The sequence below is a fragment of the Actinokineospora xionganensis genome (genome assembly GCF_014323725.1).
GTDB classification, from domain to species: domain Bacteria; phylum Actinomycetota; class Actinomycetes; order Mycobacteriales; family Pseudonocardiaceae; genus Actinokineospora; species Actinokineospora xionganensis.
Genome location: NZ_JABVED010000001.1, coordinates 393,695 through 624,380, shown reverse-complemented (window position 1 = coordinate 624,380; position 230,686 = coordinate 393,695). Strand labels below are relative to the sequence as shown.

Below are 230,686 nucleotides of genomic sequence, written 5' to 3'. Positions count from 1 at the left end.
TCCATGCTCTGGTGGGCGGCGGAGACGCCGAGTGCGGCGCTGTAGTCGTAGGTGCCGTAGTGCAGGCCGGTGCAGCGCCCGGCCGCGGCGTCGATCATCCGGGCGACCGCAGCCGTGCCGTCGGGACCGAGGATCGCCTGCGGTGTCTCCACCTGGATCTCGAACCGCAACCGCCCCGGTGGCAACCCGTGCGCCACCTCGAGCCGTTCGCACACGACGGTCATCGCCGCGACCTGCTCGACCGCGGTGACCTTCGGCAGCGTCACCACGAACCCGTCGGGTAGGGGACCGGCGTCCAATAGAGCGCCCAGGAACAGGTCGAGGGTTCGGACGCCTCTCCGCCGGGTCGCGGCCTCCAGGCTTTTGAACCGGATCCCGACGAACGGGGGCATATGGCCCTGCGCCATGACGGCCGCCGCGGTGCGGGCCACGGCGTCCTCATCGGCATCGGGTCGGTTGCCGTAACCGTCCTCGAAGTCGACGCGCAGGTCCTCGATCGGCTCGCGATCGAGCTTGTCGATGACCCGGGCGCGTACTTCGTCGTCGAGGTCGAGTGGGTGCTCGGCCAGCGCCCGCGTCGCCTCCGCGCCCCACTCGGCACACAGGTCCGCGTGGAAGCGGTCGGCGGGCACGTACACCGTGTGCACCGGCTGTCGGGTGTGGGTGTCGCCGGGATACCGCCGCAGCAGTTCCGCGTCGACCGGGGCGAGCAGTGCGTCCAGTTCGCTCAGCAGCTCGTCCATGGTCAGTCGATCAGGTCGTAGGCGGGCAGGGTCAGGAAGTCGACGAAGTCGTCGGACAGCGCGACCCGCTCGAACAGGGCCCGCGCGTCGCCGAAGCGGCCCGCCTCGAAATGCTCCGCGCCAAGGGACTCACGGAGGCTCGCCAGTTCCTCGTCCTCCATGCGGCGCACCAGGTCCACTGTCACCAGCTCACCGGAGTCGGCGAGTTTCACGTCGTTGCGCAGCCACTGCCAGATCTGCGAGCGCGCGATCTCCGCGGTCGCCGCGTCCTCCATCAGGTTGAAGATCGCCACCGCGCCGCTGCCGCGCAGCCACGCCTCGAGGTAGCGCAGCGCCACCGCCACGTTGCCCCGCAGGCCTTCCGCCGTGGGTTCGCCGGGGGTGCTCGCCACGTCGAGGAGCTGCTCCGCGGTCACGGACACGTCGTCGCGGGTGCGGTCGAGCTGGTTGGGCCGCTCGCCCAGCACACCGTCGAACACCTCGCGACACACCGGCACCAGGTCCGGGTGCGCGACCCAGGAGCCGTCGAACCCGCCGTGGGCCTCGCGTTCCTTGTCGGCGCGGACCTTCGCCAGGGCGACCTCGGTCAACTCCGGGTCGCGGCGCGACGGGATGAACGCCGACATCCCGCCCATCGCGAACGCCCCGCGCCGGTGACACGTGCGCACCAGCAGATCGGTGTACGCGCGCATGAACGGGGCGGTCATGCCGACGCCATTGCGGTCGGGCAGCACGAAGTCCGGGCCGACGTCCCGGAAGTACTTGATCACACTGAACAGGTAGTCCCAGCGGCCCGCGTTGAGGCCGGAGGCGTGCTCGCGCAGCTCGTAGAGGATCTCGTCCATCTCGAACGCCGCCGGGATCGTCTCGATCAACACCGTCGCCCGGACACTGCCGCGGGGGATGCCGAGCGCGTCCTGGGCGTGGATGAACACGTCGTTCCACAGGCGCGCTTCCAGGTGGCTCTCCAGCTTCGGCAGGTAGAAGTACGGCCCGCCGCCGCGCCCGGTCAGCTCACGGGCGTTGTGGAAGAAGTACAGACCGAAGTCGACCAGCGCCGCCACCGCCGGGCGGCCGTCGACCACCACGTGCCGCTCGGGCAGGTGCCAGCCGCGCGGGCGCATCACGATCGTCGCGAGCCGGGCGTCCTCCCGCAGCCGGTAGGCCGTGCCGTCCGGCGCGGAGTACGTCAGCTTCTTGCGGACCGCGTCGGCGAGGGTGACCTGGGCGGAGACCACGTTGGCCCAGTGCGGGGTGCTGGCGTCCTCCAGGTCGGCGAGCCAGACCCGGGCACCGGAGTTGAGCGCGTTGATCGCCATCTTCGCCTCGGCCGGGCCGGTGATCTCCACCCGCCGGTCCGTCAGGTCCTCCGGAGCCGCCGCGACGGTCCAGTCGCTCTCGCGGATGTCCCTTGTGGCGTCGAGGAAGTCGAGCCTGCCCGTGCGGGCGACCTCGGTCCGGCGCTCGGCGCGCGCGGCCACCAAGGCGTCGCGGGTGCCGCCGAAGCGCCGCTGCAGATCGGCGACGAAGTCCAGGGCCGCCGGGGTCAGGATTTCGTCGCCGCGCTCGACGGGGGCGCCGTTGATCCGGATGTCAGTCACGTCAGTCCTTCGAGTCGGCGTTTCGTATCTCGAACAATAACTTTCGCCATACGAAATCGCCAGAACTTTTCGCATCATGGAATGATGCTTCCGTGGCATCCACAGACACCGAGAAGCCGTCGGGCGGCGTCCAGTCCCTCGAACGTGCCTTCGACCTGCTAGAACACATGGCGGACGCGGGCCGTGAAGTGCCGCTCAGCGAGCTCGCGAAACTGTCGGGCCTGCCGATGCCGACGATCTATCGGCTCGTGCGGACCATGGTCAACCGCGGGTACGTGCGGCAGGAGCAGTCGCGGCAGTACGCACTCGGGCCGCGGCTGATCCGCCTCGGCGAGACCGCGGGCAAGCTGGTCGGCGCGTGGGCGCGGCCGCACCTGTCGCGGCTGGTCGACGAGATCGGCGAGACCGCGAACATGGCGATGCTCGACGGCGACGAGATCGTCTACGTCGCCCAGATCCCGTCGAAGCACTCGATGCGGATGTTCACCGAGGTCGGCAGGCGGGTCCTGCCGCACTCCACCGCCGTGGGCAAGGTCCTGCTCGCGCAGCTGCCGGAGCGTCAGGTCACCGAGCTGCTGCGGCGCACCGGGATGCCCGCGCACACCGAGCACACGATCACCACCCCGGCCGCGTTCGTCGAGCAACTCGCCGCGATCCGCGAGCAGGGCTACGCCGTCGACGACGGAGAACAGGAACTGGGCGTGCGCTGCATCGCCGTCGCGGTCCCCGGTGCGCCCACGATGACCGCGATCTCCATCTCCGGCCCGGCCGCCCGCGTCAGCGAGGACCGCTACGGCGAAGTGGTCCCCGCGCTGAAGGGAATCGCCGCGGAGCTGTCCGCCGCACTGGGCTGACCTGACCGCGATGCGACCCGCTTGTCCCGACCCGCCGATCAGGGATCAAGTCGGTAGAAGCGCCAGAAGTCGTGTTCGATCGGGAGCACCGTCACGGCACTGAAACCCGCCTCCCGCGCGTAGCGGCGCACCGTGTCGGGGCGGATGGCCGTGCCGGTCCCCACCGCGTCCGGTTCGACCATGGCGACCGCCAGGCAGTGCACGGCGCTCCAGCCGTAGTGGAACCGTTCGATATCGTCGCCGGGTGCGGTGAACTCCTCGGCGACCCGCTCGTCGCCGACCAGGACCGCGCCGCCGTGGGCGAGCATGCCCCGCGCGGCGGTCAGCACCTCGACGGGGTGTGCCATGTCGTGCAGGGTCTCGAATAGCGTCACCAGGTCGTAGCGTCCGGCCAACGCGGGATGGGCGGCGTCGCGTTGGAAGAAGGTGACCCGATCGGCCAGACCCGCGTCGGCGGCGACGCGGCGCGCTGAGTCGATCGACGCCTCATCGATGTCGATCCCGTCCACCCAGGCCCGCGGATATCCGTTCGCGATGGCGACCGTCGACCAGCCGCTGCCACAGCCGAGGTCGGCCACCCTGGCGGGCGGTTCGGCTCCGCGGAGCCGGTCATGGATGTCGGGCATGGCCGGAATCCACTCCTGCGCCAGCTGATTGCCGAACATCGGCCGGTTGACCCGCTCGATGCCCTCGCGGGCGTCGGCGCCGTAGGCCTCGAACGCCACCCCGCCGCCGTTCAGGAAGGCCGCCATGACCCGGGGCAGTGCCTGGGCGATGCTCACCGAGAGCTGCGCGAGCGGCACCATGAAATACGGACTGTCCGGGTCGCACAGCACCTCGGCCGCCGCGGCCGGGAGCCGGAAGCGGCGGGCGTTCGGATCGGTGCTGTCCTGCGCGAGGTCCAGCACCCCCGCGACCGCCTGCTGCTCCAGCCATTCGCGGGCATACCGCGGCGCGATGTCGGCCGCTCCCGCCAGTTCGGCTGGGGTCGCCGTGTCGAGCTCGGAGAGTGCCGCGTAGAGCCCGAGCCGGTCGCCGAGGTAGATGTGCAGTAGTTCCTGTGCGCCGATGGTGGCCTGGAATATCGCCTCGGCGAGTGCGTCGCGGCGCTCGGTGCCCGAGCCCGTGGGAGCGGTCGCGGTCATGGTTGCCGCCTCCTCGAATCCATCGGGGGGCGGCACGTGCTCGGTGAGCTGGTCTTGCTCATCGTCGGACCTCCTTCGAGTGTGCTCGCACCCGATAAGGCGTCAGATTGCGGCGCACAGCGCCAGGGTGCCCCGTCCTCGGTCGTCATCGCAGCACACCATTTGACCACTTACTCCCTCGGCGGGCCAGGCCAGTGGCTGCCTGTGATCAGCCGCGCGCGACCGGAACGAAACGGCCCGGACGTGCGTCGGAGAGCGAAACACAGGTCTTCGACTCGGGGGTGGCGAGTGGTCGCCGACGGCGACGGCGTCCCGATTCGGATCGGGGAACAGGACGTGCTGATCTCCGCGGTGCTGACCGAGGAGGGGAAGCGGCCATGGGTCGTCCTCGGACCCGCCTGACCGGCGCCCTGCTCACCCTGACCGGTTGTGGCTCACCAACAGTCGAACCGCTTCCGGCCAGCCAGCGCCCAACGCCCACCACGACCTCCCCGTCGGAGGAGCCGCAGACCCACGGACACCGGCTGCCCCAAGGCGAGCAACTCGTGCTGCATGTCGGGAAACCGGCACGGTGAGCATGAAGGTCGGCGACACCCTGGTCGTCCAACGCACCCGCGAGGTCCCGTCAGCGCCGCTCGCCCCGGGCGGCGCGCGGCATGATCAGGAATGCTTCGGCCGGTAGTGCGTCGCGGTGACTCAGAGACCCAGCTCGGCCATCCGGCGGGTGATCCGCTGATCGGTCGACACGACCGGCGCACCGGTCGTCACCCAGGGATCTCCGCCGAAGTAATTCCGGAAGATCTTCTCGGCCGTGCGCGTCGCCAGTGCCTGGCTGGTCAGTGTCGGGTTGGGCCCGCCGATGCTGTTCGGCAGGGCCGAGTTGTCCGCGACGAACAACCGTTTCACCGCACGGGACTCCGCGTTCGCGTCCAACACCGAGTTCGTCTCGGAGACGCCCATGCGCATGGTCGAGTGCACATGCATCATCAGCGGCGCCAGATCCATCCGGTACACCTTCTTCGCACCCGCGCCGCGCAGCAGGTCGACCGCCTTGCGGGCGAGGAACTCCCGGTTGCGCACACTGCGCGTCGACCGGCCGCGTTGGTCCATCCGCACCTTCGGCACCGGACCGTTCTCATCGGCGGGCATCGCCGAGAGGGTGATCCGATTGTCCGGCCGCACGTCGTCGTCGGTGAGCGTCACGACATTCAGAATCCGGTCCACACCGTGCAGCAGGACGTCCTTGAGTTCGGTCGCGGCCAGCCTGCCGGTCGCCCCGTCCCAGTTGCCGGTCAACCCGCGCCCGTTGGTGTACTGACCGCGGATGCCGCTGTCACTGGACGTCATCGCGAGTGCCTGGATGGCCGGGCCGATACCGACGTTCTGCAGTGCGCCGTATCCCGGGAAGTCGCAGCGCGCCGAGGAGTGCGGGCCCTTGGAGTTGCCGACCTCGTCGTCGAACACCCCGCACACCAGGTCGAGGTAGTGGTCGGTGAATCCGCGCCCGACCCAGTCGTTGGGATTGGGCAGCCCGCTGTTGAGCCACAGCCGCGGGCTTTCCACAGCGCCCCCGGCCAGGACCACCACGCGGGCGTCCTCACGGTGCTGTTCCCCGGTCCCGTTGTCCCGCCAGGTGACGCCGGTGGCCGAGAGCCGCCCGTCCACCAGACCGGTGTGGATCTTCGTGACCATGGAGTCGGTGACCAGCGTGACCGCCTTGCCCTGGGGCGACCACGCGTTCGCGGTCAGGCCCATCGGCACGTAGCTGTTGTCGGTGGAACGCCGGGCGGTCAGGTTGCGCGGCACACTGATCGGCTGCATGCAGCCCTGGATGCAGTGCCCGCAGAACGTGCACCCGGTGGACAGCGGAAACACCAGCTTGGACCGGTCGGTGGTCAGCCCGGCGTGGCCACCCGGCGGCAGGATCGCGTTCTCCTGCGGCCGGTAGGACGGTCCCTTCGTGGTCTTCGTCGTCTGCACCGGGATGCCCAGGGTCTCGCAGCCCCGGAAGTACACGGTCTCCTTGGTGCCCATCGGCGCGGTCGACACCGGCAGCGTCGCCTCGACCCACTCGTAGTACGGCACCAGGTCGCTGTAACCGAACGGGAAGAGATGCCCGACGTCGTAGTTCCCTCGATCGGCCCCGGCGTATCCGCTGAACACACCGGGATACGCCCGAGGACAGTTCCCGAAGTAGTGCTGGGTCGTGCCGCCGACCCCGGCGACCTGCCAGAGAAAGGAATTCTGCGGCAACTCGCGGTACCAGGCGGGCTTCGATCGGTCCTGCGGTCCGGCACGGAGATACCCGTTGAGGAGGTGACTCGCGTCGTTCTCCAGCAGGCTCCATTCCTGGCGCGGGTTCGCGTGCCGCGGACCGCCTTCGAGCAGCAGCACGTCGAGCCCGTGCGCGGCCAGTTCCTTCGCGACGACCGGCCCGCAGCCTCCCGCGCCGATCACGATGACGTCGCGCATCAGGCCGCCACCGCCTTGCGGTTCTGGTAGTAGCCGCGCAGATCGTCCCAGCCGTCGAGCACGCCGGGGTCGTGGTCGCTGATCCGCCAGCCGACCGGGACGCCGGTCACCGAGCGGGTGCCGGTCGAGAACACCGCCCACTCGGAGTAGGTGCTGAAGGCGCTGAAGGTGAGCAGCGAGCCGCCGACGTAACCGCTCAGCCCGGACACCGTCTCGCGCAGCGGCTCCGGCACGTCGCTGTCGGCCGCGCCGACCAACGTCGAGTCCCCACCCTCCAGGAGGCTGAACGCCTTGGCCTTCTCCGCATAGGTCAGCCGGGCGAAGGGGGACTGCAGCACCCCGGTCGCGGACAGCGGATTCACCCGAAGGGCGAGGGAGTTCAACAACAACGCGACCACCATGGACAGCGGCAACACCTCGTCGTTGGCCAACAGCGCGTCCACCGCGCCGCCCAGCGAGTCCACAGCGGACAGGTCGAGTCCGAGCAGCCCGCCGGACAGGGTGATCGGCACCCCGCCGAGACCGGCGGCGAGGGTGCCCGCGATCGGCCGGGCCAACTCGTCGGGGAACGGCACGAAATTGTCGAGCGCGTGGAGCATGAAGTCGGTCGCCCGGGCCTCGATGGCACCGGGCTCGGAGCGCGGGGTGCCCTGCCGCGTCGAGTACTCGTCCTGCCCGGGCACAGCGAACACTGTCAGCGCGTTGTAGGTCTGCCGGGACACGGTGTTCAAGGCCGGGCGAACCAGATCGAGAACCAGGCTCGGCACTGTGCCGCCGGATGACCCCGCGTGCGCGGCGACAGGCACGGCGACCGCGGCGCCCGCCAACACGCCGAACAACCCCATCCGAGTGAGAAATGCCCGGCGATTCGGTTCCGCCTCAGTCATGTACCACTCCGATGTGCGCTCTCGCGTGCCGTGTGACCGAGCACCGTCCGAGGGCCGAGGGCACAAGGTCAGGCTTGGGTGGCGCGCAGTGTTGTGGGTCCGAACGGCCTAGGTCAAGGCTCGCCACAAGAACAGGGCAGGGCCACGAATGACGAGCAGGTGATTTGCGGCCAGGTGACAAATCCTGGTGGTCACGCCACGGGCAGGCGCAGCGGCGCCGTGGCGAACTCACGTACCCCGACGCTGAACGGCACCCGCGCGGTGAACCCGAGCAGTGCCCGCGCGGCGCTCGGGTCGGCCACGATGTGCCGGACGTCGGTCGGGCGGGCGCCGCCGATCACCCGCGGCGGGGGACCGGCGCACGCCCTCGACAACTCGGTCGCCATGTCCCCGACCGTGTGCGGGGTGCCGGAGCAGACGTTGACCGGCACCAGTGCCCCCGGCTCGGCCGCGGTCTGCACCGCCAGCGCGTTCGCCACGGCCACATCGGTGACATGGACGAAGTCGCGCCGCTGCGCCCCGTCCTCCAGCACTGTCGGCGCCTCCCCACGCTCCAAACAGGACCTGAACAGCGACGCGACCCCCGCGTACGGGGTGTCGCGCGGCATCCGGGGACCGTAGATGTTGTGGTACCGCAACGCCCACACCTGCCCGCCGGTCTGCCGCGCCCACGCCGAGGCCAGGTACTCCTGCGCCGCCTTCGTCGCCGCGTAGGTGCTGCGCGGATCGAACGGCGCGTCCTCCGGGACCAGCCGCGACACCAGCGGCGACGAGCACCGCGGGCACCCCGGCTCGAACCGGCCCGCGTCGATGTCGGCCTGGCGGCGTGCGGCCGGCCGCACCACACCGTGCTCGGCGCACTCGTAGCGGCCCTCCCCGTACACGACCATCGACGACGCCAAAACAAGCCGGCGCACCGCGGCGCGGTGCATCGCCGCCAACAGGACCGCGGTGCCGAAGTCATTGTGGGAGGCGTACTCCGGCGCGTCGGACGGGTCGACACCGTGCCCGACGACCGCCGCCTGATGGCACACGACGTCCACCCCGCGCAGCACCCGCGACAGCACCTCGGCGTCGCGGACATCGCCGCGGACAAGCTCCCGGGTCCACTCCGGGACCTGGCCGGACCCGTGGGCCTGGGGGAGCAGGTTGTCGAGCAGGACGACGTCGTGGCCGCGCCCGACCAGCAGGTCGGCGACATGGGACCCGACGAAACCGGCACCACCGGTGATCAACACTCGCATGCCGTCGACGCTACGACCACCCACCGCGCCTCGCCCCGCATCCGGGCGCCGCGTAAGACAACCGTCAGAACTCACCAGTTGGTGAGCAGCACGTGGTTCACCACCAGCGCGGTGACCGCCTGGGCGGCCAACCACCAGCGGTGCGACCGGGCGGGCAGCACCGCCGCCGCGGCCACCACCCACACCGCGAACGGCAGCCAGATCCGCTCCACCTCCGATTTCGACAGCCCGGACAACGTCGCCAGCGCCACCGCGCCCACCGCCGCCCAGACCACCATCGGCACCGCCCGCCCCCGCCGCAGCCCCGCCACCGCCGCCGGGCCGACCGCGAGCACCAGACACGCCAGGTTCGCCCACACCCAGTAGGCGTACGGACGGTCGTTCGCGATCCCCTGGTAGTACCGCTCGACCACCAGGTCATACCCGTCGAACCACCAGAACCCGGCCACCGCGAACGCCGCCACCACAGTGACCGCGCCGACCGCCGCCAACCCCAGCCCCCGCCAGTCCCGGCCGCCGATGACGACCGCCAGCGCGACGAACCCGATCAGCACCAGCCCGTAGGACAGGAACAGCCCGAACCCGAGCAGCACCCCGCCCGCCACCGCCGCCACCGGCCTGCGCGCGCCCACCGCCAGCAGCGCCACCCCGCACGCGGTCACCCCGGCGAACAGGGCGTCCGCCGAGACGCCCATCCACACCGCGCCGGGGAACAGCGCCACGAACGGCACCGCCGAGCGCGCTAGCTCGGGTTCGCCGACCGCCGCCAGCGTCATCGGGACCGCCACGGCGACCAGCGCGCCCACGAGCACACACGCCACCGCCGCCCACGCGCCGCCGCCGAGCCCGACCCTGTCCAGGCCGACGAATACCAGTGTCGCGCCCGGCGGGTGCCCGGCGACGTGGGTGATCCAGGAGTCCGGTTGGAAATCGAGGATGCGGCCGGTGAACGTCCGCAGCATCACGCCGACGTCGGTGATCCCGGGGACCGCTGCCAGGTACTCGTCCTGCGAGGTCAGCTGCGTGGCGAAACCCCGGTCCCATCCGTCGACCATGGCCAGGGCGAACGTCCACGCCACCGCGAACCCGTACCCGAGGGCCAACGCGGCACGCGGGCTCAGGCGCGCGACCAGCGCCGGACCCCATACCACCGCCCCGACCGCCAGCACGACCGCCGCCGGGGTGCCGGGCCCGACATGGGGGAGCCACTCGCCCAGCACCGGCCACTCGCCGAACGTCGGGGGCGCACCCGGGAAATGCCGGTCACCGGAGAGCCGGATGCCCAACACCCACCCCACCCCGGCTGCGACGGCGACCAACAGCAGCGCTCCCGCCGCGGCGAGCAGATCGGAGCGGTGCGCGGACAGGCTGGAGCGCGGTGGCGCGGGGGCGGACACCGGCCCGACCATAGCCAGGCGAGGGGGTGCCCGCTTGACGCCGAGCGGGTTCGTCAGCACTTCGTAAGATCTGCGCCGACGTCATGATTTGGTAAGCACCGCAACGGTTCCCGACCGTCCACGGCGGACTTACCGTTGGATCATGGACCCAGTCGATGTTGTGTTCCCGTGTCTGGACGAAGCCGCCGCCCTGCCCGGCGTGCTCGCCGCGCTGCCCCCTGGCTACCGGGCGATCGTGGTCGACAACGGATCGGTCGACGGCTCACCGGAGGTGGCCGCCCGCTGTGGCGCGACCGTCGTGCACGAACCCCGCAAAGGTTACGGAGCGGCCGTGCACACCGGCCTGGAACACGCGGAGACCGACGTCGTGTGCTTCCTCGACGCCGACGGGTCCCTCGACCCCGGTGAACTGCCCGCCCTGGTCGCCGCACTCGACCGGACCCGGCTCGCCGTCGGCAGACGTGTCCCCACCGGCCCCGGCGCCTGGCCATGGCACGCCCGCGCGGGCAACGCCGTCCTCGCCGCCTTGCTGCGCCGACGCGGACTCGCGGTCTCCGACATCGCCCCCGCCCGCGCCGTGCGGCGCACCGACCTGCTCGAACTCGGTGTGCGCGACCGCGCCTTCGGCTACCCGCTGGAACTGCTGCTGCTCGCCGCCCGAGCCAACTGGACCGTCACCGAACTCGACGTCGCTTACCGCCCGCGCACGGCGGGCACGAAGTCGAAGGTGTCCGGGTCCGTGCGTGGCACCGCCCGCGCGATCCGCGACATGGCGGTGGTGCTGCGATGACCTGTCTGCTCGTGCTCGCCAAAGCACCCGTCGCCGGGCAGGCGAAGACCCGGCTGAGCCCCGCGGCCACCCCGCGACAGGCCGCCGACCTCGCCGCGGCCGCCCTGCTCGACACCCTCGACGCCGTCCTGGCCACTCCCGGAACGATCCCCGTGGTCGCCCTCACCGGCTCCCTGCTCGACGCGAGCCGAGCTTGGGAACTGGCCGAACTGCTGCGCCGGTGCACCGTGATCCCGCAGCGCGGCACCCACTTCCCAGCCCGGCTCGCCGCCGCCCACGCCGACACCGCCACCCGCTACCCCGGGCGCCGAGTCGTCCAGATCGGCATGGACACCCCGCAGGTCACTCCCGCGCTGCTCGCCGAGGCCGCCCACCACCTCGACACCGCCGACGCCGCCCTGGGCCCGGCCGCCGACGGCGGCTGGTGGGCCCTGGCCCTGCGCGACCCAGTCCACGCCGACGTCCTACGGCACATCCCCACCTCCCAGGCGGACACCGGCACCCGAACCCTGCACGCTTTGCGGAGCAACGGCCTGACCGTGCGCGACCTGCCGGTGTTGTCTGATGTGGACACCATGGCCGACGCCACCATGGTCGCCGCGGGCATCCCCGAGACCCGCTTCGCCGCCGCACTCGCCCAGGTCGGGGCGACCGTATGAGTCAGGCCGCTGACCTGGAAGCCACCCACGGGGTCGATATCTTCGGCCCCACCCTGCGCGACACCGGGTGTTGGCTGGAGCTGGCCACCGGCGAACGCATCGAACTGTCCAGCGACCGCTGGCGCGCCACCGCCTGCCCAGCCGACGAGACCATGCTCGACCGGTGCGCCGGCCCCACCCTCGACGTGGGCTGCGGCCCGGGCAGACTCACCGTCGCCCTCACCCGCCGAGGCGTGCCCGCCCTCGGCGTGGACGTCTCACCCATCGCCGTCGCCATGACCCGAGCCCGCGGCGGAACCGCCCTGCGCCGCGACGTCTACGGCCCGCTTCCCGGGGAAGGCCACTGGAACCACATCCTGCTCGCCGACGGCAACATCGGCATCGGCGGCGACCCCGTACGACTGCTGCGCCGGCTGCGGGAACTGCTCACCCCGGGCGGCACCGCACTGATCGAAACCCACCGTCCCGGCATCGGCCTGCGGCCCGCCAGGGCCCGCCTCACCCAAACCGGCCCCTGGTTCGACTGGGCATTCCTCGGCGCCGACGCCGTCCCGGCCACCGCACGCGGCGCGGGCTTCGACGTGGGCTGGCTTGGACACCGGGAGGACCGGTGGTTTGCCGAACTGGTTCGGCGGTGACGGGAGTGGGCTCGGGCGTAGCCCGCCCACCTGCCCCGCCCCAAACGCAAGGGCCCACCCAAAACAGGCACCCCGATGCCCCACGCCCGCAGGCCTTCAAGACCGCGGGCACCAACGGTCAGAGCCGGCCGAACACGGTCAGCCAGATGCGGCTCGCCGCAAAGGAAACGCCATGTCGAAGCCGGTGATCCGGTTCCAATCCCCAGCCCACGATGAACGGGTCAGCTCACGAATCGGTATCTGGCTCGCCGTGGCGTTCGGGGTCTGCTTCGTCACCGGGCTGATCAGCCACGGCATCCAGCACTCCTGGTTCTGGTGGCCAAGCCGACCGGTCCATCTGTACCACCTCACCCAAGGCCTGCACGTCACCTCCGGAGTCGCGGCCATCCCGCTGCTGCTGGCGAAGCTGTGGAGCGTCTACCCGAAGCTGTTCGAACGCCCCCTGGTCCGCTCGGTCCCGCACGCCCTGGAGCGCGGGTCGATCCTCGTGCTGTCCGGCGCGGTGTTCTTCGAGACGGTCACCGGGGTCTTCAACGTCGCGCAGAACTACCTGTGGGGGTTCTACTTCCCGACCGCGCACTACGCCGTCGCGTGGGTGGCGGTCGGGTCGATCCTGGTGCATGTCGCGGTGAAGTTGCCCGTGGTCCGGCGCGGGCTGGCGCGGCCGGTCGACGGGTCGAGACGCCGGTTCCTGCGCACGACATGGCTGGCGTCGGGCGTCGCGGTCCTCGCCACCGCCGGCGGCACGGTCGCGTTCCTGCGCCCGGTGTCCCCACTGTCGACCCGCTCGGACCGCGGCCCGCAGGGTGTTGCGGTGAACCGGACAGCGCGGGCCGCCGGGATCGTCGTGCCCGAGGACTGGCGGCTGGAAGTGTGGGCGCCCTCAGGCATCCGCAGGTTCACCCGGGCCGAGTTGGCCGCGCTGCCACAGACCACCGCGCGCCTGCCGATCGCCTGTGTCGAAGGCTGGAGCGCCACCGCCGACTGGACCGGCGTCCCCGTCGCCGACCTGCTGCGGCTCGTCGGCGTCGCACCGGGGGCGGCGGTGCGGGTCGAGTCGCTGGAGCCGACCGGGCTGTACCGGGCGAGCACCCTGCCCGGCCCGCACACCGCCGACCCCGACACGCTGCTCGCGCTGCGGATCAACGGTGAGGACCTCGCCCCCGACCACGGCTATCCGTGCCGGATCATCGCACCCAACCGCCCGGGCGTGCTGCAGACCAAATGGGTGTCCCGCCTGGAGGTCCGATGAGGACAGTGCTCGCCGTCGCCGGACTCGCCGCCCTCGCCTGGGGCGGCTACCTGCTCGCGGAGTTCGCCCTCGCCTCCACCCGCGACGCCTGGCATGCGGGGCTGTGGTTTCTCGGCGGCCCCATCGCCCACGACGCGGTGATCGCACCCGTCGTCGGAGCCGCCGGCCTGGTGATCGCCACCCGCCTGCCCACGCACTGGCGTACCCCGGTCGCCACCGGCGCGGCGGCCACGGGGGTGCTGGTCCTGCTGGCGGTGCCGCTGCTGTGGCACCCGCTCGGCGTCCCGGAGAACCCGGGCCTGCACGACCGCGACTATCCGCTCGGCCTGATGATCGCGTTGTGCCTGGTGTGGGCGGCCGTGGTCGCCGCCGGACTCGTGGCCGGGTACCGGCGACGCCGGACATGACAAAGGCAAGGAGTTCACCCACTCCTTGCCACCTCCAACGTATAGCGCACCGGGGGTCTTGCCGCAAGGGCCGGGTGGTGCCGCAGACTTTCCGGCCGTAGCCGCAAAGTTGGGGGATTCATGATTGACGTGATCGTGGCTGGTGCCGGACCCACCGGTTTGATGCTGGCCGCCGAGTTGCGCCTGCACGGCGTCAACGTGGTCGTACTGGAGAAGGAGCCGGAGCCGACCAACGTCGTCCGCGCGCTCGGTCTGCACGCGCGCAGTGTCGAGGTGATGGACCAGCGTGGGCTGCTGGACCGGTTCCTCGCGCTCGGGACGCGGCACCCGCTGGGTGGTTTCTTCGCGGGTATCGCCAAGCAGGCACCGCAGCGGCTGGACACCGCGCACCCGTACGTCCTCGGCATCCCGCAACCCACCATCGACCGCCTGCTGGCCGAGCACGCGATCGAGGCAGGCGTGGAGATCCGGCGCGGCCGTGAGTTGGTCGGGTTGAGCCAGGACGACGACGAGGTGGCCGTCGAACTCGCCGACGGCACCACCCTGCGCGCGCGTTACCTCGTCGGCTGCGACGGCGGGCGCAGCACGGTGCGCAAGGTGGTCGGCATCGGGTTCCCCGGCGAGCCCAGCCGGGTCGAGACCCTGCTCGGCGAAATGGAACTGACCGCCTCGCCGGAGACGCTGGCCGCCGTGATGGCCGAGGTCCACAAGACCCAACGCCGGTTCGGCGCCATGCCGCTGGGGGACGGGCTGTACCGCGTCGTCGTGCCCGCGGAAGGGGTCGCCGAGGACCGTACTGTCCCGCCGACCCTCGAGGAGTTCACCACGCAGCTGCACGCCTGGGGAGGCACCGACTTCGGTGTGCACTCACCGCGTTGGCTCTCCCGCTTCGGTGACGCCACCCGCCTGGCCGAGCGCTACCGCACCGGCCGGGTCCTCCTCGCGGGCGACGCCGCGCACATCCACCCGCCGACCGGCGGGCAAGGCCTCAACCTGGGCATCCAGGACGCGTTCAACCTCGGCTGGAAACTGGCCGCCGAAGTCAACGGTTGGGCCCCCCAAGACCTACTGGACACCTACGAGGCCGAGCGGCACCCGGTCGCCGCCGACGTCCTGGACAACACCCGCGCGCAGATGCAGCTCATGTCCACCGACCCGGGCGCCCAGGCGGTGCGCAGGCTGCTCTCGGAACTGATGGACTTCGATGACGTGAACCGGCACCTGATCGAAAAGATCACCGCGATCGGAATCCGCTACGACTTCGGGGAAGGCCACGACCTGCTCGGAAAGCGGCTGCGGGACATGGCTCTCAAGCGCGGCCGCCTCTACGACCTGATGCACACCGGCCGAGGGTTGTTGCTCGACCAAACCGGAAGGCTCTCGGTGCCGGGCTGGGAAGACCGGGTTCGTCACGTCGTCGACCTCAGCGAGGAACTCGACGTGCCCGCCGCGCTGCTGCGCCCGGACGGCCATGTGGCCTGGGTCGGCGAAGAGCGCGAAGACCTACTCGGGGCGCTGCGGAAGTGGTTCGGCGCCGCCTGCTGAGCGCGCCCGGTCGACCCGGGCGGTGCCGCGGTCACAACCACGAGGCGTGAATGCCCATAAAGCCGGCGGTCGACAACGAACGCGTCGGCGGCGGATAGGCCCGGGCTGCGATGGGCCCGGGCTGCGATGGGTGTGGCGGTGCGCGGGCCAAATGGCGGAATTTCGACCTGAAACGATGGCACGCCAGCCCGAGAGGCATGGTCACGCTGGGCGGAATGAGCTGATGAGGGCGCCGGGGCTCACGATCCGTGACTACGACCAGGCAATCGTGATTGCCTTTTGCCGCGATCCCAGGTCAGGCTTGTCGTCGACGCGTGACGCTGGATCTGGGACTGGTTGCGTGATCGACCGAACCGAAGTCGATCACGCTCTGTGCTCGGTGTCCATGCGCTCCGCGTGGCGAGGCAACCCGCGACAAAGGAGCCACTGTTCACCCGCCGCGCAAGAGTCGACAATTCCCATCGGGACTGATGTGAATGAATTTGACGGCCGACCGTCACCCGAAATTCGCGGCCACTCGGACTATTTGCGGCGGCCGATCGGACTATTATGGTGGGTGATGGGGGACACGCTTGTGTGGCACCCTGACCGTGACTATCATCATCCCGGGCTTCGGGGGCTCGGGGTGAATTCGTATTTTTCCGCCTGCACTTTTTCGAGTGCGGCTATTCGACACAATGATCGCGAGTCCGGTGTCAATTCTTCTTGATGTCACATTGCGTGACGGCGGTTATGTCAACGGGCACGGTTGGACTCTCGGCGAGGCCGAGTCCATCGTGCGCACCGTCGGCCTGGTCGGTGTCAACTGCGCCGAGGTCGGCTATCTGCGCGACCAACACGACGCCCGCAGGCCTTCGGCGAGTTGCCCGCCCGCCTACCTGGCCGCATTGGCAGCCGTGGCCGAGCGGCCCGCGCTCGCGGTGATGGTGCGGCCCGGCGAAGTGTCGCTCGACCGGATCGCCGAACTGCCGCACCAGGGCGTGTCGATGGCGCGCGTGCTCGTCGCGGGCGGTTCGATCACGAGGGCCGAGCCCTACGTGGCCGCCGCGCGCGCGGCGGGCCTGGATGTGGCCATGAACCTCACCAGGGTCAGTGAGCGCTCCCCGGACGAGGTCGCCGCGGCCACCGCCGCCTGCGCCGCCGCGGGCGCCCATGTCGTCTACCTCGCCGACTCGAACGGCAGCCTCGACTCGGAGAGGGTGTCCACCCTGGTGGCCGCCGCGGTCGGGGCGAGCGAGGTGCCGGTCGGCTTCCACGCGCACGACAATCTGGGCCTGGCCTACGGCAACGCCAAGGCCGCGCTGACCGCGGGGGCGACAGCGGTCGACGCCTCGATCGGGGGCGTCGGCAAGGGCGGCGGCAACCTGCGGCTGGAGGTCATCGTCGCGCACCTGATCGTGCGACACGGGGCGAAACTGCGTTTCGACCCGATCGCGGCCGACCGAACCACCCTGGCCACCCAATTGCGGATGCTCGCCGACGACACCTCGAAATCGGTGCTCACCGGCATGCTCGACGTCAATCTCGACGGAGCGGACCACTTCTACGACCTGGTCGCCACCCAGGGCTACGACGCGGCCGTCCAAGCGCTCACCGAACGGACGCGCACGACCGCGATATCGGCGGCAACCGCGTGCGGGGCTGAGAACCACCTCGAAAGGAACACCCAGATCCATGACTGACTTCGTCGCCGAGCTCGACCGCATGATCGGCGAGCGCAAGAAGATGACCAGCGAGCTGTACCAGACGATCCTCGGTGGCAAGGCCACCGAGCGGCTGCTGCAGAACTTCGTGCTGCACCGCTGGCCGATCAAGAGCTTCTGGACCCGCAACATCCTGGGCATCGCCTCCCGGATCGAGGACTACCGCCTGCGCGTGCTGTTGGTGGAGAACATCTACGAGGAGGAGACCGGTGCGCTGTCGAACTCCGGGCGCCACCTCGACACGTTCGCCGATTTCGGCGCCGCGGTCGGCCTGACCGCCTCGGACCTGGAGAACCCGCCGGTCGCGCCCGAGACCGCCGCGGTCATCGAGCACAACGTGCGGGTCTGCAACGGCGGCACCCACTTCACCGAGGGCGTGGCCTCGGTGCTGCTGCTCATGGAGGGCCAGCCGCCGATCGTCGGCGGCGACGGCAAAAGCATGCTCTCGGTGATGCGCGACGTCTACGGCCTGCCGGAGAAGGGCTACGAGTTCTTCGTGCACCACGCCTCGGCCGACGAGGGTGAGGACGCGGTCAGCGAGCTGGAGGACGAGCACGCCGCCGCGGCCCGCGAACTGCTTCACCGCTACTGCGACACCCCGCAGCTCAAGGAGAACGCGATCGCCGCGCTGGCCAACGCGCTCGAGCTGCGGCACCGCCACTTCGACATGATCCTGTCGACCTCGTACGACCCGGCGGAGCCCATCTTCCGCTACGGTCAGTGACCTTCGCCGTCGGCGGCCAGACGAAGACCCCCGTCTGGCCGCTGGCCCACCACCGCGGCGAGTTGGTGCCGCGCGAGCAGGCGACGCTGCCTGTGGCCAGCATCGCGCTGCGGTACGGCGTGTCGGTGTTCGAGGGAATCCGCGTCTACCAGCAGGACTCGGGCGGCGTCGCGGTGTGGGCGCTGGGGCCGCATCTCGACCGGTTGCGTCACTCCTGCCGGACCATGGAGCTCGACGAGTCCCTGTGCGACGAGGTGCCCGCGATCATCGACGAGCTCATCGCCACCCAGGGCGTCGCCGAGGACGGGTACGTCCGCGTCGCGGTCAGCGCGGTGAACGCAGGCGGTATCGATGAAGCGGCGGAGTCCGCGCTCACGGTGACGATCACCCCGTCCGGCCGCAAGCGCTGGCTCGCCAAGGGCGAGGGCGTCCGGCTCGCGGTCAGCGACTGGCAACGGCCGTCGGACGCGGTGTTCCCCAGCGCGGCCAAGAACATCTCCGCCTACGCCGGCCCGAGGCTCGCCCTCACCGAGGCGAAGCGGGCGGGGTTCGACTCCTGCGTGCTGCGCACGGCCGACGGTCTGATCAGCGAAGCCCCCACGGCGACGCTGTTCCTTGTCGAGGACGGAAACCGGGTCGTCACACCGCGGCTGTCCGACAACGTGCTGCCCGGGGTGACCCGGGCCTGGGTGCTGGCCGCGGCGCGCGCACTGGGTTTCAGCGCGGTCGAGGACGCGGTCACCGAGGAGCGGCTGCGCGCCGCCGACGAGGTCGTGCTCTGTGGGACCGGACTGGAGTTCGGCCCGGTGCGCGAGGTGGCGGGCGTGCCGGTGTCCAGGTGGCCCGTGTGCCCGGTGACCACCGCGCTCATCGACGCCTACTTCGACCAAGCCCGCGGCCGCTGCGCGCCGACCCCCATCGAGCTCGCGTTGCCCGCGGGCGGCCCGAGATGACCGTGGCCGGACTGCTCGACTGGCCCGCGGCGCTGCTGGCCACCCACGCGGCCGTGGCGCACCCGGAGCGGACCGGCACGGTTGTCGCCGCGGCGCTGACCGACGCACCGGTGTTCCGGAACAAGGCGTTCCCGCTCTCGCCGGTCCCGGTGTTCGTCCGGCACGACCGCGCGGAACTGCTGGCCGAGCCGCTGGCCCGTTACGTCGAGCTGCTCGGCACCGTGGTCGCCCGGTACCGCGAGCACGCGGAGGTCCGCGCGTTCTACGGGCTGGGCGCGGCTGCCGACCGGCTCATCGACGCCGACCGCGCGCTCGGGGACGCCCCATGGGTGTGCCGACTCGACGGGTACCTGGAGGCGGGTACCGAGCGGCTGAAAGTGTTGGAGAACAACGCGGACTCGCCCGCGGGCACGCTGTTCACCGCCCGGGTCAACGAGACCGTCGCCGCGATCGGGCGCACGTTGTCCGACGCGCCCGCACCCACGGACCTCACCTACACCGGTGAGGACCGCTTCACCGACGCGCTGCGCCAGGCGGCACGCGAGTCGGGTCGCTGCGACAATCCGGAGCACATCGCCGTCCTGCAGCCCGCGGGCTCGCCCAACGTCGAGAGCGTGGAGCTGGTCGCGCGGATGCGGGCAGTCGGGATCGACGCGTTCCTCGCGGACCCGCGGGCGATCGAAGTCGACGGCGCGGGCGTCCGGTTCGACGGCAAACGCGTGGACCTGGCCTGGAACAAGGTCAACACTGACTCGTGGCGCGCCTACTGCGCCGACAGCGGGTTCGTCGGGCTGTGGGAGCGCGCGGTCCGCGACACGGCCCTGGTGCACGTGAACCCCTTCGGGTCGCGGTACGTGGCCGAGAACAAGTTGACGCTCGCGTTCGTTCAGGAGCCCGCGTTCGCCCACTTGTTCACCGCCCAGGAGCGGGCACTCGTGACCGCGCTGCTGCCCTGGGCGCGCAAGCTGACCTCCGACGCCGTCGACGACGACGGCACACCACTGGCCGAGCGCCTGCTCGAAGACCCCCGCGGCTTCGTGCTCAAGCAGCACTACGACATCCGCGGCGACGGCGTCACCATCGGTTTCGACTGCCCGCCCGATCACTGGCGGGCCATGGTGGCCCACGCGCTGCGCGAGGGGCACGTGGTGCAGCGCAAGGTCGCCCCCACCACGTACCCGGTCGTCGAAGCGGGCACCGACCAGGTGCACGCCATGCCGATCAGCCTCGACACCTACCTGTTCGGCGGGCGGATCGCGGGCTTCGGCTCGAAGGCCAGCCGAAACTCGAAGATCAACATATTCCAAGGAGGCCAGAAGTTGGCTGTCCACGTCATCGCCGGTGGTGACCGATGAGCGACACCGGCCACCCCCTGGCCCACCACGGCACCGCGGCGGTCAGCGACGCCCTCGACCTCGCCGGCGTGTCCAGCACGCTCTGGGGTGTGCGACGGCTCTCCGGCTCCGGCATGGTCGTCGGCCCCGCGTTCACCGTCCGGTTCGAGCCGGTCGCCGACGGCGTGCCCGCGCCCGCCGCGGACTTCATCGACGACGTGCCGTCGGGCGCGGTCATCGTCATCGCCAACGAGGGCAGGCACTGCACGGTGTGGGGTGACATCCTCGCCGAGGTCGCCGTCGCCAAGGGCGTCGCGGGGACCGTGATCGACGGCTACTGCCGCGACATCGACGGGATCCGCGACATCGGGTACTCGATGTGGACGCGTGGGACGTTCATGCGCTCGGGCAAGAACCGGGTGCGAATGGTCGCCACGCAGCAGCCGGTGACCGTCGGTGCCGACGGCGACCAGATCACCGTACGGCCGGGTGACCTGGTCGCCGCCGACGGCAGCGGTGTCGTCGTCGTACCCGCGAACCTCGTCGACGATGTGGTGGACACCGTGTCGCGGGTGGCGGCGATGGAGCAGCTGGTGCTGGCCGACGTCCGGGCGGGCAAGCCGCTGCGGGTGGCCCGCGCCGAGCACGGGTACAACGACGTCGCCCGGCGAATCGCGGCGGGGAAGCCCTCGTGACCGGAGTCGCGGACCTACTGCGCACCCGCCGCAGCGGCGGTCGCATCCTCGACGACGCTCCCAGCGACGACGAGATCACCGATCTGCTCGCGCTGGCCATGAACGCCCCCGACCACGCCGCCCTGCGGCCGTGGCGGATGGTGGTGCTGCGCGGCCCGGCCCGGCAGCGGCTGGGCGACGCGCTGGCCGACGCCCAGGGCGCGACCGGTGCGGAACGGGAACGGGCGGCGGCCAAGGCGCTGCGCGCGCCGCTGCTGCTCGGCGTGGTCCTCGTCCCGAAGCCACACCCCAAGGTTCCCGAATGGGAGCAGCTCGCCGCGGCGACCGCGGTGGTCACCCACCTCGGCCTGCTGCTGCACGAGGCGGGCTGGTCATCGATCTGGCGGACCGGCCCACTGGTCGATGCCGCGCAGGTTCGGGCGGTCATGGCGGCGGCACCGCAGGAGAAGCTGCTCGGCTGGCTGTACATCGGCAGGCCGGACCCGCACGCGCCCAAGCCCGAGCGCCCGGTCGGCGACGCGCGGGCGCACCTGAGCGTCCTGCCCGCGGTCAGGACGAACCTGGTGACCGCGCGATGAGCGGCGGGGGCGCGGAGAGCACCGCGGTGGCGGGCAAGCCAAGGTTGGGCTCTGGGTTCAACCGGTTCTGGCTGGCCGCGGGCCTGTCGGGGGCGGGTGACGGCATCTCGCTCGCCGCCGCACCACTGATGGCCAGCAAGCTCACCGACGACGCCCGGCTGATCGCCGGGGTCACCATGGCGCTCACCCTGCCCTACGTGGTCTTCGGCATCCCCGCGGGCGTGCTGGTGGACCGGTTCGACCGCAGACGATCGATGGCGGTCGTCGACTTCGTCCGCTTCGGCGCGGTGGCCACCTTCACGCTCGCCGTCCTTCTCGGACAGCCTTCGCTCGCGCTGCTCTACCTGGTCTTCTTCGTCATCGGCACGGGCGAGACGTACTTCCGCAACGCGTCCCAGGCGCTGGTGCCCAGCCTCGTGCCGCGCGAAGCGCTCATGCACGCCAACGGCAGGCTGGTGGCGACCCAGAACGCCACCACCCAGTTCATCGGCCCGATGGCCGGTGCGGCGCTGTTCCTCGTGGCGGCCTGGCTGCCGTTCGGCGTGGACGCCATGACGTTCCTGGTGTCGGCCGTCCTGCTGAGCACCCTGCGCCCCGCCGAGCAGCCAGAGGCATTCCTCGCCGCCCCGTCGCCCAAAGGCGCGCTCAAGGGCCTGCTGGGCGACATGACCACCGGGGCGAAGTGGCTGTGGCGGCACCGGCTGCTGCGCAACCTCGCCGCGATGGCGGGCTCGCTCAACTTCGTCGCCTCCGGGGCCATGGCGGTGCTGGTCGTGTACGCGCACGACACCTTGGGCCTCAACGATTTCGGCTACGGCGCGCTGCTGGCCGCCGAGGCGGCGGGCGCGGTGCTGGCCGCCCCGTTCGCGCCCGCGCTGGTGCGCCGGATCGGCCGGGACCACGCCCTGGTGGTCGTCGCCGCCGCGCACGTGGTGGCCTTCCTGGTCCTCTGGCTGGTGCCGATCTGGTGGACCACGGTGCTGGCCTTCTTCGTCGCCGCCTGCGGGGCGGTCACCTGGGACGTCGTGGTCGTCGCACTGCGGCAGACCCTGATCCCAGACCGGTTGCAGGGCCGGGTCAACAGCGCGTACCGGCTGGTCGCGTGGGGCGCGATCCCACTGGGCGCCGGGGCGGCGGGCGTGGTCTCGCACGCGTTCGGCCCGCCCGCGGTGTACGGCTTCGGCGCCGCCGTCATGGCGCTGGTCATGGTTCGAATGCTGGTCGGCGCCCGCCGCCGGTGGATCACCAACGCACTGGAGGCAGCGGCGTGACCGCGCAGCACGCTGAGGGCGTTCGGCACGCCGACAACGTCTTCGATCTCACCGCCGCGCTCGTCGGGATCGGCTCGGTCAGCCGCGAGGAAGCACTCCTGGCCGGCCTGGTCGCCCAGCGGCTGCGGGAACGCGCGCCCCACCTGTGGGTCACCAGGGTCGGCGACAACGTGGTGGCACGCACCGAGCGCGGCCTGCCGACCCGGGTGCTGCTCGCGGGCCACCTCGACACCGTCCCCGGTTCGCCGCCCGCCGAACCACGACGCGACGGCGACACCATCGCCGGACTCGGCGCGGTCGACATGAAGGGCGGTGTCGCGGTGATGCTGATGCTCGCCGAACTCGCCCGGGACGCGCCGCACGACCTGACCTTCGCCTTCTACGACAAGGAAGAGATCGGCTCCCACCAGAGCGGAATGCGGGTGCTGTTCGACGAACACCATGACCTGGTGGCCGCGGACGCCGCGGTGCTGCTGGAGCCGACCGGCGGACTGATCGAGGCGGGCTGTCAGGGCAACCTGGTGGTGGAGTTCGAATTCACCGGCGCCCGCGCGCACACCGCCCGCCCGTGGCAGGGCAGCAACGCCGTGCACCGGGCCACGGCCGCGCTGGGCCGGTTCGCCGCGTTCGACCCGCCGCCGGTGGAGATCGACGGGCTGCTCTACCGGCAGTCCGTGTCGGTCGTCGCGGTCTCCGGGGGAGTGCAGGGCAACGTCGTCCCAGACCGCTGCACGGTCCGGGTGAATTTCCGCCACGCCCCGCACACGAGCACCGAAGCCGCTGTCGCGCAGCTCAAGGCACTCGCCCCTGAGGCGGCGGACGCGCGGGTCCTGCTCTGCTCGCCGCCCGCCCCGCCCGCACTGACGCACCCGGTGCTGCGCACGCTGCGCGAGACCGGCGACCTGCCGGTGCGGCCGAAGCTGGGATGGACCGACGTCGGCCGCTTCGCCGCGCACGGCATCCCCGCGCTGAACTTCGGCCCCGGCGACCCGGAGTTGGCGCACACCCCACACGAGGTCGTCACCCGCGACGCCCTCGACCACTGCTTGGCCGTGCTGCTGGCGTTCACCGACGCCGCGCTCGCCGCTACCGTCTGACCGACCCGACTGGAGATCGACTATGGCCGTCCACACCGGACTCCCCGCTGGCCGCGGCCTCACCGTGGGATACCTGGAGCACCTGGCACGGCTGGGGACCGACCTGCGGGAGCTGCCCGCCACCGCGGTGGCCTCGGAGCGGCTCGCCGTGGCCTACCGCGGCCGCTTCCTGCCGTGCCCGGTGTTCCTCGAGCCCGGCGAGAGCGGCCAGATCGCGCGGGACATGCTGCTGGTGCACGACCTTCTCGCCGCGTTGCCCGATCGCCTCTTCGGCGGGGACCGGGTCGCGTTCGGCCGCGCGCTGGGCCTCACCGAGCCCACGCTGAGCCTGGTGCGCCGCGCGCCGTCGGGCCCGCCGACCGCGCTGGCCCGAGCCGACCTGTACCGGGCGGCCGACGGATTCAAGCTGCTGGAACTCAACATCACCTCGGCGCTCGGCGGGTTCGAGAACGCCGACATCAACCGGGCGATGCTGCGGCACCCGGCGCTGAGCTCCTACGCCGCGGAGCGCGACCTCGCGTTCAGCGACACCTTCCAGGCCATCGTGGACACCCTGCGGTTCGAACTCGGCGACCGCGCCGACGGCAGGCGACCGGTCGTGGCGCTGGCGGACTGGCCGGAGAGCTACCAGACCTACGCGCCTCGGCTGGGCGTGATGGCCGGCCTGTTCGACGAACTCGGGATCGACGCGATCCCGTGCCACGTCGGCCACTTCGCCGAGGTCGACGGCGCGCTCACCGTGCACGGCCGCGCGGTCGACGCCGTCTTCCGGTTCTTCCTCCTCGAGGAGATCCTCACCCAGGCCGACCTCGCGCTGGTCGAGCCGGTCATGGCCGCCGCCGAGCGCGGCGAGGTCGTGCTGTTCTCGCGGATCGACGCGGAGCTCTACGGCAACAAGGGCGCACTGGCGATGCTCTCCGACGACCGCAACACCCACCTGTTCGACGACGCGGAGCGCGAATGCCTGCGGCGGTTCCTGCCGTGGACCCGCTACGTCCGCCAGAAGACCACGACCGAAGACGGCGGCACGGTCGACATGAGCGCGTACGCGCGCGAGCACCAGCGCGACCTGATCCTCAAACCGATCATGCTGCACGGCGGGGCCGGGATCACCGCGGGCTGGCAGGTCGACGCCGACGAGTGGGCGACCCGGGTCGCCGCGGCGATGGACGAGCCGTGGGTGCTGCAGCGCCGGGTTCGCCCCGAACCGGAACCATTCCCGGTGGTCGGGTCCGACACCTACCAGGACATGTACATGAACTGGGGCACGTTTGTCGCGGACCCGCGCGCGGTGGGCGGCGACGGATACGCGGGCTGCATCGTCCGTGGCACGACCGACGCCGAAGTCGGCGTCGTGAGCATGGGCACCGGGGCGCTCGTCGGATGCTGTTTCCACCCGGACACCGAACACCGGAGCCGGCAGGGCCAGTGATGCCGACCGTCGCCATCGTCGATGGCTACTCAACAGGCAGCGCGCTGGGCCGGATGCTGGCCGAACGCGGGGTCGCCTGTGTGCACGTCCGCAGTTCGGCGAACATGGGCGAGTACTTCCGGCACGCCTTCCGCGCCGAAGACTTCGTCGACGACCTCGGATTCGTTCCGGACACGACCGAGTTGGCCACCCGGCTGCGCGGGCGGGGCGTCGACCGCGTCGTGGCGGGCACGGAATCCGGTGTGACCCTGGCCGACACCCTCAACGACCTGCTGGGCACGCCGGGCAACGACATCTCCACCCTCGCCGCCCGGCGCGACAAAGCGGTGATGGCCGACGTGGCGCGCGCGGCCGGGCTGGCCGTCCCCCTGGGCGGCACTTTCGACTCGGCCGACGCCGCGGCGCGGTGGTACACCTCGGCGATCGGCGGCGCCGCGGTGGTCAAACCACTCGACAGCGCGGGCACCGACAACGTGCATTTCTGCCACGACGTCGACGAGGTGCGCGCCGCGTGCGCCACGATCTTGGCGAGCACCAACCTCTACGGCTCACCGAACCGGCTCGTCCTGGTCCAGGAACGGGTCGTCGGCACGGAGTACTACGTCAACACGGTGTCGCAGGCGGGGGTACACCGCGTCGCCGAGATCTGGCGGTACACCAAGCGCCACGGCCCGAACGGCGCGCCGATCTACGATTACGAAGTCCCGGTCGACCCCGGCCGCGCCGAGGTGGTGTCGATCCGCGCGTTCGTGGGCGCCGTGCTCGACGCCCTCGGCGTGCGCTCGTCCGCCGCGCACACCGAGATCATGGTCACCGAGCGAGGTCCGGTGCTCATCGAGACCGGCGCCCGGTTGGGCGGGGCGACCCTGCCCGACGTGGTGGAGAAGTTCTCCGGTGTGTCCCAGGCCGGGCTTTTCGCCGCGGCGCTGGTCAACCCGGATTCGCTTGAGGCGTTCGACGACCGTTCCCCGCGCTGGGCCCGGACCGTTCGAAATGTCGCCCTGGTCAACCCCGTCGCGGTTTCGGCGCAATCCGGCGACTGGCTCTCCCGGATATCCGAACTGCCCACCGCCGTCGCGGTCGCGGGGAACCCGAAGGCGGGCGCGGAGTTGCCGATGACGGTGGACCTGATCAGCTCGCCCGGGTTCGTCTACCTGGCTTCGGACGATCCGCGGGAAGTCGAACGCGACTACCGCCTGCTACGCGAGTGGGAACAGCAACGCTGTTACGGCGAATGAACCCCGATGCCGAGACCACCGTGGTCTCGGCTTGATACGTTGCGGCGAGACCGCCCGCGCGCGAGGAGAACGGTGGACACGGCGAACCTGGCATCGACGCGGCAGACCGACCCGTCCGGGGTGCCGGGCTGGGACGAGACCGTGGCCGATCGGACCTTCTACGGCTGCACGGCATGGCTGCGCTTCGTCGACTCCGACGCAAAGGGCAGACCTGGCTACCTCCGCCACAACGACACGGTCCTCGTGACCCACTGGAACCACGACGAGGCCCACCCGGACTACCGCACCCAGGACACGATCGGCACCGAGCCAAGGCTGCTGCTCGGCGGGCGCAGAGGGTATCTGTCCGGGGTGCTCGGCGACGTCGCCGACCTGCCTGCGCTGATCGACGCCGCGCTGGGGGCGACCCCCGACGCGGGCGGGCACTGGTGGTGGCCCTATCTGCCCAGCGACGAAGTGGTGCGGCTGGTCGACGCGGGCCTCGTCGAACCACGCCACCTGCACCTGCTCGGCGGGGACTGCACGGTCGACCTGGTGGGCGACGATGTCGACGACCACATCGCCGCCCTCCCCGCGCGCCAGCGCCGCACCAACGCCCGACGCGAGCGACGCCGGTTCGCCGAAAGCGGCCTGCGGCTGCGCCGAACCCGGCTCAGTGAGGTCTGGGAGGCCGCCGCCCCACTGTTGGGGCAGGTGCAGGGCAAATACGGCAACGACGTCGACGCCGACTACCTCGCCTACCTGAGCGCGTTCCTGCGGCGCCAAGCCGACCACCTCGACGACCAAGCCGTGGTGTTCGCCGCGTACGACGGCGAGGACATGGTGGCGTTCTCGGTGGGCTACCGGTGGGGTTCCGAACTGGCGATCCGCATCGTCGGGATGGACTACCACCGGCTGCGCGACGCGAACGAATACGCCCAGGTCATGATCCACGCGCCGCTGGACTACTGCTACACCGAGGGACTGCGCAGGCTGCACCTGGGCATGGAGTCCTACGACGCGAAGTGCCGCCGGGGCGCGCGTGTGCGCGCCCTGTGGGCCGCGGTGCCGGGTGTCGAGCAGGACAGCGCGGTGCTCACCAAGCGCCTGGGCGACCTCATGGACACGCTCCCCGACTCCGAGCGGGAGATGCTCGCCGCGGAGATCGATTCCGTCCGGAACCGGTGAGCGGGTTCCGCACTGCCTCGATGCCACGGCCTTCACCTCCGCGACGGATCTCGCCGCCGGAACAGGTGCACGACTTGCGGCGGCTGAGTAGCCGTCAGCTCGACTGGTCACTTCCGTCCGGGTGCTCGGTGGCTTGGGCAGCCGCGGCTTCGCGGAGCGCGGTGGCGTCGGTTTCGGCGAGCGTGGCGCGATGCAGGGCGGCACCCAGTCTCTGGTGCAACTCGGCGACGGTGTTCTGGTGTTCGCGGGTGAGGGTCGACAACCGGGTCTCCGCGCGCGCGGTGAGCCGGTCCAGGTCCGTGTGGTGCCGTTCCTGCGCGCGTGAGAGCTCGGCTCGAACAGCGGCGGTGTCGGCGCGGGCGGACGCCAGCGCCGACTCGGCGCGGGCCAGGGCTTGGGTGGCGGCGGCCCGGTCGTCGACCAGCCGCTGTTGCAGGCCCGCCAGCTCCGCGCGAGCCGACGCCAGTTCCTGACCGGCGTTGGCCGCGGCCCGCAGCGCCGCGTGCTCACGCTGGGCCGCTTCGCGCGCACGGTGTTCGGCCTGTTCGGCGCGTTCGTGTTCGGCGTCGCGGCGGGACTCGGCCCGGGCTTGCTTGAGTTCAGCGCCCCGAGTCTTGGCTGTCGCTTCGTCGCGGGCGTGTTCGGCGGCCAGCCGGGCGGCCTGGTGTTCCTCGGCGAGCGCCCGTGCCTCCGCGGCGGCCTGTTCGGACTCCGCGGCCTGCCGCTCGGCGTTCTCACGCAGCCCCCGGTCCTCGGCGGCTGCCTTGTCCGAGGCCTCCACGGCCGCGAGCGCCGCTGTCACCTGCGTGTCCAACCGCGCCACGACCTGCTCCAACACCCCTTTGAGCGCGTCGGCCGGAGCGAGGACCCGCTCGACGTGCTCACGGACGTCCGTGGCGAACCCGCCCAGTGCCAGCGTCCCGGGATCCACGCCCAGCGCGGCTCGCAGCGAGTTTTCGGCGGCCGCCAGCTGCTTGCAGGTGGCGTTCCCGGACCACACCCGGTCCGGGCAGAACTCGTACGGGCGTCCGCCGCGCGGCCCCGGCGGGGGGAGCGGGTTGCGGCACCGACTGAACCCACACAAAGCGTTTCCATCCGACCCTGGCTGCATGTCCGCAACCCTAGTGGATCAGATAGATAACCGCTAACCAACGTTGAAGTTAACTAACCGAAACCTGCCTTACCTACGAAACAGATCTTTCGTTGGTAACCCATCTGGAAGCGTGGCAAGGTGGCAAGATCGCGAGAAAGTCGGCCTGAAACCGGCCGGAAACTGGGGTCGAAAACTAGGAGATCGTCACCGTGACGAAATTGCGTGTGCACAACTTCGCGCTCTCGCTCGACGGCTACGCGGCCGGACCCGACCAGAGCGCCAAGGATCCGCTCGGCGTGCGCGGCGAGGAACTGCACGAGTGGATGTTCGCCGAGGACCGCGACCCCGCGGTGGACAAGTTCGTCGACCTGGGCATCGCGGGGATCGGCGCGACCATCATGGGGCGCAACATGTTCAGCCCGACCCGCCGAACCCGGGACGAGGACTCCTGGACCGGCTGGTGGGGGCCGAACCCGCCGTTCCACCACCCGGTGTTCGTGCTCACCCACCACCCGCGGCCGTCCATCACCATGGACGGCGGCACCACGTTCCACTTCGTCGACCAGGGCATCGACACGGCGCTGGCTCTGGCCCGCGACGCCGCGGGCGGTCAGGACGTGCGACTGGCCGGGGGAGCGGCGACGATCCGCCAGTACCTGCGCGCAGGCCTGGTCGACGAGATGCACCTGGCCGTGGTGCCGGTGCTGCTGGGCGCGGGAGAGCGGCTCTTCGACGACGGCGTCACCGACTTCGAGTGCGCCGAGTCCATCACCGTCGACTCGATCGCCCACATGCGTCTGGTGAAGACGATCAGACCTTCCTGACACACTCGACTTGAGCCGCACCAGCCTCGGAGATCAATTGAACGTGGTTGGCCGCTGAGATTGGTGTGTGATCAGACTTCGGCGAGTAGAGCACGTTCCGTGCGCCATGGGGCGCTCGGGTCCGTGAGGCGCGCTCGGCACAGTGCGTCGCCGCGCGGCCGAGGGCTTCCAACGCGGTGTCATTGCTGGGTCGGCCGATGTTGGTCGACGGCGATGCAGCCGAAATCCGCCCACGACGGTTGAACAACGGGATGCTCCGGTCGGCGCTTGCTGCCCGATGCCGCTTCTCTGACGACCGCGGGCGGGCGTCCGCCCACGGTCGTCCCACCTGTGCGGGCGGCGTGGGCGGCTGACCGTCGCGCAGCAGGGTCGATCGGCTCTTGTCGCGATTTCGGCCGAGGACGAGAGTGGCCTGAAAGGGCAGATCCTCGCACTAGGGACAACTCCAGGAGCCCGGTATGCGATCCTTTTCGGCAGTCCTCGCCGCAGTCCTCATCCTCCCTGCCAGTGTGCTGACGCCGACCGTCGCAGCGGCCGCTCCCATCACGCCGGGCGGCTCTACGGAGGTGACTGTCGGCAGCAACGACAACCTGTTCTCGCAGAACAAGCAGAACGAGCCGGGGGTCGCGGTCAACCCGGTCAACCCGCTGATCCTGGCGGCAGGCGCCAACGACAACGTCGACATGGAAGCCTGCAACGCCGGTGACGACCGCACCTGCCCCTTCACACCGGGTGTCGGTGTCTCGGGGGTCCAGTTCTCGACCAACGGCGGCCTCTCATGGACGCAGCCGAACTACACCGGCTACTCCGCACGCGTGACGCCGAGCTGCCTGGGCCAGCCTGATGTCGCGGTCGGTCAGCCGCCCGCCGGTGACACCGGCTGCGTGCCCGACCCGGCGGGGCCGATCGGCACGCTGCCGAACTACACCGAGAACGGCATGGTCTCCAACGGCGACCCGGAGCTCGTCTTCGGCCCGGAACCGGACGCGAACGGCGACTTCTCCTGGGCGAACGGTCAGCGGCTGTACTACGCGAACATCGCCACCCCGTTCCCCGGCAACGCCGGGTTCAAGGGTGCGGGCGCGATCGCGGTGTCGCACACGCTCAACCTCTTCGGGGCGATCAGCGGGAACAACGCCGCCTGGTCCGACCCGGTCGTGGTCACCCGGCAGAACACGGCGCTGTTCAGCGACAAGGAACAACTGTGGGCCGACAACGCCGAGACCAGCCCGCACTTCGGCAACGTCTACGTCTGCAACGTCGGCTTCCGCGGCGCCGCGGGGTCCGAGCCGGTGCTGTTCTCGCGGTCGACCGACGGCGGCGACACCTGGACCGTCCGGCAGCTGAGCGAGGCGACGAACACCAGCCAGACCGGCGGGCGGCAGGGCTGCGCGATCCGCACCGACAGCGCGGGCGTTGTCTACGTGATCTGGGAAGGGACAGACATCCCGACCCGGCAGGACGTCTTCTTCCTGGCGCGGTCGTTCAACGGCGGCGCCACGTTCGAGCGGGCCCGGCCCATCGTCGCGGTCGAGGGCATCGGCCAGTTCGACCCGGCGCAGGGACGGGTCACCATCGACGGCGTCGCCGGTGCGCGCACCAACACCTTCCCAAGCATCGACATCGCCAACGGCGCCCCGTCCGGAGCCGACGCGACGGATCAGATCCTGGTCACCTGGTCCGACGACCGGGCAGGCACGAACGCGGAGCGGGCCTACGTCATCTCCTCGGCCGACGGCGGCGACACCTTCTCCGGCGTCATCGACGCCAACGACGGCGCCGACCGGGCCAACTTCCCGGCCATCGCCATCTCCCCGGACGGCACGGACGCCTGGCTGGTCTACAACGCCTGGCTGGACCCATGGCGCACGGAGACCTCGTCGCCGCGGCGGGTGCTCGGGGTGGTGCGGCACGCGCAGATCGCCGGCGGCGTCCTCGGCCCATGGACGACAGTGCTTCGCGGCCCGGACGGCGACGGGCGTGCCGCGAGCGCCAACGGCCTGACCTCGGAGTTCCTCGGCGACTACAACTACGTGGTGGCCACCGATGACGCGGCCACGGCGGTGTGGAACGACATGCGCGACGGTGCGGTCTGCCCGGCGATCAACGCCTACCGGCAGGCGTTCGTCGAGGACGTGCTGAACGGCGGTGCGGCGCCGATCGTGGCCGACCGGCCGCGGGACCGCGCGTCGGCGGGCGAGTTGCCCGCGGCCCACTCGACCGCGCTGCGACCCGGTCCGAACAACCAGTGCCCGCCCGGCTTCGGCGGTTCGAGCATCTACGGAGGTTCGTTCACCGACGACGACTGACCGCCGGTCGCTCACATCCGCATGGTGAGGACGGTCAGACCTTCTTGACCACGCTCGACTTGAGCTGCATCGGCCCGAAACCGTCGACCTTGCAGTCGATGTCGTGACCACCCACGCCGTCGACCAGCCGGATGTTGCGCACCTTCGTCCCGACCTTGATCGCCGTCGCGAACCCCTTGACCTTGAGGTCCTTCACCACGGTCACGGTGTCTCCGTCGGCCAACCGGTTGCCGACCGCGTCCTTGACCACCTTGGCCGCCTCGGGGACGGCGGGCGTCCACTCGTGGGCGCACTCCGGGCACACCAGCAGCGGGTCCAGCTCGTAGGTGTACTCGCTGCCACAGGCCGGGCACGGCGGCAAGACGTCGCTCATGCGAGAAGGCTAGTGCCCGGGTCGTCGGCGAAAACCAGCCCACGTAGCGCGAGCATGCCGGAAAATCTTCAAAGAAGTCCGGCAGCGGGTGTCGGATCCGGGTGGCGGTCTTCGTAGCAGGGGTGAGGCCGCCCGCGAGGGGCGGCGCCAAGGAACGGGAATCGCGATCATGAAGCTGACGACCATGACTCAGGTCACCATCGACGGAGTGATGCAAGGAAACGGCGGCACGTCAGACGAGGACCGCGGGACCGGATTCGACCGCGGCGGGTGGGCCCGAGGTGCGGGTGACGACGAGACCAGGACGTTCATCACGCGGACCTACCAGCGCGCCGAGGCGTTCCTGTTCGGCAGGCGCACCTACGAGTTGTTCGCCGGTTCCTGGGGATCAAGCGGCCACTTGCAGGCGCATCCCATCGGCGTGGCCTTGAACGAGGCCCCCAAGTACGTCGCCTCGACCACGCTCACCGCGCCGCGTTGGCGGGACACGACCGTTCTCCGCGGTGACCTCGCGGGGGCCATCCGTGAGCTGAAGGCCAAGCCCGGGGGCGAGCTGCAGGTGCATGGCAGCGGCGCCCTGACCCGCTGGCTGCTGGCGAATGAGCTGGTCGACGAGATGACCCTGATCGTGGTCCCGGTGATCCTCGGCCAGGGCGCGAGACTGTTCCCGGAGACCGGCCCGGATCTCGCCCTCGACCTGGTCGAGTCGCGAGTCGACTCGAAGGGCGTGACGATCCAGATCTGTCGGCCCGTCGGGCGCCCGCGGTATGCGACGGCCTGAAGTCCCTGACCACTCTTGACACCAACAGGAGATGAATGCAGATGCGGTACCTGGTTTCCGTGATCGATGACAAGAGCAATCCCGGCAGCACGGACAGGCAGCCCGCCATCAGCGCGTTCAACGAACGACTGATGGCCGAGGGCTACTGGGTTTTCGCGGGCGGGCTCGCCGACACCGACGCGGCCACGGTTGTCGACAACCGTGGCGAGCAGGCGGTGTTCAGCGACGGGCCTTTCGTGGAGTCGAAGGAGTACCTCGCGGGTGTCTGGGTGTGGGAGGCCCCCGATCTGGATGTGGCACTCAAGCTCGCCACCGAGGCGTCGAGGGCCTGCGATCGGAAGGTCGAGGTGCGGCCGTTCAATGAGTGACGTCGAGGCGGCGATCACCCGGGCCCACCACGACGAGTGGGCACGGGTGGTGGCAGCACTGGCCAGGCGCTTCGGTGACCTCGACGTCGCCGAGGAGGCGGCGGCCGAGGCGTTCGCGACCGCCGTCGAGCGGTGGCCCGCCGACGGCGTGCCGCCCAACCCCGGTGCCTGGCTGACCACCACCGCCAACCACAAGGCCATCGACCGGATCCGGCGCGAGAACAAGCGCGACGACAAGCACAAGGAGGCTCGGATGCTGCGCGACGACACCCCACCCGAGCTTCTCGGCGGCATCGATGACGACCGCCTGCGGCTGATCTTCACCTGCTCGCACCCGGCGCTGGCGATGGAAGCCCGCGTGGCGTTGACGCTGCGCATGGTCGGCGGTCTGAAGGTGCCCGAGATCGCCCGCGCGTTCCTGGTGCGGGAGACCGCCATGGAGCGGCGGATCACCCGCGCGAAGGCCAAGATCAAGGCGGCGGGCGTGCCCTATCGCGTGCCGGCTGCCGAAGACCTCCCAGCCCGCGTGTCCGGTGTGCTCGCCGTACTTTTCCTCGTGTTCAACGAGGGTTACCTGGCGACCGGCCCCGATACCGATCCCGTACGTCATGACCTGACCGCCGAGGCGATTCGGCTAACCCGTCTGATCCGCGCCCTGCTGCCGCGGGATGGAGAAGTGGCCGGGCTGCTGGCGCTGATGCTGCTCACCGAGGCCCGCCGCACCGCCCGAGTCTCGGCGAACGGCGAACTGGTCGCCCTCGACGAGCAGGACCGTGGGGCCTGGGACGCGGCGCTGATCGCGGAGGGGCACCGGCTGGTGCGCGAGCGCCTGGCCGCGGCCGCCGCCGGGGACGCCCCGGGCCGCTACCAGATCCTCGCCGCGATCAACGCCGTGCACACCTCCGCCCCCGACATCCGCGACACCGATTGGTCGCAGATCCTCGCCCTCTACGACCAACTCGTCCGCCTCGACCCGTCCCCGATCATCGCCCTCAACCGGGCCATCGCGGTCGCCGAAGTCGACGGCCCACAGGTCGCACTCGCGGCCGTCGACCCCCTTGAGCAGACGCTGGCCGACTATCACGCCTATCACGCCACCCGCGCCGACCTGCTGCGCAGGCTGGGGCGGAGCCTGCAGTCACGCGCGGCCTACGACCGGGCCATCGCACTGGCGGGCAACACCGCCGAGACCGCCTACCTGACACGCCGCCGCGACCAACTGCGGTAACGACGCACACCCCTATGCTGATCAACTCTTGAACCAAGACGGGGGAGCGGACGTGACCGAGTTGCTCGTGGCGAAAGCCGGGGACGAGACCTGGCCCGGTGTCGACGACCCGGCCCGGCTGCTCGCCCTGCTCAGCGACTGGCTGCTCGGCTACGCCAACCGCGCCACCCGCCACAAGTACGCCGAGTCCCTGGGCCTGCCCGTCAGCGCGAGCGACCTCGACCCGTGGCGCGAACGCCCCGAGATCGCCCCCGTCGTGCACGCCTACGCCCACACCCTCGGCATCCCCACACAGCCGCAGGCGATCACCGCGAACCGCCCACCCCCGGCCCGACGCGGCAGGCTGCGGCACCTGCACTGGCTGCGCTGGTGCGGCGCCCGCGGCCTGGACCCGCTGGCCGCCAACACCACCCACGTCAAGGAATGGCTCGACGACCTCACCGTCGACGGCGCCGCGAAAGCCACCCGCGACCGCATGCTCGGCACCCTCAAAGCCTTCTACGGCCACCTCGCCGACGAAGGCGTCATCACCGCCAACCCCGCCGCCCTGTCCCGGCGCCGCCTGGCCGTGGCAACCGACCACGACACCACCCGCACCGTCACCCTCACCGCGCACCAAGTCCACACCCTGCTCGCGGCCGCCGCGGCCCCACGCCCCGGCCGTGACCGCCTCGGCACCCTGCGCGCCACCGCCGTCGTCGCCCTGTTCACCCTGGGCATCCGCGTCTCCGAGCTGTGCGACCTGACCCGCGCCGACCTGCACTCCACCCGCGGCCGCACCGCCCTGCGCGTGCCCGGCAAAGGCGACAAGCCTCGCGTCGTCTATCTCTCCGGCCTCGCCCACGACGCCCTCAACGCCTATCTGCACCACCGCGCCACCGACACCGCCCCCGCGGTGCGCGGCCAGGTGAAAGCAGGGACAGAACCGCTGATCAGCACCCGCGACGGCAAACCCATGGCCCGAACCGACGTGTGGGCGCTGCTGCGCCGCATCGCCGCCTCCGCCGGACCCGACCTCGCCGACGTCGCCACCCGCATCCACCCCCACGCGCTGCGGCACTTCTACGTCACCGCCGCCGTCGAAGCGGGCGCCGAGCTGGTCGCCGTGCAGGCCGACGTCGGCCACGCGTCCGTGGACACCACCAACCGCACCTACAACGCCGCCGCCCGCACCCCCGACCGCAGCGCCGTCGACCTCGTCGCCGACGCCATCACCGGAGCTGGCTGAGCAGCAGCACCCCGAAGGCGAGCATCGTCGCGGCCACCAGCCCGTCGAGCACCTTCCACGACGCGGGCTTGGCGAAGAACCCGGTGAGCAGCCGCGCGCCGAACCCGAGCGCGGAGAACCAACACAGGCTCGCCAGGACCGCGCCGACCGCGAACCCCCACCGCAGCGACCCGTGTGCGGCGGCCAGCGACCCCAACAGCAGCACGTCGACATAGACGTGCGGGTTGAGCCACGTCAACGCCACCGCCGTGAGCACCGCCGGACGAGCCGACCCACCCGCCGCGACCAGCACCGACGGGCGCAGCGCCCGCCGCGCGGCGAGGAACGCGTACCCCAGCAGGAACGCCGCGCCCACCAGCGTCAACACCGTCGTGGCCGCAGGCCACGCCCCGACCACCACACCCACACCCGCCACCCCAAGTGCGATCAGCACGGCGTCGGACCCGGCGCAGATCGCGACGATCAACGGGACCGCGTGCCGCTGGATGCCCTGGCGCAGCACGAACGCGTTCTGGGCGCCGATGGCGACGATGAGCGAGAGTCCCGTGCCGAATCCAGCGGCCACGGCGAACAGAAACGGTCCCATACCTCAGAGGCTAGGAACCCTCCCGACAACAGTCCAGTTCAAGATTTTGACGTATCATTAGCGCTCGTGATGCCCGACCTGCCCCTCGACCTGGTTCGCACCCTCCTCGCCGTCGTCGACGAAGGCACCTTCGACGCCGCCGCGGCCGCCCTGCACGTCACCCCGTCCGCGGTCAGCCAACGAGTCAAAGCACTCGAACAGCGCACCGGCCGGGTCCTGCTCATGCGCACCAAACCCGCCCGCGCCACCGAGTCCGGCGAAGTGATCGTCCGCTTCGCCCGCCAACTGCTCCAACTCGAACGCGACACCCTCACCGAACTCGGCCTGCCCACCGCGGGCGAAGCCGCCCGCCTGTCCATCGCCGTCAACGCCGACTCGCTGTCCACCTGGTTCATCCCCGCCATGACCCGGGTCCCCGACATCCGCTTCGACCTGCACCGCGAAGACGAAGGCCACACCACCGCCCTGCTCCGCGAAGGCCTCGTCATGGCCGCGGTGACCTCCACCCCCGACCCGGTCCAAGGCTGCACCGTCCGCGCCCTCGGCAACATGCGCTACCTACCCTGCGCGAGCCCCACCTTCGCCGCCCGACACCTCGACGGACCCCCGCCCACCCTGATCGCCGACGCGCCCGTCCTCGTCTTCGACCGCCGCGACCAGCTCCAAGACCACTTCGTCGACACCATCGCCCCCGGCAAGCAAGCCAGCCAACACCGGCACCACATCCCCTCCTCCGAGGGATTCGTCGACGCCGTCGCCGCCGGACTCGGCTGGGGCATGGTCCCCGAAGTACAAGCCCGCCCCCGCATCACCGCGGGCACCCTCACCGACATCGGCCGCCCCATCGACGTCCCCCTCTACTGGCAGCAGTGGAAACTCGACTCCCCACCCCTGGCCGCCGCCGCCCAAGCCATCGCCGCGGCCGCCGCCCTCGCCCTCACACCCCGCACCCTAGGGTGACGACCATGGACGATGTCGTCGCCGACGCGATCGCGGGCAACCAGAACGCCTTCACCACCCTCGTCGAACGACACCGCCACGAACTGCAGGTCCACTGCTACCGCATGCTCGGCTCCTTCGAGGACGCCGAAGACCAGGTCCAAGAGACCTTCCTGCGCGCCTGGCGCAAACGCGACACCTACCAGGCCCGCGCCACCTTCCGCGCCTGGCTCTACCGCATCGCCACCAACGCCTGCCTCGACTTCCTAGACCGCCACCCCCGCACACCCAAGCCCTACGCCGACCCACCGGCGATCGGGGAACCGGACACCCCGCGCCCGCAATACCTGCCGTGGCTGCAACCGTTCCCCGACCACCTCCTCGACCGCGCCGCCGAAGAAGCCGGACCCGACACCGCCGTCGTGCGGCGCGAAACCATCGAACTGGCCTTCCTCACCGCCATCCACCACCTCCCACCACGCCAACGCGCCGTCCTCGTCCTACGCGACGTCCTGGGCTGGCGCGCCGAGGAAACCGCCGAACTGCTCGACATCACCGTCCCAGCGGTGAAAAGCGCACTGCAACGCGCCCGCCCGGTCCTGCGCGAACACCTCCCGGCCTCCCGCACCCAATGGGCACCCACCGCCGACCCCGACAAAGCCGAACGCGACCTACTCCGCCGCTACATGTCCGTCCTCGACGACCAAAGCCCCGCCACCCTCACCGACCTGTTCCGCCACGACGTCGTCATCACCATGCCGCCACACACCCTCTGGTTCGCAGGCCGCGACCCGTTCCTCGCAGGCATGGCCGAGCTCATGGAACCCACCTCGCCCAACTACATCGGCGAATGGCGCTCGATGCCCACCAGGGCCAACCGCCAACCCGCCGTCGCCCACTACGTCCGACCACCCGGCGAAACCGTCTTCCACGCCCAAGTCCTCGACGTCATCCACATGCAGAACGGAGAGATCGCCTCGGTGATGGCATTCGTTCCCGACCTGTTCCCCGCCTTCGGCCTGCCAACAACCCTCTGACGCCCGAGCGGCCCCCAGGCACCCAAACGGGCACCCGAGCCCAAGCCGCCGGCGAACCACCAGGCAGCCGACCAGAGCACCGATTCCTTTTCCGGGCCACAGCCGTCACATAGACAAAGCAACCCGGACCACGGAGGAACACCATGTCGACCCTGGCGAACAAGAACGCGGTCATCTACGGCGGCGGCGGCAACATCGGCGGCGCGGTCGCCCGCGTCTTCGCCCGCGAAGGCGCCACCGTCCACCTCGTCGGCCGCACCAAGGACACCCTCGCCGCCGTCGCCGACAACATCCGCGCCGCAGGCGGCCAAGCCGAACTCACCGTCCTCGACGGACTCGACGAGACCGCCATCGACCAGCACGCCCAGGACGTCGTCGACCGCTTCGGCAGCCTCGACATCTCCTTCAACCTCGTCCCACGCGGCGACGCCCAAGGCACCCCGCTGATCGAGATGACCACGGAGAAGTTCACCCACGCCATCACCACCGGCATCACCACGGCCTTCCTCACCGCCCGCGCCGCCGCCCGACACATGACCAAGCAGGGCAGCGGCGTCATCCTCAGCCTCACCAGCGGCTCCTCCCGCGCCACCAGCCCCGGCATGGGCAACACCGGTCCCGCCGACGCCGCCGTCGAGACCTTCCTGCGCTACCTCGCCGCCGAGACCGGCCCCCACGGCGTGCGCGTCGTCGGCATCCACACCGCCGCCGTCTACGGCACGCTGACCCGCGAGAGCATCGCCGAGGTCGACGGGGTCGGCGCCGACCCGGAGGAAATCGACCGGATGATCTCCCAGATGGCCCTGCTGCGCCGTTCCCCACGCCTCGAGCAGGTCGCCGAGACCGCCGCGTTCCTCGCCTCCGACCGCGCGGGCGGCATCACGGCCAGCATCACCAACGTCACCAGCGGCCTCGTCGTCGGCTGACCTACCGCGGCAGGCGCTCGACGACGGGCGCCTGCCGCAGCCAGCGGGGGAGCAGCAACGCCACCAGGGCGACCAACGCCGCCACCCCGAACACCTCACCCAACGCCCACACCCCGTACACGGCCAGCGCCGACACCTCGATCCCGATGCCCGCCACCGACGTCACCGTCGCCCGCGCCGGGCCCTCGATACTGTCCTGCAACCGGGCCTCGGCCACCACCAACACCAACTGGTACAGCCCGTAGAACCCGGCCACCGCGAGCAGACCGGCGGGGGAGCGCAACACCCCGGACACCACCAACACCGCCACCGCGACACCCAACAGCACCCCGAGCGTCCGCGTCCGCAACCCACTCCCGAACCCACCCAGCGCGGCCCCCACCGCACCGGCCAGCGGAATGCCCACCATCGCCAGCGGCACCCACCCCGCGGGCACACCCCACGCCAGGGCCATCAACGGGAAGTACTCCTCGAACGCGTCCAACCCGCCCAGCAGCGCCACCACGATCAGCGCGTGCCGCACCACCCGGTTGTCCGCCGCCTCCCGCAGACCCACCTTCAGCAACTCGACATAACCGAGCTCGCCATCGTCAGCGCCCCGCGCGGCCTCCGGGAACCGCGACGCCACCCAGGCCGCCGCCAGACACACCCCGACACTGACCCACGCCGCCAGCCGATAACCACCGAGCGCGAACAGACCCGACGCCAACACCGCCGTCGGCAACTCGGTGAGCAGATTGACCGCCGTGACCCGCCCGTTTACCAGCGCGAACGCGGACTCCTCGCCTTGACCGGCCAGCCCGTCATAGAGCAGCGCCTCGAACGCGCCCGACTCCAACGCACCGCCGAGGCCCCACAGCACGAACCCGACCGCGAACCCGGTGAACCCCGGCAACCCGATCCACAGCACATACCCGAGCGCCTGCAACAGGCTCGCGCCCACCAGGGAAGACCGCCGCGAGAACCGGTCGGCCACCGCACCCAGCGGCACCTCAGCCAGGACCGACACCGACGACCAGATCAGGAACAGCAACGAGATCTCCGCCCCGGACAGACCGGTGTCGGCGAAGAACACGGCGTACAGCGGGTAGATCGGGACCAGGTAGGTCAGCGCCGCCCACCACAGCGACACCCGCACCAACCCGCGCACGGACTCCGGAGGCCTACGTCAAACAAATGGCATACGACGAGATTAACCGACCCCTACCGGAGCGGCACCGCATTTAGCCACTCACCAGGCGATTCCCACGCCGCCAGCCGCAACCGGCTCTCGAACCGTCGCGGCGAACCGGACACCGGGTCGGTGAACTCCAGGACCTTCGCCAGCAACTGCAGGGGAGCGGTGAACTCACCCAGCGGCTTCTCCGTCAGCACCGGATAGAAGTCGTCACCCAGGATCGGCACACCCAACCCGGCCATGTGCAACCGCAGCTGATGCGTCCGCCCAGTCTCCGGCGCCAGCCGGTAGCGCCCAACCCCGTCCCTCGCCTCGATCAGCTCCACCCGGGTCCGCGCGTTCACCTCGCCAGGCACCTCCTGCGCGGTGATCACCCCGCGCTCCTTCATGATCCGGCTCTCCACCGTCACCGGCAGCTCAAGACCAGGCACGTGCCGGGCGACCGCCTCATATTCCTTGCGCACCAGCCGGTCCCGGAACAACGTCTGATAGGCCCCGCGCAGCTCGGGACGCACCACGAACATCAACAACCCGGCCGTCACCCGATCCAACCGGTGCGCCGGGCTCAGCGTCGGAATCCCCAGGTCCTGCCGCAGCCGCACAAGAGCGGTCTGCACGATGTGCTGCCCACGGGGGATCGTCGCCAGAAAATGCGGCTTGTCGACAACGAGGATGTCGTCGTCCCGATAGACGATGCCGATATCGAACGGCACCGGAACCTCGACCGGTAGATCCCGGTGGAACCACACAAACGACCCAGGCAGATAGGGAGCGTCCAGGGCCACCGGCCCATCCAGCCCGACAATCCGCTCCTCCCGAAGCATCATGTCGATGCGGTCGGGATCAACCCGCGGCAACCGCTCAACGAGATGATCACGAATCGTCGCCCACCCACCCTCCTCCGGCAGCCGAAGCCGGGCAGCGTCAAGCCCATGGCGCTGCGGGAGTGGGGAACGAAGTTTGCGTCTCATCGCAGGTCAGCCTACGGCGCTGGGCGCCGTCCGTCGGCGGGTGCCCGTCGCGATCAGTGGCGCTTTGGGGATATGGCCCGGCACCGATTCTCCGCTGCCGGGCCATATCACCCCTGATCAGGTGATACTCAGTCTGAACCACCGAGACCACCCAGTCCGGATATCCCACCAAGCGCTGTACATCAGGCCGTCCGAGCCCACCGCGAACACATCGATGTGATTGCTGAACCGCTCAATCGCCGCCACATGACCACCGGACTGCCCGATCCCACCGGAAACGTTGAACCAGTTCGCCCATCCCGATGACGCATCCCACCACGTGCTGTAGATCCGGTTATCCGTCCCAATCGTGAACAGATCCAAATGGTTCGCACCCCGCGGAATCGCCGTCACCGACGACCCCGGCGAAGCCAACCCGCCAGACACATGGAACCAGTTCGACCACCCCGAAGCCGCATCCCACCACGCCGACATGATCCGACCATCCGAAGCGGTCGTGAACAGATCCAGATGGTTCGGATTGCGCGCCACGACATTCACCGTCGAGTTCGGACGCGCGGTCAGCGCGCCGAGCCGGAACCAGCCCGCCCACCCGGACGAGGCATCCCACCACGTGCTCCACACCCTGTTGTCGGTGCCGATGGTGAACAGGTCCAAGTGGTTCGGGTTCCGCGCGATCGCCGTGACCGTCGCCCCGTTCGCCGCGATCCCACCGGACACCTGGAACCAGTTAGACCACCCCGACGACACGTCCCACCACGCCGACATCGTCCGGCCGTCGGAAGCCGTGGTGAACAAGTCCAGGTGATCCCGGTTGCGGGCCACGACGTTGACCGTCGACCCGGCCCGCGCGGTCAGCGTGCCGACGCGGAACCAACCCGACCAGCCCGTGGTCACATCCCACCATGCGCTCCACACCCGGTTGTCCGTACCGACCGTGAACAAGTCCAGATGGTTCGGGTACCGCGCGATCGACGTCACCGGCGACCCTGACCCGCCCGGCGACGCGATGCCACCGGACACCTGGAACCAGCCCGCCCACCCGGACGACTGATCCCACCAGTTGCTCATCGTCCGCCCGTTGCTCGCCACCGCGAACACATCCAGGTGGCTCGGATAGCGCGCCAGCACACTGATCGGCGTCCGACCGCGCGACTGCAGCGTGCTCAGTGGCTCCAGCCGGTTCCAGATCACCTGGCGGCACACCCGGCAGAACGGCGCGCCCAGCTCCCGCATCTTGCAGTTGTGCTCCGGTCGGAACGCGCCGCAGTGGTAGTAGTGCGCGCCCTCGAACGCGCCCACCGTGCCCGCCGCGACGGTGCTGGCCCGGTTGTCCACCTTGGTGCAGTCCGGGTTGCTCATCGTCGGGATCGCGGTGCTCGACGCGACCGCCCACCGCCACTTCAACGTGGCCCGGTTGCTGTTGACCGTCACGTTCGGCTCCGACGGCTCCACCGCCGGGTGGTGGTCGCGGCCCGTCTCGTTGCCGCCCGCGTAGTACGCGTACTCGTCGGCCAGGCCGAACGCGGTGTGCCCGGCCTCGTGGATCGCGATCTGCGTCGCCCCATTCGCCAGGGAGTACGTCCCGACCGACCCACCGGCGCCGCCGTAGACCGTCGAGTTCACCACGACCAGGACCAGGCTGTGCTCCGGCACCCGCGCCGTGGCCACCTGCAACGCCGTGGACTGGTTGCACAGCAGCAGCCTGCGGATGCCGTTGCCACCGAACGTCGCGTCGAAGTACGTCCGCGCCGTCGCCCCCGTGCCGCCCGCCGCGACCGGGTCGTCCGCACCGGAATCCGTGGAGGCCACGTTCACCCGGAACACGTTGATCGCCGGGCTCAGCTCGTCGAACGGCGGCGTCGCCTTCAACGCGTTGACGAAGTCCTGCGCCGCGGTGTTGAACGCGGACTGCTGCCCGGCGGTGAACCCCTCGGCCAGCAGCACGATGTTGAACGCCCGATTGCGCGGCGCGGAGCCCGAGATCTGCGTGGCACCCTGGACGGTGCCGTCCGAGGTGGTCATCGCGCACCCCCGGCCAGCGGGAAGGTGCCGAGCTCGACCACGTCAGTGGCCCCGGCATCGGCGAGCGCCACGTCACCGGTCGGCGGAATCCGCACGACGGTCACATGGTCGGCTCGCTCGGTCGTCGGGACGACGACGGTGAACGCGCCCTGCGCCCGCGGCACGTCGGCGCGGGTGATCGGCTCGTTCGGGTCCTCGGGGAACACCTCGACACTGGTGTCCATCCCGGACCGGATCGGGACCCGGCTGAGCATCTCCTCGTTCGCGTCCCGCACCTCGACGTGATTGCCCACCACGTGCTCGCGGGGCAGGTCGAAGCCGCTGACGGCGACGTCGACCGGTTGCTGCAGCAGCAGCCGCACCTCGTCACCCTCGTATTCGAATAGCAGTCGGACCGCCGTCGGCTCACCCGACGGGCTCGGCTCGGTCATCGCATTGCCTCCATCCAGCCTGGCGCGTCAAACGCCCTGACATGCGGAAAGAGGCCCGCGAAGCAGCGGGGGATACCGAAAGGGGCTTACTGGGGTCTTACGGCCCTAGAGGGCGCGGTCCGGATCGGACAGATCCGCCAACACCCGATACGTCCGATTGCTCGCCGCGGCGGCCCGACGATGCGTTCCGGTCGCCTCGATGTAGTTCTGGCTCGTGTTCAGACTCGCGTGACCCAACAGCGTCATGATCTCCACCGCGTTCGCACCGTCCTCGGCCAGCCTGGTCGCGAACGTGTGCCGCAGAGCGTGGAGATTCGCCCCGGCGGGAACCCGGTCGTGCATGCCTGCCCACCGAAAACACGACTTCACCAGGTAGTCCAGCGCGCCGCGGCCGATCGCCGCCCCATCCGACCCCAACAACAGCGGTGACTCCGGGGTGAACCGAGTGGAGAACCGCACATCACAGGACGCCACATAGGACTCGATCACTCGCTCCAGCGGCGCCTCGATGGGGATCGACCGCTCCCGGTTGCCCTTGCCGTGCACGAAGAGCCTGCGCTCACCGGGTCGACCGACCATGGCCGACCGGGTCAGCGCCCGCATCTCCGAGGCCCGCAGCCCGGCCACCAGGCCCAGCGCCAGCACCAGCAGGTCCCGCTCCGGCCAGTCCGCCCGCGACCGCCGCGCCCCCGACGCGATCGCCGAGAGCAACTGCTCCGGTGTGGACTCCCCCCGCAGGGGCTTGGGGGACAGGGGAGCGGCCCGCGGCCGCCCGATCGCCCCCATCGGATTGCCCGGGCACAGCCCGTCGGCCACACAGAACTGGAAGAACTGGTTCCACGTCGACCAGGCGCGCGCCACCGAGCTCTTGGCGTGGGTGTCGGCGAACACCCCGAACGCCGCCCGCAGCGGCTGCGCCGACACGGCGACCAAGTCGATCTCCGCGACCTCGACCTCCAACACCGCCGCCACCTGGGCGGACACGCCCGCGAAGTCCCGCCGGTAGGCCACCGTCGTGTGTGGCGAGTCCTTGCGCGTTCGCCTCGCGACGAAGAACGCCTCCTGGGCGTCGATCAACTTCACTGTTAGTGCATACAAGGTGACACCGACAAAATCCGAATCGGCCGCGACCGCGAACACGGACGTGGAAGGCTGGCGGCGAACAGCAGTTGCCCAAAAGGAGTGCTTGTGACCGTCGTGAACATCCGCCGCGCGACCATCGACGACGTCCCGGCCATCGTCGGCCTGCTCATGGACGACGCGATCGGCGCCACTCGTGAGTCCGCGGATGACCTGACCCCGTACAAGGACGCCTTCGCGGTCATCGACGCCGATCACCATGAGTTCCTGGCTGTGGCTGATCGTGACGGCGAGATTGTCGGGACGTTCCAGCTGTCTTTGCTGCCGGGCCTGTCCCGCAGGGGTGCGTTCCGGGCGCAGGTGGAAGCCGTGCGCGTGGCCGCGTCGGCGCGGGGGGAAGGTCTGGGGGAGACGATGATGCGCTGGGCCATCGAGGAGGCCCGCAAGCGTGGTTGCGTGATGGTGCAGCTCACCTCGGACAAGGCCCGCGAGGATGCCCACCGGTTCTACGAGCGCCTCGGATTCACCGCGACACACGAGGGCTTCAAGCTCGCTCTCTGACCTGGATCAAGAAGTTGATCTTTCATGCATAATAGGCATTATGCATGAAACATGCGTTCGAGAGGGCATTGACTGACTTCGGGGCATGAGCCGGGTTCGAGCCGCCCCGAACAGCCGTTTCTGCGCGCACACTCCGCGGCGCTCACACGCTCGACCTCAACTCGTCTGCGAACGATCAGTCGCGAAATCCTCCCGAGGAGCCTTCTGGAGGGCTTTTCAGAGGTCTCGGCATACCGTCCTGAAAACGTCACAGTGACGTTTCCGCCCTGGGTTGACGGACCCGGAACCCGAGATATCGTAAGTTCGATAATCGACATTATGTAAAGTAGCGGGTTCGGCGGGCCGGGCGAACTCCTCGCTCGTCCACCCCACGCGCCCCGTCCGGCACTTCGCTCCGCGCTTCCGTGTGCGACCGGCTCTCGCCCGCCTCCGCGGCGCGCTCTCCCGGCTGCGCTGTCATGGCCGACGGCTGCGGGCACCAGATCGCGCCACGCAACCCGTGCTCTCTCGAGTCGGTCATCCATCCCGTATTGCTTGACATAACGTGCGTCCACTCAGGCGATGAGCCAGCTCGATGTTCCGTGTGGAAGGGGTTCCTTCACCTTCGGCGTCGTGGCCGTGATGGTGACGTCCTCGTCGAGGTGGGTCATGTGCAGGCAGGCCAGCACCGGTCCGCACGCGAGGACCCGCAGGGCGCGCCCGTGTCTGGCGCACGCCCGGTGCGCCCGGACCAGCGTCGCGGTGCTCGCCCAGCTCAGGAACGTGACCGATGTCAGGTCGATGACCACTCGTTTGGTGTCGGAGTCGTCGGTGCAGGCGGCCATGATCTGGTCGTACCAGGGACCTTCGGTGGCCAGGTCGATGCGACCGGAGGCGGCGATGGACACGGTGCGGCCCGTGCGTTCGACGGTGATCTTGACGGCCCGGCGGGCCAGTTCGGCCGGTGTCCGTGCGAACTTCAACGCCACTGCGGTGTCCCCTGTCGTCCGGCGGAGTGTGCCCTACTCCCCCTTGATCAGTGTGGGCCCAAAAAGGTTGCCACCGATTTCCTATTTGTTTCGGCTTGCTGTGTCCAGTGCGCGCGCGGTCGCGATCGAAAGAAATCCTCGGACCTCACAGGCGGCCAGACCCAACGGTGCACTGACCATGCTTCGCGGCCTGCCAATGCGCTTGACCTGCGGTTTTGCTGATCAAGCTCAACCTCCACTTCAACCTTGCTCCACCTAACCTTCTAGTTGAGGTTGAGGGTGGAATTCGGATGCGGTAGGCGGTCTCGGTTCGTACGGTGGGCCGTATGCGGTCGCTGATCGATCTCCCCAAGGTCCACCTCCACGTCCACCTCGAGAGCACCATCCGCTCTGCGACGCTGGTGGAGATCGGCGCCGGTCACGGGATCGAGGTGCCGCCGGAGGTGGCGGACGGGCCGTTCACGTTCGACGGGTTCCGGGCGTTCGCTGATCAGAACTCGCGGGTGCGGGAGTGTCTGCGCTCCCCCGAGGACTTCCGTCGGATCGCCCTGGAGTTCTGCGAGGACGAGGCGGCGCAGGGGGCGCGGTACGCGGAGGCGCTGTTCACCGCGGCGTCGCACGGTGAGCGGTTGGGTGAGTTGGAGATGCCGTTGGCGGCGGTATTGGACGGGTTGGCCGAGGGGCGGCGCCGGTTCGGTGTCGAGGTCGGGTTGATCCTGGACCACTCGCGGCGGCGGTCGGTTGAGCGGGCGTGGCGGTCGGTGGAGTTGGCGTCGCGGTTCACGGGTGTGGTGGGGGTCGGGTTGGCCGGTGATGAGGCCTATCCGGCGGCGCCGTTCGCGGAGGTCTTCGCGCGGGCCCGGGAGTTGGGGCTGCGGGTGGTGCACCACGCCGGTGAGTGCGGTGGTCCGGAGCGCGTGCGTGAGGCCGTGCGGGTCGGGTCGGCGGAGCGGATCGGGCATGGGATCTCGGTGTTGGGCGACCGGGAGGTGCTGGCCGAGGTGCGGGACCTGGGGTTGGTGCTGGAGGTGTGTCCGTCGTCGAACGTGGCGTTGGGGTTGGTGGGGTCGCTGTCGGAGCACCCGCTCCCCCGACTTGTCGCGGCAGGCTTGGCGGTCACGCTGAACACGGACATCCCGAATGTCACCGGGACGACACTGACGGCCGAGTTCGAGTTGGCTCGCTCGGTGTTCGGGTTCGACGACGAGGCGTTGGCGGAGTTCGCACGGACGTCGGTCGAAGCGTCGTTCGCTCCTGATGGGATGAAGCGTGAACTGCTGGCGGGGGTGGCTCGCTGGCTCGGGTGAACGGGTGCGTGTCGGTCCCGGGTTTGTCGGTGCCCGGTGCTACCAATGTGATGGGAGACACAAGAAGTCGCCGGGAGGTGTGTGATGACCGAGGACGAGCGGCGGGCGTTGGACCATGCCGCCGAGGGGTCGGTGTTGTTCCACAGTGGACTATGGGGTGCGCCGATGGGTTTCCTGTGGGCGGGTGCCGACGGCGCCCCGGCTGGGCAGGTTCCGCAGTGGGAGTCCGACGCGCTGACGTTGTTGGAGCGGCGTGGTCTGGTGGTGATCCGCCCGGGCGCGGGCACGCGAGACGCCCGGGTCGAGGCGACGCGGGCGGGCGCGCGATTGTTGATGTCCTGATCAGGCGGGGACCGGGAGTGCCCGGGTGCGTTCGGCCCAGCGGACGGCGGGTCCCATGGCGATCCCCGCGGCGAGGAACAGTGCTCCCAGGGTGAGCCAGCCCGAGGTGCCCCAGGTGAGGATCATCGTGGTGAGCAGCAGCGGGCCGAGCATGCGGGCGATGGCGAATCCGGAGCCGAAGAACCCCTGGTACTGGCCGTGCTTGTCAGCGGGGGCGAGGTCGAAGCTCACGGCGTAGGTGCCGGCGCTGTGCAGCATCTCCCCCAGCACCTGCAGTGTCGCCGCGCCGAGCAGGACGGTGGCCGCGACCCAGGGTGAGGCGCCCGCGGCGGTGAGGGCGAAGGCGGTGCACGCGGCGAGCAGGATGGCGCCGCCGTGGCGGATGGAGCGGGTAGCGGTGCGCAGGTCGGTGACGCGGCGGGCGAGGCGCACCTGGAACAGGACGACACCCATCGTGTTGAGGACGAGCAGCGTCGAGACCATGGCCGTGGGCGCGGAGGTGCGCTGCACGATCCAGAGCGGGATCGCGAGGTTGATCAGCGGGATGTGCAGCTGCAGGACCATGTTGAGCAGGGCGACGACGGCGTAGGGGCGGTCGTGGAGCACGGCCATCCGTGGTTCTCCCGCGGCGAGGGCGGCTCCGGGGACCGCGGGCGCGGCACGCAGGATGAGCGCGCAGCCGAGGAAGCCGATGGCGTCGACGGCGAAGACCGCGAGGTAGGCGGCGGCGGTGTCGAGTTGCAGGGCGAGTCCGCCGAGTGCGGCGCCGACGGCGAGTCCCGCGTTGAGGGTGGACTGCAGGTGGGCGCGGACCTCGGTACGCCGGGTGGGGTCGATGGTGCCCGCGAGGAGGGCTTGGCGGGCGGCGGTGAGGCCGCACTGGCACACGGCGTAGACGATGGCGGCGGCGATGAACAGCGGGTAGGAGCGCACGACGAGGAACGCGCTGATCGCGGTCGCGGTCGCGACGGCGAGTGCGGTGGCGACCCGGCGGGGTCCGTGTCGGTCGGCGAGTTGGCCGAGCCAGATGCCCGCGAGCATGCCGACGCCCCAGCCGAGGGTGAGGCCGAGTCCGATCTGGGCGGGTGAGAGTCCGACGACGCGGGTGAAGAACAGGGCTGAGGTGACGTAGAAGGCGCCGTCGCCGACGGAGTTGGTGAACTGGGCGAGCGCCAGGGTCCTCGCGGGTCCCGCCGGGGGGATGATCCTGCTGGTCATGGCGCTAATCTAGGGTGAAGATCGGCCAGGGATAAGTTCCAATTCGAGCCGTTCTGATTGGGCCAATGTGGAGGTGCCGATGGACATCCACGTGACCTTGTCGGGTCGGGGTGGCCTGTCGGCGCAGATCTACCGGCAGCTGCTCGACGCGGTGCTCGACGGTCGGTTGCGTCCGGGTGAGCGGCTGCCGCCGAGCCGGGAGCTGGCGGGGCGTCTGTCGGTGTCGCGCAACACCGTCGGGGTGGCTTACGACCGGTTGACCGCTGAGGGGTTCCTGGTGGGGCGGGTCGGTGCGGGCACGTTCGTGTGTGACCGGCCCGCGACGCGGTCGCGGTCGGCGCGGGCGTCGGCGGAGGTGCTCCCCCGGGCCCGGTGGCGGTCGGTGCCCGTCGAGGCGCCGTCGTGGGAGCCGCGGTTCGACTTCCGGGTGGGGGTGCCGGATGTGGAGCTGTTTCCGTGGGCGACGTGGCGCCGGTTGGTGTCGTCGAGTCTGCGGCGGTCGGCGGTGCGTTCGGCGGATTACGCGGACCCAGCGGGTGAGCGGGTGCTGCGGGAGGCGGTGGCCCGGCATGTCGGGTTGGCGCGGTCGGTGCACGCGGGTCCGGATGATGTGGTGATCACCCAGGGCGCGCAGCAGGCGTTGGACTTGATCGCGCGGGTGTTGGTCGACCCGGGTGACGTGGTCGCTGTCGAGGAGCCTGGGTATCTGCCTGCCCGGCGGTTGTTCGCCGCGCACGGCGCGCGTGTGGTGGGTGTGCCGGTGGACGCTGAGGGGCTGGTGGTGGCGGCGTTGCCGTCGTCGGCGCGGGTCGTCTACACGACTCCGTCGCACCAGTTCCCGCTTGGGATTCCCATGTCGGTGGCGCGACGCGCGGAGCTGTTGGCGTGGGCGGGGCGTCGGGGCGCTGTGGTGGTGGAGGACGACTACGACAGTGAGTTCCGGTTCTCCGATCGTCCGCTGGAGCCGTTGCAGAGCCTGGATGGGCAGGGGCGGGTGATCTATGTGGGGACGTTCTCCAAGACGCTGCTGCCCGCGTTGCGGTTGGGGTTTCTTGTCGCTGCCCCGGCGGTGCGTCAGGCGGTGCGGGCGGCGCGGCAGCTGGGTGACTGGCATGGGGAGGTGACGGGGCAGCTGGCGTTGGCGAAGTTCATCGACGAAGGTCTGCTCGCCCGGCATGTGCGGCGGGCGGGGCGGGAGTATGGGCGCAGGCACGCGCGGATCGTGGCGGTGTTGGAGCGGGACTTCGCCGGGGTGGCCACGCTGGTGCCGTCGGCGGCCGGGCTGCATGTCTTCGCGGAGACCTCCACGTCGTTGGATGCGCGGGTGGCGGGGGCGCGCGAGGTCGGCGTGAACACCCTTGAGGGTCTGTGTGAGCACACCGGTGGGCGCTCGGGGTTCGCCCTCGGGTTCGGGACGATCCGGTATGAGGAGATCGACGAGGGTTTGGCCCGGTTGCGGGAGTGCCTGGCGGACAGTGGTTGTCCGCGATAGCTGAGAGACTGGCCGCGTGCTGGAAACCTCGGCCCGCCTGTTGCGGCTGCTCTCACTGCTCCAGACCCGGCGGGACTGGTCGGGTGCGGACCTGGCCGACCGTCTCGGGGTCACCGACCGGACCGTTCGCCGTGACGTCGACAAACTCCGCTCCCTGGGTTACCCGGTGCACGCGGTCACGGGGACCGCGGGCGGCTACCGGCTCGGTGCCGGGGCCGACCTGCCGCCGCTGCTGCTCGACGACGAGGAGGCGGTGGCGGTGGCCATGTGCCTGCGGACGGCGTCGGGGGGCACGATCGCGGGCATCGAGGAGACCTCGGTGCGGGCGCTGGCGAAACTCGAACAGGTGCTGCCGTCGCGGCTGCGCAACCGGGTCCACTCCTTGCAGTCGATCACGGTGCCGATCCACCGTGGCGGCCCCACGGTCGACCCGAGCACGCTGACCGCGATCGCGAACGCGTGCCGCGACAATGAGCGCCTGCGGTTCGACTACCGCGACCACGACGGCGAGGAGACCCTGCGCAGTGTGGAGCCGCACCGGCTGGTGCACACGGGGCGGCGTTGGTATCTGGTCGCGTTCGACGTCGATCGAGAGGGCTGGCGGACCTTCCGGGTGGACCGGCTCACCCCGCGCATCCCGACCGGCCCGAAGTTCGTCCCGCGTGACCCGCCGGACAAGGACTTGGTGGCGTACACCAGCTACGGGCTGTCCAACGCGGCGTACCGGTACCAGGCGGTGATCACCCTGCACCTGTCGGCGGAGGCCGCCGCGGAGCACGTCTCACCGTCGGCCGGGGTGCTCGAACCGATCGACGAGAACACCTGCACCTTGCGCGTCGGGGCGAATCACCTTGAGGGAATCGCGGTGTGGATCTCGATGATCGGCTGCGAGTTCGAGGTGCGTGAACCCTCGGAGTTGATCGAGCGCCTGCGCGGCTTGGCCGACCGCCTCGGCCGCGCCGCGGACGCCTCGAACTGAACTCAATTTAAGTGTTGCCTACCCTCACACGGATGGCGGTACCGGCGTGAGAGTCTTGGGCCGATGGCGACGACTCCCCCGGCGCTGCCCGACACCGCCTGCTCGGTGCTGTCCCGCACGCTGAACGAACCCCTCGCGGGCACGGCCGCGACCGCGGTGACCTGGCTGTGTCTGGAGCAGCCCGGTCCGTGGGGCCGCGACGCACTGCGGGAGAGCCACCTCGACCCGGCCGTCGGTGCCGAGCTGGCCGACCGCGCCAAGGGCACCGGTGTCCGCGTCGTCCTCATCCGCCGGCCCGGCCGACACCCTGACCGGCACACCCCGAGGCCCGCGCGGGTCTACCTCGCGCACACCGCGCCGGGGCGCACGCGGCTGCGGTCGGGGACGGTGGTCGAGGCGAAACATCTGCTTGACCACGACTTCGCCGCCTGGGGTGCGGGCGACATCGGCGACTTCGGGACGGTGGACTCGGGTCCGCTGCTGCTGGTGTGCACCAACGGGCGCCGAGACGTGTGCTGCGCGCTGCTGGGCCGTCCGATCGCCGAGGAGCTCGCTGTCGAGCACGGGGACGCGGTGTGGGAGGCGACCCATCTCGGTGGGCACCGGTTCGCGCCGACCGCGCTGCTGCTGCCCACCGGATACGCCTACGGTGCCGTGGACCCGGGGTTCGCCCGCGGGCTGCTGACCGGCGACGATGTCGCGACCGAGCGCTGCCGTGGCCGGTCCACCTGGGGTGCGGCCGGTCAGGTCGCCGAACTCGCCGTCCGTGAGCACATCCAGGCGAGCGGTCCCGACGACCTCGTCGTGGGTGCCCCCGAGCGTGTCGACGGTGACTGGCTTGTCCCGGTCACCCACCGCGACGGCCATGGGTGGCGGGTCGTGGTCGGCGAACGCGTGGATCCGGTCGCAAGGCCTGCGAGCTGCGGCGCGACGCCGGGACCGGCCGTCACTCACTTGGCCCATAGGATCATGTGATAGCCGTTTGGTATAGGCCAAGCCGCCTACCGACCGGGCATGATTGCGAAGAGGTTTCGTGGACATGGCATCGAAGGGGACGGCACGTGACGCAGCAATGGACCGGGTTCGAGGTCCGTCGTGGCCGCGTTCAGCACGTCGGCCTGGTCAGCATCCTCCGTCGCGCCGCCCTCGACCGCCGCGAGTATGACGAGCAGTCCGACCGGTTCGACCCGGCCGACTTCGTCCGCTGGAGCCGCGGTCTCCCCCGGCCCCGCCGCCCCCTGCGGGCCGGGTAACTGTCGGTCCCCTGGGCCATCATGGGCGGGTGGACGTCGACCGCAACCGAGTCTTGGCCTACCGCATCGCGGCGCACGGCCTACACCGAGACACCGCTGACCTGCCGGTCCTCGACCTCGGAATCCAGGACGCGGGCGCGGCCTCCCCTCGCGTGGCCATGGCCGCCCGGCTGTCGGTAGGCGCCGACCTCGACGACCCTTCCCTGACCACGGTCTGGACGTTCCGCGGGGCGCCGCACGTCATCCGCCGCGCCGATGTGGCGACCATGGCCGCCGGGTTGTGGCCGCGAAGCGACGCGGACGCCATCGCCCGGCTCAGCGGCGTCGGGGTGGTGTTCAAGAGGGCGGGCATCCCGGGGCTGACCGCGTTCACCGCGGGCGCGGAAGCGATGCGGGCGGTGGTCGACCGGGAGAAGACCCGCGGCGAGGTCAGCACCGAGGTCACCGCCCGGCTGCCCGCCGAGTACTCCTACGACTGCCGAACCTGCCAGGCCACCCACGTCTACGGCAGCCTGTTCCAACTCGTCGGTTTGGCCGCGGGCGTGGGAGTCCACGGCCAGTCCCGCCCCACGACGCTCAGCCCACTGCCCGGGCGGCATCGGGTGCCTAAGCAGAGCGCGGGGGCTGGCCCGTTGATCAGCGCCTACCTGCGGCTGCACGGTCCGGCGGGCAAAGCCGAGGCCGCCGCGTTCCTGGAGACGACCCGGTCTGAGGCCGCCGCGATGTGGCCCGATGGGCTGGTCGAGGTCACCGTCGACGGCCGCACCGCCCACCTGCCTGAGGACTCGGTGGCCGCGCTGCGCGACGCGCCGGACCCGCGGCTGGTGCGGCTGCTGCCCCCGTTCGACCCGCTGCTGCAGTCGCGCGACCGCGACCTGCTCGTGCCCGACGCCCGGCGCCGCAAACAACTGTGGCGCCCCATCGGCAACCCCGGCGCCGTGCTCGCCGACGGGGAGATCGTTGGCGTGTGGCGCACCAAGGCGACCGCGCGCAAGGTGACTGTCACCGTGACCGCGTTCGAGCGGCTGACCAAGGCGGTCACCGCGGAGATCGAGGCTGAGGCCGAGCACGTCGCGCGCGCCCGAGGGGTCGGCGCCGCGGTCGTCGATTTCGCGTAAAACCGGTGGCGGGCCCGGTTAGGTTCGAAGGATGAAGCACCAGCCGACCATGGGGCCCGAGCACGTCGCCCGGATCGAACGCTGGCATGAGTCCGCGTACCGCTCCGCGCAGGTCGACACCGACCAGACCTTCGACTACCTGGGTCGCACGTTCGTGGTCCCGCCGCACGTGCACCCGATCACCCCGGTGTCGCACCTGCTGGGCCAGTCCGTCCTCGACGAGGTCACCGTGGCCGACCGGGTCCTCGACATGGGCACCGGCTGCGGCGTCAACGCGGTCCTCGCCGCGTCCCGCTCCACCGACGTCACCGCCGTCGACACCAACCCGCACGCGCTGGCCGCCGCGAAGGCCAACGCGGAGCGCAACGGTGTCGGCGACCGGGTCCACGTCCACCACAGCGACGTGTTCAGCGACGTCGCCGGTGTGTTCGACCTGATCGTGTTCGACCCGCCGTTCCGCTGGTTCACCCCGCGCGACCACCTCGAGAACGCCAGCACCGACCCCGGCTACCGGGCGCTGAACACGTTCTTCGCCGCCGCGGGCGATCACCTCGCCGCCGACGGGCGCATGCTGATCTTCTTCGGCACCTCCGGCGACGTCGACCATCTGCGCGCCCAAGCTGACGGCGCCGGGTTCGCCGCGGAGACCGTCGCGACTCACGGGATCGACAAGGACGGCTGGCACGTCGACTACTTCACTTTCCGAATGACCCGATAGTTGTCGGTGGGTCCCGACACAATCGGGGCACACCCACCACCCGACGGAGACACCGATGCCCGACCCGGGCGACGCACCCACCACCGAGCAACCCGACGTCGCGATCACGCCGCCGCCCAGACAGCTGCCGCGCGTGCTGCGCCCGTTCCGCACCCCCGCCTACCGGCGGCTCGCGCTCGCGCTGCTGCTCAACACCTTCGCCCACGGCGTGTGGATCGTGGCCCTGGTCTGGGAGGTCATCCGCGTCGGCGGCGGCCCGGCGCAGCTGTCGGTCGTCTCCACCGCCTCAGCCATCGGCGTCCTGCTGCCCGCGCTGCTCGCCGGCGTGGTGGCCGACCGGGTCCCGCAGAAGACGATCCTGCTGTGCGTGGCCGCGGTCGAACTCGGCGGCATGGCCCTGGTCGCGTTCCTGTCGTTGACCGGCAGCACCCAGATCTGGCACCTCGCGGTGGTCTCTTTCATCACCGGCATGGGCATGGCGTTCTACTACCCGGCGTACTCGGCGTGGCTGCCCGCCCTGGTGCCCGAGTCGGACCTGATGGCCGTCAACGGGTTCGAGGGCATGGTCCGTCCCACGATCGGGCAGGCCGCGGGCCCCGCCGTCGCCGGAATGGCGGTGGGCGCCTTCTCCCCCGGCATCGCCGTCGCCATCGCGGCCGCCACGGCGGCCTTCGGGTTCGTCGCGTTGACCGCCGTGCCGAAAACCGTCGTCCGCCGCGAGATCGACCCCGACGCCGCCCCCGTGCACCCGGTCAGGAGCGCCCTGACCGACATGCGCGAGGGCTTCGTCTACATGGTGCGCACACCCTGGCTGCTCGCGACGCTGCTGTTCGCCAGCGTCATGGTGTTCGTGATCATGGGACCGCTCGACGTGCTGGTTCCGTTCCTCGTCAAGGACCGCCTCGGTGGCGGCCCCGACGACCACGCCTGGGTCCTCGCCGCGTTCGGCATCGGCGGGGCTGTCGGCTCGCTGACGATGGCGTCGCTGCCGATGCCCAAGCGGTACCTCACCACCATGAACCTGACCTGGGGCGTCGGCTGCCTGCCGATGGCGGTGATGGGCATGGCCACCCAGGTGTGGGTGGTCGTGGCGGCTGCCTTCGTCCTGGGTGCGATGTTCTCCGCGCCGATGGTCATCTGGGGAACCCTGCTGCAGCGGCGCGTGCCCGCTGCACTGCTTGGCCGAGTCGCCTCACTGGACTTCTTCGTGTCCATCTCGCTGATGCCGGTGTCGATGGCCGTTGCGGGGCCGGTGTCGGAGGCGATCGGACTGGTGAACACGTTCCTGATCGCCGGGCTGGTGCCCGCGGTCGTGGCGGCGGTGGCGATCGTGTGGGCGAAGCTGCCCCAGGACGAACTTGCTCATCCTCTTCGTGACTGATCCCGGCCCGTTTCCGCTGGGCAGCCCGTTCGGATGGTTCGCCCGCTGCGTTCTTGCTGATGGCGGGTGCGCATCCACCCACCACCGGACGTCAAGAGACCGTTGGACCGAAACGCATTCCGGCCCCCACTTCACAAGGAAGCGGGGGCCGGATCAAACCGCGGCAACCGCGTTACTGGCCAGGCTGCTGCGTCGGCGGCCGCATTGCCTGGGTGCGTTCCATGTCCGGGTCGGCGACCGGGAACTGCATTCCCGGCATCGGCGACCGCGGCGCCGACGGGCCGATGCCCGCGGGCTGGTCATAGGTCTGCTTGGGCGTGGGCTGCATCGGGGGCACCGGTGAGCCCGCGGACACGTCCGCGTCGACGACCGCTTCGGCCTTGCGGACCGCCTCGGCGATTCGCGCGTCGGTTGTGGTGTCGAACCAGTCGGCGATCGCCGCGTCGTCGTCTTCGGCGCGGGAGGCCTCCGGGTCCGGTGCGGGCGGCTCGTAGCGGAAGACGCCGTCTTCGCCGGGGGCGCCGAGCATGCGGGCGAAGCCCTCGAGGGACTTGTTGAAGTCGCTGGGGATCAGCCACACCTTGTTCGCGTCGCCCTGCGCCATCAGCGGCAGCGTCTGCAGGTACTGGTAGGCCAGGACCTCCGGGGTGGGGCGGCTCGCCTTGATCGCGGCGAACACCTTCTCGATCGCCTTCGCCTGGCCCTGCGCCTGCAGGTAGCGGGCGGCCCGCTCACCCTGGGCGGCCAGAATGCGGGACTGCCGGTCGGCCTCCGCGGCCATGATGGTGGCCTGCTTGGCGCCCTCCGCGTAGAGGATCTGGCTCTGGCGCTGGCCCTGCGCGGTCATGATCGCCGCTTCCCGCTGGCCCTCGGCGTTGAGGATGATCGCGCGCTTCTCACGGTCGGCGCGCATCTGCTTCTCCATCGAGTCCTGAATGGAGGGCGGCGGGTCGATCGCCTTGAGCTCGACCCGGGCAACGCGGATGCCCCAGCGGCCGGTCTCCTCGTCGAGGACCCCGCGCAGCTGCCCGTTGATCTGGTCACGGGAGGTCAGCGTCTGCTCCAGGCTCATCCCACCGACGACGTTACGCAGCGTCGTCGTGGTGAGCTGCTCCACGGCGATGATGTAGTTCGAGATCTCGTACACCGCGGCGCGCGAGTCGGTGACCTGGAAGTACACGACCGTGTCGATCGAGACGGTCAGGTTGTCCTGGGTGATCACCGGCTGCGGGGGGAACGACACGACCTGCTCGCGCAGGTCGATGCGGGCCCGGACCCGGTCGAGGAACGGGACCAGGAAGTTCAGGCCCGGCTCGGCGACGGTGCGGAAACGCCCCAGCCGCTCGATGACCGCCGACTGCGCCTGCGGGATGACCAGGATGGACTTGACCACGACCGTGAGCACGAAAAGCACCACGAACACGGCGACGATGATGGTGGTGGGATCCACCGGTACCTCCAATTTTCGGCGCGACGATGCGCGCGATTACAGACGCTCGGCCCAGACCACCGCGGTCGCACCGGAGATCTCCACGACCGTGACGGCCGTGCCCGGTTCCAACACCTGCGACTCGTCGAACGCGCGCGCCGACCACTCCTGGCCCTTGAACTTGACCCGCCCGCCGGTGCGGTCGACCGTGGACACCACGGTGGCGCTGCTGCCGATGTGCGCGGCCACGTTGTCCGGGATGTGCGCGCCGTGCATCCGGGCCTTGAGCCAAGGCCGGGCAACGGTGATCAGCCCGATCGAGGTGATCGCGAACACCAGCGCGGTGATGAAGACGTTGCCGAAGAGGAACTCGGCCCCCGCCCCCGCCAGCGCCGCTGTGCCGAGCATGAGCAGGAAGAAATCACCCGACAGGATCTCGGCCGCGATCAGGACGATTCCAGCGATGAGCCAAATCAGCGCCATGCACACATCGTGTCAGATTTCGGCGACCCGCATCGGCTGATCGGAGCAACTCCGACCGTGTCGTGACCAGTCAGTTCTCGCCCGGGTCGGTCACGAAGTCGATCAGCCGTTCCACCGCGCCCACCAGGGGCGGTTCCAGGTCGCGGAAACCGGTGACCGCGGCCCCCACCCGGCGCCACCCGTCGGCGGGCTCACCCCAGCCCAAGGCGTCGCACACGCCGACCTTCCACTCGGTGCCGCGCGGCACCGTCGGCCATTTCGCGATGCCGACGACGGACGGTTTCACCGCCGCCCACACGTCGATGTAGGGGTGGCCGGTGACGAGCACGTTGTCGTCGCGCAGCCCGTCGACGACCCGGGACTCCTTGCTGCCCGGCACGAGGTGGTCGACCAGGACTCCCAGGCGCCTGCCCGGGCCGGTGCCGAACTCGGCGACCCGCTCGGCCAGGTGGTCGATGCCGTCGAGCGGTTCGACCACCACGCCCTCGACTCGCAGGTCGTGCCCCCACACCAGTTCCACCAGTTCGGCGTCGTGGATGCCCTCGACCCAGATCCGGCTCTCCCGCGCGGTCCGCGCCCGGTGGCCCCGCACCTTCACCGACCCGGACGCGGACACCTTCGGCGCGCTCGGCGGCGCGGCCGCGGGTGGGCGGATCAGGGTGACGGGGGCGCCGTCGAGGAGGAAGCCGGCCGGATTCAGCGGGAAGAGCCTGCGGCCGCCGCGGCGGTCCTCCAGCACGACGTTGCCGTACTCGAACCCGACGACCGCGCCGCAGAACCCGCTGGCCGGGTCTTCCACGACGACACCGGGTTCGGCGAGGACCTCGGGGATCTGCTTGCGGGCCCGCCCGCCGGAAAGGATGTCACGGCCATAGTCCTGTGAGCGCACGCCCGACAACCTAGCGACCCCACCGCCGACCCAGAGCCAGGCACGCCGACCACCCCTCCCCGCGAGTCGCGGGAGAAAGTCTGGGCTCTGCCCGTCGGAGTCGGGGGTTCCCGAGCGACGATGGGGATGTGAGCACGCGACCGGGTGTGCGGCCCGATCCGGCGTTGGGCCTGCTGGCCCGCTACGACGAGGTCCTGCCGCAGGTCTACGGCTACCTGCTGGCACGGTGCCGCGTCGCCGCGCTGGCCGAGGACCTGACGGCGGAGACCTTCCTGGCCGCCGTCGCCGCCCTGCGCAAACCGGGTGCGCCCGAGCTGACCGTGGGTTGGCTCATCGGGGTGGCCCGACACAAGCTCGCCGACCACTGGCGGCGCGAGGAACGCGAGCGACGTGGGCTGGTCGCGCTCGACGGCGAGACCGAGCACGTCGAGGATCCGTGGGAGGTCCACCTGGACGTGATGGCCGCCCACGACGTCCTCGCTGAACTCGGCCCGCACCACCGGGCCGCGCTCACCCTCCGGTACCTCGATGGGCTGCCCGTCCCCGACGTCGCCGACTGCCTCGGCCGCACGGTGCACGCCACCGAGGCGTTGCTCGTGCGCGCGCGGGGCGCGTTCCGCAAGACCTACCAGGGAAAGGAGGGCTGACATGACCGACCCGATGGACGCCCTCCGCGCGCCGATCCAGCCGGTGGACCCTGACCCGATTTTCGCCGACGACCTGCGTGAGCGGCTGCGCCGCGCGGTCCTCGGCCCGACAGGAAGCAGTGAGATGACCGCACAGAAGACCAAGGCCGTGGTTCCGGAAAGCGAACTGGGCTGGGGGCCGACGCTGAGCCCGTACATCGCGGTGAGCGACGCCCGCGCCGCGATCGACTGGTACCTCGAGGTGTTCGACGCCCACCAGCGCGGTGAGGTGTACGAGATGGAGGGCGGCGCCATCGGCCACGCCGAGATCGGCATCGGCGACGCGGTGCTGATGATCGCCGAGGGCGGTATCGGGGAGGTGCCGGTGGCCGCGCCGGAATCGCCGCGCACGTTCAGCACGACTCTGCACGTGCAGGTCCCGGACGTGGACGCCACGGTCGCGCTCGCCGAGCAGCGGGGCGCGGCGATCGAGCGGCGCCCGGTGGACCAGCCCTACGGTCGGGTGGCGGCGTTCGTCGACCCGTTCGGCCACCGCTGGCTGCTCAACACACCCCCGCCGACCGCGTCCCGGCACCGACCGGGCGAGGTGGCGTACACGACGATGGTCGTGGCCGACGATGAGAAGGCGAAGGCGTTCTACGGGTCGGTGCTCGGCTGGGAATTCGAACCCGGGTCGCTACCGCACGCCTGGGGCGTGGTCGGGATGGCGGATTTCGGTTTGTGGGGTGATCCGTCGCAGCGGCCGGAAGTGCAGCTCTGCTACCGGGTCAATGACTTGGACGCGGCGTTGGAGCGGGTTCGGGCCAACAACGGCACGGCGCAGGAGATCCAACACAAGCCGTATGGGCTGATGGTGGAGTGCACCGACGACCAGGGGGCCCGCTTCCAGCTGTGGGCAACGCCCTAGAAGGCGGGCCACGGGATGGGGCGCAGCTCCGGGTCGGGCGCCGGAAAGATCGGGGCGGCCAGCAGTCGGGCCACCCGGGAGCGCAGGGCCTTGATCTCCCGCTTCGTCAGGTGCGGCGACAGGGCCTCGGGAAGTTCGGCGTCCAAAGCCGCGCGGAGGGTGGCCAAGGCGTCGAGAACGTCCTCCGGCAGGGGTTCGCTCGACCAGCCCCACAACACCGTGCGCAGCTTGTTCTCGCTGTGCAGGCTGATGCCGTGGTCCACCCCGTAGACGCCTCCGTCGGTGCCGTGCAGGACGTGGCCGCCCTTGCGGTCGGCGTTGTTGATCACGACGTCGAGGGCGGCGAGGCGGGCGACGTCGGGGTGGTCGGAGTGGACCAGGACCGCGGGTTCGCCGCGGCGGTCATGGGCGCGCAGGATGGGCCGCCACCCGGTGGGCACCTCATCGGGTGCGAGCACGTCGACCAGGTCGTCACCGTCCTTGGTGTCGACCCACAGCTGCACCATGCCCGGGCCGACCGGGCCGTCGCGCAGCACCGTCGGCGGGATCAGCGGCAGCCCGGCCGCCTGGGCGACCAGGTATGACGCGACCTCGCGGCCTGCGAGTGTGCCGTCGGGGAAGTCCCACAGCGGGCGCTCACCGGCGACCGGCTTGTACACGCACTGCGCCCGCACACCGTCGAGTTCGACCGCGCAGAACAGGGTGGTGTTCGAGGCGTCGACGAGCCTGCCCTCGATGTCGATCGAGCCGCGCAGTAGTAAGTCCCCGGCGGCCGGGTCGGTGGGGCGCACGGTTGGTCAGCCCTCTTCGGTGCGGCGGTACCCGTTCTGCCGGGGACACACGTGCCCGGCCGGGTCCAGCGGTTCGGCGCACAGCGGGCACGGTTTGCGGCCGGCGTTGACGACCTTGCCCGCCCGGTCGGCGAACGCCCGGGCCTCCAGGGGCGTGAGGAACACGCGGACGGCGTCGGGGCCTTCCTCGGTGTCGTCGAGGACGACCGACTCGTCGACCTCGCCCTCGGTGACCGCGAGCAACTCGATGACGACGGCGCTGCTCTCCGCGTCCCAGCCCAGGCCCATGGTGCCGACGCGGAACTCCTCCTCGACGGGCACCTGCAGCGGGTCGGCGTCGACCTGGTCTTCGGGGACGTCGCCGGGCAGCTCCGCGCCGAAGCGGCGGTGGACCTCTTCGAGCAGCGAGCCGATGCGTTCGGCGAGGACCGCGACCTGCTGCTTCTCGATGGTCACGCTGACGGTGCGGGCGCTCTCGACGGCTTGCAGATAGAAGACGCGGTCGCCGGGCTGCCCGACTGTGCCTGCGATGAAGCGGTCGGGCTGGCGGAAGACGTGGATCACACGGGCCATGGCACCCCAAACCCTATTGCACATCGGTGTGGCCGGCAGGCCATGCCCCCGTCGGGAGGGTCACCACTCCACGGTATCCGCTTCTTCGCCGGTGATCGGTAGTGTCATTGCTGTGGTGAAGATCGCTTCGTATGGGACATGGGCATCGCCGATCGACGCGGCCGTGGTGGCGCAGTCGGGCCGACGCCCCGGATGGACGAGCACGCACGCCTCCGGTGTGTGGTGGACCGAGAGCAGGCCCGCCGACGGCGGTCGCCTCGCCTTGGTGCGCCATGACGGGGTCGGGGCGCGGGACGTGGTCGCCGCGCCCTGGAACGTGCGCAACCGGGTCCATGAGTACGGCGGCAACCCGTACGTGGTGTTCGACGACGTCGTCGCGTTCACCAACTGGGACGATCAGCGGATCCACACCGTCGACATCGAGGGCAAGGGTGAGCCCGCGCCGATCAGCCCGGAGCCCGGGCGGCCCCAGGGCGCGCGCTACGCCGACCTGATCGCGGGCCCGGACGGCGCCCACGTGTGGTGCGTGCGCGAGACCGTCACCGGGGACCTGCCCATCGACGTGCGCCGTGACCTGGTGGCTGTGCCGCTCTCCGGTGGCGAACCCCAGGTGCTCGTCGCGTCGCACCACTTCATGACCGCGCCCAAGCCCAGCCCCGACGGGCGCTACGCCGCGTGGCTCGGCTGGGAGCACCCGGACATGCCGTGGGACAGCGCCGAACTGTGCGTCGCGGAAGTCCTCGCGGACGGCTCGTTCGGCCCGCACCGGGTCGTGGCCGGTGGTGGGAGTGAAGCGGTGTGCCAGGTGGAGTGGGAAGCCGAGGACTCGCTGCTCGTGCTCACCGACCCTCAGGGGTGGTGGAACCTGCACCGCGTCGGACTCGACGGGACCGCGGTCAACCTCGCCGCGTGCGAGGAGGAGATCGGCGGGCCGCTGTGGATGCTGGGCTACCGGTGGTTCGCCCCACTGGGCCGCGGCCGGTTCGTGGTGCTGCGTGGCGGGCGGCTCGCGGTGCTCGACGAGCGCAGCGGCACCGTCACCGACATCGACACCGACCTGCCGAGTTGGGCGTCGGACCTCAGCGCTGTCGACGGGGTCGTGACCGCTGTCGCGGGTGGGCCGGTCTCCGAGCCCGCGGTGGTGTCGCTGAACCTGTCCAACGGTGAGCTGAGCGTGCTGTCGGAACCGTCGACCGGGATACCGGACGAGCGGTACTTGCCGCGCCCGGTCGAGCGGACGTTCGTCGCCGCCGACGGCCGGAAGATCCCCGCGTACGTGCTGGCGCCGACCAACCCCGACTTCGCCGCGCCCGAGGGTGAGCTGCCCCCGTATGTGGTGCACGTCCACGGTGGCCCCACCTCGGCCTATTCCCCCGTGCTGAGCCTGAGCCTGGCGTACTTCACCAGCCGCGGCATCGGTGTCGTCGCGGTCAACCACGGCGGCTCCACGGGGTACGGCCGCGAGTTCCGCGAAGTCCTCAAGGAGCAGTGGGGTGTGGTCGACGTCCAGGACTGCGCGACCGTCGCGGCCGCGCTGGCCGCGGAGGGCACGGCCGACGTGGAGCGTCTCGCGGTGCGCGGCGGCAGCGCGGGCGGCTGGACGGCGGCCGCGTCGATGACCACGGTCGACACCTACGCGTGCGGCGCCATCCACTTCCCCATCCTCGACCTGTCGAGCTGGACCAGCGGTGGCGGCGAGACCCATGACTTCGAGTCCCGGTACCTCGAAGGCCTGGTCGGTTCGCTGCCCGAGCACATCGACCGCTACACCGAGCGCTCCCCGATCAACCACATCGACAAGCTCGCGGGCCCGGTGCTGCTGCTGCAGGGCCTGGAGGACGAGGTGTGCCCGCCGGAGCAGGCCAACCGGTTCGTCGCCGGGCTCGACGGCACCGGCGTCCCCCACGCCTACCTGACCTTCGAGGGCGAGCAGCACGGGTTCCGCAAAGCGGAGTCGATCATCGCCGCGCACGAGGGCGAGCTGTCGTTCTACGGGCAGGTCTTCGGGTTCACCCCACCCGGTGTGCCCGTGCTGGAGCTGCGCAGGTGACGCGGGCCCGCCCACGCAGGCTCGGCCCCGGGTCGACGGTCGCCGTGGTGGCGCCCGCGGGCCCGGTGGACCCCGAGCAGCTTGAGCGGGGCGTGGCGGTGCTGGAGTCGTGGGGGTTGCGGGTCGAGCTCGGCAAACACGTCCTCGACCGGCACCCCACGCTGCCGTACCTGGCGGGCCGCGACGCCGACCGGGCCGCCGACCTGGTGCGGGCGTGGTGCGACCCCGACATCGACGCGGTGTTCTGCGCCCGCGGCGGGTACGGGTGCCAGCGGATGGTCGACCTGCTCGACCTCGACGCGATGGCGGCGGCGGGCCCGAAGGTGTTCGCCGGGTCCAGCGACGTCACGGTCCTGCACGACGAGATCGGCGCTGCCCTGAACCTGTCGACGTTGTTCGCGCCGATGATCGCGGGCCACTTGTTCGACCCTTTGGCGCAGTCGCATCTGCGGTCTACGTTGTTCTCGCCGGAGTCGGTGCTGGAGTTGATCGGTCCCCGGACCGCGACTGCTGGGCATGGGGTCGCTTCGGGAGTGACTGTCGGCGGGACCCTGAGCTTGATCGTCGGGATGCTGGGGGCGCCTGGGGCTGCTCCGCCGCCGGACGGGTCGATCTTGTTGCTGGAGGATGTGACCGAGAAGCCTTACCGGGTGGATCGGATGTTGACTCAGCTGTTGCGGGCTGGGTGGTTCACCGGGGTTTCCGGGATCGCTTTGGGATCTTGGGCCGGATGTGGGGATGTGCGGCCGGTTGTGGCTGATTTGTTGGGGAGTCTTGGGGTTCCGATGGTGTGGGAGCTTGGGTTCGGGCACTGTCCTGGGCAGCTCACTGTGCCGCTCGGTGCGGCCGCTGTGTTGGATGCCGACAACGGGACTTTGACGTTGGACTCGCCCGCGCTCGTATAGGCGGGGGCGCACGGCTCGGTGGTGTTCGCCGAGTCGGCTTGATCTGGGGAGCCCGGAGAAGGACCTGCACGGTAAAGCGGGCAGGAGAAACCGCCCCGCGCCAGGCGCGTCTATGTCCTTCTCCCCCAGATGAAGCCGACTCGCGGCGAACACCACCCACCCGTGCGTTTTCGTTGGATGGCTGCGGATGGTTGGGGCGCTGGGTCTGTCTGGGGCTGGTCCGTGTGGGGCCGGGTCGCGTTTCTTAGGCGGTCGAGTGCGTGGCGAGCGCCGAACGCAGCGCCGTGGCTGCTTCGCCCACAACTGGGTCACCGTGGCCTAAGCAAGCGATGACCACGTCGAGTTCCGACTGACGCCGCAACGATTCCATCGCGCGGTCCGGGTCGGAGTTGAACACGCCGAGGATCACCTGGTTCTCGTGGCGGGCGATGGTGTCGCCGCAGAAGAGCACTCGGTGTTCGGGCAGGAAGAACGCGACGCTGCCATCGGTGTGCCCGGGCACCGACAACACCTGCGCTCCCCCGCCGAACGGCAGGATTTCCCCGCCTTCGAGCTCCACATCCACTGGACAAGGGACCGCGTCGGGGACAGTCGGGACGATCGAGTCGTAGAGCGGGCGTTCCCAGTCCTGCAGCACCGGCACCGGTGGCGCCGCATCCCCACGAACCAGCGGCGCGTCGGCGTGGTGGGCGAACACGGGGGCGCCGTGCCAGGTGCGGACTTCGGCCGCGTTGCCGGTGTGGTCGTTGTGGCCGTGGGTGAGCACTATCCGCTTGATCGCCGCCGTGGTCAGCCCCAAGCCGGTAACCGCGTCGGCGATGGTCTGGGCTGACCCCGCCGCTCCGGTGTCGATCAGCGTGAGGTCGTCGCTGTCGCGCCACAGGTAGGCCTGGCCCACTGGGAAACGAATCAGGGTGAGGTTTTCGGTGATCAGCATGCCCGCGAGGCTAGGCGCGTGATCACGCGCCTAGCCTGCGGTTTCGCGCAGAGCGCAGTCAGACCTTCGCGGGAAGGGTGACCAGTTCCTGGCGTTCGCCGAACAGGCCCAGCGGGTCGTTGCGCAGCAGGGAGATCCCCGCCAGCACCGACACCGCGATGGCGCCCGCGATGAACGGCCAGTTGTAGAGCAGGTCCTCGCCCGCGGGCGAGTAGGTCAGCACCAGGAACACCGCGGCGCTGGCCAGGATCGCCAGCTGGCGGCGCTGCCACGGCAGTGCGGCGGCGATCACGAAGCCCCAGGTGAGGTACCACGGCAGGGTGGCGGGCGAGAGGACCGCGACGGCGAACAGGATGAACGCCATGCGGCGGACCGCGTCGGAGCCGCCGTGTCGGGACAGCCACCACTGGCGGATCGCGATGGCGAAGAACAGCAGGCCGCCGATGGCGCGGGCGGTGTTGACGAACCAGCTCTTGTTCGCGTCGATGACGACGTTGACGACCGTGTGGACGATCTCGCCGACGGCGGTCGGGATCGACAGCCAGTTGACGATCATCGCGGGTGCCTGCAGGGCCTTGAACCAGCCCAGGTTGACCCCGGCGAGCCAGGTCGTCGCGGCGAACGCGCCGACGAAGATGCCGACGGAGGCGGCGCAGGCGCGGGCGAAGTTCTTCCAGAACGTCGAGTTCAGGTGGCCCGCCCACACCCACACCAGGAACGGCAGGGCGATCGCGGCGGTGGCCTTGACCGCGGCGCCGAGGGTGACCAGGAGGATGCCCACGACATGCTTGCGGTCGAGCACGCACAGCGTGCCCGCGGCGAGGAAGCCCACCATCAGCAGGTCGTTGTGGGGGCCGCCGACGAGGTGCACGACGGTCATCGGGCCCGCGATGGCCAGCCACAGGGTGGTCGGCAGGTTGCCGCCGAGGTGGCGGACCAAGCCGGGCAGGGCCCACAGCAGCAGGCCGAGGCCGATCAGCAGCGCCAGGCGCATGAGGATGACGCCGAGGATCATGTTCGTCCCGGCTACCGCGGCGATGCCCTTGGCCAAGAGGATGAACAACGGCCCGTACGGCGCGGGCGTGGTCTGCCAGAACGGGTGCACGTTCTGCACGAGTTCCTGCAGGCCCAGCACGATCGGACCGACCGCGTACGGGTCCTGGCCGTAGAGCGGCAGCGCGCCCTGGGCGAGGTAGGAGAACACGTCACGGGTGAACACCGGTGGCGAGATGAGCAGTGGGCCCATCCAGCACGCGGCGGCGACGAGGACCGGTCGGGACCCGACCCGGCCTGCGAGCACGTGCCTGCCCAGCCGGATCCAGGCCCACACGACGAGCGCGAAGCCGAGGTAGAGCACGACGGTGGCCAGCATGCGGCCGTGGCCGTATCTGATCCACGACAACGGGCCGTGGCCGAGGACGGGGTCGCTGACGAGGATGCCCGCGGCGCCGAACGCGCTGATGAGGATCATCAGGCTGCCTGCGGTGCCGAGGGCGATCGTGCGCACGGGAAGGGGGCCCCTGGGCTCGACGGCGGCGGGGGCTTCAGCGTGCTCAATCTTCTCTGCGACCAAGGACTCTTCCACGTCTGGAGACGGATCTGTGGTGGTGGCCATCGTGGGTTGAGATTACACAGGGCACGCGGACCGCTTTCGCGCAATGGTCATTACGGCGGTACCGCACGCGTGCGATTGGTCACCTGAGGTAGCCGCCGAACGGCTCACGTGCGGCGGACGTGCCGCTTGGGTGAGCGGACACACAGGGTCCGCCATGTCACCCGGCGGCGAAGTTGAGCAGCCCGAGGTGTTCGTGGGCACGGGTCGCGTCGAGCAGCGGCGGGCCGCTGCGGCGCGGGTTGGTGGCGCCGATGGACAGGGCGGAGCGGACCCGGTGTCCGCCCGCGAGAGGGTGCAGCGAGAGCAGCAGCGCGGCGGTCCCGGCGACGAGGGCGGCGGCGACGCCGTTGCCGGTGGCGGGCCCGGTGGCCCCGGGGAGGTCCTCGCCGGGCGCGAGCAGGCCGCGGGGGTCGTCCTCGAGTTCGACGAACCAGCTGACCCGGCCCGACGGTGAGCAGGAGGAGACGGGCAGCACCCACGAGTGGGTGGTCAGATCGGTGTGGGGTCCGCCCGCGGCGATGATGAGTACCCCGCGGTCGGCGGCCCGGTCGAGGGTCTCGGCGAGGATGCGTCGTTCGTGCACGCCGCCCTCGAGCAGGCAGGCGCCGATGGCGATGACGTTCGCTGGGCCGTCGAGCAGCTCCCCCAGGGTCACCGATAACTCGCTCGGGGTGACGCCCGCGTCGGGGCAGCCGCGGGGCAGGATCGGGCACAGGGGGCTGACCGAGAGCGCGTCGCCGCTCAGGACGCCTGCGAGGGCGGTGATGTCGTTGTCGCCGCTGACGAGTCCGATGGCGATGTCGGGCGAGCCCGCGCCGTGGCGGCGGACCGGGGGCAGCCGCACCAGGTCGAGCAGCGGTGAACGAACGCGGCGGCGCGTTCCGATCATGGCCGCACACCTCCAGCCGTCGTCTCGGCCTCGCGGAGGTCTCCGCCGGGCCTCGCGAACTGTAGCGGCGGGACGTCGCTGTGTGATCACTCCAAGTGAGTGAACCTCAGCCGGTCGAGGCCTTGACGCGGCCCGCGGAGAAGCGGTTGACCGCGTCGAGGATCTCGTCGCGGCCGCGGGTGAACAGGCGGGTGTCCACGGGCAGGCCGGGGCCGGAGGCGACCGGCCAGGCGTCGCGCCGGTGCAGGCCGGTCACGCCCGCGGTGCCTGGGGTGACGCCCGCGCGGAGCCGGAAGCGCAGGGTGGGGCCGTCGACGACGACCTGGCGCACGGTGTCCCATGGCAGGAAGGCGGGGCCTTGGCCGGTGGGCAGCCGCACGCCGGTCACGTCGATCAGCAGCGGTGACTCGCGGCGGTGGCGGCGGAAGTAGTAGGCACCGAGTTTGGCGCCCGGGGCGGCGAGCGCGGCGCCGATCAGGAGGATCGCGACGCCGGCACCGATCACGTCGGCGACGGTGGCGATGATCACCGCGAGCAGGGCGAGCACCCCGCCCGCGACCCAGGGGACCAGTGGTCGCCGCCAGGCGTCGAGATCGACATCGGCCACGAACGATTCCCCGGCCCCAGACGTCATCGCATGGTCCTCCCCGACAGAGTTCGATGTTGGGGCGACCTTATGGGCCGGGCGGGTACCGGCTGGTAGCAACCCGCCGGGCGGGTGGGATGAGCTCGGTCACCGTCGAAGATGGGTGGGCGGGCGCCGCTTCCTCGTCGACACCCGCCGGTGCCCATCATGCCGGGTGCGTCGCGGCCCCGACCACTCGAATTTCGGCCTACCCTTGATCAATGACCTTCCGCACGTCGTTCGAGTCCGATGATGCCGTCCCGACCTGGTCGGACACCGTGGAGGTGTCGGCGCGCGGCGCGGCGGTGTCGGGTGGGGCGACGCTGCGGACCAGGGTGGAGGGCGGTCCGGCCGACGCGCCCGCCGCCCGGCCGGGTGTCGGTTTCACCGGTTCGTGTGCGCTCCGGTACGAGGGCGCGCACACGGCGGCGGGGGTCGGCTTCCAGACGAACCGGGTGTTCTGGACGGAGATCCCGGTAGTGGCGGACACCGTGCTGAGCTACGTGGTTTTCCCGGAGCTGGTGGGCGGCGACCTGCGGTATCCGAGCACGTATGTGGCCGTGGACCTGCTGTTCGACGACGGCACCTATCTCGGCGAGCTCGGCGCGGTGGACCAGCTGGGGTTTCCGATGACCCCGCTGGGGCAGGGCGGGTCGCGGGCGCTGTTCCCGGACCAGTGGAACCACCGGTCGGTGCGGTTGGGCGAGGTGGCGGCGGGCCGGACGATCACCCGGATCCTGGTGGCCTACCGCGGTCCGGAGGGCCCGGCGGAGTTCGCGGGGTGGATCGACGACCTCGCGATCGAGTCGGTCCCGCGGCGGGTGCTCGACCCGGTCGACCGGGTGCTCACCACGCGCGGGACGCACTCGTCGGGCGAGTTCTCCCGGGGCAATACTTTTCCGGCGACGGCGGTGCCGCACGGGTTCAACTTCTGGACGCCGGTGACGAACGCGGCGGTGACGAACTGGTTCTACGAGTACCACCGCGGGTCGACCCCGGGGAACCGGCCCGCGCTGCAGGCCATCGGGATCAGCCACCAGCCCAGCCCGTGGATGGGTGACCGGCACACCTTCCACCTCATGCCGACGCGGGAGACGAAGGTGGGGCGGGAGGCGCGGGCGCTGACGTTCGGCCGGGACGACGAGCTCGCCCGGCCGCACTGCTACGAGGTGCGGTTCGACAACGGGATCCGGGCGGAGGTGGCGCCCACAGACCACGCGGCGGTGCTGCGGTTCACCTTCCCGCCGGGTCAGGCGAACCTGGTGCTCGACAACGTGGGTCTCGGCGGGGCGGTGCGGGTCGCGCCGGACGGGACGATCACCGGGCACTCCGATGTCCGCAGCGGCCTGTCGGTGGGGGCGGGACGGATGTTCGTGCACGCCACCGTGGACCGCCCGGTCCGCGAGGCCGGGCACCGGCTGCGGGGGCTCGCGTGGGCGCGGACCGCGCTGGTGCGGTTCGAGCCGGAGGCCGAGGGCGAGACGGTGCTGACGGTGCGGATCGCGACGTCGCTGATCAGCCCCGAGCAGGCGCGGCGCAACCTCGAGACGGAGATCGGTCCGGACGACACGTACGAGTCGGTGCGTGATCGGGCGCGGGCCCAGTGGGCGCAGTTGCTCGGTCGGGTGGAGGTCGAGGGGGCGAGCGAGGACGAGCTGACGACGCTGTACTCGTGTCTGTATCGGCTGTTCCTCTATCCGAATTCCGGATACGAGGAGACCGCGTCGGGTCCGCGCTACGCCAGCCCGGTGAGCCCGCCCGCCATCGTCGAGGGCAAAGTGTTCGTCAACAACGGGTTCTGGGACACCTACCGCACCTGCTGGCCCGCGTACGCCCTGCTCGCCCCGACCCGCTGCGGTGAGCTGATCGACGGGTTCCTGCAGCAGTACCGCGACGGCGGGTGGGTCTCGCGGTGGTCCTCCCCCGGTTACGCCAACCTGATGACCGGCACCAGCTCCGACGTCGCGTTCGCCGACGCCTACCTCAAGGGTGTGCGCGGCTTCGACGTCCGCGACGCCTACGCCGCGGCCCTGCGCAACGCGACGGTGACGCCGCCGGACGAGTCGGTGGGCCGCAAGGGGCTGGAGCGGTCGATCTTCCTGCACTACACGCCGACCAGCACCCATGAGGGCCTGTCGTGGGCGATGGAGGGCTGTGTCAACGACTTCGGCATCGCCAACCTCGCCGCCGCGTTGGGCGATGAGGACAACCATGCCTACTTCCTCGACCGGGCCCGGCACTACGTCCACCACTTCGACGAGCGGATCGGGTTCTTCCAGGGCCGTGCGGCCGAGGGGTGGCGGTGCTCGCCCGCGTCCTACGACCCGAAGGTCTGGGGCCACGACTACACCGAGACCAACGGGTGGACCGCCGCGTTCGCCGTCCCGCATGACGGAGCCGGTTTGGCGGAGCTCTACGGCGGCCGCGACAAGATGGCCGCGAAGCTCGACGAGTACTTCGCCACCCCCGAGACGGGCACACACCCGGGGTCCTACCGCCGGGTCATCCACGAGATGACCGAGGCGCGCGACGTGCGGATGGGGCAGTACGGGCACAGCAACCAGCCCGCCCACCACATCCCGTACCTCTATACCCAGGCAGGGCAGCCCGCGCGCGCCCAGGAGAAGGTGCGCGACGTGCTGGCGCGGCTCTACCAGGGCAGTGAGATCGGCCAGGGGTACGTGGGCGACGAGGACAACGGCGAGATGTCGGCCTGGTTCCTGTTCAGCGCATTGGGTTTCTACCCGTTGCGCGTGGGCAGCCCCACCTACTCGATCGGCTCGCCGTTGTTCCCGCGCGCGGTAGTGCGGCTGGAGAACGGCCGGGAGTTGGTGGTGACGGCGTCGAACCACGGCAGGCGCAACGTGTACGTGCAGAGCCTGCGGGTCAACGGCGAGCCGTACCGGCTGACCTACATCAGCCACGAGATCCTCGCCGAGGGCGCCCGACTGGAGTTCGAGATGGGTCCGGAACCCTCGGATTGGGGCACCGGTCCCGACGCCGCTCCCCCGCCGGTGGGCGCGGGCCCACCGCTGCGCGACCTCACCCAGGGCATGGCAGGTCCGCTGTTCGACGACACGACGCGCACAGAGTCCCTTGTGGACGTTGCGGTGGAGATCGAGACGGGCCCGGGCGAGGTGCTGATCTACACCCTGACCTCAGGCGGCGAGGGTCCGGACCCGACCGACTGGGTGCTGCGCGGGTCGATGGACGGGGTGATCTGGGACGAACTGGACCAGCGCACCGACCAGGAGTTTCCGTGGCGCAGGCAAACCCGGCCCTTCAAGGTGAAGGCGCCGGGCCCGTATCGCCACTACGCGCTGGTCTTCGAAGGCGCGGTCAGCCTGGCCCAGATCGAGCTGCTCGCTCAGTAGCGGCCGGGCTGGAAGCGCACGCCGGTCAGGACAAGTCAGGTCGAGCGCAGCCAGGCGGTTGTGTCGCGGTGCCAGGTCTGGATCAGGCTGATGACCGGCAGCACGGCGAACGCCACGGCGAAGCGGGTGACCACGGCCTGCCCACCCGCGGGGTCGTGCACCTCGATGTCGCCGCCGAACTCGACCGCGGTGGCGATCCACAGGCACGACAGGACGAGCTGCACGGCGTTGCCACTGGTCAACACCTTGCGGCCGCGGCCATGCAGCAGCATGATCCCGCCGTGGACCAGCAGGTACAGCCCGATGACCTGCAGCACCGCGAGCCCGAGGACGGCCGGAGCGGCGGAGTCGTCGCGCAGGATGCCGACCATGAGCATGTAGATCGTCGTCATCGCGGTGGCGGCTCCCTGGACGAACGCCAACGCCGCGGCCGACAGCACCACACCTGGCCGGTCGGGGGTCATCAGCGGGCTCGGCACGATCCCAGCCAGGCGGTGGTGGTGCCGCGCCGCGCCTGGATGAGGCTGATCGTGGGCAGCACCGCGAACAGCAGCGCGATGAGGACCAGGACGGCTCGGACGCCGGCGACGGATGCCAGGCCGAGTGTCGGCATGAGCAGGAAGACCACCAGGTACCCCAGGCAGATGACCAGCTCCAGGACGGCGCCCGCGACGAGCGGGGTCCTGCTCTTGCCCTGCATCAGCTGGATTCCGCCGTAGGCCAGCAGGCCCACGCCGATGAGCTGGGCGACTCTGACCAGCAGGCTCATCCAGGCCTCGGCGTTGAAGTCGAACATGGTCAGCGTGGTCGTCGCGGTGATCCCGGCCTGGATGAAGGCGAGCACCGCCGCCGCGGTCGCCGAGCCCGGACGCGCGTCCGCGGCTGGTGAGACCTCGGGGGCCGCCGGGAGGTCTTCCAGGTCGTGCGTCATCCATGCTCCTAGCTCACGGCCGATCCGTTCGATCGGAGGCCGCATGATCGCATGATGGTGACAGGTCGGCCGCGGCCGTTGGCCGTTCCGTGTCGAAATCAGGCGCCGGTGGAGCCTCCGACGACGGCGTCACCGGAGGCGACCGCGTCCTCCTCGGGCTTGGGCTCGGGCGGGACGACGCCTGCGAGCGCGTTGCCCAGGTCGTTCATCCGCAGCACGAACGGCCGGGTCTCGGTGTAGCGCACCACCGACACCGACGACGGGTCGACGATGATCCGCTGGAACGAGTCGAGGTGTTGTGCCAAGGCGTCGGCCAGGATCGCCTTGATGACGTCGCCGTGGCTGCACAGCAGCCAGACCGCGTGGTCGCCGTGCTCGGCGGTGATCTTCGCGTCGTGCGCGCGCACGGCGGCGACCGCGCGGGACTGCACCGCGGCCAAGCCCTCGCCGCCGGGGAACACCGCGGCGGACGGGTGCTGTTGCACGACCTTCCACAGCGGTTCGGAGAACAGGTCTTTGAGCGCGCGCCCGGTCCAGGAGCCGTAGTCGACCTCGGCGAGCGCGTCCTCGGTGACGGGGACGAGTCCGCGGTCGGCCGCGAGCGGGGCGACGGTTTCCGCGCACCGGGTCAGCGGTGAGGAGACGATGGCGCGCAGCGGGACGTCGGCGAGCCGGGCGACGAGACCGTCGGCCTGGGCCCGCCCGGTGTCGTCGAGGTGCACCCCTTCGGAGCGCCCGGCGAGGACGCCGGAGCCGTTGGCGGTGGATCGGGCGTGTCGGAGCAGAACGACTGTGGCCACGGGTCCGAGCTTACGGCGCGGCCCGACCCCGTCGGTCAGATCGGGTCGACGACGCCGGTGGCGAGCAGGCCGCACAGCACCGCGCCCAAGGCGATGCGGTACCAGACGAAGACCATGTAGCTGTGCTTGGAGACGTAGCGCAGCAACCACGCGACGCAGGCGTAGCCGACGACGAAGGACACCGCGGTGGCGGCGATGGTCTGCGGGATGTCGGCCTGCAGGCCGGGTCCGCTGCGGTCGAGGACGTCGGGGATGGAGAAGATCCCGGCGCCGAACACCGCGGGGATGGCCAGCAGGAACGAGTAGGTGGCCGCTGATTCCCGGTTGAGCCCGAGGAACAGGCCCGCGGTGAGTGTTCCGCCGGAGCGCGACACCCCGGGGATCAGCGCCATCGCCTGCGCCAGGCCCATGAAGATGCTGTCCTTCATCCTCAGCGAGTCACGCTTGAGCTTGGCGGTCTCGTCGGCCACGGCCAGGATCACCGCGAAGATCATCAGGACCATCGCGGTGATCCACAGGTTGCGCAGGCCGCTGCGGATCTCGTCCTTGAACAGCACGCCCAGCAGGCTGATCGGGATCGACCCGATGACCACGTACCAGGCGAGTTTGTAGTCCGGGTCCGCACGCGCTCCGGCGTTGAGCAGGCCGCGGAACCACGCCTTGATCAGCCGCCAGATGTCCTTGGCGAAGTAGATGATCACCGCGGCCTCGGTGCCGAGTTGGATGACCGCGGTGAACGAGGCGCCCGCGTCGCCCCCGAACCACAGTTCGGAGACGATGCGGATGTGCGCTGACGAGGAGATCGGGAGGAACTCGGTCAGACCTTGGACGATGCCGAGGACAATGGCTTGAAACCAGGTCAACTACCGACTCCCGCGAGATCCAGAGCATCGACGGCGACGCGCAGGGCCGCCTTGGCTTGCTCCAGATCTTGCAGGATGGGCGAAACGGTCAGTGTGGTGACCCCCGACGACGCCAGGGCCTGCATCTTCTCGGCGATGCGCTCCTTGGGGCCGAGCAGTGCGGTGTCGTCGATGAAGCCGAGCGGCACCTTCGCGGCCGCGCCGGCGTAGTCCTTGGCGAGGTAGAGGTCCTGGCATTCGGCGGCCTCGGCCTCGTAGCCCATGCGGCACGCGAGCTGGTTGTAGAAGTTCTGCTCGCGGCTGCCCATGCCACCGACGTAGAGGGCGGCGTAGGGGCGCACGGTGTCCGCGGCGGCCTTCCAGTCGTCGCCGACGACGATCGGGGTGGTCGGGACGACGTCGAACCCGTCGAGGGTCTTGCCCGCCTTCGCCCGCCCCTTCGCGATCAGCTCCAGGGACTCGCGGCCGTGCTCGGGCGAGTAGAAGATCGCCAGCCAGCCGTCGGCGATCTCACCGGTGAGCTCGAGGTTCTTCGGTCCGATGGAGGCCAGGTAGATCGGGATCTGCTCGCGGACCGGGTGCACGGTCAGCTTCAGCGGCTTGCCGGGGCCGTCGGGCAGTGGCTGCACGAAGTGCTTGCCCTGGTAGGCGACCCGCTCGCGGCGCAGCGCCTGGCGCACGATCTCGACGTACTCGCGGGTGCGGCCCAGCGGCTTGTCGAACTTGACGCCGTACCAGCCCTCGGAGACCTGCGGCCCGGACACGCCAAGGCCCAGGCGGAACCGGCCGCCGGAGAGGGTGTCGAGGGTGGCCGCGGTCATCGCCGTCATGGTCGGGCGGCGCGCGGGGATCTGCAGGATCGCGCTGCCGATGTCGATCCGCTCGGTCTGCGCCGCCACCCAGGCCAGCACCGTGGGCGCGTCGCTGCCGTAGGCCTCGGCGACCCAGGCCACCGAGTAGCCCAGCCGGTCGGCCTCCTTGGCCAGTTCGAGGTTGGCGGCATCGTTCCCGGCGCCCCAGTAGCCCATGTTCAGTCCCAGTCGCATTCCGGCGACATTACTTGCCGGTAGGACGGGCTGCCAGGGGGCTCGGAGTGGCGTGCGCACTCAGGCGCGATCGCCGCCTAGGCTCCCTGCCCGTGGAGCAACGACACCTCGGGCGTAGTGGGCTGAGGGTGTCCCGGATGGCTTTGGGCACGATGACCTGGGGCGGGGACACCGAGCCGGATGAGGCCGCCAGTCAGTTGAGCGCGTTCGTCGACGTGGGCGGCACCTTTGTGGACACCGCCGACGTCTACTCCGACGGGGAGGCCGAGACCATCCTCGGCGCCCTGCTCGACGACGTGGTCCCGCGCGACTCGATCGTGCTGGCGACCAAGGCGGTCGCGCGGCGCACCGACGGCCCGTTCGGCGGTGGTGCTTCCCGCGGCGCGCTGCTCACGGCGCTCGAGCAGTCGCTGAACCGGCTTGACACCGACCACGTCGACCTGTGGCAGCTGCACGCCTGGGACGCGACGGTGCCGCTGGAGGAGACCCTGGCCGCGGTCGACGCGGCGGTGCGCAGCGGCAAGGTCCGCTACGCGGGCATCTCGAACTACACCGGCTGGCAGACCGCGACCGCCGCGAGCCGCCAGGCGTTCACCGCGGGGGCCGCGCCGCTGGTGAGCACGCAGGTCGAGTACTCGCTGCTGGAGCGCGGGATCGAACGTGAGGTCGTGCCTGCGGCCGAGCACCACGGGCTGGGTATCCTGCCGTGGGCGCCGCTGGGCCGAGGTGTGCTCACCGGCAAGTACCGCACGAGCACCCCGGCGGATTCCCGTGGGGCGTCGGCGAAGTACGCGTCCTATGTGGAGCAGCACCGCACCGACCGGGCCGGTCGGATCGTCCAGGCGGTCGCGACAGCCGCTGACGGGCTGGGCACCTCGCCGCTGGCCGTGGCGCTGGCGTGGGTGCGGGACCGGCCAGGCGTCGTGGCGCCGGTCGTCGGCGCCCGCGACACCGCGCAACTGCTCGGGTCGCTGATCGCCGAGGAACTGGAACTGCCGCCCGCCATCCGGGCCGCGCTCGACGACGTCAGCGATATCGAACTGGGCTACCCGGAGCGTCGCCTCGGCTGAGCTGTGACGCGAATGACGGATGACCCGCAAGGTTGGTTAGCCTATGCTCACCTCGGCATGTGTCCCACCGTCGACGCCGAGGATCAACCATGGAGCTGCTCAGCGCGCCCGTGGCTCTCGGGGTCCCGTTCGTGCGCGCGCTGGCGGACTTCGGTGACCGGGTCGCGGTCGTCACCCGTGAGGGTTCGCTGACCTATCGGGAACTCGCCGAGCGGGTCGAGTCCACAGCCGACACCCTGGGTACGACCCGAAGGCTCGTGCTGGTCGCGACGGCCAACGACGTCGATTCCCTGGTCACCTACCTGGCCGCGCTGCGCGGCGGTCATCCAGTGCTGCTCACCGGGTCCCAAGTGGACGAGCTGACCGCGGCCTACGATCCGGACGTCGTCCACACCGCGACCGGCCTCCACGAGCGGCGCACGGGCACCGCGCACGACCTGCACCCGGATCTGGCGCTGCTGCTGTCCACCTCGGGCAGCACCGGCTCCCCCAAGCTCGTGCGGCTCTCGGCGGCGAACGTGCAGGCCAACGCGGAGTCGATCGCGTCCTACCTGGACATCCGCGAGACCGACCGCGCGGCCATGACCCTGCCGATGCACTACTGCTACGGCCTGTCGGTGATCAACAGCAACCTCGCGCGCGGGGCGGCGCTGCTGCTCAGTGACCACTCGGTGGTCGACAAGTGCTTCTGGGAGACCTTCCGCGCCCACGGCGGCACCAGCCTGCACGGCGTGCCGTACACGTTCGACCTGCTCGACCGAGCGGGTTTCGCCGACCGCGACCTCCCGTCGCTGCGCTACGTGACCCAGGCGGGCGGTCGCCTCGCCCCGGCGCAGGTCCGCCGCTACGCCGCGCTGGGGGCGGCGGGTGGCTGGCGGTTCTTCGTGATGTACGGGCAGACCGAAGCGACCGCCCGTATGGCCTACCTTCCCCCGGACCTGGCCGCGACCCGGCCCGAGGCCATCGGCGTCCCCATCCCCGGCGGCTCCTTCGAGATCCGCCCGGACGGGGAACTGGTCTACCGCGGCCCCAATGTGATGATGGGCTACGCCCGAACCCCCGCGGACCTGGCCCTGGGCGCCACCCTCGGCGCGCTTCCCACCGGCGACCTCGCCCGACGGGCGCCGGATGGCCTCTACGAGGTCATCGGCCGCAAAAGCCGCTTCGTCAAACTCTTCGGCCTCCGCGTGGACCTCGACGAAATCGAAAAAACCCTCGTGGCAGCCGGCTTCCACGCCGCCACCACGGGCGACGACGCCACCCTCATCATCGCGCTCACCCACGGCCAGGACATCCCAGCCGCCGTGGACGTGGTCAGGTCCCGCGCCGGCCTCCCGAATCACGTGATCGAGGTCCGCGAGTACGGCACGCTCCCCCGCCTGTCCACCGGCAAACTCGACTACGCCGCCATCCAGACGCCCACCCGGCACGGCGACGCCACCCACACCCTCGACCCGGCCGCGCGCGGGGCACACCTGCCCGCCACCGCCCCACGCCCCACGCACTCGCCCGGCGAGCCACCCTGCGCCACCGACGGCGCAACGTGCCCCGCCCAGTCCGCCGCCCTTACACCGTCCCCCCGACACCGCGGCCCTCACACCCCCGCACCGACACCCGACCATCCCCACCCGTCGAGTTGTCCACACACCACCGCCAACCAAGATCATCCGTCACCCCGTCCCGATAGACTGGCCAAGGGACGTCCCCCCGGGGTCGGGCGGGGGCTGCGCGACGGCCGTTCGAGCCGTTCGAAGGGTTCAGGCGAGTCGGGCGGATCGGTTCGGGGGATCTATCGGCGGGCGCTCAACCGGGTCGACATTCCCGACGACGCCACCTTCGTCAGCCTCGGTGGTGACTCGCTGACCTACGTGCGCGCCTCCATCGACCTCGAACGCCTCCTGGGCCACGTCCCAGAGGGCTGGCACACCATGCCGGTCCGCGACCTCGAAGCGGCGAGCGTCAAACACGGCAGGCTGCGGTCGCTGGAAACCAACATCGCCCTGCGCGCGCTCGCGATCACCCTCATCGTCGCCACCCACATCGGCCTCACCCAGGTCTGGGGCGGCGCCCACCTGCTGCTCGTCATCGCGGGCTGGAGTTTCGCCCGGTTCGCCATCGCCCCCGTCGACCCGACCCGCATGGCGGGCCGCATCGCCCGCGCCGCCGCACGGATCGCCGTGCCGTCGTCGCTGTGGTTGGCGTGGCGGTCGATCGAGGCCGAGAACGTCGTCGTCCCCAACGTCTTGCTGGTCAACAACTTCGTCCAGTCCGGCACGATCGCCTACTGGTACGTCGAAGTCCTCGTCCAGATCCTCGTGCTCATGGCGCTGCTCTTCGCCGTCCCCATGGTCCGCCGCCTCGCCGTCACCAACAGCTTCGCGCTCGCGGCGGGAATGCTCATCCTGACGTTGATCGCGCGCGTGCCCGCGGAGCACGTGCCCACCGCCAACGGCTTCTCCGCCCGCGACATGAGCCTGCACGGCGTCCTGTGGCTGTTCGTCCTCGGCTGGCTGGTGCAACGTGCCGCCACCCCGTCACAGCGGGTCGCCGCGGTGATCTTGACCCTGCTGGTCGTCCCCGGCTACTTCGACGACCCGATCCGCGACGCCATCGTCGTCGGCGGCCTGCTGCTGGTGCTGTTCGTCCCCCAGCTCCAGGTCCCCGGCCCACTCGTGCGGCTCAGCGGCCTGCTCGCGGGCGGCTCGCTCTACGTCTACCTGACCCACTACGTCGTCTTCCTGCCGCTGCTGCCACTCATGCCCGCCTGGGCGGTCCTGGTCATCACCCTCGCCGTCGGTGTCGCCGTCTGGCGCCTGTCCTGCCTGATCGGCAAGCTCCGCACTCTCTAGAAGGCCCCCGAAAGCTTCAGCAGGCTCCATTGACAAAATTGATTTTTACGTCAAAACTTGCCTTTGCCATGAGAGAAGTCCTGTATCTGGATCAGATCGAGCAGGCCGAGACCCTGCTCAAGCCGCAGCGCATCGAGGTGCTGCGGCAACTCGCCGAGCCACGTTCGTGCACCGAGGTCGCCATCCGCCTCGACCAGACTCCACAACGGGTCTACTACCACGTCAAACGCCTGGTCGACGCCGGTCTGGCCACCCTGGTGAGCGAACGCCGAGTCCGCGGCATCGCCGAAGGCGTCTACCAGGCGACCGCCCGCTCCTACTGGCTCTCACCACGGCTCGTCGGCAAAGTCGGCCTGGCCAGACCGCGCGACGAACTCAGCCTCGGCTACCTCCTCGACCTGATGGAGGACGTCCAGGCCGACATCGCCGCACTCGACCGCACCGCCCCCGAACTGCCCTCCATCGGGGTGTCCGGGGCGATCCGCGTCGAGCCCGAACGCCGCCAGGAGTTCCTGGCCGACCTGCAAAACACTCTGCGAGAACTGTTCACCCGCTACGGCGGCGCCGAGGGCGACGCCTTCAAGCTCGTCGTGGCCTGCTACCCCAAGGAGGAACCCCATGGCTGACATGTCATTCAGCGTCCGCGTCCCGGCTCCCCTCGACCGCGTGCGCCACGCCCTGACCGACCCCGCCGAACTCACGACCTGGCTCGCCGAGCACGCCGAGGTCGACCTGCCCCACAACACCTACGCCTTCTGGGGCCGCTACACCCCCGCGGGCGACAAGCCCCGGCAGCGCCTGCTCCACGCCGACGACACCACCCTGCGGTTCACCTGGACCATCGACGACGCCGAGACCACCACCGAGGTCACCCTCGAACCCGAAAACGACCACACGACCGTCCTCACCCTGTCCCAGTCCGGCATGCCGACCTGGGAGGAGATGACGACCGACACCACCCCGCGCTCCGCCCTGCAGACCTTCTGGGCACTCGCCGTCGCCAACCTCGTCGACCACCTCGACAACCGCCCGCTGACCGCGCAGTGCGACTTCACCACCACCGACATGCGCGCCCGGTTCGACATCGCCGCCGACCCCGCCGACGTGTTCGACGCCCTGGTCGACCCGGAGAAGTTCAGCGACTGGTTCGGCGCCAAATGCGAGATGGAGCCCTACGTCGGCGGCCGGTTCGCCATGGGCGGATTCGACGTCGAGGACAACCCGGGCACCATCGTGGCCTTCGATCCGGGCCGCAAACTCGCCATCGACCTCGGCCCCGCCGGAGTGTCCACCTGGGAACTCGACGGCAGCGACGGGAAGACGCGGATCACATTCGTGCAGAGCGGATTCGACCACCCGCCCTACGACGCGTGGATGGGCTGGCTCAGCGGCTTCGCGGAACTACGCCGCTACTTCGAGATCAAGGACTGGAAGAACATCTGGCTCAGCTTCACCATGCCCGGCATGCCCGAAGGAATCATCACCATCGGGTCCTGACCTCGTCGTCCTCGGCGGGTTCGAAGAACTCACGCACGTCGGGCCGGTAGACGAGGTAGGTGCCGACGCCGACGGCTGCCACGATCGGCACCAGCAGCGCCACGTCCACCGGGCCCGAGGTCAGTCCGATCGAGAGCAACACCGACAGACCCGAGACGACGACCACACCGATCCGCGCCCAGTCGCGTCCCGCCGACATGCTCACCGCCAGCCACACGGTCACCGCGAGCGGCACGAGGTACAGCGACAGGTCCAGTCCGCTGCGGGCCCAGACCAAGGTCAGGTGAACCGTGGACAGCACGACCTGGGTGATGAACAGCCCACGGGCCGCGCGGACCACCGCGGGCGCCTCACTGGGCCGCGGGTCACCGAAGATAGGCAGGTGCGCCGGATCTATCGCCATTGATACCTCCGTGCCCACTGCTTCGGAGCGGACACCTCGGTTGTTACAGCTTGGTGTCGAATCGGTGTTCGGATGTGAGAGACATGTCGGCGCGGAACGTGGCCTCCTCGGGCAAGGTGCGGGATGCTTATGTGAGACCCATACCCCCTTTTCCACCGGAGGAAACTTGTCGCGACGCCTGGGCGCCGCCGTCGTCGCTATCGCCACCCTTGCCGGGTGCTCGTCCAACGGGCAGCCGCAAGACGAGCTGATGGTGTCCGACAACCCGGTAGCCGCCACCGCCGCGCACTCCCCCGCGCCCGCCACAACCCCGACCGGTTCGGTCCTGCCGCTGGCCGCGGTGTCCGCCGCCATCGTCGACGACCGCACCCGCACCCTGGCCGTCGCCGTGGACAACCCCCCTGGCCTGCGGCTCTACGACCTCGACAAGCTCGGCGGCGAACCCCGCACGGTCGACCTGCCCACCGCCGCCGAGTCCCTGGCCCTCGCCGCCGAGGGCGGCCCGCTGCTGGCCTCGACCGGCAAGACGGTGGTGCGGATCAGCCTGCCCGTCGCTGAGGTCACCTCCTCGCCCGTCGACGGCACCGCCGCCAACGCCGCCGCGTACCGCGACAGCACCCTGGTGGCCGTGCGCGACCGCAAGTCCGTCGCCGTGCTCGACGGCGCGGGCACCCGAACGATCACCGGCGGCCTGCTCAGCGCCGACCAGGTCTACGCCGTGGGCGACCGCGCCGCCGTCCTCGACCGGCTGCGCAACGCGGTGTTCGAACTCGACGTCGCCAAAGGCACCGTCGGCGAAGGCCTGCGCGCCGGGCAGGGCGCCACCAACGGCACCGTCGACCGGTTCGGCCGAATTCTGGTCGCCGACACCCGCGGCGGCGCCCTGCTGGCGTTCTCCCTGGACCCGCTGCTGATGCGCCAGCGCTTCCCCGTGCCCGGCGGCCCGTACGCCATCGCCTTCGACCCCCGCCGCGACCTGGCGTGGGTCACCCTGACCGAGACCAACGAAGTGGTCGGCTTCGACGTGGCCGGCGAACAACCCGAACAGCGTTACCGGTTCCCTACCGTCGGCCAGCCGAACTCGGTGGCCGTCGACCCGGCCAGTGGACGCGTGGTCGTCGCGTCCGCCAACGGAGGAGGTGTCCAGGTGATCGAACCATGAGCGACGGGGTGGTCGAAGGCGATTGGGAGTACCGGCCGCTGCGGCTGCCACCCGCGGTGTCGCGGCTGACAGCGGCCACGCAACTGGCGATCCACGCGGAGTTCGCCGGATGGGAGCTGTCGAACGTGCGGCTCTACTCCGACGGCACCCGCAAAGTCTGGCTGCGGCGCAAACGGCGTCCGCACCCGCAGCCCGGCATCATCACCTGACGGGTAGCTGGTCGAACCCGTCCCACACCGCGCGCGCCCCGGCGTCGCCGACGCGGTAGGCGTGCACGCCCGAAGCCACCCCGAGACCCACCGCGAGCACCGCCGCCGCGACCACCGCGACCTTGCTCCACGCCGCGGGTTCGGCCCGTACGGCGGCGCGGTGCGCCAGCATCAGGCCCAGCACGACGACGAACAGCGGCAGCGTGAAGTAGATCATCAGATCGCCCAGCCGCTCATGGACGTTGATCAACTCGTTCTCCGGCAGCCGTCGCTCCAGCTTCTTCCCGCTGTCGGTCGCCACCGGCGTCGCGGCGGCCGCGACCGCCGCCGCGGCCACCACCAGCCACCCGAACCGGGCCCGCGCGGCGGGCCACACGGCGATGACCACCGCGCCCAGGGCCGACAGCGGGACCATCACGACCACGATGTGCACGACCAGCACGTGCAGCGGAAGACCGTTGACGAACTCAGGCATGGCGCCACCTCCGACTCGTACTTACGCGCGGCGACCGCGTCCGGTTCAGCGCAGAAGGTGACGGGCCGAGCGTCGTCCCGGACCGTATCGCCACCACCCCGCGCGCACCCGCCCAGCCGAACTGGACGAAGGCGCGAACACCGCACCAGACCCGATCCTGCCGCCCAGGAAGGCACAGGACATGTAGGCGGTGTTACGTCTGCTTCGCACCACGGGCCGCAGGGCGCAGACTCGCTCCTGGCTTCGCAGCCTGGGCACCAGGGTCCCTCCCCGCGAGTTCGGCCGGACCAATGTCGCCACCTCGCACCCCGCCCAGGAGGCGCACCGCGGACCCGAGAACGGCGGCCCCGCCGACAAGGTTCACCGCCTCGGGTCCGCAGCGGTCGACCAACCGCCCCGCAGCGGCGCACGGTGGAACTGACCGGGCGGTGCGGGGCGTATGCCCTGAACTCACAGCACTGCCGCAACGCGGCCCCGGGTGAGCGTGCCGTCACGACCACCCCACCGCCGCACCCCGAGGTCGACGACTCATGAGCTACCCGAGGCAGCGACCTGTTCGGTGGTTCCACCCTTCCGCGCGGAGGTCGGGGAAGGACCCAATCAACCGGTGCCGCATCGACGGTCGGCGGACTCCTCGAAGGCGGGCACCGGCCGGGCCTGCGCCTCCTGCGCGGTCGTCGCCACACCGTTGCGCGCGATGTCCTCGATAAGCCATTGCATCTCAAGGATCTCGTCTCGCTGGGCTTTGCTGATCTGTTTCGCGAGCTCGCAGACCCGGATGTCGGCGATCTCGGCGCGCTCTGACCGGGTGATGGCCATCGAGTGGTGCGGGATCATCGAACTCATCCACCCGTCGTCTTGCACTGTGGTTTGACTACGGTCGAGGAACACGCCCACGCCGAGCAGGAGCAAACTCGCCACGACGACGCCCAGGTTGGCCTTGATGCTGCGGTACATGTCGAGCATGTAGCCGAGCATGAGCAGGCCCATCGTGCCGCCCATGGTGAGCGCCATGAACACACGGCTCTCGCTGAACCGGATGTGGCTCCACTGCCAGCTGCTGACGAACATCACGGCGTACATGACGACCATGGCGGTCAGGATCATCGCCGCGAACCGCAGGTACATCTTCTTCATGTCGTGCGACTGCTCATCGCCGCGATCGGCTTCGTCCGAATGCCGCTCGTCCGCCATCGCAGTGCCTCCGTTCCCCGACGCGTGAGTAGCGAGCCCTTGCGATCAGGCATGGTCCGGTAAGGATCGGACTACCCACGCGTGTGCACGACTATGCGAGGGCGGGAGGATTCATGTCCTCGCCGAAGCGCGGGCGGATGAGCGGCACCGCCGCCCGTCGGCTCGGGCCGGGGCGTCCTGCCAGGGCTCGACTGGTCCGCGATGTGGGCGCCATGTCTGCGCAGCGCAGGGTCGCTGAGGACCCGCCGTGACGGCAAAGGTCTACGGGCTCGCGCCGCACGCGGCCTCCGTCGATTCAGCAACCACGCCGAGAGGTGATGCCGTTCGGCAGCCGCCCACCATGGGGAACACCCGAAGGTCGACTTCCAGCGGAGCGCAGGCGCCGACCTTCGCTCACGGCGATGTGGCGTGTTCCGGGCCCTGACCACCGCCGTGATCACATGGCAGCGCGGTGGTGAACGGGTCGGCGGCGATCGTGAGCGAGCGTCCTCGGTGGGCCGACGTGTGCGGACGTTCGGCTCAAGCAGCCACACGGTGCCGGTGCGGCTGCCACGTGAAACGGGGCTCTGCGTCTCGGGCGATGTCCTGATTGGACGGCCTGAGGGCGAAACCCATCCGAGTCGAGGTGGCAAGCGTGCCCACCGCGCCTATCCACCCGGCCGCGTTCGGCGTGGTCCAAGTGCTCTCGGCGGTGGTCGGTGGGTTCAGCGTCGGAACGCGGCGTGCACGAGCCCGACCAGCCGCGGCAGCACCTGCGCCACGCCTTCCAGCGGCAGCATGTGCCCGAGCCCCGGCAACACGACCGCGGTCCCGTCCTCCACCGCCCCGGCCAGCGCCTCCACATGCGACGCCGGCACCACCCGGTCCCGGTCCCCGACCATCGCCACCACCGGCGTGCCCGCCGCCACCGACAGCGCCGCCTGCTGGTCGTACCGGTCCAGAGCGGGCCGGAACAGTGCCACCGTGTCCGGCCAGTGCGCCGCGATCATCTCCGCCACCAGGCGCACGTCTTCGGGCTCGGGGTCCTCGCCGAGCAGCAGCCACCGCAGCCCGATCGTCTTCGCCTTGTCGATGCGCTGCGCCACCCGCTCCACGATCTTCGCCCCGAGGATCGCGCGCAGGTCCTGCACGATCTTGCCCAGCGAACTCGGGATCGCCGCCTCCGCGACCCACCCGGCGGGCGTCGACAGCAGCGCGAGCCCCGCCACCCGGGCCTCGAACAGCGCGGCGTGGCGGGCGGCGAGCGCCATGGTCACCAGCCCGCCCATGCCGTGTCCGGCCAGCACGATCCGGCCCTGAGGCACGACCCCGTCGAGCAGTTCGGCGAGGTCGTCACCGAGCTGCTCGACGGTCGCGGTCTTCTCGTCGGCCGCGGTGGACTGCCCATGGCCGCGGTGGTCGTAGGACACCACCTGCACGGGCCTCTCGGTCGCGTCCGGCAGCGCGGCGATGATCTTGTGCCAGGCCCGCTGGTCCATCGCGTAGCTGTGCGCCAGGACGACGGTGACCCCCGCCGCGGGTTCCCCCGCGCGCTGAACCGACAGCTTCGCCCCGTCGGACAGCGCGAAGCGTTCAGTGGTGGTGGGCACCGCCGAATCCTGGCACGGCCTCAGCAGCTCCGCAGGAACCGATCCATCACCCGTGTCCCGAACTTCAGCGCGTCCACCGGGACCCGCTCGTCGACCCCGTGGAACAGCGCCGCGAAGTCCAAGTCGGCGGGCAGCCGCAGCGGTGCGAACCCGAAGCACCGAATCCCCAGCGAGTCGAACGCCTTCGCGTCGGTCCCACCGGACAACATGTACGGGACCGTCCGGGCGCCCGGGTCCTCCGCCACGATCGAGGCGGTCATCGCGTCCACGAGGGCGCCGTCGAAGGTCGTCTCGACGGCCGGGAGCTTGGCCACCCACTCGCGCTCCACGTCCGGGCCGAGGATCTCGTCCAGCTCGCGCTCGAACGCGGCCTCACGGCCCGGCAGTACCCGGCAGTCCACAACGGCCTCCGCGACCGACGGGATCACGTTGGCCTTGTACCCGGCGGTCAGCATCGTCGGATTGGCGGTGTCGCGAATGGTCGCCCCCACCATCCGGGCCACCGCCCCCAACTTGCCCACGGCGCCCTCGAGGTCGTCCTCGTCGAACTCCATGCCGGTGATCTCGCTCATCGCGGCAAGGAACTCACGCACCGACTCGGTCAGCACCAGCGGGAACTTGTGGGTGCCAAGGCGCGCGACAGCCTGGGTCAACTTCGTGACCGCGTTGTCCTCATGAACCATCGACCCATGCCCGGCGCGGCCGCGGACCCGCAACTTCAACCAGGCGATGCCCTTCTCGGCGGTCTCGATCATGTAGGCGCGGACGTCGTCCTTGACGGTGATCGAGAACCCGCCCACCTCACTGATCGCCTCGGTGGCGCCCTCGAACAACTCGGGCCGATTCCGCACCAGCCACTGCGACCCATAGTCGCCCGCGGCCTCCTCATCAGCGAGGAAAGCGAAAATGATGTCCCGCGGCGGCACCACCCCATCCCGCTGGAACCGGCGCGCGGTAGCCAACGTCATGGCCACCATGTCCTTCATGTCGACCGCGCCCCGCCCCCACACGTACCCGTCCTGGACGGCGCCCGACAGCGGATGAACCGACCACTCGGACGGGTCAGCAGGAACGGCGTCGAGGTGGCCGTGCACCAACAAGGCCCCCCGAGACGGGTCGGCACCCTCCAACCGAGCGAAGACGTTGCCTCTGCCCTTGGCCCCCGACTCGACGTAGGTGGTGTCAAACCCCACCTCCGCCAACTTCTCCGCTACATACTCCGCAGCGGCCCGCTCCCCCACCACGGTGGCGGGATCCCCGGTGTTGGTGGTGTCGATACGGATCAACTCACTGGTCAGCTGCACCGACTCGGCCTCAGCCAGGTCCCTGGTGTCGCTCAGATGCTCGGTCACACCGCTTTCCTACCACCACCGGAGCACTAAGGCGGCCCCGATTTGGGACCACGCAACCCCATCCGATACTCTGTGCGCACACCAGCGGGAGACCGCAAGTCCGGGTGGCGGAATGGCAGACGCGCTAGCTTGAGGTGCTAGTGCCCTTAACGGGCGTGGGGGTTCAAGTCCCCCCTCGGACACATTCACTATTCACCCGCACAGAGGCCGTCACGTAGACGGCCTCTGTTGCGTTCTCGCGCCGAACCTCTAGTTGAGCGGATCGGTACAGGTTGGTCAACGCATCCGGGTCGGTTCCGGAGAGTGCCGCGGCGATGTCTCCCAGTGAATCCACCATCGCGTACACGTCGGCCGCGGTGATCAGGTTCGCCACGGGCGTGTTGTCCAGTTCGGCTCGTGCGCTCGCCCGCTCCGCCTCCGCCTGGTTCATCGGCTCGACCACGGCCACCGGGTCCACGCCAGCCGCGATCGGGCGACCAACTCCGCGAAGGTCGGCCGTCTCCGGCGCAACCCGAACGTACTGATCGCGCCCTGCACCAGTACCGGCACGCCCACCCGGGCCCGCGATGGCGGGCACCGCGCGAGTTCTCGACGAGACGACGGGATCCATACCGCGGAGCGGGTGATCCAGGGCAACACGGCCGCTTCCTCCCTGTCTTCGAACAGCCAATGGGACCTCAGCCCAAGGCCTACATCGAGGTGGGGCCACCCGAGCGACCCTGCCGGACCCCGGTCCGGCCGTGCCACCCAGTCACTTCGCGTTGATCCTGCGCCCCGTTCTCGACCGGAGCGACCGAACCGGGACAGGCGAGTAACTCGAATATTCGAAGGAATGGTCGCCCGCGCGCGGCTCAGTGCCGTGAACGGCGCGCGGGCGTCCTATGGGATCAGCGCAGCGCCCACCGCTGGGTCGCCGAGCCGGTGTCGGCCTGCTGGGTGAGCACGGACCCATCCGCTGTGCCCGCCGCGGTCAACGTCAACCCACTGGACTTCGACGTGATCCGGTATGCGCCGGCGACCGGGGTGAGCCGCCACCTCTGGTTGTCGCCGGTGCCGCAGGTCCACTGGATGACCTTGGCGCCCGCAGTGGTGGCGTTGCCCTCGATGTCCATGCACAGCCCTGACTTCACGTTCTTCACCGTGTAGTCCCCCGCCGCGTCGCGGGTGAATACCCACTGCTGGTTGGCGCCGCCGTGGCGGGTCCAGATGATCAGCTGGGTGCCGGTGCTGGTCGAGCCGCCGGGGACGTCGACGACCTGGGTCGTCCCGGCACGGGCGATCTCGTGGGGGCCGCCGATGGTCGACGCCGGTGCCAGACTCAGGTCGTCGCAGGCCGCCGAGCCCGCGGTGGGCAGGTAGCAGTAGACCGTCACCGAGGTTGCCGTCGCCGAGGTGGTGAACGACAGGGTCAGCTGGGTCCAGCCGGTGGCCGACGTGGTCGCGAACACCTCCGCGCCGCCGAAGCCCTTCACTCCCAAGTTCGTGGCCACGCCACCGGTTCGGACCCAGCCCGTGTAGGTGTAGGCGGTGTTCGGGCTCAGGCCGGTGACCAGCCGCTCGACCGTCGCGAACGATCCGGCGGGCGCCGACAGCGCCACCGCCTGAGTCCCGCTGTGCGGATTGACCGTGGTCACGGCGACGTTGCGGCTCGACCAGCCGGCCAGGCCGGACTCGAAGCCACCGTTGGGCAACAGACCGCACTCGACCGCGGCGCCGCCGTGCGCGCCGATGCTCGGAGTACCGGACAGCGCGGTGCCGAAGTAGTCCCGGCCACCGTTGCCCGCCACCACCACGCCCGCGCCCAACGCGGGCGAGCCCGCGCACAGCCGGTACCCGTCAGCGTGCGCCTGGTCGGTCGCCGTGCCCGCCGCGGAAAGCTTCGGGTCACTGGTGATCCCCGCGCCCGCGGGGACACCGGAGACGTTGACCAGGTCGTTGTGGTCGAGGGTGTACCCGCCGCTCCGCAACGTCATGGACGCCGTGCCGGATCCCGTCTTGACCACGATGTTGTTGCGGAAAGCCACATTCCGGCGAGTCGAGTTGTTCTCCTGGATCACTGACTGGCTGATCCCGGGTCCGATGTAGATGGTGTTGTTGTACACCTGCGCGGACTCGATCAGACCTCCGCAGTTCTCGATGCCGCGGTGGGAGTCGTTCTGGCTGATGTTGTAGCGCACGACCGCGTCGCGAAGGATGCCGGTCGCGTTGCACAGCAACATGAACCCGCCCGCGTTGTCGTGGCTGTAGTTGTACTGGAACACCGTCCCGATCGTGCCTTGGTCGACGTCGAACCCCATGCCGTCGCGGGTGGTCTGCCCACCGGTCGCCTCGTTGAACTGGAACACCGCGTTGTCGGAGTCGTAGGTCCACATCCCGGCGTTGTACCCGGTCGAGCGCTTCTGGAACCCGTTGACGTAGTTGCGTTCGATCAGCGCACCGGTGGTGTTGCCCGCGACGATGCCGTCGCCGCCCACGTCCTCCACGCGGTTGCCGCTGATGACCACCCGCGGCCACGGGATGAACTCGCCCGCGCTCCCGGTCTCGAAGCCCGACCGGTTCCAGGTGGACACCATGAAGATGCCCGAGCGGTCGACCGACCGGACGGTGTTGTTCCGGATGGTCAGGTCGTCGAGCCAGGTTCGGACCGTGTTGCCGCCGACGGCGAAATAGATTCCGCCACTGCCGCCGAGGTCCTTCTTGTCCTCGCCGTTGACGTTGTGGATGTCCAGGTCCTCCAGCACGAAGTGGCTGGCCGCACCGAAATCGGTCAGCTCGACCGACACGCCGCGTCGGAAACCGACGCTGGGGCCGGTGTTGGTGATCTCCAGGTTGCGGATCTCCCAGTGCTGCTGGTTCACCAACCGCACCGCGTTCGGCACTCCCCCACCGGCGATCAACGGCTTGGCGCCGGAACCGTAGGCGTCCACGGTGATCGGACTGCCCGCGACACCGGAGCCCTGGGGTGCGAGCGACCCCGCGCAGGTGGTGGCCCGCTTGATCAGAATACGGTCGCCAGGGTCGAACGTCGTGGCGCTCACCCTGGCGAGCGTGCGCCAAGCGGTGGTCTCGCCCGTGCCCGCGGCCGAGTCACTGCCCGCCGCGCAGTCGAGGTAGTAGGTGGCGGCGGCCGGCTCGGCCGCGGCGGGGGCGACGCCCAGTAAGAGCAGCACAGCTGCGCCGAGCAGGGATTGGACACGCAACAGGGGTTCCTCCGACTCTCTTTCTCATTGAAAGGTCATGGGGTGACAAAAGTCCACGACTGGCTGTTGCCCGCCACGGGTACGGCCTGGGTGAGCCCGTCACCGGTCCCGGCCACCGTGAGCACCTTCCCGCTGGACTTCACCACCAGTCGGTGCCCGCCGGTGGCTGCGACGAGTGACCAGCGTTGGTTGCTTCCGCCGTGGCAGGTCCACTGCACGACCGGTTCGCCGGAGTTGGTCGTGGCGTCCATGCAGAGTCCACTGGAGACACTGCGGACCTCGTAGCTGCCGTCGGCCTGCCTGGTGAACGTCCACCGCTGGTTGTCGCCGCCGTGCGGCGCCCACTGGATCAGCTGGGTTCCCGCGGTGGTCGCGTTGCCCGGAACGTCGACCGCCTTGCCGGACAACGCGTTGCGAACCTGGTAGCGCTGACCGGAGACCACCGGGTCAGCCGACGCGGCCACGACGCTGACGGTCACCTGCGCGCTGTGCGAGACCTCCGCCGCGGTGCCGATGACGTCCACGATCGAGTCCCCGGGCGGGGTGCTCGCCGAGGTCTGGATGGTGAGGGTCGAGGTGCCGCCCGCGGTGACGGTGGCCGGGTTGAACGTCGCCGTGGCGCCCGGGGGCAGGTTGGCGGCGCTGAGCGTGATCGGTCCCGCGGCGCCCTTGGTCACCGCAGTGGTGACCGTCGACGTGGTGGCCTGCCCGGCCGGGACCGCGGTCATCGGCTGGCTCGCGGCGAGGGAGAAGTCGTTGGCGGGCGCGAAAACCTGCACTTCGGCCAACGATAGCGGGTTGGTTCCCGCCAACCGGACCATGACGTATCGGGCCGCCTTGCCCACGGTCAGCTGGGTCGGTGTGCCCGCCTGCCCGGTCTGGCGACTCGACCAGACGCCCGGTGCGGCCGCCTGCTGCGCCGGGGTGAGCGCGGTGTTGAACGGGGTGTCGGAGACGAAGACCCAGTAGTCGGTGAGCCGGTTCGCGCAGCAGTCGGTGCGGTTCCAGAGCGCCAGCTTGCCGACCGGGACCGACGCCCCGAGGTCGACCTGCCACCACGGGGTCGCCTCGGAATTGGTGTGGGTCACCGAGGTCGCGAAGAAGTCGCCGTTGGTGTTGCCGTCCACGGCACGCGACGCCGGCGCCGAGTTCGAGGTCGACGACTGGGTTGCGGGCTTGCCCTGGGCGAGGTTGATGGCCGAGCCGTCGTCGTAGAGCGCCACCGTCGCGATGCTCGGCGCGAGCGCGCGGGACGCGGTGATCCGCAGCCGCACCTTCTGGGTGGTGACCGTGGGGAACTGCACGATGCGCTTGTAGCCGACGGTGGTAGCGGCGGTCACCTGCTGCCACGCCGTGCCCGTCCACGCGTCGACCGCGAAGCCCGCGACCCGCTGGCCGACCTGGATGTTCTCCTGCAGCACCAAGGTGTTTACCGCCTTGGACGCCGGCAGATCGACGACGAGACCGCCGGTGTTCGCGGTCGGCTGCCACCCGGTGCCGTCGGCGGCGTCGAGGACGTTGGCGGGCGCGTTGCCCGCGGTGTTGGACGTGCCGGTGTCGTTGGCCGCCGTCGCGCCCGCGGCCAGGTTCGTGGCGAACGTGGAGCGGATCTTCGCGCCGAACTCCGCCATCCTGGTGACCTCGGTGGCGCCGATCTTGCCCTGCTGGTTCGGGCCGACGTTGAGCAGCAGCTGGCAGTTGCGGCCGACCGAGGCGTAGTACATCGACATCAGCGCGCTGAGCGTCTTCGGGGTCTGGTTCGGGTGCCAGAACCACGACGGCTGCAGCTTCGCGTCGCACTCGCCGGGGAACCAGGCCAGGTAGGTCGACGCGGTGGTCAGCTTGTCGTCGCCCGCGATGTTGTCGGCCTCCCAGCCGAACGTCGGGTCCCGCATCCCGTCCGGGTTCAGCGCGTTCTTGTTCGGGATCACGCTCCACTCGCTGGTCCGCGCGATGCCGCTCTCGTTGCCGACCCAGCGCACGTCGCCGCCGAAGGTGACCGCGGTGGGCTGCAGCGTGCGGACGATCCTGACCCAGTCGGTGAAGTTGTAGGGCTGGCGCCCGCCGGTCGGGTCGTAGCCGTCGAACCAGACCTCGTCGACCGTGCCGTACTTGGTCAACAGCTCATAGAGGGTGTTCATGTAGAGCCGGTTGTAGTCGTCGGCGACGACGTCGAAGGTCGGGCCCGCACCGGGGATGCCGGGGATGGTGGCGTTGATCTTGGCGCTGCCGTTGCCGAACGTGCCGCCCGGTTGGTACTCGTGCAGGTCCGACGGCGAGAGATAGATGCCCACCTTCACGCCGAACTTGCGCGCGGAGTCGGTGAACGACTTCACCAGGTCGGCGGTGCCGTTGAGGTAGCTGCTCGACGCCATGTCGTAGGTCGAGTACGCCGACGGGTACATCAGCATGCCGTCGTGGTGCTTGGCGGTGAAGATGATTTTCTTGAAGCCCGCGTCCTTGAACGTCGAGACCCACTGGTCGGTGTCGAGGCCGGTTGGCTGGATGATGTCCGGGTCCTCGGTGCCGAGCCCGAGGTCGCGGCCGGTGTAGGTGTTGGGTCCGAAGTGGACGAACCCGGTCAGCTCCTCGCGCTGCCACGCGAGCTGGCGGTCCGACGGGGTCACCGCGGCGGCCTTGGTCAGGATCTGAGCCTGGGTGTCGGTCGGCGAGATGGTGGCCGTGGGATTCCCGGCCGCCGCGGCGGGCACAGCGACCCCCACCAGCACGGACGAGACCGCGACACCGGCCGCGAATAATCGAAGACGCACAACTTCCTCTTCCAACGACTGATACATCCGATGACAGAACGGGCGGATTAGCGCATCAATGACTCCGAGCTGGGTGAAGTGTGCAGGGATTGAGCATGCCCACGCAAGATCCACCGACAAAACATCGGATCATTATGTCAACTGATCGCTGTGCCGAACGCCCAAAATTCGTGGAGCGAGTAGCCGTAGCCCGTCGCGCGGCCGACGCCTTGCAGCCGCACGTACAGGGCGGGTTCCGGTGCGTCGAGCGCTATTGATTCCACACCGCAGCGCGCCTGGTCGACCGTGGCGGCGTCATGCCAGGTGACACCGTCCATAGAGGTCTGCACCCGGTACCGAGCTGCGCAAGCCGCCTCCCAGAACAGCTTCACCGACCGGATCGTCGACGGCCGCGCCAACCGGAGCTGAATCCACTCGGCGTCGGTGTAGCGCGATGCCCACCGGGTGCCAAGGTCGCCGTCGTTGACATGACTGGCGGCGAGTCGGTCGAGGTTTCCCTCCACCGAGGACGCGGTGGCCGTCGCCGTGAACGACAGGTGCTCGGTGCCCGCAGGCGCGGCTTCGACCGTCCTCGCCACGCCGAAAGCGCGCGAACCGACCTCCCGGCCGCGCCGGTTGGCTGTGAACGTCACCTCGGCGCGCGCCGTGCCTGTCGCCACGCCGGGGTCAGCGGTGACCTGCCATGCCCACGTTCCGGTCGCGCCGGGTTCGAGGATGTCCGGCCCGACGCTCGCCGGGACAACCCGCACCCCGGGCAGGGACAACGCCAACGCGGCGTCGACCGTGTCGACGGCGTAGTGCCCGGTGTTCGTCACCGTGGCCGCCATCCTCGCCGTCTCACCGCCCGCGAGCACGGGCGGCGGGTCGACCCGGGTGCGCAGGCCGCGGTCGCCGCCGGGCAGGGTGGTTTGCAGGTTCTCCATGCCGGGGCCGACGCCGAGGTCACCCACGGTCGCCATGAACTGCTCGTAGGTCTGCCCTGGCACCTTGCCGCGCCACATCTTCTGCGCCAGCAGCCCGAACGTCGGCTCCACCAGGCCGTGCACGTCGGTCGCGGTGTACTTGGCGTGCACCAGGTCGTTCCAGACCGCGGACATCGCGCCGCGCAGCAGCGGGTGCTCCGGGTCGACGGTCTGGCCACCCGCGAAGACGTGCGGCTCCCAGTTGGCGTGCAGCCAACGACCATCAAGGCCCTTGCCGTGGTAGTAGTTCGCGAACGGCACGATGTAGAGCAGGCCGTCGTTGGTGTTGATCAGCGGGTAACCGTCGGCGAGGGCGGCTTTCGGGCCGTACCAGCCGTTGTTCCACGAGTGCATGGTGATGTCGCGGTCATACCCGTTGGCACCGCCCGACATCACCGACAGGCTGCCCCACGCGCGCACCTCCTTGCCCAGCCCGCGCACGTGCGCCGCGATCTCGTTGACATAGTCGCGGTACTGGGTCGCGTAGGCGCGCGGGTACTCGTCGGCCCCGACATGGATCGCCGGGGCGCGGAACCAGGGCGCGAACTCGTCGTAGACGTCCTTCATGAATTGGGTGGCCGCGGGGTTGCGCAGGTCGAGGTGGTCGGAGTTGCCGCCGTTGAGGCCGAGGCTCGGGTCGAACTCGATGAACGCCCGCGCATGGGCGGGCGCGTCGATCTCGGGCACCACGGTGACGAACCGGTCCGCGGCGACCTCCTCGAGCCGGTCCCAGTCGGCGCGGGTGAACGCGCCGTCGGTCGCGGCGAGCCCCGCGAACCGCGGGTTGTCACTGGCCAGCCGGAACGCCGAGTACGCCTTCGACCAGTCGCCGCCGGGCGCGGTGATCTCGTTGTCGTTGAGGTGCACCTGGAAGGTGTTGAGCTTGAACCAGCTCATGTGCCGCACGTAGTCGCGCATGAAGTCGTGGTCGAACCAGCGCCGCCCGACGTCGAGCATGAACCCGCGCACGGCGACGTTCGGCCAGTCCACAAGGGAGCCGACAGGGACCGACGCCGAGGCCTGGCCGTCGAAGGACAGCATCTGCAACAGCGTCCTGGTCCCCCAGTACGCGCCGACCGGTGTGCGGCTGGTGATCGTGACCCGCGAATCGGTCGTGAGCCGGTACCCCTCTTTCAAGGCGAGTTCGGTCGGCCCGACGTCGGCGCCCGCGTCCAGGTCGAGGACAAGGTCACGCTCACCCGCCCGACCCTCCCGGACGGCAGGCACCGGCCAGCCGGTCATCTCGGTCAGGTCGGCGCCAACCTGCTCGGCGACATCGCGTAGCGCGCCGCCGTCCGCGGGGTCGAGCACGATCTTGGTGTCGGGCCCGAGTCGCAGCCGCCCGACGCCACCGCTCCACTGCCGCACCGCGGGGACCACCTGCGGTGCGGCGTTGACCGCCGGGTCATCTTGGGCCGCCGCGGGCGCTGTGGACAGGAGTGCCAGCGCGGCGAGCGAGAGGGCGAGGCCGCGATTAATGGTCTGAACCATTCACCAATGTTTGCGGTTCGGACGAAGGATGTCAAGAGTGTCGTCGAGGGCGTTTCAAGCGGATTACCAAGGGGCGCAACACATCTAACGCACGTCCGGTACGGGCCGAACCGACTCCGTGCGAGCGTCCATAATGGAGCAGATGTCGTCAAGCATGCGACTGGAGTTCCATGCCCGGGTAGGCGCACTTCAAGCAGGAACCGGGACGGTGAACATCGGGCAGGCGAGGTTGGGTGAGCCGACAGTGGTGGTTGTCTCCACGGGGTTGCCGGTCGAGTCGTGGACGACCTGGTGGGTGACGAGTACCGGCTTGGTCGGCGGGATGCTCATGCGCGCGCATTCGAGGTGTTCGGGCATGCGCGCGTGCACGGTGATCGCCGCGACAACCGGATGCAGGCCTGCATGCCGCATCAAGGTGATCAGGTTGCTGTGCGGGGTGCTCTCGGTGTCGGCGATGTCATGCCCCGTGTGGGCCTCGATTCGCCTCGCGACTGTCGCGGGGATCCATTGCTGGTCGATCTGGACAAGTTTTCGCCCGCTGCGGTGGTGCCTGATCCTATGCACGACCAGGCCACCCGCGCGCAGACCGAGGCGGGTGGACACCTCGGCGTCGGCGTGGGCCCAGCCGCTCAGCACGACGTGGAGGTGCTCTCGATCCGGGGTGCGGTTGTCGGGCCGACGGGCGGTCGGCGCTGTCGCGCACACGACGGTCCCGGCGCCTTGTTTGACCACCGCCAGGCCTTCAGCCACCAGGACGGCGATCGCCGAGCGGGCGGTGCCGCGGGCGATGTCGAATCGTCGGGTCAGTTCGTGCAGCGGGGGAAGCGCGCTGCCCACCGGGTACTCGCCGCGGTTGATCGAGTCGATGAGCTGGTTCGCGACCAGGCGGTACTTTGTCTGCACAGGATCACTCCTCAGTCTGGGAGGCGTTCGCCGGTGAGACTGTCGAAGAGGTGGATGTCGGCTCGGTGGAGCCGCAGGCCGATGGTGGTGCCGCGAGAGGGGATCTCCCGAGTGCCGGAGCGGACCACGATCGGCCGCGCGGAGTTGCCGTCGGCTGAGGTGTAGAGGTAGTTGTCGCTGCCCAGTTCCTCGACCATCTCGATCACCACCCGGCGCCCCTGGGCGGCCCCGACGACACGCAGGCCCTCCGGTCGCACACCGATGGTGATCTCGCGGCTGGAGGCCGCGGCCCGCTGCGCCGGGGTGAGGCCGATGCGGGTGCCGCCGAACTCCACCGACCAGTCCTGCGCGTACAGGGGGATCAAGTTCATCGCCGGGGAGCCGATAAAGCCCGCGACGAAGAGATTCCTCGGTCTGTCGAACACAGTGCGCGGGGTGTCGCACTGTTGGAGCCTGCCGTCCTTGAGGATCGCGACCCGGTCGCCCATGGTCATGGCCTCGACTTGGTCGTGCGTGACGTACACCGTCGTGACACCGAGGCGGCGCTGCAGGGAGGCGATCTGCGTACGGGTCTGCACCCGCAGCTTCGCGTCCAAGTTGGACAGTGGCTCGTCCATGCAGAACACCCGCGGCCGCCGGATGATCGCCCGGCCCATGGCGACCCGCTGGCGTTGGCCGCCGGAGAGCTTGTCGGGTCTGCGGTCGAGGTAGGGCTCCAGTTCCAGCATCCGCGCGGCCTCGGAGACCCTGTGCTCGATCTCGCGTGTGCCCATTTTCGCGACCCTGAGGTGGAAGGCGATGTTCTGCCGCACGGTCATGTGCGGGTAGAGCGCGTAGTTCTGGAACACCATCGCGATGTCGCGCTCCTTGGGTTCGGCGTGGGTGACATCGGCGCCGCCGATGCGGATCTCGCCACCGTCGACCGCCTCCAGACCCGCGAGCATGCGCAAGGCAGTGGACTTGCCGCAACCAGAGGGGCCGACCAGCACCATGCACTCACCGTCGCGGATACGCAGATCGAGGTTGTCCACAGCAGGGCTGCTGGTACCCGCGTAGTGTCGGGTCGCGCCCCGGTACTCGACAGTGGCCATGAGGGCTCCTTGTCACTTGAGGGAAGTGCGAGCGGGCCGCGCCTGCCCGCTCGGGCAGGCGCGGCCCGTGGCTTCAGGAGCCGTAGACGTTGAACGACCAGAGGGAATAGCCGAACGAGGTGGCGCGGGTCGTCCCGAGCATCCTGACGTAGCGGCCGGACCCGGTCAGGCCCGCCAGGTCCTGCGTGCCGCCGGTGCTGGTCGACGTCGAGTAGATCGTCGTCCAACTCGTCCCGTCATTGGACACCTGGATCTGATACGCCTTGGCGTAAGCAGCTTCCCACGCCAGGCCCACCCCGGTGATCGTCCGGGTCGAGCCGAGGTCGACCCGCAGCCACTGCGGGTCGGCGTAGGCGCTGGCCCATCGGGTGCTCGGGTTGCCGTCGGTGGCCTGAGTGGCGGCGAGGGTCGTCGCCTCGACCGACGAAGCCGTGGTGGGCTTGTCGCGGGCCAGGTCTGCCGGCGTGACGACCCAGGTGAACGTGGTCGAACCCGAGGCCCCGGACCCGTCAGTCGCGGTCACCGTCACCGAGGAGGTGCCCGCACCAGTCGGGGTGCCGGTGATCTCTCCAGTGCCCGTGTTGATGGACAGCCCACCGGGCAGCCCGCTCGCCGAGTAGGTCAGCGACTGGGTGCGGTCGGAGTCCACGGCGGCGATCTGGACCGGGCTGATCGCCGCGGCCGCGGGCGAACTCTGGTTGCCGGGGCAGGCCACGGTCACGGTGTTCCCGATCGCCGTGTCGACCACGCTGAACGCCAGGGTCTGCGCGGAGGGCGAGCGGGTGTCACCGGCGGTGCCCGCGTTGACCCAGTTCCGCTGCGGCGCCGTGACGACCGTGCCGGAAAGGCTGAGCGCGAGGCCGCTGTACCTGTTGACCAGACGGTAAGAGCCCGTGGTGGTCGCCTGGATGGACCACTGCTGGTTGACCGTGGGCGCGCAGGTCACCGCGCCGAGGGAGACCCCTGCACCCCACGCCCGACCGGCGTTGTCGCCGCCGACACCGAGCGCGTGGCCGGTGGATCGGTTGGCGACGCTGTGGAAGCCGTCGCCGGTGGGCGTGAAGGTCCACGCCGTCGGGTTGGCCGTGGTGGTCGCGAGGCCGGATCCGCTCTGCGTGAGGAACTGGCCGTTGCCCGCGCCGACGCGATAGGTGGCGCCGCTGTGCACCGGGGAGGCGGGCAGGTCGGCGGTCGACTTGGGCGCGATGGTGATCGTCGCGTACTCGCCGCTGTAGGTGGAGCAGTAGAAGGAGCAGTACGAGCGGAACGTCTTGCCTAGCACCGTGGAACTGGTCAGGTTCGCCGAGTCGAGCAGCCAGCGGTACCACGCCCCGTTCGGCTGGTTGACCACCAGGCCGAGGTCGAACCACTTCTGGGTGGCGAGGTCCTTGGTGGCGTAGAAGCGCAGCGGGGTCTTGGTGTCGGTGGCCTGTGCGACGTTGTTCTGCGGTGTTCCGATGTAGAGCCCGAGGTAGGCGTTCCAGGCGATGTTCATGACCGCGAGCTGGGAGTTGTCGGGCAGGACGCCGGAAGAGACCTGCGAGGCGACTGAGCCGGTCGCGGCGGGCTTGTAGTCCTCGGCGGGCGTGGTGTAGCCGGGGCCGCCGCCGTCAGCCGGGATGATGTTGCTCTCCGCGCCGCCGACACCGGGGGTCTGCCAGGCGCCGTTGTACCACTTGGACCACGACGAGGGCGCCATCTTCTGCGAGATCGGCGCGCGGGCGACGTGCTGGAGCCAGACCGCGCCGCCGCCGCTCTTGTTCAAGACCCGTGAGGCGTAGAAGACGTAGAAGTAGCCGGAGGCGTAGTCGACGAACAGCCGCTGGTCGCCGTCGCCGTAGTAGTAGGTGGAGGCCGGGAAGGCGGCGGTGTCGTTGCGCTTGACGCTGTACGGCGAGGTGATCACGTGGTCCCGGATGGTCCAGGTCTTGCCCTGGTCGGTGGACACGCCGTAGTCGATGCTGTCGTAGTGCATGCCGTCGCCGAAGGGCTGCGGCGTGAACTCGTTGTGCACCAGGCCGTACCAGTCACCGGTGTCCGGGTCGACCCACACACCCGCGAGGTCACAGTAGTTGCGCTGGGAGTATGACGAGCCCGCCGGCGCGTAGGTGGACTCCAGGCCGGTGGGGCTGTTGTTGCACCGCCACGTCGTGTCGGCGTTGCTGTCGTTGGAGTTGTTCGGGTTCACCGAGTTCGTGATCGGGGCGAGCGTGGTCGAGTCGAAGTCGGCGCCGGTGAAGAAGCTCCACTTGCGGTGCTCGTCCGCGCCGTAGAGGGCGTGGGCCTGCTGGTAGTAGAACGTGCCGTCCTTGTCCAGGTACACGGCCGCCGGGGTGTCGTCCGGCCGGGAGTAGCGCACCGCGGAGCCCGCGGAGAGGGCGTACTTCGCGGCGGGGGCCGTCGCCGCGGTGAACTTCTGGTTGGCCTGCGCGGGATCGCACGGCGCGAGTCCGACGCGAGAGCCGTTGGCGATCGCGCCTTGGACGGCCAGGCACTTGCCGGACTTGGCGCTGTAGATCGTTCCGTCGGGAAGGTGGGCGAACTTCTGGTGCGGGAGAGCCGAACACGTGTAGAGCACGATCAGGGCGCCCGTGGCGTTGGCCGCGCCGGTCACGTCGACGCACTTGCCGAAGATCCGCAGCGTGCCGTCGTCGTACCAGGTCCATTTCTGCGCCGAGGATCCGTTGCAGGTGAACACTTTGATGATGGTGCCGTCGGCGGTGCCGAAGTCGTCGTCGTCAAGGCACAGCCCGCCGATGGTGATCGTCCCGGCGGACCCGAGCGGTACCGCGGCTGTCGCGGGGGCGGCGGCCCCGGCGACCAGCACGGTGGTCAAGGGCAAGGCCGCCGCGAGTGCGGTCAGGAGTCGTCTGATCCGTTGTTGTTTCATCAGAAGTCCTTCCGTCGGTCACTACCTGCAGGGGTGGGTAGGCACCGCCGAAATGTCCAGTGACCTGGTCAGCTCGGGCGGATGTTGGCGACCAGCCCGTCGATGAACGCGGCCCACTCGGCGCGCTCGGACGGCTTTCCGGGGATGCCGGGGCGGGTCTGCCACGGCATCGGGCCGGTGCGCCTGCGGTACTCGACACCAAGCGCGTCGAGCCTGTGCAGGTGCTCTTCGAGCCGGGGCTCGAATTCGGCGAAGTCGCGTTCGCCGTTGCTCCACAACGCTTCCGCGATCGCGCACAGCCGCGGGAAGGCGAAGTAGTCGACTGTCCTGGGTGAGTCCAGGTTCTCGGTCCAGAGGTTGGCCTGGCCGCCGAGCACCCGTCCCGCTTCGTCCGGACCAAGATCGGACGGGACGGGGTCGAAGGAGTAGGCGTCGGCGAGGGTGAGCGGGATGGAGAACGGGATCGGCTCGTCGGGGAGTTCCGACTGCCGGTAATCCAGGTACACCAGGTCGTCCGGACAGGACACGACGTCGTATCCCTTGCGCGCGGCGGTGACCGCACCGGTCATGCCGCGCCACGAGGCGACAACCGTGTCCGCGGGGAGGTCGCCCTCCAGCAGGTCGTCCCATCCGTACATCCGGCGGCCGCGGGCGCTGATGTGGACACCGATCTGGTGGATGAACCAGGCCTGCAGTTCGGTCTCCCCCGCAAGGCTCCGCTCGCGGATCAGTGCTTGCGTACGCTCGTCGACCCGCCACTGCTCCTTGGGACACTCGTCGCCGCCGACGCCGATGTACTGGCTGGGGAACAGGTCCATGATCTCGTCGAAGACGCCGCGGAAGAACTCGACGGTGGTGTCCTCGGTGTTGAGGACGTTGACGTTGATGCCCCAGCGCGGTGAGACCTCCCGGGGTTCGCCCGACACCCCGAGTTCGGGATAGGCGGCGATGGCTGCCTGGGTGTGGCCGGGGACGTCGATCTCCGGGACGACGGTGATGAAGCGGCTCGCCGCGTAGGCGACGATCTCTCGGATGTCGTCCTGGGTGTAGAAACCGCCGTGCGGTCGACCGTCGTTGCCCGCGTCGGGGTCGGCGCCGAGCTGGGACTCGTGCCGCCAGGATCCGACCTCGGTCAGCTTCGGGTAGCGGCGGATCTCGACCCGCCATCCCTGGTCGTCAGTCAGGTGCAGGTGCAGTGTGTTCAGCCGGTGCATCGCGAGCAGGTCGATGAGGCGCAGCAGGTCGTGCTTGGGCATGAAGTGCCGTGCCACGTCGAGCATCATTCCGCGCCAGCCGAACCGCGGCGTGTCCCGGATCGCGACGGCGGGCACAGCCCATTGCACATCGTCCACAAAGGCCCGTCGGTATACCGCCGGCGGCAACAGTTGCAGCAGCGTTTGACATCCGTGGAAGACACCCGCGGGGTCCCCGCCTGCCACAGTGATCCCCGACGGCGTGCAGTCCAGTCGGTACGCCTCAGATCCCAGGTCGTCCGAACGCACGAGGGTGATGGCCCGGTCCGCGTCCTGCGCCAGCGGCAGCGCCAGCCCGGTCGCAGGCCGTAGAGCGGACTGCAGCCAGTGCGCCACGGGCACCAGGTGCTCCGCCGCGACGATCCGGGTGGCGGCGTCGAGCGGGAATTCACCGTCCCCCCGCTGGACGGACTCCGGACGGGGCACAATCGAGAACACGGTCATCCCTTCACCGCTCCCGCGGACATACCGGACACCAACTTGCGCTGGATGAGGAGGAAGAACACGACGACGGGCAGCGAGAAGATCACCGAACCGGCCATCTGCCCGCCGAAGTCGGTCCCGGTCAGCGGCGTGCTGAACGAGGCGAGCCACACCGGCAGCGTGTACTGGCTCTGGTCCTTCATGAACGTGTACGCGATCAGGTAGTCGTTCCACGCGGTGATGAAGGCGAAGATGCTGGTGGCGATCACGCCGGGCGCGACGAGCGGGAACAGGATGCGGGTGAGCACCTGCCACGTGGACGCGCCGTCGATCCGGGCCGCTTCCTCGATCTCCACGGGGATCGCGATGAAGAACCCGCGCATCACCCACACCGAGAAGGGCAGCACCAGCGCCACGTAGGCCAGGATCAGCCCGAAGTAGGTGCCCAGCAGCCCAAGTTCGTTGAACACCATGAAGGTCGGGATCAGCAGCGCCGACGCGGGAAGCATCTGCACCACCAGGATGACGACCATGATCGTGCGCCTGCCGCGGAAGCGGAACCGCGACAGGGCCGCGGCGGCGAAGATGCCGAGCAGGATCGCGAGCAGGACCGTCCCCCCGACGACGATGAGGCTGTTGCGCAGGTCGACCAGGAACGACGTCTGGTTGATCGCCGCGTCGAAGTTGTCCAGGGTGGGTGATTCGGGCAGGAACAGCGGGGTCTCGGTCAGCGCCTCCGACCGAGGCTTGAACGCGGTGTTCACCATCCAGTAGATGGGGAAGATCCACACCAGGCTGAACAGGATCGCGAGTGTGTTGCTGAGCGGGCCGCCCTTCGGCGGGCCGACCCGGCGCCCGCGCAAGGGGGCGGACATGGCTTGGATGGTGCTCACAGGTCCTCCCCGGACCGCAGCAGACGGCGGATGTAGATGGCGCTCAGTGCCACGAGGATCACCGTGGTGATGACCGACAGGGCGGCGCCCTGCCCGATGCGGAAGCTGACGAACGCCGTGCGGTAGGCGAAGATGCCCAGGGTGCTGGTCGCCGAGTCCGGGCCGCCCGCGGAGACGAGCCAGATCTGGTTGAACACGTTGAAGTCCCAGATCACCGACATCAGGGTGACCAGCAGCATGGTCGGGCGGATGTAGGGCAGCGTGATCGACCACCACGTGCGCCACTCGCCCGCACCGTCGATGCGGGCCGCCTCCTGCAGCTCCACCGGCATCTGGGTGAGCGCGGCGTAGAGGGTCAAGGCGATGAACGGCACCGCCTGCCACACGATCAGCAGCCAGATCGACACATACGCCAGGCCCGGGTGGGTCGACCAGTCGGTGTTGGTCAGGTCGCCGAACACGCCGACCTGGGTCAGCAGCCAGTTGACCACGCCGTAGCCGGGTTGAAAGAGCCACTTCCACACCAGCGACGACGCCACTGTGGGCATCGCCCAGACGAAGATCAGCACGACGGTGACGACCTGCCTGAGCACGACGCCGAGCCGGGTCAGCAGCTGCGCGACGCCGGTGCCGACGATGACGCTCCCGATGACCATCGCCGCGGTGAACCACAGGGTCCGCAGCAGCGACTGCCAGAACTCCGGGTCGGCGGCCAGGTCCGTGTACTGCTCGACCCCGACGAGGCTGTACTTGCCGGTGAACAGAGAGCGCTGGTTGTAGTCGGTGAACGAGGTGTACACCAGGAACACGATCGGCGCGATGGTGACGGTGAGCATCACCAGCCCGGCGGGCGAGAGCAGCCACAACGGCGCCAGGGAGCGGCGGCGCTTGCGCTGGGACGCGCGGGGGCCGGGTCCTCCCTGGCGGCGCACCCCGGGCGACGGTGCGGTGGTGGCGGTCACGGACTTTCTCCGTTCTCTACAAGGGAAGTGGAGGTGGGGGCGCCCTCGGAAGGCAGTCGCGAGGGCGCCCCCACGGGCTCAGCTGGACGCGTTGAGCACCTTGGTGGCGGCGGCGTCGAACGTCGCCGCCGCGTCCTTAGGTGTCTTGGCGCCCGAGGCGACCGCGGCGAACAGCGCCTCCAGGTCCTTCTTGCCCTCGATCTCGGCCCAGTTCGCGCTCGCGGGCGTCGCCTTGGAGGTCAGTGCCGCGTCGAAGAAGCCCTTCTTCACCGGCTTGACCTTCGCGGCCGCCGACTCGATCGCCTCGGAGCTGTTGGGGATCCAGCCTTCCTTGCCGAAGACCCAGGTGTCCTGGATCTGCGGACTCACGGCGATCTTCGCCCACACGACGGCGAGTTCCGGGTTCTGGCTCTTGGCGGCGATACCCCAGTCCGAGCCGCCCAGCATGACCGGCTGGTTCTTGCCCGACTTGCCCGGCAGCGGGAAGCTGCCGAGGTCGGCTTCGGTCAGCGCCGGGTTGGCCTTCTGGATCTGGCCGATCGCGCCGCTGGTGGCGATGACCGCGGAAGCCTTGCCGTCAGCGAAGATCTGCAGCTGGTCGGGGCTCTTGGTGTCGACGGTTCGCGACGCGGGGGCGGAGTACTTGTTCTGGAACTCCTTGAAGTCGTTGAGCCCCTGCTGGGCCTTCTCGGAGCTGAATCCAGGCGTCCACTTGCCACCGGCGTTGGTGGCGATCTCGGCGCCCGCGTCCCAGACGAACTGCATGCCCGCGTACCAGTTCTGGCCGGGCAGGTACAGCGGGGAGAAGTCCTCGGCGGGGTTGGCGGCGCGGACCTTGTCCAGGTCGGCCAGCAGCTCGTCGTGGGTGGTCGGCGGCGCGGTGATGCCCGCGGCGGCCCACACCTTCTTGTTGTAGATCACCGAGCGGGCGCCGGCGAAACCGGGCACGGCGTAGAGGTGACCGTCCACAGTGGCCGGATCGACCAGGCCGCTGAGCCAGTGCCTGCCCTGCTTGAGGTCCTTCTCATACGGGGTCAGGTCCTTGAGCCCACCGTTGGCCGCGAAGCTTGCCACTTGGGTGTTGCCGAGGTCCAGCACGTCCGGCGGGGTGCTCGTGGCCAGCGCGGTGGTGATCTTGGTGGTGATGCCGTCCCAGTCCTGCACCTGCAGGTTGACCTTGGCGCCGGTCTGCTTGGTGAACTCGTCGTTGATCGCGGTGAGCGTCTCGGTCGAGTAGTCTTCATTCATCACCCAGACGGTGATGGTCTTGCCGTCGCCGCGGACGGGCGCGACGCTCTGCGGACCCGCGGTCCCGGCATCCCCCGAACCGGGCGTGGAGCAGGCGGACAGGGCGGCGGTGGCGGTGAGGCCGAGCGCGAGCGCGACGGCCAGACGGGTTGGTTTCACTTGGACTCCAGGGGAATGCGGGGTCGGCGAAGGGATCACCGAGTGCGGGTGGGAGAAAGGATTGCGCCGGCTCCGCTGGGTGCGGGATCGGGTTCGCGTCGTGCGGCGCGCGGTGTCAGAGCACTCCGAGTTCGCGGGAAAGCACCAGTGATACGCCCCCGAGCAGAGTCAGATCCGAGTCGCCCGCAAGCGACCGGACCGTCAGCGAGCTGCTGATCGGAGGCAAGGTCCTCGCTCGCGCGGTGTTGTTCGCCGCGGCGAGAAAGGGACCCTCGATGAGGTCAGCGGGCCCGGTCAGGACGACCTCGTTGAGGTTGAGCACACTCAGAATCGGAGCGAGCACCAGGCCCAGCGCGTTTCCGGCTTCGGCCAGTCGGGCCTGCCTGAGCTCCGCGGGCAGGCCCTCGACTCGGGAGCGCAGGTGCACCGCCGAGATGAGCAGGTCGAGGCAGCCGCGTTTGCCGCAGATACAAGCCTCGCCGCCGTCATCCACGGTGACATGGCCGATCTCGCCCGCGGCGAACTGCTCGCCCCACACCAGGTCGCCATCGATGACGAGGGCGGCGCCGACACCGTGCTCGATGCTGACGAGCATGAGGTTCTGGGCGTGCGTGGTGCGGAAGGTCAGAACCGCGAGGGCGGCGACGTTCACGTCGTTGCCCACGTGCGCGGCGACTTCGAACCGGTCGCTGAGCTCGGTGGCCATCGGCAGGTCGTGCCAGTCCAGGTGCGCGGCCTGCCGTATCACGCCGCCGTCGTCGATGATGCCCGGCGAGCCCACTCCGATGCCAAGCACACGGCGCGGCGCGCGTTCCATCAGCTGCTCGATGAGCTGGAACACCAGGGCCTTCGCCGCCTCCCCGACGGCGGGTCCCAGTGCCAGCTCCGCCCGGGCGACCACGCGGCCGCGTAGGTCGGTCACCGCCCCGACGAACCGATCGACGAGCGAGAGGTCCACGACGACCAGGTTCGTGCCCGCGTCGTCGACCTCGATGAGGTTCGCGGGCTTTCCGCGACGCACGTCTGAGCGTGGTCCGATGTCGGCCAGCAGCCCATCGTCGATGAGATCCGCCACGAGCGCGGAGACCGTCGGCATCGTCAGATCGGATGCCCGAGCAAGGTCAGCCCGGCTCATCGCGCCGTCACGGTAGAGCGTGGCGAGCACCAGGGACCGGTTGTGCAGCCGGGTGTCCTGGTTGCGCGCCTTGGTCGGCCGAGTGGGCTCCCGCCGCGCCGCCGCCTGGAACAAGCCACGCGGACGCCGAGCGCCGTGCGGCGTGTCGAGGGCCGACTCCGCCATGGGTGCACCTCCTCCGCTGACAACCGGTTAAGTAAAGACTGCTTAGTTAATGGGCATATAGTTGGTGACGAACAGGGTTTCGTCAAGAGTGGACGGTGTCTTTTCTTGCCGCCCACTCGGCGGGTGATCGAGACGTAGCAGGGCTACTTACGCCTGACCAGCGGCTTCATGTTCATCAGCCCTGAGTGCTCAGGCTCGGATGCACGGTGCGTGCGTGGCGACTACCCGCCACACCAACCGCGGTTGATGCTGCCCGCCCCACGGACTTGATCACGCTTCGTGTTCGGGCCGACCGCCTGGTTCTAACTGGGCAGGCCGGACGCGCAACTCAAGCGTCCATGGCGAGAGACTAAGGATTCGTAGCGCTATAAGTGGGTCTTGAGTCGGCGCCAGGCGATGATGCCGCAGCCGATGGTGCGGATGTCCCAGGTGCCGACCATGTTGGTGGTGACCCTGACCGGCTCCGGTGGGTCGTCGAACCGGGTGATGACTTGGGACACCGTCATCGGCGCGGGACTTGAGCTTGCCGTCGGGGGAAGTAGTCCTTGGCTTCATGGAGAAAGTACATCCCGGTGTCGATCTCGTGCGCCTGAGCATCGGGACGCACGCTCATTCGGTGGAGGAGATGCGCCCGACCCGTGGCTGCGCCGTGGAAGACGTCGAATGCGACCAAGAAGTCTCCGTAGATCGACGCGCGATGCCCACGCCACTGCGTCCGAACGTCGTACACGCGTCCCTCCGGTCTTTACCCGCTCTGGGTCCCACCTGAGATCTTCGCGTTCGCGCTCACGAATCCAGCGTCGGTTCTCCAACCATGCGTTGATCAGCTGACCGAAGACGACGCCGAGGGCTCCCACGGCGAGCGGCACACAAATCGGGACCTGTCCTTACGTCATGACTGCAACCTAGTCCTCCGGTGGTGATGCCACGTGGCCATCGCCGACCCGGAAGTCGCTGACGGCAGGTGCGGCGTCACCCCCGTCAGCATCCGGTGAGTTCCCGAGCTCGACGCTGCCGACATACACGTGCAACTGGTTCCGCCCATCCAGTCTGCTGCCCGTTCTCCGACACTCGAATCTCGCAACGACCATAGGGATACCGGCCCGCACGGCGTGTATCGCTGCGCACCGCTACTGGATCCGCGACCCGCGGCCCGACAGACGGGGTGTCAGATCGTCGTCAACGGGTCGCGCCAAGCGATATTTCGTAACCCGCAACCCAGGAAGCCCGTGTGGAAGGATTCCGTTGGTCCTTTGTGGACAGCAATCAAGCGGTGTGTCGCGGTGTGAGGGGAGATTGCCCGGTTGGCGAATCCTCTCGGACACCACTCGGTGAGAAATCACCAGTCCAGTCACATTGCACAATGCCCTTGTCGACGATCAGATCGTCAACAGGGGCTTTGTGGTTTCGCCAGATGCTTACCCGCGTCGCGGATGTCGCGCCCGCTGGCCGCGTTGCCGGAAAGCCCAAGCACAATCCGGTACTACGGACTTCCTTCCACTCTCCTCGCTACGTCGTCGCGACACTCACCGCAGGACTCCTGACATCGCGAACACCATCCTCGCCACACCGCTGTTCCTCCTCCACCCGCAACACGGGCCGGTCCACATCCCCACGTTCATCCTCTTCACCTTCGCCGCCACAACACTCATCGTCAACGTCGCCATCTGGCTCACCGGTGTATTCGCCGACCACACCAACGACACCCCACCGACTTGCCATGTCCGTTCTCGCGTCCCGCAGTGGGGTGAGCCGGTGTCAGGTCGGACTGCCAGTCCGCGTCAGCGGCCGCTTTCGGCTCGACCAGCATGCCACCGCGAACGCGGCGGCGGCGATCGACATGGTGATCATCGGGGGGAGAAGGCGCGCGTAGACCACCATCGCCAAAGACGTCAGACCGACCGCGACGTTGAACCACCTGAGCGCCGCGCTCTTGGCCAGCAACTCGGGAGCGTTCCTGGCGACTGCCAGGGTGATCACGCCAAAGGCGATGAACATCACCGACATCAGCTGGCTCATGGCGTCGAACAGCAGTTTGAAGTTGGAGTCAAGGCCGAGGGCCATCGGCGTTGAGCGCATCGCCTCCTGGACGGCGGCCTCGCCGCCGTCAGCGAGCTCGATGGGCAGGATGGACCCAAGTAGGTGTCCGGCCCCGGTGAGGATCACGAACCACGCTCCCACGGCTGTGGCGCGGGACAAGACTCGATTGACTGGCTGCTCGGTCATCACATTCACGACGTGGTCCTTAAGGCTTGTGGGTCGGAGGTTCGCCAGTTGCGCGCGATGGAGCGGACCATCAACGGGTACACCACGTGGTGGCGGATGGGGGCGATGCCTGCCATGTATGTCTTGCCGAACCAGGAGTGGGTTTTGACCAGGGTGGTCCACTGGCCCCGGTAGCCGCCGGTGTCGTCGGGCACCCAGCCCAGATGCGCGATCGCATCCACTCCACCGGTGGTGGCGTGGGCGGCCCATTCGGTGTCGGTCAGAAACAGGCAGGCGTACGGGCCGAGGTCCGGCCCAGGCCGGTCACGCAGGTCGTCGGGGAGCCGCTCGCGCAGCGACGACACACCAGTGCCGGTGGTGGGAGGGTTCATGCCCAGCGGCTTGCCGAGCTTCAGGCGGATCGCCAGCAGGGCCCGCACGATGACGTTGTCGGGACCGGCGGTGAACTGGTCCGCCAGCCTCGCCAGGCCATCGGGACCGCCGGGCGTGTCCAATGCCCACACGTCCTCCACCCGGAAGTCCGGCGCGATCTCGTGGATCCGCCATGGGCGCGTGACGTGCGCCGAACCGGGGAGCCTACTGCTCATAACGCTACCTCCTTCTAACGTTGTACAGTTGTGTATAAACCCAAGTTAGACCGGTTATGCAGTACTGCACAACCAGGTACGAAGTGAGGTGGGCCATAGCATGGGAGCGTTGCGTACACCCCGCGAGAAATGGATCGACGAAGGCCTACGGGTACTGGCCGACGGCGGCGTGGACGCCGTGCGGGTGGACGCCCTGGCCAAGTCGCTGGGGGTGACCAGAGGCGGGTTCTACGGGTACTTCGCCGACCGCGGCGCGCTGCTGGAGGCGATGCTCGACGCATGGGAGCGAGAGACCACGGACGACGTCCTCGATCAGATCGGGCGGGAGGGCGGCGACTTGACGGAAAAGGCTTGGCTCGCCGGGCAGCTCACCTTCTCCGATCGCTTGCTGCCCATCGACTTGGCCGTCCGCGACTGGGCTCGCCGCGACCAGGCCGTCGCCGGGCGCCTGCGCCGCGTGGACAACAAGCGCATGGAACTCCTACGCGAAGCCATCGGCACCGTCTGCGCCGACCCCGAGGAGGTCGAGGCCCGGTGCCTGCTGGCCTTCTGCGGAGCCATCGGCAGCCACTTCCTGGCCGCCGACCACCCCGGCAGCACCCGAGCGCAGGTCATGGCCCGCGCCTGCGAGATAATCCTCAACCGCCCACCCGGCAACCCAACTACGTGACCGCCGAACTCTTCTGCTGAAACAGAAACTCTCCCTGCCGCGGTGTACGTGGCCGCGAGCCTTGGCGTAGGCGGTCCCCGTCTACAGGCAATGGCATGAGTCACCTTGTCGGTCCGCCGGTCGACTGCCTATATCTGGCAAGTCGGTGCACCAGGACGTGTTCAACGCCCAGACCCAGTACTCGCCGAGTCAGGGCCAGAACCAGCAAACCGGTGAACCCGGTCCCGCGGCTTCTCCGAGGTCACGGGACGGGTTCGTCAGTCCGGGGCGTCAGGTCTCGTATTCGACGCCCAGCGTGGTGTCCAAGTCGGTCACGAACGTCGCCAGGTCGGCGTGTGTGGCGGTGCGGCCGAGACACGTGTAGGTGCGTTCGCGGAATCCGCGTCGCCAGTCCACCGGAGTTCCAGGCTTGATCAGGAGCTCGAAGTGGTCGACTTCCGGGGTCGCGCGCAGACGGGCCTGGCTCGGGGGCTCCAGCAGGCGGGTGGCGCCGACCGGTGGCAGGCCGAAGTAGTGGTACACCACGTCGTCTGACGGGGTGAGGTCGAATGCGGGTGTCCTCCCCAGCGCGATCTGCGTGGCGACCTGGATCAGGTCGATGTTGTGCGCTCGCATGAAGAGGTCGTAGAGCGGGTGGCCGAGCCTGCCGTTGACCTCGATGATCCTGGGGCCCATCGGGGTGAGCTTGACCTCGGTGTGACACACCGAGTCGCCGACGTCCAGCGCGACCAACGCGCGGGTGGCCAGGTCGAGCACCTCGGCATGGTCGAACGTGTGCGGGGCCGCGGGCAGCAAGCTGCCCTGTTCCCGGAAGGGGGGAGACAGGGCGAGTTTGCCGGTTACCGCGAGGTGCCGGATCGTGCCCCCCTGCACGACGCTCTCCACGGACACGTAGTCGCCCCACGGTGGTTCGAGGTCGATTCCCGGCAGTAGCGTTTCGAGCACGTACTCCGTGTCGCTCTCACCATCGGCTCGGCCGAAGAGGCCGGCGGCGATGTCCAGGAGCTCACGCCTCGAGTGGACGAGGTACGTGTCGGTGCCGCCGAAACCACGGTCGGGTTTGAGCACCGCAGGGAACTCGACGGCGCCCGCCGCCTGTGCCGCGGTGTCCACACTGGTCACCAGAGCGGTCGCGGTGTAGCCGACTCCGTGCGCGTTGAGGATGTTGCGCTGTAGATACTTCCTTGTGAGGTTGCGCGCCGTGTCGACAGAGTGGAACGGGAGCCCGAGGGTCGCGGCGAGGTCAGCGGCCCGTTCCAGATGGTAGTCGCTGAAAGTGATGACGCCGCGGGGTTCAAGGGCCGCGACGTCGTTGAAAGTCGAGACGTCGGCGACATCGGCCAGCAGCTCGGCGAGTTCGCGCTGGGAGTCGGACAGGACGAACACCGGCTCGACGGTGTCAAGCAGGCTGGCGAGAATCTCCGTCGGAGTCGCCGCCCCGACGTCGTAGATGACCGCGACACGTTCCATCGGCTGCTCCTTCGGTGTCGTAGCGGTGCCGTCACAGGCCCATGGCCAGTGCCGCGCGGGTCAGTTCAGCCTTGTTGCCGACGGACAGTTTCGCCCGGATCCGTTTGATATAGGTGTCGACGGTGTGCCTGCTGATCCCGATGTTGCGCCCGATCTGCCCGTGCGTGAGCCCTCGGGCGACAAGCTTGAGTACGTCGATCTCGCGGCTCGACAGGTTGCTCCCCGCGTCATCGGCCGCGCCATCGGCCGCGCCATCGCCCGCGGCGGACACTTTGCCGGACTCGACGGCGCGCCGCACCTCGCGGCGGAACACATCGGGCGCCAGGTCGATGCCGACCGAGGCGGCTACCCCGGTGACCTCGGGCCCGCTGTCGCGCGGATCGTCGACGACGGTGACGAGTGTGACGTCGGCGACCCGGGCGGCCGCGATCACGTCCTGGGCGTCGGCGATACCGAGGATCGACCGACGCGCGACGACCACGTCCAGATCGGCCAACGAGATTTCGGCCAGGGTGGCCGCCGAGGCCGCCAGCGCCATATCGGCGGCTTCATAGAAGATCTGCTGAAAGCCTAATAGCATGATCGGACGGTCGTCGACAACCCCGACCCGAATAACCGCATAACCCCGCATGTGTCATCCCCAGTTTAACCTTGAACAACCCCAGCCCCGGAGTCACCACCCAGGACGGAAAGCCCTGTCCCCCACTGAACCCTCCTCGGCGAGCGTACCAGGGGTGAACGGCGGCTTTGCGCGGGAGGATTTCCCGAATACCCTTTTCAATCCACGGGAACGGATGGTAGGCGGAATGCGGGATTCACACATCGCGATCACCCGGGCAGCACGCGCGACATCCCCCTCAGTACGCCGACGAGCACGCGTTCAGACTGTTGACCAGGCCCTTTGCCCGCCACGACGGGCTTGGCTCATACTCCCTGCATGCCAGTCGATCATCGGCTATACTCGCCTGCGTAAATGCGAGATGGAGGTCTTCCCGATGCGCCGACTGAGCCGCAGATTCACTGACGAACCGACGACTGCCATCAGCGGAGACCTCCCTTATCATGACCTTTGTCAATCTCGGCATTCTCGCCCATGTTGACGCTGGAAAGACCAGCCTGACCGAGCGATTGCTGTTCAACGCCGGACTCATCGACCACGTGGGTAGCGTGGATCGCGGCGATACGACCACCGACTCTATGGAACTGGAGCGCAGGCGCGGCATCACCATCCAGTCCGCCGTCGTAGCGCTCCATATCGGCGATACCCAGGTCAATCTCATTGACACACCCGGCCACTCCGACTTCGCGGGCGAGGTGGAACGGGCCCTTCGCGTCCTCGACGGCGCCGTGCTTGTCATTTCGGCGGTCGAGGGCATTCAGGCGCGTACCCGGATCATCATGCGGCTGCTGAAGTCGCTCGGCATCCCGGTACTGCTGTTCGTCAACAAGATCGACCGCATGGGCGCCCGCTACGAGGATCTGCTCAAGTCGATCAATGACACGCTCGCGCCTGGCTGTGTGCCGATGACCGAGGTCACCGACATCGGCACCCGTGGGGCACGGGCGATACCGTTGCCACTGGAGCGGATGACCGAGGTACTGGCCGAGCGGTCCGACACCTTCCTGTCCGCGTTCGTCGACGACGCCGTGGAGCTCAGCGACGAGCTGCGCTACGCCGAGTTGGCCCGGCAGGCCCGGGCCGGGTGGGTTCACCCGGTGTACTTCGGATCCGCCATCACCGGCGAAGGTGTGGAACATCTCGCGCGCGGCATCGTCGATTTGCTGCCGAGCGCGTCGGCGGGGGCAGCCGACGATCCGCCGCGCGCGACGATCTTCAAGATCGAGCGTGGCCGCGCGGGCGAGAAGATCTGCTATGCCCGCGTCCACAGCGGCACGATCCGTGCCCGGGAGCGCATCCCGTTCTACCGCTCGAGCCTGCACGACGGCGTCCAAGAACTCACCGGCAGACCATCGGCTGTGCGGGTGTACCGCGATGGCGCGGGCGTGTGCGATGACAACGCGCCCGCGGGCTCGATCGCCAAGCTGTGGGGCCTGGCGGAGGCCAGGATCGGCGACCAGCTCGGCTCGTCCGACGATCTGCCCGGTGGCGGCCTGATCGCGCCGCCCACGCTCGAGACCGTGATCTCCCCCGAGTCCCATCAGGACCGCACGCGGTTGTTCACCGCGCTTGGACGGTTGGCCGAGCAGGATCCGCTAATCAACATCCATCAGGACAAGGACACCGGCGTCCTGCGAGTGCGGCTCTACGGCGAGGTGCAGATGGAGGTCATCGCCGATACCCTGCGCGAGCAGTTCGACCTCGCCGTCACCTTCGAGGAAGCCCGCACGATCTACGTCGAGCGGCCCACAGGTGTCGGCGAAGCCCTAGAGGAGATCAATTTCGAGGGCCTCAACTTCTTCTGGGCCACCGTGGGGCTACGGATCGAGCCCGCGCCGCCGGGGACCGGGATCACGTTCGGACTCGATGTCGAACTCGGCGGGCTCCCGCTCGCCTTCCACAAGGCGATCGAGGAGACCACCAGGGAGACCTTGCGCAGAGGCCCGCACGGTTGGGAGGTCATCGACGTCGCCGTGACGCTGTTCCGCACGGGTTACGCGAGCCCGATCAGCGCCGCGGGCGACTTCCGCAACGCGACGCCGCTGGTCGTGGCCAAGGCGCTGACGATGGCGGGTACCCGGGTCCACGAACCGGTGCACCGGCTGGTCATGGAGGTACCGGAGGACTGCGTGAGCGCGGTGATGCAGGTGCTGGTTCCCCTGCGCGCTGTCGTGGAGGAGCAGGAGACGCGTGAGGCCACCATCGTCGTCCTCCGTGGCCGCCTGCCCGCCAGCGGCGTCGTCGCGCTGACGCGACGAGTGCCGGAGCTGACCAGAGGTGAGGGTGTGGTGGTCACCGAGTTCGACAGCTACCGGCCCTATCCCGGAACTCCCCCGGTGAATCCGCGCGCCGGCGCGAACCCCTACGACCGCGAGCAGTACATGCTGCACACCCTGGGCAGGGTGCCGTAGCCAAAACGTGGGACATCGGCGAGTGCGCGCCGAGGCTAGGGTGGCTGGAGGACCTTCGACACAGGGAGACTCGTGGACCCCACGTCGGAATTCGTTGAACCCGCCTTCGATCCCGTGCGGTTCTTCTCCGAATACTGGCGGCGCAAGCCGATGTTCATCCGCGGTGGCGCCGAGAGCTTCCTCGGGCGGCGGTTCACCGGAGCGGACTTCGACGCGGCCTACGCGGCCGCGACCGCGGCAGGCGCCGACATCCGGGAACGGGCGGGCGAGGTGACGTTCATCGAGAACGTGTCGGCGCACGTACCGGATCTGCTGGAGCGGGCAGGCACGTTCGGCGCCGACTTCGCCGCGCCGAAGACCTGGTTCGATGCCATCCGCACCTACTCCCCCAGTGGCATCGGCGCGCACTTCGACCACAGCGACAACTTCGTGCTGCAGCAGGAGGGCGTCAAGCACTGGACGCTGGCGGCGCCGGAGCATCTCGACCAGGCCGACATCGCCAAGCGCATGCTGAACGTGCCGGGCGTAGGCGGACATGAGATCCCCGACGGCCAAGGCGTCCTGTTCACCCTGGAGCCCGGCGACCTGCTGTACCTTCCGCTGTTCTGGCTGCACCATGGTGTTTCCGACGCGGCGTCGCTGAGCCTGTCACTGGTGTGTCCGGCCGTGTCGCTCTACGCCGCGGTCATGCCCTTCGTCGGTCAGGTGGTGCGATCTCGCGCGCTCGGCCATCAGCCGATCAGCGCTCTGCACGCCTACCTGTCCGATGAGGAACGAGCCTCGGCGGTCTCGGAGATCCGGCGTGCCACCGTCGAGTTGCTCAGACGCATCTCGGACGCGGAGGTCGCCGACCTGGTCTGTTCGCTGCAGCGCGAGCGCCTGCCAGGTGCCCGGGTGTGACGGCGGGGGGGACGGAGACCGACCGGGGTACCGTCCCCCACTTCCGCGCTACGGCAGCGGTTCCAGCGTCACCGCGGCACGGATGCTCTTGTTGACCTGCTCGACTGTGGCGAACAGCTCGTCACCGCTCGCGGCGGTGGCCACGTAGCGAGCGAGGTTGCTCGCTGAGCCGTCGCCGGTGTCGAACTCCGTGCCGACGGGCTTGTCGAGCATTCCCCAAGTGGTGCGGCGCAGACCGTCCGCCACGAGATGGTCGTCGACCGCGGCGACCCGGAACCGACCGGCAGGCGGCTGGGTACGAATGGACGCGGCGTGGACCAGCGCGGGACCGGTTGGCCGCGGCGCGATCCCGACGGCGTTCTCGGCGACCGCGCGGATGACGTCGCACCCGTACGCGTACTTCATCAGCCCGTAGACGCTGCCGCCGACGCGGCCGTTGACCTCCAGCACGACCGGGCCGCCCTCGGTGAGCATCAACTCGGTGTGGACCGCGCCCGTCGTGAGGCCCACTGCCGTGATCGCCCGGGTGGCCACATCTGTGACCGCGCTGACCGCCGCGGCGGGCAGCGCGGTGGGCGTGAAATGCCCTTCCTCGCGGAAGTCCTTGACCATCGGGGTCTTGTCAGTGACACCGATGTGGTGGCAGACCCCGCGATGGACGATGCTCTCTACGCTCACCTGGGTGCCGAACCGCTCGTCGGCGTGCCAACGCTGCCCCACGACCTCCTCTTCCACCAGAAACACCGGGGCGACACCGTTGCTCACCGGGTGACTCAAGAACCGTTCGACCGCGTCGGCGTGACGCCGGACGAGTTCGGCGGGGTCCTTCGCGCGGACGACACAGAAGCTGCTGACCCCGGCAGCGGGCTTGAGAATGACAGGGAAGGTCAGGTCATGGCACGCCGCGAGGTCCGCCGGGTCGCGCACCACCCGATACACGGGCGACGGAACCCCGTTGGCCGCGAGCAGCGCCCGTTGCAGGTCCTTGTGCTTGGTGGCCAACGTCGCCGACGGCGGACTCGACGGCACGGCGAGCAGGTTGGCCAGCAGACCCGCCTGCATGGCGACCAGCTCGCTGAACGCGATCACCCCATCGAACCTGTGCTCGGCGCCCAGCGCGACGCCGAACTCGACCACGTGGTCCGGGCGGGCCACCATCGTGACGGGTCCGAGCGCGGCCAACGGCTCGCGGCGACGCGCCACCTGGGCTTCGTCACCCCACCGCACCATGAGTACGTGCACGGAGCCGACATCCGACAGTGAATCGCGCAGTTCCTCCGGCTGGGGCCCTCCCGGCGCGTCAACGAGCAGGAGGCGCGGCTTGGCGACGGTCATCGGGCATTCTCTGCGCGTAGGGTGCAGGGGAAGCTCCTGCGGACGTCGCCGCGGCGCCGCACGACACTGATCACGCCGTCCTCGACGACGACCATGGTCTCCTCCGGCATGCGGCCGACCCGGTAGGCACCATCGGCGACCGGCCACAGCGTCGCCAGCACGCCGCTGGGAAAGCGCATGGCGAACGTGCCGTCGTCGTCGACGACGAACTCGACCGCGACCGGCGCGTCCAGTGCCGCATCGTCCTTGCGGGTCCAGTCCAGCGCACGGCCGCTGACCTCGGCGGGCCAGGTCCCGGCGGCCAGTGGCGGAGGCGGCGCCTGTTCGAGCGGACGCCTACTGATCATCGGGTCGAGCGGGCGGTGCGACTCGGGGAACAGGGCGACCAGTTCGTCGCTGAGCAGCAGGTCCGCGACGATGTGGACCCGGTCGCCTGGCCCGTCGTTGGTGATGGTGTGCATGGTGCTGAAGTCGCCGTACCAGAGGTTGCCGGGTGGCCAGTGGATCGTGTCGTCGCCGAAGACCATCCGCGACGTCGATGTTGTCGTCAGCGGCACATGCAGGCGCACCTTGCCGTAGTCGAACCCGAAGAAGCTGTCCACGTGCAGCGCGACCTGGCCGCCCGGGGTCAGGCGCATCAGCCGGACCGACATCTTGTCGCACGGGAGCGCGTCGATCAGCGCGGCGATGGTGGGCAACTGGTCGAGTACCCGCGTGCGGCCGTACTCCTCGCCGGGACGGCCCGGGTCGGTGCGCTCGATGTCGGCGTTCGGGCTGATCAGCGAGATGACGGCGTGGTCGACGTCGTCGCGACGCGTGATGATCTGGTCGACACCTGCCGTGGCCTGGGGGTCCCAGACCATGGCGTCGATCACCTCGATATCAGCTTTCAGCGCGTCGTGGTCGACCGGGAAGTCCACTACGCACCATGGCTTCGTTGGCTCCGACTCCGTCATCTGGCTCACTCGCCTTTCTGATTGTCGTTCCCGTGCACCAGTTCCTGCAGTTCGTCGGTCAGGAACGGATACGGGTGAACAGGGGGCTCGAGGCTCGCTTGGTCGATCTCAGTCAGCGCCTCGTCGTCCAGCGGCACTTCGGTAGCGGCGAGGTTCTCGTTGAGCTGCTCGATGGTCGACACGCCCATCAGTACGGACGTCACCTCGGGTTTGCGCAGCAGCCAGGCCAACGCGATCGACGCGGGCGGGTGTCCGAGCCTGGCCGCCAGCGCCGTCAGGCACCGCAGCACCCGCGACACGACGGGGTTGAACGGATCGACGTCGCCGGTCGTGAATGTCTCCGTCAGGCGGCCGCCGCCGCTGATCCGACGGCCTGCCGCGTCGATGGTGTAGCGGCCGCTGAGCAGGCCGTTGGCGAGCGGACCCCAGGCCACCAGGCCGATGCCGCTGTACCGTTGGAACGAGAGGAACTCCGGTTCCGCGGCGCGGGTGAGCAGGTTGTAGTTGAGCTGGACCGCCGCCGGAGTGGTCATCCCCGTGTTCCGACCCATCGCGTCGGCGGCGCCGAGGTACCAGCCCGGCACGTTGCTCAGCCCGAAGTGGCGGATCTTCCCGGAGCGAACCAGGTCCGACGCTGCCTCGAGAGTCTCCTCGACCGGCGTCACTCTGTCCCACAGGTGCAGGTACAGCACATCGAGGTAGTCGGTCCGCAATCGCCGCAGCGAGCGCTCGACCGAGGTGTACATGTTCTTGCGGCCCGCTCCCCCACTGTTCGGGTCGTCCGGGGAGGTCCGGTAGCCGAACTTGGTGGACACGACGCAGCGCTCCCGCGCCGACAGCCCGTGCAGGATAGCGCCCAGCCACTCCTCGCTCTCACCCATGTTGTAGACGTTGGCGGTGTCGAAGTGGTTGATCCCGTGATCGAGCGCTGCGCCGACCAAATGCTCCGCCGCCGGGCGCGACATGGTCCAGCGTTGGCCCCAACGCGATCCGAGCGAGGCCGCGCCGAGGGACAGCACGGAGACTTTGAGGCCGGTTCGGCCAAGCAGGCTGTAGCGCATGGCCCGTCCTACACCAGGGTTCCCGCCGAGCCGCCGTCCAGCCTGCAAAGCATGCCGTTGGCGACCGCACCCAGCTCGGCGAGGTAGCGCAGGCTCAGGTAGCAGGCATCGAAGTCGATGAAATCATCGATCACGAGATCCGGATTCGACCGGCGTAGGAACAGCCGCGTGATCTCGGCGGGAGTCGCCCCGCGTTTCTCGGCGATCCTGCGGATCTCCTCGACCTTGTTCGCGTCGCCGAGGGGCCCGAGCATGAGTGTGCTCACCGCCGCGTTCGTCGATCGGCACGCCGCCGCCAGCCCGCCGGTGAGCACGCGCAGCGCGGCCTTGCTCGCCGCGTACACGGCCGAGTCGGCATCGGCGTGGTAGACCGACTCGGAGTTGATGACGACGACCGAGCAGAACTGGTCGTCGGGCTTGGCGGCGAGGAGGTCGAGGGTGAGCTCGTAGGGCGCGAGCGCGTTGACGCGCATCGTGGTCTCGATGGTGTCCAGCTCCGGCCGCCCCGCCGCGCGGTCGGGGTAGGTGACCGCGTTGTGCACCACCAGGTCCGGCACCGCGTCCATTTTGGCGACGAGCCCGCCGATGACCTCGGCGGAGGACAAGTCCGCCTGCAGGTAGTCGACCGCGGCGGACACCTCGGCCGACTCGCGCGGTCTGCGTCCCACGCCGGTGACCTGCCAACCGTCCTTGGCAAGACACGACGCCAGATGGGCGCCGAGGCCCTTGCTGACCCCCGTGACAAACGCTCGCTTGCCGGTCATGCGCTACCCCTTGATGCTGATGATCAGACCGGACTCGGTGCCCGCGAAACAGGAGAACAGGTGTGGGCTGCGGGCGACGGCGGCCACATAGGTGCGGATCGCCGCGGCCTCGGCGTCGTCGTCGCCTGCGACACGCTCGCCGCCGAAGTCGCCCACCGCGAACGCGTCGTCGGCGACGAGCAGGCCGCCGCTCTCCAGCAGCGGGAACGCCAGTTTCAGATAGTCCACATAGGATCTTTTGTCGGCGTCGATGAAGATCAGGCCGAACTCGTCGCGCGGCGCCGCGCGCAGGTAGTCGCGGGCGTCGCCGGTGATCACCTCGACTCGATCGCCGACACCGGCCTTGCCCAGATTGGCCCTCGCGACGTCAGCGGCCCGCGGGTCCACCTCAAGACTGGTCAACGTCGCGCCCGCGGGTAGGCCGCGCGCCAGGTGAATGGTCGAGTACCCGAACAGCGTGCCGATCTCCAGCACCCGACGCGGCGCGCGCAGCGTGGTGAGCAGCTGCAGGAGCCTGGCCGCGTTGTCGTCGACCTGGATGGTCGGCAGCCGGTGCTCCAGCAGCGACGACCGCAGGATGTCGTCGAGGATCGGTTCCCTCGGTCCGAGCGCGGCGTTCGTGTAGCCGACGGGTGGGGTCGTCACCGCGCACCGCCGTTGTCCGCCACGCGGTCGTAGAAGTCGACGGCCGCGCCGGTACCTGGGGTGTGGGTCGGCAGTGCGAAGTCGAGGCACGACGCGAACGCGTCGTCCGGTCCCGGACGCTTCTCGATCTCGTCGAGCGTCAGGTTCTCGTACGGAAGAAACTTCTCCACACTGTCGGCGGCGCCCCACAGATAGGCGAAGTTCGCCCCGGGGTTCGCCTGGTACATCGGCCACGTGAAGTAGACGGGAAAGTCGGCCAGGTCGCAGTACCGGGCCACGCCGTAACGGTCATCGAGCGTCGCGAACGCCGCCGCGAGCCCGCCCTCCGCGGCTCGGTGCACCTCGAAGTCGAGGGCGGCGGTGATCGCTCGCTCGACATAGGTCCGCTGGTATTCCAGCGCCTTGAGCCTGCGGCACAGGCGTACGGCATCGGCGCCAACGCCCGGCAGGGTCACAGCGCTCTCGAACTCCGGGTGGTAGACCCATTTCTCGAACCACATGCTCAGGAACTCCAACCGCTCCAGCGGCAGGTACTCCAGGCCGGACCGGTTGGAGATGCGGCGCCGGATCAGCAGGTGGTTTATCGCGTGCCCGAACTCGTGGAAGAGGCTGTGCACGTTCTGGAAGGTGATCTGGTTGATGTCCGAGTCGCCGCGTTGAAACCGGCACGACACATAGGCCACCGGGGTCTGCACCAGTCCGCTCCAGTCGGTGCGGTTGCGCAATCCCTTTGTGTGGTTGGCGCCCGTGGTCTTCGTATTCGTGTCCCAGAGGTCGAAGTTGATGAGCCCGACCTCGCCCGCGGCCGAATCGGCCCTGACCCGGATGACGTGCTCGCTGCCGCTGGGCAGGCGGACCAGCCGCAAGCCGAACACACTGCGCGCGACCTGGAAGATGAAGTCGAGACACTCGTCGAGCCGGAACAACGGGGTGCGGGCACCCGCCGCGATCGTCCGCATGAAGTGGCCGAAGTGGTCGGCGACATGACCGTCGACCTCGAGTGTCGCGCGCACCCGCTCGCCGAGGCGTTCGTAGCCCGCGACGGCCTTGGGCAGGTAGCCGTCGATGAACCGTTCGACCTCGTCCTCACCGACCTTGCACTTGGTCAGCGTGTGGGCCAATGGCGTCGGGTACCCGGCGACGGCGGCGGCCTCACGGCGGACCGTCACCATCCGGTCGATCTTCTCGGTCAGCGGGTCGTGCACCGCGTCCCTGGCCATGTTCCACGCCCGCGCGAGCTTCTCCCTGGTCCCGGGGTTCGGTGTGTCGCTGATCAGCCGGTAGAAGGCAGCGGTCGGGCTGGCGACATCAGGCAGTCCGAGGCGAGCCAACAGCGCCGACTGAGCGGAGCGCAGGTCGGTGAGCGTGCCCTTGGCCTGTGCCAGCAGTTCTTCGATGCGCCGCTCGTGCTCGGAGTCGGGCTGCGTCGCCTTGTCCTGGAGCTGGCGGATGTAGGCCAGCCGCGACTCCTCCGCTTCGGGATCAGCGCAGACGAGCTCGGTGAGCAGGGCGAGCATACGTCGGTCGAGGTCCTCGTCACGGTGGAAGGCATCACGCCATGGCAACAGCCGGTCGTACTGGACGTGTTCCTCGTTGGCTTCCAGATACAGGAAGATGTAGGCGACGTTGTTGTAGATGGCCGTGACCTCGACGAGGCCTTCCTCGGTGAGGCCGTCGGCCATGATGTCCCGCAGCCGGGCCATCATCGCGGCCAAATCCGCCTCGAGCGCCTCGAGGCTCTCTCGCTCTGGTGCGTCGACGACGTCACTCGACATGATGGTTCCCGGGAATCGGTTTGAACAGGAATCGGTAGACGTCGCCGTCGTAGGAGGCGCAGTACATGTTTCCGTCAGGGGCGGCGACGGGCGTCGTGTCCATGGCGGGCTCGTGGTCGACCAGGCCCAGCACCTGGCTGCTCTCCCAGCGGAACCGCCCGCCTGCACGTTCGAGGCACACGACGTTGCCGCGCTCGTTGACGGCGACGAAGTCTCCGTTGGGCAGCACGGTGAACGAGGTGTACGACTTCGGCGCGCACTGGTCGCTGCGCCAACGAACCTCTCGTCGTATCGAGTCGACCCCGTACGACACGTTGCCCTGTCCCCCGACGGCGATCACGTCGCCGGACACGGCCGGACTGGCGGTGATCTTCGTGCCCAGTTCGAGGACGCCGTTCACGCGGCCGGTCGCCGCGTCGAGGAACACGCACTGGCCCGCCGTCGTGAACGCGATGACCTCACCGGTGGCCCGGGCGAACACCGGTGACGCCTTGATTCCTGCATCGACATCACGCCGCCACACCTGGCCACCGTCCGCGTCGAGAGACAGCACGGTCTCGCCCGCGCACACGATGGCTCCGCCGTCCGGGGTCGGCAGTGGACTGGCGTAGGGGTCGCGGTGGCCCGCGACGCCACCGTGCGCGGCATACCAGGGCGCGGGAACCTCCCGGTCGAACACGATCGTGCCGGTGTCGACCGCGATGCCCAGGCAGCGGCCCGGGAAGATCGGCACCACGAGCACCCGGGACTTGTCGGTGACCACAGGTGTCGCACAGATCTGCCCTTCGGCATGGGCCGACCACACCAGCGTCCCCCGGAGGTCGACGCACTGGAGCTGGCCGCTGGTCGCCGCGACGACGAGTGTGCGGTCGGCTTGGTCGACCACGACCGAGGCGTAGATCGAACTGTCGAGGCGGCGCCGCCAGAACTCCCGCCGCAGCGGTGCGTCGAAGAGCCGCACGAATCCGTCGTCGGCGGCGACGACGACACCGAGGCCACTGACCACGGCGGGACTCGCGCTCACCGGCACGTTGATGGTTTTGCCGAGTGTCCGGTTGTCATATGTCAGCTTCCGGTACCCGCACACCGCGGGCTCGGCGCCCCAGTCGTGTGAGCCGTCAGCGGAACCGGCGAGCACCGACTTGACCGGGTCATGTCGGAAGGCGGCAGGTGCCGTCATGCCGGATCCGGTGCGGACAGCAGCGCGGCGGCGGGCCTGCCCGTCTTCGCGGCCAGGCGCCTGGCCGGGTCGAGCACGTCGTCCTGGGTCGCACCGCGCTCGACCAGCCGCAGGTACAGCGCGAGCGCCTGCTCGTCGTTGCCGAGCTTGTCGTGACACCGGGCCGCGTGCAGTTCGTGATAGCCGACATAGGGCGGCCCGATCAGCGCGGCCTGTTCGAACAGGGCGGCGGCCTGCTCGTACCGGCCGAACTTCACGTATGCCTCGGCGAGTTCGCCGTAGCTCGGCGACCAGGCAGGATCCAGTTCGATCAGCGCCCGACCCGACTCTTCCACGCGGTCGAGGTCGCGGGTGAGGAAGAGGTGTTCCTTGAGCGAGGACTCGTGATAGGTCTTCATCAGGTGCAGTTCGTAGGGACGGTCGCGCCGGTCGAGGGTCGCGTTCGCCGCGTCACGCGCCCGCTCCATATACCGCCGGGTCGCCTCGACCTCGCCCCGTGCGGCGGGCACCATCGCGATGCCGCGGTACCACGACGACAGAGCGGCGGGCTCCACCAAGCCGTCCTGATCGGCGAGTTCGGCACCCTTCGCCATGAACCACTCGTAGTCGGCCTCGGCCAGCTCGCGGCGTTTGAGGTACCAGACGACCCCTTGGGCGCAGGCGTCCACCGTCCGTTCCGGGGGGAGTTGTCCGGTTTCGATCGCGGCGCGCATCCGTGCGAAAGCCTGCGCCACGCCCGCGCCGTCGTCGCGGCGGTTGCGGATGACGAAGTCGAGCATGGCGATCTCGAACTCGTCGCGAGCCGTCGCGGCCCGCCGCGCCGCGGTGGCGAGGACCTTGGCCGCGACGTCGAAGCGCGAGATGCTGACCAGTGCGGCGGTGAGGTGCACCTGGCCGACCACGGGGAGGTCCTGGACGTTGTCGACCGCTTCCGCCAGTGCCGCGATGGTCGCGGTCGGCTGGTACGCCAGCGTGGTGACGGCCTCGTGGTCGACGCCCTCGATGGCGGCGACCTCCTGCACCACCTGCGCCTCGAAGACCTGCGCGAAGAGGTAGCCGTACTGTCCCGGGTCGGAGTCGTGGTACTGCTCGACGCACGCCTGGGAAAACAGGTCAGCCGCGTCGGGCCCGGTCGTGTCGAACTCCAGCCCGAGCATCGTTTGCTGAAAGGCGTTGCCAGCCAACCGACTTTCCTTCCTGGTCACGCGGCACCGCCACCGCGCAGGTGGCGCAGCAGGTGCAGCAGAATCGTCACGGCCCGGCCGCCGTCGGCGAGGGTCTTGGGGGTGCGGTCGGCGGTGTCCGCGCTGAACTCGACGATGTCGCAGCCGAGAAGGCGGTTGCCCGCGAGGACGATGTCGATGACACGCAGCAGTTGGGTGACGGTCAGCCCCACCTCGGCCGGGTAGCCGGTGGCGGACATCGACTGCCAGTCGAGCACGTCGACGTCCACCGTCAGGTAGATGTCGCGGCCGCGGCCGGCGAGCTCGGACAGCGCCGCCGCGTCGGTGAGCGCCGGGTCGGTGACGCCGACCTGGCGGCCGACCCGCCGCAGGTAGGCCAGCGCCGAGTCGATCGAGGTCGCTTCCGCCGTGGCGAAGGGGTTCACGCCGAGTTGCAGGAGGCGACCGGGTCCCACCAGGTCCGACACGTGCGACATGACGTTGGTGTGGAAGATCGCCTCGCGGCCGTCCGACCGGTCGGGATCTTCCCCCCATAACTGTAGATCGAGATGGTTGTCGAGTTGGACCACCCAGATGGGCGCGGAGCTTCGCGACAGCAGTGCGCGCACGACCGGCAGAGTGACGGTGTGGTCGCCACCGATGACACAGGGGGCGACGCCATCGGGCAGGGCGGCCACCGCCCGCTCGATCAGCTCCAGCGCGCGGGCGAGGTCGTCGCGCGGCAGCTCGATGTCACCGACGTCGTACACGTCGGACAGCAGCGGCCGCCCACCCGCGAGGTCGATGACCGCCGGCTCCGCCGCCGACCACGTGTGCGCCTTGGAGAGCGTACGCAGGAACTGCGGCCCGTTCTCGGTTCCCGAGTGGGGTGCCCCCAGCGAGTGGCCCGCGCCCATCACCACGCCCGCCGCCGTCGGGGGGACCTCGCGCAGCGGCACGAACGGCAGGCCGCAGAAGGCAGTCCCATGACGCAGCAACGGAAGTGTGGTCCGATCAGAGCGCACAGCCACCTCGTGAATCCGTGGTCGGACGGGCGGCAGGGGTCGTGTGCCCCCCTGCCACCCAACTATCCAGCGTGTACCCGCGAGCCTCAGCCCAGAATGGCGTCGAGCTCCGAGTCGAGCTGCAGGGCAGCACCCGCGTTCGCGAACGCGGCCTCGGTCTCCGCGGTGGTGGCGCCTGCCTCCGCCTCGAAGAACAGCTCGGCGGACATGACCCGGAAGAAAGCGGGCTTCTTCTCGAAGGTGATGTTGCTCATTACTCACTCCTCTCACTTTGGGGTGATACACACTCGTCGGCCCCAGGCCGACTGATCACCAGACTCATCACGGCACCTACCGCGCACCAGACCCTGTTTATGGGACATGCACAACGGCCCGGGGATCGGGATGATCGTGCCTATCCGGTCCGCCCACAGCCGCGTCCATTCCGAGGAGGGCGTCATGTCGTCCTCCAGTTGGCAGGAGCTGCCGCGCGGGCTGCGGGCGTCCGATTGGGACGCCGCCTGGTTCCGCGACGCGCTCGACAGGGCGATGGACGCGCATCTCACGGCGGTCGACCGCATCGCCGACGACACCGACGAGCCGTCGGTGGACAATGTGCTCGTCGCCTTGGATCTCGCGGCCGCTCCCCTGCGGCGCGTCACCGCGGCACTCGATGCGGTCTGCGCGGCGCACACCTCGCCCGAACTGCGACGACTCCAGGCCGAGGTCGGCCCTCGGCTGGCCGCTCACCACGGCGCGCTGTACCTCGACCGGCGGCTGTGGCGGCGAATCACCTGCCTCGTGGATCGCGACGACGACCTGGACGCGGAGTCGGCCGACCTGCTCGCGCATTACCACCGGGACTTCGTCCGCGCGGGAGCGGACCTCACCGACGACGACAGGGCGAGCGTCCGAGAGCTGGACATGGAAATCGCGGCGCTGCAGATCGACTTCGGACAGCGCCTGGTCGCCGAAGCCAACGATCTCGCGGTGTACGTCGCCGACGCGCGCGAACTCGACGGCCTGGCCGAGAACGAAGTGGCCGCCGCCGCGGCCGCCGCCCGGGCGGCAGGGCATCCGAACGGGTACCTGATCACGTTGGCGCTTCCGACGATCCAACCCGTACTCACCCACCTGCGCGACCGTGCGCTGCGCGAGCGGGTCCACCGCGCGTCGTGCGCACGGGGTTCCCGCGGGAACGAGCACGACACCACCGGTCTACTCATCCGCGTCCTCGCCGCGCGGGCACGGCGCGCCGCGCTGCTCGGCTACCGCTCCCACGCCGACTACCGCATCGAGATCGGCACGGCGGGCACCGCGGCGGCGGTGATGGACGTCCTCACCAGTCTCGTACCCGCGGCGGTCGCGAAGGCGCGCGCCGAAGTGACCAGGCTGCAGGAGATCGCGGACGCCGATGGTGTGACGATCGAGGCGTGGGACCTGCCGTACTACGCCGAAGCGGCCAGGTGCAGTGATCTTGGGATCGATGAGGCCGCGGTCCGGCCCTACTTCGAGCTGGAGTCCGTTCTCACGGCCGGGGTCTTCCAAGGCGCGACCGAGCTGTACGGGCTGACCTTCACCGAGCGGGTCGGTCACGACGCCTACCACCCCGACGTGCGCGCGTTCGACGTGTTCGAGGCGGATGGCTCCGCCGTGGGCCTGCTGCTCGTCGACTTCTACGCCCGACAGACGAAGCAGGGTGGCGCCTGGATGCACACGCTGGTGCCGCAGTCTCGGCTGCTGGCACAGCAAGCGGCGGTGTCGGTCGTGCTCAACATCGTCAAACCGACAGCCTGCGACCCGACGCTGTTGTCCTTCTTCGAGGTGAAGACGCTCTTCCACGAATTCGGCCATGCGCTGCACGCGCTACTGTCAGACGTGCGGTTTCCCCGACTCAGTGGCACGGCGGTGCCACAGGACTTCGTCGAGTATCCGTCGCAGGTCAACGAGCTGTGCATGTTCTGGCCCCCGTTGCTCGCCGAGTACGCCCGCCACCACGCCACTGGGGCAGCGCTGGCCCGTGAGCAACTCGAGAGTGTCCAGGACGCAGCCACCTTCCACCAAGGCCAGGCGACGACGGAGTTCCTCGCCGCGGCCCTGCTGGACCTCGCATGGCACCAGCTCGACCACCCTGAGGAGATCACCGACCCGGTCGCGTTCGAACGGATCGCGCTGGAGCGAGCCGGGTTCACGGTGGCGGTCGTCCCGCCGCGCTACCGGACGCCGTACTTCGAGCACATCTTCGCCGCCGAGCACTACAGCGCGGGCTACTACTCCTATCTCTGGAGCGAGATGTTCGACGCCGCGACCGAGCGTTGGTTCGACGAGAACGGCGGCCTGTCGCGGACCACCGGCGAGATCTTCCGTCGCAAGGTCCTGGCCCGCGGCGGGACCGGCGACGCCATGGCCCACCTGCGCGACCTGCTGGGCGAGGATCCGGGCATCGAGGCGCTCCTGCACCGCCGAGGACTCGTCGGGATCGCGGGATGAGCAAGGCGAGCACGTTGGGCGCGCTGGCCGAACGCCCGTTCCGCCTGTTGTGGATCGCGCGGACCACGTCATCGTTCGGTGACGCGCTCATGCCGTTGACCTTGGCATTCTCGGTGCTGTCGGTCGGCGGGACGGCGACCGACATCGGTATCGTGCTCGCGACGTCCACTGTGGTCAGGGTGGTGCTGCTGCTGTTCGGCGGCACGTTGGCCGACCGGGTGTCGCGGCGGCTGCTGCTCATCGGCAGCGACGTGTTCCTGCTCGTCGTCCAGTCGTGCGTGGGCGTCCTGCTGTTGACCCAGCGCCCGAGCGTCGCGCTGCTGACCGCCGCGGCGGTCTGCTACGGCGCCGCCGCGGCCATGGCGAAGCCCGCGTTCAGTGGCATGGTCCCCCAAACCGTCAGCGCCGCGCGACTGCACCAGGCCAACGCGTTGATGGACGTCTCCCGCAGCACCTCCGACATCCTGGGCCCGATCGTCGCGGGCGTCGTAGTCGCCACCACGTCGGTCGGCTGGGTCTACCTGCTCGACGCGGTGACGTTCCTGGTGAGCGCGATCGCGGTCGCGTTGCTCCAAGTCGCACACGGCAAGCCCCGCGGACAGGCAAGCTTCTTCGCGGATCTGCTCGTCGGCTGGCGAGAGGTGACCTCGCGGCCGTGGTACTGGATCGCGCTGTGCTGCCACGCGCTGTGGAATCTCGGCTTCTGCGCTTTCCTCGTGCTCGGTCCGGTCATCGTCTTCACCCTCGCGGGTGGAGCGGCGGCGTGGGGCGCGATCAGCACGAGCATGGCTGTCGGGTCGCTGCTCGGCGGCGCGCTCGCCCTGCGCTGGCGGCCACGCCGTCCGCTGGTCATCGCGCACCTTGGGCTCGCGCTCACCGTGTTCCCACTGGCCGCCCTCATCGTTCCTTCCGCGCTGTGGCTCGTGGTCGGCGCCGCGCTCGTGTCCGCGGCCGGAGTCGCGTTCGTCAACACCGTCTGGATCACCGCGGTGCAGCGACTCATCCCCGACGACGTGCTGTCGCGGGTCAGCTCCTACGACATGCTCGTGTCGTTCACGGTCGCGCCGTTGGGCTACGCCGCGGTGGGCCCACTCGCCGAGGCGACCAGCACCACGACGGTACTTGTCGTCGCCATGGGGTGTGTCTGTCTGGCCGTACTGGCCGTCCTCGCCGTGCCCCGGGTGCGTTCCCTGCGCCAGGGCCGGGACGGGGAGTTGCACGGCTGGACCGAGCTCGACGCCGCGCCGCATCCTCCCGACAGGGCCATGAAGCCCGCTGCCACCCCGACGACATAGACGGACCGATGATGACCGACGTTGCCACCGCCGCCGCGACCACGCGGGCGTACGTTCTCGTTCCCGACGAGGAGGCGTACGCGCGGGCGGCCGCCGAAGTCGACCGCCTGGAGCGTGCACTGCCCATCCTCACGGGCGGGGACGCGGCAGCGGGCTTGCTCGAGCTTCCCGTCACCAAGGAGCACGACCCCAGGTCATGGCAAGGCGAGCTCTGGTGCGACGACTTGTCGCTGCGCGCGGCCGCGCTGGTGTTGGCGCGCGCGACCGGCAGGCCGCTGCACCTCGGTCCGATCGATGAGGCCATGGAGGCAGCGCGGACAACACCGGTCACCGTCGTCACTCGGCCGGCCGAGATCACCCCGGAGCGGTTGGCCACCGTGCACCACGACGCCACGATCGGCTGGCTCGCCGCGCGCGATCTCGCCGCGACCACGCGGCTGATCGCCAGGACCGTCCTGCACGGCCCCGCGGTGATGGCGGCCCTGGACGACATCTCGTTCGACACCATCACCGACCACGACCCCGCCCCCGGTTGGCTGACCGGCGACCAACTGACCCCTGCGGGACTGCGCGCCGGTCTCGCCGGGGGTGTCGCGGTGCTGGCCGGGCGGGGCCACGCGCGCGGCTGCCTGATGCACCTCGCGGGCGGGGGTATCTGCGGCCGTCAGCATGAACTTCCGCTCCTGACGATCCAGCCCGCGATGACGTCGGGATGGGTGGATCACCCGACGGCCTGCCAGCAGGGACCCCGCTGTCACCGCGACGACGTCGAGGTCACCGACCACCTGCGTGCCGCGGACATTCGCGCGGCGTTCACCGTGCTCGACAGCTGCCGAACGGCCGTGGCGGGTGCGGCCAGGGTCCGCGTCGACGTGTCGATCCCGCTGAGCATGGTCGAGGGACACGCGCTGGCGGTCTGCGCCGCGGTCGGCGTGCGGGACGGGGCGGGCCATGTCGCCCAGCTGTTCCGGGCGCTGCTGCGCGCCGGCGCCTCGCTGGGCACCGCGACGGCCGAGATGAACGGCTCGATCGCCGCCGACCTGTCGGCGGGCGGGAGGCTGGCATTGTTCGGGGACGCGGGGCTGGTTCCCGCCCCGGCCGACCGCGACCCCGTCGAGGCGATGGCTTCCCTGGACGAGCGAGACGGCGTCGACGTGCCCGCGGGGAACACCGCGCTGCTTGTCCCCGGCCGCGACCTGCTGGCCGCCGCCCAGGACGGGCCGTTGGTGGTGCCGCGGTCCCGCGACTCGTCCAGTTGGGTCTTGACCACGGCGGTCGGGCGCTCGGGCGGTTGGATCGAGCAGGCACCCGGCTATCTTGACGAGCGCTGGACCGCACGGGTGCGGCCGTGGCTGGACCGGCTGCGCGGGCTGGGCAGCCTCGGCATGAGCGTGGCCACGGCCGAGGTCGACGCCGCGCACCGGCTGGCCGCCGGGGCGGTGCGGGACCGCGCGGTCGCGGCCGACCTCGGCGCGGCGCGCGCCGCGGCGAACGCCTTCGCCGACGCCGAGCGCGCGTTGACCGACTTGCAGTTCCGGCTGGTGGACAACGAAGTCCGCTGGGCGGCGAAGACCTACTACAGCCTGGTGGACGGCTGGCCCGCACCGGTGCGGCTGGTCGGCGACGAGGAACTGTACGAGTGCCCCCAGTGCGGTGGTCGGTGCGCGATCGCCCAGCGGCTGCGCTCAGCGGGCGGCGCGGGCGGTCCCGTGCTGCGTTCGGATGTCTGCCTGCGGTGCGGCGAAGTCGTCGCGGGCGTCGCCGAGTTCCCGGCGCGGGTGACGGTCACCAGTCCGTCGGAATCCCGGCTCGGCGACACGTTCGACGCGGAGGTGACCATTGAGGCGCCCGCCGACCAACCGCTGACCATCGCCGTCGGCGCCGCGTTCGTGCACGAGGAGCGCTTCAACTGCCGGATGCTCGACAGCCGGTCGCTGCGGATGGAGCCCGGGGCGCGGACGACCATCACTTTCGTCGGCGGTAGCGACCCAGGGCTGACCATTCCCGACGCGCACTACTTCAAAGTCCTTCTGGCCGCCGACGGCGCCGTGCGCTGTCTGACCAGGACGGTGGTGTTCCGTGTCTGACCTAGCCCAGTGCACGCAGAGCCTCGTGGAGGAGCAGATGCCAAACACCGCCAGTCCGGTGGCAACCCTGACTGACATGTTCGCCGCGAGTGTCGCCGCGCACGCTGACCGCCCGGCGGTGAGCGACGACGAGCAGACGCTGACCTATGCGCAGTTGGACACGCGGGCCGACCGGCTCGCCGCCGCCCTGCTCGCCCGGGGTGTCCGTGCGCAGGACAGGGTCGGTCTCTACCTCGACCGGTCGGTGGACGTCCTCGTAGCGATCCTCGGCATCCTCAAGGCGGGCGGCGCCTACGTCGCCGTCGACACCCGCTATCCGGACGCGCGACGGGACCACATGCTGGTCAACAGCCAGTCGCGCCTGGTCATCACGCGCCCCGAGTGGCAAGCCACCCTCGCCCATCTGGAGCTGGAGACCATCGGACTGCGCGGGGAACCGGCCGAGGCCGCCGGGGCGAGGATGGCCGTCGAGCCGGACTGGGCGGCGAGTGTGCTGTTCACCTCGGGCTCCTCCGGACAGCCCAAGGCGATCCTGCTCGAACACCGCAATCTCTGTTCGTTCGCGACGAACCCCTCGCTCCCCGCGCTGGCGCCCAAGGACCGCGTCGGACAGATCTCGAGTCTGTCCTTCGACGCCTTCCATTTCGAAATGTGGTCCGCGCTGGCCGCGGGCGCCGAGGTCGTGGTCCTGCCACCCGTTCCCGAACTGCTGGCGGTCGACTTCCGCAGGGAACTCAAGCGCAGGCGGATCACCGCGATGCTGGTGCCGACGATGGTTGTCAACCAGGTCGTCCACGAGGACAGGGACGCGTTCGCCGCGCTGCGCCTGCTGCAGGTGGGCGGCGACGTGCTGCTGCCCGCCGCGTGCCGCGACGTACTCGACGGCGAGTTCAGCGGCGAGCTGTACAACCTCTACGGCCCCGCGGAGATCACCACCGCGTGCACGGCGCACCGGGTCACCACAGCGGACACCGACCGGGACAGCATCCCGATCGGCCGCCCACTCGCCGGGGTGACCGTGCGCGTGCTGACGCCAGAGCTGCGCGAGGCTGGACCCGGCGAGATCGGCGAGATTCACGTCGGTGGGCCGGGCCTGGCCCGCGAGTATCTCGGGCAGCCGGAGTTGACCGCCGAACGGTTCGTGCGCAGCCCGTTCGCCGACGACACGACGAGGCTGTACCGCACCGGCGACCTCGCGCGGGTCGCCGAGGACGGCGTGCTCGAGTTCATCGGCCGGGTCGACGACCAGGTCAAGGTCCGCGGCTACCGGGTCGAGCCCGGCGAAGTCGAACGGGCGCTCACCAGGCACCGCGACGTGCGTGAGGTGGCGGTGCTCTCCATCGGGTCCGACGACGACAAGCGGCTCGTCGCGTTCGTCGTGCTCGCGGGTTCCCTCACCCTGCAACGGCTGCGCGAGTACGCCGAGGCCGAACTGCCCGACTTCCTGGTCCCCAGCCACTTCGTGCGACTGCGGGAGATGCCCGTCAGCGAGCACGGCAAGCGGGACTCGGCTGCGCTGCAAGCGCTGCTGCGCGATCACCACGAACGCACTCGGCGCCGTGTCGCACTGGTCACCGACACCGAGAAGCGCCTCGCCGCGATCTGGGCGGAACTGCTCGGCGTCGAAGAGGTCGGCCGCGACGAGGACTTCTTCAGCCTCGGCGGCCACTCGCTGCTCGCCTTCCGCATGAACAGTCGGATGAAGCGCGAGCTGGACGTGTCGTTCGAGATGACCGTCATCCTGCGCAACAGTGTCCTGGCCGACCTGGCCGCTCGTATCGACGAGGAGCGCACTGGCGGGCCGCTGCTGTGACCACCGCACCGCGCACCGACCTCACCGATGTCGACCTCTTCGTCACCGAGCAGCACCTCGACGCCTTCGCCTGGTTGCGTGCCAATGACCCGATCCACTGGAACGAGGGGGCGGACGGCAGCGCGTTCTGGGCGTTGACGCGCTACGACGACGTGCTCTGGGCCTACCGTGAGCACGGGCTGTTCGGCTCCACGCGGGGCGCGGTGCTCGGCGGGTCGTTCCGCAGCACGGACGACACCGCGGGCAACCGCATGCTCGTCGCGTCCGATCTGCCGCGCCACCGCCTGCTCAAACAAGTGATCCACCCCGCCCTGGCGGCGACGGTGGTCGAGCGGGTCACCGCGCAGGTCAGGGTGCTTCTCGACGCCGCGATCGAGCGGATGCTGGCCGATGGGGGCGCCGACATCGCCACCGACGTGGCCACCGAGCTACCCGCGGGCGCGCTCATGGTCGTCATGGGCATCGACCACGCCGAGGCGCACCACCTCATCGGGTTGACCCGTCGGATGGTCGGCTTCCGTGACGAGCAGTTCGTCGACACCGGTGGCGACCAGCGGCTGCGGCTGGCATGGCTGCAGGCTGAGGTCTTCGAGTTCTTCGCCGATCTGCTCGCACCCCGCCGAGCCCGCTCGGGCGACGACCTGCTCTCCGTGCTGAGCCGGGCCAAGCTCAACGGCAGGCCACTGCCCGAAGAGGACATTTTCTTCAACTGCATGAACGTCGCCGTGGGCGGCAACGAAACATCGTCGTACACCGCCTGTCTCGGCGTCGAGGCGTTGCTCGCGCACCCCGAGGAGCACGCGCGGCTCGCGCGCACCCCGGATCTGCTCGTGTCAGCTGTCGAGGAGATCCTGCGGTGGGCCTCGGTGAACGCCTACGTACAGCGTGTCGTGAAACAGGACGTCGAGCGTGACGGTGTTCTTCTGCGCGCGGGCGATTCGGTGACCCTGTGGAATGTCTCAGCCAACCGCGACGAGACGCGGTTCGACGACCCGGACAACTTCGACCTCGGCCGCACCCCCAATCGGCACCTCTCTTACGGAGCGGGCATCCACCGCTGCATCGGCGCCCCGATCGCACAGACCGAACTCCTGCTGTTCTTCGAGCGCTTCGCGGCGCTGAGCGGTCGGGTGCGGTCCTCGGGCCCGGCCCGCAGACTGCGATCCAACTTCATACTCGGCACGACATCCTTGCCCGTCGCCGTCGGATAGGAGCGTAGGGTCCAGATCTTCGGCGACATCGCCTTGACCCGCCACTCAGTCGACCGCGTCACGGTCATGGACCTGGGCCGCGTCGTCGAGACCGGCCCGACCGCGATCCTGGACACGCCCGCCCTCCCGTATACGTGCGCCCTCGTGGAAGCCGCTCCGCTGCCTGACCTGATGGCGGAGCTTCGACGTCCACACCGGACCCTTCAAAGTGAGCTGCCCGGGCCCGCGGACCATCCTGGTGGCTGCGGGTTCCCCACGAGCCCGAACAGGTCGTCGCCGAGTCAGCGGAGCCGGTGTTCGAGGTCGCGCACCCCGACGACTTGGCGGTGGCGCTCCCGACCCGCCGAACTCGCCCCCTATTGGCGATCTGGTGTCGATGGAGATCTTGGCGTCGTCCCGGTGCGTCCGAGCCCGCCCGTCGCGTCAAGGTGGGCATCAGGTGTGGGGTGTGCGCGGCGGACGGCGGCCCGCGATGCTGATGGGCTCAGTTGCCGGGCCGAGATTGGAGGTCGTGCAGCGCGGCCGTCAGCTGAGCGACGGTCGCGCCATAGCGCGTGGGTCGGAGGGCCGCCATCGGTTGACAAACCGAAATGGACTCCTCAAGCGCCGCGCGCGCGTTGTGATGATCGCCCAACGCCTCCAGTTGGACTGCACGGTTGGCCATGCTGCCTGCCAGCTCGAAGAGAACATCGTCGGCTGCGGCGCTGCTCTGTCGGTACAGGGCGATCGCGTCGTCCAACTCCGCGAGCGCGTCCTCGTGCATGCCGAGGTCACCCAGGCGGCTTGCCTTATTGTTGAGGCTCATGGCGACGTCGATCTGGTACTCGTCAGGATCGGTTTCGGCGAGCGCCCGGTAGGTGTCCACCGCCTCGTTGATCACGGTCAGGGCCTCCTCGACGCGACCTACCTCGGCCAAGCGCAAAGACAGGTTGTTTAGGCTCCCTGCCATGTGTGGGTCTGGCAGACCGTCGGCCGAATCCCGGCCGATCGCCACGGCCTCGTCGATGCTGGCGAGCGCGTCCTCCGCGCGACCGACGTCGGCCAGCCGGTTCGACAGGTTGTTCAAGGAGACCGCCAAGTCGGACCGGTCGCGGCCTGCCGCCACCCGCTCCCGCCAGATCAAAACAGCCTCCTGCTGGGCAGCGAGTGCGTCGTGTGGTCGGCTCAGCTCAGTCAGCCGATCCGCGGTTCTGCCCAGCGCCGCCGCCAACCGGGAGCGATAGACGTCTGGCGGTGGGGCCTGGTCATCGCACAGCAAGCTCAACTGACGCAGGCATGACCACGCTTCGTGGGCGGCGTCGATCGCCTCGTCCTCACGGCAGGCGGCGCTCAACTCGACCGCGAGCGCGTCCAATCGCAGTGACAGGTTGGTGAGGCTCATCGCGAGGTCCTCGTTGTGGACGATCGGGCGGGAGCGAGCCAGGTCGCGGTAGATGGCCACCGCCTCCTGAGCCGGGGCCACCGCCTCCGTCAAACCGAACTCACCCAGCCGGTTTGACAGCGTGGTCAGGCTCATGGCCAGCCCAGCTCGATACCGGCCAGGAGTGCGTGTCTCCAACTCGCGGTAGATGGCTGTGGCTGACCGCGCCGCGGTCAGGGCCTCGTCGGACCGTCCCATTTCGGCCAACCGGATTGCCAGGTTGTTCATGCACGTCGCGAAGTCAGGTTTGTGCGCGTCCAGGCGATCCGGCGGCAGGGCGCGGTAAATACCCGCCGCCTCGCTCGCGGCGTCCACCGCCTCGGCGAGACGCCCCATCTCACTGAGGCGGTTCGAGGCGTTGATCAGGCTGATCGCGAGATCCACGCGGTGCACCCCGGGGCGAGCGTCTGCCAGGTCACGCCGCAGGGCCACCGCCTCTTCGATGGCCTCCAGCGCCTCGGCCGAGTCACCGCCGGCGGCGAGCCAGATCGAGAGATCGTTCAAACTCAGGGCGAGGTCGGACCGGTGGGCGGCGGGGCGGGCACAAGCCATAGTCCGGTAGATCGCCGTCGCCTCCCGGGCGGTCTCGACTGCTTCCCGCGTCCGTCCGGATTCGTGGTACCGCGTCGACAGGGTGATCAAGCTCGTCGCGAATCCGGCTCGGTGAACCTCGGGGCGCGACTCCACCAGGTGCCGATAGGTGTCCACGGCCTCGTGGGCGGCACCCAGTGCCTCGGCCCAACGCTGTACCTCCGCCAGGTGGACCGACGCGTTGTTCGAGCTGAGAGCGAGATCAGGCCGGAAGGCATCCGGGTTGATCCCGGTGAGCTCGCGGTACAGGTCACGCGCGGCCACGCTTGTCTGCGCCGCCCGCGCGGAGTGGCCAGCCTCATCCAGCCGGTTCGCGAGGTTGAGCAGGCCCATGGCCAACCGCGCCAGATCAGCGTCGGACTGGGCCTCGGCGAGCACCCGGCAGATCTCGACAGACTCGGTCGCAGCGGCCACAGCCGGTTCCCACCGACCCAGCGCCGCGAATTGGATCGACATGGTGTTGAGAATCGACGCACGGTCGGCGGAACTCGCCGTGCCGGAACCCTGGTGGACTCTGAAGGCCTCTTCACACGCGGCGAGGGCCGCTTCCGGCAGCCCGAGTTCGCTCAGCACGTGCGAGAGGCTCTGCAGACTGGTAGCGAGGTCGGTGCTGTACGTCGTCGGATCATCCCGAACCAGCTGACGCCTGATGGACACCGCTTCCTCGGCGACGACACGCGCGTCCTCTTGGCGGCCCAACGCACGCAGCCGCACCGACAGGTTGCTGAGGTGCAGTGCCAGACCAGGAATGTCCGCGGCGTCGCGGGCACCGGCCACAAGCGCCGCCGTGACGTCGTGCGCGATGTCGGCGAGGCGCTCACTGCTGACCGGGAACTCGTCGCCCAGACCGACGAGCGCCGGCCTGTGTCGAGGGTCGCGCAGAACTGCCCTCATGCCCGCGAGTAGTGCCTCCGGGTGCTCGACGAACGGAGCGATGGTGACCGCCGCCGTTGCCACGATGTCAGGGTTGATCCCGCACAGCGCCACGACGTGGTCGCCCATGCCGGGGTCCGCGGCAGGCAGTGCCCCGGCCCGGGTGAGCACGGTCAGCATGGTCGCGGCCTGGTCGCGGGTCACGACTTCCGCCAGGCGCTCGCTGAGCTCCGGGCGGGCGGACACGCGCCGGGCGACGTGCCGCTCGGCGAGGCGGTCCGGCTGGAGCAAATCGAATTCCCGGTCCTGGGTCGTCGGCGGGAACATCGACGCGAACCACGCGCACACGGGCCCGATGGCACTGTCCGGTTGGTCAGCCAAACCGGGAACCGTGCGCAAGACGGCGGGGGCGTCCCGCGAAGTGGACAGACCCGTCAGCACCGCAACGAGGACCACATCATCGAGGGCCCTGATCAATACGGGCACGAGCCCATGCCGTACCGCCGCGGCACGCCAGTGCCTACGTTCGTGGAGCAACACCCGGTCCTCGGCGGTGCGCTCCGGCGTCGATTCCGACGGCGCCGCAGCGTCGAGCAAGTCGGCCAGTGCGGTCAGGTGCAACGTGAGCACGTGATCCGAGACGGACTTCGGCGGCTGCAGGTCCGCCGCGATCGTCGCCCACGGATACGACTCAAGCCCCGCGAGGCTGGGCAACGCGATGCTGAACGCGGACACAGCCTCCCCATACGGATCGTCCGTGGGTTCCGCCGCCAATGGATCCAACTGACGAACGCGGGCCGCGGACAGCAGATCGGCGACCGCGTCACTGTGCAGCGCGAGGTCCTCCCACCATTCGTTCACGCTTCGGGCGAGCAACAGGAGTTTGATCTGACGCGGGGACCCGGCGACCGCCGAGAGCATGTGCGCGAGTTGCTCCGCGCGGCTGTTGGCGTAGTCGACGACGACAAGGACGGGCGCATTGACATCCCGGAGAACGCGAAGATCCGGCGGTGGGATCTCCGGCGACGGCCAGAACACCGACCACCGACCCGGTAGTTCGCGTCCGAGCTGCACCGCGACCCGCGTCTTGCCCTGCCCGCCGGAACCGTGCAGCAGCCACACCCCGCAGCCCGGCTCGGACAACCACACGCCCAGGTCGTGCATCAGCTGTGGGCGCGACCGCCACGGCACGACCTCCTGCCGGGCGAGCAGAAGCGACGATGGCGTGGTGAGCCGAGTCGGCACGACGGGCGACAGCCGGTCCAACTCCACGGGCGCCAACCGCCCCCCGGCGTCGCCGAGCACCCGCCGGAACGACTCGTCGTGCCACAGCACATAGGCGGGCACGGCGATCAGCTCCCCGTGCTGGGCCCCTGCCACGTCGGCCATGATCACACCGATCAACAGGTCACCGCTGAACAACGGCGCACCGGACAGCCCAGCCCACGGCGAACCAGTGGGCAGCGTTGCGTGACGAGGACCGGTGATGCGCATCGTGTACCGGTAGCCGACCAACCGGTCCCCCGGGTTCAACGACCCCAGCAGGTGCCCGACCTCGGCCGGTCGCCCAGGCTGTTGCACCACCTCGGGCGCGCCCCAGGTCTCACACGGCAACCCCGGCACCCTGGTCACGGTGCGCCCCCACCGGACCTGCCGCTGAAGCGGGAACGCGTCGGGGGCGACCGCGATCAGCGACGCGTCGTCGCGACCACCTGGTGTGCCCGACCAGACAACGACACCTGGAACAACAGCGGCCAGACCGGGACGGAACACCTCGACCGGCGCTCCGCGCGGTCCAGTGACATGTGCCGAGCAGAGCACGAGACCGGACGCGACCACATAACCCGAGCCAACGCGGCTCTCGCCGCGGACGCAGGTGACGTGCTCCCAGTCCACGTCCTACTCAGCCATCGATCCGGTCTTCAGCCTCATCGGAACCCCCCTGGCGTTCACCGGTGCCGTGGATCAGTACGTCCGTGCCATCCGCTGTCCTCGGCGTGAGCGCGACCTTGATCCGGTGGGTGCGACCCCGAACCACCCCCACCTCGGTGTCCCCTGACACCACCCACGCTTTGAACCCGGCTTTGACCTTGGCGTCCTTCTTCAGTTCGACGGCGAACTCCATCTCGATGGGGCCGACGACAAAGGCGACATGAGAGTCAGCGGAGCGGCCCGCGGCTGCGATCAACTCGTCGCGCAACGTGGCCACAGCGTCGGCCAGTTCGATCTCCATACGGCCAGCCTGCCACAGCGGCCCGCCAACCATGTTCGTGATGTCGCGACCCGTGCCGCGGCACTTGCGCGCGGCCGGTACGGCGTTACTGGGACATGACGCTGAGCTGGGCGCGATGAATCGGTGGGCCGTCAACGCGGGCTACCGTTCGTCACCGTTGATGGTGGTCCTGCCGGCATGCTGACCGAGGTGTGTCGGGTTGACCCCGACCTGGCGCACACGATCGGCCAGGACATCCTCCATCGCCACAGCGTGCGCGGCGCTGGACAACGGCACGCGGGACGTGCTCATCGCCCCGTTCATGGAAGAAGTCTTCGACACCGAACCACACGACGCGCCCATGGAACTCAAGGGCGCGGTCACCGTGGTCGTGCGCAACAGCATGCTCGAACTCGCCCACACCGTGGGAGCCGCGTACCGACGGGCGCGGCGAAGGTGCGCGGGGAAACCTGATCGGCTTCAGGTCAGGTCTGTCCGACGATTGAGCCCACCGAGGGCACAACTCAGGCGAGGACGACTCGGAAGCGCTCAGTCGTCGTCGGTGGCCCGTTGGGGCGCGATGGTGTCATCGGCCTCGTCGGGGAAACCTAGTTCCGCCCACACGGTTTTGCGGTCTTGGCGCCAGTCGACGCCCCACCGGTCGACCAGTGCGCCGACGGTGAGCAGCCCCGCTCCGCGTTGCCATTCACCGTAACCCTCGGCGTCGTGATCTTCGGCCGTGATCAGCATCGTGGAGTCGTGTGAACCGATCAGCACCACCCGCAACACCACGGGCGGGGTGCCGTGCTGGTGGGCGTTGACGATCAGTTCCTCGGCCACCACCATCACGCGCAGGCGGTCGGCTGGATCCCATTGGTCCAGGAGGCCGTCGAGCCAGTCGCGGACGAAGTCGGCGGCTCCCTGCTCCACGGTCAGCGGGACGACTGTCACGCGGACGTCGCTGTTCTCGGGTGTCACCAGTGCCTCCACGACTCCTCGACGTCGGCATCGCGGCCGCGGAGGGCCGGGTTGTGGCAGGCGGGCCTTCCTCGTCGACACCGGGCGCGGGGTCCGTTGCGGTCCGGCATCGTCTCGCCCGCCTGCCACGGCAGCGTTTCTACCGGATCAACCGCGGTGTGGCGGGGATCGTCAAGGAGTCGTCAAACAGTCGTCAAGAAAGTAGGCATGCCTAGGCCCACGATCTGCTCAAAGTGGCGAGTTCGGGGGCTTGCCGCGACGGGATCGTTCCCACGAGCCGCGCCTGACCATCGGTGGGGCCGATGTCGCGGATCGCGATGCCGACGACCGTGCCGCGGGCGAATTCCGCGAGGTGGTGGCGAATATCCGCGGCGTTGAACACCGTGGCGAAGTTGACGGCGACCGGTGCGTGCACGGCGATGGCCAGCGCGAGGATCGGGCCGTCCGCGGACATCACCGCCCACTGGCACTCGCCCAGCAGCGGCGCCACCGGGGCCTGCCCGAGCAGCCTGCGACCACCCCGGACACCCCGGAGATCGGCGTCGTCGATGACCACGGTGAGCATGTGCCCCGCCGCTGCCGCGGTCACCGCCAGTTCCCTGGCCATGACGACCTTGGGACCGACCCGGGATGCGGTCCTCCCCCGAAACCACACCATCGCGCGATGCTACGAGCGGACGCGTTGAGATCCTGCTGCCAGTCTCTTTACGGTCGTGTGACGACGTCGACATCCGCGGGCGGGCGAGCGCCCGCGCCGCGGTCGAGGGCCCCGGCCACGGTGAGCGCGGTGATGGTCGCGCCGATGGCGAAGTCCGTCAGGGTGGCCAGGGTGGAGTCGGTGCTGAATCCGTAATCGAGAAGCAGCGGGGCGAGCACGAGCCAGCCACCCACCGCCGTTCCCGCGGCGGTGGCCACGGTCAGGGTCAGACGCCCCACGGCTCGCAGCAGGCCCAGCGCCACCGCGACCAAACCGACGAGGCGGTCGTTCCACACGGCGTCGAAACCGGTCGGCGCGCCGTAGTCGCCGTGGGTGGAGAGCACAATCAGCCAGCAGCCCAGGGTGATGGTGACCCCGGTGACCGCTCCCGGCAGCTGAGTACCGGCAATCTCGTCGGGGCCCCCGGTCACGACGCCTCCGCGAGCGACGTCAGGCACGGCAGCGGCTCGCTGCGGGCCAGGACGATCAGGCTCAGCGCCGTCTGGGTGTCCACGCCGCCGCGCAGGCGTTGGGCTCGGCTCAGCGTGGTGATCCCGATGGTCGGGCCTTCGGCGAGCATGCCGAGTTCGGCGCGCAGGGAGCGGGCGGGCAGGACGACTCCGATGGACAGCGCCAGCGGTGTCGTCGCGGACACCGTCACGCCGAGCACCGGTCCGTCCTCGCTCAGCACCGACAGCACGAAGCTCCCGTCGAGCAGGGTGACCGCGGACGGGCCGTTCAGGTGGGCGAGCAGGTCGCGGCCCTGCCGCGTCCTGGTCAGGTCGTGGTCGTCGACGATGAGCCCGAAGACCGGCCACAGGTCGGTGCTGCCGTCCCGGTCTGCGCGCCGTGGCCGCAGCACCATGGCCTCGCGGGCGATCATCACCTGGTTCGCCATCGTCGTCGCAAGCATGTCCGCCATGGTCGTCGCCCCGTGTTGAGGTCCGCGGGGCGGCTTCTTTGCGGTCTGATGACGACCCGGCGCTGGTCGCGGTTACGGCGGGTGCGGTTTGGCAGCATGAACCGGGTGGCCGTGAGACTGTTGATAGTCGAGGACGACGACCGGGTACGGGCGTCGATGCGCCTGGCCTTGGAGGATGAGGGCTACGCCGTCAGCGAGGCACCCGGGGCGGAGGACGCGATCGAGGACCTGGCCCGACACGGGGCGCCCGATGTGATGATCGTCGACCTGATGCTCGGGGGGATGGACGGCTTCAGCTGCATCCGGCATGTGCGGCAGAGCAGCGATGTGCCGATCATCGTGGTCAGCGCCCGGGTCGACACCCACGACGTGGTGGCCGCGCTGGAAGCGGGCGCGGACGACTACGTCACCAAGCCGTTCCAGATCAAGGAGATCACCGCCCGGCTGCGCGCCCTGCGGCGCCGGGCTTCCGCGGTCGGCGGCCCCGGTGGGCCACGTGAGGTCGTCCTGGACAGCGACCCGGACAGCCCGCTGGTGTTGTCGATCGCCGCGGGCACCGTGCGCCGGGGAGAACGTCCGCTGCACCTGACCCTGACCGAGTTCCGGCTGCTGTGCGAGTTGGCGACCGAGCCGGGTCGGGTGCTGAGCAGGCAGGCCCTGCTCACCCGGGTCTGGGACCGCGGGTTCTTCGGCGACGAACGCATCGTCGACGTGCACGTGCGCAGGCTGCGCACCAAGATCGAACGCGACCCGTCGGACCCGCGGATCGTGACCACCGTGCGCGGCTTGGGCTACCGCCTCGATGTGGCCTGAAACCCCGGCGTTGCGACTCGGCCTGCGCGGCCGGGTCATGCTGACGTTCACCCTGGGCGCGGCGCTGGTCTCGGTGCTGCTCGCCGTCTCCGTCTTCACCATCAGCCGCGGCTACCTGCTCGACCAGCGCGAACGCTCCGCCGACCGGCTCGCCTCCGCCGACGCCGACGTCGTGCGGGCCAGGCTGGCCGAGCCCGGCACCAGCCCCCAGGACGCGCTCGCGGCCGTCGACCCACCTACCGGGACGCGGCTGCTGCTTTTCTCCCGAGGCTCCTGGTACACCGCGAACGGGGTCACCGAGGACGACCTGCCCCCAGACGACCTGCGCGACAGCGTCGCCGACGGGGAGCGGGCGATCGCGCCGCTGACCGTGCGCGACGTTCCCTACTTCGTGGTGGGCATCCCCCTCGACGACGGGGCGTTCTACGAGTTCACCCCGGTGATCGAGCTGCGCTCGACCATCCAGATCCTGGGCACCGTGCTCGTCATCTGCGCTATCGCGGCCACCGTCGCCGCGGCCCTGGTGGGCAGGTGGGCGAGCAGACGCGTCCTGCAGCCCCTGCGCCCGATATCGCAGACCGCGGCCAGCATCGCGGGCGGCAGCCTCGACACCCGACTACCCGGGGCGGACGATCGCGACCTCGACGTGATCGTCTCCTCGTTCAACTCCATGGTCGACTCGCTGCAACAGCGCATCGAGCGTGAACGCCGCTTCGTCGGCGACGTCACCCACGAGCTGCGCACCCCGCTGACCACCCTGGTCACCAGCGTCGAGGTCATGCGCAACCACGCCGACGAACTGCCCGACCGGCCCCGCCAGGCCCTCGACCTCATCGTCAGCGAACTCGACCACCTGCGCGGCATGCTCGACGACCTGCTCACCCTGGCCAGGACCGAAGCCGGGCTGCACCACGACGAGGAAGAACCCCTCGACCTGCACGACCTGCTCACCCACGTCCTCACGGGCAGACCCGCGGTCGCGTTGGACGCCGAGCCCGGCGTGTACGTGCGCGGCCGCAAACTGGCCCTGGTCCGCGCCTTCACCAACCTCATCGACAACGCCGACCGCCACGGCGGCGGCCTCACCCGAGTGAGCGTGACCCACGACGCCGACGCGGTCACCGTCCACCTCGACGACCGCGGACAGGGAGTGCCCGCCACCGACCGGGCGCAGATCTTCGAACGCTTCTCCACCGGCCACACCGCCCGCGGCGCGGCGTCCGGGACCGGTCTCGGCCTCGCGCTGGTCGCCGAGACCATGGCCGTGCACCACGGCGCCGTCGAGTGCGCCGACGCCCCCGGCGGCGGCGCCCGGTTCACCGTGACCCTCCCGCTGGCCGCGTCGCCCGAGGACGACGAGCAGGCCTTGTGAAGGGCTACCAGCAGCACTGCCCCGTCGCCCGAGCCGCCGAGGTGCTCACCGAACGGTGGACCCTGCTGATCTTGCGCGAGTTGCTGCACGGCGCCGAAGTCATCGACGAGATCGCCCAAGGGCTACCCACAGCGCCGACCGCGACCGTCACGACCAGACTGCGCACCCTCGTCTCGACCGGCCTCGTCACCACCGACCACAGCACCGCCCAAACCCGCTTCACCCTCACCCCGGCCGGGCGCGAGCTGGAATCGGTGGTCGACTTCCTCGGCGAATGGTCCCTTTCCCGGCTGCCACCACCGCCGATCACCGACCTCGACCCAGGGCTGCTGCTCTACGACATCGCCCGCGGCGTCGACCACCTGGCGCTGCCCGCCCGTCCGGTCGCCGTCCGCGTCGAGTTCGCCGCGAGCCCACCACCGACCCACTGGTGGCTCACGTTCTCCCCCACCGGCGCCACCGCCACCGACCACGACCCCGGCATCCCCATCGTCGCCACGATCGAATGCACCCTCACCGCCCTGAGCAACGTGTGGCTCGGCTACCACTCCTGGCTGGGCGCCATGACCGACCAGACCATCCGGCTCACCGGCGACCGCACGACGATCCGCACCATCGTCAACTGGATCGGCACCAACCGCTACGCCCCCACGACCACCGTCCACAGTGAACGGCCTCAGGGACCGCGATGACCGACACCGGCGGCGCTTGCACACTCACCACCTGGATCGACGCCCGACCAGACGCCGTTTCCGGGCTGAGGCACCGGATCGACCACTGGCTCGACGACCGAGGAGTGCGCGCGGACCGCCGCCAAGACATCGTGCTCTCCGCCGACGAAGCCATCACCAACGCGATAGAACACGGGTGTCCGGCCACCGACCGAGTCGACATCGCCCTCCACCTCACCGCCGACACGATCACCTTCACCGTCACCAGCACCGGCGCGTGGAAATGGCCCGACGCCGACACCGGCCGCACCCACGGCTGGGGACTGCACCTCATCGACACCTGCGCCGACCACGTCGACATCAAACAGGTACACGACACGGTCGTCCTCACCGCCCGCTTCGCCCGAAACCCCGCGCCCGCAATGCCTTCTACGACAACGGAAGCCAGACCCGTCGCCGACCTCGACCCCGGCAGGTGACACCCGGCCCCGCGACGTCAGCGCCGCACCGGCCACACGGTGACATCGACAGCCCCGGCATTACCCCAGGCCAGCACGTCCAACACGGCCCACGCGCCGTCGCTGGTGCTCACGCAGATCGCGTCACCAGCCTTCATCATGTACCCCGACACCCGCCCGGACGTCTGCACCCGAGTGCTCGCCTCGCACTCACGCGGCGACGCCTGATCGAGGCTGACGAGCACCACCTTCGACCGCCCGAACGTCTTCGTGCTCTTACCGAAGAACAGATCGTGGTTCAGGTCACCCTTATAGTAGAACTCGAACCCGGAGCCACCCTCCGCCGTCGCAGTCCTCGTGTCCACATCGACCGCGACCCCTGGGGACAAATCCAGCCGATAGCTCGACGGATCCCCGTACGCCACAGGCAGAGGGCTCGTCGTGGCCGCCGCTGATGTCGCTTCCCCGCCTCCGCCAGGAGAAGTGGCGACAACGCTGCTCGCCGCCGGCGGGTTCTTCGCGGTCGGTGGTTCGGCGCCCGAGGACAAAACCCCGGTCACGACCGCGGCGGCCACCGCTCCCACCGCTCCGATCACGGCCGCGACGATCGCGCCATTCGAGGGCCCTCTTCTGCGATTACCACGGTTCACCGTGCCGGAACTCACCTCAGGTCGACCGTGCCTTCCCTTGCGAGAGTAGACAATTCGCACTCACCACGCCATGAACCTGATCGTCTGACCGGTGGACCCCGTTACAGGGCAGATCATTCGTCGCCCGTGCTCCAAGTGCCGGGATAGCTCGACTCGCGTTCGTGATCGCGGCGGATGATCTCGCCGCGGACTCGGGTGAAGTAGTCGACGGCGGCCGGGTCGAGTTCGTTGTCCTGCTCATCGATTCCCCGCCAGCGGCCCTCCGCGGTCCAGTCGAGTTCGACGAGCACGCAGTCGCGCAGCACGACCGTGGAACTGGAGCGCACGGCGAAGCGGGTGCGGCGCAGGTCGCAGCCGACAAAGCGGGTGCCCACGAGCCCGGCGTCCTCGAAGACCGACGCGGCGAGGGGAACGTCGACGAAATCGGCACCAGTGAGCCGAGCGTGGGAGAAATCCGCGCGCACGGCCGAGCCCCCGCGGAACCGCGCGTGCGTCAGAGTGGCCCGGGTGAACCGTGCGGCGGTCAGGTCGGCCCCGGTGAAGACCGCCTTCTCCAGCCGGGCGCCGGTGAAGTCGGCCCCAGACAGGCGGGCGCCGGTGAAGTCGAGTGGCCCCCGCTCCCGCCGCCACGGCCTGCGGCCGACGATGTCCACCGCGGCCTGGATATCCGGGCCAGGGCGCGGATCGCCGTCGGGGTCGCGGACCCGGTCCGCGGAATGCTCACGGATGAAGGCCATCAGGACATCGACCACCGCACGATGATCGGTGGGCGACTCGCGCATGACGTGCTCCAACGCGTAGAGCCCGCCGAGGCGTTCATCCAGCTTGTCGCAGGCAAGCAGAGCCACGGCCTTGCCGTAGCGGTCGGTCACCTGCCCCCGCTTGTTCGCCGTATACGTCCGCGTCGTCACCACGACCCCGATCGCCGCCAACGCCCCACCGACCGACGCCAACACCAACTGGCGCGTGCTGGTCAGCGCGTCGAACCGCTCCTTGCCCCGCAACTCACCCAGTTCCGGGCCCGCGATCAGCTCCGTGAACGGCCCCAACAACCCATACAGGGCAGCGACCGCCACCACCACCACACCGACGACCGACAACACCCGCCGCGCTGCGACCCATAACCCGCACATGATCGCCATTGTCCCGACACACGACCACCTCGGGAGCGAGAACGGGGAACCGCCGGCTGGGATTGACTGCCGTGACTCGGCTTGGAGACAGGGAACGGCTCCCAGGGCGACTGGGGGTCCCGCCGGGGAGCCGTTCGCCCACAGTGTCGCCGACCGGACCTATGAGTCTCGCCCCGGGTGCCGCGAGGCGGTGCGCGGCGACTGTCGATCATGCGTCTTTGAGGAGCGACCTTCTGATCCGATAAGCGGAAGCGACCTACGTTGACTGGACCACTCCCGTTGTCGCGACACCGAAACCAGGTCGACCGGGCCCGAATCGGCGGTAGGCCGTGGGTGATCTCCATGGCGGTGGCGATCAGGTCGACTGTCGCGGTGTCGACGCGCCGCCAGTCCGGTTCGAAGTCCAAGTCGTCCCCGCCAAGGACAGGGCTCGCCTGCTGGAGGTGGCACGGGATCGGGCGTGGCCACAGGATCGCCAATCGTGACCGGCCACCGGCGCTCCCGTAGGCCCATCCGCTAGATCTGGATCGGTGCTGCCTGGAGCGGGTCTTCGTGTTCCAAGACGCGGACAACCAGCCAGCCCGAGGACGCGAGCCTGCTGTCCTCCGCGGCGGTGACCGTCGTGGTGCCAGGTGCGTTGTCCAGCTCCGAGCGGGCTGCCGATCGCTCGGCTTGTGGGCCGTCCACCCATGGTCCTGACTGCCGCCCGTCGGCGCCGCCACGTACCGTGGCGAGCGTGAGCATCCCCCTGAGCCGGCGGTTCGCCGACGCCGTTCCCGAGATGGCGATCCCCTGGGCGGCCGACGACGCGCCGTCGCCCCGGCTGCTCGTGCTCAACGACCTGCTCGCCGTCGACCTGGGGCTGGACCCGGACTGGCTGCGGAGCCCGGACGGGGTGCGGTTCCTCGTCGGCCGCCACCTCCCGAAGGGGGCGACGCCGGTCGCTCAGGCCTACGCGGGCCACCAGTTCGGCAACTACTCGCCCCGGCTCGGCGACGGGCGCGCGCTGCTGCTCGGAGAACTGGTCCACGCCGACGGCCTGCCCCGCGACCTGCACCTCAAGGGGTCCGGTCGCACACCGTTCTCCCGGGGCGGGGACGGGTTCGCGGCGGTGGGGCCGATGCTGCGCGAGTACGTCGTCAGCGAGGCCATGCACGCCCTGGGCATCCCCACGACGCGGTCGCTCGCCGTCGTGGCGACCGGACGGGAGATCCGTCGCGAGACGATGCTGCCCGGCGCGGTGCTCGCCAGGGTCGCAGGCAGCCACCTGCGGGTCGGCAGCTTCCAGTACGCGCGGGCCACCGACGACGTCGACCTGCTGCGTCGCCTCGCGGACCACGCGATCGCCCGGCACCACCCGGCCGCCGCCGACGCCGAGAACCCGTACCTGGCGCTGTTCGACGCGGTCGTCGCCGCTCAGTCGTCGCTGGTGGCGCGGTGGATGCTGGTCGGGTTCGTGCACGGCGTGATGAACACTGACAACGTCACGATCTGCGGCGAGACAATCGACTATGGGCCGTGCGCGTTCATGGAGGCGTACGACCCGGCCGCCGTGTTCAGCTCGATCGACCACGGCGGTCGCTACGCGTACGGCAACCAGCCGGGCATCACCGGATGGAACCTCGCGCGGCTCGCCGAGTCCCTGCTGCCGCTGTTCGCCGACGACCAGGACCGCGCGATCGCGCTGGCCGTCGACGCGCTCGGCGCGTTCCCCGGCCTGTATGAGAACGCGGTCACCGCAGGCACGCACGCGAAACTCGGCCTGCCCCCTGGCATCGACGCAGGCACGCTGGTCGAGGACCTGCGCACGATCCTGCGCGACAACCACGTCGACCACACCTCGTTCCACCGCCGCCTCGCCACCGGCGCCGCCCGTGACCTGGTGCTCGACCTCGCCGCGATCGACGGCTGGCTCGCGCGGTGGCGGGCGCTGTCGCCGGACACCGACGCGATGCGGCTGGTCAACCCGGCGTACGTGCCGCGAAACCACCTCGTCGAACAGGCGCTCGCCGCCGCCGTCGACGGCGACAACACCCCGCTGACACGGCTGCTCGACGCGGTGACCGACCCGTTCGCCGAGACCGGGGACCGTGCCGAACTCGCCGAGCCCGCGCCGGCGGGTTCGGGCGCGTACCAGACGTTCTGCGGTACCTGAGCCGCCATCCGGGCATCACAGGTGGGACGGCAGGCGCGGCAGCCGGTCACACCCGGCTCCGGCGACCAGGACGGTGGGGCGCCTGGCGACGTCACCCCGGAGGCTCGCGTACGCGTTGTACCACTGGAGGGTCCCGTCGACGCGGCGGTGCTGGAGTCGCCGCAGGTGATCAAGCGCGTAGTAGTTGAACTGTCCACATGGTACGGAGGGCTGGACGAGGTGGGGCCACCACCTCGTCGATGCTCTCCGCCATCAAGTCGGTCAAGACAGCAATACCGTACAACGGTGTTTGACTTAGTTCGACGACCTTGGCGATACTTTCTCGAACACACCCGTTCGACTTATGGAGCACACTGTGGGGCATTCCCCGGCCGCAAGCCATGGCCACGGCCATACGCAGACCCCGCCGGACGCCGAGAGGTCCGGCTCCGGCGTCCGCTGGTCGGTGCTGGTGGTGCTGTGTCTCGCCCAGTTCATGGTCATCCTGGACGTCACAGTCGCCAACGTCGCACTGCCCAGCATCGGGGCGGACCTTCGGCTGAGCCCGGCCACCATCCCCTGGGTCGTGTCCGCCTACACCCTGGTCTTCGGCGGCTTCCTGCTGCTCGGCGGCAGGCTGTCCGACATCTTCGACCGCCGGGCGGTCTTCCTCGCCGGCCTCGCTGTGTTCACCATCGCCTCGGTCGCCTGTGGCCTCGCCGCGAACGGCGGCATGCTCATCGTGTCCCGGCTCGTACAGGGAGCGGGGGCGGCGTTCCTCTCGCCCGCAGCGTTGTCGATCATCACCACCACCTTCCACGGCGCCGACAGGAACAAGGCGCTCGGCGCGTGGGCCGCGGTGGGCGGCACTGGGTCGGCCATCGGCGTGCTCGTCGGCGGCGCGCTCACCAGTGGACCCGGTTGGGAGTGGGCGTTCTTCATCAACGTCCCCGTCGGAGTCGCCGTGCTCGCCGCGACGCTGCGCCTGTTGCCGCGCTCGGCCGGACGCGGCACGCAGGGCGGCATCGACTGGTTGGGCGCGGTACTGATGACCACGGCCACCGCGGCGGTGATCTACGGGCTCATCACGGCGGGCCATGCGGGTTGGAGTGCGCCTGGCACCTACCTGCCGATCATCGTCGGCGTGGTGCTGGCCGTGGCCTTCGTCCTCGTCGAGCGGTCAGCCGCGAAACCCCTCGTCCCGCTGGGTGTGGTGGGCAAGCGCACCGTGGTTTCGGGCGGTGTGTCGATGCTGGCCGGTGCGGGTCTGCTGATCGCGGGCTTCTTCCTGTGCTCGCTGTACTTGCAGAACGTGGCGGGGTTCTCGGCGATGCAGACCGGGCTCACCTTCCTGCCCGTGGCGTTGGGCATGGTCGTCGCGGTGCACCTGTGCGCCCATGGCCTGGCGCATGCGGGCTGGCGGCCGATCGCGGTGATCGGCATGGTGCTGGCCGCGGGCGGGTTCTTCTGGCTCAGCCGGATCTCCGGCGACCCGAGCGCGCTCGGCGAGGTGCTGCCCGGGTTCGTCATCGCGGCGGCCGGGCTGGCCTGCATGTTCATCGTGGCGACCACCAGCGCGATGCACGGCGTCGACCACGCCGAGGCGGGCCTGCATTCCGGGCTGATCAACACCTACCACGAGTTCGGCGCCTCACTCGGTATCGCGCTGGTCGCGGCGATCGCGGGAGCCAGCGTGGGCGGGGCGCACACGACCACGCTCACTGGATTCCAGGACGCCTTCCTGGCCTGCGCGATCGTGGCGATTATCGTCGCCGTGATCGCCCCCGTGCTGCTGCCCGCGGGCAAGCCGGACAGCGATGGCCCGATTTTCGCGCACTGACGCCGGTGCCGGCCGGACCACCCGCGCCTGCCGGAAGGCAACCGCGAGTCGGCGCGGAACGGAACCGAAGGGCGATCGTGGAGGCGGCGGCGCGCTGCCTCCACGATCGCGCGGACGTGAGCATGAGCGCCATCGCCCGAGCCGCCGACGTCAGCCGGGTCACTCTCCACACCCACTTCACCGGCAGGGAGGCGCTGGTCGCGGCTGCGCTTGACCACGCGGCCCAAGCGGCGCGCCAGGCGTTCGACGATGTGTCCCAGGTCGGACGCGCGGATGAGGTGTTGACCGCGCTGATTCGATCCTCCTGGATGACACTCGGGCGCTACCGATACCTCATATCCGCCACCGTGCGCGGGCAGCGCGAACGTCATGGCACCGGGCTGGACCGGGTGACTCGACTGATCGCCCGGGGCCAGGCTGAGGGTGTGTTCCGCACGGACCTGCCGACGCACTGGCTGAGCACGGTGTTCTCGAGCATCGTCGACGCGGCGGCCAGGGAGGTCGAAGTCGGCAGGCTGGCCGTGAACGACGTCCCCGCCATCCTCGACAGCACCCTGCGAGCCATGTTCGCGCCTTCGGGCATCACCGGCTGATGGGCTCGGCCGCGCCCGCCCGCACGGCTATCACCCGGTCGATTACCTCCGCCGGGATACGCAGGTGGCGGCTGGAGAACGAACGCAACGCGTGCAGGTAGTCGGTTTCCAGTTCTCGCTCGTCGACCTCGGTCGACCGGCCGCCGTACAAGAGGACACGCCCGCCGACCATCACTGTGTCGACATCGGCCGAGCCACCGAGAGTCAGATAGGCCTCGAGCGGACGAGGGTTGAGCAGATAACGCCAGTCCCCCGTCGGCACGAGAACCAGATCGGCCCGCATACCGACCGAGACACTGCCGACCTCGTCGGCCCAACCGAGACCCTGAGCGGCGACGCGGGTGGCCATGGCCAGCGCGGTGCTCGGCAACACCCTGGTCTGATCGGCGTACATCTCGTTGTGCGTCTGCCAGGCCGCGCGCATGGCCTCGGCCATCCCGCCGATCGGGTAGACACTGGCGTCGGTCGACAGGGACACCGGCAGGCCCGCCGCGGCCAACTCGGGAATCGCCCGCGTCTCGGTCATCGTGGACTCGCCGGTCGCCCCGTACTTGGCCGGGGAGTGGCTGATGTGGACGCCCGCGTCGAGCAGCAGCTCGCGCTCCTCGGCGTCGACGAAAGCGCAGTGGACGGCCATCGTCCGCTCGGACAGCAGGCCGAGGTCGGCGAGCCTGCGCACCGGCGAGGTGCCGAAGTACTCCGTGACGATGTCCGACTCGTTGCGCAGCGCGGCGACGTGGGTGACGAAGTCCGTGTCATAGCGGGAGACCAGCGCGGCGAGTCCGGCGCCGAGTTCGTCGGACATGTTGGGCGTGTACAGCGCCGACGGGCGGACCCGGATGCGGCCGTCCCCGCGACCGCGGAACCGACGCAGCAAATCCTCGATCCCGGCCAACACCGTGTCGGTGTCCTGAGTGCGCCGGGCGCGTGTCTCGCCGGGCGCGCAGACCGCGTCCGCCGCCCAGGTGCTGACCGACAGGCGGACACCCAGTTCCTCGGCGGCGGCGACCAGTGCCTCAGGCCGGTTCAGCGATCCGGTGTCGCCCAGCGTCGTGCTGCCCGCCCGCAACTGGGTCCACACGGAGTACCGGGCGATGGCACCGGCCTCGTCGGCGGACAGTCCGTCGATCATGGCGCTGAACGAGTCGAACCCGAGCGAGACCTTGCGGACATCGCCGCCGGCGGCCATGAATCCGGGCTCATCACTCACATCGGACGGATCACGCAATGCGCCGCGGAAGGGCAGCCGGGCGGCGAACATGTCGTGCCAGTGCGCGTTGACGAATCCCGGCAGCACCATCATGTCGGCCGCGTCGAGGGTCCGCATCGATCCGCGGACATGTTCGGGCAGCGCGGAAACGACCGCGTCCACGTCACTGGGGGCACCGACCGCGGCAATGCGCCCCCCGGCTACCAGCACCGAACCGGGCCTGTGCAGCGTCTCGTCTTTGTCGGCGGTGTAGACGCTTCCGGCGCGGATCAGCGTGGTGTCAGTGAGCTCAGGCATGGCGGGATATCTCCAGTCAGGCGATGTCTGCGGTCACAGGACCGAGGTAGAGCGGATCCACAAGCTCGTGCACCTGCGCGGCGGAGAGCGATGACAGCCACCGCGTCCGCTCGTCGGCGGCGGAGGCCGACGGGTGGTAGACCTCCTCGCCGATGGCCCGCGAGACTCCCTGGATCCACGCCGTGCGGCCGGTCCGCGCCGCGGCGAACGCGGCGAACAGCTCGACGAAGTCGGTCTCCCCCTGGCTCAACAGCCCGTCGAGGCAGACCACGTCCTCCAGCGCCATGCACGCGCCCTGGGCGGCGTACTGCAGCATCGGGTGAGCCGCGTCCCCGATCAGGACGACTTGGCGGTCGGTCCAACGGGGCACCGGGTCTCGGTCGCACAGCACCCAGGTGCGCCAGTCCTGCCCCTGGTCGAGGAACCGGCGGGTCTCGGGCGCCAACGCGGCGAAGGTGTCCATCACGAGGTCACGCGCAGCGGGTTTGCCGGTGACGATTTGGGTCGCGCCGTCGTCGACCGTCGCCGCGAGGTTGAAGAACCGGCCACCCGCGATCGGGTAGTGCACGACATGCATTTTCGGGCCTGCCCACAGGGTCACCGAGTTCCATCGCAGCTCGTGGGCGACCTGCTCGATAGGGACGACGGAACGGTAGATCGTGTGGCCCGAGACGCGAGGCTCGCCGTCGCCGACCAGTTGGCGGCGCACCGCGGAGCGGATCCCGTCGGCGCCGATGAGCGCGTCGCCGGTGACCACCTCCCCCGAAGGCAGTCGCACGGAGACCGTCGCACCATCCACCGTGTAGCCCGCTACCGCGCAGTCGGTCCGCAGGTCGATCAGCGGAGACTGCCCGCAGGCGTCCAGCAGTGCGGCATGGAGATCCACGCGGTGGACCACCGCATAGGGGTAGCGGTAGCGCTCCGAGAACTCCGCTCCCAGCGGGAGCGACGTGATCCGGTCTCCGGTCATCCCGTCCATCAGGTTGATCTCGTCGATGAACACGGCGCCGGACCGAACGCGGTCGGCCACGCCGAGGTGGTCCAGCGCGCGAAAAGCGTTGGGCCCCAACTGGATTCCCGCTCCCAGTTCGCCGAACTCAGGGTTGCGCTCCAGGACCGTCGCACGGTGGCCGTTTCGGGCCACGGCCAAGGCCGCCGCGACTCCGCTGATTCCACCGCCCGCGATGACCACGGTTGCCATTGGGATGTCGGCTCCTAGATCGTCGGGTCGAGAACGGGGGCGTGCGCAAGCACCGCCGCGAAGGCTTCGGCGAGGATCGCCGGTCCGTCCTCGGTCAGGATCGACTCGGCGTGGAACTGCATGGAGGCGAACCACGGCGCGCGCAAGGCGTACACCTCACCGGTCGCACGATCGCGGCTGACCCGCACCGACACACCGTAGCCAGGACTGTCGACGACGTCATGGGGCGACCAGGCCACGAAGGTGTTGTAGAACCCGACGACAGTTCTCCTGCCGAACAACTCGATCTCAAGACGGGCCCCCTGGTTGGGCTCATCGCGCCTGCGCAGGGACAGCCCGAGGAGCCCCGACAGCACCTGGTGCCCGAGGCAGACGGAGACAAACGGCTTGCGATCGCGCAGCAGCGCGTCGGTGATCCGTCGGAGCGCACCGATCTTGATCGAGTCCCCGTCGCGCGGGTCCCCTGGCCCCGGGCCGACCAGCACGGCGTCGAAACCCTCGTGGTCGATCGGCTCGTGGTGACCGCGGATCGTGATGTCCAGCCCGAGCGCGCGCAGTTGGTGGGCCAGCATCGCGGTGAAGGTGTCCTCGGCGTCCACGACCAGGACGCGCCGCCCCAGCAGCTCGTCGACCGGCTGGTGGCGTCCCTGCGGAGGCGTCAGCCAGAACGTGGCCAGCTGCGTGTTACGCCCGGCCACGGCTGCGCGCACCGCGAGATCGGCGCCGAGCCGAGCCGGGAGGCCCGCGTCCCGCTTCGACAGCCGCTCCCCCCGGATGGCGCCCAGCACGCCCGCCGCCTTCGCCCGGGTCTCGGCGACCTCCGAGTCCGGGTCGGAGTGTCGAACGAGAGTGGCGCCGACGCCGACGGTCATCCGACCCGTGGGACCGATCTCCGCCGTGCGGATCACGATGGCGGAATCGAGCGTCGGCCGGTTGTTGCCGTCCGTGCCGAGCAGGGCGACGACACCGCTGTAGTAGCCGCGGCCGACGGGTTCGTATCTGCTGATCACCCGGCAGGCGTTCTCCAGCGGGCTGCCGGTCACGGTGGGGGCGAACATCGTCTCGCGCAGGATGTCGGTGGCCCGCAGGTCGCTGTGCCCGTCGAGCAGGTACTCGGTGTGGGCAACGCGGGCCATCTCGCGCAGATAGGGGCCGGTCACCCGGCCGCCCTCCGCGCAGACGCGGCCCATCATCTTCAGCTCCTCGTCGACCACCATGTACAGCTCGTCGATCTCCTTCTGGTCTGCGAGGAAGTCGAGCAGGCCCGCCGGGTCCGGGCCTTCCTCCGGATAGCGGTAGGTACCGCTGATGGGGTTCATGACGACCCGCCCGCCGACACTGCTCACGTGTCGCTCCGGAGTGGCGCCGACCAGGGTGCGGTCACCGGTGTGGATCAGAAAGGTCCAGTACGCGCCGGTCTCGCCTTCGAGTAGACGTCGGAAAATCGTGAGCGCGGTCCTCGGGGTGTAGTCGTCGAGCCGCGCGGCGAATGACCGTTTGATGACGAAATTCGCCCCGGCGCCGCGGCCGATCTCATCAGCCAGAACACGCCGCACGATGGCGGCATAACTTTCGTCGTCGATGTCGAATTCGCCACCGGTGACCGCCACCGGCTCATCCGGAATCCCGGCGAGTGCCTCGGCGACGGTGATTGTCGACTGCCCGGTCACGTTCAGCGCCACCAGCGGTGTGCCGTCGTCGACACAGTCGAAGCCGCGCTCGGCGATCTGCCGGAACGGAATCAGGGCAAGCAGGTCGTGGCCCGCGCCTGCCTTGCGACGGACCTGCGGCAGGTCGGCGAGGGTGGGGACCTCGAGAACATCGCCGGTCAGCAGATCGACGCCACCGCCCGCGGGCGAATGCGGTCGATGCAGCAACGCGAATGCGGGTAATTCGCCCGCGAGCAGGCGATCGACGTCCACCGGTTTCATTTCGAGTTCCCTCCCCATGGCGGCGGGCGGCAGTCCGCACAAAGACGCTGTTTCCCTGAACAACCCACCAATCGCCACGCTATTACCGATGACCGGCGGAGGACACTGCTCACGTAAATAATTCGGCTACTACACGGGTGTAGCGACGCGCACGATCCAACTACCGCTAATAGTAGTCATTTCTCGTTTTATTCGATGCTAACCTCGAAGTCGAGGCCGAGATAAAGAGTGCCTGGGGGAAAAGGACGCGATGCTCTCGCATACCCGCATGCCGGAAAGTCCGAGAACCAACCAGATTGGCGATGACCGCGAGGTGATCACATGGGGCTTGGCTCCGGCGGCCCAACAGCCCACGTGGGCCGGTCCGCTGCTGGCCAAAAGCCGCGATCTGCTGTCCGCGGCCGGGTGGCTGGTCACACCCTCAGAGGTGAACGAGCTGCGCGCGGCGCTCGCCGACGTCGCCGAAGGCCGCGGCCAGGTGCTACAGGCAGGCGATTGCGCTGAGGATCCGTCGGAGTGCGTGCCAGAGCTCGTCGAGCGCAAAGCCCACCTGCTCGACGCCCTGGCCACCAGGATGGGCGCCGATTCCGGCCGCCCGGTGGTTCGGGTCGGCAGGCTCGCGGGGCAGTTCGCCAAGCCGCGGTCGCGGCCCACCGAGCGCCACGGCGACCAGGAGTTGCCGGTATTCCGCGGCCACATGATCAACGATCCACGGCCGGACGCGGACCTGCGCCAAGCTGATCCGCTGCGCCTGGTCGAGTGTTACCGCGCGGCCTCGACGGCGACGCGCTACCTGCGCCACCGTGCCGCACGCGGCGATCGCGTGTGGACCAGCCATGAAGCGCTGGTGCTCGACTACGAGCTGCCGCTGCTGCGCCCTATCCACGAGGACAAGCACCTGCTGACCTCGACGCACTGGCCGTGGATCGGCGACCGGACTAGGCAGCTCGACGGCGCTCATGTGCAGTTGCTCGCCGCCGTGGTCAACCCCGTGGCGTGCAAGGTCGGTCCCACGATGACCGCGAACGACCTGGTGGCCCTGTGCGAAAAGCTTGATCCCGGGCGCGAGCCCGGCAGGCTCACGCTCATCGCCCGACTAGGCGCAGACTCGGTAGCGCAGCGACTCCCGGGCTTGGTGCGCGCTGTCCGGCGGGCCGGATTCCCCGTGATCTGGCTCTGCGACCCGATGCACGCGAACATCACGACGACCGGGAACGGTCACAAGACCCGGCGGCTGGACCAAGTGGTGACCGAGACGTGGCGTTTCCGGGCCGCGGTCGACGCCGAGGGCGGGACACCGGGAGGCCTGCACCTGGAGATCACGCCGGACGACGTCCTGGAGTGCGTGCGGACCGACGCCGAGTTCGACCAGCTCCGCACCCCGGGCGCGCCGCCCTATCTGACCCACTGCGATCCACGCCTCAACCCGAGCCAGGCCAACGAAGTCGTGCGTGAGTGGCGCGCCGCCCGCACCGGCGTCGCTCTGGCGATGCGAACACCGTGAAGGAGAACGACGTGCGGATGCGAGGGCTGGAAGGCAAGGTCGCGGTGGTGACCGGCGCCGCGGGTGGGATCGGTTCCGCGGTGGCCAGCAAGCTCCTGTCCCAGGGCGCGCTTGTGGGTGCGCTCGACGGACACCAGGCGGGACTCGACGCCTTGGCCGACCGCCTGGGCGGCGATCGTGATCGCCTGGAGTTCGTCACCGCCGACGTGACGTCGGGCGAAGCTGTCGACGCCGCCGTCGACCGGGTGGAGCGCCGCTTCGGCGGGATCGATTTCCTCGTCAACACCGCCGGCGTGCTGCGCACAGGTCACGCACTGGATCTCAGCGAGGAGGACTGGGTGAGGACGTTCGACGTCAACACCAAGGGCGTGTTCCTCGCCTCTCGCGCCGCGGCGCGGAAAATGGTCGAGCGCAAGCAGGGCGCGATCGTCACGGTCGCCTCCAACGCGGCCAACGTCCCGAGGACGTCGATGGCCGCGTATGGGGCGTCCAAGGCGGCGTCGATCGCGTTCACGAAGACGTTGGCGCTCGAACTGTCGGCCTTTCACGTCCGCTGCAACGTGGTCTCCCCTGGCTCGACCGACACGTCGATGATGCGCGCGCTGTGGACCGGGGCAGACGGCGCGGCGGACGCGATCGTCGGGTCACCCGGTGCCTTTCGGGTCGGTATTCCACTCGGCAAGATCGCCCAGCCCGACGACATCGCCGACGCCGTGGTCTTTCTGCTGTCGGACGCGGCGAACCACATCACGATGCAGGAACTGTGCGTGGACGGCGGCGCCGCGCTGGGCGCCTGAACCGACCCACGAACCTACTTGGAGCCAACATGGGAATCCCCACGATCGAGCCTTACGCGATGCCCACCGAGGACGAGATCCCGGTGAACATCGCCCGGTGGCAACCAGATCCGCGTCGCGCCGTCTTGCTGATCCATGACATGCAGCGCTACTTCCTCCGCCCGTTTCCCCCTGGGGAGTCCCCGGTCGTACCGCTGGTGGACAACGTGCGTCTGCTGCGGGACCGGTGCGCGGCACTCGGCGTCCCCGTCGCCTACACCGCCCAGCCGGGCGGGATGACCGACGAACAGCGGGGGCTGCTCAAGGATTTCTGGGGGCCGGGCATGACCGTGTCGGCCGATCACCGCAAGATCGTCGACGGGATCGAGCCCGCTGAGGGCGACCACGTGTTCACGAAGTGGCGCTACAGCGCGTTCCACCGATCCACCCTTCTGGAGTTGCTCGGGGAGAGCGGGCGAGACCAGCTCATCGTCTGCGGTGTCTTCGCCCACGTCGGCTGCCTCATGACCGCGTGCGACGCGTACACCAACGACATCGAGACCTTCTTGGTCGCCGACGCCATCGCCGACTTCTCCCGCGAGGAGCACATGATGGCGGTGACCTATGCGGCGAAACGGTGCGCGGTGACCCCCATGACGGCGAGCGTGCTGCAGATGTTGGGCCGCCCGAACTCAGGTGAAGCGGGCGAGTTCGGCGCGCGAGGAAATCCCGAGCTTGCGGTACATGGCGCGTAGGTGATAGTTCACCGTGTGCGGCGAGAGCTGGACCCGGCGGGCGATCTGCTGGTTGGTCATCCCCGCTCCGGCCAGACGCGCGATGCCGCGTTGGGTGTCGGTGAGCCGGTCCCACTCCTGCTCCAGATCGACCGGCCGAGCCACGGCGAGCCGTTCGGGACGCTGATCCCCCGCGGTCGCCAACTCCGCGATGTTTCGTTCGGCCAGCGCGGCCGCCCAGGGATCGGTGTGCTCGGCGGCCGCGCGGGACAGCAACTCGGGATCGCCATCGTGCAGGCCCCGCGCGTGGACCGCGGCCGCGGCGACCGGGGCGAACCCCGGATTCGACTCCGCCAGCCACTGCGTGACGACCAGTGCGGTATTGGCCAGTTCGCGGCTGCCCACGCCGCGACCGAGGTCGATCAGCCAGGCGGCGGCGCCTGGCTCGTCCAGGTACAGCCCGCTCGATGTGACCAGCCCCGCCATCCTGGTTTCCACCAGGTGCACGGCGGCACGGGCGCCGTGGGTCTCGGCGGTCAGCCGCAGATCCATCCAGTCCACGGCGACGGAAGGCATGACGGCGGCCTCGCGGGCCACCGCGCGAGCATGCTTGACGTGCTGCACGGCGCCGGGCAGGTCGCGGTCGGCGAGTGCGGCCTTGGCGAGGATCGCCAGCCCGTCCGGGACGAAGAGCGGGCAGCCCGCCTGCTTCGCCGTCGACAGCGCGACCCGCACCGCCGTCGCGGCGTCCCGCAGTTTGCCGCGCCGGGCGGACAGCCGGGCCCGCTCGACGCCGGAGCGACCTGAACTCATGGCCAGACCCCACTGATCGGACTCGGGAACCAGATTGCCGACGAGTTCGCCTGCCTCGGCGTCCAAGCCGAGTTGGCCGAGCCGGGCGGCCAATGACAGTCGGTGCCAGGCGCCCCACCACGGGTGGGTGGCCGCCCTCGCCGCGGTCTCACGCATGACCCGCAGGCCGGCGACGAGGTCCCCGCTGGTGAACAAGCCGTCCGCGACCAGGCCGCGGGCCAAGAGCGCATCGGCGAGATCGGCAGTGCCCTCCCGACCGTCGAGCAGTCGCTCCGCCTCGTGTCTGCCGCGCTGCTCGTCACCGATCGACAGCGCCAGCAGCCTGCCCGCCGCCGCGGCGGCGGTGATCGTCACCGGGACGTCCTCGCCCGCGATGACCTCATCCGCGGCATTGAGCGCCCCGGACTGGTCTCCCCGCCACAGGAGCAGGTGGGCGAGCAGTCCGCGCAGCTCGGCCGCGGAAGTGTCGTGCACGCCTTGCGCGAGCGTCTCTTCCGCCAGATGGGTCGCGGCGGCGAAGTTGCCCGCCGCGGCCAGTGCCCCGACGGCTTGCACGGCGTGCGGCGCGCGGACCGGCTCAGGGTCCGAGTCGATCCGGCTGGCCGCGGACGTTCGGACACGGTCGACGTCTTCGCGCAGCGCGCGCTGTACCAGCGCGGGCACTGATCGGGCGATGACCATGCGGGTGAGTTCGTGGTCGAAGGCGAACCGGTCACCAGTCGTCCGCAGCACACCAGTGGCAAGGACTTCGTCCAGTTCGAGAAGGTTGGCGGCCACACTCTCCCCGATCAGCCCGGCGAGTTCGGCGACGCCGAAGCGTGTCCCCAGCATCGCCGCGACCCGGAGCAGCTTCAACGCCTTGGGCGACAGCCCGCACACGCGAGACTCGACGAGGTCGAGAACTCGTCGGGGCAGCCGAGTGGAAGTCGGCCGGATCTCACCGTCGACGGTCCGCAACCTGCCCTCGGCCTCAAGTCCCTCGATCATGCCGACGACGAAGAGTGGTACGCCGCCCGCCACATCGAGCAGCTCAAGGAGTTCACGTCCGCACGCGGCACCCAGGTGGTCGCGGGCGACTTGGGCGACGGTCTGATCCGACCACGGCCGCAGTCGGATCGCGGGCACACCGAGGCCGTCGGCGAACTCGGCCGAAACCGCGCTGTCCGCTGTCGCGACAAGCCAGGACACGTGGGGTGCGGTCACCCCGTTCGCCATGACCTTGTTCACCGCCTCGGCGCCGAGGTGGTCCGCGTCGTCCATGACGACCAGTACCGACGGGCACGATCCCAGCCCCGCCAAGGCGGTGCCGAGGTCGGCGATCGCCACCCGATAGGGGCGAGCGGATATCGGACTCACGCATTCGCCGATTTCGAGATCGCCGCTCTCAGCAGAGCAATCGACCACCGCAATGCTCCGAGCTGCGGCTATTTCTACGGATTCTTGTAGTAGTCGCGTCTTGCCGATCCCGTACGCGCCCTCGAACACGATCGCGTTCTGTTTCCGAGTGGGCCCGCTGAGCATGTCGACTACTTGTCGACATTCGTGATTCCGGTCACGTAACGCCGCCCGCTCTCCAGCCACTTGCCTGCCTTCCCCCAGCGTGGACACCCCGTGGCGCACTCTACAAAACCGTCCAGTTGTTGGGTAGCCTACGGCCGGAAATGGGGAACAGGGTCCGACGAAGGGGCGAATGTATGCGGTCGGGACTCGAGAACACTGTTCTCGACATCCTCTGGTCATCGTCTGGGCCGCTGACTGTTCGGGAAATTCTCAACCAGGTGAATGCCGCCCAGGAAAAACAGTTGGCTTACACGACCATAATGACGGTGCTCGTCCGGCTTGCGGCGAAAGGCGCAGTGCTGCGGCGAATGGAGCATGGGAGGCATCTGCACGCCGCAACCGCTGAGAGCGCGGCCGCCCTGGCTGTGCGCAGGGTCCTGGCGGAACACGGCGAGGCGGCGTCCACCCACTTCCTGGCCCAGGCGGTGGCTGATCCCGCGATGAGGGAGCAACTTCGCGCCGTGGCCGGTGTGCCCTGTGGCGAGCACGCGCGGCACACCAGCGCGTCCGAGGTGCGACCGCCATCGTGGACCGAGGTCTACCGGGCAACGGACACCCAAGACGCACCGGCGGCCGACTCCGGTGTCACCGACTGGACCCGGTGGGTGGCGGGCTAGCGGCTTGAACGCCCCGTAGGCAGACCCGCGACACCGAACACTGGGGGAACCATGCGCTTTCGCGTCCTAGGTCCGCTCGCCGCCGATGAAGCCGGTGCTCGGCGGATCCCGAGCGCCACGATGCCGCGACGCTTGCTGGCCATGCTGCTTCTCAACGCCAATCACGTCGTCCCGCTGGGCGCCATCGTGGAGGAGTTATGGGGAGCGATGTCGACGAAGCGCGCTCGGCAGACCGTTCAGACCCACGTCTACCAGCTGCGGCAATCGCTGGAGCACGCGGACAAGCAGCGGAGCCTGATCCAGACTCGCGCGCCCGGATACCTGTTGCGACTCGACGATGACCAACTGGACCTGTGGGAGTTCGAACGCCTGGCGGACAAGGGACACCGGGCACTCCGTGATGGTGATGCGAAGGCCGCCGCCGCGCACCTGCGCCAGGCGCTGGCCCTGTGGACCGGTGACCCGCTCGGCGATCTGGACATGGGGTCGGTGCTGAGCGGCCAGGCGGCGTTGCTCAGCGACCGCCGGATGGCCGTGCTCGAGCAGCGAATCGAAGCGGATCTGCGGTTGGGCGAGCACCGGATGCTCATCGGCGAACTCACCGGACTCTGCGCGCGGTTTCCGTTGCACGAGGAGTTCACCGCGCAACTGATGATCGCCGCCGCACGGTCGGGCCGACGAGTGGAGGGACTAGAGGCCTACCGGGCCCTGCGGGGGCGACTGGTCGAACAACTGGGCATCGAGCCCGCGCACCGGCTGCGACAGCTGCACCAGGAACTGCTCGCCGATCGGCCCGAACCCACTCGCGACCCGATCGAGATCACTGTCCGAGCCGCGGCCGTGCCCGCGCAACTACCGTTCGACATCAACGACTTCGTCGGTCGCGAACGCGAGTTGGCACAGGCGGCCGCGGCCATCGACGAGTCGTCCGTCCGGCTCCCCTTGGTCGCGCTGAACGGTCAGGCGGGAATCGGCAAAAGCGCGTTCGCCGTACACCTTTCGCACCAACTGCGGCACAAATTCAACGACGGGCAGCTGGTGGCCCAGCTCCATGATCCGAGTGGCAGACCGGTGGACCCGTTCGACGTACTCGGTTCCTTTCTGCACGCACTGGGACACGAGGAGCGGCAAATCCCCGCCACGACGCACGACCGGTCGCAGCAGTTCCGCAGCGCGGCGGCTGACCGACGGCTGCTCGTCCTTCTGGATGATGCGGCCTCGGTCGACCAGGTGCTGCCCCTGCTGCCTGGCGGGCCGGGTTCGGCAGTGCTGATCACTTCCCGGGTCAGGGCGCGCGGCCTAGCGGTGACGACGACGATCGGCCTGACCGCGTTGGACGACCGGTCGGGACTCGCGCTGCTCACATCCGTGCTGGGAACCGACCGGACGACACAGGACCCCGACCAGGCCAGGCGGATCGTCGAGCTCTGCGACCACTCTCCCCTGGCCATCCGGATCGCCGCCGAGAAACTCCTCTCCCGGCCAGTGTGGACACTGCGCAAGTTCGCGGATCGCCTGGCGGTCGAGAGCCGACGGCTGGCGGAGCTGAGCACCGGCAGCCTGACCGTGCGAGACGGCCTCGAATCGGCCAGGGGCAGGTTGAGCTCGTTCGAGAAGACCTCCCTGATGAAGCTGTGCGGGCTGGGCCCGACCAGGTTCGACATCCCGACCGCCGCCCAGTTGCTCGACCTGCCCGAGCTGTCGGTCGAGCCCCTGATGGAAGCGCTCGTGGACGCCCACCTGCTCTCGATCGTCGGAACGAAGCCGACCGGCACGGCTTGGTTCCGCTTCCCAGACTTGATCAGGCTGCACGCGGTCAGCGGTGGCCCCTAGGCACCTACGGACCAGTCGGGCACATCCAGGATCTCCAGAACGACTGCCGTCCAGTTGAATCCACCACCCACGCCGATGAGCATCACGTGGTCGCCGGTGGAGACCTCGCGGGTCTCGACGAGATGAGCGAGCGTCGCGAACTGGTCGGCGGCCCCGGTGTGCCCGACCTGGCTGCCCCACTCCCAGGTCGTCTGCTCCAACTCGATGCCCAGTGGCACCAGGCAGGACAGCCGCATCAGCTCATAGCCGAAGTTGGGCGCCACGAACCGGTTGATGTCCGACATCTTGAGGTCCGCTGCCGCCAATGCCTGCCGCGCCGCGGTGCGCATCCCCGCACCGCGGCGCGGTCCGCTCTCGTCCAGCGGCATCACGTCGGAGAACTCGAGGGTGCGGGCCTCGAGCTCGACCGGGTACTGCGCCGGGTCGGCGTAGTCGCGGAAAGGCTGCTCACCACGCTGCAACCCCTCCAACTCCGGGTCGGAGACGGTCAGCGCCGAGCGCACCCGGGCGAAGCCTGATCGCCGCGACAGCACCACGGCCGACGCGCCGTCGGCGAACAGCAGTCCCGCGCTGGCCCGCCACCGGTTCCAGGCGGGTTCGGTGAACTTGTCGCTCGCGGTGATCAGCGCCGCGCCGCCAGGGGTGCCCCCGAGGTAGGCGGCGGCGAGCTGGATCGAGGCGACACCTCCGTTGGACAGCTGTCGGATCTCGTAGGAGACACCGGACTGCCCCACCGTGTGGTGCTGCACGTACGAGGCGGCGTTCCAGCCGTCCAGGCCGTTGTAGTTCGCCACCGCGTGCAGCACGAGGTTGACGTCGGCGGGGTCGTGCCCGGACCGCAGCAGCGCCTGCTTGCCCGCGTGCACGGCCATGTCCGGTTGAGAGTCCTCCGGCCCGGCGATGGCGACCCGACGGGTTCGGGTGCGCTGGGCCGCGGCCTGCTCACAGCGGCCGTCGGCCACCGCCTCCTCGACCGAGACGGTCTTGGGCAGCCAGGACCCGGCGCCCGCGATGTAGAGATCTTCGTAAACCATGGTTCGTCCTCGTTCGAATTCGGTCGGTCGCGACAGGTCAGCCCGCCACGGCGGCGAGTTCGGGTTCGACAGACTCCGCTTCCACGACAGGGACCAGCTGACTCGCCAGATATCCGGCGATGCCGAGCACGGTCGGGTGGTTCCACAGCAGCGTCGCGGGCAACGCGAGCCGGAACCGCTTCTCCAGCCTGCGCCGGATGGACAGGGTCATCACCGAATCGAGCCCGATCTCGCCGAGGGGCCTTCGAATGTCGATGCCGTCCTGGTCGATCTTCATCTCCGCGCAGATCTCGGCGGACACCTGGGTCACCAGGTGGGCCAGCAGTTCCTCCGGCTCCAGCGCGGCGAGATCTGTCTCGTCGCGGTCGGTCTGCTCAGCGGCGGCCTGTCCGAAAGTCAGCTCGCCGAGGATCGGCAGCGGCTCGAATCCGGCGTCCAGTTCCGTGATTCGCAGGACCGGAACGAACGGGCAGTCCCGACGTGCGGCGAAGTCCCAGGCGCCGAAGGCCTCGACCGGCGCGATGTCCCCGACGCCGCGATCTCGCAGCTCTTGGTCGACCACGTCGCTGACCGCCATGCCCATGCCTCGCCACGAAGTCCACGCGAGGCTCAGCGCCCCGGTCTCGCCCGCCGCGGCGCGCCGCCGGACCAGTCCGTCCAGGTACGCGTTCGCCGAGGCGTAGCTGGCCTGGCCGGTGAGTCCGAGCAGCTGTCCGACACTGGAGAACATGACGAAGAAGTCAAGGGTGCCCACCGGGAACAGCTCGTCCAACACGAGCGCGCCCTGGACCTTGGGGGCCATGACGGTACGCAGTGACGCCTCGTCCAGGTTCCGCACCATCTTGTTGTTCAGGACTCCGGCCGCGTGGACGACGCCGCGGATCGGCGGCAAGCCGAGTCGGTCCGGGTCCAGCAACGACGCCGCCTGGGCGTGGTCGGTGATGTCGAGCTCGATCGTCTTGACGGTCGCGCCCATGCCCTCGAGCTTGCGAACCGCCTCGATCCGGCACAGGGCGGCGGGATCGTCGACATCGTTCCACTGCGAGCGCGGCGCCACACCGGAGCGGCCGACCAGCACGATACGGCGCGCGCCCTTGCCGACGAGCCACTCCGCGACCGCGACGCCCAGCACGCCGAGACCGCCGGTGATCAGGTAGGTCCCGTCGGCGCGGCACTCGAACGCAGGCCGAGTGGGCTCCAGGTCCATCGGCGTGAGCCGCATGGCCTCCACGGCGCCGCCGCGCAGGGCGTAGACATCACTGCCGAGCCGTCGGCCGAGCACATCGGCGACCGCGTCCGCAGCGGTATCCGGTTGCGCGGGGTCGAGGTCGAGGATTCCTCCCCACAGCTCGGGATGTTCGCCCGCGATGATTCGTCCCAGTCCCAGCACCGGCGTCTGGCCTGGCGCGCCCACCGCTTCCTTCTGGCCTTCGGTGACCGACCACAAGCGGGCCGGGTGCGTGCCCGACTCCGCCATGAGCTGAGCGGCCCTGGCCAGCGACCACGCGGACTGGACCGGGTCGTCGCCCGCGAAGACCAGCACGTGGTCGCCGGGTCCCAGGTCGGCCGCGAGAGCCGCGAACTCGTCGGTCCCGGCGACGCTGACGAACCGACCCCCGGCGTTCTCCATGGGTTCGGCGAAGGCGGCCGCTCGGTGCCCCGCGCCCACGCTGACCACGGTGCCGAGCGGCACCTTCTTCGCCGGAATCTCCACAGCGGACCAAGTCGGGACGTGCACCAGCCGGTAGGGGCTGACCGGCGCGCCCGCGTCACCGTCGAGGGTGCTGAAGCGCAATCCCTCGAACCGGCCGACGACACGACCGTCCTCGCAGGCCACCACCACCTCGACGGTGTCGCCCGCGGGCGTGTCGACGAGGCGGACGTCGATCGTCACCACTGGTTCGAGCTCGGCGGCGAACCGGACCGATCCGATGTGCGCGGGCATGCGCAGCACCTCGTCGCCGGGCAGAGCCAGCGGGACCACGGTCAGCACAGCGTCGATGACCGAGGCCCACCCCGCCGGACCTGACTCCGAATCAGGGTGTGACCGGATCTTCGCGATGACGCGACGGTCGCCGCGGGCCAGCTCATCCACCACCCAGGGGAAGCCCTTGTCGGCGACCCCGACCGCGTGCAGGCGGTCGAGGACGGCACCGGGTTCGAGCATGTCGGGGCACCGCGCCCAGGCCTGTGCGACCTCGTAGGCCGGGTCCTCGAGATCGGTGTCGGCGGCGGCCACGGCTGTGGTGTGGGTCTGCCAGGCTGTGTCTTCATCCGCGGCCAGGCGGGAGGCCAGTCGAACGGTGTCGTCCTGGCGGATCACCTGGAGATGGCGGGGCGCGGCCAGGGAGACCGGGACCTTGAGCGACACGTCGGCCAGCGAGCCGCGTTCGGTCGCCTCGAAGAACGTGGTGAGCAGGATGGCCGCGGGCAGGACCTCGGTGCCGTGGATCTCGTGGGTGCCGGGATACGGTCGGTTGTCGTATTCCAACTTGGTCTGCCAGACCTGCAGGTTCGCCGCACCTGCCACGCTCAGCGGCGCGCCGAGCAGGTTCTCCGCTTCCACCACATGACCGCGTTCGGTGCCACCACCGACGGACCCGGTGAACCAGAACTGCTTGTGCTGCCACGCGATCCGGGGCAGCGTGACAACCGACCGGGTCGGGATGGCCGCGGCGAAGTCAACCGGGATGCCGGCGCAGTGCAGCAGCGAGAGGTTGGCCAGCAGCGTGTCGTACTCGGGCTTGCCGCGGCGCAGCGTCCCGGTGACCACCGTGTCGGACAGTCCCGACTCGGACAGGGTCTCCGACACGGAGTGCGCCACGACCGGGTGCGGCGAGACCTCCAGGAACACGCGGTAGCCGTCGTCGGCCGCCGCGGAGACGGCGGTGCCCAGACGGACCGGGTTGCGCAGGTTCGCGGCCCAGTACTTCCCGTCGCGGCGCTGGGTGGACCTGGGATCGGTCAGCGCGGTGGTGTACAGCGGGACCGTGGGGTCGGCGACCGGCAGGTCTGCCGCCGCCGCGGCGAGGTCGGCGAGCAGCTCGTCCATCTGCGGGCTGTGGAACGCCACGTCGGAGTCGACCTTGCGCACCATGAGACCTTCGGCGGTCCACTGCTCGCACATGTCCGCGACCGCGGCGGGCGGGCCGGCGACGACAGTGGACAGGGACGAGGATTCGATGGCGGCGACCACATCCGCGCGGTCGGCGAGACGGGTCACGACCTCGGCGAAGGGCAGGCCGAGCATCGCCATCGCGCCCTTGCCCGCCACGGCGCGCAGCAGCAGCGAGCGGCGGCAGACGAGGCGGGCACCATCTTCGACCGTCAGCACGCCCGCGGTCACCGCCGCGGCGATCTCGCCGACGGAGTGGCCGATCACGGCCGCGGGCCGCAATCCGAGGCCGCGCCACACCTCGGCCAGCGCCACCTGGATCGCGAAGATCATCGGCTGGATCCGCTCCACGGTGGCATAGTCCGACGTCTCGATGGCCGCGCGGGGCGAGAAGCCCATCTCCGCGACGAAGATCGAGTCGATCCGATCGATGGTGTCGGCGAAACCCTGATGCTCGGCCAGCAGCTCCTTGCCCATGCCGAGCCACTGCGATCCGTGGCCGGAGAACACCCACACCGGGGCGTGACTGCCCTGGGTGACCGCGCCCGTGGTCACGGCGCCGTTCTCATCGCCACTCTCCAGGCTCCGCAGCCCGGACACGAGCGCCGCGCGGTCGGCGGCGACCACCGCGGCGCGGTAATGCAGGTGGCTGCGCCGCACGCCGAGCGTGTAGCGGACATCCGCCAACGAGATCTCGTCCGCGTCGGGCGCGCTCAGCCAGTCCGCCAACCCACCGGCGTACTGCGCGATCGCGCTTTCCGACGCACCCGACAGCACGTAGACCTCGGCCTCCGAAGCGGGTTCGGCAGCGGGCTGAGCCCGGGCCGCGGGCGCCTGTTCGAGCACGAGGTGTCCGACGGTGCCGCCGTAGCCGAAGCTCGACACGGCTGCCCGGCGTGGTCCATCCTGCGCCGGCCACGGCGTCAAGCGGTCGACGACGCGCAGACCGTTGGTGTCCCAGGGAATACTCGGGTTCGGGTTCTCGAACAGCGCGTTCGGCGGGATCTGCGCGTGCTCCAAGGCGAGCACGGCCTTGATGACGCCCGCGACCGCGGCGCCCGCCTCAAGGTGGCCGATGTTGCCCTTGACCGAGCCGATCAGGCACGGGCTCTCGGGCGGCCTGCCGGCGCCGTACACCGCGCTCAGCGCGCCTGCCTCCACCGGGTCACCGGCCCTGGTCCCGGTGCCGTGGGCCTCGACGTAGTCGACCTCGTGCGCCGCGAGCCCGGCGGCGCGCAGCGCCTCGCGGGCCACGTGCGCCTGTGCCTCACCGTTGGGGGCCATCATGCCCTTGGTGCGGCCGTCCTGGCGGACCGCGCTGCCGCGGATCACCGCGACGACGCGGTCGCCGTCGCGCAGGGCGTCGCTGAGTCGCTTGAGGACTACCACGCCCGCGCCCTCGCCGCGACCGTATCCGTTCGCGCTGCTGTCGAACGGCTTCGACCGGCCATCAGGCGACGTCGCGCCCGCGAGGTCGAGCACCATGGTGAGTCCCGGGCCCGCGATCAGGTTGACGCCCGCGGCGATACCCACAGAGGTCTCGCCGACCCGCAGGCTCTGGCACGCCAGGTGCATGGCGACCAGCGACGACGAACAGGCGGTGTCCACCGCGAGGCTCGGCCCGCGCAGGTCGAGCAGGTAGGACACGCGGTTGGCCACCGCGCAGAAAGCCGCACCGATGCCGGTCCAGGCCTCGATCCTCGGTAGGTCCTCCAGCATCTGCCTGCCGTAGTCGTCGGACCCGACACCCACGAAGACACCTGTGTCGCTGCCGGCCAAGGCGTGCGGCGGGATGCCCGCGTGCTCCAAGGCCTCCCACGTCGCCTCAAGGACCAGCCGCTGCTGCGGGTCCATGATCTCGGCCTCGCGCGGTGTCACGCCGAAGAAGGCGGCGTCGAACGCCGCCGGTTCGTCGAGGAACGCGCCCGATCGGGTCGTGTCGCGCATGGCCAGCGCGGCGGCCGAGCCTGGTTGGTCGTAGGCGGCCCACCGATCGGCGGGGATCCGGCTCGTGGCGTCGCGCCCCGAGCTGAGCATGTCCCACAGCTCCGACGGCGAGTTGATCCCGCCCGGCAGCCTGCACCCCATTCCCACGATCGCGATCGGCTCGGCTGTCACCGCCGGTGACTCTGACGACATGTCGCTCCCCTTTCGTCACTTATCGCCTTCAATGCTGGGCGCGACCGCGGAAGAGTCGATCAGTGACCGCTCAACTCCGCTGGTAGACGGCGGGTAAGGTCGGTGGCCGTGGAGAGCACAAAGGGGCCCGAGCGGCCGGATGGGCCGCAAACCCGGCCTCTTCGGGCCGACGCCGCGCGCAACATCACCGCGATCATGGACGCGGCCGTGCGCTGCTTCGCCGAGCAGACGCAGGTGAGCATGACCGACATCGCTCGCGAGGCGGGCGTCGGCCGGGTGACCCTCTACGGCCACTTCCCTTCTCGCGAGCGGCTCATCGAGGCGGCCCTGGAACGCGCGCTGGACGACGCCCGTTGCGTGCTGGCGGCGGCCGATCCGGACTCGGGGCCCGCGGACGAGGCGCTGCGGCGGTTGCTGCGGTCCTCCTGGTCGGTGCTCGACCGGTACCGCAGACTGTTCGACTCGGCCCAGCGCGAGCTGGGCAGCACCAAGATGCGTGAACAGCACGATCCCGCGATGGCGATGGTGGCCGCGCTGATCGACCGTGGGCGGCGGGAAGGTACGTTCCGCACCGACCTTCCGGTCGACTGGCTCGTGACGACCGTCTACACGCTGCTGCACGCGGCCGCGGAGGACGTCAACAACGGCCGCCAGTCCGCCGGAGATGTCACGGGACTGCTGGAAGCCACACTGCTGCAGGCGCTGGCGCCGCCTGTGTAGGGTCGGGTGGCCTGCCCAGGAAGGGAAGCCCCATGCGCGACATCGGCGGCGAACTCGAAGCCGCGATCATGAACTGCCTCTGGGCGGCAACGAGTCCGCTGTCCGTGCGTGAGTTGCGCGAACAGCTCGCCACGAACCGCCGGTCGGCATACAACACCGTGCAGACCGTCGTGGAAAACTTGTGCCGCAAGGATTTGGTCACGCGTGAGCGGGACGGCCGGGCGTTTCGATACCAGGCGACCATGTCGCGAGCCGAGCACTCGGCCGCGCTGATGGCGACCGCACTGGCAGGCGGCGACGACACGGATGCGGTGTTCCTCCGCTTCGTGGACCGCATCTCCAGTGACGACGTCGACGCGCTGCGCAAGGCCCTACGCAAGGCGAAAAGGGCAAAGCACTGAGGGTGCACGGATCCCGTGCACCCTCAGTACCAGTGCGACACAGTCGGATCGAGAATCAGTCCGATCGAGACTCAGCCCTCGCGGACCCCGATCCGTTGGTGGAGCTTGCGAAGCGGTTCCGGAGCCCACCAGTTGGCGGAGCCGAGCAGTCGCATGAACGCGGGCACAAGCAAGCCGCGGATCAGCGTCGCGTCCACCAGCACCGCCAGCGCCATTCCCAGCCCCGCGAGCTTCACCAGCGACACTCCGGAGGTGACAAGCGCGCCCATCACACTGGCGAAGATGAGTGCCGCGGCAGTGAAGAGCCTGCCGGTGTGCTGCAGGCCGAGCGCCACCGCCTTGGTGTTGTCACCGGTGCGGTCGTATTCCTCCTTGATCCGGGAAAGCAGGAATATCTCGTAGTCCATGGACAGGCCGAACGCCAGACAGAACAGCAGCAGCGTCGCGGTCATGTCCACGTAGCCGGTGACGGTGAAGTCGCCGACGAGCCACCTCAGATGCCCGTCCTGGAAGATGTAGACCAGCGCGCCGAAGGTGGCGCTGAGGCTGAGCATGTTCAGCACCAAGGCTTTCAGCGGGATGAGCACACTTCCGGTGAAGAGGAACAGCAGCACGAGCACGCTCACCACGATGATGGCGATAGCCAGCGGAAGTGCGGACACCAGCGCGTCCTTGGTGTCGACCAGCGCGGCTGACGGACCACCGACATAAGCCTGGACCGGCGCGGGGATCTCGCGGACCGCGGCGACGAGCCGGGTGGAGTCGTCATCGTTCGGATCGAGGTCCGAGATGACGGTCAGCCACGAGCCGGATTCGTTGGCCAGTGCCGCGGACGCGGGCCCCGGTGGCGTGACGTTCGACCCGTCCACGTAGCTGCCGGATGGGGCGTCGACCCGGACGACGTGGTCGATCCGGGAGATCTGGCTCGCGTAGTCGGCGACTGCCTGTCCGCGCGCATCGGGCAGCACCACCGTCATCGGACTGATCTCGCCCGGCTCGAAGCCATCGCGGATCTGTGCGGCGGCGGCATGCGGCTCGGAGGACGCGGGCAGGATGCGCTCGTCGAAAAGGCCGAACTTGACGTGGAAGAAAGGGATCGCCAGCACCGCGAGGAAGATCACGGTGACGAGGCTGACCGCGACCGGTCGGCGCATGACGGTCATCGCGATCCGGTGCCAGAGCCCGTTTTCCACGGTGCGCTTGCTCCGGCGGCGCAACCGGGCGAAGGGGTCCGCCTTGTTGACACGGTCACCGAGCACGGCGAGGAGCGCGGGCATGACCAGGATGGCCGCGAGCGCGGCGAACACCACGACGGCCATGACCGTGAACGCCAGTGAGCGCAGGAAGTCGATCGGGAAGACCAGCAGGGCGGACAGCGACAGCAGCACGGTGACCGCGGAGAACACGACGGTCCGGCCCACGGTGCGCAAAGTGGTGGCTATCGCGTCCTCGACTTCCGCACCATGGCCCAGTTCCTCCCGGAATCTGGTGACCATGAACAGGCTGAAGTCGACCGCGAGACCGAAGCCGAGGGCGGTGGTCAGGTTCAGCGCGAACACGGACACGTCCATCACGCTGCTCAGCCCGACGAGACAGGCGAAAGTGCCGAGCACGCCGAGGATCCCAAGGGCCAAGGGCAGACCGACCGCGACAAGCGAGCCGAAGGTGATCAGCAGGATCAGCGCGGTGATCGGTCCGGCGACAATCTCGGCCTGCTTGAGGTCCTCGGTCGCCAGCCGCTCGTCCTCGATGTTCACCATCGCGCGGCCGGTGGCCAGCACAGTCAGCTCACCTTGTGCGCCCGTGACGCCGGGCGCCAAGGTCTTGGTGAGTTTCGTGGCGTCGCCCTCGTCACCGTCGAGGACCACGGCGATCAACGCGGTCGTGCCGTCCTCGGACCGCAGGGTCGGCGACCCGGTCGTCCAGTACGAGGCCACCGAGGTCACGCCCGCCGTCCGGGTGAGCCGGTCCGACAGGTCTCGCCCCGACTGGACGGCTCCGGGCGCGTCCACCGAGCCCGCGGCCTTGGCGACCAACACCAGGTCCGGCGCTCCGGCGGCGAAATTCTCCGCGAGGAGGCGCTCCGCCTGGGTGGAATCCGCCGAGGCCGGCGTGTACCCGCCCGCGGACAGCCGGTCTGTCACGGCCCCACCGGCCAGGCCCGAGAGCACAACGAAGATCATCGCGCCGATCAGCACCCACCACCGGCGCCGGACGGTGAAGGCCGCCAGGGCGGACCACCGGTCACGGGATGGCGTCTGCCCTGGCCGCGGCCGCGGCTGGACGGAGACGGAGGAATTCATGGCAGCGATACCCCACTCACGAAATCAAACGTTCGATTCAAACGGTTGTTTGAGTATGATCTGACTGGCACAGCCCGGTCAAGCCTGAGGAGTCGGCACGCGCATGGCACGCACTTCCGAGCACAGCGGGGCGACCACGAGATCTCGGCTCCTGGACGCCGCGGAGCGGATGTTCGCCGACACCGGCTTCGCGGACACATCGATGCGGGCGGTCACCGAGGCGGCAGGCGCCAACATCGCCGCGGTGAACTACCACTTCGGCTCCAAGGAAGGCCTGCTGCGGGCCGTGGTCCGGCGGGCGATGGCCGTGGTGAACGACGAGCGCGCCCGGGTGCTCGACGAACTGGAGGCAGCGGGTGAACCGACCGCCGACGACCTGGTCCACGCCTTCGTGACCACTGGCGCGGGCCTGCTCGAACGGCAGGGGCCACGCGGCACCCAGGTCGCCCGGTTCATCGGCCGGGTCATCTTCGACCCGAGCCCGACCATGCGCGAACTGTTCGCGACCGCGGTCGACGACGTGGAGGGTCGGTATCTGCGCGCGTTGCAGCGCGCGCTCCCCCATTTGTCCCCCAATCAGGTCGCGTTCCGATTCGCCTGCATGATCGGGATGCTTGGCCTTCACCAGACCGGAGCCCTTGCGGGCCTCGCGGGTGGGGAAGCGTCACCGGTCGCCGTGGACAGCGTCGTGGCGTTCCTCGTCGCGGGCTTCCGTGCACCGGAACCTGGTCAGGAGCCTGCCAGCGCCACCAATGCGGACTCGAGCAGTGCCGGGGTCTCCTCGGGCCACAGGCCGGAGTCGTAGCGCACTTGCAGATGCAGCCTTCCGGCCACCCGGCTCGCCCGGACATCCAGGCCGTGGGTCGGGATCCCGGTCGCCGCGGTCGAACCGACCAGACGCAGTGCCCAGTTTCCGTCGGAGGCCATGCCCGCGCTCACGATGCCGAGATCGGTCACCGCGACGTCGGCGTGCGGCAACCTGCTCAGCGCCTCCACCGACGGGCCGTGGAAGCACTTCAGCACGCCGTAGCCGACTCCCTGGTCGGGTAGCGCGCGCAGCCTCCTCCTGACCTCGGCAGGGCCCTCCCCCGCGGCCACCCACACCGGATAGACGGTGCCGTAGTTGCCGATGGAGCGGGAGAAGTCCAGGCCGGGCAGACCGGCGCGCCGGGCGGACCCATGGACATCGACCAGCAGGCCGTGCGGACCTCCGAAGAGATCGGCCACCACGGCGACCAACATGTCTTCCCAGCCCACCCGAGATCGCCGCTGGGCCGCGCGCAGGCCGGCGGTGTGCTCGCTGGACAGCACGCGGGTCACGGCCGTCACGGTCGCAGGCACCCCGAGTCGCGCCGCGGGTCGCGCCTCGGACAGGACGTCGAACCAAAGCTCTCGTTCGGCTGCGAGACCGCCGTCGTGCGCGCGGTCGTGCAGGAATCGAGTCCACTCCGTCCACGTCGTGGTCGCCGGTGGCACCTCGAGCGACCGGCCCGCCACGAGCCGCGTGCCGATGTCCGCGAGTTCCGCCGAGAGCAAGGTCTTCGCCTGGGCGTCAAGCGCGGTCGCGTGCGACACCAGGACAAGATGCCGCTGGATGCCGTCGGTGACGACAGCCCCCTGAAGCGCGGGCACCTCCGCGACCGCCAGGCTCGCCGTGATCATGCCGTCGGCTACCGCGCGGTGATAGCCGCCCTCGATTGCCTCTACCTGGACATGGTCGCCGAGTGCGACACGCTGTTCCCACACGCCTGCCTTCCGACGCAAACGCGTCCGCAGCGCGGCGTGCCGGTCGGCGACCAGACGAACGGCCTCGGCCGCGATCTCCGGCTTGACGTCGGAGGCGAGTTCGAACACCTGCGTGGCGAACACCTCACGGGTGACAGTGTCCGTCGGGCCGAGCACGTCGAGCTGCCCTGGCGTGAGTGGCTCCCATAGCGGGCGCGCGCCGGCGGTCTCACGGACCTCTGTGGCGGGCGATGGAGCCGCGGTTTCGGCAAGCGCGGCGAGTTCGGCGACAGTCGGGTTCTCGAACAGGTCGCTGGGCCGGAACCGGATCCCGAGGGTCCGCGCACGCGCGGCGATCTTCAGCGCCAGCACCGAGTCTCCCCCGTGCGCGAAGAAGCTCTCGTGGACACCGAAGGTCTCCACTCCGAGGACTTCGGCGAACAGTGACCGCAGCGCTTCTTCGGTCGATCCGGTGGGCAGTTCCGGCAGGCGGGTGTCGACGGTTACCCGCTCGAGGTATCGGGATGGCAGCCAGTGGTTGGCGCGAGCGAACCGGTAGCCCGCAAGCGGGACCCGGCGCCGCGTGGTGCCCGCATGAACCCGGTCCCAATCGACGGGGACGCCCGCGGACCACAGGTCGGCGAGCAAGCGGAGCAACCCGGTCCGGTCGGCGGGTGCGAGACGTTCCCCGGTGACCGTGCGATGGCTCTCGTCAAGCCCGCGCAGCGCGGCCCCGAGGGTGGTCCGTCCGGTGTGCACGTCCGCCGCGGGACCGGTGACACCTGCCTGGTGCAGCTCATCGACGGGCACGCCCCAGTCGAGCAGCACGCTGCCCAACGCGTACCGGACAGCGAATGCGCCGACGGCCACGGTGTCTCCGACCGCGCTGTCCGGCACATCCAGGCATCTGCGCAGCGCCGTCTCGAAAACCGGTTCCTGGGCACTGAGGGCGTTCGGGATTCCCGTCACCCATGAACTCGAGTCCGGCCGCGGCGAATCGGGTTCCGTGCGCGCGAGCTGGTCGACGGCGTCCCTGATCGACTCCACCACAAGGGCTCGGCGCACGTCGAATCTCCTGCGTCCGAACGCGAGAGTGAAGGCGATGTCGGGCAGCTCCGCGTCGGCCCGTCCGACGAGGTCCTGGCCGAGCACGGTCGAGTACTCGTCGAGAGCGTTCTGGGTGCTGGCGCTGATCAGGAGAACGTGCGGACCGCCCACCCGGTCCGGCTCGGGCACCGGAGGCGCCTGTTCCAGCACCACGTGCACGTTGGTCCCACCCACGCCCAACGAGCTGACACCGGCGATCCTCGGCCGGTCCCCCGGCCACCGCGCGACCTGATCCTGGACGGAGAACGGCCCATCATCCAGTCGCAGCTCGGGATTCGGCGCCGTGAAATGCACCGTGGGCACCAGGGTCTCCGCCCCGAGACAGAGGACGGTCTTGATCAGCCCGGCGATCCCGGCGGCGCCCTCGCAGTGCCCGATGTTCCCTTTCACCGAACCGATGAGGCAGCTGTCGCCGTCGCCGAGGTCCGCATATGCCTTGTGCAGGGCCGCGATCTCCACCGGATCGCCGAGCGCGGTGCCGGTGCCGTGCGTCTCGATATAGCCGACCTCGGCGGGGGCGACGCCCGCGACCGCCAGCGCCTCGGCCACCACGGCGGCCTGCATCTCCACGCCCGGGGCGGTGAACCCCATCTTGAGGGCGCCGTCGTTGTTGATCGCCGACCCCCGGATCACGGCCCGGATGGTGTCACCGTCGGCGATCGCGTCGGAGAGCCGCTTGAGGACCACCGCGCCGACCCCGCTGGTGAAGACCGTGCCGTTGGCCTCGCGGTCGAACGGCCTGCACCGGCCGTCGGGCGACATGGTGGACTCGCCCTCGGTCACATAACCGACCCGGCCCGGCACCTTCACCGTGGACGCGCCCGCGACGACCATGTCGGACTCGCCGCACAGCAGGCTCTGGCACGCCAGATGCACGGCGACAAGTGAGCTGGAGCAGGCCGTCTGGACGTTGATGGCCGGACCGCGCAGGTCGAGGGCGTGCGCTAGCCGGGTGGCGAGGAAGTTGTTGTCGTTGACGGTCCACAGCCGCATCAGGTCGGGGGACGGTCCGCTGCCGAAGGTGTCGCGTGGGTCGTGGTGGGACAGCACGTTGTACGGGAAATAGGTGCCGAACGAAGCGGTCGCGAACACCCCGATCGAGCCGTCGTACCTGCTGCTGTCGTAACCCGCGTCCTCCAACGCGTGCCAGCCGCACTGCAGGAACAGCCGGTGCTGCGGATCCATCGACGCCGCCACGCTCGGCGGGAACCCGAAGAACTCCGCGTCGAACTCGGCGACGCCGTCGAGCACCCCGCCCCGCGGCACGTAGTCCGCGGAGCCGAGAAGGTGCTCGGGCACGCCCTCGGCTCGAAGCTGCTCCGGCGTGAAGGTCTCCAGGCAGTCGCGGCCTTCCACCAGCGCGCGCCAGAACGCGGCCACGTCGGGTGAACCAGGGAAGCGGCACGCCAGACCGATGACCGCGATCTGCTCGGGCGCGTCCTCGTCGATTGCCAGGACCGTCATCGTGCCGCTCTCCTTCGTTCACGCAGGCGCGCTGTTCCACCGGCTCGCGTCATGGCCCGGCGCTCGGCCAGGCGCGTCGCCGTTGCGGTGTGCTGGGAGGTGTCCGCCGGGAGTGGATCAAGGTCGCGGGCGAGATCAGCCAGGGTCGCTCCCTGCAGGACCCTGGACACCGGGAGCTCCTGGCCGAAGTCCGCGCGGATGGCGTTGCGGATCTGCACGGCCGAGAGCGAGTCGAGGCCCAATTCGACGAGGGGAAGGTCATCGGTGACACGTTCGAGCGGGTACCCGAGAACCTGGCAGACGCGCTGCCGCACCCGGTCCCGCACCACGGCGATCCGCTCATCGTCTCGTAGTCCGCTCAGTGCGGCGACGTCGAACCCGTCGTCGCGCTCACCGGCGGTCACCAGCCGAGCGAACAACTCCGACAGGGCATGGTGCGGCCGCGCGGCGAGCAGTGCCTCCGGCCGCAGCGCCGCTGCCACGACGTTCGCCACACCGCTCCCGATCGCCCGCTCCAAGGCCGCGAAGGCGACCTCGGGGGTCATGGAGCCGACTCCGGGGAAGGTCGCGTCCTTGACCAACCCGACCTCCGACCACGGTCCCCAGGCGATGGAGAGGCCGGGCAGCCCCGCCGCGTGCCGCCACCGCACAAGCGCGTCGGTGAAGGTGTTGGCGGCGGCGTAGTTGGCCTGGCCCGGTGACCCCAGCGCACCCGCGAACGACGAGTAGGCGATCCACCAGTCCAACCGGTGGCCCACGGAGGCCTCATGCAACAGCCACGCGCCGTCAGCCTTGGGGCGCCACACGGTGGACAACCGGGCATCGTCGAGGTCCGGCAGGAGACCGTCGTCGAGGACGCCCGCCGCGTGCACCACACCGCGCAGCGGGACGCCCGCGTCGGTCACCGCGGCCAGGAGACGCGCGGCCACGCCGGGTTCGGCGATGTCTCCACGCACCACGCTGATCCGCGTGCCGGACGCCTCGATCGCCTCGATCTCCCGTCGTGCCACCGGTCCGGGCTCGGACCGCGCGTTCAGGGCGATGTGGCCCGCACCGCGAGCGGCCAGCCAGCGCGTGGTGCGCAGCCCCAGTCCACCGGTTCCCCCGGTGATCGCATAGCCATCGCCCGGCCGGACCAGCGGGGTCGGGGCCTCGGTGCTGGCGGTTTCCGGAAGACGCACGAACCGTGCCACCGCGCGTCGTTCGCCCTGAAGCGCGACTTCGCTGTCCCACTCCGAAGCGCCGAAGGCGGCGGCGAGTTCCTCGGCGATGACCGAGGTCGTGGTGCCCGCGCTGACATCGAGGTGGACCGGGGCCAACTCGGGAAGTTCTTCCCTCACCGCGCGGACAAGTCCGACGAGGCCCGCGCCGATCAGATCCGGCCGCTCGCCGGTGGCGTAGGCGCCATAGGTGACCACGAACAGCCTCGGACGTGCGGCGGACCACCGCCGCAGGCCCGACAAGGCGGTTTGGACGCCGGCGAGCGCCGCAGCCGATGGGTCCGCCGGATGGCCCCTGTCGGCGAGAAGCACAATCGCGTCCGGCTCGTCGGCGCCTGCCGCGTGGCCGCCGAGCCGCACCAGCTCGGCGGTCAGCGCGTCGGCGACCTCGACCTGTCCGCCGAGCGGGACAACCGACCAGGTGCGGCCCGAATCCGTGACACCCCGGCGAGGTGCGCCCTCCCAGTCCATTGTGTACAGCAGGTCGTCCACTGGGGACTCGACGGTGGCATCGGAGAGTCTGCGCACGGCCAACCCGGCGATCTCGGCGATCGGCCTTCCCGCAGGGTCCGCGATTACCACCCCCACTGACGAATTCACACCGTCCCCGTCGATGAACGCACGGCAGTGCAACTCCCCGCCGAGGTCCGGCCGACGCCACACCCGCAGGCGCGCGAGCGACGCGGGGACACGCAGGGCGCCGGTATCGTCGCGGGTGATCGCGGCGATACCGTGAAGACACGCGTCGAGCAGCGCGGGATGGAAGACGAAGCGGCCGTCACGCGGCAGCTCCGCCGGTGCGCGCACGACATAGTGCGCCACGGCCCCCTGCACCGTGAGTGCTCGCAGGCCGGTGAAGGCCGGGCCGTACCGGATTCCGAGCGAGCACAGCTCGCGATGGATTCCGGTCGCGTTCTCGGCACTCAGGTCGATGCCTGACCGCGTTGGCCGCGGTACCGCGCGAGAACCTGTATAGGTGACCGATGCCCGGGCGTGCAGGACCACGTCCACGTCGGACTCCGCGGTGATCTCGACGGTGGCGCCCGCGCCCGACCTGGTCAACATGGTCGTCACGGTGACGGGCGTGGTCAGCGCGAGAGGTCGAAGAAACCCGACATCCGAGAGTTCGAGTTCGTCGAGCGGAACATCGAAAGCAGCCTGGGCGGCGGCGAGGGCCATCTCGCAGTACGCCGTCGCAGGCAACACCGCCTCCTCGCGCACCCGGTGGTCCGCGAGCCACGGCGACTCCGCGATGTCCACTGTGGACTGCCAGACATGCCGGACCGGCGTCCCCGGCAAGCGGACATGCGCGCCGAGCAGCGGATGGGAACCGGGCGACTGACCCTGCCGCGGTCCGGGACCGGACGGGAACATCTGGTGCTGCCACGCGGTCGTGGGCAGGTCTACCAAGGTGCCCGCCGGTTGCAGAGCGGACCAGTCGACATGCGCGCCCGCGGTGTGCAGCGTGCCAAGGGTGGTCAACACCGCGGGCCGCGCGGGCTGCTCCCGGCGCAACGTCTCGACCAGTCGGACGGGGCGCACGACGTGGTCTTCGAGGGTGTCGCGCAGGGAACGGAGCAGAAGCGGGTGCGGGGCCACCTCCACGAACACCCGCGCGCCGTCGGCGACCGCGGCGAGCACGGCTTGTTCCAGCCGCACCGGGTTGCGCAGGTTCGCCGCCCAGTACGCGGCGTCCAACAGCGACGGACCGGCGGCGTCGACAGCGGTGCTGTAGAAGCGGAGCAGCGGTGTGCGCGGGCGAAGGTCGGCCAGCTCGTCGAGCAACTCGGGCAGGATGTCGTCGACCATGCGGCAGTGGATGGCCATGCCGACCCCGGGCACGACGTGCGCGCAGTGGCCCGCGGCCTCGCACTCGGCCACCAGGGCGGCGACCTGGTCGCGGTCGCCCGCCACCACTGTCGACCGGGTCGAGGTGTAGCCGGCGATGTCGATCCCCGGCCGGTCGGCGAGTCGGGCGAGCACATCCTGGCGACCGACGTCGAGCAGGGCGGTCGCACCCCGATTGGCCAACCGCTCCTGCATCAGCGTGGACCGCCGGCAGATGACCCGGGCGGCGTCGGCGACGGAGAGCGCACCCGCGGCGGCCGCGGCAGCCACTTCGCCCATCGACTGGCCGATGACCCCTGCGGGCCGGACCCCGTACCCGGCCAGCACTCGCGTCAATCCGTACTGCACGGCGAAGATCGCGGGTTGGACGTCGGCGAAGGCGGCTGTCGTGAGGTCCGTGTCGCAGAGCAGGGTCCGCAGCGAGCCACGGCCCTCGGCGGCGAACACCGGCTCGAGTTCGTCCACCACCGCGGCGAACACGGGTTCGTCCCGAAGCATTTCGGCCCCCATGCCGCACCACTGCGAGCCGTGTCCGGAGAACACCAGAACCGGCTCCGGCAGAGCGAACCTGGCTGCCTGCTCGACCGCGTCGGTGCCGGCGAGGGCCCGCAGTCCCGCGCCGAGTTCGGCGTGATCCGCGGCGACCGCGAAGGCGCGGCAGGCCAGATGGGAGCGGCGCAGCGCGAGAGTGTGCGCGATGTCAGCCGGGTCGGCCTCCGTGCCCGGCCCCGCCAACCACGCCGCGAGCCTGCCTGCGTTGGCACGTGTGGCTTGCGGGGAACGCCCGGATATCGGGAACAGCAGGCTCATCGGTCGTCCCTACCGGAATTGGAGCACGAGTTCGGCATACCAGTCGAGCAGCATCAGGACGTCCTCGTCGGCGGTCGACGGCAACGCGAACACGCACCGGGTCACCCCGATCTCCGCGTAGTGGGCTATCGCCTCCTCGTCAGGTTCGGCCTCCACCAGCGTGACCGGCACCGGCTCCCGGCCCAGCTCCCGGGCCTTGCCGTTCAGCTCGGCGATCCGGTCCGCGAGGCCGTCGCCCTCCAACCGCGCCCATGGCATCCACTCGGCGTCCGCGGCGAGCACCCGGTCGATGGCGCGCGGTCCGCCGACACCCATGAGCACCGGCGGGTATGGGCGCTGGAGGGGTTTGGGCAGCGAGATGACCGGGTCGAACTTGACGAACCGACCCGCGAACGCCGCCTCATGCTTGGCCCACACCGTTTTCATGGCGGCCAGGTACTCGTCGAGCCGGGCATGCCGGGTGCTCGGCTCGACGCCATGGTTGAGCATCTCCTCGGTGAGCCAGCCCGACCCGACGCCGAACAGGAACCGGCCGCCGGACACCACGTCCAGGCTGGCTACCTGCTTGGCCAGGATCAGCGGATCCCGGATGGGCACCTCGCAGATCCCGGTGCCCAGCTTCAGCGTGCTTGTCTTCGCGGCCAGCACCGACAGCGCGACGAACGGGTCGAATCCCTGCATCGCCTCCGGCAGGACGGTGATCCCGCCCGGGTGCGGGGTGGTCGAGCCCACGGGGATATGGGTGTGCTCGGGAACGAACAGCGAGTCGAACCCGCGCCGCTCGACGGCTGGACCGAGCTCGCCCAGGTCGAGCGTCAGGTCGGAGGGCAGGGTCAGTACGCCGAACTTCATGTCTCTCCTCGGGCCGGGCCTGACGTCAGGACCGCATGGACGTTGGTGCCGCCGAAGCCGAAGGAGCTCACGCCCGCCACGATCGGTCGGTCCGTGGGCAGGTCGACGGCTTGCGTCGCCACGCGCAGCCCGAGCCGGTCGAACGGGATGCGTGGGCTCGGCTGCTGGTGATGAATGGTCGGGGGAACCTGGCGCCGGTACACCGCGAGCGCGCACTTCGCCAAGCCCGCGATGCCCGCGGCGGCTTCGAGATGGCCCAGGTTGGACTTCACCGAGCCGACGAGCAGCGACCGGGATCGGTGGGCGCCGCCGAGCACTCGGCCAAGGGCCTCGGCTTCGATCGCGTCGCCCAGCACCGTGCCCGTGCCGTGTGCTTCGACGTAGTCGACGTCGCCGGGAGCGATCCCGGACTCCCGGTAGGCGCGTTCCAGCAGGTCCGCCTGGGCTCTGGGGTTGGGCGCCATCAGTCCGTTGGACCGGCCGTCGGAATTGGTCTCCGACCCGGCGAGGACCGCCAGCACCCGATCGCCGTCGCGCATCGCGTCGCCAAGTCGCTTGGCGACCACCACGACCGCGCCCTCGCCGCGCCCGTAGCCGTCGGCGGCCGCGGAGAACGGCTTGCACCGCCCGTCCGGTGACAGGACGCCCGCCAAGTCGAAGTTGACCGTGATGCCGGGTGAGAGCAGCACGTTGACCCCGCCGACGAGTGCGAGGTCCGACTCGCCCGAGAGCAGGCTGCGGCGGGCCAAGTGCATGGCCAGCAGGGACGACGAACATGCCGAGTCGACGGTCATGCTGGGCCCGCGCAGATCCAGCAGATACGACAACCGGTTGGCGATGATGCTCAGTGCCGCCCCGGTCCCGCTCCACGCCGAGATGGCGGGCAGCCACTCCAGCTTGCGGCGGGCGTGGTCGTCGGAGCAGGCGCCGATGAAGACGCCGGTACGGCCGTTCGCCGCGTTGTCCGCCGCAATCCCGGCGTGTTCGAGCGCTTCCCAGGCGACCTCGAGCAGCAGGCGTTGCTGCGGGTCCATCTCGGCCGCTTCCGCGGGAGGGATACCGAAGTGCTCCGCGTCGAAACCGTCGATATCGGCCAGATAGCCGCCGTGGACGGTCGATCGCTCCAGCACCGCCGCCTGCTCGGGCGAGCTCCGATAGGGCGCCCAGCGCTGAGGCGGGACTTCGGAGACGCCGTCGCCGCCCGCGGCCAGGAATGCCCAGAAGTCCTCGACAGAGCTGATGCCACCTGGAAGCCGGCAGCCGATGCCGATCAGGGCGATCCGGTCTTCCCGCTGTCCGCTCTCAGTGCGCACGTCGTGCGACCGCGCCGCCGGCCGCGTGGAGGTCTGCCCGAGTTCGTCGGCGAGCGCGCGAATGGTGGGGTGCTCCCAGAACACCGTCACATCGATCGGGCGGTCGAGGAGCTCTTCGAGCCTGCCCGACATCGAGATCGCGTCGACCGACCGGATTCCGTACTCCCGCAACGGCCGATCGATGTCGATCTCGTCCGGCGCCAGCGAGCAGATCTCCGCCACCCGGTCGAGCAACCAGCGCCGCACGTCAGTCACCGGTGGGCTCCGACCGCGCCGGGGACAGCTTCCCGCGCTCGTACCGCTCGCGGCACAGCGACCGCTGGATCTTGCCGCTCGTCGTGCGCGGCATCGTGCCCCGCCTGATGAGCACGACTTCGTGCACGTCGAGGTCGAAGGTCGTTCCCACAGCCGCACGAACCGCCTCGGCCTTGTCGGCCGTCAGCCGATCGGCGGCCTGCCTTGGCTCAGCCGCCACCACGAGCCGTTCGCGGTCGCCCGCGTCGAAGGCGAACACCGCCACGTGGTCCGACCGCAGCCACGGGCAGGCTTCCTCGATCGCGAGCTCGATGTCGACCGGGTGATAGTTGCTTCCGTCGATGATGATCAGATCCTTCGACCGGCCCGCGACGAACAGCTCTCCCTCATGAACGAAACCGATGTCACCGGTGCGCAGCCAGCCGTCCGAACCGAAGACGTACGCGGCGCGCTCGTCGGTATTCCAATAGCCCGCACACACGTTCTCGCCGCGCACCAGGATCTCACCGACCTGACCGTGATCCGCGTCAACGCGGATCTCCTGCATGACGGGGGCGCCGCAGCCGACCATCGTCCGTCCCCGCGGGGCGTCCTCGGCCACCACGCACACCCGGCCCGCCCGCAGGTCGTCGCGGTCGAACGTGCGCACCGTGGGCGGAGCCGACCGCTCCTTGCTCGTGACCACCAACGTCGCTTCGGCCAACCCGTATCCGGGCATGTGGGCCTCATGGCGGAAACCGCTCTCCCGAAACGCCTCGCTGAACCGCGCGAGGGTCCGAGCTCTGATCGGCTCGGCTCCGTTGCCGAGGACCCGCAGCGCGGACAGGTTGAACTCCGCGCGCTGGGCGGCACGGACCCGCTCCACACACAGGTCGAGCCCGAAGTTGGGCGACATGGTGTGCGTGGCTCCATCGGAGCTGAGCTGAGACAGCCACCGAGCCGGCTGTTGGACGAACGCCAGTGGCGTCATCAGGCTCACCGGCCTGCCCTGGGTCAGCGGCGTCACCAGGCCGAACACCAGACCCATGTCGTGGAACAGGGGCAGCCAGCTGACCAGCCGGGCGGTGTCGTCCACACCGATCGCGTGTGCCATCTGCGCCGCGGCCACCGCGATGTTGTGATTACTGACCCGCACACCCGTGGGCCTGCGGGTCGACCCCGATGTGTACTGCAGGTAAGCGATCGCCGTCGGATCGACCGGCACGGGCTCGAAACCGCGATCCCCCGCATCGAACTCGTCCACGGCGAGTACGCGGTGCGCGGGCAGGGCGTCGGCGGTCTGCTCCAACACCAGTGGCCGGTAGGCCGCCGGGGTCAGGACCGCGTCGCAGCCCGCGTCGGCCATGGCGGACAGCGCCCGATCGTTGGACCGGTAAGCCTCAGGGGCATATAGCGGCACGGCGATCATCCCGGCGTAGACACACGCCACGAACGCGACCACGTACGCGTCGGAGGTCGGACACAGCACCGCTACCCGCGAGCCGGGCGCGAGCATGGTGATCAGGCGAGCGGCCACCGCGGCGGACCGACTGTCCAGCTCGCCATAGGTCAGCGTGCTCGGTGTGCCCGTGCGGCTAGTCGAGTAGTCCAGAAAGGTCATGGCAGGCGCCTCTGGTCGCGCGGCCGCGGCCGACCGGACGGCGTCGACCAGGCCGGCGTGCGGTCGCGAGGTCGTGATCACGCTCATGAGGACTCCACTGTCGCGGTACCTGCGAAGTACGGACCGTTGGCCGGGGGACGCGGCCGGGGGCGCGGGATCCAGTGCGCGATGCTCACAGTGAACCCGTTGTCGCGCATGGCATCGAGCGTGTTCCGATTGGGCCGACAACCCAAGAGGACGCGTTTGCTGAGCGGTGTCACCAGATCCTGGACCAGCCCGCGCAGACCGGCGTCGCGGACATGTTCGAGGAAGACCAGGACACCACCCGGAACCAGCACACGCCGAATCTCGGCCAGCGCCTGGTCCAGGTCGGTCACCTCGCACAGAACCAACGTGGCCACAACCGCGTCGAACTCTCCCGCACCGAACGGCAGTCGCTCCGCGACGCCGTCGACGACGGTCACGGGTGCGGGCGCCGACGGGATCTTGGCGTCGAGGTGCACGCGCATCCCGGCGTCGGGCTCGATGCCGACGATCTCCTTGGCCGAGGTGAGGAACGGCAGGTTGACGCCAGTCCCGATGCCGACCTCCAGCACCTTGCCCTCGATCGGGCCCAGCAGACCGGTACGGGCTTCGGTGAAGTACTTCCGCTCCACCCTGGCGGCGATGCGGTCGTGGTACTTGCTCATGAACCCGGAACCGTGCGGTTCGAGGTAGGTCACGATGCCTCCTGTTCGACGCGCGTTCACGCGGGGTGGATAGGGCGACTACCCGACTCACTCGGCGCCCGAGTCCGGTCGAGCCACTCCGCGAATGCCGCCAGGTCAGGCAGAATCACGGTCGAGCAGGCCAGGACGGCCAAGTTCTGTCGCATGTCCGTGATCGCCACGACCGTCCGGCCCGCGTGGTAGGCCCGCTGCATCTCGGCCGCCGTCCCCATGCTCGGCTCGTGGTCGGGCAGCCACGCGACACACACATCGCTGTCCGCCGCGATCGCGGTGAGCCGGTGGAAGGCATCGATGATCCCGATCACGTCGGGCGTCATGTCCTCCCTGTACAACTCGCGGGCGTTCGCGAGCACGGCGTGCGCCGAGCGGATCTCCTGCTCCCGATCGGCGAACCACTGCGCCATCAGCACCAGTGGATCGTGGATCCGGGCGTCCGGCTCCCACCGCGCGATGACGTCCGCGAGGGCCGCACGGTAGCCCTGGTCGATCATCTCCGCGCCACGACGCCTGCCCTGCATGGTGCCCGCCAAGAAGAACGACCTGCTCACTCGTCCTCCACTGAGTACTCGGGCCACTCGATGTCACGAGGTGCCGCCTTGTCATAGAGGACCGCGGCGTCCATGACGAACTCGACGGCCTCGGCGGCCGTGACCGACAAGGCGTCGGCGATGACCGCGAGGTCGCGCCGGTATCCAGCCGATCCGAGTCTGCTGACGGCACCCTGATTGTCCTTCGTGACAAGGTAGTTCTCGTCGACTACCCGAGCGCGCGGCCGATTCGTGAAGGGCAGGACCAATTCGCGGACCAGCTCGTCGTCCGGGTGGACGACGCGCACCGAGAGATTGTTCTGCGCGGGCTGACGCAGGATGCCGCGTACCAGCCCATGCGGCGGCGGAACCGAGGGCAGGGTCGCACCCGCGCGGAAGGTGAAGGCACGGAACGTTCGGTACCCACCAAGCCTTGGGCTGTAACGGATGTATTCCAACCGAAGCACACCGTCGGCGAAGCGCCAGGTGCCCCGCAGCTTCGACGGGGCAGGCGTGCCGTCGGCCGCGACACGGATCGGGTAGGCGTCCACCTCGACGACCGCCTGACCGGCCACACCGACCTTCTTGTCGAGCACTATGGGCTCGATGTGCGGCAGGTACGGGTCGAGGACGGTGATGGTGTCGGCTCCGAAGTAGAGCGCGGGCACGTGCGCGCCGGAGAACAGGTAGGTAGCGCTCACGCCGGTCCGCTCACGCACCAGATCACCCGCCGTGAACGACTGCCAGCCGCATCCGCGACCCATGCTCAGCGGTGGCTCACCATCTCCGAAGAACTGGTGGTAGGAGGCGGCGCTGCTGTATGGAACCGAAAGGATGACGCCGCGCAACGTCTGCGAGAACACGTCGTGCAGCCGATCGGATTCAATTGCCGTAACCACCATCATCCCCCACTGATCCGCGGACGTGAATTACGCCGAACAACACGAACAGGCCCCGGTGGCGCCGACGCTAGACCAGCGTCCCTCCACAAGCAACAGCCGCGGATTTACTACCCGACAGTCGTACTACCATTCGATAGTAGGGCGAGTAGTACTCACCATCGCGGACTTATGACACGGGTTTTGTCGCGACCCCGAGCACGTGCGGGATCGCGGGCGTGCCCTTGCCGTGCGCGAACCGGAACCGATCCACGGCGCCGAGCTCGAAACCTGCCGCGACGACCATGCCCACCAGGTCACGGTCGAAGTGGCAGCCACCGGCGAGGGCGCGAGTGATCGGGGTCAGCGCGGTCTGCGCGAAGGCGACCCACCGGACGTCCGACCGCACGTGTTCGAAAAACCGCAGTTCACCGCCAGGGCGCAGTACTCGACGCAGTTCCTGGAGGGCATGCGCGGGATCCGGAACGGAGCACATCATCAGCGACACCACGGCCGCGTCGCACGACTCGTCCGGCAGCGCAAGCGCGTCGGCGTGTCCGTCGACAACCTCGACCTCGACCTCCGCCCGGGCGGCAGCAAGCCGGGCATGCGACCGCAGGAGGTCATCCGGTTCCACCGCGACGACCTTCGTCACCGGTGCGGAGTAATGAACCAAACCGAGCCCGTTGCCCGGCCCAACCTCCACCACCTGACCTGAAAGGCCGTTCACCAGAGCGCGCCGATATCGCGGAGCGCCATTTCGCTCCACCGCGTCGGAAATCTTCAAATAGACCTTTGAGAAAATCGGCCGCTGCAAATGACGAGTCCCGGACTCGATACCCATGAACCGCGCTCCTGACTGAAGAGGACTTGGCGCGGCCACGGTATAGACGCCGTCAGATTACGACAATGGCACTGCTACATCTTCGTAGTAGAGACAAGCCGCCTACCACAGCCGCCGACCGGCCGGGCGGACTGTCGGAAACTGCGCCAACAGCCCCCACGAGACCCGACGAACACCTAAGCTTCTTAGGAGTTCGTCTTGTTGACGCACCGGCTCCCCCGGTAAAATCTCGCCCTGGGGAAGCGTTGGATGACATTGCGTGACCATGACCGGGGAGGACTGTCGTTGCGCAGCTCATTGGAAGCCGAAACGCTCGGCGTGCTGTGGTCGAGCCCGGAACCGCTCTACGTGCGGAACGTCATGGACCGTGTGAACGAGGGCAGGGAGACCCCACTCGCCTACACCACCGTGATGACAGTGCTGCTCCGATTGACGGAGAAGGGCGCGGCCGCGCGAGACCAGCAGGGACGGCGCTACGCCTACCGAGCGACGAGTAGCAGCCCGGCAGGCATGGCCGTGCGCCAGGTCCTCGTCGCCCATGGCGCCGACGCGATCCCGCATTTCGTCCAGCAGGCACGCTCCGACCCAGCCCTGCTTCGCCTGCTGCACGCCACTTTGCTGTCGGCCACATCGAACAGGCAGCATTCCGCCTGACCACTCACGGCGGGAACGGCGTGCGAAACTCGTCGCACGGTGGAGATTCGGCCGCCGGGGTCATCCGACGAGCGCAGTCCGGGCACAGATGCATCGCGGGGCCCCGCAGCGTCGTTTCTCGTGGAGGCGTCGACGCACCACCATGGCCACGACCATCGGGACGAACACGATGAAGTTGTAGAACAGGTGCGGTTCGATTCGGGGGCAGGATGAGCTGCACGATTCTCATCGGCGCCTTCGCGCCGAGCAGATTCGGCCCGATCACCATGAAGGCCACGAGCGCCATCTCGTGGAAGCGCCCGTTGAGGAAGGCCATGACTCCCTCGACGCGACTCGCGCCCACTGTCACCGTGTCGCGTGACTCAGCGGATCCCGTTCCTCGACGCCGCTCGCCGCGTTGTACATGAACCGCGGTCCCGCGCGGGCACGGCAGCGTGCGACCTCGCTTTCGCCTATCTCCTCGGATTTCCAGGCCTTGGCGGGACGCTCGGGCAGCGGCGCCAACGCGTCCTAGCGACCAGCATGGACATCGCGCATGACCGATCCCGTCGCGGCCCTGATGGCCGAGACCAGTTCGCGCGCGGCGTAGTCGACATCGTCAACGGTCGTGTGCCTTCCGACGCTCAACCGCAGGGTGCCCGGTTCCGCCCGCTGACCGATCGCCTGGAGAACGTGCGACTCTCCCCCGCTTGAGCAGGCCGAGGTGGTCGCGAAGATCACGTCGGGCAATGACGCCATCAGACTCGCCGCCACCAACCCAGGCACGCTGAGGCTGAGATTGTTGGGCAGCCGGTTCTCCTGGTCCCCGTTGACCTCCGCGTCCGGGAGCATCTCGATCAACGCGGACTGCAGACGGTCGCGCAACCCCGCCGTTCGAATGGATTCCTCTTCGCGCGTCGCGGTCAGAATTCGGCACGCTTCGCCCATGCCGACGATTCCGGCGACGTTGAACGTGCCCCCGCGAAGTCCTCGTTGTTGGCCGCCGCCCGGAAGCAGCGCCGCCATCGGCACACCCCGGCGGGCGTAGAGAGCGCCGACCCCGGTGGGGCCGTAGATCTTGTGGCCGGATAGCGAGAGCAGGTCGACGCCGAGGTCATCGACCGACACGGCGATACCGCCCATGGCCTGCGTCGCGTCGGCATGCAGGGCGACCCCGGAATCTCGGACGGAATCCGCGATGTGTCGAACCGGTTGAATCGTCCCGATCTCGTTGTTGGCCACCATCGTCGACAGGACAGCGGTTTCGGTGGTGACCGCCGCCGCGATCGTCGCGGGGTCGACCCGCCCGGCTCGGTCCACCGGCACGATCGAGGAGGTGAAACCGTGGTGCTCGACGAGATACTCCATCGCCGAGAAGACGGATTTGTGCTCCACGGCCGTGGTCAGGACGTGGCGCGCGCCCCGCAGTTGTCGAGCCTTCAGAGCGACGCCGACGATGGCGAGTTGGTTCGATTCGGTGGCTCCCGAGGTGAACACGATCTCGTCCGGATCGTGTGCGCCGAGCAACGCCGCTACCGCGATCCGAGCGGACTCCACCGCGGCAGCCGCCGAAGACCCGAGCCGATGCGCACTCGATGCGTTGCCGCACTCGGTGGTCAGCCATGGTCGCATGGCCGCAAGCACACGCTCGTCCAAGGGCGTGGTGGCATGGTGATCGAGATACACCGTCCTGGACATCAATTTCCCCCTCCAAGGCTCAGGTCGCGATCGGCCCCGCCCCAACGGGTGTCCCCGGCGAACCGGCGATGGACATCGGTGCGACAGCCGCGGTCGCGCCCCACACGCACCGCCGGTTGTCTCCGCCTTCGAAACGAGGCCATTCCTATCGGGACCGTGACTGCACGGTAGGAGAACAGGACCGAGCTGACAACTATCCAGCATAGAAGATGGGCTGGACTCGTCTCATCGGCCCATCACCCTAGACCATGCGCCACAAGGAAAACGTCCGACGAAACATCAGTGTGACAAGAGGGGGCACACGACCGTCGTGGCGGCCGCCAGCACCGACGAACTGATCGTCAACGACGCGGCGACCACCGCGACGCCAGCAAGACTCGCTCCGAGCCTGCGGCGTCCGGCGCTCTTGCGCACGTCGGAGTTCTCCAAACGGTCAAGACGCATGGTCACCGAGTCCTGCGCCATGCCCAGGACATGCGGCGGCGTACTCACACCTGCCATCGCCAGCAATGCCGCACGGACCGACGGCGCGCCGTGCCTGCGCGCGGCGGAGCGGTCGGCACTCAGTTCGACCATGGCCCGCACGAACTTCGGCGAGTTGCGGGCGAACGGGAGCATCGGGAGCGACTTCGCCAGCGCCTCGGCGATTCCAACCAGCAGGTGGTGATTGCCGCGAATGTGCGCCCGCTCGTGCGCGATCACCGCGGCCACCGAGCTCCTGCTCAACCGGTCGTGCAGCCCACTCGTCGCCACCACCATGCTCGGTCGCCCCGAAACGCTGTAGGCGAGGGGTTCGTCATGGTCGAGCCACATCGTCGGATACTCGCCAGGCTCGGATCGAGCCACGATCCGCAGGGTCTCCACATGCCGACGGTGCAAAGCGCGACCGGCCCGCAAGTGGCCGATGATCGCGACCGCGACCCGCGCTCCGGCGAGAACCACCACGACGGAGACAAGGACTCCGGGCACTGTCACATACCAGGGCATCGCGTCCGGGCGGACATGGCTCCAACAGTGGTGGATCACCTGCATGATCCCGTGCGCGGGGCCATGCCCCGGCAGGAGAACCAGCCCGACCGCGATCCCGATGCTCAACAGGCAGCAGCCCACGAGCACCAGCCACGACACCAAGGCGACCTGCGGCTCGACACGCGAGTTCAACATCCTCGCCAGCACTCGATGGCCCCAGAGCGTGATGACGATCGCGCCGGCCAGCAGAGCGACGGCAGGCGTCATGATCCACCCCGCCTGCGCAATCCGCGCCGCAGCAAGTCCGACTCCCGGTCCGAGGCCGACTCGGCGAAGTGCAGCAGCACCGCATCGGGATCGCCGGTCGAATCGAGCAGGTCGCGCAGCGCACGCGCGGCTGCCGCCTCTCGACTGTCGACCGGCACGAACTCGAACGCCCGGCCCGCCCGCTGACGGCGGACCCAACCCTTCCGGTGAAGGTTGTCCAGCACCGTCAACACGGTTGTGTACGCCAGATTGCGGGACTTGTTGAGGTCCTCCAGCGCGTCACGGACCTTCAGGGGGCGGTCCGCCTGCCACAGGATGTCCATGACGGCGCTTTCCAGATCACCCAGGCCGTGCATCCGACCTCCCCTTGAAGCTCTAGTCCCCGACTTGTGGGCATACGCTACGCCGCGCGGAACCTCGGCCGGTTTCGTAGCGTAAAGTTCTGGCATCTACTATGGTAGATCGTAAGTACCGGCGTCCCGACTGATGGAACGCCCGTCGAGCCAACCATCGGGGGAGGTCTGGTGCGGTCGCCGACCCTGTCCCCGCGCTCGGCGAACCGACCGGCACGCCCGATGGTCGCCACCACCGCACTGTCCACCCTCTTTCGGCCCGCCGCGTTTCTCGTCCTTCTCGGTGTGGTGCTGGGCGCGGTGACGATGGCCAGGAACCACGCGGCCCACCACGGCGCCGTAGCACCCGCTGCGGTGCACGCCACCCACGCAGCCATGTCCGGTCATGCCTTCTCGGGACATGCGCCGTCGGAGCGAATGGAACACGGGGCCACGACCCGACCCGCGGTCGGTGCAGGCACGTCGGCAGGCACCGGTGACGCGGCCGACCACTTCGCGGTGACGCCGGATCGGACGCCGGCGACGCCGCCCGCGCACACGACTCTCAAGCTCTGCCTTGCCGTTCTCATCGGCATGATCGTGCTGCGGGTGGTTGTGGCCGCATGGCGCGAACGTCGTCCGTGGCACGGTTTTAAGCTTCCCCAACCACCTGTCGGGACGATCCGGTCCTTGCCGAGGCCCAGACCTCCGACGGTCAAACTCATCACGTCTCTCTGCGTTCTTCGACAGTGACAGGACCACGTCTTCGGCACACCCCCGAAGGCGTCCGATCCGTCAGGTCGAAGCACCTGTTCGTCCACTGATGAACAGACACCCAGAGGAATGCTGATGCGCACCAAACTCATTCGCGGCGTCATCGTCGCTGTCTTCGGCGCCGCGCTCGTCGCCGGTTGCGGCTCGGCTGCCGAGCCCGGAAACCACTCAGGCGGCCAGACGGCCACCCACGACCGCAATGACGCGGACGTCAAGTTCGCGACCGACATGATCCCGCACCACAGCCAGGCCGTCGAGATGTCGGCCCTGGCGCCGACCCGAGCGGCGTCACCGGAAGTGAGGGGCCTCGCTCAGCGAATCCAGGCCGCGCAGGATCCCGAGATCAAGCTGATGCAGGGTTGGCTCACCGGGTGGGGCGTTTCCGGCGGCCATTCGAACACCTCGCAGAGCGGCGGTCACGACGCCGACTCCATGCAGGGCATGATGTCCGTCGAGCAGATGACGCGACTGCGCGAAGCGTCCGGCGCCGCGTTCGACCGGATGTTCCTCGAGATGATGATCGAACACCACGAGGGTGCGATCACCATGTCCGAGAAGCAGCTGGCCGAGGGCAAGAGCGAGCAGGCCAAGACGTTGGCGGGCGAGATCATCAAGGCACAGAAGGCCGAGATCATCGAGATGCGGAAGCTCCTCGGCACCGGCTGAGCCGCCTCGATAGACACGTCCCGACGCGGGATGCCTTTGGCAACGGCACGAGTCGGTTGCGGATCGCGTATACGCCTTCCACAGCCGTGCAGCCGATCCCCGCTCGTTCACACGCCTCGGACATGCGCCCTCGGTACCACGTGCGCGCGCTGTTCGCGGCGACCCATCGAACCGGAGGTTCGTCCCATGAAACTGTGGCTCATCGCCACGGAACTGGCCCGGCGCCCGCGCCGGACCTTGACCGGCGTCATCAGCGTCGCGCTGGGTGTCGCGATATTCCTCGGACTGCAGGCTTACGGCGCGGGCTATCGCGCGGCCGCCCGAGAGCCGTTGTCCCTCATCGGATCCGATGTCGTCGCACAGCGTCAGGGCGACCGTCCCGCTTCATTCGAGAACGTCGTCTTCCCGCACTCCACGTCCCCGGTCCACGTCGAGGAGGTGGAGCGGGTCCGCGCAGTCCCGGGTGTCGAGGCGGTCGCCGCGGCCATGTTCTTCTGGTCGTTCCAGGATGAGGAACTCCTGGTGGGGCTTGGTATCGACACCACGACGGATGTCGGTCCGAACAAGCTCGCGGCGGGGGTCACGCAAGGCCGGTTCCTCACCCCGGGCGATCACGACGTCGCGGTGTTGGACAACAGCTACGCCGAGCAGCACAAGATCACCCTCGGGGACCGCATATCGGTCGCGGGATCCCCGTTCGAGGTCATCGGCACGGTGGACACCAGCCGGGCGGGCCAGGTCGCGAACGCCAACGTCTACCTGCCGCTGGCTGATTCCCAGCGGCTGGTGGAGGCCTCGCCCGGAGTGCGGTCGGTGCATGACATCCGCCCTGGCGATGTGAACGTGTTGTTCGTCAGAGCCAACCCCGCCAGGGGGCCCGCGGTGGCAGACGACATCAAGGCGCTGCTCGGCAGCGAGGCGATCGTCACCACGCCGCAGTCGTTCGACCAGGTGCTCGGCCCCAGCTTCGTCATCATCGACCGGTTCGGCCTCATCATCGGCTTCGTCGCGTTGCTCCTCGCCGCCGCCAGCCTGCTGCGCGTGGTGCTGTCCACGTTGCGGCAGCGACGCAGGGACATCGCGGTGCTCCGTGCGGTCGGTTGGACGAGGTCGAGTCTGCGGGCTCAGCTTGTCGGAGAGAGCGTCGCTCTGACCTTCGTCGGGCTGGCGAGCGGACTGCTTCTGTCCCTCATCACGGTGTGGTTGCTGAGTCAGACCTCGGTGAGCATCCCGATCCCCTGGGAACTCAGCCCGACGCCGCATTTCGTGGCGAACGGCGCCAAGCAGCTCGCGATCGATGTCCCGCTCCGTTCCACTTTGGAACTGCTGTCCATCGGTCTCGTCCTGGCCATCGGCCTGCTCGCCGCGGTCACCGCGGGTCTGGCGGCGTCCAGGCGGGCCGCACGAATCAAGCCCTCGGAGGTATGGCGTGTCGACTGAACTACTGCGGGCCACCGGTCTGCGCAAGCGATTCGGCGGCGTCGTCGCCGTCGACTCGATCGATCTGCACATCAACGAAGCCGAATTCGTCGCCATCGTCGGCCGTTCCGGCTCGGGCAAGAGCACCTTGCTCAACCTGATCGCGGGGCTCGACCTGCCCGACGAAGGCGAGATCAGGTTCGCGGGGGAACTGTTGCGGGCCAACGACGAGGACGCGCTCGCGGACTGGCGGGCCGAACACGTCGGTCTGGTCTTCCAGGCGTTCCACCTCATCCCGACGCTCTCAGCGCTCGACAACGCCGCGGTTCCGCTGCTGCCCCGACGCAGTACCGAGGCCGCCAGAGCCGCCGCGCGGGAACGGCTGGACCAGGTGGGTCTCGGGAACCGCGTCACCCACCGTCCCGCCCAGTTGTCCGGAGGAGAGCAACAGCGCGTCGCCATCGCGCGGGCGCTGGTCGGAAATCCGAAGCTGCTGCTGGCCGACGAGCCGACGGGAAACCTCGACACGAAGACCGGCAAGGAGATCCTGGACCTCTTCGCCCGACTCCGCGCGGACACCGGGACCGCGACGGTGCTCATCACCCACGACGAGAACGTGGCGGCGGCGGCCGACCGCAGGATCAGCATCCAGGACGGCAAGGTCCTGGCCGAAGCGGGAGAGGGAAAATGATGAACGCACGAACAATCCACCGTCCCAGCCGGGTCGTGGCGCTCCTGTTCGCCGCGCTGATTCTCGTCGCGGGCTGCGGCAAGAGCGACGCGACCTCACAGGCGAAACCGGCTGAGAACGGCCCGCGGGTCGAGATCATCGCCCTCGACCACCGTCCGATGCGGCCGATCGTGGCCGAGATCGACGCGCTGCTCGACCCGGTCCGGGATCGCGTCGCGGTCCACCGTTACGACGCCGAGTCCGACGACGGCAAGAAGTTGGCCGAGGCCAACGGTCTCACCGGGCACGTCGCGATCCTCGTGCTCATCAACGGGAAACCCGATGTGACCTTGGGAGAGCGGACCGTGCGGTTCACCGGCTTCCCAAGAGGCAAGGCGCCGATGAAGTCCGCCGAGGGCGACTGGACCATGGAGGACCTCAGGGCCGCGCTCGATCAGGAGCTGGCCAAGCGATGAACAGCTACGTGTGGGCGCAGCTGCGCAGCAGGCGGAGGCGGTCGGTCGCGGTCGTCGCGGGCGTCGCGTTCGGCGCCGCGCTGTACGTGGCCATCTCCATTCTCGGCGCCGGCTTCCAGACCGCCTCGCGCGCGCCGTTGGAGAGCGTCGGCGCCGACTTGGTGCTGACTCGACCTGGTGCGGCGGCCGAGAACTCGTCGGTCCGGGGTATCCGGACCCCCGACGGACTGGCCACGTTCGCTGACGACGACCTGAAAACCGTCGAAGGAGTGGACCGGGTCGACGGGGCGAGTGGCGCAGTCCAACTGTGGGAGTTCGGGGCGCGCGAGACCGTGACCATCGTGGGCGTCGACGGCGCCGAACGTGCTGTCGGGCCTGGCAAGCTGTTGCGGGACGACATGACCGAGGGCCGGGCTTTCAGCGCGGGCGAGCGTGGCATCGCGGTGGCGGATCTGCACTATGCGCGGTTCTACGATCTCCAGGTGGGCTCGACGGCGACGATCGGCGGCCGGAAGTTCGAGATCGTGGGCATCCTCGAGGTCGCCAACGGCAGTCAGGCGGCCTCGGCGAACATGTTCATCCCGATCGATGACGCCCGGGAGATCGCGGGAATGGCTCCTGGCACGGTCAACCAGATTCACGTCAAACTCTCCGACGCGAGTCAGACCGACGCCGTCGTCGCCGCGCTCAACGGAAAACTCGGCCAGGTCAGCGCGATCACCGAGGACAGCATGGTCCAGGTCTTCGGCGCCGTCGGTCGGATCTCGGCCAAGTTCTCGGCTATCGCCGCGGCGATAGCCGTGCTTGGCGGGGTGATGCTGAGCTGGCTCGCCCTGCAGGGCATGGTCAACGAGCGTTCCCGTGAGATCGGGCTGCTCAAGGCTGTCGGCTGGCGGCGCCGGGACGTGGTCCGGGTCATCAGTCTGGAGGCGCTCGTCCTCAGCGTTGTCGGTGCGGTCGTCGGCATCGCGTTGGGGACAGCGGTGGCGGGCCTGCTCGCCGACATCCCGCTGCCCGCGACGCAACCCTTGCCGATGCAGGGCGCTGGGCACTCCGGGATGCCGACGGACGACGCTGGGGCCACCGCTTCGGACGTCCCCACCCTGCCGGTGCGGATCGACGCGTTGACCCTGCTCGCGGCCAGTGCGGCCTCGATCATCGCAGGCACGGTGGCCGGGTGGGCCACCGCGCACCGTGCGGCGAAGATCAAGGCCGCGCACAACCTGACCGCGCTGTAGCACGGCGAATGGTGTGAGCCATCGGGTTTCCGCCACGCACGACAGCACACAGTCGTCCGCGACCGAGCCCATCGGGCTTGGTCGCGGACGACTGTGCGTTCTGGCGGTTACGACCGCACGGTTTCACCTTCCGCCGCGGACTGCCGCTCCTGGGCATCGATCCGGCGTTCGGACGGCTGCGCGATGCCGCGGAATCGACGCAACCGAAGGCTGTTGGTCACCACGAACACCGAACTGAGTGCCATGGCCGCGCCGGCGAGCATGGGGTTGAGCAAACCGGCGGCGGCCAGCGGGAGTGCGGCCACGTTGTAGGCGAACGCCCAGAACAGATTGCCCTTGATCGTGGCCAGGGTCCGCCGGGACAGCCTGATCGCGTCCACGGCGACCATCAGGTCGCCCCTGACCAAGGTGAGGTCACTGGCCTCGATCGCCACGTCCGTGCCCGTGCCCATCGCCAGACCGAGGTCGGCCTGCGCCAAGGCGGCCGCGTCGTTGACACCGTCACCGACCATGGCGACCGTCTTTCCCTGTGACTGCAGCCGCTTGACGACGTCCACCTTGTCCTGCGGCAGGACCTCGGCGATGACGGTGTCATCGCAGGCCGCAATTGCGACCTCTCGGGCCACGGCGAGTGCCGCGCAGCGATTGTCACCGGTCAGCAGCACCGGCGTCAGCCCGAGATCGCGCAGTCGCCGAACGGCTTCCGCGGACGTCGGCTTCACGGTGTCCGACACCACGAGAACACCGCGTACGCGATCCGCCCACGTGACCACGACGGCTGTGCGCCCCCGGGACTCGGCGGCGGTCTTGGCCGCCGCCAGCTGCTCGGGCAGCGCCTGCGCCCGCTGCTCGGCCAGCGCGAGGCGACCGACCAGGACAGCCCGCCCGTCGACGACGCCTTCGACACCCAGGCCCTCGATGTTGGCGAACCCGTCGACCGATGGCAGGTCGCCCACCCGGGCGGTCGCACCGCGCGCCACCGCCCGGGCGATCGGGTGTTCGGACGCCCGCTCCACAGCGCCGGCGAGCCGCAGGAGTTCTCGCTCGTCGACGCCGTCGGCGGTGTGCACCTCGACCAGGCTCATCTGCCCGGTCGTGACCGTGCCGGTCTTGTCCAGCACGATCGTGTCGACCCGGCGAGTCGATTCCAGCACCTCGGGACCCTTGATCAAGATCCCGAGTTGGGCGCCACGGCCAGTTCCCACGAGCAGCGCGGTGGGCGTGGCCAGCCCCAAGGCGCAAGGGCACGCGATGATCAGGACCGCCACGGCCGCCGTGAACGCGGCCGCCGCCGGAGCGCCCGCGCCGATCCAGAATCCGAGCGTGCCCATGGCCAGCGTGATGACGATCGGGACGAACACCGCGGAGACCCGGTCAGCCAACCGCTGGACCTCGGCCTTGCCGTTCTGGGCTTCCTCCACGAGCTTCGCCATCTGGGCCAGTTGCGTATCCGAACCGACCCTCGTGACTCGGACCACTAGGCGTCCGCCCGCGTTCACCATGGCGCCCACGACCTCGTCGCCGGGACCGACCTCGACCGGCACCGACTCGCCGGTCAGCATGCTCGCGTCGACCGCCGAGCTGCCTTCCTCCACCACCCCGTCGGTGGCGATCTTCTCCCCTGGCCGCACGACGAACCGGTCGCCGGGGACGAGGGTGTCGACCGAGACCCTTTCCTCATGGCCGTCCCTGAGCACCGCCACATCCTTGGCGCCTAACTCGAGCAGCGCCCGCAACGCCGCGCCCGCCCGACGCTTCGACCTGGCCTCGAAGTACCGGCCGGCGAGGATGAACGTCGTGACACCCGCGGCCACTTCCAGATAGATGTTCGCCGCGCCGCTCGACCGCTCGATCGTGAGCTGGAACGGGTGCGTCATACCTGGTTCGCCCGCGGTGCCCCACAGCAGCGCGTAAAGCGACCAGAGGAAGGCCGAGAGCGTGCCGATCGAGATCAACGTGTCCATGGAAGCGGCGCCGTGCTTGAGGTTCGACCATGTCGCGCGGTGAAACGGCCAGGCGCCCCAGACGATCACCGGGCCCGCGAGCGCAAGCGAGATCCACTGCCAATAGTCGAACTGGAGGACGGGCGCCATCGCCATCGCGATCACGGGCACCGAAAGCATCGCCGACACGAGCAGCCGTTGGCGCAACGGCAGCGTCGGGTCGGGCTCATCGGACTGCTCGGTCCGCTCGGACCGCGCGGGCTCGGGCCGCGGCACCGTGGCCGAGTACCCGGCCGCCACGACCTCGTCGACCAACGCGGCCGTGTCCAGGCCAACGGGATAGGTCACCTTGGCCTTCTCCGTGGCGTAGTTGACCGCGGCGGTGACGCCGTCGAGCTTGTTGAGCCGTCGTTCGATCCGCGCGGCACAGGACGCGCACGTCATTCCGCTGATCGCCAACTCGACCTGTTGCTCGGCGGCAGGTGATCCGCCGGGTTCGTTCCCACTCATGTGCGGCTCCTCGCTGGCTTTCATCGGCTCATCCACCGTGTCCGTGCCCGGCGTCGGACTCCTGGGTCGCGGGCGGCTTAGTCGACGGCCGCGTCGCGGGCGGCTGCGCCGAGTAGCCCGCGGAGTCAAGGGTGAACTCGGCGGTGCGCACCTTCCCGCCATGCCGGAAGTCAAGGAACAACCGGTAACCGGCGACGGAAGGAACCTCCGCATGGAAGATCACCCGCGGGCCGGGTGGGGTCTTGCCGTCACCAGGCTCGCCATCGGGATGCACATGCAGGTAGGCGAGGTCACCGCCGCGCAGGGCCACCAGGTGTCCGTAGGCGCCGAGGTACGGCTCGAGGTCGTCCACCTCACGGCCGTCCCGCACAACGGTGAGGGTGAGCTTCGACGATCGGCCCGGGACGAGGTCGCCATCGATCCTGACCTCGTACCCGTCCACGTTCGCCACCCTGGACGGCGGGTATGCCCGTGGCACGTACTCCCCCGCCACGTCCAGATCGGCCCCGAGGACGACAGCTTCGCCCGCCTCGGGATCGAAGTCCGCGTACACCCGGTAGCTCCCGGCGTGCGTCACGTCCAGCGGAACCCTCCATGTCCCGTCGGGGTCCATCACGGGGTGCACGTGCTGGAACGCCGAGGTGTCCCTGCGCACCACGATGAGGTGCATCCGCTTGTCATGCGCGACATCGAACGCGGTGACGACCGCGCCGTCGGCCGCCGCGATCCTGAAGGTGTACTGCTGATCCGCCCCGCGGGGCAGGGCGGTGGTCATCGGGGTCAGGGTGTACCCGTTCGACGACGACCACAGTCCGGTCGGAAGATCCGGTTCAGTCCGCGTGTCTTCCTGTCCGGGCGCGGGCCCATGACCTTCGGTCGCCGCTGTGGTGATGGGTCCGACCGCCTGACCCGCCGACCAACCCAAGCCGCCGGCCAACGCCAGAGCCACACCGAACGCCGACAGCTTCGCTGCTGTGTTCATCACGATCCTCACTGGAATGAACCTGTCGAAGCGGTTACGGCGAAGTGACCTGGTATCCCGCTTCCTCGACAGCGGCACGAACCAGACCCCCGTCGATCGGCGCCTCGCTCATCACCGTCAGCGAGCCGCTCTTGAGGTCCACCGAAACTTCCTTCACACCTGCCACCGCCGACACCTCCTCGGTGACCGAACGCACGCAGTGATCGCACGTCATGCCGAGGACCGAATACACGTTGTCAATCATCAAGATCTCCTGATTCATTTGCCTGCCGCGCGAGCGGAAGCACTGTTGTGCGTATGTGCGGCAACGATTTCGGGCGACAAGGCGGGTGCCGGGATGAAGGTCCGGCGATCACGGACAACCGAGCAGTGCGTGCTGATCCAGTCGAGTGCGTCGGCGGCACTCGGACCGTCGATCCCCAGGAGAAACCGGGCCACCGGGGTCTCGCCGACCTTCGTGATGCCGCCGCCGACGATCTGGATGTCCACATCGAACCGGATGGCGGCGGCGGGCATCAGGGAACCGATGGCCGAGAAACCTGGCAACACGGCCTCGGCGACGATGTCGAAGACACCTTCGCCGATCCTCGGGCCCGCGATCTCGGGTAAGAGAGCGCGCGCCACAAGAGAATCCGGACGTTGAATCAAGTCCCACAGGGTGCCGCTTTCGCCGATGTGCCCGTCACGCAGGAGCGCGACCGTGTCGACCCGGCCCGCCATGCCCACGTCGCTGGTCAACATGAGGACGGTGACTCCAAGTTCGGACCGAGCACGGTCGAGAGCCACGACCAGGTCGCTGTCGGCATGCACGCCCTCACCCGAGTCGTCCGCGACCACGAGACGCGGACCGGCGGCGAGCGCCTGAGCCAGCGCGAGCCTGCGTCGCTCGCCCGGAGCAAGGTCTCCCGGCTGGCACCCGGCGGCACCGGTAAGGCCGGTCAGGTCCAGCAGTTTGGCCACTTCGGCCTTGATCCGGGGCGGATCGAAGAAGGCCCGTTCCATCGGGCTTGCGATGTTTCCCGCGGCGGATCGCCCGGCGAACAGCGCGCGCACATCCGTCATGGCGATGTCCCGTCGCACCGAACGCATGCGGGGGCGATCGAGACTCATCGTGTTCACACCGTCGACCGAGATGACCCCCGCGTCCGGTGTGTCCCGCAGCGCGACCAGGCGAGCGAGGGTCGACTTTCCGGAACCTGGCGGGCCCAGCACGCCGGTGATGCCACCCTCGGGCACCTCAAGCGTGAGATCCCGCAACGCCGTGGTTCTCTCGGCGCCCAAGCGCACGTATTTGTACACACCTTTGACAGTGATCATGGTTCACCCACCCCTGACACCCAGACCGCACGTCACCAGATAAGCGCCGCGCCGCCCCCGATCAGCGCTCCCGCAAGGACAATCGCCAACGCCCACTTCGGCCGCCACAACATCACCGCCATGGCGATCACCGCCTCCACCGCCGTGACCCAGTCCACGATCGCGTCCCCCGCGAGTTCGATCGTCACGGCGGCGACGACGCCGACCGCGGCGGCGGTGACCCCGTCAAGGAAGGCCTTGGTGGTCGGCGATCGGCGCAGCAAGGCGATCAGCGGCCTGGACAAAGTCATCAACGCGAAAGACGGGATCAGGCTGGCGACCGTGGCGACCACGGCCCCCGCCGATCCGGCGAGCAGGTAGCCGACGAATGTCGCGGTGGTCAGGATCGGCCCTGGCGTGATCTGGCCGATGGTGATCGCTTCGAGAAGTTCGCCCTCGGTCAGCCACCCTTGTTCGACCACCACCTCCGCGCGCAGCACGGCCAAGAGAACGGTGCCGCCCCCGAACATCAGGGCCCCCGCTTTGAAGAAGACCAAAGCAAGTTGGTCGAGCCCGACTCCCGTGCGGCCGATCGCGAAACCCGCCATCCGGTCAGGCATACCGGGCAGGAAACCTGCCAGCGCGACAGCCGAACCCTTCGGGGGCGTACGCCGGTCCCGAAGCAGCCGAGCGACCGCGGCCACCGCTCCCAAACCGAGCAGTACCAGAGTTTCGTTGACACCGAACAGGTATCCGATGAGAGCCAGCGCCATCACCGCGATCCGCGGCACGGTGAAACCAACGCTGCGAGCGAGCCGCCATGCCGACCAAGCGGTCACGGCGATCACTACAGGCTTGACCCCGTACAGCACGGCCTCAGCCGAAGGGGTGTCCCCGTAGCGCATATAGGCGGCGGCCAGGATCGCGGCGATCACCGATCCGGGCAGCATGAAGGCGAGCCCGCCCGCGATGAATCCGAGCTTGCCCGCGCGCGACCGCCCGATATGCATCGCCATCTCGACCGCGTTCGGTCCGGGCAACAGGTTGACCACGCCCATCAAGTCGAGAAAATCCCGCTCGGAGATCCACTTGAGTTGCGTGACCGCCTTGTTGTAGACCAGCCCTTGCGTCGCCGCGGGCCCACCGAACGCGAGTGCGCCCACGGTGAAGAAGGCCCAGAAGACGCGGAGCGCCTCCCGGGCACCCGCCTGCGGCGCCTGCGCGGACTGCTGCTCGCTCATGCCGGATAGCACTCCACTTCGGTGGCTTTCGCGCTGGCCCACACTTCGACCCCGGTCGCGAGTCCGAGTTCGGCCACGGCCGACCAGGTCAGTTCCGCCACGATCGACTGCTCGCCGTCGATCACGACTCGGACGACTTCACCTTCGTCGTCCATGCCGCGCACGGTTCCACGCCAGCTGTTGCGAGCCGAACCGTCCGGCGAGAGGCGGTGCACAGTCACGTGTCGGGGGTGGACCTTCGCGAACACACGGCCGTCGGCCGCGGCGGCGGCGAACAGCACGCCGCCGTCGTCGAGCATGACCCGGCCCCCGCGCGCGTGACCCGCGAACAGGTTCACGCCGACGAACGTGGCCACGTAGCTCGACCGCGGCCGGGCGGCGACTTCCTTGCTCGTCCCGGTCTGCACGACGCGGCCGTCCTCCATGACGACCAGATGGTCGGCCAGCGCCATCGCCTCGGCCGGGTCGTGGGTGACGATCACCTGGACGCCGTCGAACGACGCCAAGCCGTTCTTGAGGTCCCGACGGACCTCGCTGCGGGTACTGGCGTCGAGCGCGGAGAGCGGTTCGTCCAACAGCAGCATTTTGGGATGGGTGGCGAGCGCCCGGGCCAAGGCGACGCGCTGGGCCTGTCCCCCGGACAGTTGGCTGGGTTTGCGGTCCTCAAGGCCGGACAGACCGACCCGTCCGAGCCATTCGGCGGCCTGTTCCCGCGCCGGCAAGCGTTTGACGTGGTTGCATCGCAAACCGAACGCCACATTGTCCACAGCGGACAGATGCGGAAACAGCAGCAGACTCTGGAACACGACGCCGATCGGCCTGCGTTCCGGTGGCAGGAACACCCGCTCACTCGGGCAGTCCAGAACCAGGTCGTCGATCGAGATACGACCATCGCGCAGTCGCTTGAGGCCGGCGAGCGCGCTGAGCATCGTGCTCTTGCCCGCGCCGTTCGGGCCCACGATCGCCACCACTTTGCCGGGCTCGATCTCCAGGTGGGCGTCCAGGTCGAACGTCCCGTTGGTGATCTTGACATCCGCTCGCAGCGTCATTGCACTCCAAACCAGTGGCGACGCAGTCCGATCAGCACGCCGAGTGAGATCGCCAGCATGACCATGCTCAAGGTGATCGCCGCGGCTGTGTCGGTCTCCAGGGCGACGTAGACCGCCAGTGGAAGCGTCTGGGTCCGACCCGGAAAGTTTCCGGCGAAGGTGATGGTGGCACCGAACTCGCCGAGCGCCCGAGCCCAGCACAGCACGGTTCCCGCGATCAGCGAAGGACGAATCGTCGGCAAGGTGACCCGCCAGAACACCGTCCACCGGCTCGCCGACAGGGTGCGGGCGGCGTCCTCCAACCGGGTGTCCATGCTCTGCAGGGCGCCGCCGATGGTGAGGATGAGGAAGGGCATCGCCACGAACGCCTCGGCCAGGATCGTGCCCGCGGTGGTGAACGGCAGCGAGATGCCCGTCAGGTTGTACAGCGGCTCCCCCACAAAACCCTTGCGGCCGAAGACAAGAAGCAGTGCCACTCCGCCGACGACCGGCGGGAGCACCACCGGGAGCGTGGTGATCGCACGGAGTAGGCCACGCCCCGGGAACGAGACCCTGACCTGGAGCCAGGCCAAGGGAATCCCGAACACGAGGCAGACGACCGTCGCTCCCAGGGAGCAGACCAACGACAGCCACAGCGCGTCGAGCACCCGCGGGTCCGCGAGGTAGGTCCCAAGGTCAGGCCATGGCACCCGGATGACAAGCCCGATCAGGGGCAGGACGAAAAGCAGGGCCGCGACGGCGCCGAGGATCACGATCCCCGTAGGCGGCCTGCTCCCGCCCCCACTCGTTCGGGGGGCGGTCCGTGCCGTCTTCGAGTCCGAACCGCGCCGCCGAACAAGGGTTGACACTGTGCTGACCTTTCGGAGTTGTCAGATGGTCTGGAAGCCGTATCGGCGCAAGATGTCCTGCCCAGACTTGGACCGGATGAACTCGATGAGCGCCGTGGCTCCATGGCCGTTCTTTCCGGCCGCGAGCCTCACGATCGGATAGTCGGAGACCACGTTGTGGCCGGCGGGGATCTCCACCAGCTCGACCCCCTGCTTCGTCGCACGGACATCGGTGACCCACGCGATCCCCGCATCGGCCTCGCCGAGTGCGACGCGGCTGACCACTGCCTTCACATCGGGTTCCTCAGTCGCGGCGGGAACTCGCAGGCCCGCCTTCGCGAATCCCTCCCTGGCCGCCTTGCCGACAGGCACCGGCGGGGCTCCCAACGAGATCCGAAGCCCCGCGCCGGTAAGGTCCTTGAGCTCTCGGATTCCCCTGGGATTTCCCGTCGGCACGACGATCGCCATCGTGTTGCGGGCGAACACCTCGACCGCACCCGCGACCAGGTCACCGCCGGTCACCTTGGCCATGTTCGCCTGGTCCGCGGAGGCGAAAACGTCGGCCTCCGCGCCGTTGGTGATCTGCGACGCGAGTGCGGACGAGCTGCCGTAGCTCACCTCGACCGTCAATGCCGGGTGCTGCTTGGTGAACTCGTCTTTGATGGCGTTGAACGGTTCGGTGAGCGATGCCGCGGCCAAAACGGTGACCTTGGTACCGCCCGCGCCGCCCGCTCCAGCCGACGAACACCCGCTCGCACCGACAGCGGACACGACGACCAAGGCCATCAGGCCGGTCCACCTCAGGAGTGCGCGACGCATGAGCGCCCTCAGCCTCCCGCCATCGCCGGCAGCAGCTGCAGCTCATCGCGGTCGGCGACAGGGGTCTCGGTTCCGTCGAGAGACCGGACGTCGTCACCGTTCAAGACCACGAGTAAGTGCCGTTGCAGCTTGCCTTCGGCGTCGTAGACCTTGGGCTGCAGGCCCGGGTACTTCTCGACCAGGCCGCGGATCACCTCGGCCACGGTGGAGCCGGATGCCTCGACCGAGGACGATCCGTCAGTGTGGGCCCGCATGATCGTCGGAATCAGGACGCGCGTCATCGTTCACCATTCCTTTCAGGCGTTCAAAATTGGGGAGACGCTATTTCCAGCGAAGTATCAGAGGTGGCCGCAGACATCACAGTCGGGTCGACGCGCGACGTTGATCAGCCTGCTCACATTCGTCGCCATGTCGAAGAACCACAATTTGCCCGTAAGCGATTCACCAATACCGGCGACCAGTTTGATGACCTCCATGGCCATGACTGCGCCGACCGTCGCGGGCCCGGGGCCGATGGCCGCGAAAACATAGATGTCCTGCCAGTAATCCGGTTTCACCGGGTTGATGCAGGCGAAACACGGGGTCTGTCCGGGAATGACGACCGTCACGCAACATTCCATGTCGTACATCGCGCCGCTGACCAACGGCACTCCGCGACGCACGGCTTCCCGATTGAGCAGGTACCGCTCTTCGAACAACGGGGCGGCGTCGACGATCACGTCGGCGCTCGCGGTGATCGTGGCGACGTTCTCCGCGGTCACGTTGCTGTGGATCGCGGTCACCGCGACGTCGGGGTTGACCCGCTGAAGGTTGGCGGCGTGGGTATGCACACTCGGCTTGCCGATGTCGTCCACGAACGCCCAAGGCCACCGGTTGAGGCCTTCAGGCTCGATGAAACCGCCATGGGCCATCGTCAGCGACCCCACACCCGCACGCGCCAGGTGCATGGCCACCGTGCCACCGACACCGCCGGTGCGGGAAATCGCCACGTGCGCACTGGACAACTTGGCTTGGCCGTCTTCGCCGAAGCCCGCGATACCCAACTGACGGCCATAGCGGGCTAAATTCGGATCTGCGGTGAATGCCGGAGCAGAGTTCATGCGGGAATTACCCCCATCTCAAGTGAATTGCGCAAGATGTATCGACCAAACCGAGGCTAGCATCGGGGATGCAGCCGAGACCGGGTTTTCAGTAAATCAGCCCGCCATGAACAGACATGTGTTCCCCGCCGTCATGGCGATAACCGGCAAAGCGACCAACGTGGCCTGCGTGACGAAGCTCAGGCCGACAAATGAGCAGGATCCGATTCCGGCCAGGACCCTTTGACGCCGCGTCGGCGGATCGGCAATCCGCATCATCCTCTTCGCCACCGATGGTCCGGCGACGCCAAGCGCCGTCGCGGGAGGCGCCAACGTGGAGAGTTTGCGCATCGCGCCACTGAGGACCCCCGGGGCGTGTTGCCGAACCGCGACATCATCGGCCCGCATCTCCACAAGTTGCCTGACCAGTCGCTCAGTGAGCGGGAACAACCAGACCCGCCTGCTGACCATGCCGATAGCGCGAGCCACAGCGACGAAAACATGGTGCCGTTCGGCCAGGTGCGCGCGTTCGTGTGCGAGCACGGCAGCGAACTCCTCGGCATCGAGCGTGTTCTTCGCAGCCGAGGTGACCACGACGACATCCGGCTTGCCCGGCATGCAGTAGACCATCGGAACCTCCGACGGAATCTCCACCACGTCCGAGCCGACGCCCGCGATGTGGCTCGAGAACAGTCGAAGCGCTGACCGCTTGCGACTCCGGCCATGGCGCATTCTGGTCAGTACCAACATAATGAAGAAAGCGAAGCGGCCGAGCGGAACGATCAGCGCGATCCCGACGACATGCCGGAGCACGTCCGCGGCACGAGCAGACCCGGTGAGACTTCCGAGGCCGATCCGCATCGATGTCCACAAGTGGCCTTGGTGCGGCAACCAGAGCGCGCCGACTCCCGCGATCGCCCAGGAGACAAGCACGGTACTGGCGAGCACGAGCCACGCGGCCGCACTCAGACGCGGAGAGTGCCCGCGTTCGGTCACTCGACGAAGGAGCGGAACGACCACCGTCAGGATGGCGACCGAGACAGCGATCGCCACCGCGACGACGATCACCTACCACGCCCATCGGCCACCGCGCAGGCGATCACCTGCTTGGTTCGATCTGCCGAGAGCCCGCGGCACCCGGTCGCTCGGTGAACCCGAATTCTGTTGCCCACGAACGCTTCGAGCTCGCGTTTCGTAGCCTCCACCCCTTGGAGATTCCCCATGGGGCGGACTCTACTACCCAACTTAGGAGAAGTCATCACATTGAGGACACTGGCCGCCACACTGCTCTGAATGGCGGAATTCTTGACACTCCAAGCAGTCTTGACAACGCGGCCGTCCGCCGAACGGGTGATGGCGCCAGGTTCCGGTCGAGACGGTCGCCAACTCTGGTGTACACAACTGACTGCCTCTCGTCTCGTCGTGACCCGAGCGCCAGCAGACACACGGCCACGGCCGGTCGCGATCCACAAAGGACGTTCATGTGTCCGACACGGCGCCCACATCGCCGGCGCGCTCCCCCATTCGAAACCGGGAGGGTCCGACCATTAGATCAACCTCAAGGAGATGTGATGCGGATCGGCGACCTCGCCACCCAGTGCGGCGTCCCCATCAAGACGATCCGCTTCTATGAGGAGGTTGGCGTGCTGCCCACACCCGCCCGCACACCCCGCGGGCACCGCGACTACGGGCCGGAGTTCATCGAGCGACTGCGGTTCATCCGTCGTGGCCAGTCGGCCGGGCTGTCGCTGCGGGAGATCCGACAGATCCTCGCCATCCATGACCGCCAAGATGCGCCCTGCGGCCACGCCCGCCTGCTGCTCAGCGACCGGCTCGGCCAGGTCAGATCCCAGATCGCCGAGCTGATCACCCTCGAAATCCACCTCGACGCCCTGCTGTCGCGGGCCGAACCAAGCGAACCGACGGATCACGACGGCGCGTCGACCTGCCGCATCCTGGAACTCAACCCCGCCCTGCCTGCAGGAACGCCCGATATGCCTGCCCGTCGCGGCACACGCTGACCGTCTCGGCAAATGTCGCCGCCCGCGACCTGCGACAACGCGGGCACCACCGTGTAGATGCCGCAAATGTCCGAAGATCTGGAACCGGCCGGTTCGTGCACCTAAGATCGAACAACACCACGCCCGACCGCCTCACTTTCGACAGCGCTTTCGCAGCAGGGATTCGAAGCCCGTGATCAAGCCAGGCGCTGTGCCGACTCGGTCGGCACCCACGGTGTTCGTCGCCGGTGCGGCCGTGGGCATGCTGGGCGGCATGATCGGGTTGGGCGGTGCGGAGTTCCGGCTGCCGCTGCTGATCGGCCTGTTCGGCTTCGCCGCGCTCTCGGCGGTGATCCTCAACAAGGCGATGAGCCTGGTCGTGGTCCTCACCGCATTGCCCGCCCGCCTGTCCACGGTGTCCGCGGGCGAACTGAGCGCGCACTGGGCGGTCGCGGCCAACCTGCTCGCCGGGAGCCTGCTCGGCGCCTGGGCGGGGGCGACTTGGGTTCTGCGGATGCGCACAGCCACCCTCTACCGCGTGCTCGCCGCGCTCATGGTGCTCATGGCCGCCGCCCTGGTCCTCACTCACGCGACACCTCTTGGCGCGTTCGCCCTGCCCGGCGCGGTCCGTATAGGGGTCGGAATCGCTGCCGGATTCGGCATCGGAGTCGTCGCCGCCACCATGGGCGTCGCCGGGGGCGAGCTGCTGATCCCGACGATCGTGCTGCTCTACAGCATCGACATCAAAACCGCAGGCAGCCTCTCACTGCTTGTCTCGCTGCCGACCATGCTCGTCGCGTTCGCCCGCTACAGCCAAGACGCGAGCTTCGTCGTCTTGCGCCAGAATCTGCCGTTCACCGCGAACATGGTCGCGGGCTCGGTCACCGGAGCTCTGCTCGGCGGATTGCTGCTCGGTGCCATCCCCGACCTCGTTCTCATCCCTGTCCTCGCCGTGATCCTGTTGATCTCGGCGATCAAGCTCAGTCGCCACACCGAATAGTCGCGTTCTCCGGAAGGCGACTGTCAGCGGCATGGTGGACGGGCTAGAACAGCGAGACGTCGTCCGGCGCGGGCGGGCGGTTGTCGGCGTTGCTCGACTACATCCCGCCCGCCCGGCACGCCGAGGTCATCGAGGCCCTACGGCTACTCATGGAGGCAGCAGGAACTCATCGCGCGTCGTGACGTCGCGATCGCGCTCACCGCGTTCCTGTCCACGCCCGGATCACACCGCTTCGTTCCCAGACCATCACCTACGCGGGTCGCCACGACGGCGCCGCGTTGGACTTCAGGACAACCGCACCTGGCCTGGTTCCGGCCCAGGACGCGTGGACAAGCGCAGACTGCAGATCACGGCGGCTGAATGCCACCCGCCGTCACCCCGTGAGTGTCGTCGAGGCACTCCAGCGTGCTCAGCGAGCGACGTTGTCGGCAGGCGGCGCCGCGCTCGCCACGACCAAGGAAACCTGTTCCAGGGGCTGGTGGCCTCCTCCTAACGTGCCTAGTATGTCGGCGGACAGGCCCCCACAGGGCCGCCTGCATCGAACCGTGTCGGGTTGTGACACCGGGTGAGGGTGGAGGTCTCGACCTCCACCCTCACCCATGTCGCCTGCGGTTCCTCACCTCTCCCCACCAGCCAGGAGACATCGCCGTGAACGACACCGGAAATGCCACGACCCCGGACTTGCCCCACCGACGTCAGGTCCTGTGTGGACTTCTTGGCGCGCTCATCGCACCGGGAGCGTTGGTCGCGGGCTGTGCGGACGCGGGTTCCGAGAAAGCCGCGGCAGGACCTGCCGTCGGCGAACTCGCGAAGCTCGCTGAGGTACCTGAAGGCGGCGGCATGCTGGTGAGCGGGCCGAATGGGAGCACACTGCTCTTGTTGCGTCCGTCGGCGGACACAGTGAAGGGCGTGGATGCCCGGTGCACGCACCAGGGTCCGCTGGTCGACCCGCCACGCGACGGCAGAATCGTCTGCCCGATGCACGGCAGCGTCTTCGACGCCACCGACGGGACCGTCCTCCGTGGACCGGCGCGCCGGCCCCTCAAAGAAGTCCCGGTCAGGGTCGAGGATGGCAAAGTGTTCCTCGCCTGAGGCGATACGCACTCTGGTGTGGACAGACGTCCCGCGTTGGCCGGAAGGGCAGGTCGCGACAGGCTGCGTCCTGGATTGCGGCGCGACCCGGTCGGCCAGGTCCTCGGCGGTGGCCAGCCGGGTCGAGAGGCTGGGGCCGAGAGTCTGCCGTGACGCAAAACGTCCGCGAGCTGTTCGGCCACGACCGTCCCGATCTCGGGCATGGCGATGGAGGGTCGACCGCCGCACACAGCGGTCGACCCTCCATCTGGGACGCCCTAGATGGTGAGCGTCCAGCTATCGATCAGCCCGGTGTCGGCTGTCGCGGCGTCCTGGACCCGCAGGGTCCAGGTCCCGTTGCGTACCTCGCTGGAGAGGTTCGTGGTGTAGGTCTTGTCGATGTTGTCGGTGCCACTGCCCGTGCGGTTGTGCAGCACGTAGGCGGTGCCGTCGGCCGCCACCAGGGTCACCACCAGGTCGCCGATATAGGTGTGCTGGATCTTGACCGCCACCGCCGACGTCGCGGACGCGTTCCCGGTGCAGCCGGAAATCGTGATCTGGCTGGTCACGGTGCTGTTGTCCGGAATCGTGACGTTATCGCCGTTCATGCCGGTGCATCCCCGACGCCACTCGATCACGGGCCCGTGTAACGGAAGATGTACAGACCCGAGTCTCGGTCACTGGCCGCGACGTACTCCTTTCCATCGGCGCCGGTGAACACCTCGACGCCCCAGATGTTGCTGCCGCCGACGTCGATGAAGTGACCGACCTCGGTCAGCTTGCCGCCGGCGATCTTGGCCACCCGGAACCCTGCCGAGTAGTAGGAGAAATAGGCGAGGTCGGATCGAGCCGCGGAAGTCGCCACCTCGTGCACCGACAGGTCACCAAATCCTCGGGCATACGCGGGGTCGTGAGCCTCAGGGACGGCGTAGGTGTCGAGCTCGGCCATCTTGCCGCCGCTGTTGTCGTAGAGGTGGACATAGCCCCAGCCGTCGAACTGCGACCGGAACCGCAGCGTGTCACCACGGGCGCCGATCGCGATCGGTGCGAGCACCGAGCCCGCGGGCGCGGCCATGCACGCGGCGTCGTCGTACTGGCCCTCGGCCCCGAAGATGGAGAATCCCGCCTGCCGTGCGATGACGCCGAAGGTGTGGATGTCACCGGCGACATCCATGCCCAGCGTGCTGTCGCACGCGTCGGAGCCAACCCGGTTGAAGATCAGCACGGCGTCGTAGCCGCCCGCGTCGGTCACACTGGTGACCTTCTCGGTGAAGGTGCACACGCCGCGTTCGACGACGGCGATGTCGACGACATTCGGGTCACCCGCCGGAACGGCCGGATCCCCGGAACAGGCCCGGCCCACGAACACGGACACACCCTCGACGGTCTGCCCTTCCGCGAGCGGCTTGTTGCCGCCCTGGTTGGCTGAGATGTCCACGCCCTCGGTGAGGTTGGTGGCCTGGACGACGTAAGGGCTGAAGTCCTCGTCGGAGCCGATGACGTAGGCGTTGTCCTTGGTGAACTCGGCTTGGTGGCCGTTCCCTTCGGAGACGACGTTCAGCCCGCTTTCCGCGGCCTCGGGGTCCGGGCTGGCGAAGTCGGTGTCACCCAGGTAGGAGATGTTCAGCGGGTCGGTGACGTCGACCTTGACGTATCCGGCGTCCCAGTAGGACAGCAGCATGACCTGCCTGCCGCCGATCTGCTTGACGACCATGTCGTGCAGGAAGATCTCATCCAGGCTGACCGGCGCTGCCTGGCGGATCTGCGGGAACTTCTGGTCCAGGTCGTACTCGGCGACGAGCTTGGCCTTCTTCGGGTCCGTGATGTCGAGGATGTCGACATCGGAGCCCTCTTCGTTGTCCACGATCACCGCGTAGGCCTTGTCGCCCGCGTCCCAGGCGTAGGCGCTGTGAGTCTCGTTGGAGTCTTTCTTGCCCTGGCCGTTGACCGTGAAGTCGCCGATGCCCTCCACCAGCGGGGTTGGGTGCGCCGGGTTGGTGACGTCGTAGATGTTGGCCCCGCCGAAGCCTGCCTTGTCTTTGCACTTCTCGTTGTTGGTCACCAGAATGTCCCCGGTGAACGCCGGGGTATCGATGTGCACGACCTGCACACCCTCGCCCGGGTAGCTGCCTTCCTTCGACGCGATGAAGGCGACTTCCTTGGGCTGATTCACGTCCCGGATGTCGACCACGTGCACGCCGTTGTACTTGCAGGTCGCACTGCCCCACGCGGCGAGATAGGCATACCCGTTGTGCACGCCCACATCGGCGATCTTCTCGGGGACGACGTTCTTCAACTTGAGCTTGGACACGAGGTCGACGTTCGACTTCGTCCCCTCCGGGGACAGGTGGCCCTCGGTCGCGCCGTGCTGGTGAGCATGGCGGGGACCGTCGCCCGCCGACACGCCTCCATCGGTCTGGGAAATCGGGTGGCTCGCCGCGACCCCGCCGACCACCAGTACGCCGATCGCGGTCAAGGCGGTTCCCGCCAGTAGTCCACGCTTTGCTCTCGACACCAAGGACCTCCCAAGACACTTCGTGAGTGATCGTGCCAGCGCACTATAAGTCGGGAAATGCTTTCGGACGAGAGCCAAAACGGCGGCAATTCGTTGGTACACAGTGGCATCACGGCAAGCGCATCCGCACTTCGTCCACAAGGGACGAAGCTCGGCAGGCAACCACAGGTGCGGTTCTATTCTGGTGTGGACAGACCTCCTGAGTGCTCAGAGATGGGCGAGCAGATCCCGGCAGGCCTGCTCGCAAAGTCGGCGTTGTTCGGCGCACACCCGGCAGTGCTCGTGCATCGAGGCATACCGTTCACATTCACCGGCGCAACTCGCGCAGATTCGAACACAGGCTTCGAGCAGTGCGCGCGTCGCGTTGACGTCGTAACCGTTGTGCCGCGACAGGATCTGCGCCGTGGCCGCGCACACGTCGGCGCAAGCGGTCACTCGGTCCTGGTCGATTCCGCCGGGGTCCTTGGGATATGTCCTGCGAATTTCCGCTGCGACGGTCATGGACTTTCCTTCCCTTGGTCGACGGGTCATCACGTGGTTGCCCGGGCGTCGTCGGCGCACGCACATCAGCCGACAATGCGCCGCGCGCCGATGTAGTGGCCGTCTCCTCTGACCGAGCGCACGTCGACCAACTGGCCTTCGGTTGGGGCGTCGACCATCTTGTCGGCGCCGACGTACATCCCCACGTGGTGGATTCGGGACGGGTTCGCGGTGCCGTCGTCGTAGAAGACCAGGTCACCGGGCTGCAGTTGATCTCTCGACACCGGCCTTCCGAGCGTGAACTGGGCACGGCTGGAGTGCGGCAGCGAGATCCCGGCCTTGGCGTAGGCCCACATCGTCAGTCCGGAGCAGTCGAACTCGTTCGGCCCGACCGCGGCCCACTCGTACTCCGAGCCCCTACGGCCCAGCGCGGCCTGCAGCGCGGTGTCCGCGGCTCCCGGCGGACCGAGATACACGCCGGTGTCGGTCACCCTGCGCAGCTCCGCCCGATCGGCCGCGGGCAACGCGTTGAGCGCTTGCTTGACCTCGAGGATCTGCTTGTCGAGCTCGATCTGCTTCTGCTTGATCTGCTCCACGAGCCCGGCTGCGGCATCGGTGGCCCCACGTGCGCGGCGGCCTGCGTCCTCGGCGCCAAGCCTGGCCTGGTCCGCTTGGCGCACCGCCAGGCTCAGGCCGTCCAACGACCTCGTGCTCCGGCCGGCGATCATCTGCAAGGCGGCGGCGCGGGCGAGGAAGTCGTCCGGGCTGTCCCCGGTGAGCAGCGCGGAGACGCGGGAGAATCGGGCGCCCTGGAACGAGGCCGTGGCGAGGTCGTCGACCTCGTCGCGGAACTGCTCCTGCGCGGCGACGGCTTGCGACTCGACGGAGCGGGCCTGCTCGAGGTCCGCGTTGGCCTTGTCGAGTTCGGCGCGCTTGCCTTTGAGGTCTTCCTGGGCTTTGAGCAGGTCCTCGTCCAACTGGCCTGCTTGTTCGCTGAGCTGCTCGTAGCGCTTCTTCGCGTCCTCGGGTTGCGCGGCTGCCGGAGGCGCGGTCACTGCGGTCAGCAGCAGGGTCGCGGCGATCGCCATCGCCGCGCGGATCGCGCGTTGACGTCGTTGAGACACGATTATCACTTTCTTGGGAGAAGGCGGTGGCTCGACCGAGGCGGGTCATCCCGCCAGGGAGCACACCGGTCTGCCTGACCGTCGACAGACGACCAGGTGAGGGCAGACTTCTCCTACACGCGCAATACGCAGAGGCGATCGAGCGGCCGGGGAGTCACGACCGCGGGTTCGTCGGACACCGGCGCAGCTCCGGGCGGCCGCAGGACACCGACCACGCTGCCGGGGCGCAAACCGGCGGCCCAGACGAGGACCGCCAGCGTCACCGACAAGCACAGCGCGACCAAGCCCGCGGGACCGTGGTCACCCGAATGGGTGGTGAGCGGGTCCGGTTCCGGCGCGGACTGGCCGATGGCGCTGACGTCGGCGGCCGCAGCTATGGCAACACCATCACCGTGCCCGTCATTGGCGCAATGCGTGGCGATGGCGAATCCGAAGATCATGACGAGAACGAGGGCGACGCGCACGGGCAGAGCCCACCTCCGTCGCGGCGTTCCCGTCGTCAGCACGCGAACAGAGTACGGATCGACCGCGCGGGCGCAAGGACTTACGTCACGTTGGCGACACGCTGTCATGTCACAGCTGCTCAACGTTGCACGCTGCCCGCGTTGAACCCCGTTGGCATACCACCGAAACGTCAACCAAACGACACCGTTTCGCATCGGGGATTCGCCGCGGTGGTCATGGCGGTCCTGGTCGGTGTCGGCGTGTGTTGTGTCCACCAGTCCCAGCGGGTGCGGTGGATAACCACTGTGCTGATGCCCGCGGCGCCGACCACGCCGCGGATTGTGCCGTCACGGGCTCCGAACACCATCCTGACCAGCAGTTGGCCGACGCGGCCGTCACAGCACCGGCGTTTGATCGGCAACCTCGCGACCGGCTCAATTCTCGTCGCCGCGCCCTGGCTCGCGCTCAGCGTGATCGGTGTCGCACTGCGCGGTGTCCCTACACGGGCCTGGACCGAGCCAAGTTGGTGCATCCGGTCCGGCTCAGGGGCGGCGATTACAGTGGACACGGTGAAGGCGAGGACACGCGGGGCGCTGCTGGGCTGGATGCTGCTCTGTGCCCTTGCCTTCGGCGTCCTCGCCATGCACCACGTCAGCTCCATACCGGCGACCGCCCACGTCGCGGTCGCCGTGGAGACAGGGCACGGTCACCCCGCCCCCAGCGAGGAATGCGGCCATGACGAGCAGCACGCGTGCAAGGCCGTGCTCAGTGCGGCGGGAACCGCGCACGCGGCGGCGCAACCCGCCGTCCTGATCGACTCCCCCGACGACCGGGTCTCGACGTTCCAGATCTGCCCGGGAAAACCGGCATTGGCCGGGCGATTACTCCTCACCTCGGTGTGCGTGTTCCGACTGTAAATCTCCAGCTCGGACCACATTTGCCAACGCACATGAGACCAGGAGTCAGAATGAACTTCCGCACGATCGGAATCAGCTTCGCCGCCGCCATCACCGTCGCGACACTGAGCGCCTGCGGCGCCGACGACACCATGGCGGGCCATGGGATGTCCACAACGAACCCTCCCGCGGCAAGTGGGACGCAGAACGGCCAGAACGACCGGGACGTCACATTCGCCCAGGAGATGATCCCGCACCACGCGCAGGCCTTGGAGATGGCCGAACTGGTGCCCGACCGCAGCGAGAACGCCCAGGTCCGTGACCTCGCCGAGCGCATCCGCAAGGCGCAGGACCCGGAGATCAACCAGATGCGCGACATGCTCGCGCGCTGGGGCGCGCCCGCTCCGACCACGTCCGCGGGCGCACACGGCGGCGGTCACGAGGGCAAGCCGGGGATGATGTCGGCCGACGAGATGACCAAGCTCGGCCAGGTCCGTGGCACCGAGTTCGACAAGCTGTGGCTCGGCATGATGATCAGGCACCACGAGGGCGCCGTCGAGATGGCCAAGGATGAACTCGCGAGGGGATCGGACGCCGAGACCAAGGCACTCGCCCAGAAAATCATCGACGGCCAGCAGGCCGAGATCACCGAGATGCAGGACCTGATCCAGTCCTGACGTGGCGAGCTGGGGGCGGTCCTCGACGGGTCGCCCCCACTCCTGCTGTGATCGCGATACCCGTTGCCACAACGGATCGAACGTGAACGGCCTACGTGAATCATCGGGGGTCACTCAGTGCACGAGATCAACGCCCACACCGTCTTTCCGCCGTCCTGCCGCGTGACCCCCCACTCGTCGGAGAGTCTGTCGACGATGACGAGGCCTCGGCCGCGCAGATCGCCGAACCGGGAGCGGCCCAGGACCGGTTCCCCAGGTGACGCGTCCTCGACCTCCACCCGGACCCGGCAAGGCTCGCGGCTGTGCTGTATGCGCAGGACACAAGCGGTTTGGGCGTGTTCGTAGGCGTTGGTGACCAGCTCGGTGCACACGAGCAGGACGGCCTGTAGATGATCGTCGCCGACATCGGCCAAGGCGGTGGCGGCCCATTGGCGGACCCGCACCAGTGGTGGCAATTGCTCGGTGGGCAGGTCGATGCTCAGCGGCGGATCTCCATCAGGGCTCATGCGCCGGCGCCTTCCCGGTGGCGCCCTGTCCTTTCAAGGCGCGTGTGCGGAAGATACCCAGTGTCGGCGAGGCTCAACCGGAGACACCGCGCACTCGACGAGGACCTCCGGGCATCTCGTCCTTGGCTTCACCGCCGCGAACAACACCGCCGCGGACGCGGTCATCCTCGCGCTCGGTATCCCGCTGGTGGTCGTGCGACTCGACGGAGGGCTTGACGCCTCGCCTGGCCTCCCAGTGCTGGGCGTTCCAGCCGGTGCCAGGCTCGACGACATCCACGGCTTCCCGGTCGTCGGACCATTCGCGACCGCGCGGGACAGGCGCCCGCCGACGTCGAGGTTCACCTGCGCCACCACGGGACGCTCCGCCGCCGGGCCCTCGGGTCTGGTCAGCGGCGCGCGCGGAAACCGGGTCGTGGGCGAGTGGGATTGCCTCGGCGACCTTGTTCCGCGCGTAATCGGCTGTGCCCTGCGGGAATGTGCCGTGTTCCGAGCCCCGCATGTCTGGAGCGGCGATCGGCTTGTGTCTGCCCATCAGTCCTCCTCACGACTCGCGGTTTCGGGGACAGGCACGTTCTCGTCGCCCTGGAACAGGCCGATCAGGTTGCCCTCGGTGTCCCTCACATGCGCCGACCAACCGATAGACGGGATCGGCATCTTGCCCGCCACGACGGACCCACCGGCCTCTGCCACCCGTTCCAGCGCCCGTCGATGTCGTCGACCCCGACGTAGACCAGCACTCCCTCGGGTGCCTGCGCGCGGGGAGTCATGGCGCCCTCCGCGCCGGTTCCGACACCAGGCTGTTCATAGGACAACTCGTCGTCGTCGAGTCCTTCAGGACCGCCAACAGGTCCAGGAAGTCCCTCGGTCCCGCGGCGACGAGGAATCCCCTCTGTGGCGGCAGTTCCCTGGCGAACAGACTGCGGGTGGGTCCTCGGTCATCCCCCCATCGCGGATTGGTCGGCGCCATCCCGAGCTCATACCGGAACCGCGCACAGTCCTGGCATGACAGCCTCCGCTCGCCGGACCTAGTGCCACCCGCCGACGACCAGCGCGAGCACGAGTGCGGCGATGACGACGATGCCGATCACGGCGGTGATCAAGACCAGGTCCACCACCGCGCGCGCGGGCGAGCGCATCGCGCCCCGACCTCGATCGTGCGTGCTCGCATAGCGATGGGACATCGTGATTGGGTGCAGCCGCCGGCAGGGGCCGTGCGTCATCGGACTCGCCGCCTTCCGTTGCCGGGACCAGGTTGTCGATGTCACCGTCACCGACATGGCGCGCGGCGGTCCAGGGACCAACGACCCGCCCACCAAGGGACCTCGGATGCCGGCACGAGCGTCGGCGACGAAGGCCCCCGTCCGGCCGCGACCAAAGGCCCCGGCGGCGGCGGTGCGCGACGGACCACACTGGACCTACACCAGGAGGTGGCGGCCATGCGGTTCTTGGACAGGGCGGACGGGGGAAGACGGCTCGCACGACGTCTGACTCCGCCGAGCCACAGCTCCCGGAGGTGCGGCTCCAGGAAGAAAGGCGGTCCATGATGTCCTACGCGGTGAATTTCAAGGAAGTCGAACCGAGCACCGTGTTGTGCAGCCGGATGTCCGTGCCTGCTGACCGGGTCCCGGAGGCCGTGCGGTCGGCCGTGGTGGACCTCGCGGGCAGGGCGTATGACATCGACCTGTCCACCTGTGGAGCACCTGATGTCACCTATTTCAACGGGTTTCAGCCCGGCCGCACCGTCGAGATCGAGACCAGCCTGCCGGTCATCGAGAAGCCGGGGCGCCACGACAGTGACATTCTCACGCGACGACCGGGTGGACTCGTGGCGCACGTCTTCCACAAAGGACCGTACGACGACATCCGGGACGCCTACGACGCGCTGCTGATCCGGGTCCACGATGCGGGCTACGACCTGGCGGGGCACCCGACCGAGACCTATCTCATCGGACCGTGGGACACGGCAGGCACCGAGGACTACCTGACCGAGATCAGCGTCCCCGTCCGCAAGCCCGCCGTCGGCTAGATCCCGCACCAGCTGCCCTGCGATCAGGACTGGTAGCCGAGCACGGCCATCATCCCGGCTTCGGCGTGATACGTGTTGTGACAGTGGATCATCCACTGGCCCGGGTTGTCGGCGTCGAAGACGCAGTCGACGCTCTGGCCGGGCAGGACGACCGCGGTGTCCTTGCGCGGGCCGGAATCGCCGAGCTGGAAGGTGTGGCCGTGCAGGTGCATCGGGTGCCACATCATCGTGTTGTTGACGAACCGCAGCCGGACTCGCTGCCCTTCTCGGACAAGGGACCTGGCGTCGAGGTCGTTGGCGCGGCCGTTGATCCCCCATTCGTAGCCCATCATCGCGCCGGTGAGGGCGACGCGGTGAACGACATCAGGTGATTTCGCGGGCAGCGCGACCGCTGGGGTGGCCGACAGGTCCGGGTAGCCGATCGTCACCCGGGTCAGCTCGGCGGGTCGGGACCCGGGACCGGGTGGGGCGCCCGCGCCGGTGCGCGCGATCGCCAGAGCGGTGGCGTTCTTGCCCTCGGCCACCGCCACCAGCGGGAACACGCCGTCGGCGAGGGTGACCAGGACGTCGTAGCGCTCGCCCATGCCGATCAGCACCGCGTCGGTGTCGACAGGGATGATCGGGTAGCCGTCGGTGTGGGTGACCGTCATGCGGTGTCCGCCGAGCGCGACGCGGAACGCGGTGTCGGAGCCCGCGTTGATGAATCGGATCCGCACCCGCTGTCCGGGGCGGGCCGTGAAGGTGGTCGGTGCCGCCGCGATTCGGCCGTTGATGAGGTAGTGCGGGTAGGAGACATCCCCGCCGAGCACCCGGCCGCCGGCGCCGCGCATGGCATGGCCGCCGCGTCCGCGCAGGTCGGCGAGCACCTGGTCCGGGTCCGTGCCCGTGCCGTCGATCCAGTCGTCGAGAACGACGACCCATTCCGCGTCGTGGGCACCGGGGTCGGCTGGGTCCTCGACGATGAGGGGCGCGTACAGCCCGCGGTCGAGTTGGGTGCCGGTGTGCGGGTGCAGCCAGTGGGTGCCCGGCGTCGCCGCGGTGAACCGGTAGGTGAAGTCCGTGGTCGAGGCTATCGGGGGCTGGGTCAGGTGCGGCGCGCCGTCCATGTCGTTGCGCAGCGCCAAACCGTGCCAGTGGATCGAGGTGTCCACGGGCAGCCGGTTGACCAGCCTTGCCTCGATCGTGTCACCGGCGGCGACACGCATCTCGCGACCGGGCACCGCGCCGTCATAGGTCCAGGTGTCGACTATCGGCCCACCGAGGTCGACCCTGCTGGGCGTCGCGGTGAGGGTGAACGACCGGGTGCGGCCGGTGCCGTGGCGGGCCGCTTCGACCTCGCCCACCCGCGGGTCGGCGGGCAGGACCAGTCGGGAGGTGCTCACGGCCGGAGCGCAGGCGCTGAGCATCCCGAGCGCGGTCGCACCGAGGAACGCCCGGCGGTTGAGTGGACTCACGGCGTGTTCCCCTCCGCGCTACGACGCCGTCAGAGTCTGGAGGGCGGCGCGGATTCGTGTGCCCGCCTCCTCCGCGACCGGGCGGAGCTCTTCGCGCTCGGGCACGTCGATCATCACGCGCGGATCGAGTGCTTGGACCAGGGTGCGGTCGGCGCCGTCCGCGCGGACCACGACGTTGCACGGCAGCAGCAGGCCGATCATGCGGTCGACCTCCAGCGCGCGGTAGGCCAGCGATGGGTTGCACGCGCCGAGAATGACGTAGGGCTCGATGTCGGCGTCGAGCTTCTCCCGCATCGTCGCCTTGACGTCGATCTCGGTCAGCACCCCGAAACCCTGCTCCTTCAGCGCGGCGCGCACCTCGGCGACGGCGGTCTCATACGGCAGGTCCAGCATGACGCTGAGGTCGTATTTCATGGTAATCCTTCCTTTCCAAAGGGTTTTGGTCATCCGCCGTGCAGAGCGGCGGGAGCAAGCAGGGCCGTGGTCGCGACTCCCACAGCGACAACCAGGACCACATAGGCGAACGCTCGCGTCACGGTCCGCGCCGGGAGCCGGTTGCCGAACAGCCCGGCGATCAGTGACGCGGCGAGGGCCGCCCCGGCGAACACCAGGATGACCCCATAGTCGAGATCCGGCATCGTGGGCGCGTGCGCGGCGAGCGCTCCCAGCGACGTGACCACGATGATGACCAGCGACGTCCCGACCGCCTCCGGCGCGGTCAACCCGAGCAGCATGGTCAGCGCGGGGACGATGACGAACCCGCCGCCGACCCCGAACATCCCGGCCAGCACGCCCACGACCGCGCCGACCGCCAGTGCCTTGGGCAGGCAGCCCCGCCAGTTCACCGCGCCCCCGACGACACGGCAGGCGCCGTCGCGTTCCGCTGTGCCCGTGAGCATCCGCACCGCGACCAGCACCATCAGCACGGCGAAGGCGACCAGCAGCCACCGGTCCGGCAGCCGCTTTCCGAGCGCGGTTCCGGCGAACGCGGCGGGGACGCTCGCCGCGGCGAAGACCAGCGCCACCGGCAGCCGGATCGCCTTCGTCCGCCACCGGGCCGCGAGCCCGCCCGCCGCCGACACCGCAACGACCACCAACGAGGTCGGGACGGCCACCGACAGGGGTTGCCCGAGCCCGTAGACCAAGGCCGGAATGGCAAGGATGGAACCACCCGCGCCGAGCAGGCCCAGGGCGGTGCCGATGCCGACACCGAATGCAGCCGCGGGCAGAATCGCCATGTCGTCCGCGCCTCAGCCCACGGCCATGGGCAGCCCGGCGGGCGCCGCCCGGTCGAACTCGTCGTCCACCGCGACGACCCGGCGACCGGCCGCCGCGAGCACCGACGCGGCGATCGCGGCCCGGTACCCCGCCTGGCAGTGCACCCACACTTCGCCCGCGGGCACGTCGCCGAGCCTGCGCAGCAGGTCCTGCAGTGGGACATGCAGGGCGCCGTCGATGTGGTTGTGGGCCCACTCCAGATCGCGCCGCACGTCGATGACGGTGACCTGCCGGTGGTGGCGGACCGCGGCCAGTTCGCCGAAGCTCGCCCGCGGGAACGTCCCGAGCGGTGCGGCTCCCGCCCACTGCTCGGGTGTGCCGGTGGCGGCCGCCTCGACGCGGTCGATGCCGATTCGGACCAGCTCGCGCTGCGCTTCGGCGACTTGGTCCGCCGTCTCGCCGAGCAGGGTGAGCGGCGTGCCCCACGGGATGAGCCAGCCCAGGTAGGTGGCGAAACCGCCGTCGATGCCGAAGTTCAGGCTGCCGGTCACGTGTCCGGCGGCGAACGCGGTCCGCGACCGGAGGTCCACCACCCACTCCCCCGCCTCGATGCGCGCGCGCACTTCGGCCGGGTCGGCGGTGGCGGGTGGGGTGAGGTCGGGAGCGCCCGGCCCCGCGGTGTTCGCCGGGCCCATGTGGGCGTAGTAGGCCGGGTAGGCGTCCAAACCCGCGAGCAACTCCTCGACGTAGGCCTGTTCGTCGCGCGTCAGCACCGGGTTGACCTGCTTCTCCCGGCCGATCGTCGATCGGCTCGCGTCCGCCTGGGTGGCCGAGCAGAAACTTCCGAAGCCGTGTGTGGGGTAGATCTCGGCCTCGTCCGGCAGGACCGCGGCCAGCCGGTGCGCCGATGCGTGCTGCCGCTTCACCAGTTCCCCGGTGTGGGCAGGACCGAGCAGGTCGGGTCGCCCGGTCGAGCCGTAGAGCAGTGAGCCGCCGGTGAACACCGCCGGGACCCGGCCCGGCACCTCAAGCACGTACGACAAGTGGGTGAACGTGTGCCCTGGCGTCGCCAGAGCGCGCACGCGCATGTGCGGCCCGACTTCGACCACGTCCCCATCCTCGATGGGTGCGCGTTCGAAGGACACCGGATCGGCGACGTTCACGTGGTAGGCGGCACCGGTGGCGCGCGCCAGCGCCAGCCCACCGGTCACGTAGTCGTTGTGGATGTGGGTCTCGAAGACATCCGTGATCCGCAACCCGCGTCGTGCGGCGAGGTGCAGTACCCGGTCGATGTCGCGCTGCGGGTCGACCACGAACGCCGTCTCGCCGTCGCCGACGAGATAGCTCCGGTCGCCCAGGCTTGGTGTGTCGATGCCGATGATCTCGATCATGATGACGCTCCTTATACCCCTAGGGGTATCAGTTTCAGGGTAGCGCGTTATCCGCCCTACGGTGTCGGTCCAGTCGCACTCATACCCCGGGGGGTATGATGACAACAGAAGATGGCCTAACGACCACGAAGGAAAAGTCTGATGTGTCAGAGGATCATGTGCCCGAAGTGCGGAAAGCCGTCCTATCGGGGCTGCGGGAACCACGTCGAGCAGGTTCTGGGCGACGTGCCCGCTTCCCAACGTTGCGCCTGCTCCACGGCGCAGCAGGCACGGAAACCGTGGCGGCTGTTCGGCCGCCGCTGAGGCGCGGGGCGGCCGAACTCAGTCCTTGAGTCGGCCGCCTGGACGCTCAGGCCAGGGCCAGGAACAACTTCTCCAGCTGTTCGCGGTCGGCCGTGCCCTGCGCGGAATCGTCGGACAGGCACTGTTGGAGCCCGCTGGCGATCAGCCGGAACCCGGCCCGGTCCAGCGCCCTGGACACTGCCGCCAGCTGGATGATGACGTCTCGGCAGTCCCGACCGTCCTCCATCATCTGGATCAGACCGCCGACTTGGCCCTGCGCTCGCCGCAGCCGCTTGCGCACGTCGGCGACGACGTCCTCGTTCAGCTCCACACTGACCTCCTCTGATACCCCGCAGGGTACCTGGTCATGGTCGCGCCTGAGCGCTGGAACGCACCTGCGCCATGTCGAGTTCCCGAACTTTCCCGATCAGCTCCTCAAGCGCCGCCGCGGGCAGCGCACCCGCCTGTGAATAGACGACGACGCCGTCGCGCACGGCCATCAGCGTCGGTATCGACGAGATTCCGAACGCCCGCGCGAGGTCGGCCTCGGCCTCGGTGTCCACCTTGCCGAAGGTGATGTCGCCGTGACGCGCGGCGGCCTGCTCGAAGACGGGCGCGAACATCCGGCATGGCCCGCACCACGAGGCCCAGAAGTCGACGAGCACCGTGCCAGGGCGGGTCACGATCTCGGTGAAGTTGTCCTTGGTCAGTTCCACTGTCGCCACGTCGGCCTCCTTGTTCTGTATACCCCCGGGCGTATCAAACAACCGGCGGCAGGCCCGCGTTATTCCCCCTGGGGTGCGCGCGGAACTGCGATCTCGGCCAGCGCACGCATCGCGTCGTGGTCCACCCGCGAAAGATCACGAAGGAGTGCGCCTGCCTGCTTGAGGTCGGCTGTGTCGCCGGTTTCGCCCGCGCAGGCGATCAGCCTGGCGACCTCGGTCCACATGGTGGCGGCCTCGCCGTACATCGTGTGGCCGGTGCGCAGTCGGCTGTCGTCGATCAGGTGAACGCATTCGCCGAGGAAATCGCGGTAGAGATTGCGGAACAGGGCACCGCCGGTCCCGGCCTTCTCCATGAGGAGGGCGGCAAGGGACAGGTCCCGCTGGGGGTTGTCGGTGCGTTCGAGCCATTTCTCCACCCGGCTGGCAGCCTTCTCGATTCCCCGGTATCCGAGATTCGAGATGGGCGGGTTGAGGAAGTCGACGGCGCAGGAATGGATCGCCGCGACGACACGGTCCCGTGATGGGGCCAGTTCACTGGAGGCGGTGATCGTGAAGGAACGGTTCCTCGCCGTCATCGGTCCACGTTCGGCTCTGGCTTTGGCGAGACTGGCCAGACTGGTCGTCACCGCTGCGCCTTGCTGGTCGGTGTCCACCAGGTAGGCGCGGTCGTCGTCATACCCGTACATGGCCACGACATGCCCGCCGAAGTGCACCTTCGACCCGAAATAGTCCAGGTGGTAGCTGTCGAGCTGCAACCCCACCGGTTCCCCGCGTCGATCCGGGCTCTGACATCCTGCCATGCCTTGCGCGGGGACGCGGTCTCCCGCACCGCCAATCCCAACCCCAGTCGGCTGTCGAGGTTCCTGGTGAGTTCGAAGGGTTTGACCCGACCGCCAAGGAAAGGGAAATCCATCCCCTTCCCGTCCCAGTAGACGAAGGCCAGGCCGGAGCCGAGGCCGAACAGCATGGGCTCGGAGCGATCCAGCCCCTCATGTCGCAGCAGCACGCCCAGCGCGGTGGTCTCGCAGTGCCGCATCCCCCGTGTGAAGCACTTTCGATGATCACGTCGAACCTCTCCTCGTCCCGTCGCCTCCCACCTGGAACGCGAGCCTCCCCGAGTTCGTCGCAGATCTGGGAGCGGCCCGCCATCGTTGCGGGACCTTGGACTCTGGCACCCGTCTGGCGTCGGTGTGTCGACTCGGGACATGACTGAGACGGTGCGCCACCAGGGTCGTTCACGGCCGGTCGAGACGGTCGTCGACCGCGCGAGTCCCACGGACCTGGCGTTCTTGGCGATGGACACCGGGCAGATTCCCGAGCAGTTCGGCGTGGTGTTGCGGATCGACCAGTCCGGCGCCTTCGACCTCTCTCGGGTCCGACAGCTGCTCGCCGAGCGTGTCCGCTCGGTTCCCCGGCTGCGGCAGCGGCTGATCCGGGTGCCGTTCGGGTGTGGCGGCCCGATCTGGGTCGACGACGACGGGTTCGACATCGGCCGCCAGGTGCGTGCGGTGGCGTGCCCCGCCCCGGGCGACGAACGGGCGCTGCTGGACACCGCCATCTCCGTGATCGCCACACCGCTGCCGCCCGACGCCCCGCTGTGGTCGGCGGTGTGCGTCACCGGCCTCTCCGGCGGAGGGTTCGCCTTGGTGGTCGTGCTGCACCACGTCTTGGCCGACGGTGTGGGTGGGCTCGCCGTCCTCGCGAATCTGGTGGACGGCACAAACGCCACGAACGAAAGCGACTTTCCACGGCCGCGTCCGACCCGGGGCGCGCTCGTCCGCCAAGCGATGGTGGACAGGGTGCGTGCGCTGCGCCGCGGCAGGGCGGCGTGGCGGCTGCTGCGCACGTCGATGGGCGCGGGGGGCGGACTCCGCCCGCCGCAAGCCGCACCGTGCTCGCTGATCCAGCGGACCGGCCCACGTCTGGCGGCCGCGGTGGTCCGGGTCGATCTCGCCGAGCTGCGGCCCGCCGCGCACCGACACGGCGCGACGACGAACGACGCCCTGCTGGTGGCTGTCGCGGGGGCGTTGCGCCGGGTGCTCAGTGCCAGAAAGGAGACCGTAGACCGCATCGCCATGGCGGTGCCGGTGTCCGGGCGATCGGGCGCGGGGCCGGAATTGGGGAACATGGTCTCCCCACTGCTCGTCCAGGTACCCACGGCAGGCGACGTCGGTCAGCGCCTTCGGACAGTCGCCGCCGAGGTCCGCGCGCACAAGGCCGAGGCGACCGGGCCGCCGCCGATCGCCGTGCTGGGCTGGCTGTTCCGGCCGCTCGCCGCACTCGGGGGCTACCGGTGGTACATGAACCACCAACACCGCCTGCACACGCTTGTGAGCCACGTCCGCGTGCCCGGCGGGCGGCTGGCCTTCGATGGATCACCGATCACCTCGGCGATTCCCCTCGCCCTGGCCGACGGCGGCAACATGACCGCCTGCTTCGACGTCGTGTCCTATGCGGGCACGATGACCGTCACGGCGATCGTCGACCCGGATCACTTCCCGGACCTCGAGACACTGACCGCGGGCCTACGCGCCGAACTGGACCTGATCATCCGAACCGCGGGCGCGCACGACTCGGCCGAGACCCCTGGCGCTCGGTCATGACGGCTCGAACGCGCTCGGGTTCGAGCAGTAGCGGCGGACGGCGTCGGCCATTCGGGCGGTGTGGCTGCCGTCCGCGTAGCGGTGGTCCACCGTCGCTGTGAGTGTCAGCACGGGACGCGCCCGCACCTCGCCGTCCACCACCATCGGCCGCGATTCCACCGCGCCGACCAGCACCAGCAGCGGCACCCGGTAGTACCGGGCCAGCGGCGAGTAGGCGATCCGCACGCCCCACATGCCGACGGAGGTGACCATGGCGGCCCCGAAGGCCTGGCGCGGCATGCCCAGCGGGCTCAGGTCCAGGTTGAGGTCGGAGGTGAGCCAGGCGGCCAGGTTCAGCACCCGGCGCAACACCATGGGCGGAAGCACGGCCAGCATCCGCTTGCTCCTGCCGAACGCCGGGTCCTCACCGCGGGTGATCTGCTCGACGCGTTGGTTCAGCTCGTCGGCGATCCGAACCGCGGGCTTCGTGTCCGCGTCACTGATCTTCACCCCCGTGAGCTCGCGCCCGCCGTCGGTGGCCACGATGAAGAACACGTCGATGGACTCCCTGGGATGAGTCCGGCCGAACGCGAGCCGGGCGCACATCTCGGGAACCTCGGCGAGTCCGTACGCCACCGCCCGGCCGACCAGGTGGGTCATCGTCAGCCTGGTCCCGGTGTGCTCCCTGATGTATTCCACATAGGACAACATCGCCGAGGCGTCGATCTCCAGTTCGCCGTAGAACTGGGGATCGTCCGGCGGTCGCCAACTGGAACCCGCGAGCTTGCGCCATCCACGCACGCGTTCAGTCATCCAACGAGCGTGGCGGGCACAAACCCGCCACAGCGACGGCCATAGGACCTCGAAGTGCCACCCAAGGTCCTGACCGTGGGTTCCTGGCCATATGGCCGGTCAAGGCAGGGACTTTCGACCCGCCGAACAAGTGCCGCTGGAACGCGGACTTCTCGCATCCGGGACGACACGATTGTTCGAGCATCGCCCCCGCCCGGACCGGAGACAGCCCATGACCAAGGACACCGCAGACATCGCCCGACTCCTGGAGCGAACCAGGGCGGGCGAACACCAGGCCACCTCGGTCCTGTTCTCGCTGCTCCGGCAGCGCGTGTTGCCGTTTTGTCGACGCCGGACCCACGGCTGGAACCGGGCCGCCGCCGACGCCGACGACATCGCCCAGGAGGTCTGCCTCGCTGTCATGGTCTCCCTGTCCTCCGGTCGCGCGACCTGGGACGAGCGGTCGTTCTGGCCTTTGGTCTTCGGCATCGCCGAACACAAGATCGCCGACGAGCGCAGGCGGGTGATTCGCGACCGCTCCGATCCGCGGGCGGAACTGCCGGACGATTTCGGGAACGACGCCGGACCTGAGGAGCAG

The 230,686-nt window shown here is 69.3% G+C and carries 208 protein-coding genes, 1 tRNA gene and 1 pseudogene (2 of these 210 cut by a window edge); 88 read left to right on the top strand and 122 right to left on the bottom strand.

What is annotated here, in order from left to right; genetic code table 11:
• Positions 1 to 743, bottom strand: partial view of a DUF6986 family protein gene (locus GPZ80_RS02880; protein WP_187218154.1) — the 5' portion only. It extends 445 nt beyond the left edge of the window; the window shows 743 of its 1,188 coding nt (coding positions 1-743); it begins with the start codon at positions 741 to 743; its stop codon lies off the left edge, out of view.
• 2 nt (positions 744 to 745) lie between these two features.
• Positions 746 to 2,335, bottom strand: coding sequence for a malate synthase A (gene aceB / locus GPZ80_RS02875; RefSeq protein WP_376771628.1), 1,590 nt, complete (start codon positions 2,333 to 2,335; stop codon positions 746 to 748).
• A gap of 176 nt (positions 2,336 to 2,511) precedes the next feature.
• Between aceB and GPZ80_RS02870 the strand changes: the two genes are divergently transcribed.
• Complete coding sequence (locus tag GPZ80_RS02870) at positions 2,512 to 3,198, top strand: IclR family transcriptional regulator (protein ID WP_187218324.1); 687 nt, start codon at positions 2,512 to 2,514, stop codon at positions 3,196 to 3,198.
• 38 nt (positions 3,199 to 3,236) lie between these two features.
• On the opposite strand, the gene GPZ80_RS02865 is transcribed toward GPZ80_RS02870, so the two are convergent.
• From GPZ80_RS02865 to GPZ80_RS02845, 5 genes are all read right to left on the bottom strand, one after another.
• The gene (locus GPZ80_RS02865; RefSeq protein ID WP_187218152.1) at positions 3,237 to 4,343 is read right to left on the bottom strand and encodes a class I SAM-dependent methyltransferase; all 1,107 of its coding nucleotides are present in this window, start codon (positions 4,341 to 4,343) and stop codon (positions 3,237 to 3,239) included.
• Positions 4,344 to 5,039: 696 nt separating this feature from the next.
• A complete protein-coding gene (locus GPZ80_RS02860; protein WP_187218151.1) occupies positions 5,040 to 6,815 on the bottom strand; it encodes a GMC family oxidoreductase N-terminal domain-containing protein in 1,776 nt (591 codons plus the stop codon).
• A complete protein-coding gene (locus GPZ80_RS02855) occupies positions 6,815 to 7,702 on the bottom strand; it encodes a hypothetical protein (protein ID WP_187218150.1) in 888 nt (295 codons plus the stop codon). Before GPZ80_RS02855 ends, GPZ80_RS02860 begins: the two co-directional genes overlap by 1 nt.
• A 191-nt stretch (positions 7,703 to 7,893) precedes the next feature.
• On the bottom strand, positions 7,894 to 8,946 hold the full coding sequence (locus GPZ80_RS02850; RefSeq protein WP_187218149.1) for an NAD-dependent epimerase/dehydratase family protein: 1,053 nt from the start codon (positions 8,944 to 8,946) through the stop codon (positions 7,894 to 7,896).
• A gap of 71 nt (positions 8,947 to 9,017) precedes the next feature.
• Positions 9,018 to 10,355, bottom strand: coding sequence for a hypothetical protein (locus tag GPZ80_RS02845; protein ID WP_187218323.1), 1,338 nt, complete (start codon positions 10,353 to 10,355; stop codon positions 9,018 to 9,020).
• Between the two features lie 130 nt (positions 10,356 to 10,485).
• On the opposite strand from GPZ80_RS02845, the gene GPZ80_RS02840 reads away from it, so the two are divergent.
• The 17 genes from GPZ80_RS02840 to GPZ80_RS02760 all read left to right on the top strand — a co-directional run bounded on the left by GPZ80_RS02840 (position 10,486) and on the right by GPZ80_RS02760 (position 27,826).
• Entirely contained in the window at positions 10,486 to 11,133 is a 648-nt protein-coding gene (locus tag GPZ80_RS02840) for a glycosyltransferase family 2 protein (protein ID WP_187218148.1), read from the top strand.
• Positions 11,130 to 11,792, top strand: a complete 663-nt coding sequence (locus GPZ80_RS02835) for a TIGR04282 family arsenosugar biosynthesis glycosyltransferase (RefSeq protein ID WP_187218147.1) — start codon at positions 11,130 to 11,132, stop codon at positions 11,790 to 11,792. Before GPZ80_RS02840 ends, GPZ80_RS02835 begins: the two co-directional genes overlap by 4 nt.
• Positions 11,789 to 12,430, top strand: coding sequence for a class I SAM-dependent methyltransferase (locus GPZ80_RS02830; protein ID WP_187218146.1), 642 nt, complete (start codon positions 11,789 to 11,791; stop codon positions 12,428 to 12,430). Before GPZ80_RS02835 ends, GPZ80_RS02830 begins: the two co-directional genes overlap by 4 nt.
• Positions 12,431 to 12,602: 172 nt before the next feature.
• The gene (locus tag GPZ80_RS02825) at positions 12,603 to 13,682 is read left to right on the top strand and encodes a molybdopterin-dependent oxidoreductase (RefSeq protein WP_187218145.1); all 1,080 of its coding nucleotides are present in this window, start codon (positions 12,603 to 12,605) and stop codon (positions 13,680 to 13,682) included.
• Entirely contained in the window at positions 13,679 to 14,089 is a 411-nt protein-coding gene (locus tag GPZ80_RS02820) for a hypothetical protein (protein ID WP_187218144.1), read from the top strand. Before GPZ80_RS02825 ends, GPZ80_RS02820 begins: the two co-directional genes overlap by 4 nt.
• A 120-nt stretch (positions 14,090 to 14,209) precedes the next feature.
• On the top strand, positions 14,210 to 15,634 hold the full coding sequence (gene rox / locus GPZ80_RS02815) for a rifampin monooxygenase (RefSeq protein ID WP_187218143.1): 1,425 nt from the start codon (positions 14,210 to 14,212) through the stop codon (positions 15,632 to 15,634).
• 692 nt (positions 15,635 to 16,326) lie between these two features.
• The gene (locus GPZ80_RS02810; RefSeq protein WP_187218142.1) at positions 16,327 to 17,316 is read left to right on the top strand and encodes a hydroxymethylglutaryl-CoA lyase-like TIM-barrel protein; all 990 of its coding nucleotides are present in this window, start codon (positions 16,327 to 16,329) and stop codon (positions 17,314 to 17,316) included.
• The gene (locus tag GPZ80_RS02805) at positions 17,309 to 18,061 is read left to right on the top strand and encodes an iron-containing redox enzyme family protein (protein WP_187218141.1); all 753 of its coding nucleotides are present in this window, start codon (positions 17,309 to 17,311) and stop codon (positions 18,059 to 18,061) included. The genes GPZ80_RS02810 and GPZ80_RS02805 overlap by 8 nt, the downstream gene beginning before the upstream one ends.
• Positions 18,058 to 19,014 (top strand): aminotransferase class IV, encoded by a 957-nt coding sequence (locus GPZ80_RS02800; protein WP_187218140.1) that lies wholly within the window; start codon positions 18,058 to 18,060, stop codon positions 19,012 to 19,014. Before GPZ80_RS02805 ends, GPZ80_RS02800 begins: the two co-directional genes overlap by 4 nt.
• Positions 19,011 to 20,369, top strand: coding sequence for a hypothetical protein (locus GPZ80_RS02795; protein WP_187218139.1), 1,359 nt, complete (start codon positions 19,011 to 19,013; stop codon positions 20,367 to 20,369). The genes GPZ80_RS02800 and GPZ80_RS02795 overlap by 4 nt, the downstream gene beginning before the upstream one ends.
• Complete coding sequence (locus tag GPZ80_RS02790) at positions 20,366 to 21,043, top strand: RraA family protein (RefSeq protein WP_187218138.1); 678 nt, start codon at positions 20,366 to 20,368, stop codon at positions 21,041 to 21,043. Before GPZ80_RS02795 ends, GPZ80_RS02790 begins: the two co-directional genes overlap by 4 nt.
• Positions 21,040 to 21,621, top strand: coding sequence for a nitroreductase family protein (locus GPZ80_RS02785; protein WP_187218137.1), 582 nt, complete (start codon positions 21,040 to 21,042; stop codon positions 21,619 to 21,621). Before GPZ80_RS02790 ends, GPZ80_RS02785 begins: the two co-directional genes overlap by 4 nt.
• Positions 21,618 to 22,892 (top strand): MFS transporter, encoded by a 1,275-nt coding sequence (locus tag GPZ80_RS02780; RefSeq protein ID WP_187218136.1) that lies wholly within the window; start codon positions 21,618 to 21,620, stop codon positions 22,890 to 22,892. Before GPZ80_RS02785 ends, GPZ80_RS02780 begins: the two co-directional genes overlap by 4 nt.
• A complete protein-coding gene (gene dapE, locus GPZ80_RS02775; protein WP_187218135.1) occupies positions 22,889 to 23,989 on the top strand; it encodes a succinyl-diaminopimelate desuccinylase in 1,101 nt (366 codons plus the stop codon). The genes GPZ80_RS02780 and dapE overlap by 4 nt, the downstream gene beginning before the upstream one ends.
• A gap of 22 nt (positions 23,990 to 24,011) precedes the next feature.
• Positions 24,012 to 25,421, top strand: coding sequence for a hypothetical protein (locus GPZ80_RS02770; RefSeq protein ID WP_187218134.1), 1,410 nt, complete (start codon positions 24,012 to 24,014; stop codon positions 25,419 to 25,421).
• Positions 25,421 to 26,659, top strand: a complete 1,239-nt coding sequence (locus GPZ80_RS02765; RefSeq protein WP_187218133.1) for an ATP-grasp domain-containing protein — start codon at positions 25,421 to 25,423, stop codon at positions 26,657 to 26,659. Before GPZ80_RS02770 ends, GPZ80_RS02765 begins: the two co-directional genes overlap by 1 nt.
• Positions 26,660 to 26,731: 72 nt before the next feature.
• On the top strand, positions 26,732 to 27,826 hold the full coding sequence (locus tag GPZ80_RS02760) for a GNAT family N-acetyltransferase (protein ID WP_187218132.1): 1,095 nt from the start codon (positions 26,732 to 26,734) through the stop codon (positions 27,824 to 27,826).
• 94 nt (positions 27,827 to 27,920) lie between these two features.
• Here GPZ80_RS02760 and GPZ80_RS02755 read toward each other — a convergent pair whose 3' ends face one another.
• Positions 27,921 to 28,910: a coiled-coil domain-containing protein gene (locus tag GPZ80_RS02755; RefSeq protein ID WP_187218131.1), complete on the bottom strand. Its 990-nt coding sequence runs from the start codon at positions 28,908 to 28,910 to the stop codon at positions 27,921 to 27,923.
• Positions 28,911 to 29,128: 218 nt separating this feature from the next.
• Between GPZ80_RS02755 and GPZ80_RS02750 the strand changes: the two genes are divergently transcribed.
• Together GPZ80_RS02750 and GPZ80_RS02745 are read left to right on the top strand one after the other, a co-directional pair.
• Complete coding sequence (locus tag GPZ80_RS02750) at positions 29,129 to 29,743, top strand: dihydrofolate reductase family protein (protein ID WP_187218130.1); 615 nt, start codon at positions 29,129 to 29,131, stop codon at positions 29,741 to 29,743.
• 458 nt (positions 29,744 to 30,201) lie between these two features.
• A complete protein-coding gene (locus GPZ80_RS02745; RefSeq protein WP_187218129.1) occupies positions 30,202 to 32,052 on the top strand; it encodes a sialidase family protein in 1,851 nt (616 codons plus the stop codon).
• A 34-nt stretch (positions 32,053 to 32,086) separates the two neighbouring features.
• Here the strand turns inward: GPZ80_RS02745 and GPZ80_RS02740 are convergent, their stop codons facing one another.
• Positions 32,087 to 32,425 carry a zinc ribbon domain-containing protein YjdM gene (locus GPZ80_RS02740; RefSeq protein WP_187218128.1) on the bottom strand — a complete coding sequence of 113 codons (339 nt, stop codon included), beginning with the start codon at positions 32,423 to 32,425 and terminating at the stop codon, positions 32,087 to 32,089.
• A 169-nt stretch (positions 32,426 to 32,594) separates the two neighbouring features.
• On the opposite strand from GPZ80_RS02740, the gene GPZ80_RS02735 reads away from it, so the two are divergent.
• From GPZ80_RS02735 to GPZ80_RS02720, 4 genes are read left to right on the top strand one after another with little or no spacing between them, the layout of a single operon-like run.
• On the top strand, positions 32,595 to 33,206 hold the full coding sequence (locus GPZ80_RS02735; RefSeq protein ID WP_187218127.1) for a dihydrofolate reductase family protein: 612 nt from the start codon (positions 32,595 to 32,597) through the stop codon (positions 33,204 to 33,206).
• A gap of 41 nt (positions 33,207 to 33,247) precedes the next feature.
• Positions 33,248 to 33,574, top strand: a complete 327-nt coding sequence (locus GPZ80_RS02730; RefSeq protein WP_187218126.1) for a YciI family protein — start codon at positions 33,248 to 33,250, stop codon at positions 33,572 to 33,574.
• The gene (locus GPZ80_RS02725) at positions 33,567 to 34,802 is read left to right on the top strand and encodes an RNA polymerase sigma factor (protein ID WP_187218125.1); all 1,236 of its coding nucleotides are present in this window, start codon (positions 33,567 to 33,569) and stop codon (positions 34,800 to 34,802) included. Before GPZ80_RS02730 ends, GPZ80_RS02725 begins: the two co-directional genes overlap by 8 nt.
• A 52-nt stretch (positions 34,803 to 34,854) precedes the next feature.
• On the top strand, positions 34,855 to 36,030 hold the full coding sequence (locus GPZ80_RS02720) for a tyrosine-type recombinase/integrase (RefSeq protein WP_187218124.1): 1,176 nt from the start codon (positions 34,855 to 34,857) through the stop codon (positions 36,028 to 36,030).
• On the opposite strand, the gene GPZ80_RS02715 is transcribed toward GPZ80_RS02720, so the two are convergent.
• A complete protein-coding gene (locus GPZ80_RS02715; protein ID WP_187218123.1) occupies positions 36,014 to 36,616 on the bottom strand; it encodes a LysE/ArgO family amino acid transporter in 603 nt (200 codons plus the stop codon). The two genes, GPZ80_RS02720 and GPZ80_RS02715, sit on opposite strands and share 17 nt — an antisense overlap.
• A gap of 69 nt (positions 36,617 to 36,685) precedes the next feature.
• Here GPZ80_RS02715 and GPZ80_RS02710 point away from each other — a divergent pair, with 69 nt between their 5' ends.
• The 3 genes from GPZ80_RS02710 to GPZ80_RS02700 all read left to right on the top strand — a co-directional run bounded on the left by GPZ80_RS02710 (position 36,686) and on the right by GPZ80_RS02700 (position 39,518).
• On the top strand, positions 36,686 to 37,576 hold the full coding sequence (locus tag GPZ80_RS02710; RefSeq protein WP_187218122.1) for a LysR family transcriptional regulator ArgP: 891 nt from the start codon (positions 36,686 to 36,688) through the stop codon (positions 37,574 to 37,576).
• Between the two features lie 5 nt (positions 37,577 to 37,581).
• Positions 37,582 to 38,592, top strand: a complete 1,011-nt coding sequence (locus GPZ80_RS02705) for an RNA polymerase subunit sigma-70 (protein WP_187218121.1) — start codon at positions 37,582 to 37,584, stop codon at positions 38,590 to 38,592.
• Between the two features lie 143 nt (positions 38,593 to 38,735).
• A complete protein-coding gene (locus GPZ80_RS02700) occupies positions 38,736 to 39,518 on the top strand; it encodes an SDR family NAD(P)-dependent oxidoreductase (protein WP_187218120.1) in 783 nt (260 codons plus the stop codon).
• A 1-nt stretch (position 39,519) separates the two neighbouring features.
• On the opposite strand, the gene GPZ80_RS02695 is transcribed toward GPZ80_RS02700, so the two are convergent.
• The 5 genes from GPZ80_RS02695 to GPZ80_RS02675 form a co-directional block, all read right to left on the bottom strand.
• Positions 39,520 to 40,668, bottom strand: coding sequence for an MFS transporter (locus GPZ80_RS02695; RefSeq protein WP_312880069.1), 1,149 nt, complete (start codon positions 40,666 to 40,668; stop codon positions 39,520 to 39,522).
• A 53-nt stretch (positions 40,669 to 40,721) separates the two neighbouring features.
• Positions 40,722 to 41,666: an RluA family pseudouridine synthase gene (locus GPZ80_RS02690; protein ID WP_187218119.1), complete on the bottom strand. Its 945-nt coding sequence runs from the start codon at positions 41,664 to 41,666 to the stop codon at positions 40,722 to 40,724.
• Between the two features lie 117 nt (positions 41,667 to 41,783).
• A complete protein-coding gene (locus GPZ80_RS02685; protein ID WP_187218118.1) occupies positions 41,784 to 43,691 on the bottom strand; it encodes a M64 family metallopeptidase in 1,908 nt (635 codons plus the stop codon).
• The gene (locus GPZ80_RS02680) at positions 43,688 to 44,122 is read right to left on the bottom strand and encodes a hypothetical protein (RefSeq protein WP_187218117.1); all 435 of its coding nucleotides are present in this window, start codon (positions 44,120 to 44,122) and stop codon (positions 43,688 to 43,690) included. The genes GPZ80_RS02685 and GPZ80_RS02680 overlap by 4 nt, the downstream gene beginning before the upstream one ends.
• 105 nt (positions 44,123 to 44,227) lie before the next feature.
• Positions 44,228 to 45,205 (bottom strand): tyrosine-type recombinase/integrase, encoded by a 978-nt coding sequence (locus tag GPZ80_RS02675; protein WP_187218116.1) that lies wholly within the window; start codon positions 45,203 to 45,205, stop codon positions 44,228 to 44,230.
• Positions 45,206 to 45,319: 114 nt separating this feature from the next.
• Here GPZ80_RS02675 and GPZ80_RS02670 point away from each other — a divergent pair, with 114 nt between their 5' ends.
• Positions 45,320 to 45,763, top strand: coding sequence for a GNAT family N-acetyltransferase (locus GPZ80_RS02670; RefSeq protein ID WP_312880089.1), 444 nt, complete (start codon positions 45,320 to 45,322; stop codon positions 45,761 to 45,763).
• Between the two features lie 554 nt (positions 45,764 to 46,317).
• On the opposite strand, the gene GPZ80_RS02665 is transcribed toward GPZ80_RS02670, so the two are convergent.
• Positions 46,318 to 46,731, bottom strand: coding sequence for an STAS domain-containing protein (locus tag GPZ80_RS02665; RefSeq protein ID WP_187218114.1), 414 nt, complete (start codon positions 46,729 to 46,731; stop codon positions 46,318 to 46,320).
• 326 nt (positions 46,732 to 47,057) lie between these two features.
• Between GPZ80_RS02665 and add the strand changes: the two genes are divergently transcribed.
• Entirely contained in the window at positions 47,058 to 48,038 is a 981-nt protein-coding gene (gene add, locus GPZ80_RS02660) for an adenosine deaminase (protein WP_187218113.1), read from the top strand.
• An 84-nt stretch (positions 48,039 to 48,122) separates the two neighbouring features.
• The gene (locus tag GPZ80_RS02655; RefSeq protein ID WP_187218112.1) at positions 48,123 to 48,380 is read left to right on the top strand and encodes a hypothetical protein; all 258 of its coding nucleotides are present in this window, start codon (positions 48,123 to 48,125) and stop codon (positions 48,378 to 48,380) included.
• On the opposite strand, the gene GPZ80_RS02650 is transcribed toward GPZ80_RS02655, so the two are convergent.
• Positions 48,381 to 49,598: an MFS transporter gene (locus tag GPZ80_RS02650; RefSeq protein ID WP_187218111.1), complete on the bottom strand. Its 1,218-nt coding sequence runs from the start codon at positions 49,596 to 49,598 to the stop codon at positions 48,381 to 48,383.
• A 79-nt stretch (positions 49,599 to 49,677) separates the two neighbouring features.
• Between GPZ80_RS02650 and pdxR the strand changes: the two genes are divergently transcribed.
• The 7 genes from pdxR to GPZ80_RS02615 all read left to right on the top strand — a co-directional run bounded on the left by pdxR (position 49,678) and on the right by GPZ80_RS02615 (position 56,539).
• Complete coding sequence (gene pdxR, locus GPZ80_RS02645) at positions 49,678 to 51,090, top strand: MocR-like pyridoxine biosynthesis transcription factor PdxR (protein ID WP_187218110.1); 1,413 nt, start codon at positions 49,678 to 49,680, stop codon at positions 51,088 to 51,090.
• 16 nt (positions 51,091 to 51,106) lie between these two features.
• Positions 51,107 to 52,069, top strand: coding sequence for a helix-turn-helix transcriptional regulator (locus tag GPZ80_RS02640; protein ID WP_187218109.1), 963 nt, complete (start codon positions 51,107 to 51,109; stop codon positions 52,067 to 52,069).
• A 63-nt stretch (positions 52,070 to 52,132) separates the two neighbouring features.
• Positions 52,133 to 53,044, top strand: coding sequence for a ferredoxin family protein (locus GPZ80_RS02635; protein WP_187218108.1), 912 nt, complete (start codon positions 52,133 to 52,135; stop codon positions 53,042 to 53,044).
• An 86-nt stretch (positions 53,045 to 53,130) separates the two neighbouring features.
• Positions 53,131 to 53,322: a hypothetical protein gene (locus GPZ80_RS02630; RefSeq protein WP_187218107.1), complete on the top strand. Its 192-nt coding sequence runs from the start codon at positions 53,131 to 53,133 to the stop codon at positions 53,320 to 53,322.
• A gap of 29 nt (positions 53,323 to 53,351) precedes the next feature.
• Positions 53,352 to 54,440, top strand: coding sequence for a winged helix DNA-binding domain-containing protein (locus GPZ80_RS02625; RefSeq protein ID WP_222718767.1), 1,089 nt, complete (start codon positions 53,352 to 53,354; stop codon positions 54,438 to 54,440).
• Between the two features lie 31 nt (positions 54,441 to 54,471).
• Positions 54,472 to 55,158, top strand: a complete 687-nt coding sequence (locus GPZ80_RS02620; RefSeq protein WP_246476641.1) for a methyltransferase — start codon at positions 54,472 to 54,474, stop codon at positions 55,156 to 55,158.
• A 55-nt stretch (positions 55,159 to 55,213) separates the two neighbouring features.
• Positions 55,214 to 56,539 carry an MFS transporter gene (locus GPZ80_RS02615; protein ID WP_187218106.1) on the top strand — a complete coding sequence of 442 codons (1,326 nt, stop codon included), beginning with the start codon at positions 55,214 to 55,216 and terminating at the stop codon, positions 56,537 to 56,539.
• 172 nt (positions 56,540 to 56,711) lie between these two features.
• On the opposite strand, the gene GPZ80_RS02610 is transcribed toward GPZ80_RS02615, so the two are convergent.
• The 3 genes from GPZ80_RS02610 to GPZ80_RS02600 form a co-directional block, all read right to left on the bottom strand.
• Complete coding sequence (locus tag GPZ80_RS02610) at positions 56,712 to 57,989, bottom strand: SPFH domain-containing protein (RefSeq protein ID WP_187218105.1); 1,278 nt, start codon at positions 57,987 to 57,989, stop codon at positions 56,712 to 56,714.
• 36 nt (positions 57,990 to 58,025) lie between these two features.
• Positions 58,026 to 58,451 carry an NfeD family protein gene (locus GPZ80_RS02605; RefSeq protein ID WP_222718765.1) on the bottom strand — a complete coding sequence of 142 codons (426 nt, stop codon included), beginning with the start codon at positions 58,449 to 58,451 and terminating at the stop codon, positions 58,026 to 58,028.
• 70 nt (positions 58,452 to 58,521) lie between these two features.
• Entirely contained in the window at positions 58,522 to 59,340 is an 819-nt protein-coding gene (locus tag GPZ80_RS02600) for a DUF3097 domain-containing protein (RefSeq protein WP_187218103.1), read from the bottom strand.
• A 128-nt stretch (positions 59,341 to 59,468) separates the two neighbouring features.
• On the opposite strand from GPZ80_RS02600, the gene GPZ80_RS02595 reads away from it, so the two are divergent.
• Entirely contained in the window at positions 59,469 to 59,987 is a 519-nt protein-coding gene (locus GPZ80_RS02595) for an RNA polymerase sigma factor (RefSeq protein ID WP_312880068.1), read from the top strand.
• 1 nt (position 59,988) lies between these two features.
• Entirely contained in the window at positions 59,989 to 60,894 is a 906-nt protein-coding gene (locus tag GPZ80_RS02590) for a VOC family protein (protein ID WP_187218102.1), read from the top strand.
• Here the strand turns inward: GPZ80_RS02590 and GPZ80_RS02585 are convergent.
• Together GPZ80_RS02585 and GPZ80_RS02580 are read right to left on the bottom strand one after the other, a co-directional pair.
• Entirely contained in the window at positions 60,891 to 61,685 is a 795-nt protein-coding gene (locus GPZ80_RS02585; protein WP_187218101.1) for an Rv2133c family protein, read from the bottom strand. The two genes, GPZ80_RS02590 and GPZ80_RS02585, sit on opposite strands and share 4 nt — an antisense overlap.
• A 6-nt stretch (positions 61,686 to 61,691) precedes the next feature.
• Positions 61,692 to 62,258 (bottom strand): Rv2134c family protein, encoded by a 567-nt coding sequence (locus GPZ80_RS02580; protein WP_187218100.1) that lies wholly within the window; start codon positions 62,256 to 62,258, stop codon positions 61,692 to 61,694.
• 112 nt (positions 62,259 to 62,370) lie between these two features.
• On the opposite strand from GPZ80_RS02580, the gene GPZ80_RS02575 reads away from it, so the two are divergent.
• Together GPZ80_RS02575 and GPZ80_RS02570 are read left to right on the top strand one after the other, a co-directional pair.
• Complete coding sequence (locus GPZ80_RS02575) at positions 62,371 to 64,308, top strand: prolyl oligopeptidase family serine peptidase (RefSeq protein WP_187218099.1); 1,938 nt, start codon at positions 62,371 to 62,373, stop codon at positions 64,306 to 64,308.
• Positions 64,305 to 65,213 (top strand): S66 peptidase family protein, encoded by a 909-nt coding sequence (locus tag GPZ80_RS02570; protein ID WP_187218098.1) that lies wholly within the window; start codon positions 64,305 to 64,307, stop codon positions 65,211 to 65,213. The genes GPZ80_RS02575 and GPZ80_RS02570 overlap by 4 nt, the downstream gene beginning before the upstream one ends.
• 244 nt (positions 65,214 to 65,457) lie before the next feature.
• On the opposite strand, the gene GPZ80_RS02565 is transcribed toward GPZ80_RS02570, so the two are convergent.
• The 4 genes from GPZ80_RS02565 to GPZ80_RS02550 all read right to left on the bottom strand — a co-directional run bounded on the left by GPZ80_RS02565 (position 65,458) and on the right by GPZ80_RS02550 (position 69,261).
• Positions 65,458 to 66,150, bottom strand: coding sequence for an MBL fold metallo-hydrolase (locus GPZ80_RS02565; RefSeq protein WP_187218097.1), 693 nt, complete (start codon positions 66,148 to 66,150; stop codon positions 65,458 to 65,460).
• A gap of 58 nt (positions 66,151 to 66,208) precedes the next feature.
• Positions 66,209 to 67,765, bottom strand: coding sequence for a polyprenol phosphomannose-dependent alpha 1,6 mannosyltransferase MptB (gene mptB, locus GPZ80_RS02560; RefSeq protein ID WP_187218096.1), 1,557 nt, complete (start codon positions 67,763 to 67,765; stop codon positions 66,209 to 66,211).
• 157 nt (positions 67,766 to 67,922) lie between these two features.
• Complete coding sequence (locus tag GPZ80_RS02555) at positions 67,923 to 68,654, bottom strand: S8/S53 family peptidase (RefSeq protein WP_187218095.1); 732 nt, start codon at positions 68,652 to 68,654, stop codon at positions 67,923 to 67,925.
• A 106-nt stretch (positions 68,655 to 68,760) separates the two neighbouring features.
• Positions 68,761 to 69,261, bottom strand: coding sequence for a hypothetical protein (locus tag GPZ80_RS02550; RefSeq protein ID WP_222718762.1), 501 nt, complete (start codon positions 69,259 to 69,261; stop codon positions 68,761 to 68,763).
• A gap of 239 nt (positions 69,262 to 69,500) precedes the next feature.
• Between GPZ80_RS02550 and GPZ80_RS02545 the strand changes: the two genes are divergently transcribed.
• Complete coding sequence (locus GPZ80_RS02545; protein ID WP_187218093.1) at positions 69,501 to 72,653, top strand: GH92 family glycosyl hydrolase; 3,153 nt, start codon at positions 69,501 to 69,503, stop codon at positions 72,651 to 72,653.
• A gap of 35 nt (positions 72,654 to 72,688) precedes the next feature.
• Here GPZ80_RS02545 and GPZ80_RS02540 read toward each other — a convergent pair whose 3' ends face one another.
• The 5 genes from GPZ80_RS02540 to GPZ80_RS02520 all read right to left on the bottom strand — a co-directional run bounded on the left by GPZ80_RS02540 (position 72,689) and on the right by GPZ80_RS02520 (position 76,293).
• Positions 72,689 to 73,132 carry a hypothetical protein gene (locus GPZ80_RS02540; protein ID WP_187218092.1) on the bottom strand — a complete coding sequence of 148 codons (444 nt, stop codon included), beginning with the start codon at positions 73,130 to 73,132 and terminating at the stop codon, positions 72,689 to 72,691.
• Positions 73,117 to 73,584, bottom strand: coding sequence for a hypothetical protein (locus GPZ80_RS02535; RefSeq protein WP_187218091.1), 468 nt, complete (start codon positions 73,582 to 73,584; stop codon positions 73,117 to 73,119). The genes GPZ80_RS02540 and GPZ80_RS02535 overlap by 16 nt, the downstream gene beginning before the upstream one ends.
• Positions 73,585 to 73,682: 98 nt before the next feature.
• Positions 73,683 to 74,384: a histidine phosphatase family protein gene (locus GPZ80_RS02530; protein ID WP_187218090.1), complete on the bottom strand. Its 702-nt coding sequence runs from the start codon at positions 74,382 to 74,384 to the stop codon at positions 73,683 to 73,685.
• A gap of 35 nt (positions 74,385 to 74,419) precedes the next feature.
• On the bottom strand, positions 74,420 to 75,247 hold the full coding sequence (locus GPZ80_RS02525) for an undecaprenyl-diphosphate phosphatase (protein ID WP_187218089.1): 828 nt from the start codon (positions 75,245 to 75,247) through the stop codon (positions 74,420 to 74,422).
• Positions 75,244 to 76,293, bottom strand: coding sequence for an LLM class F420-dependent oxidoreductase (locus GPZ80_RS02520; protein WP_187218088.1), 1,050 nt, complete (start codon positions 76,291 to 76,293; stop codon positions 75,244 to 75,246). The genes GPZ80_RS02525 and GPZ80_RS02520 overlap by 4 nt, the downstream gene beginning before the upstream one ends.
• A gap of 92 nt (positions 76,294 to 76,385) precedes the next feature.
• Between GPZ80_RS02520 and GPZ80_RS02515 the strand changes: the two genes are divergently transcribed.
• The 4 genes from GPZ80_RS02515 (at position 76,386) to GPZ80_RS02500 (ending at position 81,709) form a co-directional block, all read left to right on the top strand.
• Positions 76,386 to 77,363 (top strand): aldo/keto reductase, encoded by a 978-nt coding sequence (locus GPZ80_RS02515; RefSeq protein ID WP_187218087.1) that lies wholly within the window; start codon positions 76,386 to 76,388, stop codon positions 77,361 to 77,363.
• A gap of 89 nt (positions 77,364 to 77,452) precedes the next feature.
• Positions 77,453 to 80,212, top strand: coding sequence for an AMP-binding protein (locus GPZ80_RS31985; protein WP_222718760.1), 2,760 nt, complete (start codon positions 77,453 to 77,455; stop codon positions 80,210 to 80,212).
• A gap of 68 nt (positions 80,213 to 80,280) precedes the next feature.
• Positions 80,281 to 80,838, top strand: a complete 558-nt coding sequence (locus tag GPZ80_RS02505; protein ID WP_187218086.1) for a winged helix-turn-helix domain-containing protein — start codon at positions 80,281 to 80,283, stop codon at positions 80,836 to 80,838.
• Positions 80,831 to 81,709, top strand: coding sequence for an SRPBCC family protein (locus GPZ80_RS02500; protein ID WP_187218085.1), 879 nt, complete (start codon positions 80,831 to 80,833; stop codon positions 81,707 to 81,709). The genes GPZ80_RS02505 and GPZ80_RS02500 overlap by 8 nt, the downstream gene beginning before the upstream one ends.
• Here GPZ80_RS02500 and GPZ80_RS02495 read toward each other — a convergent pair.
• A complete protein-coding gene (locus tag GPZ80_RS02495) occupies positions 81,693 to 82,112 on the bottom strand; it encodes a hypothetical protein (protein WP_187218084.1) in 420 nt (139 codons plus the stop codon). The two genes, GPZ80_RS02500 and GPZ80_RS02495, sit on opposite strands and share 17 nt — an antisense overlap.
• A 166-nt stretch (positions 82,113 to 82,278) precedes the next feature.
• On the opposite strand from GPZ80_RS02495, the gene GPZ80_RS02490 reads away from it, so the two are divergent.
• On the top strand, positions 82,279 to 83,274 hold the full coding sequence (locus GPZ80_RS02490; protein ID WP_246476640.1) for a YncE family protein: 996 nt from the start codon (positions 82,279 to 82,281) through the stop codon (positions 83,272 to 83,274).
• On the top strand, positions 83,271 to 83,483 hold the full coding sequence (locus GPZ80_RS02485; protein WP_091369063.1) for a DUF5703 family protein: 213 nt from the start codon (positions 83,271 to 83,273) through the stop codon (positions 83,481 to 83,483). The genes GPZ80_RS02490 and GPZ80_RS02485 overlap by 4 nt, the downstream gene beginning before the upstream one ends.
• Here the strand turns inward: GPZ80_RS02485 and GPZ80_RS02480 are convergent.
• The 4 genes from GPZ80_RS02480 to GPZ80_RS02465 form a co-directional block, all read right to left on the bottom strand.
• Positions 83,476 to 83,958 carry a DUF2231 domain-containing protein gene (locus GPZ80_RS02480; RefSeq protein WP_187218083.1) on the bottom strand — a complete coding sequence of 161 codons (483 nt, stop codon included), beginning with the start codon at positions 83,956 to 83,958 and terminating at the stop codon, positions 83,476 to 83,478. The two genes, GPZ80_RS02485 and GPZ80_RS02480, sit on opposite strands and share 8 nt — an antisense overlap.
• Positions 83,959 to 84,558: 600 nt before the next feature.
• The gene (locus tag GPZ80_RS02475) at positions 84,559 to 85,152 is read right to left on the bottom strand and encodes a DUF305 domain-containing protein (RefSeq protein ID WP_222718759.1); all 594 of its coding nucleotides are present in this window, start codon (positions 85,150 to 85,152) and stop codon (positions 84,559 to 84,561) included.
• 704 nt (positions 85,153 to 85,856) lie between these two features.
• Positions 85,857 to 86,741: an alpha/beta fold hydrolase gene (locus GPZ80_RS02470; RefSeq protein ID WP_187218082.1), complete on the bottom strand. Its 885-nt coding sequence runs from the start codon at positions 86,739 to 86,741 to the stop codon at positions 85,857 to 85,859.
• A gap of 20 nt (positions 86,742 to 86,761) precedes the next feature.
• On the bottom strand, positions 86,762 to 88,093 hold the full coding sequence (locus tag GPZ80_RS02465; RefSeq protein WP_312880066.1) for a M20/M25/M40 family metallo-hydrolase: 1,332 nt from the start codon (positions 88,091 to 88,093) through the stop codon (positions 86,762 to 86,764).
• A gap of 98 nt (positions 88,094 to 88,191) precedes the next feature.
• Between GPZ80_RS02465 and GPZ80_RS02460 the strand changes: the two genes are divergently transcribed.
• Positions 88,192 to 88,275, top strand: a tRNA-Leu gene (locus GPZ80_RS02460).
• On the opposite strand, the gene GPZ80_RS02455 is transcribed toward GPZ80_RS02460, so the two are convergent.
• The 15 genes from GPZ80_RS02455 to GPZ80_RS02385 all read right to left on the bottom strand — a co-directional run bounded on the left by GPZ80_RS02455 (position 88,257) and on the right by GPZ80_RS02385 (position 110,452).
• Positions 88,257 to 88,703, bottom strand: a complete 447-nt coding sequence (locus tag GPZ80_RS02455) for a hypothetical protein (RefSeq protein WP_187218081.1) — start codon at positions 88,701 to 88,703, stop codon at positions 88,257 to 88,259. The genes GPZ80_RS02460 and GPZ80_RS02455 overlap by 19 nt on opposite strands.
• 277 nt (positions 88,704 to 88,980) lie before the next feature.
• A complete protein-coding gene (locus GPZ80_RS02450; protein ID WP_187218080.1) occupies positions 88,981 to 91,293 on the bottom strand; it encodes an RICIN domain-containing protein in 2,313 nt (770 codons plus the stop codon).
• A gap of 35 nt (positions 91,294 to 91,328) precedes the next feature.
• Positions 91,329 to 94,064, bottom strand: a complete 2,736-nt coding sequence (locus GPZ80_RS02445; RefSeq protein ID WP_187218079.1) for an alpha-L-fucosidase — start codon at positions 94,062 to 94,064, stop codon at positions 91,329 to 91,331.
• Between the two features lie 137 nt (positions 94,065 to 94,201).
• Positions 94,202 to 96,517, bottom strand: a complete 2,316-nt coding sequence (locus GPZ80_RS02440; RefSeq protein ID WP_187218078.1) for a family 20 glycosylhydrolase — start codon at positions 96,515 to 96,517, stop codon at positions 94,202 to 94,204.
• 189 nt (positions 96,518 to 96,706) lie between these two features.
• Positions 96,707 to 97,420 (bottom strand): GntR family transcriptional regulator, encoded by a 714-nt coding sequence (locus GPZ80_RS02435; protein WP_187218077.1) that lies wholly within the window; start codon positions 97,418 to 97,420, stop codon positions 96,707 to 96,709.
• 11 nt (positions 97,421 to 97,431) lie between these two features.
• On the bottom strand, positions 97,432 to 98,511 hold the full coding sequence (locus GPZ80_RS02430) for an ABC transporter ATP-binding protein (RefSeq protein WP_187218076.1): 1,080 nt from the start codon (positions 98,509 to 98,511) through the stop codon (positions 97,432 to 97,434).
• A gap of 73 nt (positions 98,512 to 98,584) precedes the next feature.
• Positions 98,585 to 101,401 (bottom strand): RICIN domain-containing protein, encoded by a 2,817-nt coding sequence (locus tag GPZ80_RS32400; protein ID WP_187218075.1) that lies wholly within the window; start codon positions 101,399 to 101,401, stop codon positions 98,585 to 98,587.
• A 68-nt stretch (positions 101,402 to 101,469) separates the two neighbouring features.
• Positions 101,470 to 103,098: a beta-N-acetylhexosaminidase gene (locus GPZ80_RS02420; protein ID WP_187218074.1), complete on the bottom strand. Its 1,629-nt coding sequence runs from the start codon at positions 103,096 to 103,098 to the stop codon at positions 101,470 to 101,472.
• On the bottom strand, positions 103,095 to 103,970 hold the full coding sequence (locus GPZ80_RS02415; RefSeq protein ID WP_312880065.1) for a carbohydrate ABC transporter permease: 876 nt from the start codon (positions 103,968 to 103,970) through the stop codon (positions 103,095 to 103,097). Before GPZ80_RS02415 ends, GPZ80_RS02420 begins: the two co-directional genes overlap by 4 nt.
• On the bottom strand, positions 103,967 to 104,932 hold the full coding sequence (locus tag GPZ80_RS02410; protein WP_312880064.1) for a carbohydrate ABC transporter permease: 966 nt from the start codon (positions 104,930 to 104,932) through the stop codon (positions 103,967 to 103,969). Before GPZ80_RS02410 ends, GPZ80_RS02415 begins: the two co-directional genes overlap by 4 nt.
• Positions 104,933 to 105,010: 78 nt before the next feature.
• Positions 105,011 to 106,339: a sugar ABC transporter substrate-binding protein gene (locus GPZ80_RS02405; protein ID WP_222718758.1), complete on the bottom strand. Its 1,329-nt coding sequence runs from the start codon at positions 106,337 to 106,339 to the stop codon at positions 105,011 to 105,013.
• Between the two features lie 115 nt (positions 106,340 to 106,454).
• Positions 106,455 to 107,639, bottom strand: a complete 1,185-nt coding sequence (locus GPZ80_RS02400) for an ROK family transcriptional regulator (RefSeq protein WP_187218073.1) — start codon at positions 107,637 to 107,639, stop codon at positions 106,455 to 106,457.
• Between the two features lie 365 nt (positions 107,640 to 108,004).
• A complete protein-coding gene (locus tag GPZ80_RS02395; RefSeq protein ID WP_187218072.1) occupies positions 108,005 to 108,145 on the bottom strand; it encodes a hypothetical protein in 141 nt (46 codons plus the stop codon).
• A 1,252-nt stretch (positions 108,146 to 109,397) separates the two neighbouring features.
• Complete coding sequence (locus tag GPZ80_RS02390) at positions 109,398 to 109,865, bottom strand: LIC_13387 family protein (protein WP_446678420.1); 468 nt, start codon at positions 109,863 to 109,865, stop codon at positions 109,398 to 109,400.
• Between the two features lie 5 nt (positions 109,866 to 109,870).
• Positions 109,871 to 110,452 carry a DUF2867 domain-containing protein gene (locus GPZ80_RS02385; protein ID WP_187218070.1) on the bottom strand — a complete coding sequence of 194 codons (582 nt, stop codon included), beginning with the start codon at positions 110,450 to 110,452 and terminating at the stop codon, positions 109,871 to 109,873.
• 100 nt (positions 110,453 to 110,552) lie between these two features.
• On the opposite strand from GPZ80_RS02385, the gene GPZ80_RS02380 reads away from it, so the two are divergent.
• Complete coding sequence (locus tag GPZ80_RS02380) at positions 110,553 to 111,122, top strand: TetR/AcrR family transcriptional regulator (RefSeq protein WP_187218069.1); 570 nt, start codon at positions 110,553 to 110,555, stop codon at positions 111,120 to 111,122.
• Positions 111,123 to 111,392: 270 nt separating this feature from the next.
• Here the strand turns inward: GPZ80_RS02380 and GPZ80_RS02375 are convergent, their stop codons facing one another.
• Positions 111,393 to 112,592 (bottom strand): ATP-grasp domain-containing protein, encoded by a 1,200-nt coding sequence (locus GPZ80_RS02375; protein WP_187218068.1) that lies wholly within the window; start codon positions 112,590 to 112,592, stop codon positions 111,393 to 111,395.
• A 31-nt stretch (positions 112,593 to 112,623) separates the two neighbouring features.
• Positions 112,624 to 113,172, bottom strand: coding sequence for a helix-turn-helix transcriptional regulator (locus GPZ80_RS02370; protein WP_187218067.1), 549 nt, complete (start codon positions 113,170 to 113,172; stop codon positions 112,624 to 112,626).
• Between the two features lie 482 nt (positions 113,173 to 113,654).
• On the opposite strand from GPZ80_RS02370, the gene GPZ80_RS02365 reads away from it, so the two are divergent.
• Positions 113,655 to 115,622: an elongation factor G gene (locus tag GPZ80_RS02365; RefSeq protein ID WP_187218066.1), complete on the top strand. Its 1,968-nt coding sequence runs from the start codon at positions 113,655 to 113,657 to the stop codon at positions 115,620 to 115,622.
• A 72-nt stretch (positions 115,623 to 115,694) separates the two neighbouring features.
• Entirely contained in the window at positions 115,695 to 116,522 is an 828-nt protein-coding gene (locus tag GPZ80_RS02360; protein ID WP_187218065.1) for a JmjC domain-containing protein, read from the top strand.
• Between the two features lie 48 nt (positions 116,523 to 116,570).
• On the opposite strand, the gene GPZ80_RS02355 is transcribed toward GPZ80_RS02360, so the two are convergent.
• The 10 genes from GPZ80_RS02355 to GPZ80_RS02310 form a co-directional block, all read right to left on the bottom strand.
• On the bottom strand, positions 116,571 to 117,857 hold the full coding sequence (locus GPZ80_RS02355; protein ID WP_187218064.1) for an ATP-grasp domain-containing protein: 1,287 nt from the start codon (positions 117,855 to 117,857) through the stop codon (positions 116,571 to 116,573).
• Positions 117,854 to 118,777, bottom strand: a complete 924-nt coding sequence (locus tag GPZ80_RS02350; RefSeq protein ID WP_187218063.1) for an aspartyl/asparaginyl beta-hydroxylase domain-containing protein — start codon at positions 118,775 to 118,777, stop codon at positions 117,854 to 117,856. Before GPZ80_RS02350 ends, GPZ80_RS02355 begins: the two co-directional genes overlap by 4 nt.
• A 41-nt stretch (positions 118,778 to 118,818) precedes the next feature.
• Positions 118,819 to 119,874, bottom strand: a complete 1,056-nt coding sequence (locus tag GPZ80_RS02345; RefSeq protein WP_187218062.1) for an aldo/keto reductase — start codon at positions 119,872 to 119,874, stop codon at positions 118,819 to 118,821.
• 8 nt (positions 119,875 to 119,882) lie between these two features.
• Positions 119,883 to 120,638 carry an SDR family NAD(P)-dependent oxidoreductase gene (locus GPZ80_RS02340; protein WP_187218061.1) on the bottom strand — a complete coding sequence of 252 codons (756 nt, stop codon included), beginning with the start codon at positions 120,636 to 120,638 and terminating at the stop codon, positions 119,883 to 119,885.
• A 3-nt stretch (positions 120,639 to 120,641) separates the two neighbouring features.
• The gene (locus GPZ80_RS02335) at positions 120,642 to 121,283 is read right to left on the bottom strand and encodes an O-methyltransferase (RefSeq protein WP_187218060.1); all 642 of its coding nucleotides are present in this window, start codon (positions 121,281 to 121,283) and stop codon (positions 120,642 to 120,644) included.
• Complete coding sequence (locus GPZ80_RS02330; RefSeq protein ID WP_187218059.1) at positions 121,280 to 123,058, bottom strand: M3 family metallopeptidase; 1,779 nt, start codon at positions 123,056 to 123,058, stop codon at positions 121,280 to 121,282. The genes GPZ80_RS02335 and GPZ80_RS02330 overlap by 4 nt, the downstream gene beginning before the upstream one ends.
• Positions 123,048 to 124,238: an outer membrane protein assembly factor BamB family protein gene (locus tag GPZ80_RS02325; protein ID WP_187218058.1), complete on the bottom strand. Its 1,191-nt coding sequence runs from the start codon at positions 124,236 to 124,238 to the stop codon at positions 123,048 to 123,050. The genes GPZ80_RS02330 and GPZ80_RS02325 overlap by 11 nt, the downstream gene beginning before the upstream one ends.
• A complete protein-coding gene (locus GPZ80_RS02320; RefSeq protein WP_187218057.1) occupies positions 124,235 to 125,422 on the bottom strand; it encodes a tetratricopeptide repeat protein in 1,188 nt (395 codons plus the stop codon). Before GPZ80_RS02320 ends, GPZ80_RS02325 begins: the two co-directional genes overlap by 4 nt.
• Before the next feature lie 17 nt (positions 125,423 to 125,439).
• Positions 125,440 to 126,432, bottom strand: coding sequence for an arginase family protein (locus tag GPZ80_RS02315; protein ID WP_187218056.1), 993 nt, complete (start codon positions 126,430 to 126,432; stop codon positions 125,440 to 125,442).
• An 80-nt stretch (positions 126,433 to 126,512) separates the two neighbouring features.
• A complete protein-coding gene (locus tag GPZ80_RS02310; protein WP_187218055.1) occupies positions 126,513 to 126,680 on the bottom strand; it encodes a hypothetical protein in 168 nt (55 codons plus the stop codon).
• Between the two features lie 184 nt (positions 126,681 to 126,864).
• On the opposite strand from GPZ80_RS02310, the gene GPZ80_RS02305 reads away from it, so the two are divergent.
• The 5 genes from GPZ80_RS02305 to GPZ80_RS33605 all read left to right on the top strand — a co-directional run bounded on the left by GPZ80_RS02305 (position 126,865) and on the right by GPZ80_RS33605 (position 135,301).
• Positions 126,865 to 128,895: a M3 family metallopeptidase gene (locus tag GPZ80_RS02305; RefSeq protein WP_187218054.1), complete on the top strand. Its 2,031-nt coding sequence runs from the start codon at positions 126,865 to 126,867 to the stop codon at positions 128,893 to 128,895.
• The gene (locus tag GPZ80_RS02300) at positions 128,892 to 130,190 is read left to right on the top strand and encodes an MFS transporter (protein WP_187218053.1); all 1,299 of its coding nucleotides are present in this window, start codon (positions 128,892 to 128,894) and stop codon (positions 130,188 to 130,190) included. Before GPZ80_RS02305 ends, GPZ80_RS02300 begins: the two co-directional genes overlap by 4 nt.
• Before the next feature lie 11 nt (positions 130,191 to 130,201).
• Positions 130,202 to 132,277 carry a hypothetical protein gene (locus tag GPZ80_RS02295; RefSeq protein ID WP_187218052.1) on the top strand — a complete coding sequence of 692 codons (2,076 nt, stop codon included), beginning with the start codon at positions 130,202 to 130,204 and terminating at the stop codon, positions 132,275 to 132,277.
• Between the two features lie 76 nt (positions 132,278 to 132,353).
• Positions 132,354 to 134,090, top strand: coding sequence for a non-ribosomal peptide synthetase (locus tag GPZ80_RS02290; protein ID WP_222718757.1), 1,737 nt, complete (start codon positions 132,354 to 132,356; stop codon positions 134,088 to 134,090).
• Entirely contained in the window at positions 134,087 to 135,301 is a 1,215-nt protein-coding gene (locus GPZ80_RS33605) for a cytochrome P450 (RefSeq protein WP_187218050.1), read from the top strand. The genes GPZ80_RS02290 and GPZ80_RS33605 overlap by 4 nt, the downstream gene beginning before the upstream one ends.
• Before the next feature lie 484 nt (positions 135,302 to 135,785).
• Here GPZ80_RS33605 and GPZ80_RS33600 read toward each other — a convergent pair whose 3' ends face one another.
• From GPZ80_RS33600 to GPZ80_RS02250, 7 genes are all read right to left on the bottom strand, one after another.
• Positions 135,786 to 140,081 carry a tetratricopeptide repeat protein gene (locus GPZ80_RS33600; RefSeq protein WP_187218049.1) on the bottom strand — a complete coding sequence of 1,432 codons (4,296 nt, stop codon included), beginning with the start codon at positions 140,079 to 140,081 and terminating at the stop codon, positions 135,786 to 135,788.
• A gap of 7 nt (positions 140,082 to 140,088) precedes the next feature.
• Complete coding sequence (locus tag GPZ80_RS02275; protein ID WP_246476638.1) at positions 140,089 to 140,553, bottom strand: trypco2 family protein; 465 nt, start codon at positions 140,551 to 140,553, stop codon at positions 140,089 to 140,091.
• Between the two features lie 6 nt (positions 140,554 to 140,559).
• Positions 140,560 to 140,802, bottom strand: a complete 243-nt coding sequence (locus GPZ80_RS02270; RefSeq protein ID WP_187218048.1) for a hypothetical protein — start codon at positions 140,800 to 140,802, stop codon at positions 140,560 to 140,562.
• A 144-nt stretch (positions 140,803 to 140,946) separates the two neighbouring features.
• A complete protein-coding gene (locus GPZ80_RS02265; protein WP_187218047.1) occupies positions 140,947 to 141,375 on the bottom strand; it encodes an ATP-binding protein in 429 nt (142 codons plus the stop codon).
• Between the two features lie 211 nt (positions 141,376 to 141,586).
• Positions 141,587 to 142,033 carry a hypothetical protein gene (locus tag GPZ80_RS02260; RefSeq protein WP_187218046.1) on the bottom strand — a complete coding sequence of 149 codons (447 nt, stop codon included), beginning with the start codon at positions 142,031 to 142,033 and terminating at the stop codon, positions 141,587 to 141,589.
• A gap of 47 nt (positions 142,034 to 142,080) precedes the next feature.
• Positions 142,081 to 142,503, bottom strand: coding sequence for an SPW repeat domain-containing protein (locus GPZ80_RS02255; protein WP_187218045.1), 423 nt, complete (start codon positions 142,501 to 142,503; stop codon positions 142,081 to 142,083).
• On the bottom strand, positions 142,500 to 142,985 hold the full coding sequence (locus GPZ80_RS02250) for a hypothetical protein (RefSeq protein ID WP_187218044.1): 486 nt from the start codon (positions 142,983 to 142,985) through the stop codon (positions 142,500 to 142,502). Before GPZ80_RS02250 ends, GPZ80_RS02255 begins: the two co-directional genes overlap by 4 nt.
• Positions 142,986 to 143,090: 105 nt before the next feature.
• Between GPZ80_RS02250 and GPZ80_RS02245 the strand changes: the two genes are divergently transcribed.
• Genes GPZ80_RS02245 through GPZ80_RS02230 form a run of 4 tightly spaced genes read left to right on the top strand, consistent with a single transcriptional unit; the run spans position 143,091 to position 146,329 of the window.
• Positions 143,091 to 143,807 (top strand): response regulator, encoded by a 717-nt coding sequence (locus GPZ80_RS02245; protein WP_187218043.1) that lies wholly within the window; start codon positions 143,091 to 143,093, stop codon positions 143,805 to 143,807.
• A complete protein-coding gene (locus GPZ80_RS02240; RefSeq protein ID WP_187218042.1) occupies positions 143,797 to 145,179 on the top strand; it encodes a sensor histidine kinase in 1,383 nt (460 codons plus the stop codon). Before GPZ80_RS02245 ends, GPZ80_RS02240 begins: the two co-directional genes overlap by 11 nt.
• On the top strand, positions 145,176 to 145,871 hold the full coding sequence (locus GPZ80_RS02235) for a winged helix-turn-helix transcriptional regulator (RefSeq protein ID WP_187218041.1): 696 nt from the start codon (positions 145,176 to 145,178) through the stop codon (positions 145,869 to 145,871). Before GPZ80_RS02240 ends, GPZ80_RS02235 begins: the two co-directional genes overlap by 4 nt.
• Complete coding sequence (locus GPZ80_RS02230) at positions 145,868 to 146,329, top strand: ATP-binding protein (RefSeq protein WP_187218040.1); 462 nt, start codon at positions 145,868 to 145,870, stop codon at positions 146,327 to 146,329. The genes GPZ80_RS02235 and GPZ80_RS02230 overlap by 4 nt, the downstream gene beginning before the upstream one ends.
• A gap of 17 nt (positions 146,330 to 146,346) precedes the next feature.
• On the opposite strand, the gene GPZ80_RS02225 is transcribed toward GPZ80_RS02230, so the two are convergent.
• The 3 genes from GPZ80_RS02225 to GPZ80_RS02215 all read right to left on the bottom strand — a co-directional run bounded on the left by GPZ80_RS02225 (position 146,347) and on the right by GPZ80_RS02215 (position 148,778).
• On the bottom strand, positions 146,347 to 146,883 hold the full coding sequence (locus tag GPZ80_RS02225) for a hypothetical protein (RefSeq protein WP_187218039.1): 537 nt from the start codon (positions 146,881 to 146,883) through the stop codon (positions 146,347 to 146,349).
• Between the two features lie 188 nt (positions 146,884 to 147,071).
• On the bottom strand, positions 147,072 to 148,091 hold the full coding sequence (locus GPZ80_RS02220) for a pentapeptide repeat-containing protein (RefSeq protein ID WP_187218038.1): 1,020 nt from the start codon (positions 148,089 to 148,091) through the stop codon (positions 147,072 to 147,074).
• Positions 148,092 to 148,607: 516 nt separating this feature from the next.
• On the bottom strand, positions 148,608 to 148,778 hold the full coding sequence (locus tag GPZ80_RS02215) for a hypothetical protein (protein WP_187218037.1): 171 nt from the start codon (positions 148,776 to 148,778) through the stop codon (positions 148,608 to 148,610).
• A 49-nt stretch (positions 148,779 to 148,827) separates the two neighbouring features.
• On the opposite strand from GPZ80_RS02215, the gene GPZ80_RS02210 reads away from it, so the two are divergent.
• The 3 genes from GPZ80_RS02210 to GPZ80_RS02200 all read left to right on the top strand — a co-directional run bounded on the left by GPZ80_RS02210 (position 148,828) and on the right by GPZ80_RS02200 (position 152,658).
• The gene (locus GPZ80_RS02210; protein ID WP_312880061.1) at positions 148,828 to 150,246 is read left to right on the top strand and encodes a protein adenylyltransferase SelO; all 1,419 of its coding nucleotides are present in this window, start codon (positions 148,828 to 148,830) and stop codon (positions 150,244 to 150,246) included.
• 355 nt (positions 150,247 to 150,601) lie between these two features.
• On the top strand, positions 150,602 to 152,065 hold the full coding sequence (locus GPZ80_RS02205; RefSeq protein WP_222718756.1) for an MFS transporter: 1,464 nt from the start codon (positions 150,602 to 150,604) through the stop codon (positions 152,063 to 152,065).
• Positions 152,066 to 152,070: 5 nt separating this feature from the next.
• Positions 152,071 to 152,658 carry a TetR/AcrR family transcriptional regulator gene (locus GPZ80_RS02200; protein ID WP_312880060.1) on the top strand — a complete coding sequence of 196 codons (588 nt, stop codon included), beginning with the start codon at positions 152,071 to 152,073 and terminating at the stop codon, positions 152,656 to 152,658.
• On the opposite strand, the gene GPZ80_RS02195 is transcribed toward GPZ80_RS02200, so the two are convergent.
• Genes GPZ80_RS02195 through GPZ80_RS02185 form a run of 3 tightly spaced genes read right to left on the bottom strand, consistent with a single transcriptional unit; the run spans position 152,648 to position 157,297 of the window.
• Positions 152,648 to 154,165, bottom strand: coding sequence for an amidohydrolase family protein (locus tag GPZ80_RS02195; RefSeq protein WP_187218034.1), 1,518 nt, complete (start codon positions 154,163 to 154,165; stop codon positions 152,648 to 152,650). The genes GPZ80_RS02200 and GPZ80_RS02195 overlap by 11 nt on opposite strands.
• Positions 154,166 to 154,181: 16 nt before the next feature.
• A complete protein-coding gene (locus GPZ80_RS02190) occupies positions 154,182 to 155,366 on the bottom strand; it encodes an FAD-dependent monooxygenase (protein ID WP_187218033.1) in 1,185 nt (394 codons plus the stop codon).
• Between the two features lie 14 nt (positions 155,367 to 155,380).
• Positions 155,381 to 157,297, bottom strand: a complete 1,917-nt coding sequence (locus tag GPZ80_RS02185) for a chorismate-binding protein (RefSeq protein ID WP_187218032.1) — start codon at positions 157,295 to 157,297, stop codon at positions 155,381 to 155,383.
• A gap of 313 nt (positions 157,298 to 157,610) precedes the next feature.
• On the opposite strand from GPZ80_RS02185, the gene GPZ80_RS02180 reads away from it, so the two are divergent.
• Genes GPZ80_RS02180 through GPZ80_RS02170 form a run of 3 tightly spaced genes read left to right on the top strand, consistent with a single transcriptional unit; the run spans position 157,611 to position 160,332 of the window.
• The gene (locus tag GPZ80_RS02180; protein WP_312880059.1) at positions 157,611 to 158,801 is read left to right on the top strand and encodes a 3-deoxy-7-phosphoheptulonate synthase; all 1,191 of its coding nucleotides are present in this window, start codon (positions 157,611 to 157,613) and stop codon (positions 158,799 to 158,801) included.
• A 17-nt stretch (positions 158,802 to 158,818) separates the two neighbouring features.
• The gene (locus GPZ80_RS02175) at positions 158,819 to 159,598 is read left to right on the top strand and encodes a 2,3-dihydro-2,3-dihydroxybenzoate dehydrogenase (RefSeq protein ID WP_187218310.1); all 780 of its coding nucleotides are present in this window, start codon (positions 158,819 to 158,821) and stop codon (positions 159,596 to 159,598) included.
• A gap of 29 nt (positions 159,599 to 159,627) precedes the next feature.
• Positions 159,628 to 160,332, top strand: coding sequence for an isochorismatase family protein (locus GPZ80_RS02170; RefSeq protein WP_187218030.1), 705 nt, complete (start codon positions 159,628 to 159,630; stop codon positions 160,330 to 160,332).
• Here the strand turns inward: GPZ80_RS02170 and GPZ80_RS33595 are convergent.
• Positions 160,270 to 162,480 (bottom strand): helix-turn-helix domain-containing protein, encoded by a 2,211-nt coding sequence (locus tag GPZ80_RS33595; protein WP_187218029.1) that lies wholly within the window; start codon positions 162,478 to 162,480, stop codon positions 160,270 to 160,272. The genes GPZ80_RS02170 and GPZ80_RS33595 overlap by 63 nt on opposite strands.
• Before the next feature lie 305 nt (positions 162,481 to 162,785).
• Between GPZ80_RS33595 and GPZ80_RS02160 the strand changes: the two genes are divergently transcribed.
• Both GPZ80_RS02160 and GPZ80_RS02155 read left to right on the top strand, forming a co-directional pair.
• A complete protein-coding gene (locus tag GPZ80_RS02160) occupies positions 162,786 to 163,301 on the top strand; it encodes a BlaI/MecI/CopY family transcriptional regulator (protein ID WP_312880058.1) in 516 nt (171 codons plus the stop codon).
• 120 nt (positions 163,302 to 163,421) lie between these two features.
• On the top strand, positions 163,422 to 165,134 hold the full coding sequence (locus GPZ80_RS02155; protein WP_222718755.1) for an AfsR/SARP family transcriptional regulator: 1,713 nt from the start codon (positions 163,422 to 163,424) through the stop codon (positions 165,132 to 165,134).
• Here the strand turns inward: GPZ80_RS02155 and GPZ80_RS02150 are convergent.
• Positions 165,131 to 166,168 (bottom strand): ketoacyl-ACP synthase III family protein, encoded by a 1,038-nt coding sequence (locus GPZ80_RS02150; RefSeq protein WP_187218026.1) that lies wholly within the window; start codon positions 166,166 to 166,168, stop codon positions 165,131 to 165,133. The genes GPZ80_RS02155 and GPZ80_RS02150 overlap by 4 nt on opposite strands.
• Before the next feature lie 37 nt (positions 166,169 to 166,205).
• The gene (locus tag GPZ80_RS02145) at positions 166,206 to 171,422 is read right to left on the bottom strand and encodes a type I polyketide synthase (RefSeq protein WP_187218025.1); all 5,217 of its coding nucleotides are present in this window, start codon (positions 171,420 to 171,422) and stop codon (positions 166,206 to 166,208) included.
• Positions 171,423 to 171,530: 108 nt separating this feature from the next.
• Between GPZ80_RS02145 and GPZ80_RS02140 the strand changes: the two genes are divergently transcribed.
• Both GPZ80_RS02140 and GPZ80_RS02135 read left to right on the top strand, forming a co-directional pair.
• Entirely contained in the window at positions 171,531 to 172,142 is a 612-nt protein-coding gene (locus tag GPZ80_RS02140) for a TetR/AcrR family transcriptional regulator (protein ID WP_222718754.1), read from the top strand.
• 32 nt (positions 172,143 to 172,174) lie between these two features.
• Positions 172,175 to 172,543, top strand: coding sequence for a BlaI/MecI/CopY family transcriptional regulator (locus tag GPZ80_RS02135; protein WP_187218024.1), 369 nt, complete (start codon positions 172,175 to 172,177; stop codon positions 172,541 to 172,543).
• Between the two features lie 71 nt (positions 172,544 to 172,614).
• On the opposite strand, the gene GPZ80_RS02130 is transcribed toward GPZ80_RS02135, so the two are convergent.
• Positions 172,615 to 174,846 carry an MMPL family transporter gene (locus GPZ80_RS02130; RefSeq protein WP_187218023.1) on the bottom strand — a complete coding sequence of 744 codons (2,232 nt, stop codon included), beginning with the start codon at positions 174,844 to 174,846 and terminating at the stop codon, positions 172,615 to 172,617.
• 103 nt (positions 174,847 to 174,949) lie between these two features.
• On the opposite strand from GPZ80_RS02130, the gene GPZ80_RS02125 reads away from it, so the two are divergent.
• Positions 174,950 to 175,651 carry a TetR/AcrR family transcriptional regulator gene (locus tag GPZ80_RS02125; protein WP_187218022.1) on the top strand — a complete coding sequence of 234 codons (702 nt, stop codon included), beginning with the start codon at positions 174,950 to 174,952 and terminating at the stop codon, positions 175,649 to 175,651.
• Here GPZ80_RS02125 and GPZ80_RS02120 read toward each other — a convergent pair.
• The 9 genes from GPZ80_RS02120 to GPZ80_RS02080 all read right to left on the bottom strand — a co-directional run bounded on the left by GPZ80_RS02120 (position 175,576) and on the right by GPZ80_RS02080 (position 190,017).
• Positions 175,576 to 179,142 carry a type I polyketide synthase gene (locus GPZ80_RS02120; protein WP_187218021.1) on the bottom strand — a complete coding sequence of 1,189 codons (3,567 nt, stop codon included), beginning with the start codon at positions 179,140 to 179,142 and terminating at the stop codon, positions 175,576 to 175,578. The genes GPZ80_RS02125 and GPZ80_RS02120 overlap by 76 nt on opposite strands.
• Positions 179,139 to 183,020 carry an SDR family NAD(P)-dependent oxidoreductase gene (locus GPZ80_RS02115; protein ID WP_187218020.1) on the bottom strand — a complete coding sequence of 1,294 codons (3,882 nt, stop codon included), beginning with the start codon at positions 183,018 to 183,020 and terminating at the stop codon, positions 179,139 to 179,141. The genes GPZ80_RS02120 and GPZ80_RS02115 overlap by 4 nt, the downstream gene beginning before the upstream one ends.
• A 9-nt stretch (positions 183,021 to 183,029) precedes the next feature.
• Positions 183,030 to 183,872, bottom strand: a complete 843-nt coding sequence (locus GPZ80_RS02110) for an LLM class F420-dependent oxidoreductase (protein WP_187218019.1) — start codon at positions 183,870 to 183,872, stop codon at positions 183,030 to 183,032.
• A complete protein-coding gene (locus GPZ80_RS02105; protein WP_187218018.1) occupies positions 183,869 to 185,440 on the bottom strand; it encodes a type I polyketide synthase in 1,572 nt (523 codons plus the stop codon). Before GPZ80_RS02105 ends, GPZ80_RS02110 begins: the two co-directional genes overlap by 4 nt.
• Positions 185,433 to 187,127 carry a fatty acyl-AMP ligase gene (locus GPZ80_RS02100; RefSeq protein WP_187218017.1) on the bottom strand — a complete coding sequence of 565 codons (1,695 nt, stop codon included), beginning with the start codon at positions 187,125 to 187,127 and terminating at the stop codon, positions 185,433 to 185,435. Before GPZ80_RS02100 ends, GPZ80_RS02105 begins: the two co-directional genes overlap by 8 nt.
• Entirely contained in the window at positions 187,124 to 187,762 is a 639-nt protein-coding gene (locus tag GPZ80_RS02095) for a class I SAM-dependent methyltransferase (RefSeq protein WP_187218016.1), read from the bottom strand. Before GPZ80_RS02095 ends, GPZ80_RS02100 begins: the two co-directional genes overlap by 4 nt.
• Before the next feature lie 23 nt (positions 187,763 to 187,785).
• Complete coding sequence (locus GPZ80_RS02090; RefSeq protein ID WP_187218015.1) at positions 187,786 to 188,316, bottom strand: hypothetical protein; 531 nt, start codon at positions 188,314 to 188,316, stop codon at positions 187,786 to 187,788.
• Positions 188,313 to 189,158: a hypothetical protein gene (locus GPZ80_RS02085; protein WP_222718753.1), complete on the bottom strand. Its 846-nt coding sequence runs from the start codon at positions 189,156 to 189,158 to the stop codon at positions 188,313 to 188,315. Before GPZ80_RS02085 ends, GPZ80_RS02090 begins: the two co-directional genes overlap by 4 nt.
• A gap of 205 nt (positions 189,159 to 189,363) precedes the next feature.
• The gene (locus GPZ80_RS02080; RefSeq protein WP_187218013.1) at positions 189,364 to 190,017 is read right to left on the bottom strand and encodes a class I SAM-dependent methyltransferase; all 654 of its coding nucleotides are present in this window, start codon (positions 190,015 to 190,017) and stop codon (positions 189,364 to 189,366) included.
• 249 nt (positions 190,018 to 190,266) lie between these two features.
• On the opposite strand from GPZ80_RS02080, the gene GPZ80_RS02075 reads away from it, so the two are divergent.
• Entirely contained in the window at positions 190,267 to 190,671 is a 405-nt protein-coding gene (locus tag GPZ80_RS02075; RefSeq protein ID WP_187218012.1) for a BlaI/MecI/CopY family transcriptional regulator, read from the top strand.
• Between the two features lie 4 nt (positions 190,672 to 190,675).
• On the opposite strand, the gene GPZ80_RS02070 is transcribed toward GPZ80_RS02075, so the two are convergent.
• The 4 genes from GPZ80_RS02070 to GPZ80_RS02055 form a co-directional block, all read right to left on the bottom strand.
• Entirely contained in the window at positions 190,676 to 190,987 is a 312-nt protein-coding gene (locus GPZ80_RS02070; RefSeq protein ID WP_187218011.1) for a hypothetical protein, read from the bottom strand.
• 194 nt (positions 190,988 to 191,181) lie between these two features.
• Complete coding sequence (locus GPZ80_RS02065; RefSeq protein WP_187218010.1) at positions 191,182 to 192,348, bottom strand: cysteine desulfurase family protein; 1,167 nt, start codon at positions 192,346 to 192,348, stop codon at positions 191,182 to 191,184.
• 279 nt (positions 192,349 to 192,627) lie between these two features.
• Positions 192,628 to 193,584 carry a M56 family metallopeptidase gene (locus GPZ80_RS02060; RefSeq protein ID WP_187218009.1) on the bottom strand — a complete coding sequence of 319 codons (957 nt, stop codon included), beginning with the start codon at positions 193,582 to 193,584 and terminating at the stop codon, positions 192,628 to 192,630.
• Positions 193,581 to 193,940, bottom strand: coding sequence for a BlaI/MecI/CopY family transcriptional regulator (locus GPZ80_RS02055; protein WP_187218008.1), 360 nt, complete (start codon positions 193,938 to 193,940; stop codon positions 193,581 to 193,583). The genes GPZ80_RS02060 and GPZ80_RS02055 overlap by 4 nt, the downstream gene beginning before the upstream one ends.
• A 219-nt stretch (positions 193,941 to 194,159) precedes the next feature.
• Between GPZ80_RS02055 and GPZ80_RS02050 the strand changes: the two genes are divergently transcribed.
• The 6 genes from GPZ80_RS02050 (at position 194,160) to GPZ80_RS02025 (ending at position 199,159) form a co-directional block, all read left to right on the top strand.
• Positions 194,160 to 194,669, top strand: a complete 510-nt coding sequence (locus GPZ80_RS02050; protein ID WP_187218007.1) for a hypothetical protein — start codon at positions 194,160 to 194,162, stop codon at positions 194,667 to 194,669.
• A 96-nt stretch (positions 194,670 to 194,765) separates the two neighbouring features.
• A complete protein-coding gene (locus GPZ80_RS02045) occupies positions 194,766 to 195,356 on the top strand; it encodes a DUF305 domain-containing protein (protein ID WP_222718751.1) in 591 nt (196 codons plus the stop codon).
• Positions 195,357 to 195,542: 186 nt separating this feature from the next.
• Positions 195,543 to 196,796: an ABC transporter permease gene (locus tag GPZ80_RS02040; protein ID WP_187218006.1), complete on the top strand. Its 1,254-nt coding sequence runs from the start codon at positions 195,543 to 195,545 to the stop codon at positions 196,794 to 196,796.
• The gene (locus tag GPZ80_RS02035) at positions 196,786 to 197,466 is read left to right on the top strand and encodes an ABC transporter ATP-binding protein (protein WP_187218334.1); all 681 of its coding nucleotides are present in this window, start codon (positions 196,786 to 196,788) and stop codon (positions 197,464 to 197,466) included. The genes GPZ80_RS02040 and GPZ80_RS02035 overlap by 11 nt, the downstream gene beginning before the upstream one ends.
• Entirely contained in the window at positions 197,466 to 197,921 is a 456-nt protein-coding gene (locus GPZ80_RS02030) for a hypothetical protein (protein WP_187218005.1), read from the top strand. The genes GPZ80_RS02035 and GPZ80_RS02030 overlap by 1 nt, the downstream gene beginning before the upstream one ends.
• A complete protein-coding gene (locus GPZ80_RS02025) occupies positions 197,918 to 199,159 on the top strand; it encodes an ABC transporter permease (RefSeq protein WP_187218004.1) in 1,242 nt (413 codons plus the stop codon). Before GPZ80_RS02030 ends, GPZ80_RS02025 begins: the two co-directional genes overlap by 4 nt.
• 107 nt (positions 199,160 to 199,266) lie before the next feature.
• Here GPZ80_RS02025 and GPZ80_RS02020 read toward each other — a convergent pair whose 3' ends face one another.
• From GPZ80_RS02020 to GPZ80_RS33590, 11 genes are all read right to left on the bottom strand, one after another.
• A complete protein-coding gene (locus tag GPZ80_RS02020) occupies positions 199,267 to 201,612 on the bottom strand; it encodes a heavy metal translocating P-type ATPase (RefSeq protein WP_187218003.1) in 2,346 nt (781 codons plus the stop codon).
• 28 nt (positions 201,613 to 201,640) lie between these two features.
• Positions 201,641 to 202,594 (bottom strand): DUF8832 domain-containing protein, encoded by a 954-nt coding sequence (locus GPZ80_RS02015; protein ID WP_187218002.1) that lies wholly within the window; start codon positions 202,592 to 202,594, stop codon positions 201,641 to 201,643.
• A gap of 34 nt (positions 202,595 to 202,628) precedes the next feature.
• Positions 202,629 to 202,838 carry a heavy-metal-associated domain-containing protein gene (locus GPZ80_RS02010; protein WP_187218001.1) on the bottom strand — a complete coding sequence of 70 codons (210 nt, stop codon included), beginning with the start codon at positions 202,836 to 202,838 and terminating at the stop codon, positions 202,629 to 202,631.
• Between the two features lie 14 nt (positions 202,839 to 202,852).
• Positions 202,853 to 203,911: an ATP-binding cassette domain-containing protein gene (locus GPZ80_RS02005; RefSeq protein WP_187218000.1), complete on the bottom strand. Its 1,059-nt coding sequence runs from the start codon at positions 203,909 to 203,911 to the stop codon at positions 202,853 to 202,855.
• 32 nt (positions 203,912 to 203,943) lie between these two features.
• Positions 203,944 to 205,131, bottom strand: coding sequence for a chromate efflux transporter (gene chrA, locus GPZ80_RS02000; RefSeq protein ID WP_187217999.1), 1,188 nt, complete (start codon positions 205,129 to 205,131; stop codon positions 203,944 to 203,946).
• Positions 205,128 to 206,180, bottom strand: coding sequence for an ABC transporter ATP-binding protein (locus GPZ80_RS01995; protein ID WP_187217998.1), 1,053 nt, complete (start codon positions 206,178 to 206,180; stop codon positions 205,128 to 205,130). The genes chrA and GPZ80_RS01995 overlap by 4 nt, the downstream gene beginning before the upstream one ends.
• Entirely contained in the window at positions 206,177 to 206,932 is a 756-nt protein-coding gene (locus tag GPZ80_RS01990) for an ABC transporter permease (RefSeq protein WP_312880057.1), read from the bottom strand. Before GPZ80_RS01990 ends, GPZ80_RS01995 begins: the two co-directional genes overlap by 4 nt.
• A 117-nt stretch (positions 206,933 to 207,049) precedes the next feature.
• The gene (gene modA, locus GPZ80_RS01985; protein ID WP_187217996.1) at positions 207,050 to 207,826 is read right to left on the bottom strand and encodes a molybdate ABC transporter substrate-binding protein; all 777 of its coding nucleotides are present in this window, start codon (positions 207,824 to 207,826) and stop codon (positions 207,050 to 207,052) included.
• An 8-nt stretch (positions 207,827 to 207,834) separates the two neighbouring features.
• Positions 207,835 to 208,107: a ubiquitin-like small modifier protein 1 gene (locus GPZ80_RS01980; RefSeq protein ID WP_187217995.1), complete on the bottom strand. Its 273-nt coding sequence runs from the start codon at positions 208,105 to 208,107 to the stop codon at positions 207,835 to 207,837.
• 57 nt (positions 208,108 to 208,164) lie between these two features.
• Entirely contained in the window at positions 208,165 to 208,926 is a 762-nt protein-coding gene (locus tag GPZ80_RS01975) for a HesA/MoeB/ThiF family protein (RefSeq protein WP_222718750.1), read from the bottom strand.
• 96 nt (positions 208,927 to 209,022) lie between these two features.
• The gene (locus GPZ80_RS33590) at positions 209,023 to 209,973 is read right to left on the bottom strand and encodes a M56 family metallopeptidase (protein WP_187217994.1); all 951 of its coding nucleotides are present in this window, start codon (positions 209,971 to 209,973) and stop codon (positions 209,023 to 209,025) included.
• A gap of 503 nt (positions 209,974 to 210,476) precedes the next feature.
• Here GPZ80_RS33590 and GPZ80_RS01965 point away from each other — a divergent pair.
• The 3 genes from GPZ80_RS01965 (at position 210,477) to GPZ80_RS01955 (ending at position 212,997) form a co-directional block, all read left to right on the top strand.
• On the top strand, positions 210,477 to 210,926 hold the full coding sequence (locus GPZ80_RS01965) for a heavy metal-responsive transcriptional regulator (RefSeq protein WP_187217993.1): 450 nt from the start codon (positions 210,477 to 210,479) through the stop codon (positions 210,924 to 210,926).
• Between the two features lie 172 nt (positions 210,927 to 211,098).
• Entirely contained in the window at positions 211,099 to 211,905 is an 807-nt protein-coding gene (locus tag GPZ80_RS01960) for a sulfite exporter TauE/SafE family protein (RefSeq protein ID WP_222718749.1), read from the top strand.
• A 648-nt stretch (positions 211,906 to 212,553) separates the two neighbouring features.
• Positions 212,554 to 212,997, top strand: a complete 444-nt coding sequence (locus GPZ80_RS01955) for a Rieske (2Fe-2S) protein (protein ID WP_312880056.1) — start codon at positions 212,554 to 212,556, stop codon at positions 212,995 to 212,997.
• Between the two features lie 257 nt (positions 212,998 to 213,254).
• On the opposite strand, the gene GPZ80_RS01950 is transcribed toward GPZ80_RS01955, so the two are convergent.
• The 5 genes from GPZ80_RS01950 to GPZ80_RS01930 form a co-directional block, all read right to left on the bottom strand.
• Positions 213,255 to 213,584 carry a proprotein convertase P-domain-containing protein gene (locus GPZ80_RS01950; protein WP_187217992.1) on the bottom strand — a complete coding sequence of 110 codons (330 nt, stop codon included), beginning with the start codon at positions 213,582 to 213,584 and terminating at the stop codon, positions 213,255 to 213,257.
• Between the two features lie 26 nt (positions 213,585 to 213,610).
• Positions 213,611 to 215,452 carry a PA domain-containing protein gene (locus tag GPZ80_RS01945; protein ID WP_187217991.1) on the bottom strand — a complete coding sequence of 614 codons (1,842 nt, stop codon included), beginning with the start codon at positions 215,450 to 215,452 and terminating at the stop codon, positions 213,611 to 213,613.
• Positions 215,453 to 215,698: 246 nt separating this feature from the next.
• A complete protein-coding gene (locus tag GPZ80_RS01940; protein WP_187217990.1) occupies positions 215,699 to 215,992 on the bottom strand; it encodes a four-helix bundle copper-binding protein in 294 nt (97 codons plus the stop codon).
• 65 nt (positions 215,993 to 216,057) lie between these two features.
• Positions 216,058 to 217,095 carry an NlpC/P60 family protein gene (locus GPZ80_RS01935; protein WP_312880055.1) on the bottom strand — a complete coding sequence of 346 codons (1,038 nt, stop codon included), beginning with the start codon at positions 217,093 to 217,095 and terminating at the stop codon, positions 216,058 to 216,060.
• Between the two features lie 113 nt (positions 217,096 to 217,208).
• Positions 217,209 to 217,559: a hypothetical protein gene (locus tag GPZ80_RS01930; RefSeq protein ID WP_187217989.1), complete on the bottom strand. Its 351-nt coding sequence runs from the start codon at positions 217,557 to 217,559 to the stop codon at positions 217,209 to 217,211.
• A 549-nt stretch (positions 217,560 to 218,108) separates the two neighbouring features.
• Between GPZ80_RS01930 and GPZ80_RS01925 the strand changes: the two genes are divergently transcribed.
• Entirely contained in the window at positions 218,109 to 218,456 is a 348-nt protein-coding gene (locus tag GPZ80_RS01925; protein ID WP_187217988.1) for a hypothetical protein, read from the top strand.
• A gap of 50 nt (positions 218,457 to 218,506) precedes the next feature.
• Entirely contained in the window at positions 218,507 to 219,112 is a 606-nt protein-coding gene (locus GPZ80_RS01920; RefSeq protein WP_187217987.1) for a DUF305 domain-containing protein, read from the top strand.
• Positions 219,113 to 219,222: 110 nt separating this feature from the next.
• On the opposite strand, the gene GPZ80_RS01915 is transcribed toward GPZ80_RS01920, so the two are convergent.
• The 4 genes from GPZ80_RS01915 to GPZ80_RS01905 form a co-directional block, all read right to left on the bottom strand.
• Positions 219,223 to 219,618, bottom strand: a complete 396-nt coding sequence (locus GPZ80_RS01915) for an ATP-binding protein (protein WP_187217986.1) — start codon at positions 219,616 to 219,618, stop codon at positions 219,223 to 219,225.
• A 73-nt stretch (positions 219,619 to 219,691) separates the two neighbouring features.
• Positions 219,692 to 220,150: a hypothetical protein gene (locus GPZ80_RS01910; RefSeq protein WP_187217985.1), complete on the bottom strand. Its 459-nt coding sequence runs from the start codon at positions 220,148 to 220,150 to the stop codon at positions 219,692 to 219,694.
• Positions 220,150 to 220,272: a VOC family protein gene (locus tag GPZ80_RS33255; RefSeq protein WP_281401134.1), complete on the bottom strand. Its 123-nt coding sequence runs from the start codon at positions 220,270 to 220,272 to the stop codon at positions 220,150 to 220,152. The genes GPZ80_RS01910 and GPZ80_RS33255 overlap by 1 nt, the downstream gene beginning before the upstream one ends.
• Positions 220,273 to 220,643: 371 nt before the next feature.
• A complete protein-coding gene (locus GPZ80_RS01905; protein ID WP_187217984.1) occupies positions 220,644 to 220,799 on the bottom strand; it encodes a hypothetical protein in 156 nt (51 codons plus the stop codon).
• Between the two features lie 362 nt (positions 220,800 to 221,161).
• Here GPZ80_RS01905 and GPZ80_RS01900 point away from each other — a divergent pair, with 362 nt between their 5' ends.
• The gene (locus GPZ80_RS01900) at positions 221,162 to 221,644 is read left to right on the top strand and encodes a GyrI-like domain-containing protein (protein ID WP_187217983.1); all 483 of its coding nucleotides are present in this window, start codon (positions 221,162 to 221,164) and stop codon (positions 221,642 to 221,644) included.
• A 23-nt stretch (positions 221,645 to 221,667) separates the two neighbouring features.
• Here GPZ80_RS01900 and GPZ80_RS01895 read toward each other — a convergent pair whose 3' ends face one another.
• The 4 genes from GPZ80_RS01895 to GPZ80_RS01880 are packed head-to-tail and all read right to left on the bottom strand — an operon-like array spanning position 221,668 to position 225,707.
• Complete coding sequence (locus GPZ80_RS01895; RefSeq protein WP_312880054.1) at positions 221,668 to 223,098, bottom strand: multicopper oxidase family protein; 1,431 nt, start codon at positions 223,096 to 223,098, stop codon at positions 221,668 to 221,670.
• A gap of 18 nt (positions 223,099 to 223,116) precedes the next feature.
• Complete coding sequence (locus GPZ80_RS01890; RefSeq protein WP_187217982.1) at positions 223,117 to 223,512, bottom strand: DUF302 domain-containing protein; 396 nt, start codon at positions 223,510 to 223,512, stop codon at positions 223,117 to 223,119.
• A 29-nt stretch (positions 223,513 to 223,541) separates the two neighbouring features.
• Positions 223,542 to 224,336: a sulfite exporter TauE/SafE family protein gene (locus GPZ80_RS01885; protein ID WP_187217981.1), complete on the bottom strand. Its 795-nt coding sequence runs from the start codon at positions 224,334 to 224,336 to the stop codon at positions 223,542 to 223,544.
• Positions 224,337 to 224,348: 12 nt separating this feature from the next.
• Positions 224,349 to 225,707: an MBL fold metallo-hydrolase gene (locus GPZ80_RS01880; protein WP_187217980.1), complete on the bottom strand. Its 1,359-nt coding sequence runs from the start codon at positions 225,705 to 225,707 to the stop codon at positions 224,349 to 224,351.
• Positions 225,708 to 225,848: 141 nt separating this feature from the next.
• Between GPZ80_RS01880 and GPZ80_RS34250 the strand changes: the two genes are divergently transcribed.
• Positions 225,849 to 226,010: a DUF8730 family Cys-rich protein gene (locus GPZ80_RS34250; RefSeq protein ID WP_512699334.1), complete on the top strand. Its 162-nt coding sequence runs from the start codon at positions 225,849 to 225,851 to the stop codon at positions 226,008 to 226,010.
• A gap of 46 nt (positions 226,011 to 226,056) precedes the next feature.
• Here the strand turns inward: GPZ80_RS34250 and GPZ80_RS01875 are convergent, their stop codons facing one another.
• From GPZ80_RS01875 to GPZ80_RS32370, 4 genes and pseudogenes are all read right to left on the bottom strand, one after another.
• Complete coding sequence (locus GPZ80_RS01875; protein WP_187217979.1) at positions 226,057 to 226,320, bottom strand: metal-sensitive transcriptional regulator; 264 nt, start codon at positions 226,318 to 226,320, stop codon at positions 226,057 to 226,059.
• Between the two features lie 34 nt (positions 226,321 to 226,354).
• Positions 226,355 to 226,714, bottom strand: a complete 360-nt coding sequence (trxA, locus tag GPZ80_RS01870; RefSeq protein ID WP_187217978.1) for a thioredoxin — start codon at positions 226,712 to 226,714, stop codon at positions 226,355 to 226,357.
• A 59-nt stretch (positions 226,715 to 226,773) separates the two neighbouring features.
• On the bottom strand, positions 226,774 to 227,289 hold the full coding sequence (locus GPZ80_RS32375; protein ID WP_246476698.1) for a DUF4872 domain-containing protein: 516 nt from the start codon (positions 227,287 to 227,289) through the stop codon (positions 226,774 to 226,776).
• A gap of 129 nt (positions 227,290 to 227,418) precedes the next feature.
• Positions 227,419 to 227,750 (bottom strand): annotated as a pseudogene (locus GPZ80_RS32370) (BtrH N-terminal domain-containing protein); the annotation flags it as partial.
• Positions 227,751 to 227,919: 169 nt separating this feature from the next.
• Here GPZ80_RS32370 and GPZ80_RS01860 point away from each other — a divergent pair.
• A complete protein-coding gene (locus GPZ80_RS01860; RefSeq protein ID WP_187217977.1) occupies positions 227,920 to 229,317 on the top strand; it encodes a wax ester/triacylglycerol synthase domain-containing protein in 1,398 nt (465 codons plus the stop codon).
• Here GPZ80_RS01860 and GPZ80_RS01855 read toward each other — a convergent pair.
• Entirely contained in the window at positions 229,312 to 230,109 is a 798-nt protein-coding gene (locus tag GPZ80_RS01855; protein ID WP_187217976.1) for a 2-oxo acid dehydrogenase subunit E2, read from the bottom strand. The genes GPZ80_RS01860 and GPZ80_RS01855 overlap by 6 nt on opposite strands.
• A gap of 211 nt (positions 230,110 to 230,320) precedes the next feature.
• Between GPZ80_RS01855 and GPZ80_RS01850 the strand changes: the two genes are divergently transcribed.
• Positions 230,321 to 230,686, top strand: partial view of a sigma-70 family RNA polymerase sigma factor gene (locus GPZ80_RS01850; protein WP_187217975.1) — the 5' portion only. 249 nt of this gene lie beyond the right edge of the window; the window shows 366 of its 615 coding nt (coding positions 1-366); it begins with the start codon at positions 230,321 to 230,323; its stop codon lies beyond the right edge, outside the window.

Bases quoted from the DNA above. Each gene is read 5' to 3' on its own strand.
- GPZ80_RS01940 (WP_187217990.1), bottom strand. From the start codon at position 215,992: ATGACCGTCGCAGCGGAAATTCGCAGGACATATCCCAAGGACCCCGGC.
- GPZ80_RS02680 (WP_187218117.1), bottom strand. From the start codon at position 44,122: ATGACCGAGCCGAGCCCGTCGGGTGAGCCGACGGCGGTCCGACTGCTA.
- GPZ80_RS02070 (WP_187218011.1), bottom strand. From the start codon at position 190,987: ATGGCCTTCCTCAACGGGCGCTTCCACGAGATGGCGCTCGTGGCCTTC.
- GPZ80_RS02125 (WP_187218022.1), top strand. From the start codon at position 174,950: ATGGCACGCACTTCCGAGCACAGCGGGGCGACCACGAGATCTCGGCTC.
- GPZ80_RS02555 (WP_187218095.1), bottom strand. From the start codon at position 68,654: ATGATCGGAACGCGCCGCCGCGTTCGTTCACCGCTGCTCGACCTGGTG.
- GPZ80_RS02130 (WP_187218023.1), bottom strand. From the start codon at position 174,846: ATGAATTCCTCCGTCTCCGTCCAGCCGCGGCCGCGGCCAGGGCAGACG.
- GPZ80_RS02290 (WP_222718757.1), top strand. From the start codon at position 132,354: ATGTTCGCCGCGAGTGTCGCCGCGCACGCTGACCGCCCGGCGGTGAGC.
- GPZ80_RS02505 (WP_187218086.1), top strand. From the start codon at position 80,281: ATGAGAGAAGTCCTGTATCTGGATCAGATCGAGCAGGCCGAGACCCTG.
- GPZ80_RS02615 (WP_187218106.1), top strand. From the start codon at position 55,214: ATGCCCGACCCGGGCGACGCACCCACCACCGAGCAACCCGACGTCGCG.
- GPZ80_RS02365 (WP_187218066.1), top strand. From the start codon at position 113,655: ATGACCTTTGTCAATCTCGGCATTCTCGCCCATGTTGACGCTGGAAAG.
- GPZ80_RS01890 (WP_187217982.1), bottom strand. From the start codon at position 223,512: ATGAAATACGACCTCAGCGTCATGCTGGACCTGCCGTATGAGACCGCC.
- GPZ80_RS02535 (WP_187218091.1), bottom strand. From the start codon at position 73,584: ATGACGCACGACCTGGAAGACCTCCCGGCGGCCCCCGAGGTCTCACCA.
- GPZ80_RS02545 (WP_187218093.1), top strand. From the start codon at position 69,501: ATGACCTTCCGCACGTCGTTCGAGTCCGATGATGCCGTCCCGACCTGG.
- GPZ80_RS02485 (WP_091369063.1), top strand. From the start codon at position 83,271: ATGAGCGACGGGGTGGTCGAAGGCGATTGGGAGTACCGGCCGCTGCGG.
- GPZ80_RS02025 (WP_187218004.1), top strand. From the start codon at position 197,918: ATGAACAGCTACGTGTGGGCGCAGCTGCGCAGCAGGCGGAGGCGGTCG.
- GPZ80_RS31985 (WP_222718760.1), top strand. From the start codon at position 77,453: ATGGAGCTGCTCAGCGCGCCCGTGGCTCTCGGGGTCCCGTTCGTGCGC.
- GPZ80_RS02825 (WP_187218145.1), top strand. From the start codon at position 12,603: ATGTCGAAGCCGGTGATCCGGTTCCAATCCCCAGCCCACGATGAACGG.
- GPZ80_RS02685 (WP_187218118.1), bottom strand. From the start codon at position 43,691: ATGACCACCTCGGACGGCACCGTCCAGGGTGCCACGCAGATCTCGGGC.
- GPZ80_RS02845 (WP_187218323.1), bottom strand. From the start codon at position 10,355: ATGGTCGGGCCGGTGTCCGCCCCCGCGCCACCGCGCTCCAGCCTGTCC.
- GPZ80_RS02635 (WP_187218108.1), top strand. From the start codon at position 52,133: ATGGCGACGACTCCCCCGGCGCTGCCCGACACCGCCTGCTCGGTGCTG.
- GPZ80_RS02340 (WP_187218061.1), bottom strand. From the start codon at position 120,638: ATGACCGGCAAGCGAGCGTTTGTCACGGGGGTCAGCAAGGGCCTCGGC.
- GPZ80_RS01950 (WP_187217992.1), bottom strand. From the start codon at position 213,584: ATGAACGGCGATAACGTCACGATTCCGGACAACAGCACCGTGACCAGC.
- GPZ80_RS02710 (WP_187218122.1), top strand. From the start codon at position 36,686: ATGCCCGACCTGCCCCTCGACCTGGTTCGCACCCTCCTCGCCGTCGTC.
- GPZ80_RS02175 (WP_187218310.1), top strand. From the start codon at position 158,819: ATGCGAGGGCTGGAAGGCAAGGTCGCGGTGGTGACCGGCGCCGCGGGT.
- GPZ80_RS02580 (WP_187218100.1), bottom strand. From the start codon at position 62,258: ATGGCCCGTGTGATCCACGTCTTCCGCCAGCCCGACCGCTTCATCGCA.
- pdxR (WP_187218110.1), top strand. From the start codon at position 49,678: ATGGACATCCACGTGACCTTGTCGGGTCGGGGTGGCCTGTCGGCGCAG.
- GPZ80_RS02325 (WP_187218058.1), bottom strand. From the start codon at position 124,238: ATGACGGCACCTGCCGCCTTCCGACATGACCCGGTCAAGTCGGTGCTC.
- GPZ80_RS02120 (WP_187218021.1), bottom strand. From the start codon at position 179,142: ATGACGGTCCTGGCAATCGACGAGGACGCGCCCGAGCAGATCGCGGTC.
- GPZ80_RS02620 (WP_246476641.1), top strand. From the start codon at position 54,472: ATGAAGCACCAGCCGACCATGGGGCCCGAGCACGTCGCCCGGATCGAA.
- GPZ80_RS01915 (WP_187217986.1), bottom strand. From the start codon at position 219,618: ATGAGCCCTGATGGAGATCCGCCGCTGAGCATCGACCTGCCCACCGAG.
- GPZ80_RS02230 (WP_187218040.1), top strand. From the start codon at position 145,868: ATGACCGACACCGGCGGCGCTTGCACACTCACCACCTGGATCGACGCC.
- GPZ80_RS02700 (WP_187218120.1), top strand. From the start codon at position 38,736: ATGTCGACCCTGGCGAACAAGAACGCGGTCATCTACGGCGGCGGCGGC.
- GPZ80_RS02195 (WP_187218034.1), bottom strand. From the start codon at position 154,165: ATGCCTGAGCTCACTGACACCACGCTGATCCGCGCCGGAAGCGTCTAC.
- GPZ80_RS02650 (WP_187218111.1), bottom strand. From the start codon at position 49,598: ATGACCAGCAGGATCATCCCCCCGGCGGGACCCGCGAGGACCCTGGCG.
- GPZ80_RS02495 (WP_187218084.1), bottom strand. From the start codon at position 82,112: ATGGCGATAGATCCGGCGCACCTGCCTATCTTCGGTGACCCGCGGCCC.
- GPZ80_RS02590 (WP_187218102.1), top strand. From the start codon at position 59,989: ATGACCGACCCGATGGACGCCCTCCGCGCGCCGATCCAGCCGGTGGAC.
- GPZ80_RS02295 (WP_187218052.1), top strand. From the start codon at position 130,202: ATGACCGACGTTGCCACCGCCGCCGCGACCACGCGGGCGTACGTTCTC.
- GPZ80_RS02220 (WP_187218038.1), bottom strand. From the start codon at position 148,091: ATGTGCGGGTTATGGGTCGCAGCGCGGCGGGTGTTGTCGGTCGTCGGT.
- GPZ80_RS02115 (WP_187218020.1), bottom strand. From the start codon at position 183,020: ATGAGCCTGCTGTTCCCGATATCCGGGCGTTCCCCGCAAGCCACACGT.
- GPZ80_RS02475 (WP_222718759.1), bottom strand. From the start codon at position 85,152: ATGGCGGACGAGCGGCATTCGGACGAAGCCGATCGCGGCGATGAGCAG.
- GPZ80_RS02080 (WP_187218013.1), bottom strand. From the start codon at position 190,017: ATGGGTATCGAGTCCGGGACTCGTCATTTGCAGCGGCCGATTTTCTCA.
- GPZ80_RS02455 (WP_187218081.1), bottom strand. From the start codon at position 88,703: ATGGATCCCGTCGTCTCGTCGAGAACTCGCGCGGTGCCCGCCATCGCG.
- GPZ80_RS02480 (WP_187218083.1), bottom strand. From the start codon at position 83,958: ATGCCTGAGTTCGTCAACGGTCTTCCGCTGCACGTGCTGGTCGTGCAC.
- GPZ80_RS02380 (WP_187218069.1), top strand. From the start codon at position 110,553: ATGGGAGCGTTGCGTACACCCCGCGAGAAATGGATCGACGAAGGCCTA.
- GPZ80_RS02150 (WP_187218026.1), bottom strand. From the start codon at position 166,168: ATGGTTTACGAAGATCTCTACATCGCGGGCGCCGGGTCCTGGCTGCCC.
- GPZ80_RS01905 (WP_187217984.1), bottom strand. From the start codon at position 220,799: ATGTCCCATCGCTATGCGAGCACGCACGATCGAGGTCGGGGCGCGATG.
- chrA (WP_187217999.1), bottom strand. From the start codon at position 205,131: ATGAGCGAGCAGCAGTCCGCGCAGGCGCCGCAGGCGGGTGCCCGGGAG.
- GPZ80_RS02860 (WP_187218151.1), bottom strand. From the start codon at position 6,815: ATGCGCGACGTCATCGTGATCGGCGCGGGAGGCTGCGGGCCGGTCGTC.
- GPZ80_RS02440 (WP_187218078.1), bottom strand. From the start codon at position 96,517: ATGGTTCAGACCATTAATCGCGGCCTCGCCCTCTCGCTCGCCGCGCTG.
- GPZ80_RS01965 (WP_187217993.1), top strand. From the start codon at position 210,477: ATGCGGATCGGCGACCTCGCCACCCAGTGCGGCGTCCCCATCAAGACG.
- GPZ80_RS02135 (WP_187218024.1), top strand. From the start codon at position 172,175: ATGCGCGACATCGGCGGCGAACTCGAAGCCGCGATCATGAACTGCCTC.
- GPZ80_RS02330 (WP_187218059.1), bottom strand. From the start codon at position 123,058: ATGTCGAGTGACGTCGTCGACGCACCAGAGCGAGAGAGCCTCGAGGCG.
- GPZ80_RS01900 (WP_187217983.1), top strand. From the start codon at position 221,162: ATGTCCTACGCGGTGAATTTCAAGGAAGTCGAACCGAGCACCGTGTTG.
- GPZ80_RS02565 (WP_187218097.1), bottom strand. From the start codon at position 66,150: ATGCTGATCACCGAAAACCTCACCCTGATTCGTTTCCCAGTGGGCCAG.
- GPZ80_RS02655 (WP_187218112.1), top strand. From the start codon at position 48,123: ATGACCGAGGACGAGCGGCGGGCGTTGGACCATGCCGCCGAGGGGTCG.
- GPZ80_RS02740 (WP_187218128.1), bottom strand. From the start codon at position 32,425: ATGAGCGACGTCTTGCCGCCGTGCCCGGCCTGTGGCAGCGAGTACACC.
- GPZ80_RS01880 (WP_187217980.1), bottom strand. From the start codon at position 225,707: ATGATCGAGATCATCGGCATCGACACACCAAGCCTGGGCGACCGGAGC.
- GPZ80_RS02100 (WP_187218017.1), bottom strand. From the start codon at position 187,127: ATGAGCGTGATCACGACCTCGCGACCGCACGCCGGCCTGGTCGACGCC.
- GPZ80_RS02795 (WP_187218139.1), top strand. From the start codon at position 19,011: ATGACCGTGGCCGGACTGCTCGACTGGCCCGCGGCGCTGCTGGCCACC.
- GPZ80_RS02605 (WP_222718765.1), bottom strand. From the start codon at position 58,451: ATGGCGCTGATTTGGCTCATCGCTGGAATCGTCCTGATCGCGGCCGAG.
- GPZ80_RS02155 (WP_222718755.1), top strand. From the start codon at position 163,422: ATGCCGCGACGCTTGCTGGCCATGCTGCTTCTCAACGCCAATCACGTC.
- GPZ80_RS02805 (WP_187218141.1), top strand. From the start codon at position 17,309: ATGACTGACTTCGTCGCCGAGCTCGACCGCATGATCGGCGAGCGCAAG.
- GPZ80_RS02705 (WP_187218121.1), top strand. From the start codon at position 37,582: ATGGACGATGTCGTCGCCGACGCGATCGCGGGCAACCAGAACGCCTTC.
- GPZ80_RS02055 (WP_187218008.1), bottom strand. From the start codon at position 193,940: ATGCACGGCCTGGGTGATCTGGAAAGCGCCGTCATGGACATCCTGTGG.
- GPZ80_RS02190 (WP_187218033.1), bottom strand. From the start codon at position 155,366: ATGGCAACCGTGGTCATCGCGGGCGGTGGAATCAGCGGAGTCGCGGCG.
- GPZ80_RS02020 (WP_187218003.1), bottom strand. From the start codon at position 201,612: ATGAGTGGGAACGAACCCGGCGGATCACCTGCCGCCGAGCAACAGGTC.
- GPZ80_RS02145 (WP_187218025.1), bottom strand. From the start codon at position 171,422: ATGTCGTCAGAGTCACCGGCGGTGACAGCCGAGCCGATCGCGATCGTG.
- GPZ80_RS02250 (WP_187218044.1), bottom strand. From the start codon at position 142,985: ATGCTTGCGACGACGATGGCGAACCAGGTGATGATCGCCCGCGAGGCC.
- GPZ80_RS02790 (WP_187218138.1), top strand. From the start codon at position 20,366: ATGAGCGACACCGGCCACCCCCTGGCCCACCACGGCACCGCGGCGGTC.
- GPZ80_RS02305 (WP_187218054.1), top strand. From the start codon at position 126,865: ATGTCGTCCTCCAGTTGGCAGGAGCTGCCGCGCGGGCTGCGGGCGTCC.
- GPZ80_RS02835 (WP_187218147.1), top strand. From the start codon at position 11,130: ATGACCTGTCTGCTCGTGCTCGCCAAAGCACCCGTCGCCGGGCAGGCG.
- GPZ80_RS02420 (WP_187218074.1), bottom strand. From the start codon at position 103,098: ATGACCGTGTTCTCGATTGTGCCCCGTCCGGAGTCCGTCCAGCGGGGG.
- GPZ80_RS02400 (WP_187218073.1), bottom strand. From the start codon at position 107,639: ATGGCGGAGTCGGCCCTCGACACGCCGCACGGCGCTCGGCGTCCGCGT.
- GPZ80_RS02840 (WP_187218148.1), top strand. From the start codon at position 10,486: ATGGACCCAGTCGATGTTGTGTTCCCGTGTCTGGACGAAGCCGCCGCC.
- GPZ80_RS02110 (WP_187218019.1), bottom strand. From the start codon at position 183,872: ATGAAGTTCGGCGTACTGACCCTGCCCTCCGACCTGACGCTCGACCTG.
- GPZ80_RS02045 (WP_222718751.1), top strand. From the start codon at position 194,766: ATGCGCACCAAACTCATTCGCGGCGTCATCGTCGCTGTCTTCGGCGCC.
- GPZ80_RS02240 (WP_187218042.1), top strand. From the start codon at position 143,797: ATGTGGCCTGAAACCCCGGCGTTGCGACTCGGCCTGCGCGGCCGGGTC.
- GPZ80_RS01855 (WP_187217976.1), bottom strand. From the start codon at position 230,109: ATGACTGAACGCGTGCGTGGATGGCGCAAGCTCGCGGGTTCCAGTTGG.
- GPZ80_RS02690 (WP_187218119.1), bottom strand. From the start codon at position 41,666: ATGAGACGCAAACTTCGTTCCCCACTCCCGCAGCGCCATGGGCTTGAC.
- GPZ80_RS02270 (WP_187218048.1), bottom strand. From the start codon at position 140,802: ATGCTGTTGCGCACGACCACGGTGACCGCGCCCTTGAGTTCCATGGGC.
- GPZ80_RS02725 (WP_187218125.1), top strand. From the start codon at position 33,567: ATGAGTGACGTCGAGGCGGCGATCACCCGGGCCCACCACGACGAGTGG.
- GPZ80_RS02015 (WP_187218002.1), bottom strand. From the start codon at position 202,594: ATGAACACAGCAGCGAAGCTGTCGGCGTTCGGTGTGGCTCTGGCGTTG.
- GPZ80_RS02310 (WP_187218055.1), bottom strand. From the start codon at position 126,680: ATGAGCAACATCACCTTCGAGAAGAAGCCCGCTTTCTTCCGGGTCATG.
- GPZ80_RS02030 (WP_187218005.1), top strand. From the start codon at position 197,466: ATGAACGCACGAACAATCCACCGTCCCAGCCGGGTCGTGGCGCTCCTG.
- GPZ80_RS02500 (WP_187218085.1), top strand. From the start codon at position 80,831: ATGGCTGACATGTCATTCAGCGTCCGCGTCCCGGCTCCCCTCGACCGC.
- GPZ80_RS32375 (WP_246476698.1), bottom strand. From the start codon at position 227,289: ATGACGGCGAGGAACCGTTCCTTCACGATCACCGCCTCCAGTGAACTG.
- GPZ80_RS01885 (WP_187217981.1), bottom strand. From the start codon at position 224,336: ATGGCGATTCTGCCCGCGGCTGCATTCGGTGTCGGCATCGGCACCGCC.
- GPZ80_RS02395 (WP_187218072.1), bottom strand. From the start codon at position 108,145: ATGACGGTGTCCCAAGTCATCACCCGGTTCGACGACCCACCGGAGCCG.
- GPZ80_RS02870 (WP_187218324.1), top strand. From the start codon at position 2,512: ATGGCGGACGCGGGCCGTGAAGTGCCGCTCAGCGAGCTCGCGAAACTG.
- mptB (WP_187218096.1), bottom strand. From the start codon at position 67,765: ATGGCCACCACCACAGATCCGTCTCCAGACGTGGAAGAGTCCTTGGTC.
- GPZ80_RS02060 (WP_187218009.1), bottom strand. From the start codon at position 193,584: ATGACGCCTGCCGTCGCTCTGCTGGCCGGCGCGATCGTCATCACGCTC.
- GPZ80_RS02385 (WP_187218070.1), bottom strand. From the start codon at position 110,452: ATGAGCAGTAGGCTCCCCGGTTCGGCGCACGTCACGCGCCCATGGCGG.
- GPZ80_RS02170 (WP_187218030.1), top strand. From the start codon at position 159,628: ATGGGAATCCCCACGATCGAGCCTTACGCGATGCCCACCGAGGACGAG.
- GPZ80_RS02745 (WP_187218129.1), top strand. From the start codon at position 30,202: ATGCGATCCTTTTCGGCAGTCCTCGCCGCAGTCCTCATCCTCCCTGCC.
- GPZ80_RS02065 (WP_187218010.1), bottom strand. From the start codon at position 192,348: ATGTCCAGGACGGTGTATCTCGATCACCATGCCACCACGCCCTTGGAC.
- GPZ80_RS02375 (WP_187218068.1), bottom strand. From the start codon at position 112,592: ATGGAACGTGTCGCGGTCATCTACGACGTCGGGGCGGCGACTCCGACG.
- GPZ80_RS01860 (WP_187217977.1), top strand. From the start codon at position 227,920: ATGACTGAGACGGTGCGCCACCAGGGTCGTTCACGGCCGGTCGAGACG.
- GPZ80_RS02040 (WP_187218006.1), top strand. From the start codon at position 195,543: ATGAAACTGTGGCTCATCGCCACGGAACTGGCCCGGCGCCCGCGCCGG.
- GPZ80_RS02075 (WP_187218012.1), top strand. From the start codon at position 190,267: ATGACATTGCGTGACCATGACCGGGGAGGACTGTCGTTGCGCAGCTCA.
- GPZ80_RS02520 (WP_187218088.1), bottom strand. From the start codon at position 76,293: ATGCGACTGGGACTGAACATGGGCTACTGGGGCGCCGGGAACGATGCC.
- GPZ80_RS02010 (WP_187218001.1), bottom strand. From the start codon at position 202,838: ATGATTGACAACGTGTATTCGGTCCTCGGCATGACGTGCGATCACTGC.
- GPZ80_RS02260 (WP_187218046.1), bottom strand. From the start codon at position 142,033: ATGGTGTGGTTTCGGGGGAGGACCGCATCCCGGGTCGGTCCCAAGGTC.
- rox (WP_187218143.1), top strand. From the start codon at position 14,210: ATGATTGACGTGATCGTGGCTGGTGCCGGACCCACCGGTTTGATGCTG.
- GPZ80_RS02245 (WP_187218043.1), top strand. From the start codon at position 143,091: ATGAACCGGGTGGCCGTGAGACTGTTGATAGTCGAGGACGACGACCGG.
- GPZ80_RS02005 (WP_187218000.1), bottom strand. From the start codon at position 203,911: ATGATCACTGTCAAAGGTGTGTACAAATACGTGCGCTTGGGCGCCGAG.
- GPZ80_RS01975 (WP_222718750.1), bottom strand. From the start codon at position 208,926: ATGAACTCTGCTCCGGCATTCACCGCAGATCCGAATTTAGCCCGCTAT.
- GPZ80_RS02345 (WP_187218062.1), bottom strand. From the start codon at position 119,874: ATGCGCTACAGCCTGCTTGGCCGAACCGGCCTCAAAGTCTCCGTGCTG.
- GPZ80_RS02780 (WP_187218136.1), top strand. From the start codon at position 21,618: ATGAGCGGCGGGGGCGCGGAGAGCACCGCGGTGGCGGGCAAGCCAAGG.
- GPZ80_RS02370 (WP_187218067.1), bottom strand. From the start codon at position 113,172: ATGCTATTAGGCTTTCAGCAGATCTTCTATGAAGCCGCCGATATGGCG.
- GPZ80_RS02820 (WP_187218144.1), top strand. From the start codon at position 13,679: ATGAGGACAGTGCTCGCCGTCGCCGGACTCGCCGCCCTCGCCTGGGGC.
- GPZ80_RS02855 (WP_187218150.1), bottom strand. From the start codon at position 7,702: ATGACTGAGGCGGAACCGAATCGCCGGGCATTTCTCACTCGGATGGGG.
- GPZ80_RS02160 (WP_312880058.1), top strand. From the start codon at position 162,786: ATGGGGAACAGGGTCCGACGAAGGGGCGAATGTATGCGGTCGGGACTC.
- GPZ80_RS02715 (WP_187218123.1), bottom strand. From the start codon at position 36,616: ATGGGACCGTTTCTGTTCGCCGTGGCCGCTGGATTCGGCACGGGACTC.
- modA (WP_187217996.1), bottom strand. From the start codon at position 207,826: ATGCGTCGCGCACTCCTGAGGTGGACCGGCCTGATGGCCTTGGTCGTC.
- GPZ80_RS34250 (WP_512699334.1), top strand. From the start codon at position 225,849: ATGTGTCAGAGGATCATGTGCCCGAAGTGCGGAAAGCCGTCCTATCGG.
- GPZ80_RS01980 (WP_187217995.1), bottom strand. From the start codon at position 208,107: ATGACGCGCGTCCTGATTCCGACGATCATGCGGGCCCACACTGACGGA.
- GPZ80_RS02765 (WP_187218133.1), top strand. From the start codon at position 25,421: ATGCCGACCGTCGCCATCGTCGATGGCTACTCAACAGGCAGCGCGCTG.
- GPZ80_RS02735 (WP_187218127.1), top strand. From the start codon at position 32,595: ATGAAGCTGACGACCATGACTCAGGTCACCATCGACGGAGTGATGCAA.
- GPZ80_RS02300 (WP_187218053.1), top strand. From the start codon at position 128,892: ATGAGCAAGGCGAGCACGTTGGGCGCGCTGGCCGAACGCCCGTTCCGC.
- GPZ80_RS01995 (WP_187217998.1), bottom strand. From the start codon at position 206,180: ATGACGCTGCGAGCGGATGTCAAGATCACCAACGGGACGTTCGACCTG.
- GPZ80_RS02185 (WP_187218032.1), bottom strand. From the start codon at position 157,297: ATGAAACCGGTGGACGTCGATCGCCTGCTCGCGGGCGAATTACCCGCA.
- add (WP_187218113.1), top strand. From the start codon at position 47,058: ATGCGGTCGCTGATCGATCTCCCCAAGGTCCACCTCCACGTCCACCTC.
- GPZ80_RS02830 (WP_187218146.1), top strand. From the start codon at position 11,789: ATGAGTCAGGCCGCTGACCTGGAAGCCACCCACGGGGTCGATATCTTC.
- GPZ80_RS02865 (WP_187218152.1), bottom strand. From the start codon at position 4,343: ATGACCGCGACCGCTCCCACGGGCTCGGGCACCGAGCGCCGCGACGCA.
- GPZ80_RS02770 (WP_187218134.1), top strand. From the start codon at position 24,012: ATGGCCGTCCACACCGGACTCCCCGCTGGCCGCGGCCTCACCGTGGGA.
- GPZ80_RS33255 (WP_281401134.1), bottom strand. From the start codon at position 220,272: ATGCCGATCCCGTCTATCGGTTGGTCGGCGCATGTGAGGGACACCGAG.
- GPZ80_RS02730 (WP_187218126.1), top strand. From the start codon at position 33,248: ATGCGGTACCTGGTTTCCGTGATCGATGACAAGAGCAATCCCGGCAGC.
- GPZ80_RS01920 (WP_187217987.1), top strand. From the start codon at position 218,507: ATGAACTTCCGCACGATCGGAATCAGCTTCGCCGCCGCCATCACCGTC.
- GPZ80_RS01910 (WP_187217985.1), bottom strand. From the start codon at position 220,150: ATGGGCAGACACAAGCCGATCGCCGCTCCAGACATGCGGGGCTCGGAA.
- GPZ80_RS32400 (WP_187218075.1), bottom strand. From the start codon at position 101,401: ATGAAACAACAACGGATCAGACGACTCCTGACCGCACTCGCGGCGGCC.
- GPZ80_RS02355 (WP_187218064.1), bottom strand. From the start codon at position 117,857: ATGACCGTCGCCAAGCCGCGCCTCCTGCTCGTTGACGCGCCGGGAGGG.
- GPZ80_RS02390 (WP_446678420.1), bottom strand. From the start codon at position 109,865: ATGACCGAGCAGCCAGTCAATCGAGTCTTGTCCCGCGCCACAGCCGTG.
- GPZ80_RS02050 (WP_187218007.1), top strand. From the start codon at position 194,160: ATGGTCGCCACCACCGCACTGTCCACCCTCTTTCGGCCCGCCGCGTTT.
- GPZ80_RS02430 (WP_187218076.1), bottom strand. From the start codon at position 98,511: ATGGCCACTGTCGAGTACCGGGGCGCGACCCGACACTACGCGGGTACC.
- GPZ80_RS02850 (WP_187218149.1), bottom strand. From the start codon at position 8,946: ATGCGAGTGTTGATCACCGGTGGTGCCGGTTTCGTCGGGTCCCATGTC.